Here is a 216,165-nt window from a genome sequence, read left to right on the forward strand (position 1 = left end):
CATGCGGTGGTTGGTCGCGCCGCCCATCCGAGTCGCGTATTTCTCGAGCATGCGCAGCCCGGGCAGCGTCTTGCGCGTATCGAGCAGAGTCGCGCCGGTGCCGGCGATGGCATCGACATAGCTTCGCGTCAGCGTGGCGATTCCCGACAGATGCTGCACCGTGTTCAGCGCCGAGCGCTCGGCCGTGAGCAGCGCGCGGGCACGACCGCGCAGCCGCAGCAGATCCGCCCCCGCCGCGACGCGCGCGCCATCCTCGACCAGTCGCTCGATCGCGACGTCGGGATCGAGCGCGCGGAAAAAGGCCTCGGCGATCGGCAGGCCGGCGACGGTGATCGCCTCGCGGCTGTCCATCACGCCTTCGAAGATCGCATCGGCCGGGATCACGGCATGCGAAGTGATGTCGCCGCCCGCGCCCAGATCCTCGGCCAGCGTCGCCGCCACGAAGCCGTCGAGATCGAATCGGTCGAGCACGAATTCGCCCTTAGCTTCGCAGTTTTCGCGCGAATCCTGAAACAAAGTTGCGTCGGCAGCGGCCTGCGGGTCGGTCATCGCTCTGCCATGGCATATCGCGCGCGTGTAGGACAGCGGCGCCTCAAGCGGCCGGCGCGAAGCGTTCGACCGCGCCGCGGACCCGGGCGAGCGCAGGCCCTTCGAGCACCGTTTCGGCCTGCGCCAGCAGCAGCCGCGCTTCGCAGCGGAGCTGATCGACACGTGCCGCCGACGGCCCGCCGGCGGCCACCGCTTCGAGCGCGTCGACGAAACTGACCGCCGCCAGCGGATTGGCGGCAGCAGAAGCCCTCACTTCGCCAAAGGCGCGACGGAGGAAATGATCGAAATCGTCGACGAGCGCATGGACTCCGCGCGTGCCATAGCGATTGCCGTCGGCATCCGTGCCGAGATCGCGCCGCGCCAGCTGTGCCGTCACTGCCGAGAGCCAGTGCAGGCAGGTGATCGCCGTGAACGGATCGTTGATTCCCGGCGACAGCGCACGCAGCGCGATCTCCACCAGCTCGTCGATCGAGAATTCGATGTCCTGGCTTGAGGTGCGGCTCTCACCCAGCGCGAAGGCGCGGCGCAGCTGCTGCTCGACGCCCTCGCCTATCGTGCCGTCGACGTGAAGCAGGGGCATTTCGGAATGGATGAAATCGCCCGAACGCACCGCCAGCCGGACCTGCACGCCCTGCCGCTCGCACACGTCGCCGAGCGTTTCGAAATCAATGATCTCGATATAGCCGGCGCGACCGGCGCGGATCGGCGCTCCCCGTGCGCCATAAGGCTCGATCAGCGGAGTACCGCGATCGGGATCGGGATAGCGCGCCTCGATGTCGTGCAGCGCGCGGCGACCGATGCTGGCGACCACGCGATTGATCCGGATGCTGTCGGGCACGTGATGGAGGAAATAGACGAGCACCGCGACCGACAGCAATGTCAGGAGAAATGCCGTCACCAGCGACAGTTCGGGCACGAAGCCGCCGACGCTGCGCATGCCGAACCGCCCCGCCTCGTCCGGCTGGTGCACCGTTCGCAGGACGAGCAGGCAATAGACGAAGGTCGCGATGAAGACGCCGAGCGAGAGCTGGTTGCCGCGATCGGTCATGAAATTGGTGAGCAGCCGCGGACCATAGTTGCCCGAGGCATAGACCACCGCCGCGATGGTGATCGCGAACACCGTGCCCGCGACCGAGATCATCGATCCGGCGATGGTCGAGAGCAGCGCCCGCGCGCCGTCCGGCGTCGAATCGTGCAGCCAGCTGACCCCCTCCGCCCAGCCGTTGTTCAACTGCCGATCCACCGCATAGGTGGCGAAGGACAGCAGAATGGCGGCGAGCGTGAGAACGGTCGGAAGGAACCAATAGCTGGCGTTGAGGCGCAGTGCGATTTGGCGGAGCCAGGCTTTCATGCTGCTGGAACGTGGCGGAGGCGAAACGGTTGCCCGGCACGCGGGAACCATCGCAGCGCCGGGACCATTGGCCCGGCATGCAAATCGTCCCGGCAAAGCTGCGCGATCCGATTCGACTGGGGCTGCAAAGCGCGATCGGGGGCATCGCCGCCTATCTGATCTGCCGATGGGTGGGGCTGAACCAGGCGAGCTGGAGCTGGGGCGTGATCTCGGCGCTGTTCGTGGCGCACCAGAATCTCGACGCGACCGCAGTGGCCGCAGCCGGCCGGATCGGCGCGGCGCTGCTCGGCACCGTGGTGGGGCTGGCGACGGTGCTGGCGTTCGGCGGCGAGGATCTGACGCTGCTGCGCCTCGCGGTTGCGGCGATCCTGCTGAACGGCATAGCCACCGCGCTGCCCAATTTCCGCTTCGGCGTGGTGGCGGCGGTGATCATCGCGCTCGAACCCGATCCCGAAATATTGGGCGGGGCGATCGATCGCGCGGCGGCGATCCTGATCGGATCGGTGACCGGGGCCGCCGGCGCCTTTCTGGTGTGGCCGGAAAGCGCGGCGAAGCGCGCCATGCGCCCGATCCGCGCCGCGATCGGCGAGTGCCGGAACCTGCTGACCGCCGAAGTCGAAGTGCTGACCGGCGACGGCGAGCGGGAACTCGATCCGATCCATCGCCGCTTCCTCGACAACATCCGCACCGCGCGCGAGCTGACCGACGGGATGCGCCTGCACCGCACCGCCGAGAACATGCCGGTCGAAGCGCTCGTCCCCGCCGTGCTTCAGCTGTGGCACACGCTGATCATCCTCGACCGGCTGCGCGAGCGGCAAGGCGATCCGCTGGGCACCGATGCGCCGCTGAAGGATGCGATCGGGGAGGTTCGCGAGAAAGTGTGCGCCTTTCTGGAGCCGCCCGACAGCGGCGAGGCGACGGCCCATGCGGACCCGGCACGCGCGGCGATCGATCGCGCGATCGACGCGACGCAGGCGCGGCGCGACGACGAGGACGCCCGGGCGTTCACCTTCGCTTTGCGCGAACTCGATTCGGACCTGGAGAAGCTGGAGGAACTGTTCCGCAAGCGCGCCAGCACCGCATGAGCGCCGGCGCCGCGACCGGGCTCAGTCGCCGGTGACGGGAACCGGCCCCAAGTCGCCCATACCGACGGTGCCGCTCGCCATCGCGAGCATGCGGTCGAGGCTGGTCTGCGCCTTGAGCCGCAGATCCTCCGCGATTTCGATCCGCGGCTCGAGGTCGCGCAGCGCGACGTAGAGCTTCTCCATCGTGTTGAGCGCCATATAGGGGCAGATATTGCAGTTGCAGTTGCCGTCGGCACCCGGCGCGCCGATGAAGGTCTTTTCCGGCACCGCCTTTTCCATCTGGTGGATGATGTGCGGCTCGGTGGCGACGATCAGCGTGTCGCCGGGAAAGCTCTGCGCGAAATTGAGGATTCCGCTGGTCGAGCCGACATAATCGGCGTGGTCGAGCACGTGCGGCGGGCATTCGGGATGCGCCGCGACCGGCGCGTCGGGATGCTGCGCCTTGAGCTTGAGCAGCTCGGTTTCGCTGAACGCCTCGTGGACGATGCACACGCCCGGCCAGAGCAGCATGTCGCGCCCGGTCTTGCGCCTGAGATAGCCGCCGAGATGCTTGTCGGGGCCGAAGATGATCTTCTGGCTCTCCGGAATCTGGCTGAGGATCTTTTCGGCCGAGGAGCTGGTGACGATGATGTCGCTGAGCGCTTTCACTTCGACCGAGCAGTTGATGTAGGTGAGCGCGATGTGATCGGAATGCTGCGCGCGGAAGGCGGCGAACTGATCGGGCGGGCAGCTGTCTTCGAGGCTGCAGCCGGCATCCATGTCGGGCAGGACGACGATCTTCTGCGGGCTGAGCACCTTGGCCGTTTCGGCCATGAAGCGCACGCCGCAAAACGCGATCACATCGGCGTCGGTCTCCGCCGCCTTGCGGCTGAGATCGAGGCTGTCGCCCACGAAATCGGCGATGTCCTGAAGCTCGGGCTTCTGGTAATAATGCGCGAGGATGACGGCGTTGCGCTCCTTGCGCAGCCGATCGATCTCGGCGCGCAGGTCCAGCCCCGCCAGCGTACCGCCAATGCCCTCGCGTGCGTCCATTTCCATTCCCTTGATTGCCCACCGCACATGGCGTGCGGCGCGCGGCGGATCAAGGCATGAGCGGAAGCGGCGGGAATTCGAACGGCGGCAAGGCGGCGCCCGGCTGGCCCGCCGTGACCAAGCCGTGCAGCCAGAGTGCGGCGCCGCTCGCGACGATCAGCCCGATCAGCGCGCGCACGGCCAGGATCGTGCCGATCCCCCACCACCAGGCGGGATGGACCCGGCCGCTGCGCCGCCAGTCCGCCACCACGCCCGCCAGCGGAAAGAGCAGCACGAGGACGAATTCGAGGATGCCGGCATGGGGGACCAGCAGCGCCAGCGGAAGCAAGCGCCCCAGCCCCGGCCCCACGAGCATCGCCATGCCGCAGAAATGCAGCCTCTTGTGCCAGGCGCTGTGCCGCCGCAGCACGATAGCGGCAGTCGACAGCGCGGCGAAAGTATAGACAGTGAGCGGCGCCATCACGAGGAAATAGGCGGGGCGATAGACCGGCGCCGCGCGACCGAGCCGCACCGCCTCGACCGCGACGATCGTGCCGACCACCACCATCGCCACCATCCAGCCGGCGGCAATCCAGCCGAGCCGCCGGTGCCAGGCGATCGACCCCGAAGTGGCGAGCATCGTCTGAGTCACATAGAGCACGACCCAGCCGAAGAAGACGACGCCATGCGCATGCACGATCGCGGGCGCCGAGAAGCTCGACCGGCCGAAGGCGAGATGCAGCGAGAAGCCCGCGACGAGCACGAAGGCCATCGCAAAGGCGCCGAACAGGAAGAAGCGATTATCGTCCGCAGCGAGCGGACCCCGACCAACAACCGTAGCCATCGATGCAGACCCCCTGCAGAGGTGCGCATCCTACACGATGTGAAGATATCCGGAAAGCGATTCGATCATTGCCCCTGCGCCGACTGGCGGTTCGCCAGCACGTCGCGGATCGAGGGGGAGACGTCCCATTGCTCGCGATCGCCGCTGCGCTCGTCGGGGAAATAGACTTCGACATTCGCTTCGACGCCAACCGCGCGCAGCGGCATCGCGAAGCTGCGCTCGACCGCCCGGCGCGTCGCGTCGCGGGCGAGCCGCATCGGCGTTTCCTCGCGCGCCTGGCGGACGAGCTCGCGCTGCGCCGCCTGGCGGTTGGCCTCGTCGAGCTTGTCCTCGGCGTCGGTCAGCCGCATCAGGATGCCGCCCTCGTCATATTCGCGGATCGCGTCGAGATCGACGTCGGGGCCGACCACTTCGATCGGTGGCAGGGTGATGCGCAGCGTGTTGCTTTCGGCATTCCACTGGACATCGTCCTGATCGAGCCTGGCGAGATCGACTTCGTAGCGGACCATGCCGGGCATGATGAGCGTCTTGCGCGCAGTGAGCCCCAGCCGGCTCTGGCGCGAGGTGACCACCGCGACGTAGCGCGCGGCGAAGGTGGAGAGCCGGTTCTGCTCGCGCAGCCCCTGAAGACTGGCGGCGGCGACCGTCACCGGATCGGGATCGAGCTTCTGCTCGACATAGTCGCGGCCGAACCACAGCAGCAGCCCACTGACGACGGCGAGCGCCAGCAACACCCCCAGGAACGTCGAGCATCCACGCCTCATGCCGCCATCCTCCAGCTTTCTCCGTCGCGGGCGACCAGTCCGCGGCCGTTGAGATCGATAAGATGCGCAAGCACCGATCGTTCCGCCGCGCCGATCAATCGCGGATCGAGCCCGACATACATGCGCTGGACCAGCGCGGGGACGTCGCGGCCCTCCTCGCGCAGCAGGCGGAGGATCTGGCCCTCGCGCTGCTTGCGATGGCCGATCAGGCCGCGCACGAAGCGGCGCGGATTGCGCACTTCGGGACCGTGGGCGGGATAATAGACCTGGTCGTCGCGCTCCAGCAGCCGCTCCAGGCTGGCGAGATAGGCAGTCATGTCGCCGTCGGGCGGGGCCACCACCGTGGTCGACCAGCCCATCACATGATCGCCGGTGAAGAGCACGCCGCGCTCGTCGAGCGCGAAACACAGATGGTTCGAGGTGTGGCCGGGGGTGGCGATCGCCGTGAGCGCCCACCCCTCGCCGGCGACCTGCTCGCCATCGGCCAGCACGCGATCGGGCGCATAGGCGGCGTCGAACGAAGCATCGGCGCGCGGGCCGAGATCGGCGACCGCGAGCGGCGCGCAGCCGATCACCGGCGCGCCGGTCGCCGCCTTCAGCGCGGCGGCGGCGGGGCTGTGGTCGCGATGGGTGTGGGTGCACAGGATGGCGCGAACCGGCCGATCGGCGATCGCCGCCAGCAGCGCGGCGACATGCTCGGGCTCGTCGGGGCCGGGATCGATCACCGCAAGATCGCGGGTGCCGACCAGAAAGCTCTGCGTTCCGGTGTAGGTATAGGGCGACGGGTTCGGCGCCAGCACGCGCGCGACCATCGGCTCGACCTGCTCCGCCACGCCGGGTGAGGCTTGCGTCATGGCCCGGAGATGGCGGTTTCGCGCCCGCTAGACAAGGGCATGCGCCGGCCGCGAACACGATCGGGGCCGGCCGCCCGAAGGAAAGCGACCGGCCCCGGAGGGTGTCTCGCGCTCAAGGGGCAGAGCGGGAGAACCCCCTCCCCCTCTCAATCGTCGCTGCGCGACTCGGCTTCGATCTCGGCGATCGCGGCGTCGAGATCGGCGAGTGCCTCGGCCCGCTGCTCGGCGGTGAGTTCGGGATCGCTGGCGACCCGGGTGCGGGCATGGGCCACCGCGCGGCGGGCATGGGCAAGCGCCTCGACCTTCGCACGGGCGGCATCGGCCTCGGCGCGCGCCGCCATCACCTGGATGCGATCGGTGCAGATGCGGATCACCTGGCGGTCGCCTTCGGTGCTGTGGGTGACGATTTCGTCGCGCTCACCGCCCGAGGTGCCGCAGTTCAGTTCGCGGACATCGGGAATGCTGCGGCGGATCGCCTCGGCATCAACCATCGCTTCGCCGGTCTGGATCGTGCGGATGCGATAGACGCTCGCGCCTTCCATATCGGGCGCTTCGGGAGCCTCCGGCGCCTCGGGAGCCTCCGGCGGCTCGGGCAGGTCGCCATGCGGCAGCGCGGGAGGCGCAGGCGGCGCGGGCGGCACATCCTGGAGCGCGGCGAGATCGACGCCGATCGTGCGGCCGACCTTGTCGCGGATCGTCTCGGCGGCCTGGGTGCCCGAGGCGGTGAGGCCAAGCGCGGCGAGCGCCAGGGCCAGCCCGCCCGCGCTTCCGGCGGCGAGACGCGTGGGGGATGTCTTGTTGGTCTTCGAAAGCATGCGGAGCCTCCCTTTGAGTTCGTTTATCGTGTGCAAGTGACATGCCGCCGAGACCGCGCCCCCATGCGCGGACTTGACGATCGCACGGCCATAGGCATGGCGCAGTGCCTGGGCGCGGCCGGAGAGCACGAGTGCGTCGCAGGCCATTTCCTGATCGGCGCGGAAGGCGCGGAACGCGCGCCAGGCGACCGGATTGAACCAGTGGAGCGCGAGGATCACGAGCGCGACCCAATTGGCGATCAGATCGCCGCGGACGTGATGGCCAAGCTCGTGGGCCAGCGCGAGATCCTGCTCGAGATCGTCGTAGCGCTCGGAAAAGTCGCGCGGAAAGGCGACATATTTGTGGAAGATGCCGAAGGCGAGCGGGCCATGGGCGGCGTCGGTCTCGATCACACGGACGCGCCCCCCGGCGACGGTGCGGTCGATCCGCGCGCGCGCCAGCAGCCGGCTGCAGAACAGGCTGTGCGCGACGAGATGATAGAGCAGGAACCCGGCGGCGCCGACCGCCCAGGCGCCGCCGAGCAGCGCGAGCCAGTCGATCGCAGGCGCTTCCGCGGCTGCCCCGGTGCCGGCCGACAGCGGCTCGAGCACATAGACGGTGACGATGTCGCCCGCCGCGGCGACGGGCACCGCCGCCTGCTCGCGCCAGCTCTCCGGCAGCGGCGGCAGGACCATGCGCGCCGCCGGAAGCAGCCACAGCGCATAGGCCATGCCCGCCCCGAAGGCGCGGCGCACGGGCGCACGGATCGCGAGCACCAGCAGCATCAGCAGCGTGGTGGCGAACAGCGTTTCGACGGCCCAGGCAATCATTGCTTGAGATCCTTCAGCAGCGCTTCGATTTCCGAAATGTCCTGATCGGTGAGCGCGTCGCGCTCGGCGAGATGCGCGACCAGCGGCGTCAGCCTGCCGCCGAACAGCCGGTCCATCAGCCGGCGCGATTCGCCGGCGACATAATCGCCGCGCTGCACGAGCGGCCGGTAAAGATAGCGGCGGCCCTCCTCCTCATGCGCGATGATGTTCTTGGCCAGCAGCCGCCCCAGCAGCGTCTTGACGGTGTTGGCGCTCCAATCGCGTTCGGGCGCCACGCGCTCGGCGACTTCCTGTGCGGAGAGCGGCGAACGCTCCCACAGCACTTCCATCACGGCGTGTTCGGCATCGCTGATTCGTTCGGTCATGCGTCCGTCCCTCTTTCGACTACATCTGTAATCCATGTTTACGCATGTAGTCAATGGGGCTGAACGCGGGCTGAACGACTCGCAGGCGCAACGACGCGGCAGCGGCGAGCGTGGCGGCGCCGCAACTGTCGGAAAGGTTTACAGCAGAACGCGCAGCGGCGGGCGCGTTAACCATCGCATCGGCGGATTTCCGTGCGCGCCGCGAATTGGCACGCAGGCTGCATCGGTTGGAATACCCGAGCGTTTCAACGCTTCAGCAGGGCGGGTCGACCAGCTTTTACCGGTCTCGCGTCGACCCGCCCGCCCCCGGGTTTCCCGGCCACAGACGGATCGCGCGGCAGCGTCGCTCAGGAAGGGGCGACGCCCTTTTCGGTCATCAGATCGGCCAGTTCGCCCGATTCGTACATCTCCATCATGATGTCCGATCCGCCGACGAATTCGCCCTTCACATAGAGCTGCGGGATGGTTGGCCAGTCCGAAAAGGTCTTGATGCCCTGACGGATGCCCTGATCCTGCAGCACATCGACGCTTTCGAAGGAAACGCCGAGATGATTGAGGATCGCGATCGCGCGGCTGGAAAAGCCGCACTGGGGAAAGAGCGGGCTGCCCTTCATGAACAGCAGGACGTCGTTCGAATCGACGAGTCCCTGGATCCGCTGCTGCACGTCGTCGGTCATGGCTTTACTCCTGTACGGGCGCCTGCGTGGTGAGCTGAAGCGCATGCAGTTCGCCGCCCATCCGGTCGCCGAGCGCCGAATAGACGGCGCGCTGCTGCGCCACGCGCGACATTCCGCGGAACCGCTCGCTCACCACGCGCGCTGCATAATGATCGCCGTCACCGGCAAGATCGGTGATCTCGACCTGGGCGTCGGGAAACGCCTCCCGGATCAGCGCCTCGATCTGGTCGGCCGGCATCGGCATCGGATTACTTCGCTTCCATCAGCTGGCGGCGCGCCTCGACGAGCTGCTCGTCGACGGCCTTGCGCACCGTCGCCTCGTCGATGTCGACACCGGCGGCAGTGAGATCGCCCACCAGCTTGCGGATCACGTCCTCGTCGCCGATTTCCTCGAAATCGGCCTGGACGACCGCCTTGGCATAGGCATCGGTCTCTTCGGGCGTGAGCCCCATCTTGGAGGCGGCCCACTGGCCGAGCAGCCGGTTGCGCCGCGCGATCACGCGGAACGCCATTTCCTCATCGCGTGCGTACTTTGCCTCGAACGCCTTTTCGCGATCGTCGAAACTGGTCATGCGCAATCCCTGCCCCGTGTGAAACCAATCCAAGCGAGATAGGAGGGCGCGGAAGCGAAGGCAACGGGGCACACGGGGCATGGGGGTGACCCATAACGGCAGCCTATCCGCTAGCGCCTCAATAGCGGACGTTCGGTCGCAGAGCGTCGAGCCCTAGGAGCGGACCTCAGTAGGCACCCAGTCCTCGGGAAGCCGGTTCCAAGGCTGGTCCGTGAAGCGCGCCGCCATTTCCTCCTTGATGCGTCGTTCCCGCCAAATTGGGCCCCCAACATGCCATTCGGCTTCTTCGGCGCCGAAGTCGGCGGTCAGCCGTGCCGGAATGTGTTCGCCGGCATCCCATACAGCCATCAACTCCATGCTCTGTATCGCTGAGTCTTCCACTCGGGTGTCGTAGGCCACCCGGTCTCCCACCCAAACGGTCACAGTAAGTGTGCCGACCGGCCACTGAACCGAGGGGCGCGGTGCAACAAGTTCTTCCACAACGGGAAATCCGCCGAGCTTCTTCCATCGACCCGTTCGCAAAGCCCTGGTGATCGAAGGATAAGCTACGCTAATCACACTCATGATTTTGGCAGCTAACACATCGCTGGGCGCTGACGGTTCTAGATCGCGCCGCCGAAAAAAACCGACCATCTTCTCCGGCGTGATCTGCCCGTAGTAAGTCCATCCAGCCTCACCAGTGACTGCGTAAAGCGTCCCGGCGGTCATATCGGCGCGAGCTGTCGGCTTGGCTTCAAACATGTCGGGATGGTGATCGGGGAAGCGGGTTCGGTCAACGTCTGCAACCGCCTCACTATACGTGAAAGCTACCCGTCCGCTTTCCACCAACCTCGGACGTTCTGCCCTTAGTGCCGAAAGCGGCCGTTCATGCGTTCACGACCTAATCCGCCACCCGCACCACCAGCTTGCCGATCGCCTTGCGCGCGGCCATTTTCGCAATGGCATCGCCGCCGTCGGCGAAGGCGAACACCTCGGTCACCTTCGGCGCGATCCGGCCTTCGCTCCAGAGCCGGAACAGCCGCTCGACATGGTCCTGGTTCGCCTTCGGATCGCGCGCGGCGAAGGCGCCCCAGAACACGCCGCACACGTCGCAGCTCTTGAGCAGCGTGAGGTTGAGCGGCAGCTTGGGAATGCCGGCGGGGAAGCCGACGACCAGATAGCGGCCCTCCCAGGCGATCGAGCGCAGCGCGGGCTCGGCATAGTCGCCGCCCACCGGATCGTAGATCACATGCGCGCCTTCGGGACCGACGGCATCCTTGAACTGACCGGCGAGCGCCTTCGACTGATCCTTGTCGAACGGCGCGCGCGGATAGACGAGCGTGGCATCGGCGCCGGCATCGCGCGCGGCGGCGGCCTTTTCCTCGGACGAGACGGCGGCGACGACTCGTGCGCCGAACGCCTTGCCGAGCTCGACCGCGGCGAGGCCCACGCCGCCCGCCGCGCCCAAAACGAGCAGCGTCTGCCCCTCGACCAGCTTTCCGCGATCGAGCAGCGCGTGGATGGTGGTGGCATAGGTGAGGAGCAGCGCGGCCCCTTCCTCGAAGCTGCGGTTCTCCGGCAGGCGGTAGAGCCGATCGGCCGGGACGACGACCTTTTCCGCTAGGCCGCCGTGGCCGGTGGTGGCGATCACGCGATCGCCGACCGCCCAGCCCGAAACCCCCTCGCCCACCGCCGCGACCGTGCCGGAGATTTCGCTGCCCGGCGCGAAGGGGCGCTGCGGCCGGAACTGATATTTATCCTCGATGATGAGGACGTCGGGATAGTTGATCGAACAGGCTTTGACGGCGACCAGAACCTCGCCCTTGCCCGGTGCGGGGTCGGGGAGCTCTTCGAGCGTCAGAGTTTCAGGTCCGCCCGGGGCTTTCGAGAGAAGTGCTTTCATGGCCAGTCTCCACCGCGATCCAGGGCCGCTGCGTGGCGACCCGGGTTTCGAAATTCGAAATCGCGGTATCCTTTGCCAGTGTGAGACCGATCTCGTCCAGCCCCTCCATCAGACAGTGGCGACGAAAGGGATCGAGTTCGAAGTCGAACCGGTCCTGAAACGGCGTGGTGACCGTCCTCGTCTCGAGATCGATCGCGATCGGATGCTCGCGCGCGACCGCGACCAACCGATCGACCGCCTGCTGCGGCAGTTCGACCGTGAGGATGCCGTTCTTGAACGCGTTACCCGAGAAGATGTCGGAAAAGCTGGGCGCGATCACGGCGCGGACGCCGAATTCGGCCAGCGCCCAGGCGGCATGCTCGCGGCTCGAACCGCAGCCGAAATTTTCCCCGGCGATCAGGATCGGCGCGCCGGAATAGCGCGGATCATCGAAGACGTTATCCGGATCGGCACGCACCGCTTCGAACACGCCACGGCCAAGGCCGGTGCGGCGGGTGGTCTTCAGCCAATGGGCCGGAATGATGAGATCGGTGTCGACATTCTCCGCACCCCAGGGATAGGCGCGGCCCTCCACCGTGCGGATCGGCGCGTTCGGCATACCCCGATCAGCGCGCCGTGACGGAGCGGTCCGCCGCGTCCGCGCCATCGGCAGGCGCATCGCCATAGAGTGCGGCGCCGTCCACCTGCCGCGCAGTGGCGGCATAGGCAGCGGCGATGCCGCTGACGATCGTTCCCGCAACCAAAATCATCAATGCGCGCTTCATGATCACTCCCCCGAACCGGATCGCTGCGCCACGAGATCACGAACATCCGCCAGACGGCCGGTGACGGCAGCGGCAGCGGCCATCGCCGGAGACAGCAGGTGAGTCCTCGCCCCAGGACCTTGCCGTCCTACGAAATTCCGGTTCGAAGTTGAAGCGCAACGTGCGCCCGGGGGCACTTTGTCCGGGTTCATGGCGAGACACATCGAACAGCCCGGCTCGCGCCACTCGAACCCCGCCTCGACGAAGATGCGATCGATCCCCTCCGCCTCGGCCTGGCGCTTGACCAGCCCCGAACCGGGCACGACCAGCGCCTGGCGCACGCCGTCCGCCACGCGGCGGCCGCGCAGCACGTCGGCGGCGGCGCGCAGATCCTCGATCCGGCTGTTGGTGCACGATCCGATGAAGATGTGGCTGACCGGAATGTCCTGCATCGCCGTGCCGGGTGCGAGACCCATATAGGCAAGCGACTTGCGCGCGGCCTCGCGCCGGGCGGGATCGTCGAAACCTTCGGGATCGGGGACATGGCCGGTGACCGGCACGACGTCCTCCGGGCTGGTGCCCCAGGTGAGCGAGGGCGCGATGTCGCCCGCATCGATGCGGACGCTGCGATCATAGGCTGCGCCGGGATCGCTGGGCAGCGTGCGCCAATAGGCGAGCGCGCGCTCCCATGCCTCCCCCGTCGGCGCCATCGGGCGGCCCTTCAGATAGGCGTAGGTCGTCTCGTCGGGCGCGATCAGCCCGGCGCGCGCGCCGCCCTCGATCGACATGTTGGCAATGGTGAGACGCCCCTCGACCGACATCGCCCGGATCGTGTCGCCGGTATATTCGATGACATGGCCGGTCCCTCCCGCCGCGCCGATCCGGCCGATCACCGCCAGGATCACGTCCTTGGGGGCGACGCCGAAGCCGAGCGCGCCTTCGATGCGCACTTCCATCGTCTTCGACTGTTTGAGCAGCAGCGTCTGCGTCGCCAGCACATGCTCGACTTCGCTGGTGCCGATACCGAAGGCGAGCGCACCGAGTGCGCCGTGCGCGGCGGTGTGGCTGTCGCCGCACACCAGCGTGGTGCCGGGCAGCGTGAACCCCTGTTCGGGGCCGACGACATGGACGATCCCCTGCGCGGCGGCGAGCGCGTCGATATAGTCGATGCCGAAATCGGCGGTGTTGCGCCGCAGCGCCGCGAGCTGCTCGGCGCTGGCGGGATCGGCGATCGGCAGCGGCGTGCCGTCCGCCGCGACGCGCGCCGTGGTCGGCAGATTGTGATCGGGAACGGCGAGCGTGAGATCGGGGCGGCGGACGCGGCGGCCGGCGGCGCGCAACGCCTCGAACGCCTGCGGGCTCGTCACTTCATGGACGAGATGCCGGTCGATGTAGATCAGGCAGGTGCCGTCGTCGCGGCGATCGACGACGTGATCGGCCCAAATCTTCTCGTAAAGAGTGCGGGGTGCGCTTGCCATGACGCTGCGGCTTTAACCGAATCGTGCGCGCCCGCAAGCGCTGCGGCAACAAGCTTGCCCAATCCGCGGCGTGGCCGCGGCCGGACCACGACCGAAGGGAGCGGCCTCCCCTCGACCAGCAGCGTCGCGTTCACGGACTCCTCAGGCGGCGGCAAGCGCCTCGTACCGCGCCGTGGTCTTCGCCGCGACTTCGTCGGCAGTCACGCCGGGCGCGAGCTCGATCAGGCGGAACGGACTGTCGTGATCGGGGCGCTGGAACACCGCGAGATCGGTGACGATCATGTCGACCACATTCTTGCCCGTGAGCGGCAGCGTGCATTCGGGGATGAACTTGGGGCTGCCGTCCTTGGCGGTGTGCTCCATCACCACGATGATCTTCTTCACGCCAGCCACCAGGTCCATGGCGCCGCCCATGCCCTTGATCATCTTGCCGGGAATCATCCAGTTGGCGATGTCGCCGCCCGCGCTGACTTCCATCGCGCCAAGCACGGTGAGGTCGATATGGCCGCCGCGGATCATCGCGAAGCTCTGGTCCGATCCGAAATAGACCGACTGGGGCAGCTCGCTGATCGTCTGCTTGCCGGCGTTGATGAGATCGGGATCGACCTGATCCTCATAGGGGAACGGCCCGATGCCGAGCATGCCGTTTTCCGACTGGAGCGTCACTTCGACACCGTCGGGAATGTGATTCGCCACCAGCGTCGGGATGCCGATGCCGAGGTTCACATAGAAGCCGTCGCGCAGTTCCTTCGCCGCGCGGGCGGCCATTTCGTCACGAGTCCAGGGCATAGCTCACTCCTCGGCCGGATCGGCCCATTGCAGGTTCGGCGGGAATATCTCTTCATAGCCTCCCGTCACGCCCGCGCCGTAGACGGGATTGGGCAAGAGGAACCAGCCGGTTCCCCACATCGGCGCGATCATCGTCTGCGCAGCGAGATTGCGCCGGATGCGCGGCGGCGCATCGCCGCTGTTGAACAGATCGCTGAAATCGCCGAGCTGATCGCCGACCATCGCGACGACGCAATAGCGCTCGGCGATGGCCCAGCGCCGCGCGTCCTTTGCGCTGCCGCCGGGCGCGTCTCCCTTAAGCCACAGCGTGTCGCCATGCACCGCCTCGCCCAGCCCGGCAGCCCGCAGCGCGGCGGCCGTGCCCTCGGCATTGGCCGATGCGCGATTGCTGTTGAAGATCACCGCAACCTCGCGGCGCCGCATCGCCTCGATCGTCTCGACGGCGCCCGGCACCGCCTCGACCTGGCCGGCGCCGGTCGCTTCCCAGCGGCTCCAGCGATCGGGATCGAACCCGGTGCCCCGGCGCGCGTCATCGGCCTCGTAGCCCGTGTTCAGCAGCACGGTTTCATCGACGTCGAACACCACCGCGAGCGGCTTGCCGGCGCATGGAACGAAGGTCATCCGCTCGAGCGTCGCATCGGAGGCGAGCACCACGCTGGCGACATCCTGCCCGGCCAGACGGTCGAGCACCCGATCGTCCACATAACGCCACAGCGCCTGATAGGTCTGGATGCTGATCGCCGCGGCCTCGGCCGAGCCGTAGAGGAACTGCATTCCGCCCGGCACCGCCACCTCGGCCGGGCGTGCGGCAGCGGGTGCCGTAGCAGCGCGCGGAACCGCGCCGTCGGGCGGCGGAAGCTGCCCGGCCCCAATGATCCGAACGACCTGCCCGTCCTCGGTGCGAAACTCGCGCCCGACGAGATCCTCGGCACGGACAGCGGAGCCGGGCTGCGCCGTGGGTTCCGCGCGTCGCGGCGCATCCTGGCCCTCGGAGAACTGGTTGCGCAACACCGTGGCGCCCGCCAGCACGGGCAGCGCGGCCGCCACGCAGCCCGACAGCACCGGCGCCCCGATCAACAGCAATCCGAAGCGCCAGACGCGCATCGCGGTCACGCCGCCTCGCGTTCCCGGACGGTGCGGAACTCGATCTTCTTGTCGTAGGGCGCGCCGACGATCATCCGCTTCACATAGATGCCGGGCAGATGGATGCAGTCGGGATCGAGGCTGCCCACCGGCACGACTTCCTCCACTTCGGCGACGCAGATATTCGCCGCGGTCGCCATCGGCTGATTGAAGTTGCGCGCGGTCTTGCGGAAGACGAGATTGCCCGCCTCATCGGCCTTCCAGCCCTTGATGATCGACAGATCGGCGCGGATGCCGCGCTCGAGAATATACTCCTCAGGTCCATTCGGGCCGTCGAAGACCTTCACTTCCTTGCCCTCGGCCACTTTCGTGCCGACGCCGGTCTTGGTGTAGAAGCCGGGAATGCCCGCGCCGCCCGCGCGGCATCGCTCGGCGAGCGTGCCCTGGGGGCAGAATTCGACTTCGAGCTCGCCGGAGAGATACTGGCGCTCGAACTCCTTGTTCTCGCCGACGTAGGAGGAAATCATCTTCTTGACCTGGCGGCTGCGCAGCAGCTTGCCGAGGCCTTCATTGTCGATGCCCGCATTGTTGCTGGCGATCGTGAGATCCTTCACGCCCGCGGCCTGGATCGCATCGATCAGCCGCTCGGGGATGCCGCACAGGCCGAACCCGCCGGCGCAGAGCGCCATGCCGTCGAACAACAGTCCTTCAAGCGCGGCTTCGGCGTTCGGATAGAGCTTCTTCATGGCGCGAGTCTCTCCTTTGCCGCGGGCGATAAGCGCCGCGACACGTGCCGGTCAAGCGAAGGTGAACCGGCTTTCAGGTTTTGCACGATTGTTGCGCTGTGGCACAAGAGTCACACACCGCATTGTAATCGAACTGCCATATTGCACCTGCGAAACGGCGGACTATCTGAGCACTCGGATGGCCATCCGAAGCTAAGAACAAAACTCCACAGATAGGACAACGAATGCGAATTCTCGCAACGACGGCGCTCGCCCTGGTGGCGGCGACCGCAACCCCCGCTCTTGCCCAGGACGCGAGCTTCACCGGTCCGCGCGCCGAGATCGTCGCCGGCTGGGACCACGCAGGCGCCGAAGACGAAGGCCAGTCGGGCTTCGTCTATGGCGGCGCGCTGGGCTATGACCACCAGATCGGCCAGGCAGTGATCGGCGCCGAGACCGAGATCACCGGCGCGACCACCGAGGAACTGGGCGTGAGCGCGGGCCGCGATATCTTCGTCGGCGGCCGTATCGGCTTCGTCGTGGGCGGCGCCAACCTGGTCTATGGCAAGGCCGGCCTGACCAACGCGCGCGTCGAAGCCGACGGCCTGGGCGGCATCACCAGCGACGGCTATCGCCTTGGCGTCGGCGTCGAGCGCAGCTTCGGCAACTTCTTCGGCAAGGTCGAGTATCGCTACTCGCGCTACGAAGAGCTCGAGCTGAACCGCGACCAGGTGGTCGCCGGAGTCGGCTTCCGCTTCTGATCCGAAGCGAGCGACGAACAGGGGCCGCGCGGCACGGGCTGCGCGGCCCCTTTTTTTGCTCAGTCGCGGGGACCGTCGCCCAGCATCAGGCTCCGCTGCGGCACCGCGCCGCCATAGCTCTGCTCGGAAATCCGCGCGCCGGCCGCGCGCAGCGCCGCGCGACGATCGGCCGAGCGCACGCCGAAGATCGCCTGCTCGAACTTCATGCTGGCCGCGAACGCGGGCACCGCGCCGACGCGCGCGATCCAGCCGGCGGTACGCGGCCAGCACTCGGCGTCGATCGCATAGCCGACGAGCGCGGCATTCCTGAAGAAGCAGGCATAGGCGATGTCGGCGGTGCAGACATGGTCGAACAGGAACCCCTCGGCCGGGGCGCGCGCCTCGATCCAGTCCAGCGCCTCGGGCAGATCCCGTTCGATGGTCCGCGCGATCAGCGCCTCGTCGGGTTCGCGCTTCCAGACGGAAGGCACGACCGTGCGCTGGTAGAACAGCCGCCAGATGAGGAGATCGCCCAACCGACTGTCGGCGAACTCCTCCATCCAGCGTGCCCTCGCCCGATCCGCCGCGCCCTTGGGCATCAGCGGCGGATCGGGCCATCGCTCGTCGATATATTCGGCGATCACGGTCGAGTCGTTGAGCACCAGATCGCCGTCGATCAGCACCGGAATCCGCCGCAGCGGGCTTACCGCGGTGAAGGCGTCGGTGCCGTAGAAAGGCACGATCGGGTCGATCTCGACCTCGACGCCCTTGTGATCGAGCGCGACCAAAACCTTGCGGGCATAGGGCGAGACGTGATTGCCGATGATCAACATGCCCATGGGGGTTACGCCCGCGGCTTCGCTCGGTCTAGAGATGCGGCATGACCGCGAAACGAACCGGGGGCAGGATCCTCGTCGACAATCTGGTCGCGCAGGGCTGCGACCGCATCTTCCACGTACCCGGCGAGAGCTTCCTCGCAGTGCTCGACGCGCTGCACGATACGCCCGAGGTGGATCTCGTCACCTGTCGGCAGGAAGGCGGCGCGGCGTTCATGGCATGTGCCGACGGCACGATGACGCGGCAGCCGGGCGTATGCTTCGTGACGCGCGGGCCGGGCGCGACCAATGCGAGCATCGGCGTGCACGTCGCGACGCAGGATTCGATCCCGATGCTGCTCTTCGTCGGCGACGTCGATCGCGGCATGCGCGACCGCGAGGGCTTCCAGGAAGTCGATCTGGTCGCGATGTTCACGCCGCTCGCCAAGCTGGCGCTGCGCATCGACGACGCCGCACGTATCCCCGAATATGTCGCGCGCGCCTGGAACACGGCGGTGAGCGGGCGCCCGGGCCCGGTGGTGATCGCGCTGCCCGAAGACATGCTCTGCGACGTAGTGGAGGCAGTGGACCGCCCCAAGATCGAGCCGGTGCAGCAGCATGTGCTGCGCGAGGACGTGATCGAACCGCTCGAGGAGCTGATCGCCGGTGCCGCCGCCCCCATCGCCATCGTCGGCGGCGCGGGCTGGAACTGGCTGGCGGGGAAATATTTCGGCGACTGGGCGGCGGACCGGGGCATTCCCGTCGCCAGCGCGTTCCGGCGACAGGATGCGATCGACAATGACTCGCCGGTCTGGGCGGGCAATCTGGGCTATGGGCCCAATCCGAAGCTGGTCGACCGGATCAGGCGCGCGGATCTGCTGATCGTCGTCGGCGCCCGGCTCGGCGAAGCGACGACCGACGGCTATACGCTGATCACTCCGGACCACCCCGGGCAGCACCTGTTTCACGTCCACCCGGATCCGACCGAGCTCAACCGCGTCTATCGCGTCGAGGAATATTCGGCGGTCTGCGCGACGCCCTATCAGTTCTGCAAGGATCTGAACTGGTATGGCCCCATCCCCGAGACGCCGCGCCCGGAGGGAGCGGAAGCGCATGCGGAGTGGCTGGAATGGTCCACCCCGCAGCCGCGCGAGGGCGTGACGCTCGATCTCGGCCTATGCGTTCTGGCGATGCGCGAGCGCATTCCCGAAGCGATCATCTGCAACGGCGCGGGCAATTTCTCGGGCTGGTGGCACCGCTACTGGCGCTATGGCGGGCAGCCCTCGCAGCTCGCGCCCACCGCGGGCGCGATGGGCTATGGCGTGCCTGCAGCGGTTGCGGCGGCGCTGCGCCGGCACGATCGGCCGGTGGTGGCGGTCGCCGGCGACGGCGACTTTCTGATGAACGGACAGGAGCTGGCGACGGCGGTGCAGCACGGCGCCGACATGCTGGTGATCGTCGTCGACAATGGCGCCTATGGCACGATCCGCATGCACCAGGAGCGCGAATATCCGACGCGGCTGAGCGGGACGACGCTGCGCAATCCCGACTTCGCGGCGCTGGGCCGCGCCTATGGCGGCTGGGCGGCGACGGTGGAGCGGACCGAGGAATTCGGGCCGGCGCTTGACGAGGCGCTGGCTAGAAAAGGCGTGCGGCTGCTCCACCTCAAGACCGAAGTCGAGGCGATCACGCCGGCGACGACGATCTCCGCAATCCGCAGCCGCGGCTGAGCGCGCGCCCCGCGCTCCCGGAGCAAGTGGCTTGGACGCGCAAAGGGCCGCCCGCGCACTGCGCGAGCGGCCCCTTCGGCTGTGCCAGACAGCGACTTAGATGTCGTCGCCGAGCGCGCCTTTCACTTCGCCGCTGGCCTGCTGGCCCTTGCCCTTCATCTCCTGCGCCGCGCCTTCCTGGCGCGTTTCCGGGTTGTTGCTTTCCTGCTTCAGCTTGCCGGCTGCCTCGTTGGCATTGCCCTTGATCTTGTCGCCGAGTTCACCCATCAAATCATACTCCTGACTGCGGTCCGGCGCGGTGCGCCCGTTTTGATACCGTACGCAAAACCAACGGTTGCGAGCCGTTCGGAGTTCCGCGATGCCCGATCGGATTGCCGAACATTATGAACGGCACGCCCAACGTTTCGATCGGGCACGCCGACGCGCCTTTCCGGAACGAGAATGGCTCGACCGGTTCCTGCTGCCGCTGCCGCGCCACGCCCATGTCCTCGATCTGGGCTGTGGTGCGGGCGAGCCGGTCGCCCGCTATATGATCGATGCCGGGCACCAGCTGACCGGGGTGGACGTATCGGAGCGGATGATCGCGCTCGCGCGCACGCGCTTCCCGCGCCACCGCTGGCTGCGAACCGACATGCGCGCGGCGACGATGGACCGCGGATTCGACGGGGTGCTCGCGTGGGACAGCCTCTTTCACCTGCCGCCGAACGACCAGGCGGCGATGATCACGCGGATCGCAGGCTGGCTCGAGCCGGGCGGCGTATTCCTGTTCAATTCGGGGCCGGCGCGCAGCGAGTGCATCGGCAGCCAGTTCGGCGACGCGCTGTATCACGCGAGCCTCGCGCCAGAGGAGTATCGCGCGCTGTTCGATGAGACCGGGCTGCTGGAAATCGCCTATGCGCCCGAGGACGAGGCGAGCGGCGGGCGCAGCGTCTGGCTGACCCGCAAGGAGCGCTAGATCAGCCCCGAAAGCGGGCTCGACGGATCGGCATAGCGCCGCTTGCCCATCCGGCCGGCGCGATAGGCGAGCCGACCGCTCTCCACCGCAAGCTTCATCGCGCGTGCCATCGCCACCGGATCCTTCGCCTCGGCGATCGCGGTGTTCATCAGCACGCCGTCGCAGCCAAGCTCCATCGCCACCGCCGCGTCGCTCGCGGTGCCGACGCCGGCATCGACGAGCACCGGCACCTTCGCACCCTCGACGATCAGCCGGATCGTCACGCGATTCTGGATGCCCAGCCCCGATCCGATCGGCGCGCCGAGCGGCATGATCGCCACCGCGCCAGCCTCTTCGAGCTGCTTGGCGGCAATCGGATCGTCGACGCAATAGACCATCGGCTTGAACCCTTCGGCCACCAAAGTCTCGGTCGCCTTCAGCGTCTCGCGCATGTCGGGATAGAGCGTGCGCGCCTCGCCCAACACTTCGAGCTTCACCAGATCCCAGCCGCCCGCCTCACGCGCGAGGCGCAGCGTGCGCACCGCTTCGTCGGCAGTGAAGCAGCCGGCGGTGTTGGGAAGATAGGTGACCTTTTTCGGGTCGATATAGTCGGTGAGCATCGGCGCCTTGGGATCGCTGACGTTCACGCGACGGACGGCGACAGTGACGATTTCCGCGCCCGACGCCGCGAGCGCGGCGGCGTTCTGCTCGAAATCCTTGTACTTGCCGGTACCGATGATGAGCCGCGACCGGAAGGTCTTGCCGGCGACCATCCAGCTGTCGTCGTCCACCGGCCGGGCATGATCGCCGCCGCCGACGAAATGGACGATCTCGAGCTCGTCGCCGTCCTCGACTCGAACCTCGTGCAGCGTCGAACGCGGGACGACCTCGAGGTTGCGCTCGACCGCCACCTTCTCGGGCACCAGCCCCAGCTCGCGCGCGAGATCGGCGATCGTCATGCCCGCGGGGACGCGGCGATGCTCGCCGTTGACGTTGATGGTGACGGTGCCGTCCTTGTGCACGCTGTTCTTCTCCGTTCGTCCCGAGCGAAGCCGAGGGACGCGCCGCAAGTGAAACGTGTCTCGACTTCGCTCGACACGAACGGGTAGGAAACCCTTGCCCGCGATATAGGCCTGGCACGCCGCCCCGCAACCGAGAGCTCCGATGCCCGCGACCGTCTATGTCCTGAACGGCCCCAACCTCAACCTGCTCGGCCTGCGCGAGCCCGACATCTATGGCAGCGACACACTCGACGACATCGCCGGCATGCTCGAGGATCGTGCGCGCGACCTCGAGCTGGACATCGAAATGCGCCAGTCGAACCACGAGGGGCATCTGATCGACTGGATGCACGAAGCGCAGGCCCAGGATGCCAAGGCAGTGCTGCTCAACGCGGGCGCCTTCACCCACACGTCGGTCGCGCTGCACGATGCGATCCGATCGATCCGAACTCCGGTGATCGAAGTCCATCTTTCCAATCCCTTGGCGCGCGAAACCTTCCGCCACGAGAGCTTCGTCGGTCGTGCCGCGCGCGGAACCATCGCCGGGTTCGGCGCCTTATCCTATCTGCTGGCGCTTGAAGCCGCGGCGCGCTTCTGACAACAGGCGCGCTTTCGCGAAACTGAGAAGGGTCGCATGACCAAAGAACATGATCACGGCGGAATGCGCGTCGATATCGAGCTCGTTCGCCAGCTTGCCGCAGTCCTTGACGAAACGCAGCTCACCGAAGTCGAAGTGGAGGACGGCGAGCGCCGCGTGCGCGTCGCGCGCACCGTGACGGCCGCGCCCGCGATGCACTATGCGCCGCCCGCCCCGGCTCCCGCTGCGGCACCGGCGGCCGCGCCGGCCCCGGTCGAAACGGGATCGCCCGCGCCTGCGAGCCACGCCAACGCCGTGAAGTCGCCGATGGTGGGCACCGTGTATCTGGCCGCCGAACCGGGCGCCAAGCCGTTCGTCAGCGCGGGCCAGAAGGTGAATGCCGGCGACACGCTGCTGATCGTCGAAGCGATGAAGGTGATGAACCCGATCGTCGCCCCCTCCTCGGGAACGGTGAGCGCGGTGCTGGTCGAGAACGGCCAGCCGGTCGAGTTCGACCAGCCGCTCGTCGTCGTCGAGTAAGGCGATGCCGCAGATCAAGAAGCTGCTGATCGCCAATCGCGGCGAGATCGCGCTGCGCATCCACCGCGCCTGCCACGAAATGGGCATCAAGACAGTGGCGGTACACTCGACCGCCGACGCCGACGCGATGCACGTGCGGCTGGCCGACGAAGCGATCTGCATCGGCCCGCCGCCCGCCGGCGAAAGCTATCTCAACATCGCCAACATCATCTCGGCGGCGGAGATCAGCGGCGCCGACGCGATCCACCCGGGCTATGGCTTCCTTTCCGAAAATGCGCGCTTCGCCGAGATCGTCGAGGCGCACGGGCTGCTGTTCGTCGGCCCCAAGCCCGAGCATATCCGGACGATGGGCGACAAGATCGAGGCGAAGCGCACCGCGGGCGCGCTGGGCCTGCCGCTCGTCCCCGGCTCGGACGGTCCGATCAGCGACCTGGCGGAAGCCAAGGAGATCGCGAACCGCGCCGGCTATCCCGTCATCATCAAGGCGGCGTCGGGCGGCGGCGGACGCGGCATGAAGGTCTGCACGTCCGAGGACCAGCTCGAAACGCTGATGCAGCAGGCGGGCAGCGAGGCGAAGGCGGCGTTCGGCGACGCCACCGTCTACCTGGAAAAGTACCTCGGCAATCCGCGCCACATCGAGTTTCAGGTGTTCGGCGACGGCAACGGCAACGCGATCCATCTGGGCGAGCGCGACTGCTCGCTCCAGCGCCGCCACCAGAAAGTGCTCGAGGAAGCCCCCTCGCCCGTCATCAGCGCCGAGGAGCGCAGCCGGATGGGCGGCGTGGTCGCCAAGGCGATGGCCGACATGGGCTATCGCGGCGCGGGCACGATCGAGTTTCTGTGGGAAGCGGGCGAATTCTATTTCATCGAGATGAACACCCGCCTTCAGGTGGAGCATCCGGTGACCGAGATGATCACCGGGCTCGACCTGGTGCGCGAGCAGATCCGGGTCGCCGAAGGCGAGCCGCTGTCGGTGCGGCAGGACGAGATCGAATTCCGCGGCCATGCGATCGAATGCCGGATCAACGCCGAGGATCCGCGCAACTTCACGCCCTCGCCGGGCAAGATCACGCACTTTCATGCGCCCGGCGGGATGCACGTCCGCGTCGATAGCGGCATCTATTCGGGTTACAAGATCCCGCCCTATTACGACAGCATGATCGCCAAGCTGATCGTCTATGGCCGCACGCGCGAAGGCTGCCTGATGCGGCTGCGGCGCGCGCTGGAGGAATTCGTGGTGGAGGGGGTCAAGACGACCATTCCGCTCCACCAGGCGTTGCTCGACGATCCCGAATTCCAGTCGGGCGACTATACGATCAAGTGGCTGGAGGAGTGGCTCGCGCGCGATTCCGGCTGAACGGAAGATGGAGCGGCAACACGCATGTTCATCGGCCATTACGCTCCTGCGCTGATCGCCGCAACTCTCCCGCGCGCGCCGCGGCTCGGAACGCTGTTCGTGGCGGCCCAGCTCGTCGATATCGGCTTCTTCGCGCTGGTGCTCGCAGACGTCGAGCATCTGCGCGTGGAGCCGGGCATCACGGCGATGAACCCGCTCGACCTTTATCACATGCCCTGGACGCACAGCCTGATCGGCACGCTCGCCTGGGCGGCGGGGTTCGCGCTGATCGTGGGCCGAGTCGCGCGCGACAGGGCGGCAGGACTGATCGCGGGCGCGGTCGTGCTGTCGCACTGGCTGCTCGACCTGCTGGTCCATGCCCCCGATCTGACACTCTGGGGCGCACCGCCGCGACTGGGGCTGGGTCTCTGGAATCATCCGGCCATCGCCATCCCGCTCGAACTTGGGCTGACGCTGGGCGCGCTGCTCTGGTACGCGCACCGGACGGCAGCGCTCTCGCTTGGCGGCAAGCGGCTGCTGGTGGCGCTGGCCGCAGTACTGCTGGCCGTTCAGTTGCTCAACTGGTTCGGACCACCGCCTGCCGAAGTGGCCGTGGCGCTGCCGCTGACGGCGCTTGCGGCCTATCTGCTGTTCGCGGCGCTCGCCTGGGGCGTCGCCCGTAACCGGACGAGGAAGCCATGAAAGCAACCATCTATCACAATCCCCGTTGCTCCAAGTCGCGCGAGGCACTGGCGATCCTGAACGGCACGCCGGGCATCGAAGTGGATGTGGTCGAATATCTCAAGACCCCGCCGAGCACGGAGAAGCTGGCGAAGCTCTATGCGCGCGCCGGGCTGTCGCCCGCAGAGGGACTGCGCAAGGCCGAGGACGGCGCCAGGCCGCTCAAGGGCGCCGAGGATGCGGCGATTCTCGACGCGATGGCGGCGAATCCGATCCTGATCGAGCGCCCGCTGGTCGAAACCGAGAAAGGCGTGCGGCTGGGTCGGCCGCCGGAGCGCATCCGCGAGATTCTGTGACGCTTCCCGCGACGGCGCTTCATTCCATCGCGTGGGTGACGTCCTGCTGAAGCCCGTAGAAATCGCAGCCTGCACATTGCGTGGGAGCTTTCCCCGCGCCGTCTGGTTTCACATGCGTTACGTGCGCCGCGGGTCGGCACACCCTAGCCAAGCGGGGGAAGGATGCGTCAAAACCAAGCCGTGAACGATTCGCCTGACCAGATGCTCGAGCTCGGCCGCAACTGCTGGCGGATGAGCACCGCCACGAAGGCGACGGTGATCGTCGATGCGGACAATTATTTCCGCGCGGCGCGATCGGCGATGCTGCAGGCCAAGCGCCAGATCCTGCTGATCGGCTGGGATTTCGATGCGCGCATCCCGCTTACCCACGATCCCGACGACCATCCCGAAGCGCCGGCCAAGGTCGGCGAATTCCTGTCGTGGCTGGTGCAGCAGAAGCCCGAGCTCGACATCTTCATCCTGCGCTGGGACGTGGGCGCGCTGGGCATGTTCGTGCACGGGCGGACGTTGGCGCGGCTGTTCCGCTGGACCGTCGACCGCAAGATCCATCCCAAGCTCGACCATTTTCATCCCCCCGGCGGATCGCATCACCAGAAGATCGTGGTGGTCGACGATTGCCTCGCCTTCTGCGGCGGGATCGACATGACGCGCGACCGCTGGGACACGCGCGGGCATCGCGACGACGAGCCCGAGCGCGTACGCCCGAACGGCACGCCGCACGGGCCGTGGCACGACGCGACCACGGCGCTGCAGGGGCCGGTGGCGCGCGATCTGGGGCATTTGTGCCGCGAGCGGTGGCGCCATGCCGGGGGCAAGCCGATCGCGGCGCCCGAGCCGGCGGAGGAATGCTGGCCCGAAGGCCTCGAGGTCGGCTTCACCGACGCGACGGTGGCGATTTCGCGCACCCATCCGACGATGACCGGCGAAGAGCCGGTGCGCGAGATCGAGCAGCTCTACCTCGATCTGATCGCCCGGGCGAAGAAATGGATCTATGCCGAGAGCCAGTATTTCGCCTCGCGGAAGATCGCCGAGACGATCGTGCGGCGGCTGCAGGAGCCCGACGGGCCCGAGATCGTGGTGCTCAATCCGGTGAGCGCGGCCGGCTGGCTCGAGCCGATCGCGATGGACACGGCGCGCGCCCGGCTGATCGAAACGATCCGCCGCTGCGATACGCACGGCCGCTTCCGCCTCTATCATCCGTACACCGCCGGCGGGCAGCCGATCTATGTCCACGCCAAGGTGACGGTGATCGACGATTGCGTGCTGCGCGTGGGATCATCGAACTTCAACAATCGCTCGATGCGGCTCGACACCGAATGCGACGTGACGATCGACGCGGGACTGCCCGGCAATGCGGACGAAGAGGCGACGATCGCCGGCATCCGCAACGGCCTTTTGGGCGAGCATCTCGACGTGTCGCCGGACCTGATCGCCGAGCGGCTCGAGGAAACCGGTTCGCTGATCGCGACGATCGAATCGCTGCGCGACACGCGCGACAAGACGCTGCGACTGTACGAGACGCCCGACCTGAACGGAGTCGAGGAATGGCTCGCCGACAACGAGATCCTCGATCCCGAAGGGCCCGAAGAGGAATTCGAGCCGCTGTGCAATCGCGGGCTGCTGCGTCGGCTCGATCCCGCGCGCGACGCGGTTTCCTCACGCCCGCCCTGGCAGATCGTGGCAGGCGCGACCGCGCTGGGAGCCGCCGTCGCCGCGGGCGCCTGGACGCTGGCGCGGCGACGCTGAAGCCGCGCGCGACGCGGCAGTCCTCTAGCCTCCCGCCCCCGCCCCGGCTAAAGCGCGCGGCATGACCGAGATCACGCCCGAAACCGTCGCCGAACACGGCCTATCACCCGAGGAATATGCGCGCGTGCTCGCCGCCATGGGGCGCGAGCCGAACCTGACCGAACTCGGCATCTTCTCGGTCATGTGGTCCGAGCATTGCTCGTACAAGTCGAGCCGCATCCATTTGAAGAAGCTGCCGACCGAGGGGCCGCAGGTGATCTGCGGGCCGGGCGAGAATGCGGGCGTGGTCGACATCGGCGACGGCCAGGCGGCGATCTTCAAGATGGAGAGCCACAACCACCCGAGCTACATCGAGCCCTATCAGGGCGCGGCGACCGGCGTGGGCGGCATCCTGCGCGACGTGTTCACCATGGGCGCGCGGCCGATCGCCAACCTCAATGCGCTGCGCTTCGGCCGACCCGACCATCCCAAGATGCGGCACCTGATCTCGGGCGTGGTCCACGGCATCGGCGGCTATGGCAATTGCGTCGGCGTGCCGACCGTGGGCGGCGAAGTGAATTTCCACCCGGCCTATGACGGCAACATCCTGGTCAACGCGATGACCGTAGGCATCGCCGACACCGACAAGATCTTCTATTCGGCCGCCTCGGGCGTGGGCAATCCGATCGTCTATGTGGGCTCCAAGACCGGGCGCGACGGCATTCATGGCGCGACCATGGCCTCGGCCGATTTCGGCGAGGACAGCGAGGAGAAGCGCCCCACGGTGCAGGTCGGCGATCCGTTCACCGAGAAGCTGCTGATCGAGGCGTGCCTCGAGCTGATGGCGTCCGACGCGATCGTCGCGATCCAGGATATGGGCGCGGCGGGCCTCACTTCCTCCTCGGTCGAGATGGCGTCGAAGGGCGGCGTCGGCATCGAGCTGATCATGGACGACGTGCCCCAGCGCGAAGAAGGCATGACGCCCTATGAGATGATGCTCAGCGAATCGCAGGAGCGGATGCTGATGGTGCTCAAGCCGGGCCGCGAGGCCGAGGCCGAGGCGATCTTCCGCAAATGGGAACTCGACTTCGCGGTGATCGGCCGCGTCACCGACACCGGCCGCATGATCCTGAAGTGGAAGGGCGATACCGTCGCCGACATTCCGCTCGCGCCGCTGGCGGACGAAGCGCCGCTCTATGACCGGTCGCACAGCGTACCCGCCTCGCCTGCGCCGCTCGGCGACGTGCCGGAGAGCCAAGATATCGCCGCCGATCTGGTGAAGCTGATGGGATCGCCCGATCTCGCCAGCCGGCGCTGGATCTGGGAGCAGTACGACCATATGGTCGGCGCGGACACCGTGCAGCGCCCCGGCGGCGATGCGGCGGTCGTGCGCGTCCACGGCACCGAAAAGGCGCTGGCGATGACGACCGACTGCACACCGCGCTATTGCTACGCCGATCCGGTGGAGGGCGGCCGCCAGGCCATCGCCGAGGCGTGGCGAAACCTTTCGGCCGTGGGCGCGACTCCGCTCGCCGTCACCAACTGCCTCAACTTCGCGAACCCGCAGCGGCCCGAGATCATGGGCCAGTTCGTCGGCTGCCTCGAAGGAATGGGCGACGCCTGCCGCGCGCTCGATTTCCCGATCGTGAGCGGCAATGTGAGCCTCTACAACGAATCCAAGGCGACCGGCGGCGGATCGGCGATCCTGCCCACCCCCGCGATCGGCGCGATCGGCCTGCTCAAGGACTGGCGCAAGAGCTGCACGATCGGCTTCAAGGGCACCGGCGACGCGATCGTCGTGATCGGCGACCGGATGGGCCATCTGGGGCAGTCGCTGTGGCTGCGCGAGATCCACGGCCGCGAGGAAGGGCCGCCGCCGCCGGTCGATCTGGCCGCCGAGCGGCGCGCGGGCGATTTCGTGCGGCTGGCGATCACCAACGGCTGGCTGAGCGCGGTTCATGACGTGTCCGACGGCGGGCTGGCCGTCGCAGTGGCGGAAATGGCGCTCGCGTCCGGGATCGGCGCGCTCGTCAACGAGCCGCAGCCGTTCGGCATCGCCGGCAGCTTCTTCGGCGAGGACCAGGGCGTCTATGTCGCCACCGTCGACGATTCGGCCTGCGCCGAGCTGATGGCGGCGGCGGAGAAGGCCGATGTGGTCGTCGACCTGCTGGGCCGCACGATCCGCGACCGGCTGGTGTTCGAGCTGGAGGAAGGCGACTGGGTGGTGCCGCTCGAAACGCTCCGTACTGCGCACGAGGGCTTTTTCCCCAAGCTGATGCAAGGCGAAATCGTCAGCTGAGCGTGGCGCGGCCGGCGCTTGCCGGACTTGAACCCGGCGCCCGACCGGTTATGCCGGTGGCCCCAGTCAGCAGACCGAGGCGATCGCGATCATGACGGCAGCTCCTTCCGGCACCCCGCTTGCACAGAAGCTGGGGATCGTGCGCGGCATGCGCGTGTGGTTCCACGACATGCCCGCCGACATCCGCGCCGCACTGGAACCCGACGCGATCGGCGCCGAGGAACAGGCGGCTGCTTCGGATGGGCTGCAATGCGCCGTCCTGTTCGTCACCGAGCGCGCGCGGCTCGAGCGGCAGCTGAAGGCGGTCGCCCCGCTTCTCCAGTCGAAGGGTTTCGTCTGGGCGGCCTGGCCGCGCGCAGCGGGCGCCGAACTCGACGAAGATGCCGTGCGCGACGTCGCGCGACCGCTGGGCCTGACCGAGACGCAGTCCTGCACGATCAACGGTGACTGGAACGCGCTGAAATTCGTGCTGCAGCGGGCACTCGGCTGATCGACGTCATCGCTCGGCGCCGCAGGATCGTTTAGGAAGCCGCCAATGCAGGAACATGAGATGCTTCCCTGGCAGCACGCGCCCGAGCGGAGCGACGCCGACCGCGCAAGCCATGCACAGGCATTCTACGAAATGATGCGCACGCGGCGCAGCTGCCGCGCCTTCAGCAAGCGGCCGGTGCCCCGCGACGTGATCGAAGTCGCGATCCGCACGGCGGGAACCGCGCCCAGCGGCGCCAACCATCAGCCCTGGCACTTCGCCGCGATCTCGTGCCCGGAAACCAAGGCGACGATCCGAGTCGCGGCCGAGGAGGAAGAGCGCCAATTCTATTCGGGGCGCGCAGGCAATCATTGGCTGCAGGCGCTGCGACCGCTCGGCACCGATGCGCAGAAACCGTATCTGGAGGACGCGCCCTGGCTGATCGTGGCGTTCGCGCAGCGCCGCGGCGGCCCCGTGCCGGGTGACGACCTGCAGAATTACTACGTCATGGAAAGCGTCGGCATCGCCTGCGGGCTGCTGCTCGCGACGTTGCACCAGGCGGGGCTGGCGACGCTGACGCACACGCCCAATCCGATGCGCTTTCTCAATCGTGTGTGCGCCCGCCCGGACCAGGAGAAGCCCGTGATGATCATCGTCGCCGGCCATGCCGCGGCCGATGCCACAGTGCCCGCCCATGCCCTGCGCAAGAAGCCGCTCGAGCAGATCACCAGCTGGATCTGAACGCACTGGCCATTCCGCTTTCCCTGGTGTAGCAGTAATGCAACACAGGGGGATCTACATCATGGCAACCACCGCGCCGCCGCTGCGCCGCATCCAGTCGCTCGACGTGGTTCGCGGCGTCGCCGTGATGGGCATTCTGACGATGAACATCGTCGCCTTCTCGATGCCGATGGCAGCCTATATGAACCCCGCCGCTTTCGGGGGAACGACCGGTGCGGACCTGTGGGCCTATCTGATCAATTTCGTCCTCTTCGACGGAAAGATGCGGGGGCTTTTCTCCTTCCTGTTCGGCGCATCGACTCTGCTGGTGATCGAGCGCGCGACGGCGCGCGAGGTGAACCCGGCCCGCGTGCATTATTCGCGCATGTTCTGGCTGCTGCTGTTCGGGCTGGCGCACCTGTACCTGCTCTGGTGGGGCGACATCCTGGCGCTCTACGCGCTGGTCGGGCTGCTGCTCTGGTTCTTCCGCAAGCTGCGGGTGAGCCGGCTGATCATCGTCGGCGTGCTGCTGCTGCTGGTGCAATGCCTGATCGTCGCCCTGATCCCGCTTTCGGTCCAGGGATATAAATCCGGCGCGTTCACCGGAGGCGACATGGCGGCCGCCGCCGAGGGCCTCCGGGCATTGCGCGAAGGGTTCGGCGTCCCCCCCGCCGACGCTATCAACGAACAACTCGCGCTCTATCGCGGCAGCTATGGTGCGATCCTCGCGAACCGATTCGAACTCTTCGCGCTCGGCCCGATCAACGCGCTGTTCGTGATGGGCGCGGAGACGCTGGCCTATATGCTGTTCGGCATGGCGGCATTCAAAACCGGCATGCTTTCGGGGGCCTGGGCCCGCTCGAGCTATTGGAAATGGGTGGCGATCGGCTTCGGCATCGGTATTCCCGCCTATGCCATGCTCGGCTGGTACATGGTCGATCAGGATTTCAGCATGTTCTCGGTCACGGTCGCCGTGATGGCGCTTCCGACGCTGTTCCGGCCGGTCATGATCCTGGGCTGGGCGGCGCTGATCATCCTGCTGATGCGCGACGGCTGGCTGACGCAGCGGATCGCCGCCGCCGGCCGGATGGCATTCACCAACTATCTGATGACCACGATCCTCTGCACCACCTTCTTCTACGGCTATGGCCTGGGCTGGTTCGGCTATCTCTCGCGCGCCGAGATCTACGTCGTCGTCGCGGTCGTCTGGCTGCTGATGCTGCTGTGGTCGAAGCCGTGGCTCGAGCGGTTTCGCTATGGCCCCTTCGAATGGCTGTGGCGCTCGCTGTCGCGCGCGCGGCTCCAGCCGCTCCGCGGAAGCGCGCTCCGCCACGATCCGGCCGCCGGACGCGTTGCGAGCGCGACGCAATAGACGTTGCGAATCACTCTCATTAGCCCTACAAAGGCGAAAGAGAGTGTGAGGGTGCAATGGTCGTCTGCGTTTGCAATGCAATACGGGAAAATGACGTGCGCGAGGCTGCGCGCAGCGGCGCGACCAGCGCCTGCCAGGCCTATCGTGCGCTCGGCCGCCAGGCCAAGTGCGGCCAGTGCGTCCCGTTCGCGCGCGAGATCATCGCCTCGGAACGTGCTGCTGCGTAGCGTTCGCAGCAGCGAAAAACGGCGGATTTCCTAGGTTTTCACCCTGTCCATCTGCGCTCGAAGCGCGTAGAGTCCCGTCCGTGTTTCGCATTGGACAAGGGACCGGACGATGAAGGGTGACGCGAAGGTCATCGACTATCTGAACGAGGCGCTCAAGAACGAGCTGACCGCGATCAACCAATATTGGCTGCATTATCGGCTGCTCGACAATTGGGGCGTGCGGCGGCTGGCCGAGCTCGAGCGCCACGAATCGATCGACGAGATGAAGCACGCCGACAAGCTGGCGGAGCGCATCCTGTTCCTCGACGGGCTACCCAATTTCCAGCTGCTCGGCCGGCTGCGCATCGGCGAAAATGTCGAGGAGGTCCTCAAGGCCGATCTGGCGCTGGAGATGGAAGCGCTGCCGCTTCTGAAGGACGCGATCGAGCATTGCGAGCAGGTGCGCGACTATGTGAGCCGCGAGCTGTTCGTCGAAATCCTCGAAAGCGAGGAAGAGCATGTCGATACGCTCGAACGGCAGTTCGACATGATCGAGCGCATGGGCCTGCAGAATTATATCCAGCTCAACAGCAAGGCCGAGGGCGACGACGACTGAGAGCGGCGCCGCGCCCCTTCCCGCCCGGCGGCGGCTTCAGCAGCCGCCGGTGACTGTCGGACGCCGCCCGAATGCAGCGCGGCGCTCCACCAGCGGAGTTGCTTCCCGCTCCAGAAGCGCAAGCGTGGCTTCGAACAACGGGCGCAGCCGGACGACATGTTCCAGCGCGTCGCTCGGCGTCTCATGCCGTTCGACGCAGGTGCGCGCGGTGACCTCGATTTCCTCGGCAAGATCCGCCAGCGGCTCGGCGCCGAACTGATAGGCTTCGCCCTTCAGCGTGTGCGCGGGAATCACCATTGCCGTCGCGCTTTGCGCGCGCATCGCCTCTTCGATCTGCGTAACCGACCTGATGCCGTCCTCACGAAAATAGCCGAGGATCCGCACGAAATTGGCTCCCAGTTCCGCCCGCGCCTGCGAAAAGGAGTCCCAGTTCACCAGCGATCCCTGATCCGGCGTGACGGCCATGAGTACAGCTCCGCATCTCTTTCGGTCGGTCAGCAATAGTCGGGGCCGGTAAACGGATGGTTGCTTCAGGCGCCGCGCTCGACGCGAAACCTGCCGGCTTCGGCCGTCTCGAGACGTGCGCCCGCCGCGCGTGCCACGCGCTCCAGCTCGGCGGCGGCGGCGGGATCGTCGGCCAGAACCTCGATCGGTCCGCCGCCGCGCTCGCGCAGTGCCTTGGCCAAACGGATCGCCGGCCAGGGGCAGCGCATGCCGCGCGCGTCGACCAGCGTCATTCGCGATCGCGGTCGAACGGGTTCTTCGGCGCGCGCAGCGTCAGCCGGACCGGCACCGCGCCGAAATCGAATTCGCGGCGCAGGCCGTTCACCAGATAGCGGCGATAGCTTTCGGGCAGCAGATCGACGCGCGTGCCGAACAGCACGAAGCTGGGCGGCCGCGTCTTCACCTGAGTGACATAGCGCGGTTTGATCCGCTTGCCGCCCGGCGCGGGAGGCGGATTGGCTTCGAGCGCGCGTTCGAACCAGCGGTTGAGCGCGCCGGTCGATACGCGGCGGCTCCACGCCTCGCGCGTTTCGAACGCCACCTTCATCAGCGTGTCGAGGCCCTTGCCGTTATAGGCCGAGACAGTGAGCAGCGGCACGCCGCGGGCCTGCGCCAGCCCCTCCTCGAGCGCTGCCTTGATGCCGTTGAACAGCCGGCTCTGGTCCTGCGCGACGTCCCATTTGTTGATCGCGAGGATCAGCGCGCGTCCTTCCTGGAGCACATTGTCGGCGATCTTCAGATCCTGCACTTCGAGGCCCTTGGTCGCATCGAGCAGCAGCACCACCACTTCGGCGAAATCGATCGCGCGCAGCGCATCGGCGACCGAGAGCTTCTCCAGCTTGTCCTGCACCCGAGCGCGCTTGCGCATCCCGGCGGTGTCGATCAGCCGGACGCGGCGCGGTTCGCCCTCCGGATCGGGCCACAGCCAGTCGATCGCGATCGAATCGCGCGTGATCCCCGCCTCGGGCCCGGTGATCAGCCGATCCTGCCCCAGCAGCTTGTTGATGAGCGTGGACTTGCCCGCGTTCGGCCGGCCGACGATTGCCAGCTTGAGCGGGGCATCGGGAGCGTCGGGATCCTCCTCGGCCTCGCCTTCGGGCTTTTCCACAAAGGGCAGGAGCGCCTCGAACAGATCGACGACGCCTTCGCCATGTTCCGCAGAGAACAGGATCGGATCGCCGAACCCCAGCGCCATCGCCTCGATCGCCCCGGCTTCGCCGGCACGCCCTTCGGCCTTGTTGGCGACGAGAACGACCGGAGTATCGGCGCTGCGCAGCCAGCGGGCGATCTCCTCGTCGAGCGGCGTCAGGCCGGCGCGGGCATCGACCAGGAACAGCGCGACATCGGCCTCGCGCACCGCGGCCTCGGTCTGCGCGCGCATCCGGCCCGGCAGGCTGACGGGGTCCTCATCCTCATAGCCGGCAGTGTCGATGACGCGGAATTCGAGGCCGAGCAGATGCGCATCGCCTTCGCGCCGGTCGCGCGTGACGCCCGGGCGGTCGTCGACCAGCGCGAGCCGTTTGCCGACCAGCCGGTTGAATAACGTCGACTTGCCGACATTGGGTCGGCCGATGATTGCTACGGTGGGTTGGGGCACTTGATCTCTTCCGATGCGATCCCGCGCCCCGCCGCCTCCTTCTCCCGATCGGAGAAGAGGCTCAGCGATACGCGAGGAGCCGGCCGTTGTCGGCGAGCACGTACAGCATGTTGTTGGCGACGACCGGCGGAAGCGTGAACTCCTGATCGGTTTCGATGGTGGACTGGATGCTGCCGTCGGCAGGCGAGACCGAGACGATCTGGCCGAGCGTGTTGACCAGCACCAGTCGACCGCCGGCGAGGACCGGACCGGTCCAGTTCACCGCACCCTTGGCGTCGTCCTCGTCGCGCCAGCGGCGCAGCTGCTCGATCCAGCGAATCCGGCCGCTGCCGCGCGAGATCGCGACAAGCCGCGCATCGTCGGTGACGACGAAGATCCACTCCCCCACGACCCACGGGGTCGAGATGCCGGCGACATTCTGTTCCCACAGGCGACGGCCGCTGCCGATCTCGATCGCGACCATGCGGCCGCCCTGACCAACCGCATAGACGCGGCCCTGATCGATCACCGGCTCGGCGTCGATATCCGAAAGCGACGAGACCGACGTGGAAATGCTCGTCCGCGAGAGGGTGTCGTTCCACAGCGACAGGCCATTTTCGTAACGATAGGCGTTGAGCTCGCCCGACGAGAAGCCGGCGATCACCGTGCCCTGCGCCGCGGCGGGCGCAGCCGAGCCGAAGACGCCTTGCGATTCGATGCTGGCCGTTTCGGTCCACACCACTTCGCCGGTCTGCTGGTTGAGCGCGAAGAGCTGATTGTCCTGCGAGACGACATAGACGTTGCCGTTCGCCACGGTCGGCGCGCCGCGCAGCGGGCCGCCGGGTCGGACGCGCCAGACGAGATTGCCCGTCGCCGCATCGAGCGCGACCACGTCGCCAAGGCCGTTGGTGGCATAGACGCGCCCCGATTCGACGCTGGCGCCGCCGCCGAAGCGGGCACGGCGATTGGCTTCGCCCTCGGCGGTCTGCGTGGTCCAGAGCGATGCACCCGTGTCTGCCGCGAAGGCATGGACCTGCCCTTCGACACCGACGGCGAACAGCCGGTTTTCGGCCACTACCGGCGCGGCAGCGAGCCGTGCGCGCGTCGATCCACCCGGGATGCGGGCTTCCCAAGCGCGCGAGAGATTCTGTCCGAGCGCAAGATGCCCCATCGATTTCGAGGCATTGCCGCCCGGCTGGCTCCAGCCGCTGTTCGCGACCGCCGCCGGCAGCAGCACATCGACATTCGCGAGCGTCGGATCTGCCGTGACGTCATTTTCAGCGACCAGAATCGGAACCCGCTGGCCGACGATCGGCGTGTTGCGATCGCCACCCTTGAAGATGCCGCACCCGCCAAGCGCGCCCAGCGCGGCAATGGCGAGAGTCACGCGCGCGAGCTGTTTCATTGGTTGCTGGCTTCCTCGGTCTGTTCGTTCGTTGCTTCGCTCGATTCGGTGCTCTCGCCGTCGAGCGTCTCGCTGGTATCCACGCCGAGCACCCCGGCGATTTGCACGGCGCGCTGGCGGACACTGCTCGGCACCGATTCGGTGCGCGCGATCTGGCCATAGAGCTCGCCAGCCTCCTGGCGCTTGCCCTGCTTCAGATAGGCGGCGGCGACCATTTCGCCGGCAGTGCCGAAGAAGGGGCTGTCCGGATTGGCGAGCGGCCCCAGCCGCTCGATCACCGCAGCCGGCTCCATCTGCTCATATTCGGCGAGCGTCTGGCGCACGAGCGCCAGATTGCGAAACGGTTCGGGCAGCGATTCGTCGTTCGCGATCGCGCCGAACGTGGCGGCGGCTTCGGCCAGATTGTCGTTGGCGAGCGCGATATTGGCCTCGGAGAAGCGCGACATCGCGGCATAGCCGGCGCGATCGCTCTCGCTCAGCTCGATAAAGACCGCCTGCGCGCTGTCGACCTTGTCCTCGGCAAGGTCGTGCAGCGCAGTGTCGAACCGTTCGCCCTGCAGCTCGGCGGAGCGGGTGTCGCGATGGCTCAGATAGAGCCACAGCGCGAGGCCGAGCAGCACCACTACGACGCCGGCTACGAGCCAGCGGCCCCAGCGCCGCCAGAATCGCATCAGCTGGTCGCGCCGGTACTCCTCGTCGACTTCACGAAGGAAGGCCTGATTTTCCGGGGGTGGCGTCGCCAAGAACTACTCCATCGGTCAGTCGCGGCCGCGGACCTTAGCGGTGCCGCGGCGCATGCGAAAGCCGCTCCCTAACCGCTCAGTCGCGCGGCGCATAGACTTGTTCCGCGCCCGGAAAGGACCGTGCGCGAACGTCGGCGGCATAGGTGGCGACCGCGGCGGAAATGCGGCCGGCCATGTCGTCGAATTTCTTCACGAATCGCGGCGTCCGCTCGAACAGGCCGAGCATGTCCTCGGTGACGAGAACCTGGCCGTCGCATTCGGCCGAGGCGCCGATGCCGATCACCGGGCAGCCGACTTCGCCGGTGATGGTGCGCGCCAGCGGCTCCACGACACCCTCCACCACCACCGCAAAGGCGCCGGCCTGATCCACCGCACGGGCATCGGAGATGATCTTGTCGTGCTCGGCATTGCTGCGCCCGCGCGCGCCATAGCCGCCGAGCGCGTTCACTGCCTGCGGCGTCAGGCCGACATGACCCATCACCGGAATGCCGCGCGCCGAAAGGAAGGCGATCGTCTCGGCCATTGCCTCGCCGCCTTCCAGCTTCACGCCGGCGGCTCCGGTTTCCGCCATGACGCGCGAGGCCGAGCGGAATGCCGCCTCCGGGCTCTCCTCATAGCTGCCGAACGGCATGTCGACGATCACCACCGAATGGTAGCTGCCGCGCACCACCGCTGCGCCATGCGCACACATCATGTCGAGCGTGACCGGCAGCGTCGACGGGAGGCCGTAGATCACCTGCCCCAGGCTGTCGCCGACGAGCAGCAGGTCGCAGTGCGGGTCGAGCAGCTGCGCCATGCGCGTGGTGTAGGCCGTCAGCATGACGATCGGCTCGCCGCCCTTGCGCTTCTGAATGGCGGGCACGGTAAGCCGCTTCATCGGCGCAGGCGTGGGATTGGCGCGGCTGGTGGCAGTGTCGAGCGTGTAGGTGGACATGCCGGGTGCATAGCGCCGCCCGCACAGCCCCGCCAGCAAACTCCAGCGCCGTGTACGCCACGTTTGACTCGATGTTATATTTCTTTTACATCGTGCCGAATACACTTTGCATGGAGGCAGGAATGGCGTTCAGGGAGAAGGTGCTGTGGGTTTCGGCCGCGGCGCTGCTGCTGGTGTGGGGCAGCTATTTCGGCGATCTGATCGCCGGGCTGCTCGCGCGGCGTATCGATGCCGAGGCGAGCTTCGGCGGATTCATCCGCTCGGTCGTGCTGGTGGTGGTGATCCATGTCGTCGCGAGCATCGTGCTGGCGATCGCCAGCCCCAGGGAGGCGAATGCGGCGCCCGACGCGCGCGAGCGCGAGATCAACCTGAGCGCCTATCGCCCCGCCTATCTGGTGGTGGCGATGCTCATCACGCTGGCGATGCTGGCAACGCCGGTGCTGGTGCACGCAGCCCCGGCGATCCTGGAAGGCGCCGAGCCAGGGATGATCGTGGCAGTCGTGATCGGCAATTCGATGCTGCTGGCGCTCGTCGCGGGGAACTGGTCCACGCGGCCTGGCAGATCGCTCGCTATCGCCGGGAGAGCTGAGGTGGACCGCACGGCAGACCTGCCCTTTCGCGAGAAGGAAGCCTGGATCACCCTCGCCGCGATGGCGACCGCTTACGGCGGCTATTTCTGGATGGTCCACACGGCGGCCCCGGGCACCGAAGACTCGCTGCGCTTCGTACTGTGGTTCGCGATCGCCACCGTAGCGCGTGTCGCGATCCAGTTCGGCGGTCGCTGGGTCGCCGCGACCGCAACCCCCCTCGATGCGCGCGCACCCGCCGACGAGCGCGACCGGCGCATCGCGCAGCGCGGAATGGCGGCAGCCTATGGCACGCTGCTCGTCGCGATGATCCTGGTGGCGGTCGTGATGCCGCTCAGCGGATCGGCCGGCTGGGAAGTCGCCAACGCCGCTCTGTTCGGGATCGTCCTCGCCGAAACGGTGAGCTGCGCCGTCGTCATCGCCGGATATCGGGGCGCATGGAATGGCTAAGGTTCCGATCTCGAACGACATCCGGACCTTGCGCTTTCTCTCCGGCGAAATGACCCAGGCGGAGCTCGGCGAGAAGATCGGGATGACGCGCCAGACGGTCGCCGCGATCGAGGCCGGCAAATATTCGCCGAGCCTGGAAGCGGCATTCCGCATCGCCCAGGTGTTCGGCAAGCCGCTCGAGGAAGTGTTTCGCTGGGAGGAATGAGCCGCGGCTCCGGCCGCGCTCAGCCCCTCTCCTTTCCGTAGAGATTCATCGCGATCGAGATGCGATCGCCGCTGCCGCTGTGCGGACGCACGCCATGACGCAGCCACGCGGGGAAGAGGACGAGATCGCCCGGCTGGGTGCGCAGCCGCCGCTCGACCGGCTGCGGCTTGCCGTCCAGCCCGACCATGCGGAAGCCGGGAAAGGTCATGAACGGCACCGGAAAGCGCGGATCCTCGAAATAGAGTTCGCCGCCCACATCCTCGCCCGGCGCTCCCCCGGTCGCGACATAATAGACCGCGGCCCACAGCACGCCCGGATGCGCATGGCTCATGTTGACGGCACCGGCGGGCGAGACATTCGCCCACATCCGCACCGACCAGTCGATGCTGTCAGCATCGCGCTGATCGAAATGGGAGAGCCGCTTCGCCGTGCGGATCGCCATTTCCGCGAGCTTCGTCGCGGCGGGGCCGCCCCAATCGAGCATGTCGGTGTTCGAATGCCAGCCGCCCACGTTCGAACGGTTCAGCCCGTCCGCATCCTGCGCCCGGCGCTGCCGGATCACCGCCTCGAGCGCTTCGGTGAGCGCCTCGGAGCCCGCGAGCCTGCCATGCAGAACAGGCGTTTCGAACAGGCCGATCTGCTCCGCGCGGACGCGGATCGAATCGAAACCGGGATTGGAGGCGTCGGTCATGCGCGCGCGGTTACGCGGCTGAAGTCAGCAAATCCAGCCATGCCTGCGCGCATAATCGGCGAACCAGATCTCGCCCCCCGCAACCGCGATCAGCAGGAGCGGGACCAGCAGAGTCGACCAGCCGAACTGGGGCACCACCGGCGTACCCAGAAGCAGATAGGCCGACTGAACGAGCAGAAAGGCGAGCGAGGCGAGAAACAACAGTCGCGCAAGCGCCGAACGCGTCATGAGCGCGATTCCGCCGAGCAGCGCGCTGCCCGCGGTGCAGGCATAGACGATACCGAACCACGTCGGCAGCGCATCGGAAAACGGATCGGCGGGCGCGGGAAACAGGATCGCGCCATAGGCGGCGTACAGCAGGAAGGCGAACACGCCCAGCAGCCCCCACAATGTCGCTGCCAACCCCGTCAGCCAAAACCAGCGCGGCGGGCGCTGCCGGATATATGCTGCCATGCGTTTCTCCCCCGGTGGATCCTCGGCTAGCCGGAGGATTCCTAACCTATTTAGGACGAATCAGCCATGGCGTGGGGGTTTGGCGCGAATCAGCGCAACGCCGCTGCGTACCGGTCCGCCGCGAAGCCGACCAGCAACCCCCCCGGATACTCCACCACCGGCCGCTTCACCATCGACGGCTGCGCCAGCATCAGCGCCATTGCCTTGTCCGAGTCGAGGTCTTGCTTCTCCGCGTCCGACAGTTTCCGGAAGGTCGTGCCCGAACGGTTGAGGAGCGCTTCCCAGCCGACCGCCTCGACCCAATGCGCGAGCCGAGCCGGATCGAGCCCCTGCGTCTTGAAGTCGTGGAAGTCATGGGCGACGCCGTTCGCATCGAGCCACGCCCGTGCCTTCTTCACCGTGTCGCAGTTGCGGATGCCGTAGAGCGTCGTCGTCATACCGTGCCGCTCAGCGGAAGACGCAGCTTGTGCCCGCCCAGAGGTCGGTGATCTTGCCATCGGGTTCGGGCGAGGTCAGCAGACCCGACATCGCGCCGGCAGTGAACTCGTGCCCGAGCGTGCTTTCCTCGACCATCTCGACCGCATAGGCGTTCTCGAGCTGTGCGCGAGTCGAGCCCAGGCCGATGCCGCTGGTGGTGGTGATGCTGCCCTGCTGGACGCCATCGAGGCTCCAGCCGACGAAATTGCCGTCCATGATGTTGAAGGTGAGCCCGCCTTCGAACTCGACCATCGTCATCGGCCCCGCGCCGCATTCGGCCATCTCGGCTTCGCCCTCGGGCGCGCCGAGCGCCGCACGTGCCGCATCGACCGCTTCGTCGCGCGGACGGCCGAAAGTGATCTGGCGCGCCGAGCCGCTGTTCACGTCGATCAGCGAAATGCCGTCGGGAGCGATGTTCAGCGCCGGCGGCTGGCGCCGGTCGACCATCGTCAGATTGCTGGAAGCCGCCGTTGGCTCGGCCACGGTCGCGCCGCCGTTGCTATCGACCGTGGTCTCGACGGTGTCGGACCCACCTTCCTGACAGCCGCCGGCCAGAACCGCGACTGCGAACGCCACCAACAACTTTCCACGCAGCATCGTCTACCCCCCCTCGTCGTGCCCTCTACGCCCTTCAGCCGCGCCTTGCGGCGCCGAGTGAACCGGGCGGACTCCCCCGGATGCCCGCTGACTCCGTCCGCGGCGCCTTGCGGCGCCGAGTGAACCGGGCGGACATCCCCCGGATGCCCGCTAATTCCGTCCGCGGCGCCTTGCGGCGCCGAGTGAACCGGGCGGACATCCCCCGGATGCCCGCTAATTCCGGTTCACTCCCACTCGATCGTGCCGGGTGGCTTTGAGGTATAGTCATATACCACGCGATTGACGCCGCGAACCTCGTTCACGATGCGCGTTGCCACCCGCGACAGGAAATCGCCCGGGAACGGGAACACCGCCGCCGTCATGCCGTCGGTCGACGTCACTGCGCGCAGCGCCAGCACAGAATCATAGGTCCGCCCGTCGCCCATCACGCCGACGGTGCGAACCGGCAGCAGCACCGCGAACGCCTGCCAGATCGCGTCGTAGAGCCCGGCGTTGCGGATCTCCTCGAGATAGATGGCGTCGGCCTTGCGCAGAATGTCGCAGCGTTCCTTGGTGACTTCGCCGGGAATGCGGATCGCCAGGCCCGGGCCGGGGAACGGATGCCGCCCGACGAATGCCTCGGGCAGTCCGAGCTCGCGACCGAGGACGCGCACTTCGTCCTTGAACAGCTCGCGCAGCGGCTCGACGAGCTTCATGTTCATCCGCTCGGGCAGGCCGCCCACATTGTGATGGCTCTTGATCGTCACCGACGGCCCGCCGGTGAACGAGACGCTTTCGATCACGTCGGGATAGAGCGTCCCCTGCGCCAGGAACTCGGCGCCGCCGATCTTGCGCGCTTCCTCCTCGAACACGTCGATGAAGGTCTTGCCGATGAACTTGCGCTTGGCTTCGGGATCGGTGACTCCCGCCAGGCCGTTCAGGAACAGCGTCTCGGCGTTCACATGGACGAGCGGAATGTTGTAGGCGCCCTTGAACAGGCTCACCACCTGCTCGGCCTCGCCCGCGCGCATCAGCCCGTGATCGACGAACACGCAGGTCAGCTGGTCGCCGATCGCCTCGTGAATCAGCACCGCGGCCACCGCGCTGTCGACTCCGCCCGAAAGGCCGCAGATCACCTTGCCATCACCGACCTGCTCGCGGATCTCGGCGATCTTGGCGTCGCGGAACTCGGCCATGGTCCACTCGCCGCCGAGCCCGCAGACGTGGCGCACGAAATTGGCGAGCAGCTTGGCGCCGTCGGGGGTGTGCACCACCTCCATATGGAACTGAGTCGCGTAGTAGCGGCGGGCATCGTCGGCCACGACGGCGAAGGGCGAGCCGGGGCTGGTGGCGACCGGGCGGAAGCCGGGCGCAAGCTCGGTCACCTTGTCGCCATGGCTCATCCAGACCTGATGGCTCTCGCCTTCCTGCCAGACGCCGTCGAAGAGCACGCAACTGTCCTGAATCTCGATGAAGGCGAGCCCGAATTCGCCCGAATCGCCCAGCTGCACCTCGCCGCCCAGCTGCTGCATCAGCACCTGCTGGCCGTAGCAGATGCCGAGGATCGGCACGCCGGAATCGAAGATCGCCTGCGGCACGCGCGGGCTTTCGGTATCGAGCACCGAAGCCGGGCTGCCCGAGAGTATCACGCCTTGCGGCTGCATCCGCCGGAACGCGTCTTCGGCCGCCGTGAACGGCGCGATTTCGCTATAGACCCCCGCCTCGCGGACCCGCCGCGCGATGAGCTGAGTCACCTGGCTGCCGAAGTCGATGATCAGGACGGATTCGGAATGCTGCGTCATCGCTGCGCAGATAGCAGATGAAGGCGCGGGGGGAAGAGCCGACGCGCTACCTTTAGGGGCCGCAGGTCCAGAAGCCTTCCCAGCTGCGCTCCGCCCCGTCGCCGCGCTGGGCGAGCAGCGTGGCGCCGTGGAGCGAGCCTTCGTGGCCGGTGCTGATCTCGCTGTCACGGGTGATGGTGACGGTGAGACCGCGGCCCGAATAGCGGCCGCCGCGCGTGAGATAGCCGAATCCGCCGTCCTCGGCGCCGATGAGCCGCTGCGGCGTATCCCCCAGCCGGACCACCGCCTGCGGCCGCTCTGCGACGCCGACCGTGCCCTTGCCGAGCAGCACCGGCGTTCCGCCGCGTTCCGGCGCGAAGCTGCAGGCGAGTTCGCCCTCGAGATCGGCGCCGTCCTCCGGCGCGAGCGGCGCGAGCACCAGCGGCGAACCGTCGCCTCCCTGTGTGGCACTGCCGGTGCCGACCGGCGCCTCTGCGGGCTCCATCTCGTCCGCGGGCAGCGGCACCGGCTGGTCGACCAGCACAGTCTCGTTCATCGTCGCGACTGCCGTGTCATCGACGGCGACGGTATTTTCTTCGGAACAGCCGGCCAGCGCCAGCAGGAGGGCGGCGGCGGCGCATGCGGGAAGATGCAGATTCATGCGCCGCCAAACGGACGGAAACGGCTCGCGTTCCGCCGGGTCACTCGACTGGCGTCACTTCCAGGCCGGTCCAGCGCGCCGCGAAGGCCCAAAGGTCCGCCGCCTCCTCGATGATCTTGTCGGTCGGCTTGCCCGAGCCATGGCCGGCACGCGTCTCGATGCGCACCAGATGCGGCTTGGGGCCAATGTCGGCCGACTGGATCATCGCAGTGTATTTGAACGTGTGCCCGGGCACGACGCGGTCGTCGGTGTCGGCGGTCGTCGCCAGGATCGCGGGATAGTCCACACCGCTGCGCACATTATGGTAGGGCGAGTAGGCATAGAGGACGCGGAAATCCTCCTCCTTCGACGGATAGCCATAATCGTCGACCCAATAGCGGCCGGCGGTCCAGCGATCGAAGCGCAGCATGTCCATCACGCCCACCGCCGGCAGCGCCGCGGCGAACAGATCGGGACGCTGGTTCACCACTGCGCCCACCAGCAGCCCGCCGTTCGACCCGCCCTGGATCGCCAGCTGGTCCTGCCCCGTAATGCCTTCGCGGATCAGATATTCGCCCGCGGCGATGAAATCATCGAAGACGTTCTGCTTGTTGTGGAGCCGCCCGGCGTCGTGCCACTCCTTGCCATATTCGCCGCCGCCGCGGATGTTGGCGACCGCGAGCACCCCGCCCTGCTCGAGCCACGCGACGCGCGAGGAGGAAAAGGCCGGCAGCACCGAGCTGTTGAACCCGCCATAGGCATAGAGCAGAGTCGGCGCGGGGCCGGTCACATCGGCGCGGCGCACGACGAACATCGGCACGCGGGTGCCGTCCTTCGACTGATAGAAACGCTGCTCGACCGCATAGTTCTGCGGATCGAAATCGACCTGCGGGCGCGCCCATTCGCTCGTTTCGCCGGTCGCGACGTCATAGCGGAAGATGGTGGTGGGATAGTTGAAGCTGGTGAAGGCGAAGAAGGTCTCGCTGTCCTCCTGCTCGCCGCCGAAGCCGCTCGCAGTGCCGATGCCCGGCAGCGTCACCGTGCCGTCGGGGGTGCCGTCCAGATTGTAACGGCGCACCTCGGTCTTGGCGTCGACCAGATACGACAGGATCAGCTTGCCGCCGACCATCGATGCTCCCGACAGCACGGCATCCTGCTGCGGCACGATCTCACGCGCCGTCTCCGGCCCCGCACTGGGATCGGAAACGTCGATCGCGACGATCCGCTGGCGCGGCGCATCCTTGTCGGTGGCGAAATAGAAGGTCGAACCGATATTGCCGATCACGCCCCACTCATTCTCCAGTTCGGGAATGATGGTGCGCGGCGTCCAACTCGGGTCGGTCAGATCGACCAGCGTCACCGCATAGACATTGTCGGTGCCTTCGCTGGTGGTGATGACCAGCCAGCGGCCATCGTCGGTCACGCCCGAATAATGGCTGCGCTTGGGATGGTCGGGCGTGGCATAGACCAGCCGGTCCTCGGACTGGTCCGTACCCAGCCGGTGGAAATAGACGCGGTGGTTCTCGGTGAGCGCCTGATACTGCTCGCCCTCGGGCGGCTCGGGGTAGCGCGCGTAGAAGAAGCCCGAGCCATCCTTCGCCCAGTCGCCGCCCACGGTGTATTTCGCCCAGCGCACCTCGTCGGGCAGCACCTGCCCGGTGGCGACGTCGAGCACCTTGACGATGCGCCAGTCGGTCCCGCCGTCCTGGATCGAATACATCAGCTTGGTGCCGTCCTCCGACGGCGACCATTCGGCGAGCGCGGTCGCGCCGTCGTCGGACCAGCTGTTGGGATCGAGCAGCACGCGGCCCTCGCCGTTCAATTCGTCGCGCACCCACAGCACCGCCTGGTTCTGCAGGCCGGTGTTGTGGCTGTAGAAATAGCGGCCGCCGCGTTCGGTCGGCAGGCCGAAGCGTTCATAGTCGAACAGCGTGCGCAGCCGGTCCTGGAAGATGTCGCGGCCCGGCAAAGTTGCCAGATAGGCGTCGGTCACCCGGTTCTGCGCGGCGACCCAATCGGCCACTTCCCGCTCGCTGCGCACATCGCCTTCGAGCCAGCGATAGGGATCGGCGACCTGCACTCCGAACTGCTCCTCCACAACGTCGACACGGCGGGTTTCGGGATAGGCATTCGGAAAGGTCATGACGGTGGGCGTCTCCGGGTCGGTCTGTGCCGCAGCGGGCGCGGCGGCGAGAAGGGCAATTGCGAGAAGCGGCAAACGGCGCATGCGTGGCTCCGGAAAAAGGGTTGGCGGCACCCTATCAGCCGCCGCGGCGGAGGCAACGGCCGTGCGCCGCGACGCGGCATGCGGCACCCGCCACGCGCTGCCGAAGGATCGAGCCGGCTGCTCCGAAAACGAAAAAGGGCGGCCCTGCCGGACCGCCCCTTTCGTCATTCGACTCGCGAACCGATCAGGCCGCTTCGTCGAAATCCTCGTCGCTCATCACCGGGCCCGAATCCTGGCCCTTGGCGTCGACGTCGCGATCGACGAACTCGATGATCGCCATCGGTGACGCGTCCGATGCGCGGGGGCCGATCTTGATGATGCGCGTGTAGCCACCGTTGCGATCGGCATAGCGCGCGGCCAGCACGTCGAACAGCTTCACCAGCTGTGCGTCGTCGAGCAGGCGGGCGTGGGCGAGACGGCGGTTCGAAAGGCCGCCCTTCTTCGCCAGCGTCACCAGCTTCTCGACATAGGGGCGAAGCTCCTTCGCCTTGGCGACGGTGGTGGTGATCTGCTCGTGCTTGATGAGCGCGGCCGACATGTTGCGGAACAGTGCCTGGCGATGGGCCGAAGTACGCTGCAGCTTACGGCCGCCAACCTTGTGACGCATGGGTATTTCCTTTCCGTTCGTCAGGGGGCCGTCTTACGGAACCCCAAGCCAGGTGGGACGGTGGCCACCGAAAATCCGTCCTCCCGGCGAGCCGCCGGGATCCATCCATGGGACGCTGCGGAGAAAGAGGCGTGCGGCGCCCCTCTCTCCGCCGCGCTTCAGCCCATGATTTCCTGCTCGAGCTTCTTGGCCATCTCTTCGATGTTCTCAGGCGGCCAGCCCGGGATTTCCATGCCGAGGCGCAGACCCATGCTCGACAGCACTTCCTTGATCTCGTTCAAGGACTTGCGACCGAAGTTCGGCGTGCGCAGCATCTCGGCCTCGGTCTTCTGAACCAGATCGCCGATATAGATGATGTTGTCGTTCTTCAGGCAGTTGGCCGAACGCACCGAAAGCTCGAGCTCATCGACCTTCTTGAGCAGATAGCGATTGATCTGCGCGGTATCGCCCGCCGCACCTTCCGGAGCCGCAGCGGCCATGCCGGCGGTGGCCGGAGCCGCCGCACGGGTCATCGCCGAATCGTCGAAGTGGACGAACAGCGCCAGCTGGTCCTGCAGAATGCGCGCGGCATAGGCCACTGCATCCTCGGGCGTCACCGTGCCGTCGGTCTCCACCGTCAGCGTGAGCTTGTCATAGTCGAGCTCCTGCCCGACGCGGGTGTTCTCGACCTTGTACGACACCTGGCGCACCGGCGAGTAGAGCGCATCGACCGGAATCAGCCCGATCGGCGCATCGGCCGGACGATTGGCCGCGGCGGGCACATAGCCCTTACCGGTGTCGGCGGTCAGCTCCATGTTGAGCGTCGCGCCATCGTCGAGATGGCACAGCACCAGCTCGGGGTTCATCACCTGGATGTCGCCCGAAACCGCGATGTCGCCGGCCTTCACTTCGGCAGGGCCCGTGGCGGAAAGCTGGAGCCGCTTGGGGCCCTCGCCTTCCATCTTGAGCGCGATCTGCTTCACGTTGAGCACGATGTCGGTCACGTCCTCGCGAACGCCCGCGAGCGACGAGAATTCGTGCAGCACATTCTCGATCTTGATCGAGGTCACGGCGGCGCCCTGCAGGCTCGACAGCAGCACGCGGCGCAGCGCGTTACCCAGCGTCAGGCCGAATCCGCGCTCGAGCGGCTCGGCAACGAAGGTCGACTTGCGCTTGGGATCGCCACCGGGCTTCTTTTCGAGGCCGTTGGGCTTCTTGAGTTCCTGCCAGTTCTTTGCGTTGACAGTCACGGGCTTCCCTCATGTTGGGCAGGATGGGGGCTAATCCTGCCGAATAGCCGCCCCGGCCGGGACTCGCATGCGAGCCCAAGCGCCGGGGCAGGACGAAAAATCAGACGCGGCGGCGCTTGGACGGACGAACGCCGTTGTGCGGGATCGGAGTCACGTCGCGGATCGACGTGATCTGGAAGCCCACCGCCTGGAGCGCGCGAAGCGCCGACTCGCGGCCCGACCCCGGGCCCTTCACCTCGACCTCGAGCGTGCGCACGCCATGCTCGGCGGCCTTGCGGCCCGCATCCTCGGCGGCGACCTGCGCGGCATAGGGCGTCGACTTGCGCGAGCCCTTGAAGCCCATCATGCCGGCCGAAGACCAGCTGATCGCATTGCCCTGCGCATCGGTGATGGTGATCATGGTGTTGTTGAAGCTGGCGTTCACGTGAGCGACGCCTGCAGTGATGTTCTTGCGTTCGCGCCGACGGAGGCGCTGCGGTGCTTGTGCCATGGACTATATCCTGACCTGAAATCCTGAACCGGGAGGCGGCACCGCATGCGGGCCACCTCCGGCGGAGAAGTAAGCGGCGCTTACTTCTTCTTGCCGGCGATCGGCTTGGCCTTACCCTTGCGGGTGCGCGCATTGGTATGCGTGCGCTGACCGCGGACGGGAAGGCCCTTGCGATGACGCAGCCCGCGATAGCAGGCCAGATCCATGAGCCGCTTAATGTTCATCGCGGTCTCGCGGCGCAGGTCGCCCTCGACGGTGTAGTTCGCGTCGATCGTCTCGCGGATCTGCAGCACTTCCTGATCGGTCAGGTCCTGCACACGCCGCTCGGGCGCGATCTTCAGCTGCTCAGTGATCTCCTTGGCCTTGGTCTCGCCGATGCCGTGGATATATTGGAGCGCGATCACCACGCGCTTGTTGGTCGGGATGTTAACACCCGCAATACGTGCCATGAGCTTCTATTCTCCCAGCTCCACGGGACGCCGCATGGCAGCCTGCGTCCCATCTCGTCGCGTTAAACCGAAACGCGCACGACCGGCGAGCGCGAACGGGCGCCGCCGGAAGTACCGGTGCTTCGGAAGGGGTCTCAGTTAGGGGGCGGCGCGCGGGCTGTCAAGCGATGCAGGGCGTGTCAAGACGCTTTTCTACTCCGCCGCTTCCGCCGCGCGCTCGGCAGTGGCGGCGAGGTTCGCGAAGGCGCTCGCCAGCACGCCGTCGACCGGGGTCGCGAAAGCGGCGATTCCCTGCGGAACGAAGCCGCCGACGACGTAAGTGGCGGTCAGCACGGTGGTTTGTCCGTCCGGCTCCAATGTGAAGGTCAGTGCCGCCGAAACGCCCGCTCCCTGGAGCGGCCCTAGCCCGCCAGACAGGCGCAGCGCGCCGCCGGGCAGATACTGGACGACGCGCATATGCTCCACGCCGCCGCCGGCCCAGCGCTCGCACCAGCAGCCACCCGGCGCGAGCGCCAGCGACAGATTGGCGGCATCGCCCGAATAGGTGTGCGCGCCCTGCCACCAGAGCGCAGGCTGGATCAGCGTGTTCCAGACGGCTTCCGGAGGGGCGGCGACCGCGATCCGATGGCGCGAGACAAAGCCGGTATCGGTCACTTCGACCACCTCCGCGGCCGCGGGCGCGGCAGCAGTCAGCAGTGCCAGCGGCAACAGGATGCGAATCGGCATGGCGTCTCTCCCCTTCGGGAGGATCCTATCCGATGTAGCCCGCCGGAGCACGCCCGACCGGTCGTTCCGTGCGCCGGAGGCCGCGCACCGCACCCGCGAGTCCGCGCAGTTCCGAGAGATAGTGCAGCGTGCCGGAGAGATAGGCGTCGAACTCGACATCGCCGACATGGCGCCCATCGAGCAGGCGCCGGAGCGCATAGGCGTCCGCGTCCGGGGCGTTCAGCCCCTCGGTCACGAGCGTAGCCGATCGCACGCCCTTCGCGGCGAGGATCGCCGCCGCATCGGGGTGCCAGGTGCCGCTCGGGTAGCAGAAATGCTCGAGGATGGGCCCGTCGAGCATGGCTTCGAGGCTGGCGCGGTTCGCGTCGATCTCTTCACCGAGCCGGCCGATCTGGCTCGTCACATTGATGTGGCGATGGGTGTGCAGCTGAATGTCGAGCCCGCGGCGCTGGGCGTCTGCCAGTTCGTCGGGCCGCATCAGATGGAACTGGCACGTCTCGAGCCAGGCTTCGTCGAGGCCGAGGGTGGCCCCGAGCGCCCGCAACGCAGCGAGACGCTGCTCCTCGGGCAAGCCTTCGATCCGGGCGATCTCCTGCGCGCAGTCCGTCGGCGGTCGCCCCGCCGCGGCGAGCATCCACGCGACCGCGACGTTCACCACCGGCAAGTCGCGTTCGGAGTACCAGGTGGTCGAATAGAGCGTCGCCGGAACTTCGTGGCGCTCGAGGATCGGCAGCATGTGCGAATGAGTCGAAGCCCAACCATCGTCGATCGTCACCACCGTCGCCCGGGGCGGCAAATCACCTTTCGCGAGCCGCCGCACGGCCTCGCCGAGCCCCAGCAGCGGCACGCCCGCACGCCGCAGCCGCGCCATCCGCGCGTCGAACTGCTCGGGCGTGATGAAGAGGCATTCGCCGAACGGTTCTCCCGGAAGTACCCAAAGTCCGTGGTAGCAGAGGATCCGCAGATGCCGCCGGCTCGCCCGCCGTGCGAGGGCCGCCAGGCCGCTGGCCGCAGCAAGCGAAAGGATCGCTCGTTTCGGTGACACCCGCGCGTCTCCTCCTTCACCGGCGCAGCGCCGGCGGGCGCGACTGTCGCACCGAAGGCTTAAGTCCTGGTTATCCGGCTTTCAGGCGCCGTAGCGGGCGATCAGCCGCTTGCGCGACCAGATGAAGGCATAGTCGGTGGGCAGATAGCTGCCGTCGCGATAGCGCTCGCGCCGAGTCGCGGAGGTGCGCGTGGCATTGGCGATCGCATCGGCATCGCTGCCCACGCGGATGCGCAATGCGCCCTGCCCCGCCTGGAGATCCTGGGTGAAGCTGATCCGGGGGGTGATCTCGAGCACGGCGGGATCGTAGAACCAGGCGCTTCCGAACGCGCCGCGCACCTGCGGCAGCGCCGGCAGGGCGAGCGCGGCGAGCCGCAGCGCCTCCGCCCAGCCCGGTGCGTTCCAATAGGCGCGCGCGACCGGATCGTGCGTATGGCCCTCGAGGAAGCGATCGCGTCCGCCACATTCGAGGAAGACATAGGCGATCGCGCGCGGCCCCGCCTTGAGGGTCGTGCGCGCCGACAGGCCCGAGCGCGGCCACCACATTTGCGCGAAGGCCGGGATCATCACGAGGCGCGTGAGCCAGAGGTCCTTGAGGAAGGTGTCGCTCTCCAGCGCCGCGAACTCCGGCTCGGAGTCGATCGAATCGAGGATGCGGTGGAACTGGTCGACGTAATGCAGCGCGAATTCGTCGGGCAGGCCGGTCGCCGCGAACGCCGCGTCGAAGCGCGCCATGTGCCGCAGCATCAGCGCGCAGACCCACGCAGCGCGCACCTGTGTCGGGAGCATTGCGACCTGCGCGGCCGCCTTGGCCGGAACCTGGTTGTAGCGGTGAACCGGCGCGGCCGGGTGCGCTGCCTCGAACCGGTCGAAGGCGGCATCGGTCGCATGGTCCGAAAGCTGCGGGAAGCGCGCGGCGAGCCGCTGCTCCACTTCGGCGCGGTGCGGCTCGAGCGGCTCGCGCCCGCGCCATTTGGGGAACAGCGCTTCGGCCGGTGCCGGGGTATCCGCGATGATCCTGTCGATCCGCATACGGGCGCTATAGCCCGCGATGCACTAGAATCCGGTTAACTGCCCGAATCGAGGATCGCGTCGATCGCGGCGCCGACAGCGTCGATATCGGCCATGCCATCGACTCGGCGCACCAGGCCCTTTTCCTCGTAGAAGGGAAGGATCGGCGCGGTCTTGGCGCGATATTCGGCCATGCGCGTCCGCACCGTTTCGGCATTGTCGTCGGGTCGCCGCTTGAACTCGGTCGATCCGCAGACGTCGCAGACGCCTTCCACCTTCGGCTGCTTGTAGCGATCGTGATAGCCCGCGCCGCAGCGGGCGCAGGTGAAGCGCCCGGTCACGCGGTCGACCAGCGCCTCCTCGTCGACCACCAGCTCGATCACATAGTCGAGCTGGCGATCGCGCTCGGCGAGGAGGCCGTCGAGCGCCTGTGCCTGCGCAGCGGTGCGCGGATAGCCGTCGAAGATCGCGCCCGATTCGGTGTCGGGCATGTCGAGCCGCTCGCCGATGATCCCGCTGACGATTTCGTCGGAGACGAGCTCGCCCGCGTCCATCACTGCCTTGGCCCGCATCCCGATCGGGGTGCCCAGCTTCACCGCGGCGCGCAACATGTCGCCCGTCGAAAGCTGGACCATCCCCCGCTCGGCCTCGAGCCGGCTCGCCTGCGTGCCCTTGCCCGCGCCCGGCGGCCCCAAGAGAATGATGTTCATCTGGGCTCCTCCCCTTTTCCGCTCCGCGTTTAGCGGACGCGGCCGCCCTTCAGCTTCGCCTTCTTGATCAGGTCGCCATATTGATGGGCAAGCAAGTGGCTCTGGATCTGGGTCACGGTATCCATCGTCACGTTGACGACGATCAGCAGGCTGGTGCCGCCGAGAATGAACGGAATGCCCAGTTCGGCGATCAGATATTCCGGCAGCAGACAGATCAGCGTCAGATAGGCCGCACCGACCACGGTGATGCGCGTCAGCACATAGTCGAAATATTTCTCGGTGTTCTTGCCCGGGCGGATGCCGGGAATGAACCCGCCGTGCCGCTTCAGATTGTCGGCAGTCTCCTCAGGATTGAAGACGACCGCCGTGTAGAAGAAGGCGAAGAAGATGATGCCCGCGCCATAGAGCGCCATGTACACCGGGCTGCCGTGCTGCAGATACTGATTGAGCGTGAGCAGCGTCTCGCCCCACCAGCCCGATTCGGTACCCGGCTGACCTGCGAACTGCGTGATCGTGAGCGGCAGCAGCAGCAGCGACGAGGCGAAGATCGGCGGGATGACGCCGGCGGTGTTGAGCTTGAGCGGCAGATGGCTGCGCTCGGCCTGCACGCCACGCGCCGTCTGCCGCTTGGGATACTGGATCAGGATGCGGCGCTGCGCACGCTCCATGAAGCAGATGAAGAGCACCAGGCCCGCCACCGCGACGATGATCAGCGCGATCGTGATCGGATCGATCGATCCCGTGCGGCCGCTCTCGAACAGCTGGAACAGCGTCTGCGGCATATTGGCGACGATGCCGGCCATGATGATCAGCGAAATGCCGTTGCCGATGCCGCGGCTGGTGATCTGTTCACCCAGCCACATCAGGAACATGGTGCCGCCGACCAGCGAGATGACGGCCGCGACCCGGAACAGCATGCCCGGCTCGATCACGGCCTGCGCGCCCTGTGCGGCGCCGAGCGCCTCGAGCCCGGTGGCGATCACATAGCCCTGCACCGCGGTGAGCGCGACCGTGCCGTAGCGGGTATATTGGTTCAGCCGCTTGCGCCCGCTCTCGCCTTCCTTCTTGATCGCGGCGAGCGTGGGGCTGAGCGAGCTCGCCAGCTGCACGACGATCGACGCAGTGATGTAGGGCATGACGCCCAGCGCGACGATCGACATGCGCTCGAGCGCGCCGCCCGAGAAATTGTTGAAGAAATCGAGGACCCCGCCCTGCGTCTGATCGGCGAGCAGGCCGAGCGCGGTCGGATCGATGCCCGGCAGCGGCACATAGCTGAGCAGGCGGAAGATGATCAGCGCGCCGAGCGTGAACCACAGGCGCTTCTTGAGTTCGGTGGCCTTGCTGAACTTCGCGAGGTTCAGGCTCATCGCCATTTGATCGGCTGCGGATGCCATGTCTTGGATTCGTCCCGGAATTCAGGGGAGGCTGCGCCCCCCGACGTCAGGCCCATATAGGCGGTTGCGCGGGGATGTCTAAGGGGGCGGTTCGAAACCGGTTCCCTTACCTGCCGGGAGCCGAACCTCTCAAAGCCCCGTCCTGCCGCAAACCGCGATTCGGCGGCTGCACCCCCCGATAGGAAACGGGGGCGAACGGCTCGTCCCGTCCGCCCCCATCGGCTTCAGCTGCGTGCCGCCTTCTTGGCGGCGAGCGTCTTGCCCTTCTTGGCCGCCGCCTTTTCGGAAGCGGGCACGATTTCCGGGATCTCGATCGAGCCACCGGCCTTTTCGACTGCTTCGCGCGCGCCCTTCGACGCGCCGGCGACGACGAAGCTCAGCTTCGCGGTCAGCTCGCCCTTGCCGAGCAGGCGAACGCCGTCCTTGCCGCCGCGCGCCAGGCCGGCCGCCTGCAGCGCCGCGTGATCGATCGTCGCCTTGGCGTCGAGCTTGCCCGCGTCGATCACTTTCTGGATCGCGCCGACGTTCACTTCGGCATAGTCCTTGCCGAACGGATTGTTGAAGCCGCGCTTCGGCAGGCGCATGTGGAGCGGCATCTGGCCGCCCTCGAATCCGTTGATCGAAACGCCCGAGCGCGCCTTCGCACCCTTCTGGCCGCGCCCGGCGGTCTTGCCCAGGCCCGAGCCGATGCCGCGGCCGACGCGGACGCGCTCCTTGCGGGCGCCCTGATTGTCACGGAGATCGTTGAGTTTCATGTCGTGCACTCGCTTTCGCTATGTTCGCGCTGAAAATGAGGAAGGGGGCGATTAGCCCCCTGCCCCGCGTTTGTCGATGGCGACGAAGGCTTCAGCCTTCGACCGACACCATATGCTGCACCTTGCGGATCATGCCGCGCACCTCGGGGGTGTCGTCGAGTTCGACCGTGCGATGCATCTTGTTGAGGCCAAGGCCGATCAGCGTCGCGCGCTGATCCTTGGTGCGGCGGATCGGCGATCCGGTCTGGGTGATCTTCAGCTTCGCCATCCCGGCTTACTCCGTCACTGCCGCGGCATCCGCCTCGGCAGTCTGCGATCCGCCACGGCCGAGCAGGTCGGCGATCTTCTTGCCGCGACGCTGCGCCACCGACTTCGGCGACGTCTGCTCGCCCAGCGCCTCGAAGGTCGCACGGATCATGTTGTAGGGGTTCGACGTGCCGATCGACTTGGTCACCACGTCGGCGACGCCCAGGCTCTCGAACACGGCGCGCATCGGACCGCCGGCGATGATGCCGGTACCGGCAGGCGCCGAGCGGAGATAGACCTTGCCCGCGCCGAAATGGCCACGGCCGTCATGATGCAGCGTCCGGCCCTCGCGCAGCGGCACGCGGACCATCTTCTTCTTCGCCGCGGCAGTCGCCTTCGAAATCGCCTCCGGCACCTCGCGCGCCTTGCCATGGCCGAAGCCGACACGGCCCTTGCCGTCGCCCACGACGACCAGCGCCGCGAAGCCGAAGCGCTTGCCGCCCTTCACCGTCTTCGAGACGCGGTTGATGTGAACCAGCTTCTCGATCAGCTCCTCGCCGCCGTCGTCCGGACCGCCGCGGCGATCGTCGCGACGCCCACGGCCACCGTCACGGCCGCCGCGGCCACCGCCGCGATCATTGCCGCCGCGCCCGCGTCCGCGTCCGCCACGACCCTGCTGCTCCTGCGGCTGGCCGGCGCCCTGCGCCTCGACGTTCTGGTTGTTCTCGTCGGCCATCTTAGAACTCCAATCCGCTCTCACGCGCGGCATCCGCCAGCGCCTTCACGCGACCGTGATAGAGGAAGCCGCCGCGGTCGAAGACGACCTGCGTCACGCCGGCGGCCTTGGCGGCTTCCGCCACCCGCTTGCCCACTTCCTTGGCCGCATCGATGTTCGCGCCGGTCTTGCCGCGCACGTCCTTGTCCAGCGTGGACGCGGCCGCGACGGTCTTGCCCTCGGCGTCGTCGATCACCTGGGCATAGATATGCTTGCCCGAGCGATGGATCGACAGCCGCGGACGGCCGCCGCTGCGTGCACGCAGCGCCGTGCGATTGCGCCGACGGCGCTTCTCGAAGAGCGACATTCCCTTGGTGCTGATCACTTCTTCTTCCCTTCCTTCCGGAAGATATACTCGCCGGCGTATTTGATGCCCTTGCCCTTGTACGGCTCGGGCTTGCGCCAGCGGCGGACCTCGGCGGCAAACTGGCCCACGGCCTGCTTGTCGATGCCGCTGATCTCCACCGTCGTCTGGTCGGGCGTCTTCACTTCGATCCCGGCCGGCACGTCCATGTCGACGTCATGGCTGAAACCGAGCTGCAGCTTCAGCTTCTTGCCCTGAGCGTTCGCACGATAGCCGACGCCGCTGATCTCGAGGCGCTTCGAAAAGCCCTCGGTCACGCCGGTAACGAGGTTCTGCAGCAGCGTGCGCTGCATGCCCCAGAACGAACGCGCGCGCTTGGTGTCGTTGACCGGCTTCAGCGCGATGCCACCGTCGGTGAGCTCGTAGCTCACCAGCGGATCCTTCGGCATGGTGAGAGTGCCCTTGGGCCCCTTCACCGAAATCTCGGCACCGTCGACACTGGCGGTCACGCCTGCCGGAATCGCGACCGGCTTCTTGCCCGTGCGGCTCATCAGAAGACCTCCGCGAGAACTTCGCCGCCCACATTCTGTTCGCGCGCTTCGGCGTCGGACAGAACGCCCTTGGGCGTCGAAACGATGGTGATGCCAAGGCCATTGCGCACCTTCGGAAGCTCCTGCGAGCCCGAATAGACGCGGCGGCCGGGCTTCGAGACGCGCGCGACGTGCTTGATCGCCGGCTGGCCCTCGAAATACTTCAGCTCGATGCGGATGCCCGCCGCGGGGCCCATCTGCTCTTCGCTGTAGCCACGGATATAGCCTTCGCGCTGAAGCACATCGAGAACCCGCGCACGGAGCTTCGACGCCGGCGTGAGGACACTGTCCTTGCGCGCGCGCTGGCCGTTGCGGATGCGGGTGAGCATGTCACCCAGGGGATCGGTCACTGCCATGATCTGTTCCTTACCAGCTCGACTTGGTCACACCGGGGATCAGGCCCTTGTTGGCCAGATCGCGCAGCATGACGCGGGCGAGACGGAACTTGCGGTAATAGCCGCGCGGACGGCCGGTCAGCTCGCAGCGGTTGCGCACGCGGGTCGGATTCGCGTTGCGGGGAATCTCCGCCATCTTGAGGCGCGCGATCAAACGCTCGGTCTCGTCGAGCGACTCGTCGTTCGCGATCGCCTTCAGCTTCGCGTACTTGGGCGCATACTGCTTCACCAGCTTCTTGCGCTTTTCGTTCTTATTGATCGAACTCAGTTTCGCCATGACTTAAGTTCTTCCTTCCTTACGCTGCCTGCTTCGCTTCACCGTCCGCATCCTGCGGGAACGGGAAGCCGAAGAGACGCAGGAGCTCGCGAGCCTCTTCGTCGGTCTTCGCGGTGGTGGTGACGATCACGTCCATGCCGCGCACCTTGTCGATGCGGTCATAGTTGATCTCGGGAAACACGATCTGTTCCTTGATGCCGCAGGCATAGTTGCCACGGCCGTCAAAGGACTTCGGGTTCAGCCCGCGAAAGTCGCGGACGCGCGGAAGCGCGATCGTGACGAAACGGTCCAGGAACTCGTACATCCGCTCGCGGCGCAGAGTCACCTTGCAGCCGATCGGCATGCCTTCGCGCAGCTTGAACTGGGCGATCGACTTCTTCGCGCGCGTGACGACCGGCTTCTGACCGGCAATCAGCTCCATCTCGGCCGCAGCGGCCTCGACCTTCTTCTTGTCCTGCGTCGCTTCGCCCACGCCCATGTTGAGCGTGATCTTCTGGATCCGCGGAACTTCCATCACATTCTTGTAGCCGAACTTCTCCGTCATCGCCTTGGCGACGGTTTCGTCGTACAGCTTCTTCATGCGCGGCGTGTAGTTGTCAGCCATTGATGACCTCCCCGGTCTTGACGGCGACGCGAACCTTCTTGCCGTCGCGCTCCTCGAAGCGCACGCGCGTCGGCTTGCCGTCGGCGGTCACATGCGCAACCTTCGAAACGTGGAGCGGCGCTTCCGAACGCTCGAGCCCGCCCTGCGGATTCGCCTGGCTCGGCTTGCGGTGGCGAACGGCGATGTTCACGCCCTCGACCACGACCTTGCCGTCCTTCGGCATCGCCTTCACGACGTCGCCGGTGCGGCCCTTGTCCTTTCCGCTCAGGACGATCACGCGGTCGCCCTTCTTGATCTTCGCAGCAGCCATCACAGCACCTCCGGTGCGAGCGAGATGATCTTCATGAAGCCCTTCGAGCGCAGCTCGCGGACGACCGGGCCGAAGATACGAGTGCCGATCGGCTCCTCGTTCTTGTTGACCAGCACCGCGGCGTTGCCGTCGAAGCGGATCACCGAACCGTCGTTGCGGCGGATGTCCTTGGCGGTGCGCACGATCACCGCGCGGTGAACGTCGCCCTTCTTCACGCGGCCGCGCGGGGCGGCTTCCTTGACGCTGACGACGATCACATCGCCCACGCCGGCCGTGCGGCGCTTCGAGCCGCCCAGCACCTTGATGCACTGCACGCGCTTCGCGCCGCTGTTGTCCGCGACGTCGAGATTCGACTGCATCTGGATCATCGATCCGGTTCCTTCTCAATTGGCCTGCCGGGAAAGCCCGGTGGTTCCGCTAAAATGCTCCTGCCGCCCGCTTGTGGTGAGGAGAGGCTGCGCTTGTCGCAGCCTCGTCTCGAACCACCGCCCTGCGATACGCCGCTTCGCCAAGCTCAGCGGCACCTCAGGACGAACGGGCAGCAGCGAAACTCTCGTTACGCCGCCGCTTCCGCCGCGACCTGCTCGGGGGTCGCATGGGTGTTCACCCGCGCGATCACCTTCCAGGTCTTCAGCTTGGAGATCGGCGCGGTCTCTTCGATCCGCACGGTCTCGCCGGCCTTGTACTCATTGCCCTCATCATGGGCGTGATACTTCTTCGAACGGCGGATGATCTTGCCGTAGAGCGGGTGCTTCACCTTGCGCTCCACCAGCACCACCACCGTCTTATCGGCCTTGTCGGACACGATCTGCCCGGTCAGCACGCGCTTCGGCATGATGTTTCCTTACTTCCCGGCAGAACGAGCACGCTCGTTCTGCAGCGTCTTGATGCGGGCGATGTCCCGGCGGACTTCCTTCACGCGGCTCGACTTCTCGAGCTGCTGCGTGGCGGCCTGAAACCGCAGGTTGAACGCCTCGCGCTTCAGATTGCCGAGCTGCTCGGTAAGCTGGTCGTCGGACTTGGTCCGCAGGTCTGCTACGTTGCTCATCTCGTTCAGCCCTCCAGGTGCGACGTGTCGCCGAGGCGCGCCACGACCTTGGTCTTGATCGGCAGCTTCATCGCCGCACGCTCGAATGCTTCCGCCGCGAGCGGGCCGGGAACGCCGTCCAGCTCGAACAGGATACGGCCGGGCTTCACGCGCGCCGCCCAGAACTCGGGCGAACCCTTGCCCGAGCCCATGCGGACTTCGGCAGGCTTGCTCGACACCGGAACGTCCGGGAAGATGCGGATCCACAAACGCCCCTGGCGCTTGATGTGGCGCGTGATCGCGCGGCGAGCCGCCTCGATCTGGCGCGCGGTGATCCGCTCCGGCTCCATCGCCTTCAAGCCATAGGCGCCGAAATTCAGCGTGGTGCCGCCCTTGGCATCGCCATGGATGCGACCCTTGAACGCCTTGCGGAACTTGGTGCGCTTCGGTTGCAGCATTGTTCTAGTTCCTCAAATCTCAGCGCGCCGGGCGCACACCGGAGGTCTGTGCCTCCAGCGTCAGCCGGTCCGTCGCCATCGGATCATGGCCCAGGATCTCGCCCTTGAAGATCCAGACCTTCACGCCGCACACGCCATAAGCGGTGTGGGCCTCGGCCTCGGCATAGTCGACGTTCGCGCGCAGCGTGTGCAGCGGAACACGGCCCTCGCGATACCATTCGGTGCGCGCGATCTCCGCGCCGCCCAGACGGCCGCCGCAGGTGATCCGGATGCCCTCGGCACCCAGACGCAGCGCCGACTGCACCGCGCGCTTCATCGCGCGACGGAAGGCGATACGGCGCTCCAGCTGGTCCGCGACGCCCTGCGCGACGAGCTTGGCGTCGACTTCGGGCTTGCGGATCTCGACGATGTTGAGGCTCACGTCCGAGCTCGTCATCGACGCCAGCTTCTTGCGGAGCTTCTCGATGTCCGCGCCCTTCTTGCCGATGATCACACCGGGACGGGCGGCATAGACGGAGATGCGGCACAGCTTGGCCGGACGCTCGATCACCACCTTCGAGATCGCGGCCTGGGGCAGCGTCTCGACGATGTACTTGCGGATCTTGAGATCCTCCAGCAGCAGCCGGCCATAGTCATGGCCTTCCGCGAACCAGCGGCTGTCCCAGGTCCGGTTGATCTGCAGCCGCAGACCGATGGGGTTGCTCTTCTGACCCATCTTACGCCTCTTCTTCCTGTTCGCGCACCACGATCCGGAGCCGGCTGAACGGCTTCAGGATGCGCGTCGACTTGCCGCGGCCACGGGTGTGGAACCGCTTCATGGTGATCGACTTGCCGACCGACGCCTCGGCGACGACGAGCGCGTCGACATCGAGGTTGTGGTTGTTCTCGGCGTTCGCGATCGCGCTCGCCAGAACCTTGCGGGCGTCGACCGCCATCGCCTTCTTCGAGAAGGCGAGGATGTTCAGCGCCTCGTCGGCCTTCTTGCCGCGGATCAGGCCCGCGACGAGGTTCAGCTTCTGCGCCGACCCGCGAATCTGCGTGCCGACCGCCAGCGCCTCATTGTCCGCCACGCGGCGGGGAGCTGCCTGCTTGCTCATCAGCGCTTGCCCTTCTTGTCCGCGGCATGGCCGGGGAAGAAGCGCGTCGGCGCGAATTCACCCAGCTTCATGCCGACCATGTCCTCATTGACCGACACCGGCACGAACTTGCGGCCGTTGTAGACGTTGAACGTCAGGCCGACGAACTGCGGCAGGATCGTCGAGCGGCGCGACCAGGTCTTGATCGGCGCGGCGCGGCCACCGGCCTCCTGCGCGGCTTCCGCCTTGTTGAGCAGGTGCAGGTCGACGAAGGGACCCTTCCAAACCGAACGAGCCATTACTTCTTCCTCGCGTGACGCGACCGGATGATCATCTTGTCGGTCGACTTGTTCTTGCGGGTGCGCGCACCCTTGGTCGGCTTGCCCCACGGAGTGACCGGATGACGGCCGCCCGAGGTCCGGCCCTCACCACCGCCGTGCGGGTGGTCAACCGGGTTCTTGGCGACGCCGCGGGTCAGCGGGCGCTTGCCCAGCCAGCGGTTACGGCCGGCCTTGCCGAGGTTCTGGTTCTGGTTGTCGGGGTTCGACACCGCGCCCACCGTCGCCATGCAATTGGCGTGGATATAGCGCTGCTCGCCCGAGTTCAGACGGACGATCACCATGCCGCGGTCACGGCCGACGACCTGCACATAGGTGCCCGCCGAGCGCGCGATCTGGCCGCCCTTGCCCGGCTTCATCTCCACATTGTGGACGATGGTGCCCACCGGCATCGAGCCCAGCTCCATGGCGTTGCCCGGCTTCACGTCGGTCTTCTTGTCGGCAACCACCTTGTCGCCCACGCCCAGGCGCTGCGGCGCAAGGATATAGGCATAGTCGGCCTCGGCCTCGGTGCCGTAGTTGACCAGCGCGATGAAGGCGGTGCGGTTGGGATCATATTCGATCCGCTCGACCGTTCCTTCGACGCCCCACTTGCGGCGCTTGAAGTCGATGATGCGATAGCGCTGCTTGTGACCGCCCGCGATGCCGCGCGACGTGACATGACCCTTGTTGTTGCGGCCGCCCGTCTTGCGCTTGCCTTCGGTCAGCGCCTTCACCGGACCGCCCTTGTGCAGACCCGAACGGTCCACCAGGATCAGTCCGCGACGCGCCGGCGATGTCGGATTGTAATTCTTGAGTGCCATTACGCCTTCACCCCCTGGGTGACGTCGATCATGTCACCCTCGGCGAGGGTCACGATCGCCTTCTTCATGTCCGACCGGCTGTAGGGCTTGCCCTTCCAGCGCTTGGTCTTGCCCTTCTGAACGATCGTGTTCACGCCCTTCACCTTGACGTCGAACAGCGCCTCGACCGCAGCCTTGATCTCCGGCTTGGTCGCGTCGTTCGCAACCTTGAAGACCACTGCGTTCGCCTCGGAGACGAGCGTCGCCTTCTCGGTGATGTGCGGCGCGACGATCACGTCGTAATGACGCGTGTCGATCGCTGCCTTGTCCTTCTTAGCCATTGAAGCGCGCCTCCAGCTTCTCGACCGCCGCCTTGGTGAGCACCAGCGTGTCGTGCTTCAGAATGTCGTAGACGTTCGCGCCGATCGCCGGCAGCACGTCGACGTGCGGCAGATTGCGGGCGGCGAGCGCGAAATTCGTCTCGACCGCGTCGCCGTCGATGATCAGCGTCGACTTGCCCACGCCCAGCTTCTCGAACTGGCCCTTGAGCGCCTTGGTCTTCGCATCGCCATCGAGCGTATCGAGCACGATCAGCGAACCGCCCTTGGCGTGGCTCGACAGCGCCATCTTCAGGCCCAGCGCGCGAACCTTCTTGTTCAGCGAAGGATTGAAGTCGCGCAGCCGGGCGCCGTGCGCCTTACCACCACCGATGAAAATCGGAGCGCGGCGATCGCCGTGACGCGCCGTACCGCCGCCCTTCTGGCGACCGAACTTCTTGCCGGTGCGGGCAACGTCCGAGCGCTCGCGCGTCGGGCGCGCGGTGCCCCGGCGCTTCTCGAGCTGCCAGGTGACGACGCGATGCAGGATGTCGGCGCGCGGCTCGACGGCGAAGATCGCGTCGTTGAGCTCGATGTCGCCGCCAGCCTTGGCGTCGAGGGTCTGAACCTTGACCTTCACTTAGCCCTCCTGGCCTTCGGTCGCTTCCGGCGCAGCCGCTTCCTCAGCGGGCGTATCGGCGGGAGCATCGTTGTTGTTGTTCGCGGACTTGATCGAGGCCGGGAACGGCGCGTCGGCGTGGCGCGGCACCTTCACCGCATCCTTGACGACCAGCCAGCTGCCCTTGTGACCGGGCACCGAGCCCTTCACGAAGATCAGGCCACGCTCGACGTCGGTCGAGACGATCTCGAGGTTCTGCTGCGTGCGGTTACGGTCGCCCATATGGCCGGCCATCTTCTTGTTCTTGAAGACCTTGCCGGGATCCTGGCGCTGACCGGTCGAACCGTGCGAACGGTGCGAGATCGACACACCGTGCGTGGCGCGCAGACCGCCGAAGCCCCAACGCTTCATGGCACCGGCGAAGCCCTTGCCCTGGGTGCGGCCGGAAACGTCGACCATCTGGCCGGTGACGAAATGGTCGGCGGCGATTTCCGCGCCCACTTCGATCAGGCCATCTTCCTCGACGCGGAATTCGCAGAGCATCGCCTTCGGCTCGACCTCGGCCTTGCCGAAGTGGCCGCGCTGCGGCTTGGCGACATTCTTGGCCTTCGCGCTGCCCGCACCGATCTGAACGGCAACATAGCCGTCGCGATCGGCGGTGCGCTGCGCGACCACCTGGACGCTCTCCATCGCCAGAACGGTCACCGGCACGTGCCGGCCGTCGTCCTGGAACAGGCGCGTCATGCCCAACTTCTTCGCGATCACGCCAGTGCGCATGATCCATCACTCCTCAATACAGAGGCCCCCGCCGGACGATTCCGTCGGGGGCATGCTCAGCCCAAAAACTAAATGCGGGCCCCGTCCGGGCTGCGGCTTTCCGGCGGACCGGAAATGACGGGGAACGCGGTCCCGGGACAGGCCCGGCGGTATTCCATGTCTCGATGAGGTTGCCCTCACGGTTCACCCCTCAGGGGAGCCTTGCTTCCTTGCTTCGGGCATCGCCCAGTGGAGGAAGCCGAATCTCGTTTAGCTCGAGAAGAGCGGCGCCTTTACGCGAGCTTGATCTCGACGTCAACGCCAGCGGCCAGGTCGAGCTTCATCAGCGCGTCCACCGTCTGCGGAGTCGGCTGCACGATGTCGAGCATGCGCTTGTAGGTGCGAACCTCGAACTGCTCGCGCGACTTCTTGTCGATGTGCGGACCGCGGTTCACGGTGAACTTCTCGATGCGCGTCGGCAGGGGAATGGGACCGCGAATGAGCGCGCCGGTGCGGCGGGCCGTGTCGGCGATGTCGCCGGTGGCCTGATCGAGCACGCGGTGATCGAACGCCTTCAGGCGAATACGGATATTCTGCGTTTCCATGTCCCTACCAATGCGAAAGAGCGGGGCGACTTCCCCTGCTGCGCCGATCCCGGCGTAGCGGGCGTGTCACCTCTTGCTGTTCAAAACGTCAAACGGAAGCGGGGCCTCTACAGGGCGAAGCGATTCGGATCAAGGGGCGCGCGAGGATTTTCGCTTCCCCATCGTCGGCCCGGACCTGATCCGGGCCAGGGCTGCGTTCACCCTATCGAAGACGCGCGACAACTAGAGAAAGAAGAAGCCCAGCCCCGGGTCAAGCCCGGGGCGACGGAACTGGAGGGAAGGCGACGGGTCTCCACGTCGGCCCGGACCTGATCCGGGCCCAGGCTCACCTCCACTAGACCAGATCATCGAACAAATCCCGCCACTCCGGATTGGCCTTCTCGATCAGCGCGAACTTCCACTCGCGCAGCCAGCGCTTCAGCCGCTTCTCGTGCGCGATGCAGGCGGTGATGTCCTCGCCATATTCGGCCCACACCAGCCGAACCAGCCCACGCTCCCGACAATGATCGGAGCCGCTACCGGATCGATGCTGACCGATGCGCACGGCAAGATCCGCAGTCACGCCGACATACATGCTCCCGCGATAGCGGTTGGCCATGATGTAAACCCACCCGCCCTGCGGTGCGCGCGCCATGCATCGAGGAAAGAAGAAGCCCCGGCCCCGGGTCAAGCCCGGGGCGAAGGAATTCGAGGCGATCGAAGCTCTCCACTACGTCGGCCCGGGCTCGACCAGGGCCAGGGCTGCCCTGCCTTCTCCGTTCAGCAGTGCGCGATAGCACTCCAGCGGGGACGGACACTAGAGACTCGCCACAGGAACGGGAGTGCCCTCTCGGCCGCCTCTGGAACTTTTGGGGAGCACGGATGCGATACTGCTAGCCGCAACAAAAAAACCCGGCCTCCCTTTCGGGAAGCCGGGCTCTTGTCTCTCAGCCCTCGCGGGCGTCGATTACTTGTCGATGCCGCTCACGACGCCGGCGCCGACGGTGCGGCCGCCTTCGCGGATCGTGAAGCGCTGGCCGACGTCCATGGCGATCGGCGCGATGAGCTTGACGCCCAGCGCGACGTTGTCGCCCGGCATGACCATCTCGGTGCCCTCGGGCAGCTCGACGGTGCCGGTCACGTCGGTCGTGCGGAAGTAGAACTGCGGACGGTAGTTCGCGAAGAACGGCGTGTGACGGCCGCCCTCGTCCTTCGACAGGACGTACACTTCCGACTTGAACTCGGTGTGCGGCGTGATCGAACCCGGCTTGGCCAGAACCTGACCGCGCTCGACGTCTTCACGGCCAACGCCGCGGAGCAGCGCACCGATGTTGTCGCCGGCCTGGCCCTGATCGAGCAGCTTGCGGAACATCTCGACGCCCGTGACGGTCGTCTTGCGGGTGTCGTTGATGCCGACGATCTCGACTTCCTCGCCAACCTTGACGATGCCGGTTTCGACGCGGCCGGTGACCACCGTACCGCGACCCGAGATCGAGAACACGTCTTCGATCGGCATCATGAACGGCTTGTCGAGCGGACGCTCGGGCTCGGGGATGTACGAGTCGACCTGGTTCATCAGCTCGAGAACGGCGTTGTGGCCGATCTCGCGGTTGCTGTCCTCGAGGACGGCAAGCGCCGAACCCTTGACGATCGGAATGTCGTCGCCCGGGAATTCGTACGAGCTCAGCAGCTCGCGGACTTCCAGTTCGACCAGCTCGAGCAGTTCCTCGTCGTCGACCATGTCGACCTTGTTGAGGAACACGACCATCGCCGGCACACCGACCTGACGGGCGAGCAGGATGTGCTCGCGGGTCTGCGGCATCGGGCCGTCGGCGGCCGAAACCACCAGGATCGCGCCGTCCATCTGCGCCGCGCCGGTGATCATGTTCTTCACATAGTCGGCGTGGCCGGGGCAGTCGACGTGCGCATAGTGGCGGTTGGCGGTCTCATACTCGACGTGCGCGGTCGAGATGGTGATGCCGCGCTCGCGCTCCTCGGGCGCCTTGTCGATGTTCGCGAAGTCGACGGCGGTACCGCCACCGGCTTCCGCCAGAACCTTCGTGATCGCGGCCGTCAGCGACGTCTTGCCGTGGTCGACGTGGCCGATCGTGCCGATGTTGAGGTGCGGTTTGTTCCGCTCGAACTTTGCCTTCGCCATAGTTTCCTACCTTCTGATCAAATCCGTGGCGAATCGCGGGCGCCGCGGGAAGCGTCGCCCTTAGCGATCCGTTTCGCGTTACGCCAGCTTCGCCTTCACTTCGTCGGCCACATTCTGCGGCACTTCGTCATAGTGCGAGAACTGCATGCTGTACTGGGCACGTCCCTGCGTGAACGAGCGAAGCTGGTTCACATATCCGAACATGTTGGCCAGCGGGACCATCGCCTCGACCACCTGTGCGTTGCCGCGGCTGTCGGTGCCCTGAATCTGGCCGCGACGGCTGTTCATGTCGCCGATCACGTCGCCCAGATAATCCTCGGGCGTCACGACCTCGACCTTCATGATCGGCTCGAGCAGCTTGATGCCCGACTTCTGCGCCGCTTCGCGCATCGCGCCGCGGGCACAGATTTCGAACGCCAGCGCCGACGAGTCGACGTCGTGGTACGCACCGTCGGTGAGGTGCACCTCGAAGTCGATGATCGGGAAGCCGATCAGCTGACCCGTCTCGGCGGTCTCGCGGAAGCCCTTTTCCACCGACGGGATATATTCGCGCGGGATGTTGCCGCCCTTGATCTCGTCGAAGAACTGGAAGCCCGAACCGCGCTCGCCGGGAACGACAGTGACCTTCACGCGGCCGAACTGGCCCGAACCGCCCGACTGCTTCTTGTGGGTATAGTCGATGTCGACCTTCTTCGCGAGATATTCGCGATAGGCGACCTGCGGCGCCCCGACGTTCGCCTCGACCTTGAACTCGCGCTTCATGCGATCGACGAGAATGTCGAGGTGAAGCTCGCCCATGCCCTTGATGATCGTCTGGCCCGATTCATGGTCGGTCGACACTCGGAACGAAGGATCCTCAGCGGCCAGGCGGTTGAGCGCGATGCCCATCTTTTCCTGGTCGGCCTTGGTCTTCGGCTCCACCGACAGCTCGATCACGGGCTCGGGGAATTCCATCCGCTCGAGGATGATCGGCTTGTTCGCGTCGCACAGCGTGTCGCCGGTCGTCGTTTCCTTCAGACCCGCAATGGCGACGATGTCACCGGCATAGGCCTCGTCGATGTCCTCACGCGAGTTGGCGTGCATGAGGAGCATGCGGCCGATCTTTTCCTTCTTGTCCTTCACCGAGTTCAGGTACGAGCCCTTGGTGAGCTTGCCCGAATAGATACGGGTGAAGGTCAGCGTGCCGACGAACGGATCGTTCATGATCTTGAACGCGAGCGCCGAGAAGGGCGCGTCGTCGGACGACGGACGGGTGTCCTCCTCGTCGCTGTCCGGCTTCACGCCCTTGATGGCGGGAACGTCGAGCGGGCTCGGCAGATAATCGACCACTGCGTCGAGCAGCGGCTGAACGCCCTTGTTCTTGAACGCCGAACCGCACAGCACCGGCACGAAGCTCTGGTTCAGCGTGCCCTTGCGGATCAGCTTCTTCAGCGTCTCGGCGTCCGGCTCATTGCCTTCCAGATAAGCTTCCATCGCCGCATCGTCCTGCTCGACGGCGAGCTCGATCAGATCCTGGCGATATTTGGCGGCCTTGTCGGCGAGGTCCTCGGGGATGTCGACATATTTGAACTCGGCGCCCAGGCCGTCGTTCTCCCAGACGATCCCGCGCTCGTGCACCAGATCGACGAGGCCGATCAGACCGCCCTCGATCCCGATCGGGATGTACAGAACGGCAGGCTTCGCCCCCAGACGATCGATGATCGACTGGACGCAATATTCGAAGTTGGCGCCGGTGCGGTCGAGCTTGTTGATGAAGCACATCCGCGGAACCTTGTACTTGTCCGCCTGGCGCCACACCGTCTCGGACTGCGGCTCAACGCCGGCCACGCCGTCGAAGCACGCGACCGCGCCGTCGAGCACGCGCAGCGAACGCTCGACTTCGATCGTGAAGTCGACGTGCCCGGGCGTGTCGATGATGTTGATCCGGTGGTCTTTCCAGAAACACGTCGTCGCGGCCGACGTGATCGTGATGCCGCGCTCCTGCTCCTGCTCCATCCAGTCCATCGTCGCGGTGCCTTCGTGCACTTCGCCGATCTTGTAGGACTTGCCGGTGTAATAGAGGATGCGCTCGGTCGTCGTCGTCTTGCCGGCATCGATGTGCGCCATGATGCCGATGTTACGATACGTGTTGAGCGGATCTTTGCGGGCCATTGTTCAACTCCAGCGCGGGGTCTCGCGGTTCAATTCTTCAAGGGTATCCAACCACCCCAGCCCGTGCGGGCTGAGCTTGTCGAAGCCCTGCTCTTCCTTCTTCGGCTCGAAGAAGTGCAGCCCTTCGACAAGCTCAGGGCGAACGGTGACGGGTGGAGGCGCCGGGGCGCCGCCACCCATATAGTGTTTCCCGTTACCAGCGGTAGTGGCTGAACGCGCGGTTCGCTTCGGCCATGCGATGCGTGTCCTCACGCTTCTTCACGGCGTTGCCGCGGTTGTTCGCCGCATCCATCAGCTCGCCCGAAAGGCGCGCCGACATGGTGTTCTCGCTGCGGTTGCGCGCGGCGGTGATCAGCCAGCGGATCGCCAGCGCCTGCGCACGCTCGGGACGCACCTCGACCGGCACCTGATATGTCGCACCGCCGACGCGGCGGCTGCGGACCTCGATGCCCGGCTTGATGTTGGTCAGCGCTTCGTGGAAGACGCCGATCGGGTCCTTCTTGGCGCGCGCTTCGATCGTGTCGAGCGCGGAATAGACGATACCCTCGGCGACGGCCTTCTTGCCGTCCAGCATCACGCTGTTCATGAACTTCGAGAGCACGATATCCCCGAACTTGGGATCGGGCAGGATTTCCCGCTTTTCGGGACGACGACGACGAGACATTCGAGAACCTTTCTCTTCACTTCAGCCGTGATGGCCGGACACGCCGGCCGGCTTACTTCGGACGCTTGGCGCCGTACTTCGAGCGGGACTGCTTGCGATCCTTGACACCCTGGGTGTCGAGCACGCCGCGCAGCACGTGGTAGCGCACACCGGGAAGGTCGCGCACACGGCCGCCGCGGATCAGCACCACCGAGTGCTCCTGAAGGTTGTGACCTTCGCCCGGGATGTAGCTGATGACTTCGCGCTGGTTGGTCAGGCGAACCTTGGCCACCTTGCGAAGCGCCGAGTTCGGCTTCTTCGGAGTCGTCGTATAGACACGGGTGCAGACACCGCGCTTCTGCGGGTTCTGCTCCATCGCAGGGACCTTGCTCTTGGCCTTCTGCGGGTCGCGGCCCTTGCGGACCAACTGGTTAATCGTCGGCATGAAGCCCTTCACCTTTCGACGGTTACTTTGCTGGAGCCCTGTCACAGAGAATACGAAAAGACCCCGGCGGCCTGACCGACCCCCTGGGCCTAGCGTCTCCAACAACGTTCAGCTCTAATCGACCCGAGCAAACAAAAACGGCCGGAGAACCGGCGCGCGCCCTGCTCGGGACGGGCGGCCTATAGCTGGGGTCCCGCACCCGGTCAATGGGCGCGGAAAGACTGTGGCAACAAGTTGGCGGCTACAGGCTTCGGCATGTCGCCGCAACGCTCCTCGACCGTCACGATCCGCCTCGGCCCCTCCGGTAGCCGACCCCTATGGCCGGTTCGCCCGTTCGCCGGCACGCGCGCGAAGCCGGTGCTCGTCGCGGCCGGCGCCCTGGCGGTTTCCATGGCGCTCGCGATGATGGGTCCGGCAGCGCCCGGCCCTGCCGCGCTGGCGCTCCACCTTGGCGGTGCCCCGGCACTCGGCCTAATCCTCACGGCCGGCCTCGGAGTTTTCGCATGGCATCTCGCGCGACTGAGCGCGACGCGACCCGCAGGCGGTCCGGCGGCGGCGGTGCTGCCCGCGCTGCTCCCCGCGCTCTGCCTGCCCCAGCCGGGGATCGGCCCGCTGCTGCTCGCCGCCGCGCTCGCGCTGGCGGCGAATCGACGCGATCGGGCCCAGCAGGTCGTCGCGCTTCTGGTGCAGTGTGCCGCATGGGCGGCAGTGGCAGGCGCCGCGGGCCTTCCGCCCGCTAATGGTTTCGCAACCGTAACGGTGCTTATAGGAGCCGGGCTCGCGCTGCACCTCGGAACCGCTCGCGTCGCGAACGACAATCCCTCTCTGGAACGACGGGGAGCCAATTCGTGGCTGATCGCAGACCGCGCCTGTGGTAAAGCCTGGCCTGACTCGAACCCGGGGAAGTGGGGAGTAACCTAATGTTCAACAACAGCAATCGTGGCAGGGACAATAGCCCCACGGTGCCACCCGCGCCGCCGATGCCCTCTGCCAGCAAGAGCGGGCGCGGCATGTTTTCGGTGCTTGGGCCCGATGTGGTGGTGACCGGCAACGTCACCGCCACGAACGATCTGCACATCGATGGCCGAGTCGAGGGCGACGTCAATTGCGGCAGCCTGGCGCAAGGCTCCGAAAGCCAGATCTTCGGCAGTGTGGTCGCGGAAAGCGCGCGGCTCGCCGGATCGATCGAAGGCGCGGTGCGCGTCAAGCAGCTCACGGTCGAGCGCTCGGCCAAGATCACGGGTGATGTCGAATATGAGAACATCACCATCGAGAACGGCGGCCATATCGACGGCCGCCTGAAGCACATGAGTTCGGTCGACACCTCGCCGCGCGAGCGCCCGCGCGCCGTCGAGAGCGGAAGCTCGTCCTTCGTCTCGAACGACGAAGCGGCCTGAGCGCCACCAGCGGCTGAAAACGGAACGAGGGGCGCCCCCGGGAGAGCGCCCCTCGCCCGCGTTTCAGCGGGGGGGCGAATCGCCCGCTCACATATCGCGGATCATGTTCAGATGCCCCTCGACCACCGGCGCGGTGTTCGAGGCGAAGGTCCGGAGCGCCGGGACGTCGCCCCCGTCCGCATAGGAACGCAGCATCGACAGCGCCTGTTCGTGCGCCGCCACCTGCTGGCTCTCATAGGCGCTGTCGAATTCGCTCCCGGTCGCCGAACGCAGCGCCTCCAGGTTCGCCTGCTGCTCGGCGGTCATCTGCGGTTCGCCAACGGTCATACCGGCCTCGCTCGCCGCCTGCATCAGATTGTTGGTCGACGCCCTATGGTCCTCCACCATTTTCGCGCCGAAGTCGCGCAGCGGCTGGGAAGTCGCCTTTTCCTGCGCGAGCTGCCCCGCCGCGATCTCATAGGCATCGCTCGCGCTGATATTGGTGATGAACTGATCCGCATTCATTGCCGCGGCGTCGCCCATCATCGCGCCGTCGTCCATCATCGCGCCGTCGTTGGCGACTCCCATGTCCGTGACGGCAAGATTTTCGGTCGTGGTCGTGGTTTCGGGTTCGCCGCAGGCAGCCAGGGCCAGGGCGGGAAGCGAAACCGCGAACATAAGGGTCTGACTTTTCATTGCTATTCTCTCCTCGAAGCTGCGCGCACAACGCGCTGCGACGCACCTCGTTCCAGCCGGCAAATACCCAGGAGAGCCGTCCCCGCGGCGGGGCCGGATGTTGCATGGAGAGGAACGGCCAGCCCCCCGCAGACGCGCGGATCGAAGCGAGCCGCAGCACCTGAGCCGCCGTTCTCCCGCCCGCCGAAACGCTGTGCGACACGCGCGGCCGGCGAAGATGGTACCGCTCAGATGTGAAGCACGCGCCCATAGGCGGCCAGCACGCTTTCGTGCATCGCCTCGCTGATCGTCGGATGCGGGAAAACAGTTTCGATCAGCTCGGCCTCGGTCAGTTCACCCGTCTTGCCGATCGTATATCCCTGGATCATCTCGGTCACTTCGGCGCCGATCATGTGCGCACCCAGCAACTCGCCGGTCTTCGCGTCGAACACCGTCTTCACAAAGCCTTCGGCTTCCCCCAGCGCGATGGCCTTGCCGTTGCCGATGAACGGGAAATTGCCCACCTTCACATCATACCCCGCTTCGCGCGCCTTCGACTCGGTCAAGCCCACGCTGGCGATCTGCGGATGACAATAGGTGCAGGCGGGAATGTTCCGCGGGTCCATCGCGTGCGGCCGCTTGCCGGCGATCGCCTCGGCAGCGATCACGCCTTCGTGGCTGGCCTTGTGCGCCAGCCACGGCGGCGCAGTGATGTCACCGATCGCCCAGATCCCGTCCACATTGGTGCGGCAGGCGCCATCGGTCTTCAGGAAGCCCCGCTCGTCCATAGCCACGCCCAGCTCCTTCAGCCCGATGTCGGCGGTGTTGGGAACGATGCCGATCGCCACGATCACATGGCTGTATTCGGTGGTGGCGGACTTGCCGTCCTTGGCCTTGATCGTCGCCGTCACGCCCTTGTCGCCGACCTCGAGCTTCTCGAGCGCGGCACCGGTATGGATCGTCATCCCCTGCTTCTTGAGCGCCTTCTCGAGATGCGCGGAAATATCCTTGTCCTCGACCGGCACGATGCGGTCGAGCATTTCCACGACCGTGACGTCCGCACCCATATCGTTGTAGAAGCTGGCGAATTCGATTCCGATCGCGCCCGATCCGATGACGAGCAGCTTGGACGGCATCTCCGCGGGAGTCATCGCGTGGCGATAGGTCCATACCCGTTTGCCGTCGGCGGGTGCGAAGGGCAGGTCGCGCGCGCGCGCGCCGGTTGCGACGATGATGTTCCTGGCGGTCAGCTCTGTCGTCTTGCCGCCCTCGCCGGTGACGGTCAGCTTGCCCTTACCCATCAGCCTGCCGGTGCCCATGTGCACCGCGATCTTGTTCTTCTTCATCAGCCCGGTGACGCCCTTGTTGAGCTGGGAAGCGACTCCGCGCGAGCGCTTCACCACTGCGTCCAGATCGGCGCTGATCTTCTCGGCGGCCAAGCCATACTCCTTGGCGTGCTGCATGAAATGAAAGATCTCTGCGGAACGCAGCAGCGCCTTGGTGGGGATGCAGCCCCAGTTGAGGCAGATCCCGCCCAGCAGCTCACGCTCGACGATCGCGGTCTTGAGGCCGAGCTGCGACGCGCGGATCGCGGCGACATAGCCGCCGGGGCCTGAGCCGAGGACGATGAGATCGTAGGATTCCGCCACGTGTCTGCCTTTCCAACCGGGGAGGGTTCGCAGCTCCAATCGGCAGCGACACCGCTCAGGTCAAGGCCGGACGAGGTGGTCGGGAGGAGCGGCCGCTCTTCGCGCGCGACCGCCCCTCCGGCCGACTACTTGCCGACCCGCAGGCGATAGGCGCCGGTCGCGCCTTCCTCGAACGACGTCGAGCGGACGATATAGTCGCCCGAAGTTTCGGGCGTGAAGATCAACAGCGAATTGAGCTCGCCGCCGCTGTCGTCGTCGCTCGCCAGCGGCTCGCCGCTGCGGCGGTCCGCCGGGAAGACCTGCACCATCGTGTCGTAATTGTCGGCGGTGAGGTGGATCCACACCGTCTCGCCGGCCGCGAGCGACACGAGATAATCGTCGAAATAACCTTGCTCCGCAGGATCGTTCGCGGTGAGCGCCCCGGTGTAGATCTGCCAGGTCATCGTCTCGCTGCCGATCGGCTGCGTCACCGGCGCCGGAAGCGGTGCCAGCGTCGCCACAGTGGCAGTGTATCCGCCGCGACCTTCGGCATCGAAGCTGGTCGCGCGCAGGGTATAGGTGCCGCTTTCCTCAGGAACGAAGGTGAGCGCGGAATTCAGCGATCCGCCGGCGTCGTCATTCTCCGCGACGGGATCCGCGTCGGTAGTGCGGTAGAGCTTCAGCAGCGTATCGAAGTCCTCGGCATCGAGCGACAGGCGGTAGCGCTGGCCCGCTTCGAGCGTGACGGCATGATCGTCGTAGCGCCGGCCGTCGCTGTCGGTCGCGTCCTCGTCTGCCAAGGCTCCTTCGACGGTCCAGGGCGTGCCCTGCGTCTGCGCCTGTGCGGGCACTGTGGCGAACAGTATCGCCGCCGACAGAGCGGACGCACCGAGTACGATCTTGAAGCGCATGTTACCCCTTCCCTTTGCCATGCACGGCGAATCCTGCCGCTCGTGATGGCTTAGCGCGAGGGCGCGCGACTCGCCAGCTAAGCGTCTCCGCCAGTGTCGCGAAGCAGACGCGGCCGGCGATCCTCGCCGATCGCCACGAAGGTGAAGCGCGCCTGAGTGACGCGCTCCATCGCCTCGCCATGACGATCGCGGCGCCACGCCTCGACGTCGATCTTCATCGACGTGCGGCCCTGCTCGGCGAGAACGGCGAAGACCGAGACTTCGTCGCCGACGATCACCGGGCGGAGGAACTGCATCGCATCGAGCGCAATGGTGACGGCGCGGCCCTGCGAGTGACGCGACGCGACCAGCCCTGCCGCCATGTCCATCTGGCTCATCAGCCAGCCGCCGAAGATGTCGCCATAGGGGTTGGCGTCGGAAGGCATGGCGACGACACGAATGGTAGGCGCGCTTTCCGGCGGGCGATCAGCCATGCGGTTCGCGGTCCTGCAGCCAGGCGCGGCGGATCGGCCCGACGCCCATCGCCACGACCGCAGCCATCGCCGCCCCGGTCACGAGCCAGATGTCCTGGCGCGCCGGCGGGTAGGACCATGCCGAGAGCGTAGCGATCAGCGTCGCCGCAAGAAGACCCACAACGATATGCAGCATTTCGATCAGCGTACGTGCGGGCATCTCAGGCGATCATTCCGATCGGCGCCTCGACCAGCTCCTTGAAGACCTTCATCAGCTCGGCGCCATCGGCGCCGTCGATCGCCCGATGGTCGAAGCTTCCGGTGGCGGACATCACCGTGGCGATCGAAAGCGCGTCATCGATCACGAACGGCCGCTTTTCGCCTCCCCCGACTGCCAGGATCATCCCCTGCGGCGGATTGATGACCGCGTCGAACTGCTTGATGCCGTACATGCCCATGTTCGACAGGCTGGCGGTCCCGCCCTGATACTCCTGCGGCTGAAGCTTGTTCTCCTTCGCCCGGCCCGCGAGCTCCTTCATCTCGCCCGAAATCGCCGAAACGCTCTTGTTCGCAGCGTCGCGGATGATCGGCGTGATGAGACCCGAGGGCGTCGACACCGCCACCGAAACGTCGGCGCGCGTGTACTTAACCAGCGTGTCGCCGGCGAAAGTGACGTTGCACTTCGGCGTCTGGACCAAGGCGACGCCCAGCGCCTTGATGAGCAGATCGTTGACCGACAGCTTGATCCCGCGCGGCTCCAGCGCGGCGTTGAGTTCGGCGCGCAGCTTCAGAAGCGCGTCGAGCCGCACGTCGACGGTGAGATAGATATGCGGGATCGTCTGTTTCGCCTCGGTAAGCCGACGCGCGATCGTCTTTCGGATGTTGGAGAGCTTTTCCGTCTCGTGGGGAATCGACTCGTCGTACCAGACGGCGGCGGGCGCCTTGCTGGCTGCGGGCGCGGGCGCCTCGGCAGCAGGCGATTGTGCTGCGCGTTCGGGCTCGGCCTTCGTGGCAACGGCGCCGGGCTTCGCATCCTCGACATCCGCCTTGACGATCCGGCCGTTCGGGCCAGTGCCCGCGACGGCCGAAAGCTCGATGCCCTTCTCCGCCGCGATCCGCCGCGCCAGCGGGCTGGCCTTCACGCGACTCGAGTCGCCCGATCCGTTCGCGCCGACAGGCGCTGGTGCGGGTGCGGGTGCGGGTGCGGCTTCTGTGGGCGCGGGAGCCGGAGCAGGCGCCGCCTTCGAGGCGGGCGCCTCCACCTCATCGGCGCTTTCGCCTTCCTCGGCGAGCAGCGCGATCACTGTGCCGACCTTCACATTGTCTGTGCCCTCGGCAACGAGAATCTTCGCGATCGTTCCCTCGTCGACCGCCTCGAACTCCATCGTCGCCTTGTCGGTCTCGATCTCGGCCATCAGGTCGCCGGAGCCGACGGTGTCGCCTTCCTTCACCAGCCAGCGGGCGAGCGTGCCTTCCTCCATGGTGGGCGACAGTGCGGGCATCTTGATTTCGATCGGCATGAATGGCCCCATTCAGGTCCTAGGGAGGGTGTTTCTCTCTCGCCGTCGCCCAAGCCCCGGTCAAGACCAAGGGTCAGGATCGGCGCGCCCGGACTTGCACGCCGGACCGTCGCGCGGCACCAACGCAGCGGAAGGAAAACCAGCCATGCGCACCTATCTGGTGGTGATCGACGACAGCCCTGAATCCGAGCTGGCGCTGCGGTTCGCGGCGCGGCGCGCCGTGAAGACCGGCGGCGGCGTGGACATTCTGGCGCTGATCCCGAAGCCCGAATTCGTGCAGTGGAGCGGCGTGATGGCGACGATCGAGGAAGAAGCGCGCCAGCGGGCGGAGGCGCTCGTCGGCGCCGCGGCGGGAACGCTGTTTGCCGAATCGGGCCTGAAGCCCGCGATCACGGTGCGACAGGGCGACGGCCCGCGGATCGTGCGCGAGATGCTGGCAGCCAATCCCGATATCGCAGCACTGGTGCTGGGTGCCGCCGCGAGCGGCGCGCCCGGACCGCTGGTGACGCATTTCGCAGGCGTGGATGCGGGCGCGCTCAAGGTGCCGGTGATGATCATCCCCGGCTCGCTCGACAGCGATGCGATCGACCGGCTGAGCTGATCGGCGGCCGGCGCCGGTGCGCTTCAGCGGTAGCGCCGCACCCGCTTGCCGCCGCTGCGCACCACCGGCCGCGGACTGATCGCGCGCGTCGTGACTGTTTCCTCGACGATCTCTTCGGTCACGGTCCGCGTCGTCACGGCACCGCCCGACTGCACCACGACCGTCGTCACCGTCGGCACCACATAGAGGTAGCCGCCAGCATAGCCGCCGCACACGCTGGCGCAGCCTGGCGCCGCGACCGGTGGAGCGCCACAGCAGTGCGCCGCCGGCGGCGCAGGCACTGCCGGCGGCGCATACCCTCCCCCCGGGTATCCGTGCCCGGCCGACTCGGCCGAATAATAATGATCGTTCGGGTCGACTGCCGGAATCCCGCCGTCGTATCCCGGCGCCGGGTAGCTCGCGCCGACGCTCGCATGCGAATAGCTCTCGGAGTGGGAATAGGCGCCCGCGCCACCATCCCAGTCGATGCCGAACACCCAGTCCGCCACCCTGCCGCGATCGTCCACCAGCACCGCGTCGTTGTAATAGCGAACCCAGAAATAGCCGTAGGGCGGCGCGGCCAGCCCCCAGTTCAGATAATCGGGGACGCGGAAATCGGGATTTGCCCAATAGTCGGGCAACATCCAGCCCTGCGATGGCCGGCGATAGGCCTGCCAGCCGCCCGGCGCATGCGCGCCGGCATACCAGCGCCCGTCGACATGGCCGCCCCAGCGTTCGGGATCGTGCCGCATGTGCGGCGCCTCGGTCTGCGGCGGCAGCATCACCCAGCGTCCGTCCTGCCAGACGCGCTGTGCCTCGGCGGGCTGGACGAAACCGAAGCTCACCGCCGCTGCCGCTGCCATCAAGAGGGACTGCTTCACTCGAACACTCCTGGTCGTACGCCCCCGCCCCACCTCTTAATCAACAGGTAGCAAATGCGATCCGCCGCGGCCACGGAGGATGCCCTGCCGCCTGTCTCAATGCGGGTCAGCCGAGGCGCGGCGCCAGGATCGCCATCAGCGCCTCGCAGCCGGCGGCGTCGCCTGCATCGAACCGATCGGGGATCGGACTGTCCAGATCGAGGACGCCCAGCAGCGTGCCCTGATGCACGATCGGCACCACCAGTTCGGATCGGCTGTCGGCGTCGCAGGCGATGTGGCCGGGAAAGGCATGCACGTCGGCGACGATCTGAGTAGCCTCGGTCGCTGCCGCGGTGCCGCACACGCCCTTGCCGAACGGAATGCGGATGCAGGCCGCCTTGCCCTGAAACGGCCCCAGCACCAGCTCGCCCTTCACGGCGCGGTAGAAGCCGGCCCAGTTGAGATCGGGCAGGAACTGCCACAGCAGCGCGGCGGCGTTCGCCATGTTGGCGATGCCGTCGGGCTCGTCAGCGGTGAGCGCGTCAAGCGCGGCGGAAAGCTCGCGGTACAGCGCGGTCTTGTCGGAAGTGGCGATGTCGAATGCGTACATAGCGCGCGCTGTATCGGAAACGCTCCCCCGGTGCGAGAGCCCAAGCCAGTGGTTCTTCGCGTCTAATCAATGCGCACCTTGCCGCGTCCGGCCTTCACCGAGCTGCGCGCCTTCTTGGCGTCCACCCGCTTCGCCTTGGCCGTCCGGCTCGGCTTGGTCTTCACGCGCCTCGCCTGGCGTTCGTGCGCCTTGTCGACCAATTCGCCCAGCCGCTCGCGCGCGTCCTGGCGGTTCGCCTCCTGCGTGCGGAAGCGCCGCGCGGTGATCACCAGCTCGCCGGACGCGTTCATTCGTGATCCGGCAAGCTCCTTCAGCTTCTGATAGGCGTAGGGAGCGAGCCCGAGGCGAAAGACGTCGACGCGCAGCTGCACCGCCGTGGCAACCTTGTTTACGTTCTGCCCGCCCGGGCCGGAGGCGGCGAGGAACTTCTCCTCGACGATCGCGGCTTCGGGAATCTCAGCCACGACCGAAGCCGATGTTGTGGAATCGCACCGGCAGCGGTGCCTCTGCGCTCACTTCCGCCTTTCCCGGGCGCGGCATCGTCAATCCCGCCGCGTGGAGCATCACCGCCGGTCCGCCGCCGCCATAGACGGGGTCGCCGACGATCGGCATGCCGAGCCCTTCCGCCGCGTGCACGCGCAGCTGATGCGTCCGGCCGGTCTCGGGATAGAAGGCGACCAGCGTTCGGGCGCCCTTGCGCTCGAGCACTTTCCAGCGCGTCAGCGCCGGCTTTCCGTTGGCGGCGCCCGTCATCCGCCAGCCTTCCTCGGCGCTGGAGATCTTGACCAGCGGCAGGTCGATCGCGCCGCTGTCGTCCTTCGGATTTCCCTCCAGCACGGCGATATAGCGTTTGGTCACGGCCCCTGCCTCGAACGCCTGGCCGAAGCGCTTGTGCGCCTTCGGATTGCGCGCGAGCAGCAGGCAGCCGCTGGTGTCGCGATCGAGACGATGCACCGGCAGCGGCCGCCGCTGAAATCCGAACCGCAGCTCGTCGAGCAGGTCCTCGACGCTGCGGCTGCCGTCGCGCGGGCGATCGACGGGAAGCCCGTTGGGCTTGTCGATCACCAGTGCTTCGCCATCAATGAAGAGAACCGTATCCTTGAGCATCGCCCGCCCCTAGCACCGCGCGCGGGCCAGCGGGAGGGCACGCGCTTCGTCGCCGGAACCTGTCGCGGGGTGCCCATGCGGCACCCCGGCGACCGGCGCGGCTCAGCCGAACAGCTTCGCTGCCGTTTCCGCGACTCGTTTGCCCTGATAGCGCGCGCCCGCCAGCTCGACCTCGCTCGGCATGCGACTGCCGTCGGCATCGGCGATGGTCGAGGCGCCATAGGGTGTGCCGCCCTTCACTTCCTCCACGCCGTTCAGCCCGGCGAAGCCATAATCGAAGCCCGAGACGAGCAGGCCGTGGTGGAGCAGGTTGGTGAGGATCGAGAACAGCGTCGTCTCCTGACCGCCGTGCTGGCTTGCGGTGGAGGTGAACGCAGCGCCCACCTTGCCGATCAGCGCGCCCTTGGCCCAGAGTGGCCCGGTCTGATCCCAGAATGCCGCCATCTGGCTGCTGATCCGGCCGAAGCGCGTGCCCGTACCGACCACGATCGCATCATAGTCGGCGAGCGCCGAGACATCCTCGATCACCGGATGGGGACTGTCGGTCTTGAAGCCGGCGGCCTTCACGACTTCGGGGGGCGCCGTTTCGGGGACGCGGCGGATGTCGACTTCGGCGCCGCCCGCACGCGCGCCTTCGGCGATCGCCTCGGCCATCTTCTCGATGTGCCCGTAGGAAGAATAATAAAGGACGAGAACCTTGGCCATGCGTGATCTCCTTGGCTGATGGGTGAAACGATGGGCGGGCGCCGCCGCGGGGAGGAGTCGCAGCCGGCACCCGCCGCGCCTCCCGCCCGGGGGGAAACGGCGGGAGGCGATCCGAAGAACGCTATTCGGCGTCGACCAGCACGATCTCCGCGTCATCGAGCGCAGTGATCGAAACGGTCTGGCCGCCGTCGAGTGCCACGCCGTCGCGCGCTTCGACGCGCACCCCGTTGACTTCGATCACGCCGATCGCCGGCACCAGATAGGCGTGACGGCCTGCGCCGACGCCATGTTCTACGCGCTCGCCCGCTTTCAGCGTCGCGGCGAGCACGCGCGCATCGGCGCGGATCGGCAGCGCCTCGGCGTCCTCGGCGAAGCCCGACGCCAGCGTCACCAGACGACCCGAGCGCTCGCCCTTGGGAAAGGGTCGCGCACCCCAGCTGGGATTGCCGCCGCTCGCACGCGGCTCGATCCAGATCTGAAAGATCCGCGTCGCTTCGGGCTCGAGATTATATTCGGCGTGGCGCACGCCCGATCCGGCGCTCATCACCTGAACGTCGCCCGCCTGAGTGCGCCCGGTGTTTCCCATCGAATCCTGATGGGTGATCGCGCCCTGACGGACATAGGTGACGATTTCCATGTCGCGATGGGGATGCGGTGGAAAGCCGCTGTTCGGTGCGATCTCGTCGTCATTCCACACGCGGATCGCGCCCCATCCCATCCGGCGCGGGTCGTGATAGCCGGCGAAGGAAAAATGGTGGCGCGCATTCAGCCAACCGTGGTCGGCATGGCCGAGGCTTTCGAAGGGGCGTCTGTCGATCATGGTCGATCTCCGTTCCAGAGTAGCCCCGAGGTAGGCGCGGCCCCGCCCGTTCGAAATGGAAACGAAGGAAACGAATTGTTTCGCCACGCGGCGCGAGCTATTCTCCGGCAAACTCCGGAGCGACCATGCGCCTACCCGATTTCGAAGCCTGGGCGATTTTCGCCGCTGTCGTCGAACAGCGCTCGTTCAGCGGCGCCGCGACGGAACTTGGCGTCTCCAAGGCGACCGTATCGAAAGCCGTCAGCCGGCTCGAGAGCCGGCTCGGAACCAGCCTGTTCCATCGCACGTCGCGCAAGCTGACGCTCACCGAAAGCGGCAAGACGCTTGCCGAGCGGGCGCAACGCATCGTCGCGGAGGGGATCGGGGCCGAGGAAGCGGCGCGTGACGCCGCGGAGGCGCCAGTGGGTCGTGTCCGAGTCGCCGCGCCGCTCACGTTCGGCATCCACCACGTCGCTCCCGCGATCGCCGAATTCCTCCTCCAGCATCCCGGCATCGAGATCGACCTGCGTCTCTCCGACGCGCGAATCGATATCGTCGCGGAGGGAATCGACATCGCGCTGCGCATCGCCGACCTGCCGGACAGTTCGCTGCGGGCACGGCGGCTGAGTGCAGTTCCCGGACACCTTGTGGCGGCGCCGTCCTATTTCGCGCGCGCAGGCACGCCGCGGCACCCGAGCGAACTCGCGGAACACGCCTGCCTGATCTACACGAACGTCACGAACCCCGACCTTTGGCGCTTTCGCCGGCCGGGAGGCGAGGAAGCCGTCGTGCGCGTGTCCGGCCCGCTGGCCGCGGACAATGGCGATGCGTTGCTGCCCTCCCTGCGTGCGGGCCTTGGCATCGCGTTTCTGCCCGACTTCATCGTCGGCGGTGACCTGGAGGCGGAAACGCTGGTGGCGGTGCTCGACGAATGGGCCTTCTCTCCGGTCGCGCTACACTTGCTGACTCCCCCCGGAACACTGCGTCCCGCGCGGGTCGAGGCGTTGATCGAATTCCTCTCGAGTCGGTTCCGCGCGCTCTGCCCGCCTAGGTAGATTCCCCACGACTCGCGGAGTCAGGCCGGTTAGGAAGAAATTAACCTTTTGCCTTCAGAGGTGCTTAGGTTAATGAATCACTCAGGATGCGTTGGTCACAAGGGGCTGGCGCCAACACGGGCACAGGGATTCTCAACGATGCGCGTATTGCTGATCGAAGACGAGCCCACCACGGCCAAGGCCATCGAGCTGATGCTTTCGACCGAAGGGTTCAACGTCTACACGACGGACCTGGGCGAGGAGGGCTTGGACCTCGGCAAGCTCTATGACTACGATATCATCCTGCTCGATCTGAACCTGCCGGACATGCACGGCTATGACGTGCTCAAGAAGCTGCGCGTCGCGCGGGTGCAGACGCCGGTGCTGATCCTGTCGGGCATTTCCGAGATGGATTCGAAGGTGCGCTCGTTCGGCTTCGGTGCCGACGACTATGTCACCAAACCCTTCCATCGCGACGAGCTGGTGGCGCGCATTCACGCCGTCGTCCGTCGCTCGAAGGGTCACAGCCAGTCGGTGATCCGCACGGGCAAGCTCGCCGTGAACCTCGACGCGAAGACCGTCGAGGTCGACGGCGCGCGCGTGCACCTGACCGGCAAGGAATATGCGATGCTGGAGCTGCTCTCGCTCCGCAAGGGCACCACGCTCACCAAGGAGATGTTTCTCAACCATCTCTACGGAGGGATGGACGAGCCCGAACTCAAGATCATCGACGTGTTCATCTGCAAGCTGCGCAAGAAGCTCAGCATGGCGACCGACGGCGAGAACTATATCGAGACCGTCTGGGGCCGCGGCTATGTGTTGCGCGAGCCGGAAGAAGAACAGGCGGCCGAAACCAAGGTCGCGTAACCGGATACAGCCGGGGGCTACAGGGGCCGCCGTTCCGAAAGGAGCGGCGGCCCTCTGCGTTTGGCTATTCGGCGGCGTCGCGCTGATAGACTCGCTCGCCCGCGATCCAGGTCTCGAGCACCTCCGTCCCGCGCAACTGCGTCGGCGAGGCCAGCAGCGGATCGCGATCGACGATGATGAAATCCGCCCACAGGCCGGGGGCGAGCCGACCGAACCTGTCCTCCGCATAGCCCGCATAGGCGGCACCCGTGGTGAAACCGGCCCAGGCCTGCTCGCGCGTCACCGCCTCTTCCGGACGCCAGCCGCCGAATGGCTGCAGGTCGGCGTCCTGCCGCGTGAAGCCGACCGCCCAGCCCGCGAACGGATCCGGGCTCTCGACCGGATAGTCGGAGCCGAAGGCCAGCACTGCACCAGCTTCCAGCATCGACCGCCAGGCATAGGCGCCGACGAGACGCGCTTCGCCCAGCCGAGCTTCGGCCATGTGCATGTCGCTGGTCTGGTGGACCGGCTGCATCGACGCGATGATGCCGTGGCGGCCGAACTTCGCGAAGTCGGCCGGATCGACGATCTGCGCATGTTCGATCCGCCAGCGCCGATCGTCGCCGAACGTGTCCGACAGCTCCTCGACGGCGTCCACCGCCTGCTGATTGGCGGCATCGCCGATCGCATGCACGGCGATCTGAAACCGGTCCATCGCGCCGCGAGTCATCAGGTTCAGCAACTGATCGTCGGAGAGAAAGCGCAGACCACGCTCGCCCGGCGCGTCGGCATAGTCGGCCTTCAGCCACGCCCCGCGCGAACCGAGCGCACCATCGGCATAGAGCTTGACGCCGCCCATCCTGAGCCGATCGCGATACAGCCATTCGGTCGGCCCCTGGCCCGCCACGCGGAGTGCCGTGTCGATGCCCGCGGCATAGCTCATGATGCGCATCCGCAGCAGGCCGACATCACCCATCCGGCGATAGAGCAGCCAATCGTCGACGCTGGTGCCCATGTCGGCAGTCGCAGTGATTCCATCGGCGATCAGCGCATCCTGGGCGGCGAGGAAGGCGGCGTTGCGCTCGCGCGGCGTGGGCTGGGGAAGCGCATCGTCGAACAGCGCCTGTGCGGCATCGACGAAAATGCCGCTCGGCGTTCCGTCGTCGTTCGTCTCGATCCGCCCGCCAGCGGGAGCTTCGGTTTCGGCAGTGATCCCCGCCAGCTCCATTGCCTTGCTGTTCGCCCAGGCAGCATGGCCATCGACGCGCTCGAGATAGATCGCCTTGCCCGGAAACGCGGCGTCGAGATCGGCGGCAGTGGGAAACCGGCCGAGGCCCCAGCGCTCCTGATTCCAGCCGCGGCCGACGATCCAGGTCGCGGTGTTCTCATCGGTCCCCTGGCGGATCAGCGCGATCGCTTCCTCCAGGGAGTCGGTTTCGGAGAGATCGAGCGTGCGCAGCTGAAAGCCGAGGCCCATGACATGGCCATGTCCGTCCACCATCCCGGGCAGCAGCGTGCGCCCCTCCATATCCGCACGCCAACGCAGTTCGCGCGGAGGCCGCTCGCCGCGCCGGAGCAATGCGACCACGCGCCCGTCGTCGCCGACGACCATGGCGCCGAACCGGACCACCCGGCCGTCCTCGTCCAGCGTCATGCCGTTGACGTTGTCCACCAGGCCCTGCGCGGCCGCATGCGGTGCTGTCACAGCCGTCAGAGCCAGCGCGAGCGCACCAACCAACCTACCGATCCCGTTGCGCACGCCTATTCTCCCTGGGCTGTCGCTCATCGCGGTGGGGCATAGGATAGGCAATGATACGGCGCCACAGCCTTGTTCCCCCGCCGCGCCAGATCGGCTAGGCGCAAACGATGGCTACCCATCCTGCTTCGGCGCCCGCGGCCCTTCCGGTTTCCCTCGACGACGTGCTGGCAGCGCGCGAGCGCATCGCGGAATCGATCGTCCATACGCCGACGCTGCTCAGCCGCACGCTTTCCGAGCTTACTGGCGCGACGGTCTATCTGAAGTTCGAGAACCTCCAGTTCACGGCCGCCTACAAGGAGCGCGGCGCGCTCAACACGCTGCTGCAGCTCGACGACGAAGCGCGGGCGAAGGGCGTGATCGCGGCATCGGCCGGAAACCATGCGCAGGGGCTTGCCTATCACGCGCACCGCCTCGGCATCCCGGCGACGATTGTGATGCCGAAGAACACGCCGATCGTGAAGGTCACGCAGACCGAGGGACATGGCGCGAACGTGATCCTCGAAGGCGAGACATTCGATGCGGCGCATGCGCATGCGCGCACGCTGGAGGCGGAAGAGGGCTATACGTTCGTCCATCCCTTCGACGATGCGCGGATCATCGCGGGCCAGGGGACGGTCGCGCTCGAGATGCTCGAACAGGTGCCGGAAATCGAGATGCTGGTGGTGCCGCTTGGGGGCGGCGGCCTCGTCTCCGGCATGGCGACCGTGGCCAAGGCACAGGATCGTCCCCTCGAAGTGATCGGCGTCGAAGCCGAGCTCTACCCTTCGATGTACAATCGCCTGCATCATACCGACATGCCGTGCGCGGGCGATACGCTGGCCGAAGGAATCGCGGTCAAGGAGCCGGGCAAGCTCACCGGGAAGATCGTCGAAGCACTGGTCGACGACATTCTGCTGGTCGGCGAACGGAAGCTGGAAGAGGCGGTGAGCCTGTTGCTCCAGATCGAAAAGACGGTTGTCGAGGGGGCGGGTGCCGCCGGGTTGGCGGCGCTGCTGAGCGAACCCGAACGCTTCCGGGGCAAGGTGGTCGGAACCGTGCTGTGCGGAGGCAACATCGATACGCGGCTGCTCGCCAACGTGCTGCTGCGCGACCTTGCCCGTTCCGGCCGGCTCGCGCGCCTGCGCATCCGGCTGCAGGACCGCCCGGGCGCACTCTATCACGTCGCGCGCATCTTCCACGAGCAGGGCGTGAACATCATCGAAGTGTATCACCAGCGCGTGTTCACCTCGCTGCCGGCCAAGGGCCTGATCACCGACATCGAATGCGAGACGCGCGATCGCAATCACCTCGACCGGCTGATCACGGCGCTCCGGCGCGGCCAGTATGAAGTGAGCCTGGTCGAACTCGCCTGACGGCCCAGCGCTTATCCACAGCAATTGGACGAAGCGAATCGCACGCGCGATGAACCGAGTCGGCGAGCCGTTCCCCCGATTCACCCGGCGTGCGATAGTCTGTAGCAGGACGTCCGCTGGCGTGCGGAAGGCTTAACGCATCACCCGTGCGTGCTGGACCGGAACGATCGATGTCCGGCAGCCGAGCGCGAGTCGCTCAAAATTCCGTCCTTCGCCGCGCGTTAACTTTCTTTCATGGTAAAGCGCCTTTTCATCATCATTTTCGCGCTTCATAGTCTCTTCAACACGCTCCTTTCCGAGGCCGAGACCAAGAGGCGCAACCGGTGACCGCACTTTCCCGCTTCCCGCGATTCTTCGTAACGAGCCCCTCCCCGTGCCCGTATCTGCCGGGCAAACAGGAGCGGAAGATCTTCACCGAACTGAGCGGGCCGCATGCGTCGGAGCTGAACGACGCGCTCGGCCGGATCGGGTTTCGGCGCAGCCAGTCGGTCGCCTACCGGCCAAGCTGTGCCGGCTGCACCGCATGCGTCTCGGTTCGCGTGGTCGCGGACGAGTTCCGTCCCAACGCCACTCAGCGCAAGCTGCTGCGCCGCCATTCCGACCTCGAAGTCACGGCGTGCAAGCCCTGGGCAACCGAAGAGCAGTTCGCGCTGCTGCATCGCTATCTCTCCTCTCGCCACCCCGGCGGCGGAATGGCGAGCATGGACGAGAACGATTATGCCGACATGGTCGAACAGACGCCGGTCGGATCCCATGTGATCGAGTATCGCGAGCCCGGCGAGGACGGCCGCCGCGGACGGCTGGTGGGCGCCTGCATCACCGACCAGCAGGCAGACGGGCTCTCGATGATCTACAGCTTCTTCCTGGCGGAAGATGCGGATCGGCCGGGCCTGGGCAATTTCATCATCATGGATCACATCCTGCGCGCCCGCGCTGCGCGGCTTCCCTATGTCTATCTCGGCTATTGGGTGAAGGGCTCTGACCGGATGGCGTACAAGACCCGCTATCGCCCGATCGAGATGCTCGGCCCGAACGGCTGGTCGCGCTATTCGGAAGCGGAAGCTATGACACCGGCAATGGCACGGGCGCGCGAACTGGCCTGACGATCGGCGACCCAGGCGCCGCACCCCGGCCCGCCAAGTCGCCTCGTCATCACGCCTCGCGGTCCCGGCACGGTCTCGCCGAGCACTCCTGCCGTCCGCCTCTCTAAGCCGATCAGTCGGGCCCCGCGCTCACGCGTCGCCGCCCAGCCGCTCGACCTGGACGTCGACGTCAAGTCTCTCCTCGCCCGCGCCAACGCGATGGCCGGCGATGGGAGCAGCCTGGCTGGCATCGAGCGCGACTGCGGCGCGGACGTAGCGCTCATCCGCGCACGCGCCCGCCGAGGGATCGAAGGCGATCCAGCCCTCACCCTCGACATGGGCTTCGGCCCAGGCGTGCGGTGCCGTCGCCGACCCTTCAGCATGGCGATATCCCGACACATACCGCGCCGGTATCTCGAGCACGCGCGCCGCGGCAGTGAACATCTGCGCCACGTCTCGCGCACTGACCTGTTTCGATTCAAAGGCTTCGGCGACAGTGACGCCCTGGTCGCGCAGCGGCTGAACCGCGCGGAAGCGCTTGTGCAAAACCGAGTTCAGCCGATTCAGCCGCTCCAGCGGCGCGCCGGTATCGCCCGCCGCGTCGCGGGCGAACGCCTTCAGCGGCGCGCTCGGCAGCGTGCGTTGCGTGGTGCGCAGAAAGAACATCGGAGGCAGCGGCTCGGCCGCTTCGCGCACGCGGCCGTCCGAAGCGAGCGTCAGCACCTCTCCGGTGACGGAGACTTCCAGCTCCTCAAGCGGCCCTTCGGCGTACAGCATGGTCGTTTCATTGCCATAGCCGTCCTCCGACTTGCGCAGCCGAGCGTCGCGGTCGACGTCGATGCGCCAGGCGACGACGGTCTGGTCCAGCGTGTCGCATGGCGTCAGTCGCAGCAGCTGGACGATCCGCGCCTGCGGCTCGGTGAAGCGGTAGCGCGTGCGATGTTCGATTGCGATCCGCATCAGATGAAGCGGAACTGCCGCGCAATGGCGCTGTCGAGCATTGCATTCTCCCGGATGAAGGCCTCCAGATATTCGTGGAGGCCGCTCACGATCACGTCGGACGATGCGGTCTTCTGGATGCGTGCCATGCGCGCGCGCGCCATCCGGTCCGCTTCTCCCTGAAGCCCGGTCCGTTTGGCGAGATTGGAAAGCAGCGTCACGGTTTCATCGACGCATGCGGCGAGCGATCGCGGCAATTCGAACCGGCTGATGAGCAAGTCGATGACGTTTCCGGAGGTCAGTCCCTCGCTGTAGATCCAGCGATAGGCAGTGACCGCCGACACTGTCTGCAGAATGGTCGTCCACTGATCCCGGTCGACCGCTCCGCCCAGCCGCTCGCCTTCGGGCAGCAAGATGTGGTACTTCACGTCGAGCAGCCGAGCCGTATTGTCCGCCCGCTCGATCGCAGCACCGAGTTGGATCAGCCACGTCGCCTCGTTGCGCATCATCCGCTGCACGGCGCCTTCGAAGCCCCGCGTCTCCGCCTTGACCGCTTCGACCAGCTGGAGCGCGGCCGTCGCGTCGCTCGGCATCGCACGATTCTGAAAAAGCCACCAAGCCCGGTTGATCGCCGTCCAGGCCTCCCGTGTAAGCGCAGTGCGCACCGCGCGCGCATTGTTGCGCGCCGCATCGAGCGAGCGGATGATCGAGCCGGGATGGTCGGTCTCGAGCGTGAGAAAGCGGACGACGTTCGCCTGGGTGGGCTCCTGCCCCGTCTCCTCGAACGCATCGTCGGTGTAGCTGACGGTGAGCGCGCTTCGCCACGCGGCTTCGCCGGCCGGCTGCGCCGACAAGGCATCGAGCCGCACCGTCGCCTCGACCAGCCGGGCGGTGAAATCCGCCCGCTCGACATAGCGGCCGAGCCAGTAGAGCGCGGCCGCGGTGCGCGAAAGCATCAGCATGGCGCGTCGGTCGTCATGCGTGATTTCCCTGGCTCTGCCGCATGCCCGCCTCAGACTGAGACTGAGACTGAGACTGAGACTGAGACTGGGTCGGGCCATCGTTCATCAGGACGAAGCTGTCCTTCGTCCCGCCGCCCTGGCTGGAATTCACCACCAGCGATCCTTCGCGCAGCGCCACTCGCGTCAACCCGCCCGGAACGACCTGCACCCCCGAGCTGCCGGTGAGCACGAACGGCCGGAAATCGACGTGCCGCGGCGCCACGCCGGCCTCGGTGACGGTGGGAACGGTAGAGAGCGCCAACGTCGGCTGGGCGATGTAGCGGTGCGGCTCGGCGATCAGGGCTGCGCGAAACTCCTCGATCTGCTGCTTCGTCGAGCTGGGACCGACGAGCATGCCGTAGCCACCCGAACCATCCACCAGCTTCACCACCAGCTCGGGCAGGTGATCGAGGACATATTTCAGCGCCTCCGGCTCGCGGCAGCGCCAGGTGTCGACATTCGGCAGCTTCGCCTCGCCGCCCGAATAGAAGCGCACGATCTCCGGCATGTAGCTGTAGATCGCCTTGTCGTCGGCGATGCCGTTGCCGGGCGCATTGATCAGCGCGACGTTGCCGGCGCGATAGGCGGAGATCAGCCCGGGCACGCCCAGCAGCGAATCGGGCTTGAACGCCAGCGGATCGAGGAAATCATCGTCGATGCGGCGGTAGATCACGTCGACCTGCACCCGGCCCGCGATCGTCTGCATCCAGACCACATCGTCGTCGACCACCAGATCGGCAGGCTCGACGAGCTCGATGCCCATCGAATCCGCAAGGAAGCTGTGTTCGTAATAGGCCGAGTTGAAGTGCCCCGGCGTCAGCACGACGCAGACCGGCGTCGATCGCCCCGAACCGGGAGCCACCGACCGCATCGTCTCGAGCAGCATGTCAGGGTAGCTGTCGACCGCCGCGACCCGAAACGCGCGGAACAGCTCGGGACACAGCCGGATCATCGCTTCGCGATTCTCAAGCATGTAGGAGACGCCCGACGGCGTCCGGGCATTGTCCTCGAGCACGTAGAATTCGTCGGGCCCGACCCGCACCAGATCGATGCCGCAGATGTGGGCCCAGATGCCGTGCGGCGGACGGATGCCGTTCACTTCGGGGCGGAACTGATCGTTGAGGTAGATCAGCTCGGGCGGGATGATCCCTTCCTTCAGGATGCGACGCTCGCCGTAGATGTCCTCGAGGAACGCGTTGATTGCCTCGACTCGCTGAACCAGCCCGGCGCTCAGCCGGTCCCATTCGCTCGCGAGAAACACGCGCGGCACGACATCGAAGGGAATGATCCGCTCCGCCGCCTCGCTGTCGCCATAGACCGCAAAGGTTATGCCGAGCTGGCGGAAGGTCGCTTCTGCCGATTGCTGGCGGCGCTGAAGCTCGGAGGCGGAGGTGTCGGCGATCCATTGCGACAGCGCGGCAAACTCGCCCCGCGGTGCCTCCGGCCCGCCGTGCCCCCAGATCTCGTCGAACGTTCCGCCTGCTGCCATCCAAGCTCCCAAGCGCCGGAGTTGCTCGCAGGTTCCATGCTACGCGCTTTGCTGCGCTGCACAAGGGGCGAAGACACATGCATGTCTCCCGCCCCTCGTGCGGCGGCTTGCCGGATCAGGAAGCGTATTTCACCGAGCAGCCATAGGGGCGCGTCTCGGCAATGGAGACCGGACGGCCATCCCGCATCTCCGACAGCGCCTCGACCACATGGTTCCGCGCACCTTCGATGTCAGCGACGTTGCTGGTCGGCTTGTCGTCGATCGCGCCGTTGTAGCGCACGCGCCCCTCGCCATCGATGATCACCATCTGCGGAGTCGTGCGCGCGTCATAGCCGCGGCCGATCACTCCGTTCGGATCGAGCAGATAGTGCGTCGGCGCCGCGTTCGCGCCTTCGACGAACGCCTGCGCCTGTTCGCCGTTCATATGGCCTTGAAGCCCCGGCGCGCCGGAGTTGATCGTCAGCCATACGGCGCCCTGCTGCGTCGCAGCACGTTGCGTGCGCTGCATGTTGCCGCTGTTATAGTGTTTCTGCACGAAGGGGCAGCCCGGGTTGTTCCATTCGAGCACAACCGTCTTGCCGCGAAAGTCGCGCAGCTCCACCACCTCGCCGTTCATGTCATAGGCGCGGAAGTTCGTGGCGGCGGCGCCGATCTCCGGCTCGGCGGCAGGCGCGGCGACAGTCGCGCCCGCAACGGCAACGGCGGCGGCGGCCGCCCAACTCCACTTGGTCATACGCTCTCTCCCAGGCTCAAGATGCCGCATCGCGGGCGGCGAGATCGCGCAGCATCGCCTGCGTGAGCAGCTGCGGCAGCACATGCGCCTCGTCCGCACCGGGAGCATACCACAGATAGAGCGGGACGCCTGCCCGATTGTGCCGTTCGATGAACCGGCCGAGCACAGGATCGCCGTCGGTCCAGTCGCCGACCAGCACCGCGACGTCCGCAGCGGCAAGCGCGTCGCGCACTCCCTGCGTTTCGATCACCGTCTTCTCGTTCACCTTGCAGGTGAGGCACCAGTCGGCAGTGAAATAAGCGAAGACTGGTCTGCCCTCACGTTGCAGCTCCTCCAGCCGCTCCTCGCTGAACGGCTCGGCCCCGGAGGCAAGAGCTTGCTCGGCTTCGACAGGCGCGGGACGCACCACGGCGACTGCTGCGAGCGAGAGCAGCAGCAGAGGCAACGCCGGCGCCCATTGCCGCCGTGCCCCGCGTTGCTGGCGACGCCCGACCCACCAGAGCGCCAGCGCCGCGAGCAGCGCCGCCGAAAGCCCCAGCGTCATTCCATCGACTCCCGCCTGCCGGCCCAGCACCCAGGCGAGCGCGAGTGCGGTGAGGAACATCGGAATCGAGAGGATGCGGCGCAGCGTCCCCATCCAGGGCCCAGGCTTCGGCAGCCTCCGCCGCAGCGCCGGAACGAAGCCCAGGAGCAGGAACGGCAGCGCAATGCCCAGCCCCAGCCCGCCGAACACCGCCAGCGCCGCCGCCCAGGGCAACACCAGCGCCGCTCCCAGCGCCGCACCCATGAACGGGCCGGTGCACGGCGTCGCGACGAACGCCGCCAGCGCGCCGGTGGCGAACGAACTGCCGGTGCCGTGCGTCGCCGCGCGATTGACGAAGCCGGGTGCCGCCACTTCGAACAGCCCCGCGAGGTTGAGCGCGATCGCCACCACCAGCAGCAGCAGCAACAGGATGACGCGCGGATCCATCAGCTGGAATCCCCAGCCCGCGCTGGCGCCCGCCGCTCGCAGGCCGAGCAGCACACCGCCCAGTACGAGGCAGACCAGAATGACGCCCGCGGCATAGGCCAGCGCCTCGCGGCGCGGATTGCCCTCGCCTGCGTTCGCCTTGGCGAGGCTCAGCGCCTTGAGGCTGAGGATCGGGAAGACACAGGGCATGATGTTGAGGATCAGCCCGCCGAGCACCGCGCCCAGAAAGGCAAGCAGCGCCGTCTGCCACGCAAATGGCCGCTCGCCCCCCGCCGCCGCACCGGCCGGCGCCGGCGCGACGTTGCCAGGCCCCGCGGTCAGCACGAACCCGCGATGCTCGTCGATCGCCAGCACGCCTTCGATTGCGCCGGGAGCACCGCGCGCGCCGGTTTCGATCACCAGCCGGTCGCCGTCGCGTGCCACCATCTGCGGAGCGGAATAGTCGATCGCGCCATCGGTGATCGGGAAGAAATAGGGATCCTCGGCTTCGGCATCGGCCGGATACGGGATTTCGAGCCGGAAGGCGTCGCCGTTCACCTGATAGCTGCCCTGCGCGCCCAGCGGCCGCGGCAGCGCCGCCCGCCATTCGTCGAAGCGCGCGCGCCGATCGCCGGGCACGGCCCCGTCGCCCACGGTCAGCTCGGTCGCGAGCTCGGCGCTTTCGGGCACGCAAAACTCGAGTGTGCAGACCAGATAGTCGAGCTTCACTGCCACCGGCAGTCGCATGCCTGGCGCAGCGTTCTCGGGCACGCGCAGCGTCGCGAGCAACGCATAGGGCCCTTCATAGACATAGTTCATGATGCCCGCGATCATCAGTCGCTCGGGCACGGGGAAGCGCAGATCGCCCGCGGTGACGCCGTCGGGCAAGGTCCAGCTGGCCGCGGTGGGGATGCCGGCGTCACCCGGATTCTGCCAATAGCCGTGCCAGCCCTCTTCGGGCACGGACGCAAAGGCGAGCGTCACTTCCTGCCCCGGCGCGGGTCGCGACGTCTCCGGGATCAGCTCCATGCGGATGTGCGGCCCCGCACCCGGCGTCTGGGCGGCGACAGGCAGCCCAGTCAGCGCCAGCACCGCGAGGAGCAGCGTCATCAATCCGAAACGCAACCCGATCATCACGCGTCCTTGCCGTGGGAGTGCCGATGAACCATTAGCAGCGGCGCCCGCAAATGACAGGCCAGAGGCAATTTCCATGAACCCCCTTCGCATCCTCGCCGCCGCGTCCGCGCTGCTCGTCGCCGGTCCGATCGCCGCTCAGGAGGCGCCTTCGGGTCCGCCGAACCTGATCGTCGCGATCTCGGTCGATCAGCTTTCCGCCGACCTGTTCGCCGAATATCGCGAGCAGTTCGAAGGCGGTTTCGCTCGGCTGTCGGACGGCGTCGTCTTCCCCTCCGGCTATCAGAGCCATTCGGCTACCGAGACCTGCCCCGGCCATTCGACGATCCTCACCGGATCGCGTCCGGCGCGCACCGGCATTATCGCAAACGACTGGATCGATCTGGAAACCCCGCGCGAGGACAAGACCGTCTATTGCGCCGAGGACGAGAGCGTGCCGGGCAGCACCTCGTCGCGCTACACTGTGTCGCCGGTACATCTGCGCGTGCCGACGCTGGGCGCATGGATGAAGGCGGCCAACCCGCAATCGCGGGTCGTCGTTGTCGGCGGCAAGGATCGTGCGGTGGCGATGCTGGGCGGCGACGCCACCGATCAGGCGTGGTGGTGGAACGGCTCGGAGTTCGTGACCTATGCCGGCCGCACAGCTCCCGAGACGGTGACGCGGCTGAACACCTCGGTCGCCGCACGGCTGGCGGAGGCGCAGCCGGCGCTGCCGCTGCCCGACTATTGCCGCCGCTACGACCGCGCCGTGCCGATCGGCAACGACCGCACCGTCGGAACCGGCCGCTTCGCCCGCGCAGCCGGTGACGCCCGCGCCTTTCGCGCCTCGCCCGAATTCGACGAAGCCGTGCTGGCGCTCGCCGCCGGGCTGACCGCCGAACGCGCGTTGGGCAAGGGCGAGGCGCCCGACCTTCTCGCGATCGGGGCTTCGGCGACGGATTATGTCGGCCACAGCTATGGCACGCACGGCACCGAGATGTGCCTCCAGCTGCTGGCGCTCGACCAGACGCTGGAAAAGCTCTTCACGGTCCTCGACGCGCAGAACATCGACTATGCCGTCGTGCTGACCGCCGATCACGGCGGCCACGATCTGCCCGAGCGCAATACGAGTCACGCCATGCCGATGGCCGAGCGGGTCCGCGGCCTTTCGGTACCAACGATCGGAAGCGCGATCGCGGGCGAGCTGGGGCTTTCGGGCCAGCTGCTGTGGGGCGGCGCCGGCGACGTCTGGATCGACCCTGCCCTGAGCGAGAGCGACCGCATCCGGGTGCGCGACGCCGCAGTTGCGCGGATCGCCGCGCATCCGCAGGTCGAGGCGGTGCTGACTCGCGAGCAGCTGCTAGCCAGCCCGGCTCCCGACGGGCCGCCCGAGACCTGGAGTCTGGTCGAGCGAGCGCGCGCCTCCTACGATCCAGAGCGTTCGGGCGACCTGATCGTCGCGCTGAAGCCGCGCGTCACGCCGATCCCGAACCCTGGCCCCGGCTATGTCGCCACCCACGGCAGCTTCTGGGACTATGACCGCCGCGTGCCGATCCTGTTCTGGCGGCGCGGCATGACGGGCTTCGAACAGCCGCTTTCGGTCGAGACGGTCGACATCGCGCCGACGCTCGCCGCGCTGCTGGGGATCGACGTGCCGGTAGAGATCGACGGCCGCTGCCTTGATCTCGACGCCAGCGACGCAAGCAGCTGCCGCTAGCTCAGCGCCGTTCGAACTGGCGGATGCCGGGGCCGAGCTGGTTCCCGGCGATCCGCACCGCATCGGGGCTGGAGCTCGCGACGAACGCCGGACCGTTGCGCACGCCCGGCGCCAGCGTGGCGACATTGTCGACCACCGCCAGTCCCTGCGAGCCATAGGTCCGCGCTTCGGCCGCGACCATGATGAGCGCCGACCAGTTTTCCTTGTTCGGCCCCTGGACGAAGGTGTTGCGGGCGATCTCGCCTGTGCCGCCTTCGGAAAGGTCGATCATATAGTTGGTGTCGCGCCCCTCGCTGTCGTCGAAGCTCGAATCGGTGATCTGGACCTGCGGCGCGCGCAGCTTGACGTAGTGGCCGCCGGTGCCGCGCTCGAACCGCGAGCGGGTGATGGTGATGCGGCCATCCATGCCCAGATAGACCGAATGGCTGCAATCGACCGTCTCGTGGCACTGGCCGAGCCCGGCGAAGGTCGAGCGATCGATGGTGATGTTCCGCACCGTATCGTGGTGCCCGCCCAAAATGCCCTGCTGGCTGTCGAGGAACATCGAATTGCTGACCGTCAGGTCGCCCATTTCGATGCGGATGCCAGCGCCGTTGCCGTCGGGCACGCGGATGTTTCGAAAGACGAGCCCGTCGACCACCGAGCCGCGGCCGCGCAGCACCAGCGTCGCCTTGCCTTCGCAGGCGCCGCCGTCGAAGATCGCCGTGCCCGGCTCGACAGCGCGAAAGACGATCCGGCCCGCGCCCTGAACGGTGCAGTCGCGATAGGTGCCGGGCGCGACGAGGATCGTCGCCTGCCGGTCGCCGACCGCCGCCACCGCGTCGTCGAGCCTGCCGAACCCCTGCCCCGTCTCCTCGATCACGAACGGCGCCGGGCCGCTGTGCTGGGCGACGGCGGGGGCGGTAAGCGCGATGGCGACGAACGGCAGGATGCGGCGCATGAGGGCTCCTTCGGGAAGCCTGTTGCGCCCTTCAGCATCGGCTGAAAAGGCAAATAGAGGGTTAACCCCGCCGCCCGGTATCTCGGCCGCCCCTATTTCGCGCCGAGCGCCTTGATGATCCCGGAAAAGTCGAGTCCGCCGCTGCCTGCGTCCGAAAAGCGCTGGTAGAGCTCGGCCGCGCGCGCGCCCATCGGGGTCTGCGCATCGACGCTCGACGCGGCTTCCATCGCCAGCCGCAGGTCCTTCAGCATCAGCGCCGCCGCAAAGCCGCCCGCATAGTCGCGATCGGCGGGGCTTTCGGGCCCGACGCCGGGGACGGGGCAATAGCTGGTCATCGACCAGCTCTGCCCCGAGGAGACGCTGGCGATGTCGTAGAAGGTCTGCGGATCGAGCCCGAGCTTCTCGGCCAGCACGAACGCCTCGCAGGTGGCGATCATCGTCGCACCGAGCAGCATGTTGTTGCAGATCTTGGCCGCCTGGCCCGCGCCGTTGCCGCCGGCGTGGATCACCGTCTTGCCCATGTCCTCGAGAAAGCCCTGCGCCCGCTCGAACCCGCTGCGGCTGCCGCCGACCATGAAGGTGAGCGTCCCCGCCGCCGCCGCGGCGATCCCGCCCGAAACCGGCGCGTCGACCGCGGTCAGCCCCTTCGCCGATGCGGCGTCGGCGACGCGCCGCGCGGTTTCGACGTCGATCGTCGAGCAATCGATCAGAACCGCGGTGCGCTCGGCATTGCCGAATACGCTGTCGGCATAGACCTGTTCGACGTGCCGGCCCGCGGGCAGCATGGTGACGACCGCCTCGGCGCCCTTCACTGCGTCGGCGGCGCTGTCGCAGACGAGGCAGCCGGCCTTCTTCGCCTTCGCCAGCGCCTCTTCGGACAGATCGAAGGCATGGACGTCATGCCCCGCCTTGGCGAGGTTCGCGGCCATCCCGCCGCCCATATTGCCCAGTCCGATAAATGCTACGCGTGCCATATCGCTTCAATCCCAATCCGTTCGTGTCGAGCGCAGTCGAGACACCGTGCGCCCTACCGTGCCGCACGTCCCTCGACCTCGCTCGGGACGAACGGAGTCGCGAGGGCATGGCGCGTCCGGCCACACTCCGACGCGACCGTCATCATCTGCCCGTCCACTTGCCTTCGCGCTTCTCGACGAACGCGCTCATCCCCTCGCTCTGGTCCGCCGTGCCGAACAGCGCGTGGAACAGGCGGCGTTCGAATGCGACGCCCTGCGCCAGCGTCGTCTCATACGCCGCGTTGACCATTTCCTTGTTCGCCTTGACCGCGAGCGGCGCCATGCCCGCGATCAGCTCGGCGGTCTTGAGCGCATCGTCGAGCAGCTCGTCGGCGGGCAGGATACGGCTGACGAGCCCAGCGCGCTCGGCCTCGTGCGCATCCATCATCCGGCCGGTGAGGCACATTTCCATCGCCTTGGCCTTCCCGACCGCGCGCGTGAGCCGCTGCGACCCGCCCATGCCCGGCGAGACCGCGAGCTTGATCTCGGGCTGACCGAACTTGGCCGTTTCGGCCGCGAGGATGAAGTCGCACATCATCGCCAGCTCGCACCCGCCGCCCAGCGCATAGCCGGCGACCGCGGCGATGATCGGCTTGCGCGTGCGCGTGAACGCATCCCAGCCCGCGAAGAAATCATGGCCGTACATGTCGGCGAAGCCCTGCGCCTGCATCTCCTTGATGTCGGCGCCGGCGGCGAATGCCTTTTCGCTGCCGGTGAGGACGGCGCAGCCCTGCGAGTCATCGGCATCGAAGGCGCGCATCGCCGCGAGCAGCTCGTCGAGCACCTGGCTGTTGAGCGCGTTGAGCGCCTTGGGGCGATTGAGCGTGACCAGCGTGACGGCGCCGCGCTGCTCCACGGTGATCGTTTCAGTGTCGGCCATCGAAAAAAGCCCCTCCATCCGTCAGTTACAGGTTCCACGCACGGTTGCCGTGCTGCGGAGAGTCACACTAAGGTCGCACCTCCGCGCGCGTGCGCCCGCGCTCATGTGCGCGCACGCCTGCGCGCGTGAAGGCGATTCTATGCCGTCGCTTGGCATAGTTCGGCCGTGTAGGACAGCGGGCATCAGCCCGGCGTCCACGCCTCGCCATCGGGCAGCGGCGCGAAGATCGTGTCGATGCGGTGCGCAGTGACGCCTTCGGGAGTGTCGGGATTCCACCGGGGGGCATTGTCCTTGTCGACGATCACCGCACGCACGCCTTCGAGGAAATCGTGGCGCTGGACCACGCGGCTGGCGACGGCGAACTCCTGACGCATCTCGTCCTCGAAGGTGGGCATGGTGCTGCCATCGAGCAGCAGCTTCAGGCTGACCTTCATCGCCTGTGGCGATTTGGTGCGCAGCGTTTCGAGCTGCTGGCGCACCCATTCGTCGCCCTCGGCTTCGGTCTCGAGCGCGGCGAACACCTCCTCAAGCCGGTCGGACGCGAACAGCCGGTCGATCGCATTGCCATGCGCGACGATGCGGGCATCGGGCGCGGGGCTGGCGCAATCGTCGAGAATCGCCTCGATATCGCCGGGCGATTCGGCGATGCGCGCCTTGGCTTCCTCGAGCCGATCGGCGTGGAGATAGTGAGTCGCCAGCCCGAGCGCGAGACATTCGGCGCCGTCGAGCCGATGGCCGGTGAGCGCGATATACTGACCCATGCGGCCCGGCAGCCGCGAGAGATACCAGCCGCCGCCCACGTCCGGGAACAGGCCGATACCGGTTTCGGGCATCGCGAACTTCGTATTCTCGGTCGCGACACGATATCTCGCGGGCAGCGAAATGCCGACGCCGCCGCCCATGGTGATCCCGTCCATGAAGCTGACCACCGGCTTGGCATAGGTGAACAGCCGGTGGTTCATCCGATATTCCTCGCGGAAGAATTCCCGCGCCTCGGCGCCGTCGCTCGCGCCGGATTCGGCGAGCATGCGAATGTCGCCGCCTGCACAGAAACCGCGGCCCTCGGCATGATCGATCAGCACCGCCTCGATCGCGGTATCGCCGCGCCATTCGTCGAGCGCGGCCGAAATCGCGCGGCACATGCCGGTGTTCAGCGCGTGGATCGCCTTGGGGCGATCGAGGCGGATGCGGCCCGCGCGGCCAGTGGTCTGGATAAGAATGTCTTCGGTCAAATCCTGCTCCCCGCCGTTCGTGTCGAGCAAAGTCGGGACACCGCGCGCTGCGCTCGCTGCACGTCCCTCGACTGTGCTGGGGACGAACGGCTCGTGTGTGGCCACGCGCTCACTGCCGCGTCAGTTCGCGGCCGATGATCAGGCGCATCACCTGATTGGTGCCTTCGAGGATCGAATGCACGCGCAAGTCGCGCCAGAAGCGTTCGATCGGGTAATCCATCAGATAGCCGTAGCCGCCGTGGAGCTGGAGCGCGCGATCGACCACCGACGAACCCGTGTCGGTGGCGAATCGCTTCGCCATCGCCGCGAATCGAGTCTTGTCGGGCGCGTTGGCCGTCACCTTTGCGGCAGCGAGATAGAGCAGCGCGCGCGCCGCCTGAAGCTCGGTATCCATGTCGGCCAGCGTAAACTGGGTATTCTGGAAATCTGCGATCGGGCGGCCGAACTGCTGACGGTCGCGGGTATAGGCGATCGCCTCGTCGAGACAGCGCTGCGCGCCGCCCAGCGAGCAGGCACCGATGTTGAGCCGGCCGCCGTCGAGCCCCATCATCGCGATGCGGAAGCCCTCGCCCTCGGCGCCGACGAGATTCTCCACCGGCACGCGGACTTCATCGAGGATCACTTGGGCGGTGGGCTGCGAATGCCAGCCGAGCTTGCGCTCCTGCGCGCCGAAGCTGACGCCCGGCATGTCCTTTTCGATCACCAGGCAGCTGATGCTGCCCGAGCCGGTATCGCCGGTGCGCACCATGGTCACATAGATTTCGTTCTCGCCGCCGCCCGAAATGAACTGCTTGGTGCCGGTGACGACATAATGGTCGCCATCGCGCACCGCCTGGGTCTTTAGCGCCGCCGCATCCGATCCCGACGAGGGTTCGGTGAGGCAATAGCTCGCCAACCGGTCCATGGTGACGAGGCTCGGCAGGTACTTCGCTTTCACCGCGTCCGAGCCGAACCGGTCGATCATCCAGCTCGCCATGTTGTGGATCGAGATGAAGGCGCTGGTGGAGGGGCAGCCATAGGCCATCGCCTCCATGATCAACGCCGCCTCGAGCCGGCCAAGGCCGATGCCGCCCGATTCCTCGGAGACATAGATGGCGGCGAAGCCCAGCTCGGCCGCCGACCTGATCGTGTCGCGCGGGAAGATGTGCTTCTCGTCCCATTCGCCGGCGTGCGGCGTGATGTTGTCGGCGGTGAAGCGCTGCGCCATTTCCTGAATCGCGCGCTGATCGTCGGTAAGCTCGAACTGGTCGGTCATCATTCCTCGCAACGGGTATAGGTGACGGGCGGCATCTCCGCCTGCTCGCGGCGCAGGCGCCGTCCGTCGTCCAGCAGGGTGAGCGTGTTGGTCTGCGTCCAGGTTTCGCCTTCGCCGGTGAAGGCCAGATCGAGGAGGATGCTGGAATCGGAGAGCTGCTCGACTCGCCCCGGGGTGGCGGCCGATTCGTAGAAGACGAGCGTGTCCGGCTCGATCCGGAGCCGCTGCTCGGCGCCGCGCGCACAGCCCCCCTCGCCCGCCGACCAGACGCCGCGATACCCCATCGGGATCGGGCCGTGGCGGGTATCGGTGGCGGCGGCGACCGAAGGAGTGGGCTCGGGCGTGGGAGGCCCGGCGGGCGCGGAAGCCGGCTCTTCGGCCGCCCCGCCGCTGGGCATCGGCTCAGGCTGCGACGGCGATTGCGCCTCGCAGCCGGCGAGCAATGCCGCAGCCGTGGCGAGCGCGACGATACGCATCATGGACGGGTCTCCTCATGCAGAACGCGCGCGGCGAACAGCGGGGCGGCGATCGCAGTGTCGTTTCGCTCGTACCAGCGCGGCGGCGGCAGATCCTGTTCCCAAGCCAGCATCTCCGTCAAGGTGCCGTTGGCGAAGGGCACGTCGGGCAGCGCGCGGTAGATCGGATCGGCGAACGCCGCGTCGGCAGTGACGATCGTCCAGCCGGCCTCGCGCAGCGCGGCGACGAGATCTTCGACGAACAGCGCGGCGAGATCGGTCTCGTGAAGCAGCAGCATGTGCGCGGGCGAGCGGCCGATCGCGCGCTGCGCGAGCCGATCGGCGAACTCGGCGGATTCGAGATGAGTCTCGACATAGAGGTCACGCAGCGCGTCGAGGTCGATGTCCTTGCCCGCGCGCCGCGCATCGACCGCGAGCTGCTCCATATGCCAGTCCGATCCGTCGACGGTGACATAGCCGTTGGACAACCCGCGCTCGGCAAGCCCGGCGCGGACCGCATCGCGCTTCGCCTTGTCGCGCCCGCCTTCGTCGAGAAACGGATAGCGGAACCAGGGACGATAGCCAGGGCGGCCGCGCAGCCACGCCTCGGCGCGGTCGATATCGGCGAGATAGTCAGCAGCGGACATCGCCGAGAGGTGCGGATGGCTATTCGTGTGGTTGGCGATCACATGGCCGGCCGCGACATAGGCATCGATCGTCCGCGCGTCGCCGTCGGCAGGTGCGATCCGGGCGGGATTGACGAAGAAGGCGGCTTGCTCGACTCCGGCCGTGCGCAACGAAGCGATGAGCATCGCCGGGCGCTCGGCGGGAGCGACGAACGCGCCGGGGCCGCGCGGAACATCGTCGAAACTGAGGGCGATGCGCTTGCCGGGCGTTTCTTCGGCATTCGCCAGCGGCAGCAGCTGATGCACGGTCAGTTCGCGCGGCAACAGCATAGTCACCAGCGCGACGAGGAGGAGAAGGGCGCGGACCGTCACGACGCCGGCGCCTCGCCCGACGAAATGACCGGGCCGGATGTCAGCCGCTGCATTCGCTCTCCCCTCCGACGATCGCATCCGCCTCGATCTCGACCTTCCACTCCGGGCGGAGCAGCGCCGAGACGACGACCATCGTAGCCGCGGGACGCGCAATCGCCAGCCACCGCCCATGCGCGGCGCCGACCGCCTCGGCATCGGCGGGGTCGGTGATGAACATGCGCGTGCGCACGATATCGGCGCCGCGGCCGCCGAGATCCTCGATCGCCTTGAAGATCAGCGCAAAGCAGCGATCGGCCTGCGCGTCGGCATCTCCCGGAGTCGAGCTGCCGTCGGCTTCGATCGGGGCGGTGCCGGCGACGGTGATCGTGTCGCCGGTGCGCACCGCACGGCAATAGGCGAAGGGCCGTTCATAGGGCGAGCCGGAAAACACCTGCCGGCGAGTCACTGCATCAGCCATTCGAGCGCTTCCTCCTTGTCGACGAACACGCGCAGATTCGGCGCCTGCAACGCGCGTTCCGCCTGTTTCTTGTTCAAGATGCTGCCGACGACGATCGCCACGCGTCCACTATTTACCTGCGCCCCGGCAAGCATGAGTTCGCCGAGCCGGTCGGCTACCTCGACCGACTGCACCGCGAACGCGATCGAATCGCTGAGCACCGGAAAGCTGGGCCGCTGCTCGCGAACGCGCGCCGCGACCTCGACGAGCTCGGTACGGAATGCGTCAAGTGTCTCGAGCGACCAGAAGCCGCGCAGCGTGAGGTTCAGGAGACCGCGCTGCTCGTCGAACCGAATGTCGTAGCTCGCGGTCTCCATCGCGCTGCTCCTTACCCCATCGTCGGGATGACGAAGGCGTCCTGGATGCGCGCCGCGGCGCCATCCTCGCTGCCGCGCGGGAGATCGCCTGCACCGTCGGGCCAGCGTTGAGTGATCGTCTTGACCTTGGTCCAGAAGCGGACGCCCTCGGGGCCATGCTGGTTGACGTCGCCGAAAGCCGAGCGCTTCCACCCACCGAAGCTGTGATAGGCGACGGGCACCGGGATCGGCACGTTGATGCCGACCATGCCGACATTCACTCGGTGCGCGAATTCGCGCGCGGCATGGCCGTTGCGCGTGAAGATCGCGACGCCGTTGCCATATTGGTGCTCGCTCGGCAGCCGCAGCGCGGACTCGAAATCGGGCGCGCGAACGATCTGCAGCACCGGGCCGAAGATTTCCTCCCGATAGCTTTCCATATCGGTCGTCACGCGGTCGAACAGCGACGGGCCGATGAAGAAGCCTTCTTCATGCCCCTGCAGCTGAAAGCCGCGGCCATCGACCACCAGCTCGGCGCCTTCGTCGACGCCCTTCTGGATCCAGTTCTCGACACGCTCCTTGTGCGCGGCGTTCACCACCGGACCGTAATGCGCCTCGGCGTCGGTCGAGACGCCGACACGCAGGCTCTCGATCGCGGGGATCAGCTTCTCGCGCAGGCGATCGGCGGTTTCCTCGCCGACCGGCACCACGACGGGAAGCGCCATGCAGCGCTCGCCCGCCGAGCCAAAGGCGGCGCCGGACAGATCCTGCACCACCTGATCGAGATCGGCGTCGGGCATGACGATGCCGTGGTTCTTCGCCCCGCCCATCGCCTGGACGCGCTTTCCGGCAGCGACTCCGCGCCGATAGACATAATGCGCAATGTCCGACGAGCCGACGAAGCTGACCGCGCCGATCGCCGGATGATCGAGAATCGCATCGACCATCTCCTTGTCGCCCTGCACCACCTGCAGGATACCCTCGGGCGCGCCGGCTTCGAGGAACAGTTCGGCGAGGCGGACGGGAACGCTCGGATCGCGCTCCGACGGCTTGAGGATGAAGGCGTTGCCCACCGCGATCGCGACGCCGAACATCCACATCGGGATCATCGCGGGGAAGTTGAACGGCGTGATCCCGGCGCCGATGCCGATCGGCTGGCGCATCGAATAGACGTCGATGCCCGGGCCCGCGCCCTGGGTATATTCGCCCTTCAGCGCGTGCGGGATGCCGCAGGCGAATTCGATCACGTCGAGCCCGCGCTGCACGTCGCCGCGGGCATCGGCGATCACCTTGCCATGTTCGGAGCTGAGCAGATGCGCCAGCTCCTCCATGTTCGCCTCGACCAGCTCCTTGAACTTGAACATCACGCGCGCGCGGCGCTGGGGATTGGTCGCGGCCCAGCCGGGCTGCGCGGCCTGAGCGGCGGCAACCGCCTTGTCGAGTTCGGCCTGGGTGCCGAGCTGGACCTTCGCCTGAACCTTGCCGGTGTTCGGATCGAAAACGTCGTTCTGGCGCGCGGCACCGCCACCCGAGTGGCCGGCGATGAGATGATCGATGGTACGCATGGCGCTCTCCTAAGGCTGGCGCTGCTCTCTCGCGGGATACAACCCGCGGGCGCCGAGTCGAGTGCCGTGTAATAAAATTGCGCAGCCTGGGGCAAGAGGCCTCAGGATTTCACCCGCCCGATCGGCACCGGAATCGCGAAACCCAGCTCGTCCGAAATCACCATCACCTCGACGCCGAACGCCTCGCGCAGCGGCTGATGCGACAGCACCTCACGCGCCGGGCCGAAGGCGATCACTCGCCCGTCCTTGAGCAACAGCACATCGTCCGCCGCGCGCGCCGCCTGGACGAGGTCGTGGAGCACCAGCACCACTCCCAGCCCGGATCCGGCGAGCCCACGCAGCTGTTCGAGCAGATCGAGCTGATGCCGGGGATCGAGGCTGGCGAGCGGCTCGTCCGCGAGCAGCCATTCGGGCGTGCCGGCGAGCACGCGCGCGAGCAGCACCCGCGCCCGCTCACCGCCCGAAAGCGCATCGGCCCGCCGCTTCGCGAAGCGAGTCGTGCCGGTCGCCTCCAGCGCCGCCGCCACCGCCGCCTCGTCCGCGGGCGACGGTCCGGCGAAGGGCGCGCGATGCGGCAGGCGGCCGAGCGCCACCAGATCGCGCACCGTGACGTTCCAGTGCACCCGCGCATCCTGCGGCAGATAGCCGATCCGCCGTGCCCGCTCGCGCGGATCGAGCCGACGCACGACGCTCTTCCCCAGCCGGACCTCGCCCGCGTCGGGATCGAGCAGCGCGGCCATCGTGCGGACCAGCGTGGTCTTCCCCGATCCGTTGGCGCCGAGAATCGCCGTGACGCGGCCCGCGCGAAAGCGGGCCGTGACATCCTCCAGGACGCGCCGCTCGCCAAGGCTGACGGCAAGGCGGTCGACGCTCAGATCCATGCCGACCGCCGCATGCGCAGAAGCAGCCAGAAGAAGAAGGGCGTTCCGATCAGCGCCATCGCCACTGCCAGCCGAATCTCCCCTGCACCCGGCGCCAGCCGCACGAGGCTGTCGGCCAGGAGCACCAGCACCGCGCCGCCCAGCGCGCTCGGCACCAGCAGCGCCGAGGGGCGCGCACCGGCGAGCGGGCGCAGCAGATGCGGAACGATCAGCCCGACGAAGCCGACCACGCCCGTCACCGCGACGCTGGCACCCACCGCCAGCCCGGAGCCGAGCACGATCAGCAGCTGCGTCCGATCGAGCCGTTCGCCCATCGAGCGGGCCGCGTCCTCGCCCAGCGTCAGCGCGTCGAGCGCACGGCCGGTGAGCAGCAGCAGACCGCAACCGACGAGGATGAACGGCAGCGCCAGCACCACTTCGGCGAAGCTGCGATCGGTGAGCGCGCCCATGATCCAGTCGATGATCTCGGCGGTCGCCCAAGGGTTGGGCGCGATCGAAATGAGAAAGGCGGTGAGCGCGCCGCCCAGGCTCGCGAGCACGGTGCCCGCCAGGATGAAGGCGACCGCGCTCTGCGCGCGCCAGGCGAGCCCCGCCAGCAACAGCATCGACCCACAGGCGGCGAGCATCGCGCAGCCGAAGATGACGAGCGGCGCATCGGCGGCGAACAGCACGATCGCGGCGACCGCGCCCAGCGCGGCACTCGACGAGATGCCGACCACCGCCGGATCGGCGAGCGGATTGCGCAGATAGCCTTGCAGGACCGCACCGGTAAGTCCCAGCGCAGCGCCGATGGCAGTCGCGAGGATCGCGCGCGGGAGGCGCAGCTCGGTGACGATCAGGAAGCGCGGATCGTCGTGCAGCCACCAGGCGCCGAGCGGCACCCATACCTTCCCCGCCGCCAGCGAGCCGACGAACAGCAGCACGACCAGCGCCGCCAGCCCGCCGATCAGCCCGGCGCGGCTCATCGAATCTCGCGCCGGATCGCGGCAAGGCGCGTCATCGCCTCCACGATCACGGGGCCGCCGCAGTTCACGAGGTGCCGAGGAAAATGCGCCTGTTCCACGCGCGCGCCCATATGCGAGAGCACCCGCCCCCGCAATTGCACCGCACGCGCGCTGGCCGAACGGCCGGGCGCGTCGGGCACCAGCATCACGCGCGGCGGATCGGCGACGACATGCTCGGCGGGAAGATAGCCGGTGAAGCGAAGGCCATAATCGGCGGCCGCATCGCGGAAGCCGGCGCGATCGAGCATCTCGCTAAGCAATGTCCCGCTTCCCGACACCAGATTGCCGCCGATCCAGACGAGCGCGGCTACCGGCGGCTCGGCGGGCGGCCGGGCGGCGGCGACCGCGGCATCGATTCGGGCGATGAGTGCGTCTCCCGCAGCCGGGGCACCCACCGCCTCCGCCAGCTCGGCCACCTGCGCCTTGCTGCCGGCGATCGTCGTCGGCGAATCGAGGTAGAGCACGTCGAGCCCCGCGCGGCGATAGGCCTCGCGAGTCGAGGCCTGGGTGAAGCTGCTCGCCACCACTAGGTCGGGATCGAGCGCGATCACTTCCTCGGCGGTGCCGGCGGTGGTTCGGAAGCGGCGCGCCGTCTCGATCGGGATCGAGGTCGCCATCGGATCGGCGGAATAATGGCTGATCGCCGCGATCCGGTCATCCGGCACCAGCTCGACCAGCATCGCATCGGCGCAGGGATTGGTCGAGACGATGCCGCCGGTCGACTGCGGGGCCTGCCCGCAGCCGCCCAGAAGCAGAATCAGCGCCGCGACGCCCCCCGGCACTCGTGTCGGCAGGCGTCCGACACGATCGTGAGCCGAAGGGGCGCCGCCGGCCGCCATCAATCGAGCCGCAACCGGACACCGGCATAGGCGGCGCGCCCGTAGGTGCCGTAGCCCGCGACCGTCTCATACTGCTCGTCGAACAGATTCTCGACGCGGCCGTACACTGCGATCCGCTCGGTCACCGGCATCTCGGCCCGCACGCTCACCAGTTCATACCCGTCGAGCCGCGTGTAATTGCCCTGATCGTTGAAGCTGTCGCCGACGATGGTGAAGGTCGCTCCCAGAGCCAAACCGAACGGCGCGCGCCAATCGACCAGCACGCTCGCCGCATCGTCCGGCCGCCGCGCCAGATCGTTGCCGACGAAGCCCTCCGACCGGTTCTCTGTATCGGTGTACGTATAGTTCGCGGTCAGCCGAAGCGCCTCGACCGGCCGCACCGACAGCTCGAACTCGACTCCCTCGGCCCGCGTGCGCGCCAGATTGGCATAGGTGTAAGTCGCCGGGTCGAAATCGATCTGGTTCCGCGTGTCGCGATGGAAATAGGTGGCGCCGATGCGAATGCGCTCGTCGAGCAACGACTGCTCGACGCCGGCTTCCCAGCTCTCCGCCGTCTCCGGCTCGAGCGTGGCCGTGCCGTAGAAGGGTGCGAAGAGCTGATAGAGGGTCGGCGCCTTGAACCCCTCGCCATAGCTTGCGCGCACCAGCGTGCCGGTGGCGAGCTGCAGCGCCGCATTGGCGCCGAAGCTGGTGTGATCGCCGAAGTCGCTGTGCGAATCGTTGCGCACGCCGGCGGTCAGCGTGAGCGGCTCGATCGGCGTGACGATCGCCTGGCCATAGAGGCTGGTGAGATCAGCGCGAAAGGTGTCCGAGCCGTCGTAGAAACGCAGGTTTTCGTGCTCGGCGCCGAACACGAAGCGCAGCACACCGTCGGTGAGCCGTGCATCGCCCTGATATTCGTACCGCTCGGTGCGCCCGCGATAGAGGTAGATCGGATCGGTGCCGACCGCAGGATCATAGCTGTCGCGATTGATGTCGGCGAGCGAGAAGCCGAGCCGGTTCGTGACCGGACCGAGCTCGGCGAAGATGCCGGCGTAGCCGAAGATCTGCTGTGCCTCGGCATATTCGGCGGTATCGACGAAGCCGTAGGGCGGCGCTGACTCAAAGCCATCGAGATCGAAGCGGCTGTCGGCATAATAGCCGCGCAGCTCGGCGCCGAGTCCCGGCGCGACCTCGGCGCGGAGGCGTCCGGTGGCGCGATATTGGCGATAGCCGTCGGGCTCGGTGCCGCTCGCCGCATTGGAGATGCCGTCGGTTTCGAACCAGCCGCCGCCGATCGCGCCCTGGATCCGATCGTTGCCGGCGGCGATGCTGGCATTGGCGGCGATCTGATCGGCAGCGCCATATTCGGCATCGGCCCGCGCCGCGAGCCCGTCGACCGGCGCCGTGGTCGCGATATTGACGACGCCGCCGATCGCCTGGCTGCCCCAGACCACCGAATTGGGCCCGCGCAGCACCTCGACTCGCTCGATCGAGCCGGTCAGCAGATTGCCGAAATCGAAGCTGCCGCCCGGCGAAGAGGGATCGTTCACGCGGACGCCGTCGATCAGCACCAGCGTCTGCTCGGCCTCGGCGCCGCGGATGCGAACGCCGGTGAAGCCGCCGATCGCGCCGTTGCGGCTCGTCGCCACGCCCGGCGTGGTGGACAGGAGATCGGAGAGCACGACCGACTGGCGCCGTTCGATCTCCTTGCGCTCGAGGACCGTGATCGAACGTCCGGTCTCGTCGGCCGACTGGGCGACGCCAGAGGCAGTGACGACGATCGCTTCGTCCTCGGAGGCAACCTGCGCCGCAGCAGGCGCGGCCGGAAGCAGCGCCGCGGAGGCGCACAGGAGAATACGGTAGTTCAACATTCGCAAAGCACCCTTGTCGGCAGGGTCTTCGCGCTGCGACCGACCCCGCGTGTGGTGTCGCTCGCTCGAGGATTTCGCCCTCGTCCGCCCGGTGCACCCCGCCCGCGCGATGGAATCGACGGCGACGGGCAGGTCTCCTGGCTTCCGGGTCGCCGCCGGATACGCCGCCTTCCCAGGGCGAGCCCCAGTGGCATGTGGCGTACCGGCTCTCCGGTTACAGTTGCGGGGGCAGCCGCGGCATTGCGGAGTTGCCTCCACGCACCGCATTCCCTCTTGATCCCACCTCGGCGGGAACCCGTCACGGGCCGTCCACTAGCTCCTGCTCCACGTGCTAGCAAGAGCGGCGGCGGAGCACAGAAAAACGCCGTTTGTCGCCGAACTGTCACCAACGGCTAATCGCCTCTTTACCAAGCCGCCCCTAATCCTGCCGGCGATGCTTCATACCGCTCTTGCCCCGGAACCCGCCGAATCGCGTCGCCCCCTTCCCGGGAGCTGGCTGACCGACGCCGAACGCGATCCGCCGTCGCTGTCGCTGGACGGCACGTTGTTCGACGCTGTCGACGTGTTTCATCGTGATACCGATCTGCGGCTGGTGCCGGTGCTCGACAGCGAACGGCGCCCGGTCGGGGCGGTGTTCGAAAAGGACGTGCGGCGGCTGCTGCTCAATCCCTTCGGTCATGCGCTGCTGCGCAACCCTGCCTATGGGCGCGGCATCGCCCGCCACGTCCGCCCCTGCCCCACCGCCGAAGTGACGCAGGATGTCGGCGCGCTCATCGACGCCTATCGGGAGTCGAGCGGGGCGGAGGGCATGATCCTGACGCACGGAGGCCGGCTGTTCGGCGTGATCACCAATCGCCGCCTCGTCCATATTGCCGCCGAGCGCGAACTTCGCTCGGCGCGGACCCGCATCGCCCGAGCGCAGCGGATCGAGCGCGCGAGCGAGCGTTTCGAAGGCCAGGTCCAGTCGGTCGGCGAGGCGATGACCCGACTCGCCGAACTCGTCCAGCGCAACGCCGGAGCCACTGCCGAGCGCGCGCAGATGGCGGGCGATCATGCGACCGCCGTGGCCTCCGCCGCATCGCAAACCAGCCAGAACATGGGCGAGATCGCCGAACGGGGGCGCGAGCTCGCCGTATCGCTGGGGCGGATCGGCCGCAGCACGCGCGAGACGGAGACGGCGGCGGCGGACGCACTGGCACTGGTGAGCACCGGAAGCGCGCGCGCGCGCGAGTTGCTGGACTCCGCCCAGTCGATCGATTCGGTGATCGCCCTCATCAGCGAGATCGCGCGCCAGGTGAATCTGCTCGCGCTCAACGCCACGATCGAAGCGGCCCGCGCGGGCGAGGCCGGCCGCGGATTCACGGTCGTCGCCAACGAAGTGAAACAGCTTTCGACGCAGACCGGCAATGCCGCCGAGCGGATCACCGCCCATGTCCGCGAAATCCGCCACGGGATCGACGAAGTCGCCGCTGGCCAGGAGAGCGTCGAACGAGCGATCGCCACCATGGCGGCACTCGCCGGCGACGTGCAGGGTGCCGTCGGAGTGCAGGAAAACGCCACGCGGACAATCGCGCTCAACGTCGATGAAGTGGTCGAGGCGACCAACGCGATCCACCGCGACGTCGAGGCGATCGGCGGCACTTCCCGCGCCGCTTCCGACAGCGCGCACGAGATGCAGGAGCTCGCCGATCGGCTGCTGGTGGACGCCAGTCAGCTGTCACATCAGGTAGCGGCGTTTCTCGACGAAATCCGCGAGGCGTGAACCAGGCCTCCAGGCGGGCATCGCGGTGTGCGATAGTATCGCCGCGCGGCGTGAACTACGCCTCCGGGCGAGTCCAGATCCAGCTGCCGCCCAGAATCGCCGCCCCGACCGGGACGAGCGACCAGGGTAGCGGTACCAGCAGCAGTCCGAGGGCGATGCTGAAACCGAACGCCAGCAGCGCGGCGTGCTTCCCCCGCCGGCTGATGGCTCCCTTTTCCCGCCAGATAACGATGTGCGGACCGATTCGAGGATGGTCGAGCAGTCGCCGTTCGAGCGCGGGACTGCTTCGCGCGAAGCAGAAGGCGGCGAGAATCAGGAAGGGCACGGTCGGCAGAAGCGGCAGCACCGCGCCGACCAGGCCCAGCCCGAGCGCGACGAACCCGGAAATCAGATAGGCGATCCTGCGCATCCTTGCCCGGCTAGCGCAGCTTGCGCCGCGCGTCCCGCCAAATCACCGGCGCCCGAACGCAGAATCGAAAAAGCCCGCCAGGCGAAGCTGACGGGCTTTTCGAAAAATGGTGGGCGCGGCAAGGATTGAACTTGCGACCCCTGCGATGTCAACACAGTGCTCTACCACTGAGCTACGCGCCCCCGGGGAGCCGCGCGCTTTACCGAGAGTCGTTCCCCCTTGCAAGCGCCTCGACACTTCCCGTTTCAGTTTCGGCTCGGAACGCTCTCCGCTTCGAACAACCGATCGACTTCCAGCACCAGATCGCGGAGGTGAAACGGCTTGGAAAGCACCCGCGCCTGCGGCACCTGCTTGCCTGCCTTCAACGTCACCGCGGCAAATCCGGTGATGAACATGACGCGCATATCGGGCGCAATTTCGCTCGCGCGCTGCGCCAGTTCGATCCCGTCCATCTCCGGCATCACGATATCGGTGAGCAGCAGATCGAATCGCTCGTTCTCGAGCAGCGGCAGCGCCGCCGTCCCCCGATCGACCGCGCTCACTGCATAGCCCGACCGCTCAAGCGCACGCGCAAGATACTCGCGCATGACGCGATCGTCTTCGGCCAGCAAGATCCTGATCATCACCACCCCACGAGTTCGGCCGCAGACTATGCGGGAAGGCCTTAAGATTTTCCAGCTTCGTCGCAGACTTGTTGCCCCGGCGGCGATCGCTCGGCTAGGCAGGAGGCAGTGACGGATACGTCCTCCTTCGTCCGCCACGGACCCGCGGAGCCGCTAAGCCCCGTCGTACTTTCCGTCCCGCATGCCGGGCGCGAGTATCCGTTGCCGCTGCGCACTGCGCTGCGCGTTCCGCTCGACCATCTGAAATCGCTGGAGGACCGCCACATCGACGCAGTGGCGCTGGCGGCGCACGGCGGCGAGACCCTGTTCGTGGCACGGCTCGCCCGCGCCTGGATCGATCTCAACCGCAGCGAAGCCGAGCGCGACCCGCGAGTGGAGGAAGGCGTAACCGGCGGCCAACCGCAATCGGCGAAACTGCGCAGCGGCCTGGGGCTCGTTCCGAGGCGGGCGGGCAACAGCGCCGACATCTGGCGACGGCGCTGGTCCAGCGACGAAGTGACGGCACGCATCCGCAGCGACCATCGCCCCTATCACGCCGCGGTGGAAGCGGCGCTGAAGGCGACGCGCGACCGCTTCGGAGTCGCCGTGCTGCTCGACATCCATTCGATGCCGTCGCTCACCCCGGCCGGGAAGGCGCCGCGAATCGTTTTCGGCGACCGGTTCGGCCGCAGCGCCTCCAGCCGCTTCCTGAGCCGTCTGGAAGGAGTCGCGCGCGCCTCGGGAGTGCTCGCCGCCGCCAACGCACCCTATTCGGGCGGGCATGTGATCGAGCGGCACGCCGCGCCCGCCGAAGCCATTCACGCGATCCAGATCGAGTTCGATCGGGCGCTCTACCTCGATCCCGCGCTCGACTCGCCCGGTCGCGGGATGGACTTCACGAGCGGACTGCTGCGGGCGATGATCGACGCGATTGCCGACGAAGCCGCGCCCGGCGCGCAAGCGGCCGAATAGCCATAAAAAAACCACCACGTGCACGAAGCACGTGGTGGCCAAGGTTCAGGGAGGAGACACGCCCGAAGGCGTGTCGCACGGCCCCGCGAAAGGGGGGACACGAGACCGTACGAACCTCAATATAGAGGGCGGATCACTTGGCTTCAAGGGGGCCAACACTCGGAAATACTGTAATCTTTTTGCAACCGCCCCGTTCAGGGCAGCATCCGTGCCAAGGTGCGGTCGCGCAACACGAAATGGTGCCGCAGCGCCGCGGCGACATGCAGGACGACCAGCCCCGCCATCGCAAAGCCCATCAGGTCGTGGCCGCCATGCGCAGCGCCCGCGAGCGCCTCGCCGACCGGCAGGACCGGAAGCTCGAACAGGCCGAACCAGTCGATCGGCCGCGGCCGCGCCGGATTGGACGAAAAGATCCAGCCGCTGAGCGGCAACAGGATCAACAGCGTATAGAAGAGCCAGTGCACGCTGCGGGCGAGCGCGCGTTCCCAGCGCGGACTGCCGGCGGGCAACGACGGCGGCCGATGGCCCAGCCGCCAGCCGAGCCTGGCGATGCTCAAGCCCAGGATCAGGATGCCGTTCGATTTGTGGAACGGCATGAGGCTCATGCCGTCGAACAGCGATTCGTGGAACAGGCCGATCGCGAGATTGACCAGCACCAGCGCGGCGATCACCCAGTGAAAGGTGATCGCCACTCGGTCGTAGCGGCCCCGGAACGCGACCGCCACTTTTGCCTCAGTTCACCGGCGGCATCTGCGGCTGCGGCACCTTGCCCAGGCGCATCTGACGGCCGAAGATGTCGCGCATCAGCGACAGCGAAAAGAGGTGCGCATAGATCAGCGGCAACATGCCGTTCTGCACGATCTTGCGCAGCTGATCGCCGCGCAGGTCGTTGAGCTTCTTTTCGTCGACCATCAGGAAGCCGCGATAGATGAACGGCTGCTCGGCGCCCTCCGGCTGGATCGAGACTTCGCCGTCGATCAGCAGGCCGAGCTCCTTGAGCTCCTTCATGAACTGGCCGGTGTTGTGACCGGCGCGCTCGAACTCCTCGTTGAACTTGAGGATGCCCTTGGTCATCTCGGTCGGCTGGCCGTCCTCGAACAGCTTCTCGCCCTCGTCGAACGCGCCGACCGAGTCCGAAGTCGGGTCGAAGCACAGCGACAGCTCGTCGCTTTCGGGGCGAAGCCGTGCGAGGAGATAGGGATAGCGGCGGATATAGGCCGGGATGTAGAAATCATCCTCGGTGAGCTTGCCTTCGTCGTCGAAGAAGACGTTGACCCCTTCGTTGAGGCCCATCAGCCCCAGCGGAACCGGCTCGTCGCCCACCGAGAAGACGATCGGCATGCGGCGCTGCACCAGCGGGAATTCCTCGACCGTCACCGGGATGGCATGCTGCTTTGCCACAAAGGGTGCCTTGTCGGCGCGACGGATACGATAGTCGCCGTGCGTCTGAGTCGAAAGCGGCTCGAGCTTGTTGTAGAACAGGGGAAGCGACTGCTGCGTCGGCGCGGTGGCCATGAAACTCTCCTGAGATCGATCGTCGCGCCGCTCTATGAAGAAGGGGCTTCGTGTGCAAGCGCCACCAGCTTGCCCGGATTGCAAATCCCCTTCGGATCGAGCGCCGCCTTGATCGCGCGCAGCGCCGCCAGCCGCGCAGGCGGCCCCAGCCGCTCGAGCTCGGCGCGCTTCATCTGGCCGATGCCATGTTCGGCGGAGATCGAGCCGCCGGCGGCGACCACCTGATCGTGGACGAAGCGCGTGATCTCGGGCGCGGCCTCGGCATACCAGCGATCGCGCTCCACGCCCGCGGGCGCCCGGATATGGAAGTGAACATTGCCGTCGCCGAGATGGCCGAAGGCAGTCGCGTGCGTGCCCGGAAAGCGCGCCTCGGCCGCGGCAGCCGCCTCGACCATGAAGCGCGGCATGCCGGAGACGGGAACCGAGATGTCGTGCTGCACCGCGGGTCCGCTCGCCCGTTCCGCTTCCGAAAGCGAATCGCGCAGCCGCCAGAACCCCTCGGCCTGTGCTTCGCTGGCGGCGATCACGACATCCTCCACCGCACCCCGCTCCAGCGCCTCGGCAAGCAGCCGCTCGAGCAGCGCGGCGGGCGGCTCCGCGTCGGCGTCGCTCGCCACGGCTTCGATCAGCACGTGCCAGCGATGCGCGCCCGAAAGCGGCGCCCGCGTGTCGGGAATATGCCGCAGCACGAGCTCGAGCGAATCGCCGGGAATAATCTCGAAACTCTCGACCGAATCAGTGCGCGCCTCGATCGCCCGGAGCAATTCGAGCGCCATCTGCGGGCTCGGCAGGCCGGCCCAGGCGACGGCGCGCTGCTTCACCTCGGGCACGAGCCGGAGCACCGCGGCAGTGATCACGCCCAGCGTTCCTTCCGCCCCGATCAGCAGCTGATCGAGGTCATAGCCGCGATTGTCCTTCTTGAGCGCCGCCAGCCCATCGTGCACCGATCCGTCGGGCAGCACTGCCTCCACGCCCGCGACCAGGCTGCGCATCGTGCCGAACCGCAGGACCTGGGTTCCCCCCGCGTTGGTTGAGACCAGTCCGCCGATCGTCGCGCTGCCGCGCGCGCCCAGGGTCAGCGGAAAGCGCCGCCCGGCGCCGTTCGCCGCGGCATGAAGATCGGCGAGGATCACACCGGCCTCGGCGACCGCAAGATTTTCGTCGGGCGACAGGCTGCGGATGCGATTCATCCGGCGCAGCGACAGGATCAGCGCCGATCCATCAGCCGGAGGAGTCGCCCCACCGACCATCGACGTATTGCCGCCCTGCGGCACCAGCGGCACGCCCGCCGCCGCGGCGAGGCCGACGATCGCCGCCGTCTCGGCCGTGGAGGCAGGCGCCAGCAGCGCGGGAGAGGCGCCGTGATAGCGGTTGCGCCAGTCAGTGAGCCAGGGCGCGATCGCCTCGGCATCGGTTACGACAGCCTTGGGTCCGAATCGATCGCGGACGCTCTCTACTAGCTGGGACTGTGCGGGAGTCATCGCGGCGGGAGTATCATGCGCATTCGGCTCGGCCAATTCATCCGATGTTCAAACCCGCGCGCTACGAGCCGGACGCAATGTTCAATCCGCTTCCCGCGGCCGCGATGCTGATTCTGCTCGCCGCGCCCAGCTCGGCGCCCGCGCCGCCCATGCAGGATGCGTCGCATCTGCGCTCGCGCGAGCAGGCGACGGTGCGCGTGCCCAGCGTGACTCTGACGGTGCGGATGCGGCACAGCCAATGGCGCGAGCGCCCGGCCGAACGCTGCGTACCGATGGCGCGGATCATGTCCGCGGGCGTGAGCGGCGGCGATGCCGTCGATTTCGTGCTCGACGACGGCAGCAGGGTGCGGGCGCGCCTCGAATCGCGGTGCCCGGCGCTCGGATATTATTCGAGCCTCTATATTCGGCGCAGCCGCGACGGGATGCTCTGTGCAGGGCGCGAATCGCTACGCTCGCGCTCGGGCGGCTCGTGCCAGATCCGCGACTTCCACCAGCTGGTGCCGGTACGATAAACCGCGTCGCGGCTTGACATTTCGCGGCAAATCCGCAAGCGCGGGCACCGCTTGACCGGCGCGAAACGCGCCTGATTTCCGGACAACCGCATGAATTTTGCCGATCTCGGCCTGTCTGACGAACTGCTGCGCGCCGTGGGAGAGGCCGGCTACTCCGAGCCCACTCCCATCCAGGCGAACGCCATTCCCAGCGTGCTGATGATGCGCGACCTGATCGGCATTGCGCAGACGGGGACCGGCAAGACCGCCAGCTTCGTGCTGCCGATGATCGACATTCTGGCGCAGGGCCGCAGCCGCGCCCGCATGCCGCGCAGCCTGATCCTCGAGCCGACCCGCGAGCTCGCCGCGCAGGTTGCCGAGAATTTCGAGGCCTATGGCAAATATCACAAGCTTTCGATGGCGCTGCTGATCGGCGGCGTATCGATGGGCGACCAGATCAAGGCGCTGGAAAAGGGCGTCGACGTGCTGATCGCCACTCCGGGCCGGCTGATGGACCTGTTCGGCCGCGGCAACATCCTGCTCACCGGCTGTTCGCTGCTCGTGATCGACGAGGCCGACCGGATGCTCGACATGGGGTTCATCCCCGACATCGAGGAAATCTGCACCAAGCTCCCCAAGCAGCGGCAGACGCTGCTGTTTTCGGCGACGATGCCGCCGCCGATCAAGAAGCTGGCCGACAAGTTCCTCGACAATCCCAAGACGATCGAAGTGGCGCGGCCGGCGACGACCAACACCAACATCACCCAGTGGGTGGTGCCGGTCGCATCCGCCGACAAGCGCAAGGTGCTGCGCCGCCTGCTCGGCGAAGAGGACGTGCGCACTGCGATCATCTTCTGCAACCGCAAGACGACGGTGCGCGAACTCAACAAGAGCCTGAAGCGCTCGGGCTTCAGCTCGGGCGAGATTCACGGAGATATGGACCAGTCGGCCCGGATCGCCGAGCTGGACCGATTCAAGTCGGGCGAAGTCAACATCCTGGTCGCATCCGACGTGGCGGCCCGCGGCCTGGACGTGAAAGGCGTGAGCCACGTCTTCAACTTCGATGCGCCGTGGCATCCGGACGATTATGTCCACCGCATCGGCCGCACGGGCCGCGCCGGGGCATCCGGGGTCGCCTATACCTTCGTCACCGCGGAAGATGCGGAGAACATCGCCAATATCGAGAAGCTGACCGGACAGAAGATCCAGCGGCTGAGCAGCGGCGAAACGCCTGCGGCATCGTCTGGCGACGAAGCCGAGAAAGCCCGACCGGCACGCGCGCCGCGCAGCCGTAAGGCGGCCGAGCCAAAGGCAAAGGCCAAGGAAACGTCGGGCGACAGCGCGCCGGCCGCTCCCCGGTCGAGCAAGGCCGCCGAGCACAGAGCCGAGCGTGAGGACGACCGCGAACGGCGGCCTAGCCGAGCCGCCGCGCCGCGCCGTGAGCGAGGCGAGCGCAAGGCGCCGGAACCGCAGCGGACGGCAGTGGACGATTCTGCGCCCGATTCAGCCGATGAAGGCTGGAACGGCCCGGTGCCCAATTTCCTGAACTTCGGCTTCGGAAGCTGACGCCCGCCGGATGATCGAGAGCGTCCCGGTCCAGAAGATTGAATCGCCCTGCGTGCTGGTGTGCACGCTCGATGTCGACACCGGCTGGTGCCTGGGCTGCGGCCGCACGCGCGACGAGATCGCGCAATGGACTCGGCTCGACGATGCCGGCCGCAGCGCAGTGATGGCCGAACTGCCCGCGCGCATGGCCCGGCTGGACGGCTGAGCGAAGCGCACTCCCAAGGTCAGACGACAATTCTCGCGTGAGCGGTACGCTCGGCACCGCGAGTTCCGCGGCTCCCGGCGCTCCGCCCGATCAGGCAGGCGCCTGCTCGGGCATCGCCGCATCGTCGAGTTCGGTCGCGCGGCGATAGGCGTCCCGATCGGTCACGCGGGCGACATAGGCGGCAAACGCATCGCGCCCGGGCAGCGTGCCGAACTGCGTTCCCCAGGCAACCGAGGAACCGACATAGACGTCGGCGGCAGTAAAACGCTCACCCGCGATGTAGGGATTTCGCGACACGGCATATTCGAGCACGTCGACCGCCCGGTCGTAGCTGCCATAGCCGAACATCATCGCCTGGTCGTCGCCGGGAACGAACTTCGCCCAGTTGTTCGTGACGGCCTGCTCGAGCGGCCCCGCGGCGAAGAACAGCCAGCGATAATAGTCGGCCCGCTCCTCCGCCCGGGGCGCGAGCCCCGCATCGGGAAAGCTTTCGGCCAAATAGGCACAGATCGCCGCGCACTCGGTGACGACCCTGCCGTTGTGAACGATTGCGGGCACCTTCCCCATCGGATTCACCGAAAGATAGGCTTCCGCCTTCATCGTCGAACCATAGTCGAGAAGCTCGGTGCGGTAATCGGCGCCCGTCTCCTCGAGCATCCAGCGGGCAATCCGCCCGCGCGACATCGGATTGGTGTAGAAAACCAACTCGTCCGTCATCTCATCCTCCGTTCCGCGACTCATCCGAGCCGCGGAACAGAGGGTGAACGCAAACCCTGGCTCACGCAAGGGGTTCGTCGGCGCCGCCCGGCGCGGACGGCGATCACGCACTTGCGCCCGGACGACGGACGCTGCCGTTCAGCGCTTGAAGGGATCCTCGAACGTGGGGTTCGGTGCGGCGCCCTCTCCGGCCGCGGCTGCCTCGGCGTCGCGCGCCGCCTGCTCGCGCTCGGCACGGAGCTGCTCGATCAGCGCCTCGCGGTCGCCCTCGAGCCGGTTGTCGACCGGGGCTTCAATGCCCGCCTGCTTGGCGGCGCGTGCCACGATCGCGTCGAGCTCACGCTGCGAGCACAGGCCGAGCGTGACCGGATCCTTGGGAACAATATTGGAGATGTTCCAATGGCTGCGGTCGCGGATCGCCGCGATCGTCGTACGCGTCGTACCGATCAGCTTGCCGATCGCACCGTCGGAGATTTCCGGGTGATGGCGCAGAATCCAGGCGATGCCGTCCGGCTTGTCCTGACGCTTCGAAACGGGCGTATAGCGCGGGCCTTTGGTCCGGCGGACCTGCTCGGGGCCCTTCTGCATCTTGAGGCGATACTCGGGGTCCTGCTGCCCCTTCTCGATCTCCTCCATCGTCAGCTCGTGGGCGCGGACCGGATCGCGGCCGGTGAGCTTCGCCGCCGCGGTGTCGTCGGCGATCGCCTGCACCTCGAGAATGTGCAGGCCGCAGAAGTCGGCGATCTGTTCGAACGAGAGCGCAGTATTATCGACCAGCCAGGAAGCGGTCGCGTGCGGCATCAGCGGCTGGGCCACGGTGCAATTCTCCAGAAACAATAAGGGCCACCCCTTGCGGGGTGGCCGTGTCATGACGCGGACTTAATGCGGACGGCCGCGCGAGGCAAGGTTTGGCTGCATCGACATGCGTTCACGCTGCGATCGCCACCTCGTCGATATGCACGAGCGCGTGAAGGAATTGCTGCGCACTCGCTTCCCAGGTGAAGGTGCGCCCATAGGCGGCGCACGTCTCGCTATCCTTGGTCAGCGCTTGCGCGATGGCGGTGGTCAGATCATCGGCCATCGCGCCGACTTCAGGCGTGAGCACGTCGATCGGCCCGGTAACCGGATAGGCGGCGACCGGAACGCCGCAGGCCATCGCCTCGATCATCACCAGGCCGAACGTGTCGGTCCTGCTCGGAAAGACGAAGACATCGGCCGCGGCATAGGCGCTGGCCAGCTCGGAGCCGAAGAGCGCTCCCAGGAACTTCACGTCGGGATACCGCGATTCGAGATGCGCGCGCGCCGGGCCATCGCCGACCACAACCTTGGTGCCCGGATGGCTCGTCTTCAGGAACGCCTCGAGATTCTTTTCGACCGCCACCCGCCCGACATAGAGCTGCACCGGGCCCGGCAGCTCCGCCATCGCCGGATGCGGATCGAGCCCGGGCCGAAAGTTGGACAGATCGACCCCCCGCCCCCAGTGGCGGACCTGGCCCAGGCCATGATCGACCAGCGACTCGCGGATCGACGGAGTCGACGCAAGGATCGCCGAACTCGGGCCGTGGAACCAGCGGATATAGCGCCAGATCCAGGCCGCCGGCACGCCCGAACGCGCAGAGACATAATCGGGAAACTGCGTGTGATAGGCAGTGGTGAAGGGAACGCCGCGGCGCAGACACCAGCGCCGCGCGGCCACGCACACGGGCCCCTCGGTCGCGAGGTGGATCGCGTCGGGCCGGAATTCCTGGAGCAGCTTGCCGACATAGGCCACTCGCGCCAGCGCCAGCCGGATTTCAGGATAGGTGGGGCACGGCACCGAATAGAAACGGTCTGGCGAGATCACCAGCACCGAATGCCCGCGCGATTCGAGCAACGAGCGGACCGATTGCAGCGTGCGGACGACTCCATTGACCTGCGGTTCCCAGGCGTCGGTGACGATCGCGATGCGCACGGCCGCCTCCTCGCTCACGCAGCCGCCAGCGCCGCCACCCCTGATGCCTCGGGCGCATCGCGCGCCGCCATTTCATCGGCCCAGTGCAGGATCTCCATCCGCCCGTCGTAATGCTCCACGAGCGCAGTGCAACCCTCCACCCAATCGCCGTCGTTATAGTATTCGATGCCCTCGATCGTGCGCATCTCGGCGGTGTGGATATGCCCGGCGATCACACCGTCGACTCCGCGCGTGCCGGCCTCGTGCGCGACGATCTCCTCGAACTGCGAAATGAACTCGACGGCGTTCTTCACCTTCTGCTTGGCGTATTTGCTGAGCGACCAGTACGGCAGCTTGGCCCAGCGGCGATAGGCGTTCACCCAGCGATTGAGCGCCATGGTGAAATGATAGGCCGCGTCGCCCAGATGCGCGAGCCACTTGTGGCTCAGCGTGATCGCGTCGAATTCGTCGCCGTGCAGAACGAGCAGGCGGCGGCCGTCGGCGGTTTCGTGCACCGCCTGGCGCCGGATTTCCACGCCGCCGAAGTTCAGCCCGGTGAACTGGCGAAACACCTCGTCATGATTGCCGGGGATATACACGATCCGGGTTCCGCGCTTGGCGCGCTTCAGGATGCGCCAGACGATGTCGTTGTGCGCGGCCGGCCAGTAGAATTTCTTCCGCAGCTGCCACCCGTCGATCATGTCGCCGACCAGATACATGGTCTCGCTGTCGACATGATCGAGAAAGTCGATCAGCATCGCCGCGTTGCAGCCGCGCGTGCCGAGATGCACGTCGGAAATCCAGATCGTCCGATACTGGCGGCGCTCGGTAACCGCCTTCTCGGGGATCGAGGGATTAGCCTCGGCGAATTCGGCGAGATCTGCGATGTGAGCGATCGGGAGCTTGGTTACTGCGGCCATTGCTTCGGGTTCCCTCGCGGTGACCTTCGTTGCCGCCGCGCTATGCCGGGGAATTGTTACAGTTGGAATCGTACCCGCTTTGCCGCCGCGTCACAATGCACGGGATCGTCACATCGTCAGCACGATCTTGCCCATATGGTCGCCCGCCTCCATTCGCCGGTGCGCCTCGGCGGCTTCGGCAAGCGGATAGCTGCGGTCGAGCAGCGGTTTCAACCGGCCCTGCTCGGCATGCGGCCAGACGGTAGTGGCGAGTTCGTCCGCCACCATCGACTTGAACTGCACGTCGCGGCCGCGAAGCGTCGATCCGGTGAGCGTCAGCCGGCGGCGCATGATCTCGAAGATCGGCACGGTCGCGGTCGCGCCGCCCTGGACTGCGATCGAGACGTGGCGGCCATCGTCGCACAGGCACGCGAGGTTGCGCGGCACATAGTCTCCGCCCACCATGTCGAGCACCGCGGCGACGCCCTTGCCCCCAGTGATTTCGCGCACCCGCTCAACGAAATCTTCGCTGGTGTAGTTGATCGCATGATCAGCGCCATGCGCGCGGGCGGCGGCGACCTTCGCGTCCGAGCCGGCGGTCACGATGATCGTGACGCCGAACAGATTGCACAGCGTGATCGCCATGGTGCCGATGCCGCTGGTGCCGCCGTGCACGAGCACTGTGTCGCCCTCGCTGGCGAAGGCGCGCTCGAACAAATTGGTCCACACGGTGAAGAGCGTTTCGGGCAGCCCTGCCGCCTCGACCATCGACAGCGCCTCGGGGACCGGCAGGCACTGGCCGATCGGCGCTAGCGCATATTCGGCATAGCCGCCGCCCGCCAGCAAGGCGCAGACCGGCTGACCGAGATATTCGCGCTCGACCTCGGCGCCCAGCGCCACCACCTCGCCGGCGACTTCCAGGCCCAGGATCGAGGACGCGCCCGGCGGCGGCGGATACATGCCCTTGCGCTGGAGCACGTCGGGGCGGTTCACGCCGGCCGCCGCCACGCGGATCAGCACCTCGCCCACGGCCGGCCGCGGCACCGGCCGTGCGACCGGCACGAGCACCTCCGGTCCGCCGGGCTGTGCCGGGTCGATCACCTGCATCGTTTCCGGAATATTCATTCGCCTCGCGACCCCCTGATGTCGTTTCGCGCCCGTGCTCCGGGAAATTGCGGGCGTTATTGACATCGCCGGGCCCAGGGTCAACGCTAGCGGGCATGGACGCCGACGAGAATCTTCCGCGTCGTCATGACGATCCGGCCGCGCAGCTCGCGCGGCAGGACCTCGATCCGTTTTCGGTCGAGGAACTCGAAGCGCGTATCGCGGCACTGGAGGCCGAAATCAGCCGCTGCCGCGAAAAAATAAAACGCGCCGTTAACCATCGCGCAAGCGCGGACGCTCTATTTAAACGATGAGCGTAACGGCACCGGAGCGGGGCGATACGCCAAACATCTCCGGTGCGGAGCCGATGCGCTTGATGCGAGGGCTCACCCTCCCGACATTGGGAGCACGGGCCAGCGTGTCGCTGCTGGCTCGACTGGAGTAATACGATGCCTTCTTTCGCTTCCGCCCTCGAATCCACGCTGCACAAGGCCCTTGAAGCGGCCTCGGCGCGGCGCCACGAATATGCAACGCTCGAGCATCTCCTGCTCGCGCTCGTCGACGACGAGCACGCATCGAAGGTGATGAGCGCATGCGGAGTGGATCTGGGCGAGCTCAAGACCACCGTCGCGCATTATCTCGACACTGAACTCGAGGCGCTGAAGGTGGATCAGGTGACCGATCCCTCGCCTACCAGCGGGTTTCAGCGCGTTGTCCAGCGCGCGATCCTGCACGTCCAGTCGTCCGGCCGCGACGAAGTGACCGGCGGCAACGTGCTGGTCGCGCTGTTCAGCGAGCGCGAGAGCTATGCCGTCTATTTCCTGCAGCAGCAGGACATGAGCCGCCTCGATGCCGTCAGCTACATCAGCCATGGCGTCGGCAAGGGCGGTCAGGCGGCCGAGGCGGCGACTCCCAAGGGCGCCGATGAAGCCAAGACCGAAAAGCAGGAAAAGGGCGGCAAGGGCGAAAGCGCGCTCAAGCAGTTCACGGTCGACCTCAACGAGAAGGCGAAGGCCGGCAAGGTCGATCCGCTGATCGGCCGCGGCCCGGAGGTGGACCGCACCGTCCAGATCCTGTGCCGCCGCAGCAAGAACAACCCGCTCTATGTGGGAGATCCCGGCGTCGGCAAGACCGCCATCGCCGAGGGGCTCGCGCGCAAGATCGTCGAAGGCGACGTGCCCGACGTGCTCAAGGAAGCGGTGATCTATTCGCTCGACATGGGAGCGCTGCTCGCCGGCACCCGCTATCGCGGCGACTTCGAGGAGCGGCTGAAGCAGGTCGTCAACGAGCTCGAGAAGCTGCCGCACGCGGTGCTGTTCATCGACGAGATCCACACCGTCATCGGCGCCGGCGCCACCTCGGGCGGCGCGATGGACGCATCGAACCTGCTCAAGCCGGCGCTGTCAGGCGGCACGATCCGCTGCATCGGATCGACGACGTACAAGGAATTCCGCAATCATTTCGAGAAGGACCGGGCGCTCCTGCGTCGGTTCCAGAAGATCGACGTCAACGAGCCGTCGGTCGAGGACACGATCAAGATCCTCTCGGGCCTGCGTTCGGCGTTCGAGGGACATCATGACGTGAAATACACCCCCGACGCGATCAAGTCGGCGGTGGAGCTGTCGGCGCGCTACATCAACGACCGCAAGCTGCCCGACAAGGCGATCGACGTGATCGACGAGGTGGGCGCAATGCAGATGCTCGTTCCGCCCAGCCGCCGCCGCAAGACGATCACGCCGAAGGAAATCGAGGCAGTGATCGCGACGATGGCGCGCATCCCGCCGAAGAGCGTTTCGAGCGACGACACAAAGGTGCTCGCGAACCTCGAAACCGATCTGAAGCGCGTGGTGTTCGGCCAGGATCAGGCGATCGACGTGCTGAGCTCGGCGATCAAGCTCAGCCGTGCTGGCCTGCGCGATCCCGACAAGCCGATCGGCAACTATCTGTTCAGCGGCCCCACCGGCGTCGGCAAGACCGAGGTAGCACGCCAGTTGGCGACGATCCTGGGCATCCCGCTCCAGCGGTTCGACATGTCCGAATATATGGAGCGCCACAGCGTCTCGCGGCTGATCGGCGCGCCTCCGGGCTATGTCGGCTATGATCAGGGGGGTCTGCTCACCGACGCTGTCGACCAGCAGCCGCACAGCGTGCTGCTGCTCGACGAGATCGAGAAGGCGCATCCGGATCTGTTCAACATCCTGCTGCAGGTGATGGACAACGGGAAGCTCACCGATCACCACGGCAAGACGGTCGATTTCCGCAACACCATCCTCATCATGACCACCAATGCCGGTGCGTCGGACATGGCCAAGGAAAGCGTGGGCTTCGGCAACATCAGCCGCGAGGACGTGCAGGAAGAAGCCGTGAAGAATCTCTTCACCCCCGAATTCCGCAACCGCCTCGATGCGATCGTGCCGTTCGGATACCTGCCGCCCGAAGTGGTCGAGCGCGTGGTCGAGAAGTTCATCCTGCAGCTCGAGCTTCAGCTCGCCGATCGCGGGGTGCACATCCAGCTCGACGACGAGTCGAAGGCGTGGCTCACCGAGCGCGGCTACGACAAGCTGTATGGCGCGCGCCCGATGGGTCGCCTGATCCAGGAGAAGATCAAGCAGCCGCTGGCCGAGGAACTGCTGTTCGGTAAGCTGCTCCACGGCGGCGAAGTGAACGTCCATATGAAGGACGGCGCGCTCGCCTTCGAGATCGTCCCCGCGCCACCCAAGAAGCCGCGCAAGAAGGGCGGCAGCAAGGCGGCCAAAGCCGAAGCCAAATAAAGGCAACCGGGCCGGTTCCTCCCACGGAGTCGGCCCGGAACCGCGACGCGCGGTGCAGCAGCGCCCGCCCGCTAAAATCTTGTCGGATCGCCCTCCGCTGGAGCGATCTTAATCACTCCTTCGCCATCGAGCGCCTATAATTCCGGTATGGGATCGGGGCGGGGACTGTTACTTTGGGCGCTGGGGCTGCTGTGCCTTTCAGCCGCGCTGCTGGCGCCTGCGCCATCGCGCGCGGCAGGCGGCGTGGTCGGCACGCCGCTGCGGGTCTGCATTCTTCCCGCCGAGCCGGGCATGGACCCGGCAACGCTTCTCCGCCAGCCGGAACGCTTCGACTGCGCCACGCCGCAGGCCGAGTTCGGGTCCGGTGACTATTGGGTTCTCTCCTCCGACATCGGCGAACGCTCGCGCGCCCGGCGGCCGCTGACGGTCCGCATCGCCAGCGTATGGCAACGCGGCCTCGATGTTCACGTCCTCTATGCCGACGGCGAAGTGGCGACAGAAACGGCCGATGCCTCGGGCATCTCGCGCCACATCGAACTCGGCGCGATCGTCGAGCACGAGCTGCCGCTCCGCAAGGCGGAGGTCGTCCGCGTCCTGTGGCATGTGAAGGATGCGGCCAATCTGCGCGGCATTCTGATCGGTCCGCGCCTGGCAACGCGCGACCAGTCGACTCAGTCCAATCTCGTGATGGGCGCCGTCTATGCCGCCTTCGGGGGCCTGTGCATCGCGTTGGTCGTGTACAATCTCGCCCTGTGGGGAGCACTGCGCCACAGGTTTCAGCTGGCCTATTGCGCGATGGTCGGCGGACTTCTGATCTATGCCGTCTCCTCGTCGGGCGCTCTGGCCTGGCTATGGCCGGAGATCGCGAACACTACGCGGCTGCGAGTCAACCATCTGATGCTCGCACTCTCGGGCGCCGCGGCGCTCGTCTTTGCGCGCACCTTCTTCGAGGCACGCGTGTTCGAAGGATGGATGGGACGGCTCACCACCGCGATGGTCGTCGCGCTGGTGACCGCCGGGTTCGGCTTCTTCCTGTTCGCGCCCTATGCGATTCACCTGGCCGACCGGCTCTATGCCCTCATCTTCCTGGCCGTGCCGGCGGTGCTGGCGCCGATGCTGTGGCGGGCGTGGCGACAGCGAAGCAACTATCTCTGGCTGTTCGCAGTCGCCTGGGCGCTGCCGATCAGCACCGCGGTGGCTCGCGCGCTGCACAATCTGGGGCTGATCCCCTGGAACTTCTGGCTCGACAATTCGACGATCCTGTCGATGGCGGCCGAGGCGCTGATCTCGAGTCTCGCGATCGCCTATCGCATCCGCATCCTCAGCCGCGAGCGCGACGAGGCGATCACCGCGGAGACGATGGCGCGACGGCTGGCGGAAACCGATCCGCTGACCGGGCTGCTCAACCGCCGCGCCTTTCTGGAGCATTCGATCGGCCGCACCGGTCGTCAGACGCTGCTGATCGCCGACATCGACCATTTCAAGCGAGTGAACGACACGCTGGGCCACGACGGCGGCGACGAAGTGCTGCGCGTGTTCGCCCGCGTGCTGCGCGCCAGCGTTCCGGCGAGTGCGCTCGTCGCGCGGCTGGGCGGCGAGGAATTCGCGATCATCACCCACAGCGACGAGCCGGTGCCCGCCGAGGCGCTGCTCGCGCGGCTGCGCGCCGCACGCATGCCGTTCGATCTGTCAGTAACCGCCAGCGTCGGCGTGTGCAGCGGCCCGCTCGCGACGGAAATCGAGTGGAAGACGCTGTATCGCGGCGCCGACGCCGCGCTTTTCGATGCCAAGGCTGCCGGCCGCGACCGCGCCCGCGCCGCACGCCCAGAAACGCCCGCCGCGGCGGCGTGATCGGTTGCGCCGGCACCGAAGCGTCAGTAGAGATGGCGCAGCGAAACGAGGTGTAGCATGCGTAGCCGACGTAGGATCGTCCTTGCCGTCATGGGGCTCCTGCTGGTCGCCGGTCTCGCGATGAAGCCGCCGAGCGCAGATATTCGCATACTGGCCCATTCGGCGGACGACAGCGCACCCAGCCGGATGCAGGCGGGTGTGAACATCGGCCTCCTCGCCGTCTCGCTGCTGGTGACCTGGAGCAGCAAGCGGCTGCGCGACTAGCGCTAGCGCTGCTTGCCTGAGCGGAGCGAGCCGCTTACACCTGTGTCAATGAATACTCCCGAGCAGGCGTGGCGCGCGGCATATCGGCATCCCGGTCCCTGGGACGCCGAATTCCCTCCCCTTTCGATGGTCGATCTTTTCGAAGAAAGCGCGCAACGCTGCGGCCCTCGCCCACTGATCGATTTCATGGGGCGCAAGTTCAGCTATGCCGAGACGCTCGACGGCGCGAATCGCGTCGCCTGCGGGCTGAAGGCACTGGGCTACGGACGCGGCGACCGGATCGGGCTCTTCCTGCCCAATGTGCCGCATTATGCCGCCGCCTATTACGGCATCCTCAAGCTGGGTGCAGTGGCGGTCAATTTCTCGCCGCTCTACACGGTCGACGAACTCTCCGAACAGGTCGCCGATTCGGGTACCCGGCTGCTGTTCACCATCTCCGCCTCCGCGCTGCTGCCGACTGCGCTCGAGGTGCTCGACAAGAGCGGCCTCGAACGGCTGGTGGTGGGATCGGTGGCGGGCGCCCTGCCGCCCGCAAAGTCGCTGTTCTACCGGCTGCTCCGCGGCAGCGAGGTTGCCAAGCGGCCCGACGATCCGCGCGTTTCCGCCTTTTCGGCGCTGATCGACAATGACGGCGGCTGCGAACGCCCCGAGCTCGATCCCGAGCAGGACGTCGCGCTGATCCAATATACCGGCGGCACCACCGGCACGCCCAAGGGCGCGATGCTCACGCACCAGAATCTGTCGGCCAACGCCCGCCAGGTCGCCCGACTCGATCCCGAGCTGGGGCAGAGCACCGACCGCATCCTCGGCGTGCTGCCGCTGTTCCACGTCTTCGCCAACACCTGTGTGCTCAACCGCACGGTGGCCACCGGCGGCGAGATCGTGATGCTGCCGCGCTTCAACGCCGAACAGGCGCTGACCGCGATCGACCGGACGAAGCCGACGGCGCTCCCCGGCGTGCCGACCATGTATCAGGCGCTGCTCGATCATCCCAAGATCGCGCGCACCGATTTTTCGGCACTGCGCTATTGCGTCTCCGGCGGCGCGCCATTGCCCCAGGAACTGAAGCAGCGCTGGGAAGCGGCGACGGGATCGACGCTGATCGAAGGCTATGGTCTGTCGGAAAGCTCGGGCGTGGTCTCGAGCAATCCCTATGCCGGTCACAACAAACCCGGCACGATCGGCCAGCCGATCCAGGCGACCAGCGTGGCACTGGTCGACAAGGGCGATCCGCACAAGCCGGCGCCGGACGGCGAACCGGGCGAGATCGTGATCCACGGGCCGCAGATCATGAAAGGCTATTGGAATCGGCCCGAAGCCGACGCCGGGGTGTTCGTCGACACTCCGGACGGGCGGCGCTGGCTGCGCACCGGCGACGTCGGCGCCATCGACGAAGACGGTTTCATCCGCGTGGTCGACCGGCTGAAGGACATGATCGCCGTCGGCGGCTTCAAGGTCTTCCCGAGCCAGATCGAACACATCCTCTACGGCCACCCCGCCGTGAAGGAAGCGCTCGTGATCGGACTGCCCGACACGTATCTGGGCGAGCACCCCCGCGCCTATGTGACGATGATCGAAGGGGCATCCGCGACCGATACCGAGCTGACGGAATGGCTCAACGCCAAGGTGGGCAAGCACGAGCGAGTCGATCGGGTGGTGATCCGCCAGGAGCTGCCAAAGACGATGATCGGCAAATTGAGCCGCAAGGATCTCATCGCCGAAGTGATGGCCGAGGCGGACGGCACGGGGCGCTGAGCTTGCAGCGCTGTATTGCGTGTGTAATACAGTGGGCATGCGAAGACTGCTCCTCCTGTCGGCGGCGCTGGCGCTCGCCGCCCCTGCCCTGCCTGCCACGGCGCAGACCGCCCCGAGCAACATCAGCTATGTGGAGGCCGAGCTCCTCCCGGACGGCGAGATCGTCACGCGCACGAACGCGAGCGGCCGCGCCGATGCACGCTACGAAGCGGGTTCGATTTCCAAATTTGCCTGCACGCTCGCGGCGCTCGATCTTCAGCGCGCGGGCAGGCTGCGCCTTACCGACACCCTGGCGACGCTGCTTCCCGACTATCGCGGTGCGCACGCCGATCGGATCACACTGGAGCAACTGCTGCAGAACCGCAGCGGCATCGCCGACGGGCTGATGGCGGCCGTGCGCGCCGATCCGGCAGCAACGCTCGCGCTCGACCTCACGCCGATGGAGGCGGTCAATCGCTTCGGCACCCGCTACACCGAAGACGCGCCGGGCACCGCCTTCGACTATGCCATCCTCAACTGGACATTCGTCCAGGCGATCCTCGAGCGCGCGAGCGGACAGTCGATCCACGACGTGCTGCGAGAGCGGGTGTACGAGCCCGCCGGCATGGCGAGCAGCACCAGTTTCACCGGCACGCTTCCGGGCCCCGATCCGGTGCGCCCGCTGGGACAGACGCTGCCGATCCCGCCCTATCTCGTCTGCGCGGGCGGCACCGCCGCGACTCCCGCCGACCTCATCCGGCTGCTGCGCCATCCCTATACGCCCGGCTATCCCGAAGCGGACCGCCGCGCGCTGGAGACGGTGGCCAGCCCGGAAAGCCACTATGGCCTCGGCGGCCGCACGCGCAGCGTCACCGTGGATGGCGTGATGCACCAGCTCAGCTGGAAGAGCGGTAGCAACGGCGCGTTCAAGTCGCGGGCGGTCTATGATCCGGTCACCGACACCGGCTATGCGATCATGACCAACGAGGATGCGGTCGATCTGGTCGAGCAGCGCCAGTCCGACTGGGTGCGCGAGCGGCTGGGAGTGACGCTCGACTGAGCCAGCGCGGCTCAGTCGCCGCCCGCCTGTCCGCCGCCGTACATCACGCTCTTCAGGTTCATGAACTCGTGCAGCCCCCAGGGCCCCAGCTCGCGGCCGTGGCCAGAGCGCTTCACACCGCCGAACGGTGCTTCGGGCGTCGAGGCGAGCATCGTGTTCACTGCCGTCATTCCCGCTTCGATGTCGCGCACGAAACGCTCGATTTCGGCCTCGTCCTGCGTGAACACGCTCGATCCCAAGCCATAGGGAACGTCATTGGCGATAGCGATCGCCTCGTCGATGTCGCCTGCCTTGAAGACCATCGCGACCGGGCCGAACACTTCCTCCTGCGCCGTCTCGCTGTCGCGCGGTACGTCGGTCAGCACGCCGGGTGTCATCCATGCTCCCTCGCGGTCGATCTTCTCCGCGCCGAACAGCAATGTCGCGCCGGCTTCCTTCGCGCGGGCGACCTGCTCCAGCACGGCGTCGCGCTGCCCGATGCTGGAGAGCGGCCCCAACTCGGTATTCTCGTCCATCGGATCGCCGATCCTCACTGCCTTCATTCCCTCCGCGAACCGATCGAGGAATTCGTCATAGACGTCGCTGTGCACGATCATCCGCTTGGCGCAGATGCACGACTGGCCCGCGTTCTGGACGCGCGCCTTCACTGCGTTCTTCACCGCGGCATCCATGTCGGCCGAGGGCATCACGATCAGCGGATCCGACCCGCCGAGTTCGAGCACCACCTTCTTGAGCGCGCGGCCCGCCGCCTCGGCTACCTTCGCGCCTGCGCCCTCGCTGCCCGTCAGCGTGGCCGCCACCACCCGATCGTCAGCGATGATATCGGACACCTTGTCGGACTTGATGGGCAGGTTCTGGAACACGCCGTCGGGCGCGCCCGCGGTACTCACCATCTGCTGGATCAGCGCTGCGCATCCCTGCGTGATCGAGGCGTGTTTCAGCAGCCCGACATTGCCCGCCAGGATCGTGGGCGCCAGGAAGCGCACCACCTGCCAATAGGGGAAGTTCCACGGCATGATGGCGAGCACCGGCCCCTGCGGCAGCCACCGCGCCACCGCCTTGCCGCTCGCCGTGTCGATCGTCACCGGCTCCAGATGCGCGGGGCCCTGCTCGGCATAATAGCGAAAGCCGGCGACGCATTTCTCGACCTCGGCGATCGCCTGCGCGATCGGCTTGCCCATTTCGGCAGTGCAGGTTTCGGCGAGGTGGCGCTTGTTCGCCTCGAACCGGTCGGCGATTGCGATCAGCAGTTCGGTGCGCCGCGCGATGTCGCTGTCGCGCCACGAGCGGAATGCGGTCTGCGCCCGCTCCAAGGCGAAGTTGACGCCCCCGTCGTCGATTTCGGGTATCGCCTCGCGCTGCTCGCCGGTGGCGGGATTGATGCTGGTGAACATGGCCGCTCCTTTTGCTCGCTCCCACAACCCGCCGGTCCATCGGGAGTTGCAATCGCGCCATCGCCTGCCGCATAGCGCGGCCATGGCAGAGGATACGGATATCGCCGAGCTTTCGTTCGAAGCGGCGTTGAAAGAGCTGGAGCGGATCGTCGCGCGGCTCGAAAGCGGCGAGGCGCAGCTTCAGGAAGCGATCGACCTCTATGAGCGCGGCGACCGGCTGCGCCGCCAGTGCGCCGCGCGGCTCGACGCGGCGCAGGCGCGGATCGAAGCCATTCGCGTCGATGCCGAAGGGCGGCCGACCGGCGCCGCTCCGTTCGACGCCGGCTGATCCGCCCGTGACGCACGCCTCGCTCGCGCTGTCCGCGGCGCTTCGCGAAGTCTCGGCGGAGATCGATCGGCGGTTCGATCTTCTCCTGCCGGTCCCCTCCGATCCGCGCGAGGATCTGTATCGGGCGATGCGCCACGCCGCGATCGGCGGCGGCAAGCGACTGCGGCCGCTGCTCGTGTTCGCCACCGCCCGGCTCTTCGGTGTCGATCACGATCCGATGGGCCGCGTCGCGACGGCGATCGAATGTATCCACGTCTATTCGCTGGTGCACGATGATCTGCCGGCGATGGACGACGACGATCTGCGGCGGGGCAAGCCGACCGTTCACAAGGCCTATGGCGAAGCGGCTGCGATCCTGGCGGGCGACTGCCTCCACGCGCTCGCCTTCGAAATCCTTGCCCATGAGGCGACTCATCCCGATCCCTTCGTCCGTGCCGAGCTGATCGGCGAACTCGCGCGCGCATCCGGCGCGGGGGGCATGGCAGGCGGGCAGATGATGGACCTGGTGGCGGAGCACAAGAGCTTCGATCTGCCGACGGTCACACGGCTCCAGGCGATGAAGACCGGCGCGCTGATCGCTTGCGCGGTCGAGGCGGGCGCGATCCTGGGCCGGCTGGCGCCGGAGGGCCGCACCGGCCTGCGCGGCTATGCGCACGACCTGGGCCTCGCCTTTCAGATCGCCGACGACATTCTCGACGCGACCGGCGATGAGCAAAAGGCGGGCAAGCGGCTGCGCAAGGACGGGGCAGCGGGCAAGGAGACGTTCCTCACGCTGCTCGGGCTCGATCGGGCGCGCGAACAGGCACGGATGCTGGTCGACCAGGCAGTCGAGCATCTGCGCAGCTATGGCGCAGAGGCCGACCTTCTGCGCGATATCGCCCGTTTCGTGCTCGAGCGGGACCGGTGATCGCGACCGGTCGCTACGGCAGCCGGAATGCGCACGACTTGTTTTTCGCGTTGAACCGCTGAAGGGTGTCGCGCGCAGGCGACAACAGAGGGTCCGCGAAGATCATGACCACCCGCACCGGTGTCTATCCCGGCACCTTCGATCCGATCACGCTCGGCCACATGGACATCATCCGGCGCGGCGCGAAGCTGGTCGACCGGCTGGTGATCGGCGTGACCACCAATCCTTCGAAGAATCCGATGTTCGCGGTCGAGGAACGGATGGCGATGGTGAAGCGGGAGGTTTCGTCGCTGGAAGGCGAGATCCACGTCGTCAGCTTCGATTCGCTGCTGATGGACTTCGCCGAGCGCGAGGGCGCGAGCGTGATCGTGCGCGGCCTGCGCGCCGTCGCCGATTTCGAATATGAGTATCAGATGGCCGGCATGAATCAGCAGATCAATCCGCGCATCGAGACGGTCTTCCTGATGGCGGACGTGTCGCTCCAGCCGATCGCCAGCCGGTTGGTGAAGGAGATCGCCCTGTTCGGCGGAGCGATTCACAAGTTCGTGACACCGGCGGTCGAAGCGGAAGTGGTGGCGCGGGTCGAGAAGATCGGCCGCAAGGGCTCCGGCTGAGGCACACGTTCGGAAGGGCTTTGCCTGGCGCGCCGAATTGCCTAAACCGCAGACGATCCCTGTCTTCGATCGGAACTGACTTCATGCGTTTCGTTGCCGCGCTCTTCGCCTTCCTTGGCCTGTTCTCCGTCGCGCCCGCCGCGGCCCAGGTGATCCCAACCAACCACCCGACGCCGCCCGCCACAACCGATCTCGAGAATCTCTGGCTGCTCGATCTTTCGAGCGGTGGACGCGTGACTATCTGGCTGCGCCCGGACGTCGCGCCCAAGATGGTAGAGCGCGTGAAGACGCTGACGCGCGACGGCTTCTACGACGGCCTCACCTTCCACCGCGTGATCGAAGGCTTCATGGCACAGAGCGGCGATCCGCTGGGCACCGGAGCGGGCGAATCGGAGCTCCCGGACGTCGAGGCGGAGTTCAACTATCTTCCGCATGTGCGCGGCGCCGTATCCGCAGCGCGCGAAAGCGCACCGCCGGACGCAGACGAGGCAACCGAAACCGCGGCGAACAACAGCGCCAACAGCCAGTTCTTCATCACCTTCGTGCCGCGCCTGTCGCTCGACCAGAAATACACGGTGTTCGGCCGCGTCATCGACGGCATGGAGCATGTCGACGCGATCACGCGCGGCGAGCCGCCGGCGAACCCCACGCGCATCCTCCACGCCTATATCGCCGCCGACAATCCCCCGCCGTATCAGGCGCCGGCGCGCGTGCTTTCCGAAGGCGAGGAAGAGATCACGCTGCCGCCGAGCTGAGGAAGCGACGGGCGATCTCCGCCCGCGCCGGAACCGACCCCATTCCCCGGCCGGACGAGAATTGTGAACGTCGACCTTTTCGATTTCGAACTCCCGCCCGAGCGGATCGCGCTGCGTCCCGCCAGCCCGCGTGATCACGCGCGCATGCTGGTGCTCGACGGGGACGCCACGCGCGACCTGCACGTCCATGACCTGCCGAGTCAGCTGCGCCCCGGCGACCTGCTCGTCTTCAATGACACGCGCGTCCTCCCCGCACAGCTCGAAGGCAGGCGCGGCGAGGCGAAGATCGGCGCGACACTGCACAAGCGCGAGGGGCCGCGACGCTGGCGTGCGTTCATCCGCAACGCCAAGCGGCTGCGTGAAGGCGACGCCATCGACTTCGGCCACGGCGTGGTTGCCGTTGCCGGCGCGCGCGGCCACGACGGCAGCTTCGCGCTCGATTTCGCCAGCGACGAGCCCGTCGAGCTGCTGCTCGAGCGCGCCGGCACCATGCCGCTGCCGCCGTACATCGCCAGCAAGCGCGGCACCGATGCACGCGACGCCGAAGACTATCAGACGATGTTCGCGCGGGAGGCTGGCGCCGTGGCCGCTCCCACCGCCGCACTGCATTTCACGCCCGGGCTGATGACGGCGCTGGGGCAGGCGGGGATCGGCCATGCCACGCTGACGCTTCACGTGGGTGCGGGCACTTTCCTGCCGGTCAAGGCCGAGGACACCGACCAACATCGCATGCATGCCGAATGGGGCCGCATCGACCGGGCCACGGCCGATCGGCTGAACGCCGTACGCGCGAGCGGCGGACGCGTGATCGCGGTCGGAACGACCAGCCTGCGGCTGATCGAAAGCGCCGCCGACGAAGGCGGCACGATCCACCCTTTCGAAGGCGACACCGCGATTTTCATCACCCCGGGCTACCGGTTTCGCGGCATCGACGGGCTGATGACCAACTTCCACCTGCCGCGCTCGACGCTGTTCATGCTGGTATCGGCGCTGATGGGGCTGGAGCGGATGCAGGCGGCCTATGCCCACGCCGTTGCGGCCGACTATCGCTTCTATTCCTACGGCGACGCGAGCCTGTTGCTGCCGGAGCGCTAGTATCACCCGCCCGCTCACCGCTATGAAACGGCCAATGGGCGCGAATCACGACCACCATCATCACGCCCCTCCGCGCGACTTCGGCCGCGCCTTCGCGATCGGCACGGTGCTCAACCTGGCATTCGTCGGCGTCGAGGGAGCGGCAGGGATCGTCACCGGCTCGATGGCCCTGCTGGCCGATGCGGGCCATAACCTGTCCGACGTGCTGGGGCTGCTGATCGCCTGGGGCGGTGCCGAGCTCGCGAAGCGACCGCCGTCGAAGCGGTTCACCTATGGGCTGCGCAGTTCCTCGATCCTCGCCGCGCTCGCGAACGCCATCCTGCTGCTGGTCGCGGTCGGCGCCATTGCGCTGGAGGCGAGCCAGCGCTTCGCCGATCCGCCGCCGGTGCCCGGAGCGACCGTGATGCTCGTCGCCGGCATCGGGATTCTCGTGAACACCGCCACCGCGCTGCTCTTCGTCAGCGGGCGCAAGGGCGATGTGAACGTACGGGGCGCCTTTCTCCACATGGCGGCGGACGCCGCCGTGTCGGCGGGCGTCGTGATCGGCGGGGCACTGATCCTCTTCACCGGGGCGCGGTGGATCGATCCGCTCGCGAGCCTGCTCATCGTCGCGGTGATCCTCTGGAGCACCTGGGGACTTCTCAAGGAATCGCTCACGATGGCGCTGCAGGCCGTGCCGAGGAACATCGATGCCGATGCCGTCGCGGATGCGCTGCTCGCGCTGCCGGGAGTGGCGCGGCTCCACGATCTTCACATCTGGCCGATGAGCACCACCGAAGCCGCATTGACCGCACATCTCGTCATGCCCGAAGGGCATCCGGGCGACGCATTCCTCACCGACCTCCAGCACCGGCTGGCGCATGACTTCGGGATCGACCATACCACGGTGCAGATAGAATTGGGCAATGGAGCGGAGTGCAGGATGCATGGAAGAGGGTGCGGCGATGCCTAGCGCCGCAATGCCGAAGCCAGCCCCGGAACTAGCGCCGCCCGCGTCTGAGACGGCGGAACAGTCCCCGATCAGGCTCGTCATCTTCGATTTCGACGGCACCCTGTCCGACAGCGGCGAGTGGTTTCTCTCGGTCGTCGATCAGCTCGCCGCGCGGTTCCGCTTTCGCACTGTCGTCGACGGTGAAGTCGAGATGCTGCGGCACAAGAGCACGCGCGAAGTGATCCAGTATCTCGGCATTCCCAACTGGAAGCTGCCGTTCATCGCGCGCTACATCCGCAAGCTCGTCTATCGCCGCCACGGAGAGATCCACTTGTTTCCGGGCGTCGGCGACTTGCTCGACCGGCTAGCGGCGACCGGCGTGCAGCTCGCGCTGGTCACGTCCAACTCCGAAGCGAACGCTCGCGCGATCCTGGGACCGGAGAATGCCGCAAAGTTCGACATCTGGGCATGTGGTTCGTCGCTGTACGGCAAGGCGCCCAAGTTTCGGCGCGTGCTGAAACGGGCGCGCGTGAGCCCTGCCGAGGCGCTGGCGATCGGCGACGAGACGCGCGACGTGGATGCCGCGCGCGAAGTCGGGATGCGCGCGGGATCGGTGCTTTGGGGCTATGCGAGCGAAGAGGCGCTGGCCGGTGCCGCGCCGAATGCGCTGTTCCGGCAGATCGACGAGATCGCAGAGTTCGTGGCGCGTCACCAGTAAGCGGCGCGGCGGCCGGGATTCAGCCGCCGCCGATCCCTTCGATCACCTTGCCGCTGCCGTCGCACTGCGGGCAGGTGCCGCCGTCGATCATGCCTGATCCGCCACAGCGGGGGCAGATATTCTCGCCGGTACCCGGGGTGCCGGCCGCCGCCTCGTCGCCGGGACTGGTTTCGGATGTCATCGCCCTTCTCCTTTCAAATAAGGAACGAGCGGCCTCCGGGGGAGGTCCGTAGGGCCGGGCGCTTCAGGACATGAGCGCGTTCCGGCGCTCGTCCACGATCGCACGCGCGGCCTCTTCGGGAATGCCGATCCCGCTCAACAGATCGAGCGAGAGGCGCAGGCTGGCCTCGGTGGTCTCCGGGACCGCGCCGGTCGCGCCGCATGCGATCAGCCGGCGGGCATGTTCGGCGTCGCGCGCGCGCGCGAAGACCGGCACCGCGGGCCAGGCGCGGTGGACGGCACGCACCACATGCTCGGACGCGCCGTGCTGACCCATGGTGGTGGCAAAGGCCAGCGCACTGTGGATGCCGAGGCGATCGAGCACATCGGGCCGGCTCGCATCCCCGAAATACAGCGGAACGCCGCGCCTTCGATGCTCCGCGACCAGCTCGGGATCGAGATCGAGCGCAACATAGGGAATCCGGCTTTCCTCAAGCGTTCGGGCGAGCATCTGGCCGACTCGACCAAAGCCGCCGATCACCACGCGTTCCTGAGCGTCCTCCGCGGCGAGCGGCGCGTCGGCGCCCTTCGCCCTCCTGGCCAGCGCCGCGCCCGTCCAGCGTGCCAGCGCCGCAAGGCCGGGCGTGAGAAACATGGTGACGACCACGACGAGGAGCATGAGCTGGCCAAGCTCGCGCTCCATCACGCCCACCGCCAACGCCGCAGTGATCGCGACGGCCGCAAATTCGCCGCCTTCGCCCAGCAGGATCGCGGCTTCGGCGGCGACCGGCGTGGAAAGCCCGAAGGCTCGACCGAGCGGATAAAGGACCAGCGCCTTTAGCACGATCAGCCCGAGCGCAGAGACCAGCACCAGCCCCAGCTGGGACCAGACTGCGAGCGGATCGAGGCTCATGCCGACCGAGACGAAGAACAGCGCGAGCAGCAGGCCCTTGAACGGCTCGATATCGCTGTTGATCTGGTGGCGATATTCGGTCCCGGAAAAGATCAGCCCAGCAAGAAAGGCGCCGAGCGCCATCGAAAGGCCCGCGCCAGCCGTGAGCATCGCCGTACCGAGAATGAGGAGCAGTACCGCCGCCATGAACTGTTCACGGCTTTTCGAGGCGCTCGCGATACGCAGCAGCGGCCGGACCACCAGCCTTCCAATGACGAGAATGGCCGCGATGATCAGAATGGCGCTGCCGATCGCCTGCAGGCCGGACAGGAGCACGGGGCCTGCGCTCCCAGCTCCCAGGATGCCGACGAGGAACAGGATCGGCACAATGGCGAGGTCCTGGAACAGCAACACACCGAATGCAGCGCGACCGGCGGCCGTCGACAGGCGGAGCTGCTGCGAGAGAAGCTGAACGACGATCGCAGTCGAAGACAGCGCGAGGCACAGGCCAAGCACCACGGAAGCCCTCGGCGCATTGCCAAAGGCATAGGCGATCAGGCCGATCGCTACCGCGCTGATCCCGACTTGCGCAGCGCCGAGCCCGAACACGAGGCGGCGCATCGCCCAGAGCTGGGCCACCGAAAGCTCGAGGCCGATCATAAACAGCAGAAAGACGACGCCGAGCTCGCCGACCGTGGCGACACCGGCCGGGTCGTTGATCACGAGCAGCTCGAGCGCCGGCCAGCTGTCCGTCAGCCGTCCGAGCCCGTACGGACCGATCAGCAGGCCGACGCACAGAAAACCCAGCACCGGGCTGATCCTGGCGCGCTGCGTGAGCGGCATTACCAGCCCCGCTGCCACGAGAAAGAGAATGATCTCCTTCAGAAGCGGGAAATCAGCGTGCATGACCTGTCGGAGCGCTGCCGCCTCGCAACGGAGTCCGCCCCGTCACTTGCTGCCGCGTACCATGAGCACGTCGCACGCGGCGGCGTTCAGCATCTCGCTGGCGCGGCTGCCGATCGTCGCATGCGCGAAACCGCTGCGGCCATGCGTTCCGAGCACGAGCAGGTCGAATCGGCCCTCCTTCAGCATGCTGCCAAGTCGGCCCTGGAGATCGCCGAGATCGACGATGTGCGACACCCGTTCCCTGGCGCCATCGGACAGATGCGCCGATTCGAGGAACCGTTTCATGTCGCGATCCGCCTGCTGCTGAATCTCAGCCTGCGTCGAATCCTTGTCTAGAAAGGCTTCATAGGCGGAGTGGCAGTTGTGCCAGACGGTGATCGCCGCATCCGGGAACAGGCCGGCCGCCGTCTCGAGGGCATGTCCCGCACATTCCGAGAAGTCGGTGGCGACCAGAAGCTTTCGATACGGCACCTGCGCCCTCTGTTTCACGACCAGCACGGGGACCGGCGAGTGACGGACGAGATGGTCCACCGCGGTGCCGAGTACATAATCGAGGATGCTGTTGAAGCGCGCCGCGCCGGTGACGATCAGTATCGACTCGCGCGCTGCCGCGACCTCCAGGATCTCGTGCTGGACCCGTCCACGGCGGATCTGGATCTCGACCCTTCCGGCCACCTGACCGATCACCGATTCGAGCGCCTCGCGGGCATGCTCCTCGATCTTCGCATCGCCGCCCTCGCCCTCGACGACGTGCACGAGCAGGACCGAGGCCGACAGCTGCTCGGCAGCCAGGAACGCCCGATCGGTCGGGCGATCCGAACGTGCGGTGAGGTCGGAAGCCAGCAGGATCGTGTTGGAGTGAGTCATCGGATTCGCTCTCCTTTGCGTTCAGTGCGACAGCAGGACCGGCAGCGTGGGCGCCGCGATCAGGCTGCGGGTGGCGCCGCCGAGAATGAACTCGCGCATCCGCGAGTGGCCGAAGGCACCGGCAACCAGCAGGTCGGCGCCGACCTGAGCGGCATGGTCCAACAGCGCCGCGCCGGCATTCTTGCCGTCCGCCGCGATCTCCACGCACTCGGCCGCGATCTCGTGGCGCGCGAGATGTTCGCGGACCGAATCGAGCCCCGGACCGTGTCCGAGCGGCTTTTCGCCTCCGACCGCCACGATCCGGACCTCGCGCGCCGCGCGGCACAGCGGGATCGCGTCGGCGAGCGCGCGCGCCGCCGCCCGTCCGCCGTCCCAACCGAGGATCACTCGGTCCCAGGGCTGCGCACGGGCGCTCTCGGGAAGGAGGAGCACCGGCCGGCCGGATCCGAACACCAGCCCCTCCGCAAGCGATTCCTGTTCCGGATCGCCGTGCACCGGCAGCACCAGCAGATCGAACAGCCGGCCGCGTGCGGCGACCTGCGCCGCGGCGGCGCGGGAAATGCAGTCGACCAGCATCTGTTCGCCCCGGACCGTCTCGGGCACCTGCGCGACAAACGCCTCGGCGAGCCGCAGCGCATGTTCGCGGCTCAAGTCATTCTCGCGCGCGATCACCTCGTTGGCGCCGACCAGCCGATCGGCGAGGAAGTTGGACACGCGCGGAATGTGCACCTGACACAGCGCTACCGAGATGCGCGCATCGAAGCGTTCGGCAAGGCGAACCACGGGATCGAACACCCAGTCAGGGGTCGGCGATGGATAGCTTGCAAGCTGCAGAAGAATATCGCGAATCACGGTCGGTCTCCTCAAGGACAGCTTCGCCGTCCTGCCGCGCGCTTCCGATCCGCAATGTCCCTTACGCGAGTGGCAGGCTTGCCTCGGCCTCCAACCCACCCCCAGCGCTGCCGGCAGGCTTGCCTCGCCGGCCCCGCCCAGTAAGGACTGCCGAGTGACCCATCCCCGTTTCGAGTTCACCATCCGCGCCACCGACGGCAAGGCGCGGCTCGGCACCATCGCGATGCGCCGCGGCGAAATCCGCACGCCCGCCTTCATGCCCGTCGGTACCGCGGCGACCGTGAAGGCGATGAAGCCGCAGGACGTGCGCGCATCCGGCGCCGACATCCTGCTTGGCAACACCTATCACCTGATGCTCCGCCCCGGCGCCGAGCGCGTCGACCGGCTCGGCGGGCTGCACGGCTTCATGGGCTGGGATCGGCCGATCCTCACCGACAGCGGCGGCTATCAGGTGATGAGCCTCGCCGATCTCACCAAGCGCAGCGAAGACGGCATCGTCTTCAAGTCGCACCTCGACGGCTCGAAGCATCTGCTCAGTCCCGAGCGGTCGATGGAGATTCAGCGACTGCTTGGTTCCGACATCGTAATGGCCTTCGACGAGCTGGTCCCGACCACCGCGACGCGCGAGGTGCAGGCGGCCGCAATGGAGCGTTCGATGCGCTGGGCGAAGCGTTCGCGTGCGGGTTTCGATTCGGGCGGCGCCCATGCCGCACGCGCCGCGCTGTTCGGCATTCAGCAAGGCGCTCTCGACGAAGGACTGCGCAAGGCAAGCGCCGAAGCGCTGAAAGACGTCGGCTTCGACGGCTATGCCGTGGGCGGGCTCGCAGTGGGCGAAGGCCAGGAGGCGATGTTCGGCGTGCTCGATTATGCGCCAGGGCAGCTCGACGCCGAAAAGCCCCGCTACTTGATGGGCGTGGGCAAGCCCGACGACATCGTCGGTGCTGTCGAGCGCGGCATCGACATGTTCGACTGTGTGCTTCCCACGCGCTCGGGCCGCACCGGCCAGGCATTCACCCGCACCGGCCCGATCAACATCCGCAACGCGCGCTTCGCGGAGGATCAGGGGCCGCTCGACCCCGCCTGCGCCTGTCCGGTGTGCGGCACGTGGAGCCGCGCCTATCTCCACCACCTCGTCCGGGCGGGCGAGATCCTCGGCGCGATGCTGATGACCGAACACAATCTCTATTTCTATCAGCAGCTCATGGCGGACCTTCGCGCGGCGATCGGCGAAGCCCGGCTGAGCGCCTTCGCGCGGGACTTCCGCACGCGCTATTCCGGCGAATGACGCGCCAAAAATTACCTTAACCATCAAGCGTTTCGGCGCGGGACACGCCGAAATCGGCAGGCGCGGCGCGGCGCGTGTTGCGTTATTCTGGCGCCATGGCGAGTGGAACCCAGGCACGGCCGTTTTGGCGGCGGTTCACGCGGATGCAGGCGCGCGGCGTCGGCGCGGCCGTTCTCGTGTCGCTCGTCGGGGCAGGGTTTTCGGCGCAGGCGCTCGGCCCCGCCGAACCGATCCGCGCCGAAGGACCGCCCGCGCCAGCCGGCTATGAAGCCGACGATCATTTCCCCGGTGCCGCCTACTTCTTCGTCGTGGACGATGAAACGGCCTCGGCGGGCACGACGGGCACTGCGCCGCTGCCCGACCTGCCTGTGCCTGCGGACGCAGTGATCGACGCCTCGATTCATCCGGCGGCGCCCTTTGCCTCCCGCGGGAGCGGGACGGACAAGGCACGCGCGTTCCAATGCCTCACCACCGCCATTTACTATGAAGCGGCCAACGAGCCGGACGCCGGGCAGCGCGCGGTCGCGCAGGTGGTGCTCAATCGCGTGCGCCATCCCGCCTTCCCCGCCACGGTGTGCGGAGTCGTGTTCCAGGGTTCCGATCGGCCGGTCTGTCAGTTCAGCTTCGCCTGCGATGGATCGATGACGCGCCGCCCGTCATCGACCGCATGGCAGCGGGCCGAGCGCGTGGCGAAGGCAGCACTTTCGGGCAGCGTCTTCGCGCCCGTCGGCCTGGCGACGCATTACCACACCCATGCAGTGACGCCTTCGTGGAACCGCAGCCTGGTGATGACCGGCGTGTTCGGAGCGCATTTCTTCCATCGCTGGAAAGGCTATTGGGGCACTCCCGCAGCGTTCCGCGACCGGTACCGCGGCGGTGAGCCTGCGCCGGGCCCGTCGCGATCTGCCGCGCAGGTTCAGGCGTCGCCGGCCGCCGCACCGGAAGCGGCCGTGCCTGCGGTCCGCCCGTCCCCGCCGTCGGACACTGCAATCCAGCCGCGCCATCGACAGACCAGTACGCTGCTTGCCGAGACGGACGTGCCCGAACTCCCGCAATCGACCATCCTGCCGAAATGGGAAGGCACCGGACAGCCGCTCCGCTAGCCCTGCCGCGAGAGAAGGGGCCCCGCCGCTTCCCGGCGAGACCCCATCTCCTGCTTGCCGACCCGATCAGCGGCGGCCGCCGCGATGCTCATAGCTGCGGTAGTCGTTCGCCCCGCGATTCTGGCCGCGCACCTGGCGGTCGTTCCGTTCGATGCGGATCTGGCGCGACAGGGCATCGAAACGACGGTCAAGATCGCGGCGCTCGGCCATGGTCAGCCCGGGGCGGCTGCGACGATATTGCGCCTCGATCCGTTCGAGCGCTCGGAACTGCTGGCGAAGGCGCACCGCCTCCTGCCGAGTCACCGATCCGTTGCGGACGCCCAGATCGATCCGGCGATCGAGATTTGCCTGGCGCTGGTTGATGTTCTGCCACTGCTGTGGCGCGGGCGCAGCGATGGCGGCTGCGGGAATCGCGGTGGCGGCCATGCCGATGCCAGCCAGAACGAATGCGATCTTCTTCATGAGTGACTCCTCTACGCTACGGGACCGCCTCGGCGGCCTGGGCTTCTTTTCGAGGATGCTTGTCGCGCGGGTGTGGCGCCAGCGCCGCTGATGTGTCGCAAGCTGTCGCGCCGCGGTTCGCGCGGTTCAGCTTCGCGGCTGAAGAAGCCCACGGAGAACATGTTTGCGTTGCAAACCGGCTCGTCTATGGTGCCGACATGGCACGCTTCGATATCGACGATCTGGACGAGGTCATTCACGGCCGTCTGCGGCTCGGCATCATGGCTTATCTGATCGACGCCGAGGCCGCCGACTTCACCGAGTTGAAGACGCTGTTGAACGCCACCCAGGGCAATCTCTCGATCCATCTGCGCAAGCTGGAGGACGCCGGCTATATCGCGATCGAGAAGCGCATCATCGATCGCAAGTCGCTGACTCGCGCCCGTCTGACGGACGCCGGGCGCCAGGCATTTGCCGTCTATCTTCAGGCGCTCGGCAAGCTGCTCGCGCCCGGGGGCTAGGCTGCTTCCAGCAGCCGTTCGGCCTGGGCGCGCGCTTCGTCCGTGATTTCGGCGCCCGAGAGCATACGAGCGATCTCCTCGCGGCGCTCCGCCTCGTCGAGCGGCGTGACGTCGGTGCGCGTGACGATGCCGTCATGGCTCTTGGCGATCAGCAGGTGGCGGCGTCCGCGCGCGGCGACCTGCGGGCTATGGGTCACGACCAGCAGCTGCGTGCGCGCCGCCAACCGCGCCAGCCGCTCGCCGATCGCGCTCGCGACGGCGCCGCCGACACCGCGATCGATCTCGTCGAAGATCATCGTGCCCGCCGCGCCTTCTTCCGCCAGCGCGACCTTGAGCGCGAGGATGAAGCGCGAAAGCTCGCCTCCGCTCGCGATCTTGATCAGCGGCGCGAAGGGAGCACCGGGATTGGTGGAAATCTCGAACTCGACTCGGTCGCTGCCCGCCGGACCCCATTGCGCCTCGGGAAGCGGCTCGACCGTCGTGCGGAATCGCGCGGCGTCGAGCTTGAGCGGCGCCAGCTCCGACGCCACCGCGGCATCGAGCCGCGCCGCCGCCTCGACACGCGCGCCGGACAATGACTCGGCCGCTTCGACATAGGCGCGGTGCGCCGCCGCCATTGCGCGCTCGAGCGTCGCGATGCCTTCTCCGCCGCTCTCGACTCGCGCCAGGCGGGCCGCAAGTTCGCCGGCCAAAGCGGCGAGCTCGTCGGGCTGGACTCGATGCTTGCGCGCGAGGCCGCGTAGTTCGAACAGCCGCGCCTCGTCGGCTTCGAGCGCTGCGGGATCGAACGCCAATGCTTCGGCGGCCAGATCAACCTGTTCCTGCGCCGCCGCCGCCTCGATGATCGCGCGATCGACCGCGCCGAGTGCTTCGGCGAGCGCCTCGTGATCCTCGGCGACGCGTTCGAGAACGCGCGCCGCCTGCCGCAACCGACTGAGGCCGCCCTCCGAACCTTCTAGCAGGTCGGCGACCCCCTGGAGATCGCCGGCGATCTTTTCGCCGCGCTGCATCGCCGCGCGCCGCTCGGCGAGAATGGCCTCCTCCCCCTCCTCCGGCGCGAGCGCGTTCAGCTCGGCGACGGCATGTTCCAGCCATTCGCGATCGCGCTCGGCGAGTTCCTGTTCCTCGCGTGCAGCGGCAAGGGCATTCTCCGCCTCGCGCCAACGACGATGCGCCACCGCCACCGCGCCGGCATCGAGCCGCCCGAACGCATCGAGCAGCGCGCGGTGCCCGCGCGCGTTGAGCAGCCCCCGATCGTCGTGCTGGCCATGGATTTCGACGAGGTGCTGCCCCAGCTCACGCAGCAGCCCGGCCGAGGCGGGCTGATCGTTGATGAAGGCGCGGCTGCCGCCGTCCGCCTTTACCACGCGGCGCACGAGCAGCGGCTCGCCCGGCTCCATGTCGAGTCCGTTCTGCGCGAGCAGTTCGGCGACCGGGCCGCGTTCCGGCGGCGCTTCAAAACTGGCACTGACAACCGCCTGCGCCGCACCCTGCCGAACCAGTCCGCTGTCGCCGCGCGCACCCAGCGCCAGCCCTAGCGCGTCGAGCAGGATCGACTTTCCCGCGCCCGTCTCACCGGTGAGCACGCCCAGCCCCTCGCCGAACTCGAGGTCCAGAGCCTCGATCAGCACAACGTCACGGATGGAAAGCGCCGTCAGCATGCCTGGCCGACCTTACGCGTTCGGCGTCTCCGGGAAAGCAGGAAACGACGGCTCAGTTAGGTGCCGCGCCGGCCTGCGCCGCGAGCTGGGGCGCATGCTCCTGCATCAGCGCATAGGCCCGCTCATACCATTGGCTGCCCGGATAGTTGGTCCCCAGCACCGCGGCCGATTTCAGCGCCTCCTGCGGGATGCCGAGCGCCAGATAGCTCTCGGTGAGCCGCATCAGCGCCTCAGGAGCATGAGTCGTCGTCTGATACTGGTCCACGACCGAGCGAAAGCGCAGCGTCGCCGCCAGCCACTGGCCGCGATCCTGATAATAGCGGCCGATCTCCATTTCCTTGCCGGCGAGATGGTCGCGCAGCAGATCCATCTTCAGCCGCGCATCGGCAGCGTAGCGCGTCTGCGGATAGCGCCGCGAAAGCTCGCCCAGCGCGTCGAGCGCCTGCTGCGTGATCTTCTGATCGCGCTTAACGTCGCTGATCTGCTCGTAATAGCTCAGGCCGATCAGATAATAGGCATAGGGCGCGTCGCGGTTGCCCGGGTGCACCGCCAGGAAGCGCTGCGCCGACTGGATCGCCTCGGCATAATCCTGATTCATGTAATAGCTGAAGGCACTCATCAGCTGCGCCCGGCGCGCCCAGATCGAATAGGGATGCTGGCGCTCGACTTCGTCGAACAGCTGTGCGGCCTGCTGGTAGCGGCCACGGTCGAGCCGGTCCTTCGCCGCCGTGTAGAGCGTTCCCACGTCGCGCGCGACATAGGGAGTATCGGCACGGCCGCCGGAGCTGGCGCAACCGGCGACGAGGATGGCGAGCGTCGCGACAAGAGCCGGAGCGAACGTGCGGAACTGAGGACTACGCATATGCGCCGTCTTAGCCGAGCCGCGCGGTCGCGAACAACATCTTTCGCGCGGTGCGAATTCCGCGACAGGCAATGCGCGGACGGCTATATCGCTCCGCACCTGCTTCGGAGACGACCTATGACCGCCACTCTCCTCGCCACCCATCGAGTCGAGAAGCCCTGGGGCAGGCATAGCCTGTGGCCCGGTTTCGCCGACCCTGGCGCGGACGGAGCCCCGGTGGGCGAAATATGGTTCCAGACGCCGGGCGACTCCGCCCCTGACCTGCTCATCAAATATCTGTTCACCAGCGAGAAGCTGTCGGTGCAGGTGCATCCGAACGATGCGCAGGCACAGGCGCGCGGCCTGCCCCGCGGCAAGGACGAATGCTGGGTGATTCTCGATGCCGAACCCGATTCGACGATCGCACTCGGCACCAGAGAGCCTGTCGATCGCGAGACGCTGCGTCGCGCCGCGCAGGATGGATCGATCGAGCAGCTGCTCGACTGGAAGCCGGTGAAGGCGGGCGACTTTTTTTATTCGGCCTCGGGCACGATCCATGCGATCGGCGAGGGCATCACGCTGATCGAAGTGCAGCAGAATTCCGAAACCACCTACCGCCTCTACGACTATGGCCGCCCGCGCGAGCTGCACCTCGACGAAGGGCTCGCCGTCGCCGATCCGCGACCTTTCGTTCCCCACCCGATCCCCGGCAAGGTCGCCGACGATCGAACGATTCTGGTGGAAGGGCCGAAATTCGTGCTCGAGCGCTGGCCCGGCGGGCACCGCATGGTGCGGCTGGCGGAGGGGCAGACCGGCTGGCTGGTGCCCGTCACCGGCGGAGGGGTGGTCGATGGCGTGCCCTTCCGGGCGGGCGAATGCCTTACGCTGAGCGGCACCGCCGAGATCGAAGCCGAAGTGGGCAGTGACCTGTTGTTCGCCTATCCCGGCGAGCGGCGGATCTAGGCACGAGCGACCTTGATCGCCGCCGGGCGCCACATCCCCGTATACTGCATCGTGCTGACCCGTATGCGATCAGAGAATGCCCCAGGTCAGCAGCAGCCGGCCGCCGCTGACGATCGCAACGAGCAGATTCAGGTTCCGCCCCTCATTACGGTCGGACAACACGCCGAGCGCAAGCCCCACCAGCGCTATCGGAAATACGAGCCAGTTGAGCAGCGAAACGATCGGCAGCAAGGCCGGGATCGCGAGCAGCAGCGCTATCGCGCCGACTATCAGGGAAAGAATGTTCAGCATGACCCTAAGATGGGCGTTTCGGGGTGTATTGGCAAGATAAAACGCTCAGCTCGCCAGCGGAATGAGCACTTCGTTGCGCCGCAGCGGCCCCGGCAGAAAGGGTGAGGTGTAATATGCATGCTCGACCGGACCCGCGGCGCCATAGCCGCGCGCTTCGATCCACCGACGCAGCTCGGCCTCACGCAGCGCCAGCACCGCCTCGTCGGTGTCGCCTGAAAAGCGCAGCGCCGCTACGCGACGCGCCGGCAGCGACCGTATCCGCACCTCGTTCCCCGCCGCGGGCAGAGTCTCCACCGCGCGATCGAAGGGCAAGACGAAGCGCGTGCGCCATCCCCGCCCGTCGCTATCGCCATCCACCAGCACCGGCGCCATCACCGGAATCCGGCTGCCGCTCCGCTCCTTGCCGAGAACATAGTCCGCCAATGTCATGAAGCCGCGCGAAAGCGCAGTATCGCGCAGACCCTCCGAAACGGTTTCCGCCACCACCAGGCCAGGATAGGCGCGCACGGTGATCGCCCCCTCGCGATCTTCGGTTTCGAATGGAACTTCGTCATCGCCGCCGGCAAGCAGCACATAGCCGAGCCCAGCGGCGATCGCCACGGCGACGCCGGCGCCGACGATCCTGGTATTCACTTGCATCAAGCCCTTCCTCGCTGGACGTCCAAACGCCGTCCTCCGCGATCGGTTCCCCGCGGGCGGCTCACCCGAGGCGCGCAGGCCGTCCCACGATTCCTTAACCTTCCGGCGCCATCGTCGGCTGCAAACAGGAGCGATACGAATGATCCGCCGACCGCATCTCCTGCTCGCAGCGCTGCTGCCGCTGGCACTCGCCGCCTGCAGTGGCGGAAGCGAGCAGACGAATGCCGACACGATGGATGGTGAGAATGTCACCGATCCTGCGCTGGCAAGCGCGCTGCAGGACCAGATCATGGTCGACCCCGGCCTGTCGCAGCAGGCAAACGGCGATTCGGTGCGTCCCCCCGGCCAGCCCTATTCGGGCACCGTCCCTCCGGAGGGAGTCGCCGCCAACGGCAGCACCATCGACGGCGAGCTGATGCGCGCGCCGGCTCCGGTGCAGGCCGGGAGCGACTGCGAACAGTGCCAGAACGCCCGCGAATCGGTGACGCTGGGCGGCCTCGCGGCACGCCAGCAAAACCGCGAGCTGGGCGGGTGCGCGGCGGACCTCCAATATTCGGCTTCATGGGCAGAGCGGCTGCCGCGCGACATTCCGCTTTATCCGCACGCGCGAGTCGTCGAAGCCGCAGGCGCCGACGGTGCGGCATGCCAGCTGCGTGTCGTCACTTTCTCCTCGCCGGCGCCGATGCAGACGATGCTCGACTGGTATTACACCAAGGCGGTCCGCGCGGGCTTCACCGCCGAGCACCAGGTCGACGGGGCGGAACATATCCTCGGCGGCACCCGCGAGCGCGACGACGGCGCCTATGTGCTCTTCATGACGCCGCGCCCGGATGGCGGCACCGACATCGATCTGGTGGCGAACAACGGGGTATAGTGGCCGGCGCGCGTAAGGCGCGTCCTTTCCCTGCGCGCGATTCCGCGCTAACCGGCGGATCATGCCCCATCTTCTTCTCGTCATGCTGGGCGGTGCGATCGGCGCCGGCGCACGGCACCTCGTCGGGCGCGCCACGCTCGCCTGGTTCGGCCCCGGCTATCCGGTCGGCACGCTCGCCGTGAACGTGCTCGGCGGGTTCGCCATGGGGCTGCTCGCCGGCAGCCTGGCGCGTGCGGGCGGCAGCGAGCAGCTGAGGCTGCTGGTCGGCGTCGGAATCCTGGGCGGCTTCACGACCTTCTCCGCCTTCTCGCTCGACGTGATGATGATGCTCGAGCGCGGCGACTGGACCGCCGCCGGTTTCTACGCGCTCGTCTCGGTCACCGGCGCCGTTGCAGCGCTCGCGGCGGGGCTCGGCCTAGTACGGGCGCTGGCATGACCGCGGCCGGAGATGTTCGCCAGTTCACCGTCGGCATCGACGACGACGGCATCCGCCTGGATCGCTGGTTCAAGCGGCACATGGCGGACGTGAGCTTCAACACCGTCTCCCGCTGGGCGCGGACCGGCCAAATCCGAGTCGATGGCGCGCGGGCTACTCCGGGCGACCGGATCGCCGCGGGGCAAGTGATCCGCGTCCCCCCCGCCGAAGCGCCAAAGCCCGCGCGCGCGCGCCCGCAACGGCCGCAACTCAGCGACGAACAGATTGATTTCGCGCGCGCGATGGTGATCCATCAGGACGGCTCGGCCATTGTGCTCAACAAGCCGCCGGGTCTCGCAACCCAGGGCGGTACCAAGACGATCGAGCACGTCGATGCCCTGCTCGATGCGCTGCAGTTCGAAGCGGAAGGCCGTCCGAAGCTGGTCCACCGGCTCGACAAGGATACCTCGGGAGCGCTGCTGCTCGCCCGCTCGGCGCGCGCCGCGGCCTTTTTCGCCAAGCATTTTTCGGGCCGCACCGCCCGCAAGCGCTATTGGGCGCTGGTCGTCGGCATTCCCGAGATCGAGGACGGCTTCATCGATCTGCCGATCGGCAAGCAGCCGGGTACCGGCGGCGAGAAGATGCACGTCGACGAGACCGAGGGGCAACCCGCGCGGACCCGCTATCGCGTGATCGAGCGCGCGGGCAATCGCGCCGCCTGGGTCGAGCTCCAGCCGCTCACCGGCCGAACCCACCAGCTCCGCGTCCATATGGCGGCGATCGGCCATCCGATCGTGGGAGACGGCAAATACGGCGGCCAGGAGGCGTTCCTCACCGGCGGGGTCAGCCGCAAAATGCATCTCCATGCGCGCCGCATCCGCATCGACCATCCGGACGGCGACCGGCTCGACGTGACGGCGCCGCTGCCGACGCATTTCGCCGAGACGCTGAGCACGTTGGGATTCGACGAAGCGGTCGGCGACGCGATGCCGTTCGACGACGGTCCGCCGCCCCCGACCCGCGAGCAGCAGAAGGCGCGCGCGCGCGCGCATGCCAAGACGGTCCGCAAGGAGCGCCGGGGCGAACGGCGCTCCCGCGGTACGAAGCGGTGAACCGCCTCGCCATCTTCGATTGCGACGGCACGCTGGTGGACAGCCAGGCGAACATCTGTCGCGCGATGGAGACGTGCTTCGCCAACGCACGGCTCGACCCGCCAGAGCGGGCCGCGATCCGCCGCATCGTGGGACTGAGCCTGGTGCCTGCGATCGCGATGCTTCTCCCCGAGGGCGATGCCGCGCTCCACGAGACGATGGCGGAGGATTACAAGCGCGCCTTCTTCACCCTGCGCTCCACCGGCGCTCTCGAACAGGAACCGCTGTTCGACGGGATCGCCGAGTCGATCGAGGCGCTCGAATCGGCGGGCTGGCTACTCGGTGTGGCGACCGGAAAGTCGGATCGCGGGCTTCACCACGTCCTCGATCAGCACGGCATCCGACACCGCTTCATCACGCTGCAGACTGCCGACCGGCACCCGTCCAAACCGCATCCGGCAATGCTACAAGCGGCGATCGCCGAAGCCGGCGCCGCTCCCGAAACCACTGCGATGATCGGCGACACGAGCTTCGACATGGCGATGGCGCGCGCGGGCGGCGCACATGCGATCGGCGTCGCCTGGGGCTATCATGATGCGGAAGAGCTCGCCGCGGCGGGCGCGCATGTAGTGCTCGACCGCGCACATATGCTGCCCGCGCACCTCGAAGCGCTGCTGGAGACGCTATGATCGACCCGGAGGTTCAGGCTCGCAACCGCTATTTCATGATGGTGGGCGTGCAGATGCTGGCGACTGCGGGCGCAGTGTTCGGCCTCGTTCTCGCGGGACGCTCGACGCAGTGGGAGACCACCGTGCTGGGCGGCGCGATCGTGCTGATGGGGCTCTATGTGATCGCAGTGGTACCGCGCGCGATGGCCCGCCGGTGGCGGACGCCGGACGACCGGTGAAGCGTTTCTGGGAAGAAGTTACGCTCGCCCCCGGGTCGAGCGGCCATGGGCTGCGACTCGACGGGCGGGCGGTGAACACGCCCGGACGTACGCCGCTGCTGCTGCCCAGCGCCGCACTCGCCGAAGCCGTAGCACAGGAGTGGCGCGACGTCGGCGAGATGATCGATCCGCGCGCGATGCCGCTCACCGGGCTCGCGAATGCCGCGATAGACCGGGTCGCGCTAGATCCCGCCGGGTTCGCGGGGGGACTCGCCGCCTATGGCGAGAGCGACCTGCTCTGTTATCGCGCCGACACGCCCTCCGAACTCATAGCGCGCCAGACCGCCCTGTGGGATCCGCTGCTCGATTGGGCGCGCGCGCGCTACGATGTGCACTTCGAGCAGGTGGCCGGCGTGATGCATCGCGCGCAGCCGGAAGCGACCATCGCTCGGCTTGGCGATGCGGTGGCGGCCCGCACGGCGTTCGAGCTGGCCGGGCTGTCGCCTTTGGTGACGATAGGCGGATCGCTGGTCGGCGCATTGGCGCTGCTGGAGGGCGGCGTCGATCGCGAAACGCTGTGGCGAGCAGTGCAGCTCGACGAGGACTGGCAGGCGGAAAAATGGGGCGACGACGAACTCGCGACTGCCGCACGCGAATCGCGCAGGGCGGAATTCGATGCCGCGGCGCGGTTTCTCGCCCTGCTGTGACGCGAGGCGACGGTCCGGTCCCGCCGACAGCCGCTCAGGCGGGAAAGAGTAACGGTCAATTTCGTTCGCAACTTCCCACGGATGCTGTAGCCATGCGCTTCCACCGGGCCACGAAGCGAGTTCTTCTGTGACGAACCGCAATGAAGAAGGGCGCGATCTTGCCTTCGCTTGTGCCTGCGGGGCGGTATCCGGGAAGCTCGTCACGCCCGGGCCGGGTGTGGGCGATCATGTCGTGTGCCACTGTACCGACTGTCAGGCGTTCGCAACGCGCCTGGGCGCCGCAGAGCGCATCCTCGATCGCCACGCCGGGACCGCGCTCTATCAGGGGCGGTGCGCCACGATCCGAGTCGATACCGGCCGCGAGCAGCTGCGCTGCATGCACCTGACCCGGAAGCCGACGCTGCGCTGGTATGCGGCGTGTTGCGACACCCCGATGTTCAACACCTACAAGAACGGCCGCATCCCCTACATCACCGTCCTCGTCGCCAACTGCGACCCGGATCGCCGCGATCCGCTCCTGGGGCCGCCGATCGGCCATTTGTTCACCGATGAAGCGGCGGGCGACGTCAGCTGCCTCAAGCGTATGCCGATGCGCACGCTGATGTGGCGCTTTTCAAGGCGGATGATCGCCGACATGGTCGCCGGCGACCGGAGGCGCAGTCCGCTGTTCGAACCGGCGACGCTCGATCCGATCGCGCGGCCGCAGCCGGCGCGGCCGCGCGAAGGCGCCTGAGCGCAGCGCCCTGCCTATTCCCCGCCGCTCTGGGCTTCGGAACGCGGATGCGGCAGGAACCAGGCGATCACCGCCCCGGCCGCTGCCCAGGAAAGCAGGTCGCTCACCCACAGATAGGTGAAATAGCCCCACGGCATGTGGTTGAAGACCGGTTGGCCGAGATCGGTGTAGAGCGTGATCGCAGCGGCGAAGAGCAGCACCAGCTTGAACCGGTCGGCGAAGCTGGCGCGGGCGGCGCAGCTGCGCAGTGCGATCCCGGCCACCAGAACGCAGAGGATCGCGAGGATGAGGCCGCCGATCAACGCGCCGGTGTCGGGCAATGCGATGCCGCTGTTCACGAACTGCACCAGCGCATTCGGCCCGCGGCCGACCAGCTCGGTGCCCGCGGCGCTGCCCGGCGACGGAATCCAATAGGCGCCGGTGCCCGTCGGCCCCAGATGCTGGGCGAGCGCCGCCTGCAGCGCGGCCGAATCACCGGCCCCGGCCTGCTTGTAGGCGAGCAGGCTGAGCGGAGTACCCCAGAAAACGAAGCCGACGAGCCACATCGCCAGCCCACCCAACACGCTTCCGATCAACAACCGCGGCATCGCAGCGCCTCCCCTTTTTGTGCGTGCTACTTCATCAACCCACGGATGAATCCGATCAACCCCGTCTGGCGCGATCGCTTGAGCCGCTCGGCGGCGAGGATCGTCCGAACCGATTCGTAGCATTTCTCGACATCGTCGTTGACGAGAACATAGTCATAGCCGTCCCAATGGGCCACCTCGCCCGCGGCGCGCGCCATGCGGCGCTCGATCACTTCGCGCGCGTCGGTCGCGCGGGTTTCGAGCCGCCGGCGAAGCTCCTCCATCGACGGCGGCAGGACGAACAGGCGGACGACGTCGCCGCCCGCGAGCTGATAGAGCTGCTGCGCGCCCTGCCAGTCGATATCGAACAGCACGTCGTTGCCGCTGGCCAGCATCGAGAAGACGCTCTGCTTGGGCGTGCCATAGCGATGATCGAACACATGCGCCCATTCGAGGAATTCGTTCGCCGCGACCATTTCCTTGAACGTTTCGGTATCGACGAAATGATAGTCGACGCCGTCCACTTCGCCGGGGCGCATCGGCCGAGTCGTGTACGAAACCGACATGGTCAAATACGGATCGTTGGCCAGCAGTTTGCGCGCGATCGTCGACTTGCCGGCGCCCGACGGCGAGGAAAGAACGAAGAGCACGCCGCGCCGTTTGAAGCCGTGCGGATCCTGTTCGAAGCTATGAGGCATGGCCGCTAGTGGCGCGGCCCCGGCACCCACGTCAAGCGCCAGGGCCACCGAATCGGGCCTAGGGAGCCGAGGCGTTGGTATCGGGCCCGCGCGCCCGCGCCGCCTCGACCGGGGGCGGCGGCTCCTGACGGCGCCGCTTGCGCTTATCGTAGAGATATTTGCCCGCGAAAAGGCCGCCGCCGAGCGCCCAGCCCCAGGGACCGATGCGCGGCAGGACGCGGGTGGCGGCCGCGCCCAGCAGCGCGCCTTTCGCCCCGCTGCCCGCGCGGCGGCCGAGCGCACCGCCGACCACGCCTCCCAATACTCGCCGAATCATGCAGCTTCTCCTTCTCGACACTTCGCCAGTAGAGCGCCGCAAGCGAGGCAGAGTTCCGCGCGGGGCGCCCGCTCAGCGCCCGACCATCGTTTCCGGCTTCACCACCCGATCGAAGGTCGCTTCGTCGACCAGCCCGAGCGCCAGCCCGCTTTCCTTCAGCGTCAGCCCCTTTTCGTGCGCGTTCTTGGCGATCTTGGCGGCATTGTCGTAGCCGATCTCGGGCGCCAGCGCGGTCACCAGCATCAGCGAGCGGCCGACCAGATCGGCGATCTGCTTCTCGTTCGCCTCGATCCCGTCGACGCAGCGTTCGGCGAAGCTGGTCATGCCGACCCCCATCAGCTGGACCGAGCGCAGTACGTTCGCGCCGATCAGCGGCATGAACACGTTGAGTTCGAAATGGCCCTGCATGCCACCGACGGTGACTGCCTGGTGATTGCCGATCACCTGCGCCGCGACCATCGTCAGCGACTCGCACTGGGTGGGGTTCACCTTGCCCGGCATGATCGAGCTGCCCGGTTCGTTGGCGGGCAGCGAGAGTTCGCCAAGGCCCGAGCGCGGGCCGGAACCCAGGAAACGGATGTCGTTGGCGATCTTGTTCAATGCGACCGCCAGCGTGTTGAGCCCGCCCGAGAAGAAGACCAGCCCGTCCTTGGCCGCCAGCTGCTCGAACTTGTTGGGTGCCGGTTCGAACTGCGTCCCGGCGATGTCGGAGATCGCCTTGGCCATGTCCTCCGCCCAGCCCGCCGGCGCGTTGAGCCCGGTGCCGACCGCGGTGCCGCCGATCGCCAGCTTGCGCAGATTGCCGTTCAGTGCGCCTTCGAGCCGCGCCTTGCAGCTGATCAGCTGCGCGGCATAGCCGGAGAATTCCTGGCCGAGCGTCAGCGGCGTCGCATCCTGCGTATGGGTGCGGCCGATCTTGACGATGTGATCCCACGCCTTCGCCTTGGCGCTGAGCGCCCCTTCCAGCCGGTCGAGCGCGGGGGCGAGCACGTCCTGCGCCGCCAGCACCGCCGCGACGTGGAGCGCGGTGGGGAAGCTGTCGTTCGACGACTGACTCATGTTGACGTGATCATTGGGGTGCACCGGCGACTTGCCGCCGCGGGTGCCCGACAGCATTTCGTTCGCGCGGCCGGCGATCACTTCGTTGACGTTCATGTTGGTCTGGGTGCCGCTGCCAGTCTGCCAGATCACCAGCGGGAACTGATCGTCGAGCTTACCCGCGATCACTTCCTGCGCCGCCGCCTCGATCGCGTCGGCGATCCTGCCGTCGAGCCCGTGCTTGCGGTTCACTCGCGCCGCCGCCTGCTTCACGATCGCCTGGGCATGGACGATGCCGAGCGGCATCCGCTCCATCGATCCGAACGGGAAATTCTCGATCGAACGCTGGGTTTGCGCGCCCCAATAGGCGTCGGCGGGAACTTCGATGGCGCCGATCGAATCGGTTTCGGTACGGGTGGTCACGAGTGCGTCATCCTCTTTGCCAGTCGCTGCGATGGAGTCGCGGGCGCTCTAGCGGGTGCGAGGCGGCGCTGCCAAGCGGTAGCGGGATACCCGAACGCAGCGAATGCAACGCTACGTCCCCCCTCGGTCCCGCCGGGCCGCCGAGCCGCCGAGCCGCTTCGGCACGGCGGGCGGAGCGAATCGGAAGCGCCGGATAGGGCATGGGTGCGAGCGTAGCGCGGCGCGGGGGGTGTAGGACAGCGGGAATGTCGGAGGGCGGGCCGGGAGCTGCGCGGCGACCCGGGCGGGCGCGGCCGGCGTTCGCGGCGTGCCGGCGCAAGCTGTCGCGATGATCCTTCGCGCGACCACCGAAGTGCACGGCACCGCTCTCGTCTAAGTATTTTCCACCGAGCGTCGGTTTAGGGGAGATTTAACCGAACCGGCTATGCATCGCTCAGGATGGGAGCGCGATGAAACTCAGGCCGATCAAGTGGTTCATGGAGGTCGGGCAGGATCCGATCCTGGCGCAGGCGCAGGCGGTGCAGATGCGGCGGCAGGTGCCGCTGCTCTATGGGCTGCTGCTGATCAATTCCACTGCGCTGGCATGGTCCCACGCGGACAACGCCCCGATACTGCTGACGGTAGCCGTGCCCGCCTTTCTGCTTGGCGTTACTGCCGTCCGCCTGATCCACTGGGTCCGCATCCGAAACGATCCGACACCGGAGCCTCAAGAGGCGCGCAGGCAGCTTCGCGTCATCTCCCTCGCTGCGGCAGGCTTCGGCGTCGGGTATCTCGCCTGGTCGCTGTCGCTGGCGCAATATGGCGGCCCCTTCGAACAGGCGCACACCGCGCTGTACGTCTCGACGACGGTGATCGGGTGCATCTTCTGCCTCATCCACGTTCCCCAAGCGGCGATCCTGGGGGCGGCCGGCGTTCTGCCCGCCTATTTTCTGGCGCTGCTCGGACAGGACCAACATGCGGTGTTCGCGCCGATCGCATTGAACGTTCTGCTGGTGGTGCTCGTCCTGCTGCGCGTGCTTTGCAACACCTTCGAGAATTTCAGCACCGAAGTCGCGGCGCGCGAGAAGCTTGCCGAGCAGCATGAGGAAATGGTCCGGCTGAACGCCGAGAATCATGCGCTGGCACATACCGACAGCCTGACCCAGCTCGGCAACCGGCGCCGTTTCCTCGCCGACATCACCGCAGTGACCGGGGATCCGGCGAACGTCGGCGTCACGACGATCGGCGTGATCGATCTCGACCGGTTCAAGCCGGTCAACGATACGTTCGGCCATTCGATCGGCGACGAGCTGCTGAACCGGATCGCCGAGCGGCTGCGCCAGGTCGCCGGTCCCTCCGCGACTCTGTATCGGCTGGGCGGCGACGAATTCGGCGTGATCCTGCATGCATCGCCCGAGGAAGCGGCCGAGATCGCCGAGCGGCTCTGCCAGGCGGTGGCAATGCCGATCTTCGTCGGCAACCGCGAGCTTTCGGTAGGGGCCTCGCCGGGTCTGGCGCATTTCATGGACGAAGGCACCGCATGTCGCGCGCTTTGGGAGCATGCCGACCACGCGCTCTATCACGCGAAACGGCACCGGCGCGGCACTGCGGTCACCTTCACCGACGATCTGGAAGACGTGGTGCGCGGCGAGCAGCTGCTCGAAGTCGAGCTGAAGGCGATCGACGTCGACAAGGATCTTCAGGTGCATGTGCAGCCGATCGTCGACTACGCGAGCGGCGGGATCGTCGGCGGTGAAGTGCTCGTCCGCTGGACGAGCCCGCAACTGGGAAGCGTGTCGCCAGAGCGTTTCATCGCGATCGCCGAGCGCAGCACCATCATCCACCGCATCACGCTTTCGGTGGTCGAACGCGCGCTGCAGCTGCTGGCGCAGCTTCCCGAGCATTATTCGCTGTCGGTGAACGTCTCCGCATGCGACCTGAACGCCCCGGAGACGATCAGTGCGATCCTGAGCGCCGTTCGCCGCAGCCGCTCGGACCCCGGCCGATTGTGGATCGAAGTGACCGAAACCGCAGTGATGCGGGATCTGGACGCGGCGATCGAGGCGCTCAACATGCTGCGCGGCGCCGGGCTCAAGATCGCGCTCGACGATTTCGGAACGGGATATTCGAGCCTGAGCAACCTTCACCGGCTGCCGCTCGACCGAGTGAAGATCGACCGCAGCTTCGCCAACGACCTCGGCAACAGCTACAGCAGCTCGATCTCCCGCGCAGTGATCGGCCTATGCGAGACGCTGGAGCTTTCCTGCGTGGCGGAGGGCGTGGAGACGGCGGAACAGGCGGCCCTGCTCCGCGAGATGGGCTGTACGCTGCTGCAAGGCTATTTCATCGCGAAGCCACTGCCGATCGCGCAGTTTCTCGCCCTCGACGCGGCGGCCGAACACACGGCCGAATACAAGGCGGCCTGAGCTCCCGCCGGAAGGTCCATGGCAGCGCGCCGGACCTCCGGCGCCGATCCGCCCCTATTTCTTCCGCTTGAAATCCACCGACACGACGTTCGAACCATCGTCGGCCGGCTTTGCGACGGGGCCGTCGTTTTCGGCCTCGTCGTGCGGTTCGGGGCCGTCGGGGCCTTCGGCGGCCTGGAAGCGCAGTTCGAAGTTCACGGCGGGATCGTGGAAGCCGGTGATCGCCGAGAAGGGGATCGTGAGGATCGCGGGAATTTGATTGAAGCTCAGCCCGACCGAGAAATATTCGGGCGCGACCTTCAGATCCCAATATTTGTGCTGGAGCACGATCGTCATCTCGTCCGGAAACCGGTCGATCAGCCGCTGGGGGATATCGACTCCCGCCGCCTGGGTCTTGAAGGTGATGTAGAAATGATGGGTGCCCGGCAGGCCCCCACGCTCGGCCACCGATCCGAGGACGCGGCCGACGACGGCGCGCAGCGCCTCCTGCACGATCTCGTCATAGGGAATCAGGCTGTCGGGAATACCACCGTTCATCGGGCAACTGCTAACGGCTGTTGCCACGCGGTCAAGATTGCATGGGGCCCCGCGCACGCTATGTGAAGCGCCATGCGCACCGCCACCATCAGCCGCAAGACCAGCGAGACCTCGGTCGATGTGACCGTGAACCTCGACGGGACCGGCGACTATACGATCTCCACCGGGATCGGCTTTTTCGATCACATGCTCGAGCAGCTCTCGCGCCATTCGCTGATCGATCTCGACGTGAAGACGGTGGGCGACCTGCACATCGACCAGCATCATACCGTCGAGGACACGGGGCTGGCGATCGGCGAGGCAGTGGCCAAGGCGCTGGGCGACAAGAAGGGCATCCGCCGCTACGCCGACGCGCTCTCGCCGATGGACGAGACGCTGACGCGCGTTGCGATCGACATTTCCGGCCGGCCCTTTCTCGTGTGGAAGACGCAGTTCAGCCAGAAGCGGCTGGGCGAAATGGACACCGAGATGTTCGAACACTGGTTCCACAGCTTCGCACAGACGGCGGGCGTGACGCTGCACGTCGAGACGCTGTACGGATCGAACAATCATCACATCGCCGAAGCCGCATTCAAGGGGCTGGCCCGCGCGCTGCGCCAGGCGGTCGAGATCGATCCGCGCAAGGCCGACGCGATCCCGAGCACCAAGGGCGTGCTGTGATCGTCGTCGAGCTGAGCTACACCGTCGACCGCGAGCGGATCGACGCGCTGCGCCCCGCGCACCTCGCCTGGCTGCAGCAGGGGCTCGACGACGGGCGGCTGCTGCTTTCGGGGCGCAAGGTGCCGGTGACGGGCGGAATGCTGCTGGTGCGCGGCACGCTCGACGACGTGCGCGACTGGTGCGCGAGCGATCCCTTCGCAGTCGACGGCGTGGCCGAGTACCGCTTTTTCGAGTTCGAGCCGAGCAAGGCGGCGGCGGGGCTCGAGGCGCTGCTGGCATGAGCGTCGCGCTGATCGATTATGGCGCGGGCAATCTCCACTCGGTCCATAACGCACTGAAGGCCGCCGGCGGGCGCGACATCGCCGTGACCGACGATCCCGATCGGGTGCTGCGCGCCGAGCGGGTGGTGCTGCCCGGCGTCGGCGCGTTCGGCGCCTGCGCCGCGGGGCTGCGCGCGCTGCCCGGCATGGTCGAGGCGATGGAGGCACGGGTGCTGCGCGGCGGCGCACCGTTCCTCGGCGTGTGCGTCGGCATGCAGCTGCTCGCCGAGCGCGGCGACGAGCTGGGCAGCCACGCCGGGCTCGGCTGGGTACCGGGCGTGGTCCGCGCGCTTCCGCCGGGCGAGACGGTGCGCGTGCCGCACATGGGCTGGAACGACGTCGTCCCCTGTGCCGAGCATCCGCTGATCGAGGCGGGCGAAGCCTATTTCCTGCACAGCTTCGCATTCGAGGGCGCGCATGTGCTCGCCGTCACCGATCATGGCGGCCCCGTGATCGCCGCGATCGGCCGCGACAATATCGCGGGCGTCCAGTTCCACCCCGAAAAGAGCCAGCGCTACGGCATCGCGCTGATCGAAAGGTTCCTCGCATGGCGGCCGTGACCGCATGACTCTCACTGTCTTTCCCGCGATCGACCTCAAGGCCGGCAAGGTCGTGCGGCTGGCCGAAGGCGACATGGACCGCGCCACCATCTATGGCGAGGACCCGGCCGCGCAGGCGGAAGCGTTCGCCGCGGCGGGCGCCGATCACCTGCACGTCGTCGATCTGGACGGCGCCTTCGCCGGCAAGGCGGTGAACGGCGCGGCGGTGGCGGCGGTGGTGCGGGCGTTCCCCGGCCGGGTGCAGGTGGGCGGCGGCATCCGCACGCGCGAGGCGATCGACCGATGGCTCGAACTCGGCGTCGCCCGCGTGGTGATCGGCACGGCGGCGCTCGAGCGGCCAGCGCTGGTCCGCGAGGCGGCGAAGGTCCATCCCGGCCGGATCGTGGTGGCGGTCGATGCACGCGACGGGCTGGTGGCGACGCGCGGCTGGGCCGATGTATCGAGCGTGCGGGTCGAGGAGCTCGCTGCCCGGTTCCGCGACGCGGGCGTGGCCGCGCTGCTCTTCACCGACGTCGGCCGCGACGGGCTGCTCAAGGGCTGCAATGTCGCAGCGACCGTGGCGCTGGCGCGCTCGTCCGATATTCCGGTGATCGCCAGCGGCGGCGTGGCCGACATCGCCGACATCCGCACGCTGGCCGAGCATGCCGATGAAGGGATCGACGGCGTGATCACCGGCCGTGCGCTCTACGACGGGCGGCTCGATCTGGCCGAAGCGCTGCGGGTGGCGCGCGGATGAGCGTTCGCGCACGCGTCATCCCCTGTCTCGACGTCGCGAACGGCCGCGTCGTCAAGGGCGTGAACTTCGTCGATCTGAAGGACGCGGGCGATCCGGTCGAACAGGCACGCGCCTATGACGCGGCGGGCGCCGACGAGCTGTGCTTCCTCGACATCACCGCCAGCCACGAGGCGCGCGGCACGATGATCGACGTGGTGTGCCGCACCGCCGAAGTCTGCTTCATGCCGCTCACCGTGGGCGGGGGCGTGCGCGGCGTGGAGGACGCGCGCGCGCTGCTGCTCGCCGGGGCCGACAAGGTGGCAGTGAATTCCGCCGCAGTGGCGCGGCCCGAGCTGGTATCCGAGATCGCCGAGCGGATGGGAAGCCAGTGCGTCGTCGCCTCGGTCGATGCGCGGCGGGTGGACGACGGGCGCTGGGAAGTCTTCACCCATGGCGGCCGCAAGCCGACCGGGATCGACGCGGTCGCGCATGCGCTGCGGCTGGCCGAGCTGGGCGCGGGCGAGCTGCTCGTCACGTCGATGGATCGCGACGGCACGCGCGACGGCTATGACCTCGCGCTGATCCGCACGATCGCCGATCAGGTGTCGGTGCCGGTGGTCGCATCGGGCGGCGTCGGCACGCTCGACCATCTGGTTCAGGGGATCCGCGACGGCCATGCCTCGGCGGTGCTCGCGGCCTCGATCTTCCATTTCGGCGAGGCCAGCCTCGGCGAAGCGCATGCCGCGCTCGCCGCGGCGGGTATCCCGGTGCGCGCTTAACGCTTTGGAATGGGCGGACGCGCTAGGGCGGGCAGCATGATCGTCGCGCTGCTCCTCCTGCTGCTTCCCGCGCCCGCGCTGGCGGTGGCGCCCCATTCGGGCGAGATCGCCACCCGCTCGATGCCCGAGCTCTCGGATCTCGTATTGTTCGTGCTGGCGGCGTTCGGCGTCTTCCTCGCGCGGCGTGCGCTGCGCCGCCGCTTCCGGGCGAAAGCGCAGCGGCGGGATTGACAGTCGCGCCCGGCGCGCGCGAGGCGTGGGGCATGACCGAAACCGATCCGATCGCCGAACTCGAAGCCACCATCCGCGAACGCCGCACCGGCGACCCCGACAGCTCCTATGTCGCGCGGATCACATCGCGCGGCCGCGCCAAGCTCGCGCAGAAGGTCGGCGAGGAAGCCGTCGAGACCGCGATCGCGGCGATGCAGGACGATGCCCAGGCGCTGACCGGCGAAGCGGCCGACCTCGTCTTCCACCTGCTGATCCTGCTCGCCGACGCGGGCCTGTCGCTCGACGACGTCCGCGCCGAGCTCGCCCGCCGCCGCGGCCGCTCGGGCCTCGACGAAAAAGCGGCGCGCTATCTGTGATCGGTGAACACAAGCAGGCTGTGGCCGCTTGCGTTCGGTTCGACCGCCTCTACCAATAGCTGCTTCGCGCTGCCGACGAGCTGGAGACGAGCCATGAAGCTGCACCTCATCGCGATCCTCGTTGCGCTGGCGACGGGCAGCATGCCCGCACGAGTGCAAGCGCAGATGACGCCCGAGGCGGCGGCGGCTCTGCAGCGAGCGGTTACGATCGAGCGGGAAGAGGACGTCACGACCGCGGCCCTGATCCCGCACATGGGGAAGTTCGCAATCGATGCCAGTGTCGACGGCATCGAGCGCCGCTTCATCTTCGACACCGGCTCCCCTACGATGATCTCGCGCAAGCTGGCCGAAGAGATCGGCCTCGAAGTGATCGGTTCGAACACCGGGCGTGATGCCAATGGCCGGAAGTCACGACCGGGATTGCGGTGGTCGATCGGCTGACGATCGGCGAGGTGTCGTTCCGCAACGTGCCGGTCCTGATAGCCGATTTCGGCATCGCCGATCCTGGCGGGTGTTTCTTCGAAGGAGGCGTGATCGGATCGGAGATCTTTCCCGGCAGCGTGTGGCATATCGACGGGGAACGACAGACACTGCAAATCGCCGCAAGTCCCGAATATCTGTCGGGCGGTGATAGGACCGAGGAGACGATCGTCGCGACCCTGCACGATTTGGGCTACCCGCATGCGCCGGTGTTCGATTACGCTATCGGCGGCCTTTCGGACCGGGACTGTTCGACACCGGCAATTCCGATACGATCACGTTGTTCGATCGCGTTACCCGCGACCGACGCGTGAGAGGCGCGATGATCGCCGGCACGGTTCGTCAGGGCCGGGGCTCGCATGGCGTCTCCGCAGCTGGGCTGGGAGCCGAGACCGATCTGCTGCGGTTCGAGATCGAAGGCTTCCGCCTGGGCGAGAGCGCGCTTCGTCGCCATGACGGAACCACGCGCAGCGCTCCCCCATCGCTGATCGGGCTCGGCATTCTTGCCAGCCACGACGTCACGCTCGACTATCCGGGGGGGCGCATCCTTCTGCACCCGCGCAGCCGGCCTCACCCGTTGCAGCACATCCCGGCTATGCGCTGATGGCCTCCGGAACCGAGGTCATAGTCGTTCAACTCTTCGACGATTCCGCGGCGGAGCGGGCTGGCCTGGAACTCGGCGACCAGGTACTGGCCATCGACGACCGGGAGCTCTCCGCCGGAGGCACCGCCTGTGAAACGATGCGCTGGCTGATCGAATCGCGGCCTGAACGATCGGCGGGCGAACTGACGGTGCTCCGCCAGGGCCAGCGCGTCACGATCGATGTGACCGGCCGATAGGGTGCGGAATCGTTCGGCCCGCGGTGCGGGCGAGCCGGTGCAGAGAAGGTTCTGCCGGCCCCGCAATGCCGTTACTTGAATCGCACGCGGGCGCGCAGGCGGGAGCGGTGTTCAAGCCGTCGGCAAATCGCGCTAGGCCGAGCGCGAACCAAGGGAGGATCCGATGCCGATCGACGCCACCAAGCCCTATGACGAGAGCAACATCTTCGCGAAGATCCTGCGCGAGGAGATCCCGTGCAAGAAGGGTGTATGAGGACGAATTCGCCCTCGCCTTTCACGACATCAATCCGCAGGCGCCGCACCATGTGCTGGTGATCCCCAAGGGGCGCTATGTCTCGTGGGACGATTTTTCCGCCAGCGCGCCGGATGCCGAGATCGCCGGCTTCGTCCGCGCCGTGGGCCATGTCGCGCGCGAGGCGGGGCTGGTAGGCGCGGGATACCGGCTGCTCGCCAACATCGGCATGAAACGCGCACCAGGAAGTGCCGCATCTTCACGTCCACATCTTCGCCGGACGGCAGCTCGGGCCTATGCTCGCCCCGCGCTAGGCGTTAGGCTCGGCCCCAACGACAACAGCGAACAGGGGCGGAAATGGCAGTGGCAGGCGGCAGCACGGTATCGGACCAGACGGAAGCGGCACAGCCGCACTGGTCGTCGCGCTTCGCTTTCGTCATGGCCGCCATCGGATCGGCCGTCGGCCTCGGCAACCTCTGGCGCTTCCCCGCAGAGGCCGGCGCCAACGGCGGCGGCGCCTTCGTCGTCTTCTACATCTTCTGCGTCGTGCTGATCGGACTGGCCGCTGCTGCTCTCCGAAACGCTGATCGGGCGCCACGGCGGCAGCTCGGCGGTCGAGAGCGCCAAGACGGTGGCGCGCGATTCGGGCGTGTCGACCGGCTGGTCGGCGCTCGCGGGTGTCGGCGTGCTCGGCGCGTTCTTCATTCTCAGCTTCTACAGCGTCGTCGCCGGCTGGGTGCTCTATTACGTCGGCGTGTTCGCGGGTGACCTGGTCGGAGCGCTGGGCGGCAATCTCGCCGGCGGCGCCTTCGCCGGGCAGGATCAGGCGGCGATCGAGGCGCTGCTGCCCGCGCTGTTCGCCGACCCGGTGATGCTCGTCTCGCTCCACGCGCTGTTCATGGCAGTGACTCTGTTCTTCGTCGCGCGCGGCGTTTCGAGCGGCATCGAAGTGGTGGCGGTATGGCTGATGCCGACCTTCTTCGCGCTGTTCCTCGGCATCACCGTCTATGGCGCGTTCACCGGCGCGTTCGCGGAGGCCGTGGACTTCCTCTTCGCCTTCAATCCCGAGCGGCTGCTGCACCCCGACGTGATGCTCTCGGCGCTGGGGCAGGCCTTCTTCTCGCTGTCGCTCGGATCGGCGCTGATGATCACCTATGGCGCCTATGCCGGGCGCGACACCAACCTCGCGCAATCCTCGCTGATCATCGGCGGCGCCGACACTGCGGTGGCGATCCTGGCGGGGCTCTGCATCTTTCCGATCGTGTTCGCCGCCGGGCTCGACGCGGCGGCGGGGCCGGCGCTGATGTTCGTCTCGCTGCCGGTCGCGTTCCAGGCGATGCCGTTCGGATCGCTGATCGGCCTGCTGTTCTTCCTGATGGTCGGCTTCGCTGCGCTCACTTCGTCGGTGGCGCTGCTCGAGGCGCCGTCGTCGTGGCTGATGCACCGCTTCCGGGTCTCGCGCGCGCGTGCGGCGATCCTCGTCGCCGGGGCGGCGTTCGTCGCCGGAATTTTCTCGGCGCTGGGCTATAACCTCCTTGCCGATGTGCGCCCGCTCGCCTGGTGGCCGAGCTTCGCCCAGCTCGACATCCTCGATTCGATCGACACGGTGACCGGCAAGATCCTGCTGCCGCTTTCCGGCCTGCTGACCGCGATCTTCATCGGCTGGATCGCCGACCGGCGGCTGATCGACGCCGAAAACGGACTTTCGGGCGGCACGCAGCTGCTGTGGCGCTTTCTGGTGGCATGGCTGTGCCCGATCGTTCTCACGGCAATTCTGGTGCTCGGAATCTTCCCGGGACTGATCGGCTGAACCGTCTCGAAATTGTCACTTGCGGCGGCGTTTTTCGTCGCTAGGCTCCGCGCGTTCTCAGCCTGGCGCCGTGGGTCCTCCACGGCCAGAGTGGAAAGTGATCCTGCATGATCTTCGGGCGCATCAAGCCTCTCGACGCGATCCTTGCGACCGCGGAGAAAAAATCCCTCCATCGTTCGCTCGGCGCGGTTCAGCTGATGCTGTTCGGCGTCGGCTGCATCATCGGCACGGGCATCTTCGTGCTCACCGCCGCGGGCGCGCAAAAGGCCGGGCCCGGCCTGATGCTCGCCTTCGCCATCGCCGGGGCGATCTGCATCGTCGCGGCGCTCTGCTATGCCGAGATCGCGGCGATGATCCCGGTGGCCGGTTCGGCCTATACCTACACCTATTCGGTGATGGGCGAGTTCCTCGCCTGGTCGGTCGGCTGGGCGCTGGTGCTCGAATATGCGGTCGCGGCAAGCGCGGTTTCGGTCGGCTGGTCAGGCTATTTCACCGGGACGATCCTCAACGAATTCATGGGGGTTGAGCTACCAAGCTACCTCGCCGGCGCGCCGCTGGCGCTGGGCGGAATCCCCGGCGGCTTCGTGAACCTGCCCGCGATCGTGATCGCGCTGCTCGTCACCTGGCTGCTGATGATCGGCACGAACGAAAGCGCCCGAGTGAACGCGGTGCTGGTGGCGATCAAGGTCACCGCGCTCACTGCCTTCATCATCCTGACGCTGCCGGCCGAGGAATTCTCGACCGGCCAGTTCAATCCCTTCCTGCCCGCCGGCCTGTTCGGCGGCTTCGGATCAGGTGTCGGCGCGGTCGGCGCGGCGGCGACGATCTTCTTCGCCTATGTCGGTTTCGACGCTGTCTCGACCGCCGCGGAAGAGACGCGCAATCCGCAGAAGAACGTGCCGATCGGACTGATCGGATCGCTGCTGATCTGCACGATCTTCTACATCCTCGTCGCCGCGGGCGCGATCGGCACGATCGGCGGCCAGCCGATCCTGGGCCCGAACGGCATTCCCTTCCCCGCCGGTTCCGAAGAGCTCGCCCGCCAGTGCGCGCTGCCGCAATATGCCGGCTGGCTGGTCTGTTCGGACGAGGCGCTGGCGCATGTGCTGCGTCAGATCGGCTATTCGACGATCGGCAACTTCCTGGGCATCGCCGCCTTCGTCGCGCTGCCGTCGGTGATCCTGGTGCTGCTGTTCGCGCAGACGCGCATCTTCTTCGTCATGTCGCGCGACGGGCTGCTGCCCGAGGGGCTGTCGAAGATCCATCCGAAGTGGAAGACGCCCTATGTCGTCACTGCGATCACCGGCATGGTGGTGGCGTTCGCCGCCGCCTTCCTGCCGGTGGGCAAGCTGGCCGACATCGCCAATGCGGGCACGCTCTATGCCTTCATGATGGTGGCGATCGCAGTGATGTTGCTGCGCCGGAAGGAACCGACCCGGCATCGCCCGTTCCGCACGCCGTTCCTGATGCTGATCGGCCCGGCCACGGTGTTCGGATGCCTGTTCCTGTTCTTCAACCTGCCGATCGAAGCGATGCTGGTGCTGCCGATCTGGGGCGTGATCGGCTTCGTGATCTACTTCGCCTATGGCTATCGGAAGAGCCATCTCGGCCAGGGCATCGTCGAAGTGCATGAATCCGAGATCCAGGACATCGATCCCGCGATTCCCGGCGTGGACGATGCCGATCGCATCTGACGCGGCCGAACCATGGTGACCAAATGAGAAGGGCCGGCAGCGATGCCGGCCCTTTTTCGTGCGCTCAGGCGTGACCGATCCAGCCGCGCCAGGTGAAGGCCGCGTAGAAAAGCTCGGCGTCGATAAAGCCGCCTTCGCGCAGGGCCGCCAGATCGGCTTCGGGTTCAAGCATATTGCCGCTCGCCAGCACCGCGTCGCGCGCGGTGCGCGCCTGTTCGGGATCGGCGCCCGAGGCGACTGCATAGTGCATGTACCGGTCGACCCAGCGCTCCGCCGCGCCATCGGCGCGCGGGAAGCTGCCGTGCGCGGCGACGAACGGCGCACCGGGCCGCAGCCGGGCGTGGATCGCGCGCACAGTCTCGACCCGTGCCTGAAACGGCAGAAAGTGCAGCGTCAGCAGGCAGGTCGCCGCATCGAACGGCCCCGGCGGCGCCGCGTCGATCAGTCCTTCGATCAACTCGACCCGGTCGATCGCGGCGCCGACGGTCCGCATCGCGAGCCGCAGCATCGCTCCCGCCGGGTCAACGCCGACGAAGCGCCACCCGGGATGCGCGTCGGCCAGCGCCTTCAGCTCCAGCCCGCCCCCGGCGCCAAGCACCAGCACCCGCGCGTCGGCGGGCGCCCGCTCCGCCAAAAGGATGCTCGTCATCCGATGCAGCGCGTCGAGCCCCGGCGTGAAGCGACGCGGGCCATCGGCATAGTTTGCGATCGCCGCATCATCCTCGAAATTGCGCAGGAAGATGCGCTGGCTGTCCTCGTTGGCGGCATCGGTCATTCGGCTTCTCCTGGAGAGGCGCCGCCGGAAACGCGCTCCATCCGGCGGTGGAAGTCAGCGCTGAGCGCAGCGAGAGTCACGCGCTCGAACGAAGCGAGCAGCAGCGCCTGCGCATCTTCCAGCGCGGTATCGAGCGCCGCATTGACTGCCCGTTCAACCAGGCAATCGGGGGAGTCGCTGCGGTTGCCGAGCGCGAACAGGGCGGGACGGCCAAGCGCTTCATAGATGTCGCGCAGCGTGACCGCTTCCAGATCGCAGGCGATCGTCCAGCCGCCGCCATGCCCCTTTTCCGAGCGGACATAGCCCTGCTCGCGCAGCCCCGCGAGCACCCGGCGGATCACCACGGGATTGGTCTGCATCGCCCGGGCGAGCACCTCGGAGGGAACCGGGCCGTCATGCTCGGCCATGTGCAGCAGCACGTGGAGCACGCCCGAAAGGCGACTGTCGCGTTTCATGCAACTTCTATTGTTACGATTCGCGCCCGCAGTCAAGCGCAAGCCCTCCACCCGGAGTGGCCGCAGCGGCTTCCCCCGCCCCGCCCCTTCGGCTAGCGTGCCGCTTTGCGCGACGGCCAAAGGGGGGAACAGCGTGGCAGCAGCACAAGCCGATCAGAATGCGACGGTCGGACTGATCGATCACGTCACCAACGTGTCCGACTTCATCTGGGGCGGCACGTGGAACGGCGCCGAGGTGCTGCCGATCCCGCCGATGGTCGTGATCCTGTTCGGCATCGGCATGTACATCATGATCGGGCTGCGCTTCTATCCGATCACGCATCTCGGCACGGCGTTCGCCGGGCTGTTCCGCAAATCCGGCGAGCGCGGCGCGGGCGAGATTTCGCCGTTCGCTGCGCTTTCCACCGCGCTCTCCGGCCAGGTCGGCACCGGCAATCTCGCCGGCGTCGCGACCGCGATCACGCTGGGCGGTCCGGGCGCGATCTTCTGGATGTGGATCACGGCGTTGATCGGCATGGCGCTCGCCTTTGCCGAAGGCGCGCTGGCGATCCGCTTCCGCGAAGTCACGCCCGAGGGCACCTATCGCGGCGGGCCGATGAGCTACATCACCTTCGGCCTGGGCCCGAAGTGGAAGTGGCTGGCGATCCTCTTCTGCATCGGCACGCTCGCCTCGGCACTGGTGACCGGCAACGGCATTCAGGCGAACAGCTTCGCCGATTCGGTGAACGAACTGACCGGCCTGCCCGAATGGATCGGCGGGCTGATCGCCGCGGTCGCGGTGTTCGTCGTCATCATCGGCGGCATCAAGTCGATCGGCGCGGTGGCCGAGAAGGTCGTGCCGGTGATGGCGGTGGCCTATATCATCATGGCGATCGTCGCCCTGATCCTGAACTTCGGATCGCTGCCCGAGACGTTCGGCCGCATCTTCTATGGCGCATTCAATGCACAGGCGGCGAGCGGCGGCTTCCTGGGCGCGGCGGTGATCCTCGCGATCCGCGCCGGCGTGGCGCGCGGCCTCTTCTCGAACGAGGCGGGCCAGGGCTCGACTCCGGTCGCGCACGCGGTGGCGCAGACGACCGATCCGGCGATGCAGGGCCGGTTCGCGATGATGGGCACGTTCATCGACACGATCATCATCTGCACCATGACCGCGCTGGTGCTGCTGACGGTGGAGGGCAGCTTCGTCCACACCGACGCAGTGACCGGAGCGACGACCACGGTGCTCCACGCCTGGCAGTCGGATCTCAACGGATTTGCGATGACCTCGGGTGCGTTCGCGGCGGCTTTCCCCTTCGCGATCGCCGGCATTCCGATCGGCACGCTGATCGCTTCGGTGGCGCTGATCCTGTTCGTGTTCACCACCTTGCTCACCTGGAGCTATTATGGCGAGCGGGCGATCACTTTCCTCTACGACCTGCTTCCGGGCGCGACGCCGCGCGGCGAGCGTGTGCTGCACCTCGTGTGGCGCGTGCTGTGGTGCGTGATGATCTTCATCGGGGCGACGATCCCGCTCGAACTGATCTGGCGGATGGGCGACATCTCGAATGCGGCAATGGCGCTGCCGAACCTTGTCGCGCTGGCGGCGCTTTCGGGCGTGGTGTTCGCGCTGGCACGCGGAGTGCGGAACGCCGGGCGCGATCACGGCCGCGAAACGCCGGCCGAGCTGCTCGACGAGGCGCCCGCCCCCCGCGACTGATCGCCGCGCCCATCCAGCAAAGAAGGGCGGTCAACAAGAAAGGGCCGGGGATCGCTCCCCGGCCCTTTTCCTTTCCCGTCACCCTTGCGGAGGCAGGGGCCTGTCTTTGGTGCCGCAGAGGGTAGCGCTCGTGGAGAGAGCCATGGGTCCCTGCCTGCGCAGGGACGACGGAACTCAGAGCTTCGGCGCAGCCAGCGCCGGCCGGTTTCCTTTCCCGTCGCCCCTGCGGAGGCAAGGGCCTGTCTCTGCTACCGCACAGGGTAGCGCTCGTGGAGAGAGCCATGGGTCCCTGCCTGCGCAGGGACGACGGAACTCAGAGCTTCGGCGCGGCGAGCGGCGGCCGGTTTCCTTTCCCCTCGCCCCTGCGGAGGCAGGGGCCTATCGCTGGCACCGCAGAGGGTAGCGCTCGTGGAGAGAGCCATGGGTCCCTGCCTGCGCAGGGACGACGGAACTCAGAGCTTCGACGCGGCGAGCGCCGGGCCGTTTCCTTTCCCGTCGCCCCTGCGGAGGCAGGGGCCTATCGCTGGCGCCGCAGAGGGTAGCGCGCGTGGAGAGAGCCATGGGTCCCTGCCTGCGCAGGGACGACGGAACTCAGAGCTTCGACGCGGCGAGCGCCTTGAGATCGGCTTCGGGGCGCGCGCCATAATGGCTGATGACTTCGCCCGCGCAGATCGCGCCGAGCCGGAGACACTCCTCCAGCCCCTCGCCCTTCGCATGGCCATGGAGGAAGCCGGCGGCGAACAGGTCGCCTGCGCCGGTCGTGTCCTTGACCTGATCGACCGGCTCGGCCGCGACGCTCGCGCGCTCGTCACCGCGCACCGCGACGGCACCCTTCGGTCCGCGGGTCATCACCACCAGCGGAACGTCCTTCGCCAGCGTCTCGAGCGCCGCATCGGCGTCCGACTGTTCGAGGATGCCCGCCTCTTCCTCGTTGACGAAGAGGATGTCGATCAGCTTCTCGTCGATCAGCGCGCGGAAATCGCCGCGATGCATGTGGACGCAGAAATCGGCGCAGGTCGCCAACGCGACCTTCACCCCTGCTTCGCGCGCCACCGCAATCGCCCGGCGCATCGCCGCGCGCGGCTCGGGCGGATCCCACATATAGCCTTCGAGGAAGAGCACGCCCGCGCTGCGGATCAGATCCTCGTCGATCGCATCCGCGGGCAGATAGTGCGAGGCCCCGAGGAAGGTGTTCATCGTGCGCTCGCCATCGGGCGCGACGAGGATGAGGCAGCGGCCCGTCGGCGGCTCGCCTTCGCGCGCGGGCACGTCGAACTTCACGCCGAGCGACGTGAGATCGTGGCGATAGATCGCACCGAGCTGATCGTCGGCGACCTGGCCGACAAACGCGGTGCGCGAGCCGAGCATGGTCATTCCGGCCAGCGTGTTCGCCGCCGCACCGCCCGAAACCTCCTGCCCCGGACCCATCTTGCCATAAAGCTCGACTGCGCGATCGGCGTCGATCAGCCGCATCGAGCCCGACGGCAGCCCTTCGGCCTCGAGGAATTCGTCGCTCACTCGGGCAATCACGTCGACGATGGCATTGCCGATCGCCACCACGTCATAGGCAGGGCTGGTCACACGGGTCTCCTTGGCGGTTTGCGGCTCCCTAGGGGCGCGCAATCGGGAGTGCAACCAAGCCGCCCTTGCGCTATTTCGACCCGAGCATGTTCCGGAGCTTCTATCTTTCGCTGCGCCAGCTCGACGACGGCCCGGTGGTGCGTGTGTTCCTGAAATCGCTGGCGGTGACGGTGATCGTGCTGATCGCCGCGGGCACCGGGCTCTATTTCGGCATGCACGAAGGGCTGCCCGCATTCGGCCGCTGGCTGCGCGGGCTGGGCGGCGAGGCGGCGGACGCAGGCGCACTCGAAGCCGCGCTCGCCTGGATCGGCCGGCTGCTCCAGGCGACCGGCGAGGACAGCGCGGTCGCCAATGCGCTCACGCTGATCCTGTTCCTGCTCGCTTTCTGGCTGTTGTGGCGCGCGATCGCGATCGCCGTGGTCGGCATCTTCGCCGACGAAGTGGTCCAGGCGGTCGAGGCACGCCACTATCCCGACCAGCTGCGCACCGCCCGCGACATGGGGCTGTGGCGCTCGATCGCGATGGGGCTCGGATCGGCGGGCCGGGCGATCCTGGTGAACATCCTGTTCTCGCCGGTCTATGTGCTGTTCAGCCCCGGCGCGCCGTTCGTCTTCTTCGGGATCAATGCCTGGCTGCTCGGCCGCGATCTGGGCGACATGGTCGCGGCGCGCCATGTGCCGCGCAAGGGCCTGCCGGACTGGCGGGCGCGCACGCGCGTCACCCGGTTCGTACTGGGCGGCCTCGGCACCGGACTGCTGCTGGTGCCGATCCTCAATCTCGCGGCGCCCATCCTCGGCGCCGCCATGGCCACCCATTTGTTTCATCGAGGGAGACGCGCGTGAACAAGGCAATCGCAGCGGCGGCACTGGGGCTCGCACTCACCGGCTGCGCCGCATCCGGCGGCGGCAGCGGCCCGGCGCCGCGCGTGCCGCTGCCTGCACCGGGCACTACGGGCGGAGCCGCCGCGCCGATGATGGGCGCCGACGCCGCGACGCTGCTGCGCCGCTTCGGCGAGCCGCTGATGGACGTTCAGGAAGGAACCGCGCGCAAGCTCCAGTTCGGCAATGCCTCGTGCGTGCTCGACGCCTATCTCTATCAGCGCGGCGGATCGCAGCTGGTGACTCACGTCGAGGCGCGCGATCGCGCCGGGGCGCCGGTCAACGCCGCAAGCTGCGCGGCGACGCTGCGCTAGCGAGCCGCAAGCCACTCGGCGCGCACCGCCGGGTCGTCCTCACCCGCGAGCCGCGCCGCCCGCTCCGCCTGCCAGCGCTGCGGATCGAGCTGGCCCAACGCCCAGACCGCCGTTCCGCGCACCTGCGGCGCCGGATCGTCGAGCAGGTCCATCACCGGCGGCACCAGCGCCGGCGAATCGCTGTTGCCCGCCGCGATCAGGCAGTTGCGCACCATTCGGTCGCGCCCGATCCGCTTGATCGGCGAACCGGAGAAAACCTGGCGGAACTCGGCATCGTCGAGTGCCAGCAGATCGGCGAGCGGCGGCGCCGCCAGCTCCGCGCGCGGCGCGAAGGCGCGATTCGCGGCAGCGGCTTGCGCGAACTTGTTCCACGGGCAGACCGCGAGACAATCGTCGCATCCGTAGATGCGATTGCCGATCGCCTGCCGGAATTCGCCGGGGATCGGCCCGTCATGCTCGATCGTCAGATAGGAGATGCAGCGCCGGGCATCGAGCCGATAGGGCGCGGGAAAGGCATCGGTGGGACACGCCCGCTGGCAGGCGTCGCAGCTGCCGCAGCGGTCGCGGCCGCCCGTATCCGGCACCAGATCGAGCGTCGTGTAGATCGCGCCGAGGAACAGCCAGTTGCCGTGCGACCGGCTGACGAGATTCGTGTGCTTGCCCTGCCAGCCGAGCCCGGCCGCTTCGGCGAGCGGCTTTTCCATCACCGGCGCGGTATCGACGAACACCTTGACGTCGGCATCGGGCGCCTCCGCCACGATCCAGCGTGCAAGATGCTTCAGCGCCTTCTTCACCGTGTCGTGATAGTCGCCACCCTGGGCATAGACCGAGATGCGCCCGGTCTCCCCCGCCTCCGCCAGCGCCAGCGGATCGGCGGCGGGCGCATAGCTCATGCCGAGCGCGATCACCGAGCGCACCTCGGGCCACAGCCCGGCCGGGCTCTCGCGATGGTGCGCGCGGCTTTCCATCCAGAGCATCGTGCCGTGCATGCCTTCGCTCAGCCACTGGCGCAGCCGCACGCCCGCGGCCGGCGCCGCGTCGGCGCGCGCGATCCCGGCGGCGGCAAACCCCAGCTCGGCCGCTTTCTCCCGGATCGCCGATTCGAATGGCTTGTCTTGTCGCACGCGCCCCCGCTACCACGGATGGAGGCAAGGGAGGATGGGTTCTTGAGTACCGAACCGGCCGTGAGCGCCACTGGCCTCGTCAAGCGCTTCGGCGGCCGCACGGTGGTCGACGGAATCGACGTCTTCGTTCCCAAGGGACTGATCTACGGCTTTCTCGGCCCGAACGGGGCGGGCAAGACGACGACGCTGCGCATGCTGCTCGGCATCATCGAGCCCGACGAGGGCGAGCGCATGTTGCTCGGACGCGATCGGCCGCGCGAGGCGAGCGACGAGGTCGGCTATCTGCCCGAGGAACGCGGGCTCTATCCCAGCATGCGCGCCAAGGATGCGATCGCGTTCATGGGCGCGCTGCGCGGGCTGAAATGGTCGACCGGGCGGCGGCGCGCCGAGGAGCTGATGGAACAGGCCGGGCTGGGCCACGCCGCGGACGAGAAGATCCGCAAGCTCTCCAAGGGCATGGCGCAGCTCGTTCAGCTGCTCGGATCGGTGGTGCATCACCCGCCGCTGCTCGTGCTCGACGAGCCGTTTTCGGGGCTCGACCCGGTCAATCAGGAGCGGCTCGAGAAGCTGATCCTCGCCGAGCGCGACCGCGGGGCGACGATCCTGTTCTCGACGCACGTCATGGCGCATGCCGAGCGATTGTGCGACCGGCTGGCGATCATCGCGGGCGGCAAGGTCCGCTTCGAAGGCACGGTGGACGACGCGCGCGCCCAACTGCCGATGCGGGCGCATTATACGCCGCACCGCGAGGACACCGAGATTCGCGCGCTGCTGCCGGCCGATGCCGAGCACAGCGCGGGAAGCTGGCACTTCACCCTGCCCGCGGAAGGCATCGAGCCGCTGCTCGTGAAGCTGATCGATCGCGGCTACGGCATTTCCGGCCTGTCGATCGAACGCCCCGGGCTGCACGACGCCTTCGTCCGCATCGTCGGCGAAAAGGCGCTGGAGGACATGGCATGAACCTCACCCGCCACCTGCGCCAGACGCTGACGGTCGCGCGCCGCGACTTCGTGGCGACGGTGTTCACGCCCACCTTCCTCATCTTCCTGTTCGCGCCGCTCATCATGGCGAGCTTCGGGGCGATCGGCGGCCTGGGCGCGGCGACCATGGCCGATCGCGGCGGCGACAGCGCACGCATCGTCATCATCGCCGATGCCGGCCAGGCACCGGCAATCGCGGCCGCCGACCGGCAGCTGCGCGCGCTCTTCTCGCCGACCGACGAGGACCGGCCGCCACGGCTGCGGATCGACTCGCCTGAGGCCGATCCGGCGCGCCAAGCCCGGCAACTGTTCGAATCGAGCACCGTCGACATCGACGCGGTGCTCTATGGTTCGCTCGAGGCGCCCGAGATCCTCTACGGCCCGCGCGCGAAGCGCACCGCCGAATATCTCGAGCAGCTCGCCGAGCTGACGCTGCGGGCACAGCGAATCGGATCGGCCGACCCGCTGAGCGCCGCCACCAAGACGCCGGTCGAACGCCAGCAAACCTCGATCGCCGGGCAGAGCCAGGTCGCGTTCCTGAGCGTGCTCGCGCTGTTCTTCGTCACGCTCATGCTCTCGGGCCAGGCGGTCGGCACGATGGCCGAGGAGCGATCGAACAAAGTGATCGAAGTGCTCGCCGCCGCGGTGCCGCTGGAAAGCGTGTTCCTCGGCAAGCTGATCGGGATGTTCGGCGTGGCGCTGCTGTTCCTCGCCTTCTGGGGAACGCTGCTGGCGAACCTCACCGCCTTCATCCCGCCCGATTTCGAGCGTGCGCTTTCCGACGTGGGACCGGCGGTGGGCTTTCCGGCCTTTCCGTTGCTCTTCATGGTCTATTTCGCGCTCGCCTACATGCTGCTCGGCGCGGTGTTCCTCAGCATCGGCGCGCAGGCATCGACGCAGCGCGAGCTCCAGATGATGTCGCTGCCGATCACCATCGTTCAGATGGCGATGTTCGGCCTCGCCGCCGCGGGTGCCGCCGCGCCCGACAGCGTGGTCGCGACGATCGCCGAGGTGTTTCCATTCAGTTCGCCCTTCGCGATGATCGGGCGCGCAGCGAATTCACCCGAGCTCTGGCGGCACTGGCTGGCGATCGCCTGGCAGCTGCTGTGGGTGACGCTATGCGTCTCGATCGGCGCCCGCTGGTTCCGGCGCGGCGTGCTGAAATCGGGTCCGGGCAGGCGGCGCAAGCGGCGCAGACGCGAGAGCGCTGTTGACATTAGTGTTAGTTAGCGTTCTCCTGTCGAAAAGACAGGAGAGCGATGATGGCCACGCTTGCGACCGACACCAATGCCACGCCCGGGACCGATCCGCTCGACGTCTCGCGCGGCGAACTCTACCGCGACGACACCTGGCACGAGCCGTTTCGCCGGCTGCGTGAAGAGGCGCCGGTCTATTACTGCAAGGACAGCCTGTTCGGCCCCTATTGGTCGGTGTCGACCTACAAGCCGCTGATGGAAGTCGAATCGCTGCCCGACGTCTATTCGTCCGAACGCGGCGGCATGACGATCGCCGACTGGCAGGAAGGCGATGTGCGGATGCCGATGTTCATCGCGATGGACCGGCCCAAGCACACCGCCCAGCGGCGGACGATCGCACCGGCCTTCACGCCGAGCGAGATGGTGCGGATGACCGAGAACATCCGGACGCGGACGAGCGAGATCCTCGATTCGCTCCCCACCGGCGAGACGTTCGACTGGGTCGATACCGTCTCGATCGAGCTGACGACGCAGATGCTGGCGATCCTGTTTGATTTTCCCTGGGAGGACCGGCGCAAGCTGACCTTCTGGTCCGACTGGGCGGGCGACATCGAGATCGCGACCAATCCCGAGAAGAAGCAGGAACGGCTGATGCACCTCTATGAGTGCGCCGCCTATTTCCGGAACCTCTGGGATTCGAAGATCGACAAGGAGCCCACGCCCGACCTCATCTCGATGATGATCCACTCCGACGCGATGAAGGAGATGGACGACATGGAGTTCCTGGGAAACCTCATCCTGCTGATCGTCGGCGGCAACGACACGACCCGCAACTCGATGACCGCCTATGCCTATGGTCTCGATCAGTTCCCCGAGGAGCGGGCGAAGCTGGAGGCCGATCCCGGCCTGATCCAGAACGCGACGCAGGAACTGATCCGCTGGCAGACGCCGCTGTCGCACATGCGCCGCACGGCGACGCAGGACACCGAGCTGGCCGGCCAGCAGATCCGCGAGGGCGACAAGGTGGTGATGTGGTACGTCTCGGCGAACCGCGACGAGAGCGTCTTCCCCAACGCCGACCGGATCATCGTCGATCGTGAGAATGCACGGCGGCACCTGGCGTTCGGCCACGGCATCCATCGCTGCGTCGGCGCGCGGCTGGCGGAGCTTCAGATCAGCGTGCTGCTCGAGGAAATGGCGAAGCGGCGGCTGCGAGTGAATGTGCAGGGCGAGCCGGTGCGTACGATGGGATGCTTCGTGCGCGGCTATCGCAAGCTTCCGGTCGAGCTCAGCCGCTACTGAGCCGGCGTGCTGCGGCGGGCGGATCGACCGCTCGCCGCCGTACGCTTCACATCGGCGGGGCGCGACCCCACATCGGCTATATGACTGATACTCGAAGGACTTTTCTTGCCATGGCAGGTCTGGGCGGCGTCGCCGCCTGGCTCGGCTGGCCGCGCGACGACGCGCAGGCGCAGAGCCATCGTTTCGACGTGAACCTCAGCGAAGCCGAATGGCGCCGCCGGCTCACGCCGCAGGAATTCCGCATCCTGCGCCAGGGCGGCACCGAGCGCGCCTTCACCAGCCCGCTCAACAACGAGAAGCGCGCCGGCACCTTCCTGTGTGCGGGCTGCGACCTGCCGCTATTCTCCTCCCAGACCAAGTTCGAGAGCGGCACCGGATGGCCGAGCTTCTATCGGCCGCTCGACAATGCCGTCGTCACCGAGCGCGACCGCAGCCTTGGCATGGTGCGGACCGAAGTGCTGTGCCGCCGCTGCGGCGGACATCTGGGGCATGTGTTTGACGACGGACCGCCGCCGACCGGCAAGCGCTATTGCATGAACGGCGCGGCGCTCGACTTCCGCCCGCGCGGCTGAGGTCAGTCCACCAGCGTGCGATCGACCAGCGGCGAGACGCTCGCCATGCGCCGCGAGAGATCGTCGTACCACGGCGCGGGCATCGCCGGCTCGGCCGCGCTTTCCGGATAGATGAAGCCGTTGATCGGGTAGGACGATCCGCCGAGATCGCCGATCGGAGCATACCAGACCCGCACGCGGCTCCAGTCGCCGGCATCCGAGACGTCCACTGCGCGCACGTCGCGCTCGACGCCGCCGCGGCGCGACCAGTTGGCATGGGTCAGCAGCACTTCGCGATCGCTGACGACGGCCGAGACCATGGCGACATGGCCGAGCCGCATCCGCGACGTCGGCGCGAACGACATTACCGCGCCGACCGTGGGCTCGCTGCCGCGCTCGTACCGCCCGGCGGCCTGGTCCCACCAGGTGAGTGCATTGCCATAGATCGCGACGCCGGAGATTTCGCGGGCGAAAGGCGCGCACTGCCAGAAGCGGGCATGGGCCGGCGCCACCGTCATCAGGCTGCATGCGGCCACCAGCGCGAAACGCGCTGCGAATGCACGGATGTTCATCGGATTTTCCCGCCCCTCGAACTTCGTTAAAGCTTGCTAAGCCCAGCATAGAAGCCCGGTACAGAGGGCGGTCCCGGCTTTCCGACGAAGCGTTGCGACGAGGCGACGGGCGGCGGATCCGGCCCGGAATGGCTCGCCAAATCGAGCCGGAACGCTACAGTGCCGGCATGCGACCCACAATTCCTGCACTCGCCCTGCCCCTGCTCCTCGTTCCCGCCGCCTGCGACATCGATCAGATCCAGCCCGGTGACGCCAATGCGATCGTGGCCAACACGTCCGAGCCGCTGCGCCCGGGAACCCAGCCGGTGCGGATCGGCGAGAGCGGGCCGCAGTTTCAGGCATGCGCGACCCGCGGCACGGTGCTCGATCTTGGCGGGGAGACGACGCTGCCGGTGCGCGCCGCTCCGTTCAGCGAGGCCGAAGCAGTGGGCGAAGTCACGCCGGGCACGCAGCTCTTCGTCTGCACGCGTTCGATCGATCAGCGCTGGCTGGGCGTGGTGGTGCCGCCGCCGGGCGAGGACGCGATCGACTGCGGCGTCTCGGCGCCGGTCGAGCGGCCGCAGAGCTATGCGGGGCCCTGCCTTTCCGGCTGGGTGACCAACGGCTTCGTCCGCCTGCGCGCCGGCTGAGGCGCGCATTCGGCCAGCCCGCAGCTTATCCACGACTTTTTCCTTCTCCGGGACTCGGTTCGTCGCAGCATTGTTGCAATGCAGCACCCAATTTCGTTCTATACTGAATGGGGCACGACAGAGGATTAAGCGCTGCGTTAACCAAAACGGCGCATGATCCGACCGAAGGGGTGAGAGAGCGGGTGGAGTAGAAGACGATGGGCGCGAGAATGAAACCGGCCGAAGGTGCGATGACACTGGCCGAGATGAAGGAGTTTGCGGGTTTCAGTGCGGGGACGCAGCGCTATGTGCGGCGTTCGCTCGACATCGGCCTCGAGCGCGAGGACGCCATGGCGCGCTGGTCGCGCGATGTTGTGGAAGCCGCCAGCATCCGCGCACAGGCGCGCATCTACGAGCGGCTGCACGAAGTCCGTGCGCTCGTTCCAGACGACAGCGGGCTCGATCAGGTCGAGCCGTTCATGGCGCCGCTGGTGACGATTTCCGCATTCGATCTGGGCCAGGGACGGCTCACCAGCTTCTCGGCATATCGCTTCCTCTATGAGCGGCTGATCGGCGCGGAAGTGCGGCCGTGGCTGCCAGCGGCATTCTGTTCGGCGGCGGCGCTGCCGCATCTGCATCCCGAGCTGCGCCGCAAGCTGCTCCAGTCGATCAGCGAAGCCGCGGCGACTGCCGCCGGCTGGTCGAACCGGCAGCCGGCCTTCTATCCGCAGTGGGTGGAGAAGATCGAAGCGCGGGCGATGCCGAACTGACCGGACCGGGGCCCGCCGCCAAGCAGCAAGGGGCGGGCCTTGCTCTCCTCGCCGCGGTGCGCCGCGCACGCGTCACCTGCACGCGCGCCAGCCCATGGCGCCGCGCTCCGCCTGATCGAGATGCAGGTGATCGCGGTGCGCCGCGTTATAGTCGGGCGACAGCACCGTAGCGAACAGGTCGCACGCGCCGTCGCGCACTTCGCGCAGGAACGCCGCCTCCGGCCCCTCTCCTTCCCAGTCGCGCAGCACCGAGATGCGCGTGCCGTCCTCCAGCCGGAAACCCGCCACGTCGAGCGCATCGGCGGTGGCATGCTCGCTCCAGTCGCCGGTGCTGCGCCCGTAGAGGCGGCGGCAGCTATAGCTGCCCAGATGCTCGATCGCTTCGACAGGTTCGCCGAAGTGCCGCCGTGCGGCGGGCTGCAACACGTTCCACTCCCACATCGCCAGCGCCGCGGCGACGGGGCAGGAAACGCCTGGCCGGTCGGGAGCGAAGCCGATCGTGCGCGCGCCGCCCGTTCCAAGCCGCACCGCATCCTCATATCGGCACTGGTCCGATCCCGCGGGTTCGAGCGGGACATATTCGACTCCCGCCGCGTCCAGCAGCTGGCGGCAGCGGGCGAAATCGTCGGTAAGCCCGGCGAGCTTGCGCCCGGTGAAGGCGCCTACCGGCTGCCCGAGGTCGAGCTTGGTCCAGGGCAGATCCTGCGGCCGCTTTCGGACGACGGCATAGAGCGCCAGCCCCAGCGCCAGCAGCACGGCAAAGGCGATCGCCGCGCCGAGAAAGCGGCGGAGCGCGCTCACCCGCGTGTCGCTCGATCGATCGCTTCCGAAGTCACCGGATAGCCGCAGTCGTTCGGGATGCAGAGATGGTCGGCATCGTCGCGGCGCTCCACCCAGGGTGTGATCGTGCGGACGGGATGGGCGCGCGCATTGGCCGCAGCCTCGTCGAACGAACCGAACGTCGCCAGCCGCTCGAGGTTGCGCCGAGTGGGAAAGATGATCCGGGCGCGCCCCGCGTCGGCTTCCGCGAGAACCTGCCGCGCGGTCGCCCAGAACACGCGCACCGATTCGGTCGCGTCGGGCGTTGGCTCCGGCCCCTCCGCAGGCGCGCGCGCGAGATAGAAATACGTGTCGAACACCCGCCGGTCGTGATCGGGGCACCAGCGTGCGAACGGCACCAGCGCATGCGGATCGAGCGTCGCGGCGTGATCGCGCAGCAGCTCGCCAAACGTCGCTCCCGCCGCCAGCTCGGCGCGCATGGCCGCGATCCGTTCGGCGGCAACGGACAGGCCAGGCGCAAGCCCGGTCTCCTCGAGCGATTCACGCACTGCGGCGATCCGCGCGGCGAGATCGTCGGCATCGCCGTCCCACTGCGTCGCCAGAACGCGATCGGCGGGATCGACCCGGCCGCCCGGAAAAACCAATGCGCCGCCGGCGAACGACATGGCACGGGCGCGCTCGACCATCAGCAGCTCGGGCGCCGCGCCGCCCGGCGTCTCGCGGATCACCACGACGGTCGCGGCTGGAACGATTTCACTCGGAGAGCCCATGACCGACCTCTAGAGGACACCCGCGGGCGTGCAACATGCATCCCAACGCGCCGACACCCGTTGGGATGCCATGGCCCCGCTCCCCGAAATCGCCGATGTCGGCACGGTTGAAATCGCCCTGCGGCTGGGTTCCGCGACCGGACTCGGCGTGCTGCTGGGGCTCGACCGCGAAGTGACGGGCCACTCGGCGGGGATTCGCACCCATGGAATCGTCGCGCTCAGCTCGGCGACGATCATGCTGACGGCGCTGCTGTTGTTCGCCGAGCTGCGCACGACCGACGCCCAGCCCGATCCGCTGCGCGCGATCCAGGGGCTCGCCCAGGCGATCGGCTTCATCGCGGCGGGGCTGATCTTCGTGCGCGCCGGCGACGTGCGAAACCTGACGACCGCTGCCAACATCTGGCTCTCGGCGGCGGTCGGGATCGCGTGCGGGGCGGGTCAGTGGCAGGTGGTGACAATCGCCGCGGTGCTGGGGCTGACCCTGCTGGTCGCGCTGCGCATCGCCAAGCGCCATATTTCGTGGATCGAAGCCGACGACGAGTGAGCGGCGCCCGGCGGGCGGGAAATGATGGCGGGCGCAAACCGGTCCGTGAGGAACTGGTGGAGCCGAGGGGAGTCGAACCCCTGACCTCTGCAGTGCGATTGCAGCGCTCTGCCAACTGAGCTACGGCCCCGCCATCAACCCCGGCCGTGCCGGGGTCGCTCCCCTTAGCGACAGCTTGGCGCCGTTGCAACTGGTGCCGATCACGCTTTTCATCGCGGCCGAAACGAAGCTGCGCCGAAACGCCGCATCCGCGCGCCAAGCCCATGGAACGATTGGGCTTCCCATCCTTTGATTCAGTGTACGGCAGCGCGGGAATTCGCCCGCAGCGCCAGTAACTTAAAGAACAAAGGAGGATATTATGGACGACCGCTATTATCGCAACAGTCCCCAATCTGATTATTACGGCCGCAGAGACCCGCAAGACTATACCCGCGACTATGGATCGGGCCGAGACTATACCTACAGTAGCGCGCGCGACTATGCCGCGGCCGATCGTGGCCGGGGCGCGGAGCGCGGACGCGAACGCTATGGCGCCGACTACGGCGACGGCGATTATTATGGCGGCCGCGAGCCCTGGACGCACGGACGTGGCGACCGCTTCCGCGGCACGATGAACAATGGCTACCGCGACGAGGATTTCGACCGCGGCTATGGCTCCGATCGCGACACGCGCGGCTATGGCTCGAATCGCGACCGCATGTATGGCGAGGACCGCCGCGGCGACTGGGGACGCGACCGCAGCTATCGCACGCAGAACCGCTACGACGACCGCGATCGCGGTTTCTTCGATCGTGCGGGCGACGAAGTGCGCTCCTGGTTCGGAGACGACGATGCCGAGCGGCGCCGTGAAATGGATCAGCGCTACGACGAGCGGCACAGCCGCCGCGACCGCTGGGACAACCCCTATGGCCGCGAGGACGGGCATTATCATCAATGGCGCCGCCAGCGCATCGCCGAGCTCGACCGCGACTATGACGAATATCGGCGCGAGAACGCCGAACGGTTCCACAACGAGTTCGCCAGCTTCCGCTCCGAACGGCAGACCCAGCGCGATTCGCTGAGTCGGGTGAAGGAGCATATGGAAGTGCTCGGTTCCGACGGACAGCATGTCGGTACCGTCGACAAGGTCCGTGGCGACCGCATCCTGCTGACGAAGAACGACAAGGACGCGGGCGGCCATCATCATTCAATCCCCTCGCGCTGGATTGAATCGGTCGACAAGGACAAGGTGAAGATCCGCAAGACCGCCGACGAGGCGCAGTCGAAGTGGCGCGACGAGGAACGCAACATGGCGTTCTTCCGCGACGACGAAAACGACATGAGCGGCGACCGCAACCTCAACCGGGCCTTTTCGGGCACCTACTGAGGCAACAGGATCGCGCACCCGCGGGTGCGAAGCGAGGGCCCGGGAGCGATCCCGGGCCCTTCTTCGTTCCGGCGTCCACGCTACCGGGCCAGAAACTCCTCCAGCTCGGCCGCGAATGCCTCCGGCTGGTCGAGCATGATGAAATGATAGCTGTCGGGCACCGCCACCATCCGCGCACCCGACCCGGCATATTGCGGCTCCCAGATCGCACGCGCCTGCGCTTCGCCCATCCCGGCGGCGTAGAGCACGGTGAACGGCCGTGCGGTGATCGCCTCGAGTTCGGGCCGCATGTCGGTCACCATATCCTCGTACATCGCCTGCGCGACGACGCGCTGATCGGCCGCGCTCGACCAGTTCGCCACCTGAATCCGCCCCTCGGATGTGATCGACCAGATGCCGCCCGGATCGCTGGTGACCGGTCCGGCAGTCGCCTCGCCCGTCTCCGCCTGCGCCAGCAGCATCGCCCGCATCTGTTCGGCGCGGGGTCGGATCGCATCGACCGATTCGGCTCCCATGACGGTACCGAAGAAGGGGAACGCATCGACCACCATCAGCCGCCCCACGGCATCGGGATGTCGCGCGGCGAGCATCAGCCCGACGAGTCCGCCCATCGAATGGCCCACGACGGCCGGCGATTCGATCCCGCGCTCGGCGATGAAGCCGCGGAGTTCGGCGACGATGCCGTCGAGCACGCCCGGCTCCAGATTGGCGCGCGGATCGCCGCCGCCGAAGCCGTTCACCTGAACCAGATGCACGGTGTGGTTCGCGGCAAGGCCCGGCGCGACGCCGTCCCACACCGCGCGTGGGCTGGACAGACCGGGGATCAGGAACACCGCGGGCCCGGAGCCGATGGTCCGGATCGAGATATGTTCGCCCTGCATCATCGCCTCCTGCGCCGAAGCGGCAGAGTGCGCGGGGATGATGCGTGCCGCGCTTTCGGCGCGATCGGCGGCGGCGCCGGCGATCAGCACGGCGGCGGCTGCGAAGGACGCGACGATCGCGTTGCGGTTTGGGGCGCGGTTGCAGCTGCAGAACATCATTCGGCTTCCTCCCTGGATGGGTTGGTGAAAATCGCTTCGATCGGCATTTCGAAGACGTCGGAAATCTTGAAGGCGAGCGGCAGCGAGGGATCGTAGCGCCCGGTCTCGATCGCGTTCACGCTCTGGCGTGAGACTTCGAGCAGGTCGGCCAGATGCTGCTGGCTCCACTGGCGCTCGGCGCGCAGCACGCGCAGGCGGTTCTTCATTCCCCCGCCCCCGCCGCCTTGTCGCGCAGACCGACCGCGCACTGCGCCAGCCCCCAGGAAATGCACCAGATCGGAAAGGCCCAGAACACGTCCACCTGCCCGATCACCTCGGCATATTGCATGAAGCCGAGCACGGTGGAGATCGACAGCACGACACCGATCCCGAACAGCATCGCCGAAACGATCTGGCGGCGCAGGAACTCGTCGGTCTCCTCGACCAGGTAGATGCCGATCACCACGAGCGCGGCGATCACCGGCAGCGCGGGCAGGACAGAGAGCAGGATTCGCGCCGCGCCCGAAGGATCATAGTTGTTGAGCGCCCAGCTGCTCGAGCTGAGCACCACCACATAGGCGGCCATCGTGGTGAAGAACCGCTTGGTGTAGCGCTTGGCAGCGGCAGTACGCATTGGAAAGCTCCCTTGTTCAAATGACAAGGTAGCTTTACGCCGAGTCGCCCCGGAGTGTCAAGCTGGCTTTCCTATTTGGCGTGTCAGCTTGTCAAATCGCCAAGCATCCTTTGCGCCAGCAGGCTCAGCGTGTCGTCGCGCGCACCCATCAGGACGATCCGGTCGCCCGGGCGCGCCTGCGCCACAAGATGGTCGGCGGCCGCATCGCGATCGGGGATATGGCGGGCGTTGCGGCCGGCGACGCCCACATCGGCGACGATGTCCGCGCTCGTGACTTCGCGGGCGACCGTTCCGCCGAGATACACCGGGTCGGGCAGCACCAGCAGGTCGTCCAGCGCGAGCTTCGCGGCGAACATCGCAACGAGCTCGCGCCGCATCACCTTCAGCGGACCATAGCCGTGCGGCTGGAACAGCAGCAGGAGCCGGCCGGGAAAGGCATGGAGCGTGTCGAGCGTCGCGGCGATCTTGTCGGGATTGTGCCCGAAATCGTCGATCACTGCGACGCCGTTCGATTCGCCCACCAGATCGAACCGGCGGCGCAGGCCGGTGAAGCCCTCGATCGCTGCCGCCGCCGCATCGAGCGGCACGCCGGTCGCGACCACCGCCGCGATCGCAGCCAGCGCGTTCGATACATTATGCCGCCCCGGCACGTTCAACCGCACGTGACGCCGTGCATTGACCGTGACGAGATCGAACGAGATCGCGAACGGCGCCTCGGCGAGATTTTCCGCCGAGTAATCGGCCTGCCCTTCGACTGCGAAGGTGGCGCGCTGGCTGGGCGCCAGCTCCATCGCGAGCGCCGCCGCCTCGGCATCGCCGACATTGACGATCGCGGTTCCCGCGCGCGCGAGGAACCCGCCGAACAGCGCGCGTAGCTGCTCCATCGACATGTGATCGAGGCTGACGTTGTTGAGCACTGCGATCGAAGGCACATAGAGCGCGATCGATCCGTCGCTCTCGTCGACTTCGCTCACGAAAATCTCGCTCTCGCCGACCAGCGCGCTGGCGAAGGGCGCGTCGGGCGACGCGAAATTCTTCATCACCGCGCCGTTCATCACCGTCGGCGCCTTGCCCAGCGCGTGCAGCATCCAGCCGATCATGCCGGTGACGGTCGATTTACCGCTCGTTCCGGCCACGCCGATCGAGCGTGGTGCGGCGTTGAAAAGCTGCGCGAGCAGTTCGGGCCGGCGCAGCTGCTGTGTGCCCACGCGCTCGGCCGCCACCATGTCGGGCACGCTCGCCTCGACCGCGGCGGAGGCCACGACGATCTGATCGGGCGAGACGATCCCGCTGCCGTCCTGACGGTGCAGCGTGATGCCCCGATCGCGCAGATAGTCGAATTTCGCAGGCAGCCGGTCCTGATCGAGCGATCGGTCCGATCCCGCGACGGTCGCGCCCTGTCCGGCAAGGATCATTGCCAGCGGCATCATCCCCGATCCGCCGATGCCCACGAAGAAGTAGGGTTTGCTGTGCTGCATGGCCCTGCGCTATCCGGCGCAGCGACGGGGAGCAAGCTTCGGCATTGCCACCTCCGTTTGCCCTCGGGGAACCGCAGAGCCTGTCGATGCGGCGACACGGGGGTCATTGGCGACGCAGTGCTTCGATACGGGCCCTCGACTTCGCTCGGCCCCTGCTCAGCACGAATGGATCAAGGAACCAGAAGGGTCATGCGCATCGCAGTCGTCGCACCGGGCCGGCCGATCAGCAAGGCCAATGCCGCGCGCGTTTCCGCCTTCATGGCGCTCACCTATCCCGCGCACGACATCGTCTTTCACCCGCAATGCTTCCTCAGCCACGGCCATTTCGCCGGAACCGACGATCAGCGCGCCGCCGCCTTCCTCGAAATGGCCAACGATTCCGCCTTCGACGCGGTGTGGTTCGCGCGCGGCGGCTATGGCTCGAACCGGATCCTCAGCCGGGTGATGCCCGAGCTCGGCCCGGCCGCACGGAACAAGGCGTATCTCGGCTTTTCGGACATGGGGTTTCTGCTCGGCGCGCTCTATGCCGCCGGGATCGGCCGCCCGATCCATGCCGCGATGCCGATCAACCTTGGCAGCGACGATGCCGGCGAATCGATCGGCTGGGCGCTCGCCTGGCTGATCGACCGCGACCGCCGCGCGCTCGAGCCGCACCTCGACGGCCGCCCGGCCGCCGCATTCAACCTGGCGATCCTCAATGCGATGATCGGCACGCAATATATGCCCGACCTGACCGATCATGTGCTGATGATCGAAGAAGTCTCGGAGCCGCTCTACCGGTTCGACCGGATGTTCTTCACCGTCGCGCACGCGACTCAGTTGAAGGGCATCGCCGGCATCCGGCTGGGTGCGGTCACCGACGTTCAGGAAAACAACCCGCCCTTTGCCGAAACGCCCGAACAGATCGCGCAGCGCTGGTGCGCCGAAATGGACGTGCCCTATCTGGGCCGCGCGGAGATCGGGCACATCGCGCTCAACCGGGTCGTGCCGTTCGGAGTGGTCTGACGGTGGCCGGCGGCTCGTTTCGCTGAAGGACGACGGGCGCCGCTCGCCCGCCCGACGAGCGGCGCGCCGCCTCAGCCCTGCGGCAGCGGACCGTTCGCCACCGGCTTGCCGAAATCGGGCGTGCCGTCGGCGCGATAGTGGATCGGCTGCACCCGGGCGTGGCGATTTGGATCGAACAGCGGGTTGCCGTCGATCTCGCGATAGTCGCGCGCGTGATACACCAGCAGGTCGCGTCCCGCTTCATCGACCACGAAGCTGTTGTGGCCCGGGCCGTAGATCGAGTGCTCGGGCGCCGACTCGAACACCGGCACGGGCGACTTCGCCCAGGCGGCGGGGTCCATGATGTCGGCCTCCGCATCGGCGGTGAGCATGCCCATGCAATAGCGATCGTCGGTCGCGCTGCCCGAATAGGTAAGGAACAGCTTGCCGTTGCGCGCGAGCAGCGCGGCCCCTTCGGCGACCTTGTAGCCCTGGATTTCCCACGGCAGCGTCGGCACGGTGAGCCGCGCGGGCGCGGCCGCGAGCGTCGTCGGCGTCGCCATCGGCGCGAGATAGAGATTGCTGTTGGTATCGATGCCCGGCTCGCGCTGCGCCCAGCAGAGATAGCGCTGCCCCTTGTGCTCAAAGCTGGTGCAGTCGAGCGTGAAGCTGTCCCACGGCGTTTCGAGCTGGCCGATCACCGACCAGTCGGCCGCGAGCGGGTTCGCGCCCTCGGCCTGAAGCACATAGGTGCGGATATGGAACGGATCGTCCTCGTTGCCGGCGGCGAAGTAGATGTGCCAGCGGCCGTCGAAATAATGGATTTCCGGCGCCCAGATATAGCCGCCCATTCGCCCGCTTTCCGGCCGGCGCCACAGCACCACTTCCTCGGCGTCGCGCAGATCGGCGACGCTGCGCGCGCGGCGGAGCACGACCCGGTCATATTCCGGAACCGAAGCGGTGAAGTAGAACCAGTCGTCGTGGCGCAGGATGTGCGGGTCCGCGCGCTGCAGCACCAATGGGTTCACGATCCGCTCCTCCTCGCTCGATGCCCATGCCGGGAGCGCCGCCGCCACCGGGAGTGCCGCCGCCGCCGTCAGCAGCGCGCGGCGATCGATGTTGATTCCGTTCGTCATGCGCTTCCTTCACCCGATGGCGTCCGCGAGTGCAAGGATAAACTCAGACAAATAGAGGTGCGTGTGGCGCGAACGGCGGCAAGCCGGACATCGCTTGCCTATATTGCACCGGCGCAGGCATAAGCCGCGCTTCCGAAACTCCTGATTGGAAGGCCCTCCCCGTGTCCGAGATGTTCCGCATTACGCTGCCCGACGGTTCCGTCCGCGAGGTAGCCCCGGGGACTACCCCGGCGGACATCGCCGCGGCGATCGGTCCGGGGCTGGCCAAGGCGGCGATCGCAGCCAAGGTCGACGGCGAGCTGCGCGACATCATGCGCCCGCTGGAGGGCGACGCGCAGCTGGCGCTCGTCACGTCGCGTGACGAGGCGGAGGCGCTCGAGCTCGCCCGTCACGATTATGCGCATGTGCTGGCGGAAGCGGTGCAGGCGCTCTGGCCGGGCACGCAGATCACCTTCGGACCGGCGACCGACGACGGCTTCTACTATGACGTGAAGGCGCCCGCGAGCCGCGATCCCTTCTCGATGGACGACCTGCCGGCAATCGAGGAAAAGATGCGCGAGATCATTCGCGCCGACAAGCCGCTGCGCCGCGAGGTCTGGAGCCGCGAAGATCTGATCGTCAAATGGGAGAAGGAAGGCGAGGTCTTCAAGGCCGAGTGGGCGAAGGAGCTGCCCGAAGGCGAGGAACTGACCGTCTATTGGTCGGGCGGGGACTGGCTCGACATGTGCCGCGGCCCGCATCTGGCGAGCACGGGCAAGCTCGACCCCCAGGCGTTCAAGCTGATGCGTGTGGCCGGCGCCTATTGGCGCGGCGACCAGAAGAATGCCCAGCTCACGCGCATCTATGGCACCGGCTGGCTCAACAAGAAGCAGCTCGATGCGCATCTGCACAAGCTGGAGGAGGCCGCCAAGCGTGACCACCGCAAGCTGGGACAGGAAATGGACCTGTTTCACTTGCAGTCCGAAGCGCATGGCAGCGTCTTCTGGCATCCGCACGGCTTCGTCATCTGGCGCGCGCTGGAGGCCTATATGCGCCGCGCGATCGACGCCGCGGGCTATGCCGAGGTCAAGACGCCGCAGGTGATGGACGCGCGCCAGTGGGAGCAATCGGGCCACTGGGGTAAATATCGCGAGAACATGTTCGTCATTCCCGACGAAGTGCCCAATGTCGAGGACGAGGGGCCGCTCGTCTCCGAAGCCGCCGACTGGATGGCGCTCAAGCCGATGAACTGCCCCGCGCACGTCCTGATCTTCCGCCAGGGGATCAAGTCGTACCGCGACCTGCCGCTGCGCCTTTACGAAAACGGCTGCTGCCACCGCAACGAGCCGCACGGCGCGCTGCACGGGCTGATGCGCGTCCGCCAGTTCACTCAGGATGATGCGCACATCTTCTGCCGACAGGACCAGATCGTCGACGAGGTCCGGGCCTTTTGCGCGCTCGCCGACCGGATCTACAAGGATTTCGGCTTCACCTACGCGATCAAGCTCGCGCTGCGCCCCGAGAAGCGGTTCGGCACCGAGGAAATGTGGGATCTGGCCGAGGCCGAGCTGCGCGACGCCGTGGAAAAGGCCGGTCTCGCCACGGCCGAATATGGATGGGAGGAGCTGCCCGGCGAAGGCGCCTTCTATGCGCCGAAGCTCGAATGGCATCTCACCGACGCGATCGGCCGCACATGGCAGGTCGGCACGATCCAGTCGGACCGCGTGCTGCCCGAGCGGCTCGACGCCAGCTACATCGGCGAGGATGGCGAGCGCCACCGCCCGATCATGCTCCACCGCGCGATCTTCGGCAGCTACGAGCGCTTCATCGGCATCCTGATCGAGCATTTCGCCGGGCGTCTGCCGGTGTGGCTAGCGCCGGTGCAGGCGGTGGTCGCGACGATCGTGTCGGATGCGGACGGCTATGCGCAGGAAGTGGCGGCGAAGCTGCGCACGGCGGGCATCCGCGTCGAAACCGACCTGCGCAACGAGAAGATCAACTACAAGGTGCGCGAGCATAGCCTGGCCAAGGTCCCGCAGCTGCTGGTGGTCGGCAAGCGCGAGGCGGAGGAAGGCACCGTCGCGATCCGCACGCTGGGCGTACAGGGGCAAAAGATGCTGAGCGTCGACGAAGCCGTTGCCGCGCTGGTCGCCGAGGCCACGCCGCCCGATCTTCGCAGCTGAGCGCCGTCCTGCTATGATCGGTGCATGACGCTGTTCCAGAACGTCCGAAAGGGGCTGCTCCCCGCCCGGCTGACCGCGGACGAGGTCTATGACCTCACCGCTGCGGGCGTTTTGGCCGAAGGCGAGAAGTTCGAGCTGATCGACGGGGAAATCGTGCCGATGGCGGCGGCGAAGGCGAACTGGCACGAGCAGATGAAGCGCAAGCTGGTTGAGGCGCTGATCATGACCCGGCCGCGCAGCGCGGGCGTCTATGTCGAGAGTTCGCTCACGCTCGATGGGCGAACGTTGGTCGAGCCGGACATAGCGGTCTGGTCGGCCGGGGGCGACAGTCGCGAGGTGCGTGGTCCCGATCTGCTGCTCGTGATCGAAGTCGCCGACATTTCGATCGCCTACGACCTGCGCGTGAAGGCACCGCTCTATGCGCGGTTCGGAATTCGCGATTACTGGGTGGTCGATGCGGTGCGCAGGACAATCCGCGTTCACCGCGCTCCGCGGGACGAGGTCTACGCCGACGTCGAGGAATATGAGGCGCACGACAGCGTCGCCGCGCTGCTGCTCGAAGGCGTGGAAATCCGGCTCGACACGCTGGACTGACCCGCTCCCGCGCCCTGCGCACGAATGGCCGCTTTCAAACGGCCGCGCGAATCACTACATTTGCCTTTCAGGCAATCATAAGGAGAAGCCCTATACGTCCCCCGATGCGGCGCCCGATGGCGCCCCCGCCGATGAACGGCCCCCGCTATAACGAATTCATCCAGTCGCCCAAGGTGCGCGTGATCGACCATGAGGGCGAGAACCTCGGCGTCATGTACACGCGCGAGGCGATGGAGCAGGCCGCCGAGCACGGGCTTGACCTCGTGGAAGTGTCGCCCAACGCCGACCCGCCGGTCGCCAAGTTCCTCGATGTGGGCAAGTACAAGTACGAAGCCCAGAAAAAGGCCAATCAGGCACGCAAGACCCAGAAGACGCAGGAGATCAAGGAGATCAAGATGCGTCCGAACATCGATGACCATGACTATGAGACGAAGATGAAGAACGTCCGCAAGTTCATCGGTGAAGGCGACAAGGTGAAGCTCACCCTGCGGTTCCGCGGCCGCGAGCTCAGCCACGGCCAGCTCGGCATGCAGCTCCTCCAGCGCGTTGCCGAGGATGTGCAGGAAGAGGCCAAGGTGGAAAGCTATCCGCGCATGGAAGGCCGCCAGATGCTGATGGTGCTCGCGCCGAAGTAATCCGCCGCGCAGCGCTGAATCCAGGAAGCCCCTGCGGGAAACCGCGGGGGTTTTTTGTGCCGCGTCGCCTTGTTTGGCGGACCGCGGAGCCTGCCGCGAATTGGCGCTTGCGCCATGCCGCGGCGGAGACTAGATAATGAACCATATGGTTCAGTATTCATCCCCTCGCCTCGACCTCTCCTTTGCGGCGCTCGCCGATGCGACTCGCCGCGGGATCATCGAACGGCTCGGCCACGGTGAGGCATCGATCACGGCGCTGGCGAACATGTTTCAGATGACGCTCACCGGCATGAAGAAGCATGTCCAGATCCTCGAGCGCGCGGAGCTGGTCGTCACTCGGAAGGTCGGCCGCGTACGAACCTGCGCGCTCGGAACACGGGGTCTCGAGGCCGAGGCGGCATGGATCGAGGCGCACCGCAAGCTCTTCGAGGAACGCTTCGATGCGCTGGACGGCATCATCAGCGAATTGCAACAGGAGGAAGGCGATGGATCAGCAGGGTAGCAACGCACATGCCGTGCGCAACCGCACGTCGATCGAGCGGAGAGGAGATCGCGAACTCGTCGTGAAGCGGACGTTCGATGCGCCGCCGCACATCGTCTATACCGCGTGGAGCCGGGCCGACCTGTTCCAGCGCTGGTGGATGCCGCGATCGGCGACGGGCATTTCGCTCGTCGCGTGCGAGATGGACGTGCGGACTGGCGGCACATATCGACTGGAATTCAGCACCGGCGGCTCCGAAACCGTCGCCTTCTTCGGCAAATATCTCGACGTGGTACCCAACGAGCGCATCGTCTGGACCAATGACGAGGGCGAGCAGGGCGCAGTCACCACCGTCACCTTCGAGGAGCGAAATGGAAAGACCCTGCTGACCTTCCACGAAGCCTATCCCTCGAGCGATGCACTGGAGGAGGCGCTGCAAGGCTCGGCGACCGCACTGCCCGAGCAGCTCGACCAGCTCGACGACGTGCTCGCTACTCTCGGCGGATAGCGCACCAACAGCCGCCACGGCGCACCTGCCCGTCAGCAGAACCGCCTCCGGCGTGGGCGGGACGCGGAGGCAGGTGTCGCCAGGCTGCCCCACGCGAACAGCCCGCCTGCGCTTCCGCGCCGAGCCGCGGCCTCCGGTGACCGTCCGGGACGCTTTGCGGTCAGCGCTCCGCCGGCGGCTCCCACAATTCGATCGGATTGCCCTCGGGGTCGTGGATCCGCGCGAACCGGCCGGTTTCCGGCGTATCCCATTCGTCACGCGTCTCGATCGCGATGCCCGTGGCGTTCAGCTGCTCGAGCAAACCGTCGAGATCGCTCACGCGGAAATTCAGCATATAGGCCTTGTCCGCCGCGAAATAGCTCGAGTCCGCCCGGAACGGCTCGAACACCACCGGCCCCGCCTGGATATTCCAGAACCACTCGCTCGTTGCACCTTCTCCCTCGGCGCTGCATCCGCCGCCGACGTTCAGATGTTCCCGATACCAGGTCTTCAATCCTTCCGGATCGCGTGCCCGGAAGAAGAAACCGCCGAAGCCAAGGACACCCATGCCGACTCTCCCCCTGCGTTGCCGAGCGAATTCTAGCGTGGATCGCAATTCGCGCCCAACGGTTTCGCTTGCGGGGTACATGCAGGCATGATCGATTCGCTTCTCGTCAAAATCGCGCTGATCGGCGTGATCGGCATCGCCGCCCAGTGGGTCGCGTGGCGCACCGGGCGCCCGGCGATCGCGCTGATGCTGCTGGCGGGCGTGCTCGCCGGTCCGGTGCTCGGCATCATCGTCCCCGACCGCGATCTCGGGCCGCTGCAGGAGCCGATCATCAAGCTCGCGGTGGCGGTGATCCTGTTCGAGGGCGGCCTCAGCCTGAATTTCCGTGACCTGCGCCACGCCGGCCAGCCGGTGCTGCGGCTCGTCATCATCGGGGTTCCGCTCGGCTGGCTGCTCGGGACGCTCGCAGCGCATTATGGCGCCGGGCTCAGCTGGGGCGTGGCCTCGCTGTTCGGCGGCATTCTGGTGGTCACCGGCCCGACGGTGATCGGGCCGATGCTGCGCACCTTGCGTGTGCCGCCGCGGGTCGCCGACACGCTCAAATGGGAAGGCATCGTCAACGATCCGATCGGCGCGCTGCTGGCGGTCGCCATCTATGCCTACATCACCTTCGACGGGCCGAACGCGAGCGTCAGCGGCGTGATCGGCGACGTCGCGGTGGCCACGCTGCTCGCGGCGCTGCTCGGCGTCGCGCTGGGCTTCGCGATCACCTGGCTGTTCCCGCGCGGCTATGTGCCCGAATATCTCAAGGCTTCGGTGCTGCTGGCGACGGTGATCGGCGGCTTCGTGCTCGCCGATCTGGTGAAGCACGAAACCGGCTTGGTCACGGTGACGGTGATGGGGCTCGTCATGGCCAATCGCCCGGTGCATTCGAGCCGCGCGCTCCGCCGATTCAAGGAAGATCTGACGGTCATGCTGATCTCCGGCGTGTTCGTCATCCTGTCCGCCACGCTCGACTGGGAGACGCTGCAGGATTTCCAGCTGCGGTTCACGGCGTTCCTCGTGCTGCTTCTCTTCCTCGTACGGCCGCTCACCGTGCTGATCAGCCTCGCCTTCTCGTCGATGCCCTGGCGCGAGCGGCTGTTCATCGCGTGGATCGCCCCGCGCGGCATCGTCGCCGTCGCGATCACCGGGCTCTTCGCGCTGCGCCTGGTGGATTACGGCGTGCCCGATGCCGAGGCGCTGGTGCCGCTCAGCTTCGCGGTAGTGGTCGTCACGATCCTCGCGCACGGCTTCTCCGCGCCCTGGGTGGCGCAGCGGCTCGGGATCGACCGCGGCAAGGGGGAGAGCGTGCTGATCGTCGGCGCGAACGACTGGACCACTGCGTTCGGCGCCTATCTGAAGCAGCTCGGCTATCGCGTGACGGTCGCCGACAGCTCGACCTTCGCGCTGCGCTCGGCACGGCGGAAGGAACTCGACGTGTGGCGCGGCGACATCCTCGAGGAAGTCCACGAGGACCGGCTCGACCTGTCCGAATATCAGCAGCTGCTCGCCGCGACGGACAATGACGCGTACAATGCGCTGGTCTGCTCCGATCTCGGCCCGGAGATGGGGTTCGAGAAGCTCACCCAGACCGCGCCGCAGGACAAGCAGGGCGCCGTCCAGCCGCGCACGCATGTCCTGCTGGAAAGCAAGCGCAGCGTCGAGGAACTGCAGCGGCTGATCGCCGAGGGCTGGCAGTTCGGCCGGACTCGCATCACCGAGAAATTCAGCTTCGGCGATTACCGCCAGCGGCTGGCGCGCGGCGGCGAGCCGGTCGCGATCAAGCGCGAGGGCGGGCATCTCGAATTCTTCTCGGCGACGGCGAAGCCCTATGTCGACGAAGGCGACGAAGTGATCAGCTTCATCCCGCCCGAGCAGCAGGCGGCGCAGCAGGCGGTTCGCGCCTCGCGGAAGGCAGAGGAAGCCGCCGCCAAGGAAGGAAGGGCCGAGGAGGCAGCCGGCCGCGCCGGACGTGCCGAGCGTACCGAGCGTGCCGAGCGAACCAACGAAGCCGAGACCAAGCGCGACGAATAGCGCTCAGGCAGCCTGCGAGAGCTCGCCGTCGCCCGCGGCCGCCTCGAGCAGTCGGCGCTCGACAGCCTTCAGCCGCGGCCCGGCGACGATCTTGTCGCCGATCAGGTCGGTCACATAGAAAGTGTCGACCGCGCGTTCGCCATAGGTGGCGACATGCGCCGAACGGATCGTCACTTTCGACTGAAACAGGGCACGCGCGAGGTGATAGAGCAGCGCCGGCCGGTCGCGCGCATTCACTTCGATCACCGTGAACCGGTTCGATGCCTTGTTGTCGATCAGCACGTTCGGCTCGATCGTGAACGTATGCTGGCGCGGGTGCGGCAGCGGCTTGGTCATCAGCCGCTCGCTCAGCCGCGCACGATTGGCGAGCGCGTCGGCGATCCCGGCCTTCAGCCGCGCGAGCTGCGTCTCGTCGCCGAACGGTCTGCCGAAGGGGTCCTGCACCAGCAGATTGTCGAGCGCGAGCCCGTCGCGCGTCGTGTGGATGCGCGCATCGATGATGTTTCCGCCGGCGGCATGGATCGCCCCGGCGATGCGATAGAAGATGCCCGGATGGTCGGCGGCATAGACCGTCACCAGCGTCGCGCCGCGATCGGGATAGACCTGTGCCTCGACGGTCAGCTGCGCGACGCCGGCGCCGTCGATCAGCCGCGCATTGCGCTCCAGAACATCCTCGGGCTCGGCGATCCAATAGGGCTCGGGCAGCCGCTCGACGATCCGCTCGATCCGCGGCGCTTCCCAGTTCAGCCGCTCCGCCAGCGCCCGCTGCTTCGCCGCGATCCGCTCGCTGCGTCCCTTCTGTGCATGGCCCAGCCGCAGCACCTCCTCCGCCGCCTCGAACAAATTGGTGAGCAGCTGGCGCTTCCAGCTGTTCCACACCCCGGGGCCCACCGCGCGGATGTCCACCACCGTCAGCACCAGCAGCATGCTGAGCCGCTGCGGCGACTGGACCGCCGAGGCGAAGTCGAGGATCGTCTTGAAGTCGGCAAGATCGCGCTTGAAGGCAGTCGCCGACATCAGCAGATGATAGCGCACCAGCCACGCGACCGTTTCGGTCTCCGCCTTGGTCAGTCCCAGCCGCGGGCACAGCCGCTGGGCCACTTCGGCACCGAGGACCGAATGGTCGCCGCCGCGGCCCTTGGCGATGTCGTGCAGCAGCACCGCGACGTAGAGCGCGCGCCGCGAGACGATCTGGCCGAAGATCTCGGTTGCGACCGGATGGTCCTCCTTCAGCTCGCCGCGCTCGATCCTGCTGAGCAGCCCCACTGCGCGGATCGTATGCTCGTCCACCGTGAAATGATGGTACATGTCGAACTGCATCTGCGCGACGACACGGCCGAAATCGGGAACGAAGCGGCCGAACACGCCTGCTTCGTTCATCCAGCGCAGCACCGTCTCCGGATCGCGCGGGCTCGTCAGCACGTCGAGGAACAGCGCATTGGCGCGCGGATCGTCGCGCGTGTCGTCGACCAACTTGGCGTCACGATTGGCGGCCCGCATCGCGAGCGGATGAATTTCCAGCCCGTGCAGGTCCGCAAGCTGGAAGATCTCGATCAGCCGCACCGGATCGGCTTGGAAGAACAAGTCGTCCGGCAGCGCCAGCCGGCCGCGATCGAGCACGAAGCCCTTCAGCTTGGCTGGGGCGCGCTTCAGTCGCGGCAGTCCGAAACGGCGGCCGCGCGCCGCATATTTCTCGTCGAGATGCGCGAGGAACAGGCCGGTGAGGTCGCCCACCTTCTTCGCCTGCAGGAAATAGAAGTGCATGAACCGCTCGACCTTCGATTTCCCCGGGCGGTCCGCATAGTTCATCCGCTCGGCGATCTCGCGCTGCAGGTCGAAGGTCAGCCGGTCCTCGGCGCGGCCGGTGATCAGGTGGAGATGGCAACGCACCGCCCACAGGAAATTCTCGGCGCGCCGGAACTGGCGGTATTCCAGCTTGCTCAGAAGCCCCGCTTCGACGAGCTCGGCAGGCTCGCGCACGCCATTGGCATATTTGCCGATCCAGAAGAGCGTGTGCAGGTCGCGCAACCCGCCCTTGCCTTCCTTCACATTGGGCTCGACGACATAACGACTGTCGCCCATCCGCTTGTGCCGCTGGTCGCGCTCGGCGAGCTTCTGCGCGATGAAATCGCGGGCGCTGTCGGCCTGCACCTCGGCCTTGAAGCGCCGCGCGGCCTCGTCATAGAGCTCGGTATCGCCCCAGACGTAGCGCGCCTCGAGCAGCGCCGTGCGCACCGTCACGTCGCTCTTCGCCTGCCGCACCATCTCGTCGAGCGATCGAGTCGAATGGCCCAGCTTCAGCTGCATGTCCCACAGCGAATAGAGGATCGATTCGATCACCTGCTCGGACCAGCCGGTGACTTTCCACGGCGTCAGAAAGCCGATGTCGACGTCCGAATGCGGCGCCATCTCGCCGCGGCCATAGCCGCCGACCGCGATCAGCGTCATCCGCTCGGCGGCGGTCGGGTTGCTGTTGGGATAGAGCCGCTCGACCGTGAAGTCCCACAGCAGCCGCAGGATCTGGTCGGTCAGGAAGGCGCCCGCCGCCGCCGCGCGATGCCCCCGCGTGGGATGCTCCGCCAGCCGCCGCGCGATCTCGGCGCGGCCTGCATCCAGCGCCGTGCGCAGCCGTGCCGTCGCGGCCTGGCGCAGCGCCGCGGTGTCGCCCGCCTCCAGCGAAGCCAGCGACTCGCGCACGGCGCGCCGATCGATGATGGCGCGGCGGTTTGGCAGCGAATCAAAGCGTCCGGACATGTCCGGGACATAGGGGCGGTGGCGGCGCGGTGCCAGCCGCCCCCGGATGGCGGACCTCAGTCGGGCTTCTTCGCGACGCCCACCAGCGCCGGGCGCAGCAGCCGGTCGCGGATCATGTATCCGGACTGGATTTCCTGCACCACCGTCCCCGGCTCGGCCTCGTCGCTCGGCACTTCGAGCATCGCCTGGTGCCGGTTCGGATCGAGCGGCTCGCCCATCGCGGCGACTCGCGAGATGCCGTGGCGCCCGAACACCGCGTCGATCTCGCGGCCTGTGGCTTCCAGGCCCGAGACCAGTCCCTTCATCTTGTCGTTCTCGCGAAGGTCGGCCGGAATCGCCGAAAGCGCGCGGCTCAGATTGTCGGCGACCGAGAGGATGTCGCGCGCGAACTGAGTCACGGCATAGGCGCGCGCGTCCTCGGCTTCCTTCTCGGCGCGGCGGCGGACGTTCTGAGTCTCGGCGCGCGCATAGAGCACTGCCGAGCGCGCTTCGGCCAGCTCGGCCTCCAGCGCGCCGATCCGGTCGTGCTCGGCAACTTCGGGAGCCGCTTCGGCGGTCTCGTCGCGCAGCGTTTCGCTGTCGTTTACGTCGGTCGTGTCCGACTTTTCCTGATCGATCATGTGTTCCTGTTTTTCTGCGTCAGGCCAGCAATCTGGCCAGCGTTGATGCCGTGAAATCCACCATGGGGACGACACGGGCATAGTTCAACCGAGTAGGCCCGATGACACCCACCACGCCCACGACGCGCCCGTCGAGCGCGCGCACGGGCTTGGCGATCACCGACGAACCGGACAACGCGAAGAGCTTGTTTTCCGATCCGATGAAGATGCGCGTCGCGTCGCCTTCGCGGGCGCTGTCGAGCAGCCGGGCGATCTCCTGCTTGCCTTCCAGCTCGTCGAGCAGCTGGCGGACGCGCTCGAGATCCTCGGCGGCGCCTTCGTCGAGCAGCCGGGCCTGGCCGCGCACGATCAGCACCGGGCGGCTGTCGCCGTCCTCGCTCCAGATCGCCAGTCCGCGCTCGACCAGCGTCCGCGCCGCGCTGTCCAGCGCCGCCCGCTCGTCGCGAATCTGGCGCTCGATCCGCGCGCGCGCCTGGCTGAGCGTCAGCCCGCCCAGCGTCGCCGAAAGATAATTGGCGGCTTCGTTCAACGCGTCGGGGCGCATCCCCGGCGGCAGATCGACGACCCGGTTCTCGACCGAGCCGTCGTCGCCCACCAGCACCGCGAGCGCGCGATCCTCGCTCAGCGGCACGAAGCCGAACTGGCGCAGGATCGGCTCCTTCTTCGGCACCATGACGAGCCCCGCGCAGGCCGAGAGGCCCGACAGCGCGGCGGTCGTGTTCGCCAGCGCCTCTTCGATCGGCCCCGCCTCGCCCGCGCGCGACTCGATCGCCGCGCGTTCGTCGGCGGTCGGCTCGCTCGCCTGCATCATCCCGTCGACGAACAGCCGCAGCCCGCTTTCGGTGGGAAGCCGCCCCGCGCTGGTATGCGGCGCGGCGAGCAGTCCCAGCTCCTCGAGGTCCTGCATCACGTTGCGGATCGAGGCCGGCGACAGGTTGAGCCCGGAGATCTTCGAGATCGTGCGCGACCCCACCGGCGCGCCGCTGTCGAGATAGGATTCGACCACGATGCGAAAGACGTCGCGGGCACGGTCGGTCATCTCGTGGATCGGAGGCGTACTCATGGCCATGATGTAGGCGCGGCGAGCGGCGTCCGCCAAGGGCTGCCGCGCGCCGCGCCGGAGTGTTGCGCGCTGCGGAGGTCAGGGCTGCTCGCCGATGAACCTCTCGATCGGCAGCAGCTCGGGCGCCTGACCCAGCGCATCGGCGATGGCGCTGTTCTGCTCCGCGGTGCACCCGAAGTAGAAATACAGGTTCTGACTGTCGCCGATCGGGCGGGTCCAGGTCACTTCGGCGCTCGGCATGTCGGTCGCCACCTGCTCGCAATTCGGCTCGCCATGGGCGTAGCGGACCGTGCCGGTCTCCGGGCGATAGGGCGCCAGCTTCGCCTTGAACGCGGCATATTGATCCGCGGTCAGCGTGAAATCGCGCTCGCCGGTCACTGCGGTGTTGCGGATGCCGTTGAAGGTGCCGGTCCCGTCGGGGCGTACCGTCACCGAATAGACGGGGCAGAGGCCGAAGCAGGGGCCGGTCTCGTAGGTGATCGATTCGCTCTCCACCGGGATCGGCGCGCCCACGGGTGCCTCGGGGGCGCGGCTCGTGGTGCAGCCCGCCAGTGCGAGCGCGGTCAAACCCACTGCAATCAAACGCATCATCATTCCTCCCTTTTCGCAGGATCGCCCGGCCGCACTGGCGCGTTCGCCCCATCGCCGCTAGGTCCCGCACCAAACCTTACAGGAGACTGAAACATGCGCCCATCCGGCCGCGCCCCCGACGAGATGCGGGCGATCACGATCGAGCCTCATTTCACGCGCCACGCCGAGGGCTCGGTCCTGATCGGCTTCGGCGATACCCGCGTGCTGGTGACCGCCTCGGTAGAGGAGCGGCTGCCGCCCTGGCTGCGCGGCAAGGGCGAAGGCTGGGTCACCGCCGAATATGGCATGCTCCCGCGCGCGACTCACACGCGCGGCAATCGCGAGGCGGCAAAGGGCAAGCAATCGGGCCGCACTCAGGAAATCCAGCGTCTGATCGGCCGCTCGCTCCGCGCGGTCACCGATCTCAAGCTGCTCGGCGAGCGCCAGATCACGCTCGACTGCGACGTGATCCAGGCCGATGGCGGCACGCGCACCGCGGCGATTTCGGGCGCCTGGGTGGCGCTGCGGATCGCAGTCGACAAGTTGCTGGCGCAAGGCGCGCTGGCCGAGAACCCGATCCGCGACCAGGTCGCGGCGGTGAGCTGCGGCATCTATCAGGGCACGCCGGTGCTCGACCTCGATTACGATGAGGATTCGAACGCCGACGCCGACGCCAATTTCGTGCTGCTGGGCGACGGTCGCATCGCCGAAGCGCAGGCGACCGCCGAAGGCGCCTGCTACGACGAAGAAGGGCTGCTGCGCCTGCTCCGCCTCGCGCGCATCGGCTGCAACGACATCTTCGCCGCGCAGAAGAAGGCGGTCGGCGGATGACCGGTCCGAATGAAGGCATCGGCGGCGATGCGCCGCAGGCGATCCGCAAGCTCCAGCCCGGCAGGCTCGTCATCGCCAGCCACAATCCCGGCAAGGTGCGCGAGATCGCCGAGCTGCTTGGCCCGTATGGCATCGCGCCGGTGTCGGCGGCCGAACTCGACCTGCCCGAGCCGGAAGAGACCGGCACCAGCTTCGTCGCCAATGCCGAGCTGAAGGCGCTCCAGGCCGCCGACCTCTCGGGCCTTCCCGCACTGGCCGACGACAGCGGCCTGTGCGTCGAGGCGCTGGGCAACGAGCCCGGCATCTTCTCGGCGCGCTGGGCGGGTCCGGCACGCGACTTCAACGTCGCGATGAGCCGAGTCGAGCGTCGGCTCGAACAGCTCGGGCCGGAAACGCCGCGCGATGCGCACTTCATCTGCGCGCTCGCGCTCGCCTGGCCCGACGGCCATGTCGAATGGTTCGAGGGCCGCGTCGATGGCACGCTCGTCTGGCCGCCGCGCGGGACGCGGGGTTTCGGCTATGATCCGGTGTTCCTGCCGAACGGCGAGGAACGGACCTTCGGCGAAATGGACCCGGCGAAGAAGCACGGCATGAGCCACCGCGCCGATGCCTTCCGCCAGCTCGTGGCGGCAGTTCTCGACTGACCAGGCGCGTTATCCCCGGATTTCCGTGCGTTAACCCTCTTCGCTCGGGAACCTCGCACCCGCAGCTTCGCTGGCGCTTCAGCTATCCGGGCGAGGGAGAGGTTCATGGGATCGATGCGACGCTTCGCGACACTGCTGGAGCATCTGGCGGAGGATGAGCGCGCGGCGGTGCCGGTCGCGCCGTGCGACTGCGATACCGGGAATGCCAAGGCCGAACCCGCCCCCGCTCCGGTGGCCCGCTCCGGCAGGAAGCCGCGCGGCGGCCCCATGAGCGGCGCTGGAGGAGCCTGACCGCGGCTGCGGAAAATGGTGGACAGGGCTGGATTCGAACCAGCGTACGGGAAACCCGGGCAGATTTACAGTCTGCTGCCTTTAACCACTCGGCCACCTGTCCATGGGAGCCGCTTGTCGAGCGAGCGGCGTCCAATGCCGATGCGCGCGCCGCCTGTCAACGCCGCAGCGCGCACTTGCGCCGCCATCGGCTCGCGAATAGCGTCCGCGCCGATCGAACGCTTCACCTTCAAGGAGTTCCATGCGCGCTCTCGCACTCGTCCTCGCGGCCGCCGCCCTGGTCGCCCCGCTTTCCGCCACGGCCCAGCAGGTCGACCGCAGCCAGACTGCACGCATCCTCGCCGAAGGCACCAGCCAGTCCGAAGTGATGCGGATCGCGCAATATCTCACCGATGTGATCGGGCCGCGGCTCACCAACTCGCCCGGCATGCGCACGGCTGAGGACTGGACCGCCGCCAAGTTCCGCGAATGGGGGCTGTCGAACGTCCACAAGGAAGGATTCGAGTTCGGCCGCGGATGGTGGGCGGAGCGCTACAACGGCCGCATGATCACGCCGCGGATCGACGAGCTCTCGGTCGTTCCGGTCACCTGGACGCCGGGCACCGGCACGCCCGTCACCGGCGAGGCGGTCTATGCTCCGATCGACAGCGCCGGCGATTTCGACGCCTGGCGCGGCAAGCTGGCGGGCAAGATCGTGCTCCTCAGCGAGCCCGAGGAGCGCCCCGATCCGACCGAACCCGCCTTCCGCCGCTGGACCGACGAGCAGCTCGCCGAGTTCAACAGCTACGCAATCCCGAACTACAGCCCGAACCGTGGTTCGGCGCGGGTCGGCGCGAGGAGCTTCGCTGCGCAGCGCGACGCGTTCCTGAAGGAAGAGGGTGCGCTCGCGGTCGTCACCATGTCCTATCGCGACGGCAATCTCCTCCACGGCAGCGGCTACACCTTCGGCACGGGCGAAACCCCGTCGATGCCGACCTTCGAAATGGGCGCGGAGGACTATCGCCGCACTGTCCGGCTGATCCGGATGGGCGCCGCGCCGCAGCTCGAGCTCAACAGCGTCGTCCATTTCGACGACAGCGACACCCAGGCGTACAATGTCATCGCCGACATCCCCGGCACCGACCGGAACGCCGGCTATGTCATGGCGGGCGCGCATCTCGACAGCTGGGCCGCGGGCGACGGCGCGGCGGACAATGCGGCCGGTTCGGCGATGGTGATGGAGGCCGCGCGGATCATCCGTTCGCTCGGCATCCGCCCGAAGCGCACGATCCGCTTCGCGCTGTGGAACGGCGAGGAGCAGGGCCTGCTCGGGTCGATGGATTATGTCGAGCGCCACATCGCCTCGCGCCCTGTGGACCCGAGCCTCACCGGCATCGCGCGCTACATGGGCTGGCGCAACGCCTGGCCGCTCGCCAAGCAGGCCGACTACGACCGGCTCGTCGCCTATTTCAATCTCGACAACGGCTCGGGCCGGATTCGCGGCATCAACGCCCAGGGCAATCCCGCCGTGGTGCCGATCTTCGAGGAATGGCTCCGCCCGTTCGAATCGCTGGGCGCCACGCAGGTGGCGATGCGCAGCGTCGGCGGCACCGATCACGTCTTCTTCGACGCGGTGGGCATCCCCGCCTTCCAGTTCATCCAGGATCCGCTCGATTACGGCAGCCGGCTGCACCACACCAACGTCGACACCTTCGATCATCTGAAGGCCGACGACCTGCGGCAGGGTGCGGTCATCCTCGCTGCCTTCCTGATCCAGGCCGCCAATGCCGATGCGCCGCTGCCGCGCGTCCCCTTCCCGCGCGAGCCGAATGCCTCCGACGGCTTCTATCCCTTCCCCGCGGCGGACGCGGGCCACTGATGGCGCGGCGCGGCCACCGTCCCTCGCAGGCGCCTGCCTCGCGCCCGCGCTTCTACGGGCGCCACGCCGTGCTCGCGGCGCTGGCGAACCCGGAGCGGCGCGTGCGCAAGATCTGGGGCACGCGCGAGGCGCTGGGCGCGCTCGATCTCCCGCCGGTGATCCCGATCACCTATGCCGATGCGGCCGATCTCGGCCGGCTGGTGCCCGGCGATGCGCCGCATCAGGGGCTGGTCGCCGAGGTCGATCCGCTCGAGGACATCTGGCTCGGTGATCTGCTCGAACAGGGCGCGCGCGATCGCCGCCCGCTCGTCGTGCTCGACCAGGTCACCGATCCGCACAATGTCGGCGCGGTGCTGCGCTCGGCGGCGGCGTTCGACGCGCTGGGCATCGTCACGCAGGATCGGCACGCGCCGCCCGAATCGGGGGCGCTTGCACGTTCGGCCTCGGGTGCGCTCGAAATCGTCCCCTGGGTGCGGGTGGTGAACCTGTCCCGCGCGCTCGGCGAGATCGCCGATGCGGGGTTCTGGCGCGTCGGCCTGACGGGGCATGTCGAAGCGACGCTCGCCGAGGCGATCGGCCGCGAAGGACGCATCTGCCTGGTCCTGGGCGCCGAAGGCGAAGGCATGCGCCAGAACACCGAGGCGCATTGCGACCTGCTGGCGAAGCTCCCGATCTCGCCCCGAGTCGAAAGCCTCAACGTCTCGAACGCCGCGGCGATCGCGCTCTATGCCGTGGCGACTCGGCCCACGGTGCCGCAATGAACCGGCCGGACTGAAGCGCCTCAATCCTCTTCGGCGATCGTCACTTTCAACCCGTCCAGCTCGTCGGTGAACGGGATCTGGCACGACAGGCGCGAGCGTTCGTCGCGGTCGGCCGAGCTGTCGAGCAGATCATTCTCGTCGTCGCTCATCGGCGGCAGTTTGGCCGCAAATTCCGGGTCGACATGGACGTGGCAGGTGGCGCACGAGCAGCAGCCGCCACACAGCGCGAGCAACTCGTCGAAGCCGTTGTCGCGGATCACTTCCATCACCGAAAGGCCCACGTCGCCCGTGACTTCGCGTTCTTCCCCATCCCGTGTCACGACGATAAGCTTCGGCATGCCAGTCTCCTTTGTCGTCGGCTCCCATGCCGCCGATCCCCTTGCATTTCAAGGATGGCGCCGATGGGCCTAACTGCCGAACAGCTGCGCGCATCGCTCGATTCGCTGGGCGGGATCGAGCCGGGTTTCGCCGCCGCGCTCGCCGCCGCGGGCTATCCCGAGCCGCGCATCCGCGAACCCGGCTATGCCACGCTGCTGCGCACGATCGTCGGCCAGCAGGTGAGTGTGGCCGCCGCCCAGTCGATCTGGGGCAAGGTGGAAGCCGCGGTGGGCGATGCCGAGGATCCGGCTGCGATCCTCGCGACTTCGGAAGAGGCATTGCGTGCCGCCGGTCTCAGTCGCCAGAAGATCGCCTATGCCCGCAGCCTCGCCGAGGAAGTGGCGAGCGGCCGGCTCGATTTCGCCGCGCTGCCGCGGGACGACGAGGAAGCGATCGCCGCGCTCACTCGGGTGAAGGGCATCGGCCGCTGGTCGGCGGAAATCTACCTGCTGTTCGCCGAGGGGCGGGGCGACATCTGGCCTGCCGGCGATCTCGCGGTGCAGATCGCGGTCGGCCGGATCCTCGGCCATGACGCGCGCCCCACCGAACGGCAGGTTCGCGCGCTGGCCGAACCGTGGCGGCCGCATCGCGGCGCGGCGGCGATCTTCGCCTGGCACCATTATGGCTTCGAAAAGACGCGGGCGAAGGACGGACCCGAGCTCAGCCCGCTGTAAGGCCGTCGAGCCCCACGGCCACTGCCCCCAGCGGCCCTGCCATGCCTCCCAGACCCGGCGGCCCCAGCCGCGAATCGAGCTCGGCCGCATAGGCCGCAAGCGAGCCATAGCCGCCGATGCTTTCGGCCAGCCGCCGCCGCAGCGGCCCGAACAGATGCGGCCGCGCATCGAGCACACCGCCGCCGATCGCGATCCGCTGTGGCGCGAAGGTGACGACCAGATTGTGCACCAGCCCAGCGAGATCGTGGACGAACACGTCCCAGTGCGGCCCCGCTGCGGGCAGTTCCTCGCCCGCGCATCCAAACCGCTCGGCCAGCGCCGGGCCCGAGATCAGCCCCTCGACGCAGTCGCCGTGGAAGCGGCACCAGCCGGGAAAGGAGTCACCGGGCGCACGGGGCACGCGCATGTGGCCCGCCTCGGCATGGGCAACGCCTTGGACCGGCGCACCGCCGGTGACGATGCCGACGCCCACGCCGGTGCCGATGGTGATGTAGAGGTGGCTCGTCATCCCCCGCGCCGCGCCCCAGCGCCCCTCGGCCAGCGCGGCGCCGTTGACGTCGGTCTGGATCGCGACCGGCTTGCCGTACCGCCGCTCCAGCCGCCGCACGAGATCGGTGCCGGTCCAGCCCGGCTTGGTGGTCGCCGTCACCGATCCGAAATCGGGCCGGGCGGGATCGAGTTCGATCGGCCCGAAGGCGGCGACGCCGATCGCATCGAACTGCCAGCCGTCGAGCAGCGCCTCGATCGCGCCGAGCGTCGCCTCCGGGTCGCGAGTCGCGATCCGCTGCTGCGCACGCACATCCTCCGGCCCGCGCGCGAGCAGCGCGACGCATTTTGTCCCGCCCAGTTCGAGCCCGGCGATCAGCGGCGCGGCGCATTCCATCGCAACGAGCTACCCCGAGTCGCGCACACGACAAAGTGTGCCGCGGCGAAAACTTCGCCGCGGCACACTCAGGGCGGAACCCGGGGGTCAGGCGTCGCCGTGCGGCCTGGGATCGCGATCGGTGATGCTGACCAGCGCCAGAACGGCCATGAAGGCGAGCATCGCCCCGGCCACGAGATAGAGGAAGTTGCTTCCGATCAGATCGAGCATCGCTTGGCTCCTGCTGTGTTGCAGTAGAAGTGCGACCGGCCGGCCGGCGGTTCGTTGATCGCGATCAAAGCCGCGCCGGGCCCGAAGGGCCATGCGCGTGGCCATGCATCGATATTTGCCCGATCTCGCCGCGCAGAGCGTCCCGCGCTATACCAGCTATCCCATCGCCGTCGCCTTCGCGCCCGGCATCGGCGCTGCCGAGCAAGTGGCGGCGCAACAGGCGATCGCCCCCGGAACGCCGGTCTCGCTCTATCTGCACATCCCCTATTGTCACGAGATCTGCTGGTATTGCGGGTGCAACACCGGCGCGACCGGTCGGCCGGACCGGGTCTCGGCCTATCGCGACGCGCTGCTGCGCGAGATTGAAACGGTGGGCGCGCGCGTGCGCGGCACCGCCGTCAGCGTTCACTTCGGCGGCGGCAGCCCCAATGCGCTGGCCCCGGCCGACTGGGCGGAGATCGCCGCGGGGCTGCGCAGCGCCTTTGACATCGCGCCGCACGCCGACTGGGCTGCCGAGCTCGATCCGCGCACGCTTTCCGCCGCCGACGCCCAGGCGATCGCCGCCGCCGGCATCGGCCGCGCGAGCCTGGGCGCGCAGACCTTCGCGCCGCACATCCAGCACCGGATCAACCGTATCCAGCCGTTCCGCACCGTTGCCCAGGCCGCCGCCGATCTGCGTGCCGCCGGAGTGGCGCGGATCAACCTCGACCTGATGTACGGACTGCCCGACCAGCGGCTCGACGCCATCGCGGCCACCGTGGCTCAGGCGCTCACGCTGCGGCCGGATCGAGTCGCGATGTTCGGCTATGCGCATATGCCGCGCATGCTCCCGCGCCAGCGGATGATCGATTCGGCCCGCCTGCCCGATGCCGAGGCGCGCTTCTGGCAAAGCGCGCTGGCGCACGACCTGATGCTCGAGGCCGGCTATCGCGCGATCGGCTTCGATCACTTCGCGCTGCCCGGCGACAGCATCGCCCAGGCCGCGCGCGAAGGCCGGCTGCGGCGCAACTTCCAGGGGTTCACCGACGATCCGGCGACGACGGTGATCGGCCTCGGCGCCTCGGCGATCAGCCAGTTCGACACGCTGTTCGTGCAGAACGAGAAGCACTCCGGCCGTTATCGCATGCTCGCCGGCAATGGCGCACCCGCCGGCGTGCGCGGCGCCGCGCGCACTGCCGGCGATCGCCTGCGCGGTGCCGTGATCGAACGGCTGCTGTGCGACGGCACCGTCGATGTCGCCGCCGTCGCCGCCGCGCATCGCCAGCCGGTCGAGGCGCTGGCCGAGTCGCTTCCCGCGCTCGCACCGCTGGTCGATGCCGGAATGGTCGCGGTCGCCGAGTGGCGCGTCACCGTGCTGCCCGCCGGCCGCCCCTATGCCCGGCTCGCCGCCGCCGCGTTCGACGCCTATCGCGCGCCGGCTGCCGATCGGTTCAGCCGCGCGGTCTGAGCGATCCGTACACTTCCCGATATTCGGCTCGGCACGCGCGTCCTACCCCTCTCCTGAACCCAAGGAGGCGGACATGAAGAATGTGTTGCTGCTGATTCACGATGATCGCGGACAGGAGGCCCGGCTACAGGCGGCGCTCGATCTCACGCGTGCGCTGGGCGGCCATCTCAAGTGCCTCGACGTGTCGATCCTGCCGGTGATGATCGAGGACTATGTGCCGACCGGCGGCGCGGCGATGATCGTGGAGTCCGAGCGCGAGCGCGAAAGCGAGAATCGCATCCGCACCGAGGCACGGCTCGCCAAGGAGGACGTGCCCTATGACTGGACCGACGTGACCGGCGACCCGGCCTTCGCGCTGCGCCAGGCGGGTGCGCTCGCCGATGTCATCGTCGTCAACCGCCATCTCGCCGGACTGCATTTCCCCGACATGCGCGAAATCGCGGGCGAATTGCTCGTCACCGCCGACACGCCGGTCCTCGCCGTGCCCGAGGAGGCGCGCGGGTTCGACGCCTGCGGCCATGCGCTGGTCGCCTGGGACGGATCGAAAGAGGCGGAGGAGGCGCTGCAGGCGGCGGTGCCGCTGCTCGCCCTCGCCGAGAACGTCACGCTCGTCGAAGTCGACGATGGCTCGGTGCGCGTGCCCGCCGCCGAGGCGGCGCGCTACCTGGCGCGGCACGGAATCGAGCCGGTGGTTCGCCGGGTCGAAGCCGGCGGTCGCCGTGCCGGCGACGTGCTGCTTGGCGAAGTGGTCAATCAGCGCGCCGCCTATCTGGTGATGGGCGGCTATGGCCACAGCCGGATGGTCGAGGCGGTGTTCGGCGGCGTCACGCGCAAGATGCTGACCGAAAGCCCCGTGCCGCTGCTACTGGCGCACTGACCGGTCGGAACGCGCGGTGACGCCCCCTGCAGCCTCGTCCGAGCCGATCCGGCATCTGGTGATCCTGGGCCATCCTTCGGAATCCAGCTTCAACCGTGCCGTCGCGGAAACCTATTGCGCGGCGGTACGCGAGGCGGGGCAGACGGCAACTCTGCGCGACCTGTATGCGCTGGGCTTCGATCCGCTGCTGAAGGCGTGGGAGAACCCCGGCGCGCCCGGAGTCGAATATGCGCCCGACGTTGCCACGGAAGTCGCGCTGCTGCGGGCGAGCGACGCCGTGGTCCTCGTCTATCCGATCTGGTTCGGCATGCCGCCCGCCATCGTCAAAGGCTATGTCGATCGCGTGTTCGGCGCCGGCTTCAGCGCAAAGGAAATCAAGAAGGGAGTCGCCAGCCCGCTGCTCGGCGGAAAGCGGCTGCTCAGCTTGTCCACCTCGGCGGCCACGCTGCCGTGGCTCGATGCGCGCGGCCAATGGCAGGCGCTGCGCCAGGCGTTCGACAGCTATCTGGTCGAGGCGTTCGGGATGCGCTCGGGCGAGCATGTGCATTTCGATGCGATCGTCGAGAATCTGCAGGAGCGCTACGTGTACGAGAACCTCGAGCGCGTGCGTGGCGCCGCGCAGACGCTGTGCGCCACATTGCTCGACGACCGGCATCGCGCCACCGCGGCTGCGGCGCTGGCGCGAAGCGGCTCGCCCGGAGACGAGGGCGGCGACGCGTGATAGGCAGCGACGCATGATTCGCAGCCAGACATCGCAGCAGTGAACGACGCCGCCAGGCAACGCGCCGAGACGCTCGCCCGCTTCATCGAAGGCGCGACCGATCGGGCGCTGTTCCTGCTCGATCCGGACGGGACGATCGCCACCTGGAATCGCGGTGCCGAGCAGCTGACCGGCTGGACCGCGGAGGAAATCGGCGGCCAGCCGATCGCGCGGCTCTATCCCGATCCGGACCATGGCGGGGGCACGGCGGCGGAGGATCTGGCGGCGGCCGCGCGCGAGCGGCATACCCGCACCGAAGCGTGGCGGGTGCGCAAGGACGGCTCGGAATTTCTCGCCGATGTCTCGCTCACCGCGCTGTACGACGCCGATGGCGCGCTGCTCGGCTTCGGCCAGGTGCTGTACGACATCACCGACCGCAAGGCGGCCGAGCGTGCGCTGGAGCGCAATGCGCTGCACCTGCGCTCGATTCTCGCGACCGTTCCCGATGCGATGATCGTGATCGACGAACGCGGGATCATCCTGTCGTTCAGCGCCGCGGCCGAGCGGCTGTTCGGCTATGGCGAGGCCGACGTGATCGGGCAGAATGTCGCGATGCTGATGCCCTCGCCCGATCGCGAGCGGCACGATAATTACATCGCCCGCTATCTCGCGACCGGCGAGCGCCGGATCATCGGGATCGGGCGGATCGTCGTCGGCCAGCGCCGCGACGGCACCGATTTTCCGATGGAGCTGGCGGTCGGCGAGGCGAACACCGACGGACACCGCATCTTCACCGGCTTCATCCGCGACCTCACCGAGCAGCAGCGCGCCGAGCTGCGCCTCAAGGAGCTTCAGTCGGAGCTGATCCATGTCTCGCGCCTCTCGGCGATGGGCACCATGGCCTCCACGCTCGCGCACGAGCTCAATCAGCCGTTGACCGCCATCGCCAACTATCTCGAGGCGGGGCGCGACCTGCTCGGCGAACTCGCCGCCGAGGGCGAGACCGCGGCGATGCTGCGCGAGGCGATGGACGAATCCGCGCATGAGGCGCTGCGCGCCGGCAACATCGTCCGCCGCCTGCGCGACTTCGTCTCGCGCGGCGACGTCGAGAAGCGGGTCGAGGATCTGTCGCACCTGATCGACGAGGCCGGCCGCCTTGCGCTGATCGGCGCGAAGGAGCGCGGCGTGCGCGCCTTCTACGATCTCGATCCGGCGGCGGAGGCGGTGCTGGTCGACCGCGTGCAGATCCAGCAGGTGCTGGTCAATCTGATCCGCAACGCGGTCGAGGCGCTTGCGGAATCGGAAACTCGCGACATCACCATCGCGACGGCTCCCGACGCGCGGGGCATGGTTCGCGTCTCGGTCGCCGATACCGGTCCAGGCCTCGCTCCCGGCATCGCGGCGACGCTGTTCCAGGCCTTCAACAGCACGAAGGATCGTGGCATGGGATTGGGCCTGTCGATCTGCCGAACGATCGTCGAGGCGCATGGGGGACGCATCTGGGCCGAAGCACGCCCCGGCGGCGGGACGATCTTTCACTTCACCGTCATGGGAGCGGAGACCGATTAGCCGATGAGCGAAAAGCGAGTGATCCACCTCGTCGATGACGAGGACGCCATCCGGCGCTCGGCCGGCTTCATGCTGCGCACGTCGGGCTTCGAGGTGAAGACCTATCCGAGCGGAGTCGAGTTCCTCAAGGAGGCGAAGGCCGCCGATCCCGGCTGCATCCTGCTCGACGTGCGCATGCCCGAAATGGACGGGCTGGAGGTTCAGGCCGAGCTCAACGCGCGTGGCGTCGCGATGCCGGTGATCGTCCTCACCGGCCATGGCGACATCACCACCGCGGTGCAGGCGATGAAGGCCGGCGCAGTCGATTTCATCGAGAAGCCGTTCGAAAAGGCGACGCTGCTCGCCGCGATCGACATGGCGTTCCAGCGGCTCGAGCAGCGGCATGAGGCGTCGGCGTCCGAGCAGGAGGCGCAGGTGCGGATCGCCGGGCTCACCAACCGCGAGCAGGATGTGCTGCGCGGGCTGGTCCGCGGCCATCCCAACAAGACGATCGCCTATGATCTGGGCATCAGCCCCCGCACGGTCGAAGTGCATCGCGCCAATGTGATGAGCAAGCTCGGCGTCCGCAGCCTCTCCGAAGCGCTGCGCATCGCCTTCGCGGCAGGTCTTCAGGGCGAACCCGAGGAATAGCGCTCCCGCCGCGGCACCTTGGGAAGAACACGTAGCGACGCGCCGCCGCGCCGGGGGCAAGGTCGGCGCCTTCGGTACATGACAGGTCGCCATGCTTGCTCCCCAAACTGCCCGAACGCCGCACAGCGACGCGGAGCGCTGCCGCGTCCTGCTGGTCGAGGACGATGCGGGCGTCCGCCGCTCGATGCATCTGATGCTGCACGGCAGCGGCTATGAGGTGCGCTCCTATTCCGCCGCCGGGCCGCTGCTTTCCGATCCGGACATCCATGCCGCGCGCTGCCTGATCGCCGACTATCGCCTGCCGGACGGCGACGGGCTGGGCATCCGGCGCGCGCTGGCGCGGCTCGGCTGGCAGGGGCGCTCGATCCTCATCACGGCCTTTCCCTCGCTTACGCTGCGCCAGGCGGCACATGCCTGCGGCTATGACGTAGTGCTCGAAAAGCCGGTGCGGCAGCACGAGCTGATCGCGGCGATGCAGGGCGCCGCGCCCGCGCCCGGCAACGCGGCCTGACGCCGGTGTATCTCCACACCGGCGACGCGGCGATCGCACCTCCCGCGGCTCCCTGTGCCGCTTGCCCGTCGCGCCACCGCTCGATCTGCGCCGACCTCGACGCGCCGGTGCTGGGCGCGCTGTACCGCCTCGGCCGGACCGAAACGCTCCGCGCCGGCGAGACGCTGGTGTGGGAAAGCGACGAGACGCTCGTCGTCGGCAATCTGCGCGAAGGGCTCATCAAGCTCACTGCCTCGCTCGGCGATGGCCGCGAGCAGATTCTCGGCCTCGCCTTTCCCGGCGATTTCGTCGGCCGCCCGTTCGGCGACCGCGCCGGCCATTGCGTGACGGCGCTCACCGACGCGAAGCTCTGCGTCTTTCGCCGGACCGCGTTCGACGCCTTCGCGCGCGAGCATCCGCAGGTCGGGCACGCGCTCCTGGTCCGTACGCTCGACGAGCTCGACCGGGCGCGCCGCTGGATGCTGCTGCTCGGCCGCAAGAGCGCCGAGGAGCGAGTGGCCAGCCTCTTGCTCGAACTGGCGGAACGCAGCGGCACGTGCGACGGCGCGCGCGTCGCGCTGGAGATCACCCGCCAGCAGATGGCCGACCTGCTCGGCCTCACCATTGAGACTGTCAGCCGCAAGATCACGCGCCTCAAGTCCGACGGCGCGATCCGCCTGCACGGTCCGCGCGCCTTCGCGGTCGTCGATACCGATGCGCTGGCCGCCCGCACCGGCGGCTGATTGGGCGCCGCCCGCACCGGCGGCTGAGCCCGCGCGCGCCTAGAGCGTCTTGCGCAGCTTCAGAAAGAGCCACGGATCCCAGCGAGTCGCCCGCTCCTCGACGAACAGGATCGGCGTGGTATCGCGTCGGCCGGCGTGCACTTCGCGGATGTTGCGCGTCAGCACGTCGTTGACGTTGCCCGCCTCCAGCCGGACGGTCAGCGTGCGCGACGGCTTCCACTGGACATACACCTCCAGCATCGGCTGCTGGATGTAGCGGCGCAGCTCGCGCACACGATAGTTGCGCGTCCGCGCCACGTCGCAGCCATGCTCGACGCCCCAGGCCCAGCGGCCGTCGTCGATATCATGGTCGAAGCTGATCGAGCAGGCGAAGCCCAGCTGGCCCGAGATCCGCCGCTCCTCGCCGGTCAGCGGGTCGGTCGCGCGCGACCATTGCCAGCTCGTGCGTGCCTGCAGCAGCGCATTGTCGAGCCCCAGCCGGTCGAACGGCAGCGCAAGCGTGAGCTGAACGATCTCGCCGGTGCCCGATCCGATGTTCCCCACCGCGTCGAACCCGTCGACCAGCGGGATATAATCGATGATGTCCTCATAGATCAGCCGCTGCGCCAGCAGCGAGACCACGCCCTTCTGCCAGAAACGATATTCGTAGGCGGCATCGAACACCGTCGTTTGCTGCGGCACCAGATCGGCGTTGCCGCCCGCCACGGTACCCAGATCGACATCGTTCGACGCGACAAAATCGTCGAAATCAAGCTGACTCACCACACGCTCGGCGCGCAGCCGCAGCTGGTGGCCGTCGCCGATCGCCCAGGTCGCCTGCACGCGCGGCTTCAGATAGAAGAAGGTTTCGGCGCTGTCGGTATCGCCGGTCTGCGCGATGCGCGACAGCTCGGCGCGCGTCCCCGCCTCCAGCGTCAGCCGCTCGGTGATGCGCCACGTCGCCTGCGCGAACCCTTCGCCGCGAAGCTCGCTCACGCGTACCGCGGCATTGGGCAGGTCCACCGCGATCGCGGCGCGGCGATAGCTCGTCACGCTGTCGAGGAAATTATAGGCGATCTCGCCTCCGCCCTCGAGCGCCCAGTCCTCCTCTGGCCGATAGCGCACGATTGCCCGGCCCGCGCTCTCCCCCGAATCCGATTCGAGCGCGAAATACGCGGCGCTGCCCGAGCTCAGCAGCGTATAGTCATAGGTGTAGCGGCCCAGCCGCTGGAGCGCCGTCAGCTCGATCTCGGCCTCGGTGCCGATCGGCTGTTCCCAGCGCGCGCCCAGCTCGCCGGTCCAGTCGCGCCCGAGTGAATCGGTGAATTCGTCGCTGCCTGCTCCGGCGAGCACGGTCACTGTCTGGCGGTTCTCCAGCGTGTTGAAATCGAAGAGCCCATTGATGCGCAGCTTGCCGCGCCCCACCGGGCGCTGGATCGATCCGCGCAGATTGATGTCGCGATAGCGATCCCACAGGTCGAGATCGGCCAGCTGGATCAGCCCCCCCGCCCCGTCGGTGCGCGTGCGCGTGCCGAAGCCGGTGCCGCCGGTGCGGTCGGTGGTGGCATAGAGCGCGAATTCGGTCTGGCGGTCGCCTTGCCGCCGCGAATAGGAAAGCCGCGCCTGCGGCCCGAATTCGGCACCGGGGTAGAGATAGCTGTTGAGTTCGATCGCCACTTCGCGCGTGACGGTCTGGCGCACCACCACATTCACCAGCACCGACTTGCCCTGCATGTCGATGCCCGGCGCGCCGCCGCGGATCAGCTCGATCCGCTCGACGCTCGCCGCCGGAATCCGGCTGAGCACTTCGTCGAGCCGGTCGCTCTTCGATGCCGGACGCGCGCCGTCGATCAGCACGTTGCCCGCGGCTCCCGCCAGTCCGCGCGTCGCCGTGTTGCCGAGGTCGAGCCCGAATCCGGGGACGCGGTTGACCATGTCGAGCGCCGTGTCGGGGCCCGAACTCGCGAAGAAATCGGGCTGATAGACGATCACGCCCTGGCGCTGCGGCGGCGACCCCTGCGCCGCTGCGCGCGCGGCTTCGCCCGGCGGAATGTCGGCATCCACAGGCACGCTGGGCGCATCCTGCGCGAACGCGGCGGACGGCGCCGCGATCAGCGCGGCCACCGCTGCCAAGGCGATACGCATCGACTCTGGTCTCCCCCTTGAAGACACCGCTTGGCACTTGGTGCACGCCTGCCGCCCCGAGCGCAGGCGCCGTGCGGCTCTGTCGGCCACGGCGTCTCCGGCGACGCTAGCCGATCGCGCGCTGCTTCGCCAGCATGGCGTGCGCCCGCGCCACCGCAAAAATCGCTGTCCTACATATAACCAGATGGGTTATCGTGAGTCGCTTTGCAGCATCAGGAGCGCAGCCATGACGATCGACCAGATCATCGACGATGTGATCGCCCGCGAAGGCGGCTATGTGAACCATCCCGCCGATCGCGGCGGCCCCACCTGCTGGGGGATTACCGAGGCGGTGGCGCGGCAGCACGGCTATGCCGGGCCGATGCGGAGCTTTCCGCGCGCCGAAGCCGCTGTCATCTACCGCCGGCTCTACTGGCTCCGCCCGGGGTTCGATCGCGTCGCCGAACGCGCGCCGCGTCTTGCCGCCGAGCTGTTCGACACCGGCGTCAACATGGGGCCTGCCGTCGCCGCGGGCTTTCTCCAGCGCGCGCTCAACGCGCTCAATCGCGGCGCTTCCGACTATTCCGACGTCGCGCTCGACGGCGTCGTCGGTCCCGCGACGCTCGCGGCGCTCGACGGCTATTTGCGCACGCGCGGCCGCAGCGGCGAGACGGTGCTGCTCAAGGCGGTCGAGGCGCTGCAGGGCGAACGCTACCTCCACCTCGCCGAGCGCCGCCCCGCCAACGAGGCCTTTCTCTACGGCTGGCTCGCCA

250 protein-coding genes, 3 tRNA genes, 2 pseudogenes and 1 riboswitch (2 of these 256 running past the window's edge) are annotated in these 216,165 nt (G+C 67.3%); of the genes and pseudogenes, 103 read left to right on the top strand and 152 right to left on the bottom strand.

The genetic code is table 11. The features are described 5' to 3' along the window. Both nadC and H7V21_RS05120 read right to left on the bottom strand, forming a co-directional pair. A protein-coding gene (gene nadC / locus H7V21_RS05115) for a carboxylating nicotinate-nucleotide diphosphorylase (protein ID WP_188055782.1) crosses the window boundary here: on the bottom strand, nucleotides 1-549 show its 5' portion. It extends 366 nt beyond the left edge of the window; only the first 549 of its 915 coding nucleotides appear in the window; the start codon lies at nucleotides 547-549; its stop codon lies beyond the left edge, outside the window. Between the two features lie 43 nt (nucleotides 550-592). Continuing rightward, nucleotides 593-1,900 (bottom strand): DUF2254 domain-containing protein, encoded by a 1,308-nt coding sequence (locus H7V21_RS05120; protein ID WP_188055783.1) that lies wholly within the window; start codon nucleotides 1,898-1,900, stop codon nucleotides 593-595. A 77-nt stretch (nucleotides 1,901-1,977) separates the two neighbouring features. Between H7V21_RS05120 and H7V21_RS05125 the strand changes: the two genes are divergently transcribed. Next, the gene (locus H7V21_RS05125) at nucleotides 1,978-2,985 is read left to right on the top strand and encodes an FUSC family protein (protein ID WP_188055784.1); all 1,008 of its coding nucleotides are present in this window, start codon (nucleotides 1,978-1,980) and stop codon (nucleotides 2,983-2,985) included. Nucleotides 2,986-3,006: 21 nt separating this feature from the next. Here H7V21_RS05125 and nadA read toward each other — a convergent pair whose 3' ends face one another. The 17 genes from nadA to H7V21_RS05210 form a co-directional block, all read right to left on the bottom strand. Further along, complete coding sequence (nadA, locus tag H7V21_RS05130; protein ID WP_188055785.1) at nucleotides 3,007-4,017, bottom strand: quinolinate synthase NadA; 1,011 nt, start codon at nucleotides 4,015-4,017, stop codon at nucleotides 3,007-3,009. 49 nt (nucleotides 4,018-4,066) lie between these two features. Further along, nucleotides 4,067-4,840 carry a hypothetical protein gene (locus H7V21_RS05135; RefSeq protein WP_262504016.1) on the bottom strand — a complete coding sequence of 258 codons (774 nt, stop codon included), beginning with the start codon at nucleotides 4,838-4,840 and terminating at the stop codon, nucleotides 4,067-4,069. A gap of 65 nt (nucleotides 4,841-4,905) precedes the next feature. Beyond that, nucleotides 4,906-5,604 carry a DUF4230 domain-containing protein gene (locus H7V21_RS05140; RefSeq protein ID WP_188055786.1) on the bottom strand — a complete coding sequence of 233 codons (699 nt, stop codon included), beginning with the start codon at nucleotides 5,602-5,604 and terminating at the stop codon, nucleotides 4,906-4,908. Further along, nucleotides 5,601-6,458 carry an MBL fold metallo-hydrolase gene (locus H7V21_RS05145; RefSeq protein WP_188055787.1) on the bottom strand — a complete coding sequence of 286 codons (858 nt, stop codon included), beginning with the start codon at nucleotides 6,456-6,458 and terminating at the stop codon, nucleotides 5,601-5,603. The genes H7V21_RS05140 and H7V21_RS05145 overlap by 4 nt, the downstream gene beginning before the upstream one ends. Nucleotides 6,459-6,604: 146 nt before the next feature. After that, nucleotides 6,605-8,083, bottom strand: a complete 1,479-nt coding sequence (locus H7V21_RS05150) for a M56 family metallopeptidase (RefSeq protein WP_188055788.1) — start codon at nucleotides 8,081-8,083, stop codon at nucleotides 6,605-6,607. Continuing rightward, nucleotides 8,080-8,448 (bottom strand): BlaI/MecI/CopY family transcriptional regulator, encoded by a 369-nt coding sequence (locus H7V21_RS05155; RefSeq protein ID WP_188055789.1) that lies wholly within the window; start codon nucleotides 8,446-8,448, stop codon nucleotides 8,080-8,082. Before H7V21_RS05155 ends, H7V21_RS05150 begins: the two co-directional genes overlap by 4 nt. 347 nt (nucleotides 8,449-8,795) lie before the next feature. Next, complete coding sequence (gene grxD / locus H7V21_RS05160) at nucleotides 8,796-9,125, bottom strand: Grx4 family monothiol glutaredoxin (protein WP_188055790.1); 330 nt, start codon at nucleotides 9,123-9,125, stop codon at nucleotides 8,796-8,798. Between the two features lie 4 nt (nucleotides 9,126-9,129). Beyond that, entirely contained in the window at nucleotides 9,130-9,369 is a 240-nt protein-coding gene (locus tag H7V21_RS05165; protein ID WP_188055791.1) for a BolA family protein, read from the bottom strand. 4 nt (nucleotides 9,370-9,373) lie between these two features. Continuing rightward, nucleotides 9,374-9,697, bottom strand: coding sequence for a DUF1476 domain-containing protein (locus tag H7V21_RS05170; protein WP_188055792.1), 324 nt, complete (start codon nucleotides 9,695-9,697; stop codon nucleotides 9,374-9,376). 153 nt (nucleotides 9,698-9,850) lie between these two features. After that, nucleotides 9,851-10,438, bottom strand: coding sequence for a hypothetical protein (locus H7V21_RS05175; RefSeq protein WP_188055793.1), 588 nt, complete (start codon nucleotides 10,436-10,438; stop codon nucleotides 9,851-9,853). Nucleotides 10,439-10,577: 139 nt separating this feature from the next. Continuing rightward, nucleotides 10,578-11,579, bottom strand: coding sequence for an NADPH:quinone oxidoreductase family protein (locus H7V21_RS05180; RefSeq protein WP_188055794.1), 1,002 nt, complete (start codon nucleotides 11,577-11,579; stop codon nucleotides 10,578-10,580). Further along, nucleotides 11,542-12,177 carry a 3-isopropylmalate dehydratase small subunit gene (leuD, locus tag H7V21_RS05185; protein WP_188055795.1) on the bottom strand — a complete coding sequence of 212 codons (636 nt, stop codon included), beginning with the start codon at nucleotides 12,175-12,177 and terminating at the stop codon, nucleotides 11,542-11,544. The genes H7V21_RS05180 and leuD overlap by 38 nt, the downstream gene beginning before the upstream one ends. A 7-nt stretch (nucleotides 12,178-12,184) precedes the next feature. Then, nucleotides 12,185-12,343 (bottom strand): hypothetical protein, encoded by a 159-nt coding sequence (locus tag H7V21_RS05190; RefSeq protein ID WP_188055796.1) that lies wholly within the window; start codon nucleotides 12,341-12,343, stop codon nucleotides 12,185-12,187. A 2-nt stretch (nucleotides 12,344-12,345) separates the two neighbouring features. Beyond that, nucleotides 12,346-13,800 (bottom strand): 3-isopropylmalate dehydratase large subunit, encoded by a 1,455-nt coding sequence (gene leuC / locus H7V21_RS05195; RefSeq protein WP_188055797.1) that lies wholly within the window; start codon nucleotides 13,798-13,800, stop codon nucleotides 12,346-12,348. A 141-nt stretch (nucleotides 13,801-13,941) separates the two neighbouring features. Then, nucleotides 13,942-14,589, bottom strand: a complete 648-nt coding sequence (locus H7V21_RS05200; RefSeq protein ID WP_188055798.1) for a CoA transferase subunit B — start codon at nucleotides 14,587-14,589, stop codon at nucleotides 13,942-13,944. 3 nt (nucleotides 14,590-14,592) lie between these two features. Then, a complete protein-coding gene (locus H7V21_RS05205; RefSeq protein ID WP_262504066.1) occupies nucleotides 14,593-15,693 on the bottom strand; it encodes an HAD family acid phosphatase in 1,101 nt (366 codons plus the stop codon). A 5-nt stretch (nucleotides 15,694-15,698) separates the two neighbouring features. Continuing rightward, nucleotides 15,699-16,418, bottom strand: a complete 720-nt coding sequence (locus H7V21_RS05210; protein WP_188055799.1) for a CoA transferase subunit A — start codon at nucleotides 16,416-16,418, stop codon at nucleotides 15,699-15,701. 224 nt (nucleotides 16,419-16,642) lie between these two features. Between H7V21_RS05210 and H7V21_RS05215 the strand changes: the two genes are divergently transcribed. Further along, entirely contained in the window at nucleotides 16,643-17,158 is a 516-nt protein-coding gene (locus H7V21_RS05215) for an outer membrane protein (protein ID WP_188055800.1), read from the top strand. Between the two features lie 59 nt (nucleotides 17,159-17,217). Here H7V21_RS05215 and H7V21_RS05220 read toward each other — a convergent pair whose 3' ends face one another. Continuing rightward, nucleotides 17,218-17,976 (bottom strand): glutathione S-transferase family protein, encoded by a 759-nt coding sequence (locus tag H7V21_RS05220; RefSeq protein ID WP_223177049.1) that lies wholly within the window; start codon nucleotides 17,974-17,976, stop codon nucleotides 17,218-17,220. Between the two features lie 41 nt (nucleotides 17,977-18,017). Here H7V21_RS05220 and H7V21_RS05225 point away from each other — a divergent pair, with 41 nt between their 5' ends. Next, on the top strand, nucleotides 18,018-19,682 hold the full coding sequence (locus H7V21_RS05225) for a thiamine pyrophosphate-binding protein (RefSeq protein ID WP_188055801.1): 1,665 nt from the start codon (nucleotides 18,018-18,020) through the stop codon (nucleotides 19,680-19,682). 96 nt (nucleotides 19,683-19,778) lie between these two features. On the opposite strand, the gene H7V21_RS05230 is transcribed toward H7V21_RS05225, so the two are convergent. Continuing rightward, entirely contained in the window at nucleotides 19,779-19,949 is a 171-nt protein-coding gene (locus H7V21_RS05230; protein WP_188055802.1) for a CsbD family protein, read from the bottom strand. A gap of 91 nt (nucleotides 19,950-20,040) precedes the next feature. On the opposite strand from H7V21_RS05230, the gene H7V21_RS05235 reads away from it, so the two are divergent. After that, entirely contained in the window at nucleotides 20,041-20,637 is a 597-nt protein-coding gene (locus tag H7V21_RS05235) for a class I SAM-dependent methyltransferase (protein ID WP_188055803.1), read from the top strand. Here H7V21_RS05235 and thiS read toward each other — a convergent pair. Then, nucleotides 20,634-21,638 carry a sulfur carrier protein ThiS gene (gene thiS, locus H7V21_RS05240; RefSeq protein WP_188055804.1) on the bottom strand — a complete coding sequence of 335 codons (1,005 nt, stop codon included), beginning with the start codon at nucleotides 21,636-21,638 and terminating at the stop codon, nucleotides 20,634-20,636. The genes H7V21_RS05235 and thiS overlap by 4 nt on opposite strands. A gap of 142 nt (nucleotides 21,639-21,780) precedes the next feature. On the opposite strand from thiS, the gene aroQ reads away from it, so the two are divergent. The 12 genes from aroQ to bfr all read left to right on the top strand — a co-directional run bounded on the left by aroQ (nucleotide 21,781) and on the right by bfr (nucleotide 32,514). Next, entirely contained in the window at nucleotides 21,781-22,215 is a 435-nt protein-coding gene (gene aroQ, locus H7V21_RS05245; protein ID WP_188055805.1) for a type II 3-dehydroquinate dehydratase, read from the top strand. A gap of 36 nt (nucleotides 22,216-22,251) precedes the next feature. Further along, a complete protein-coding gene (accB, locus tag H7V21_RS05250) occupies nucleotides 22,252-22,734 on the top strand; it encodes an acetyl-CoA carboxylase biotin carboxyl carrier protein (RefSeq protein WP_188055806.1) in 483 nt (160 codons plus the stop codon). Between the two features lie 4 nt (nucleotides 22,735-22,738). Continuing rightward, complete coding sequence (gene accC / locus H7V21_RS05255) at nucleotides 22,739-24,091, top strand: acetyl-CoA carboxylase biotin carboxylase subunit (RefSeq protein ID WP_188055807.1); 1,353 nt, start codon at nucleotides 22,739-22,741, stop codon at nucleotides 24,089-24,091. Nucleotides 24,092-24,115: 24 nt separating this feature from the next. Next, complete coding sequence (locus H7V21_RS05260; protein WP_188055808.1) at nucleotides 24,116-24,772, top strand: hypothetical protein; 657 nt, start codon at nucleotides 24,116-24,118, stop codon at nucleotides 24,770-24,772. Further along, on the top strand, nucleotides 24,769-25,107 hold the full coding sequence (locus H7V21_RS05265; protein WP_188055809.1) for an arsenate reductase family protein: 339 nt from the start codon (nucleotides 24,769-24,771) through the stop codon (nucleotides 25,105-25,107). The genes H7V21_RS05260 and H7V21_RS05265 overlap by 4 nt, the downstream gene beginning before the upstream one ends. Nucleotides 25,108-25,308: 201 nt before the next feature. Then, nucleotides 25,309-26,853 (top strand): phospholipase D-like domain-containing protein, encoded by a 1,545-nt coding sequence (locus H7V21_RS05270; protein ID WP_188056375.1) that lies wholly within the window; start codon nucleotides 25,309-25,311, stop codon nucleotides 26,851-26,853. A gap of 61 nt (nucleotides 26,854-26,914) precedes the next feature. Beyond that, a complete protein-coding gene (purL, locus tag H7V21_RS05275; RefSeq protein ID WP_188055810.1) occupies nucleotides 26,915-29,131 on the top strand; it encodes a phosphoribosylformylglycinamidine synthase subunit PurL in 2,217 nt (738 codons plus the stop codon). Between the two features lie 91 nt (nucleotides 29,132-29,222). After that, the gene (locus H7V21_RS05280) at nucleotides 29,223-29,621 is read left to right on the top strand and encodes a DUF3052 family protein (protein WP_188055811.1); all 399 of its coding nucleotides are present in this window, start codon (nucleotides 29,223-29,225) and stop codon (nucleotides 29,619-29,621) included. A gap of 45 nt (nucleotides 29,622-29,666) precedes the next feature. Beyond that, nucleotides 29,667-30,341 carry a nitroreductase family protein gene (locus H7V21_RS05285; protein WP_188055812.1) on the top strand — a complete coding sequence of 225 codons (675 nt, stop codon included), beginning with the start codon at nucleotides 29,667-29,669 and terminating at the stop codon, nucleotides 30,339-30,341. Nucleotides 30,342-30,402: 61 nt separating this feature from the next. Continuing rightward, nucleotides 30,403-31,692 (top strand): DUF418 domain-containing protein, encoded by a 1,290-nt coding sequence (locus H7V21_RS05290; protein ID WP_188055813.1) that lies wholly within the window; start codon nucleotides 30,403-30,405, stop codon nucleotides 31,690-31,692. A gap of 56 nt (nucleotides 31,693-31,748) precedes the next feature. Beyond that, nucleotides 31,749-31,919 carry a bacterioferritin-associated ferredoxin gene (locus H7V21_RS05295; RefSeq protein ID WP_188055814.1) on the top strand — a complete coding sequence of 57 codons (171 nt, stop codon included), beginning with the start codon at nucleotides 31,749-31,751 and terminating at the stop codon, nucleotides 31,917-31,919. Nucleotides 31,920-32,028: 109 nt separating this feature from the next. Further along, nucleotides 32,029-32,514, top strand: coding sequence for a bacterioferritin (gene bfr, locus H7V21_RS05300; protein ID WP_188055815.1), 486 nt, complete (start codon nucleotides 32,029-32,031; stop codon nucleotides 32,512-32,514). A gap of 36 nt (nucleotides 32,515-32,550) precedes the next feature. On the opposite strand, the gene H7V21_RS05305 is transcribed toward bfr, so the two are convergent. From H7V21_RS05305 to panB, 6 genes are all read right to left on the bottom strand, one after another. Next, entirely contained in the window at nucleotides 32,551-32,979 is a 429-nt protein-coding gene (locus H7V21_RS05305) for an Hpt domain-containing protein (RefSeq protein WP_188055816.1), read from the bottom strand. A 65-nt stretch (nucleotides 32,980-33,044) separates the two neighbouring features. Then, entirely contained in the window at nucleotides 33,045-33,251 is a 207-nt protein-coding gene (locus H7V21_RS05310) for a sulfurtransferase TusA family protein (RefSeq protein ID WP_188055817.1), read from the bottom strand. Further along, entirely contained in the window at nucleotides 33,248-34,615 is a 1,368-nt protein-coding gene (gene der / locus H7V21_RS05315; RefSeq protein WP_188055818.1) for a ribosome biogenesis GTPase Der, read from the bottom strand. The genes H7V21_RS05310 and der overlap by 4 nt, the downstream gene beginning before the upstream one ends. A gap of 61 nt (nucleotides 34,616-34,676) precedes the next feature. Beyond that, nucleotides 34,677-35,999 (bottom strand): PQQ-binding-like beta-propeller repeat protein, encoded by a 1,323-nt coding sequence (locus H7V21_RS05320; protein ID WP_188055819.1) that lies wholly within the window; start codon nucleotides 35,997-35,999, stop codon nucleotides 34,677-34,679. Continuing rightward, nucleotides 35,996-36,742: a tetratricopeptide repeat protein gene (locus H7V21_RS05325; protein ID WP_262504017.1), complete on the bottom strand. Its 747-nt coding sequence runs from the start codon at nucleotides 36,740-36,742 to the stop codon at nucleotides 35,996-35,998. Before H7V21_RS05325 ends, H7V21_RS05320 begins: the two co-directional genes overlap by 4 nt. 76 nt (nucleotides 36,743-36,818) lie before the next feature. Next, nucleotides 36,819-37,676 (bottom strand): 3-methyl-2-oxobutanoate hydroxymethyltransferase, encoded by an 858-nt coding sequence (gene panB, locus H7V21_RS05330; RefSeq protein ID WP_188055820.1) that lies wholly within the window; start codon nucleotides 37,674-37,676, stop codon nucleotides 36,819-36,821. Nucleotides 37,677-37,798: 122 nt separating this feature from the next. On the opposite strand from panB, the gene H7V21_RS05335 reads away from it, so the two are divergent. Together H7V21_RS05335 and H7V21_RS05340 are read left to right on the top strand one after the other, a co-directional pair. Next, complete coding sequence (locus H7V21_RS05335) at nucleotides 37,799-38,713, top strand: hypothetical protein (RefSeq protein WP_188055821.1); 915 nt, start codon at nucleotides 37,799-37,801, stop codon at nucleotides 38,711-38,713. After that, nucleotides 38,706-38,918, top strand: a complete 213-nt coding sequence (locus H7V21_RS05340) for a helix-turn-helix transcriptional regulator (protein ID WP_188055822.1) — start codon at nucleotides 38,706-38,708, stop codon at nucleotides 38,916-38,918. The genes H7V21_RS05335 and H7V21_RS05340 overlap by 8 nt, the downstream gene beginning before the upstream one ends. Before the next feature lie 19 nt (nucleotides 38,919-38,937). Here the strand turns inward: H7V21_RS05340 and H7V21_RS05345 are convergent, their stop codons facing one another. From H7V21_RS05345 to rpsL, 43 genes are all read right to left on the bottom strand, one after another. After that, entirely contained in the window at nucleotides 38,938-39,609 is a 672-nt protein-coding gene (locus H7V21_RS05345; RefSeq protein ID WP_188055823.1) for a TIGR02466 family protein, read from the bottom strand. 24 nt (nucleotides 39,610-39,633) lie between these two features. Next, a complete protein-coding gene (locus H7V21_RS05350) occupies nucleotides 39,634-40,062 on the bottom strand; it encodes a hypothetical protein (protein WP_188055824.1) in 429 nt (142 codons plus the stop codon). 89 nt (nucleotides 40,063-40,151) lie between these two features. Beyond that, nucleotides 40,152-40,499 carry an ArsC family reductase gene (locus H7V21_RS05355; RefSeq protein ID WP_188055825.1) on the bottom strand — a complete coding sequence of 116 codons (348 nt, stop codon included), beginning with the start codon at nucleotides 40,497-40,499 and terminating at the stop codon, nucleotides 40,152-40,154. A gap of 10 nt (nucleotides 40,500-40,509) precedes the next feature. Then, a complete protein-coding gene (locus H7V21_RS05360; RefSeq protein ID WP_188055826.1) occupies nucleotides 40,510-41,136 on the bottom strand; it encodes a hypothetical protein in 627 nt (208 codons plus the stop codon). A 224-nt stretch (nucleotides 41,137-41,360) separates the two neighbouring features. Further along, nucleotides 41,361-42,917, bottom strand: coding sequence for a glutamine-hydrolyzing GMP synthase (gene guaA / locus H7V21_RS05365; protein WP_188055827.1), 1,557 nt, complete (start codon nucleotides 42,915-42,917; stop codon nucleotides 41,361-41,363). 52 nt (nucleotides 42,918-42,969) lie between these two features. Further along, nucleotides 42,970-43,557, bottom strand: a complete 588-nt coding sequence (locus H7V21_RS05370) for a hypothetical protein (protein ID WP_188055828.1) — start codon at nucleotides 43,555-43,557, stop codon at nucleotides 42,970-42,972. Nucleotides 43,558-43,597: 40 nt separating this feature from the next. Next, nucleotides 43,598-45,763, bottom strand: a complete 2,166-nt coding sequence (locus tag H7V21_RS05375) for a prolyl oligopeptidase family serine peptidase (RefSeq protein WP_188055829.1) — start codon at nucleotides 45,761-45,763, stop codon at nucleotides 43,598-43,600. A gap of 184 nt (nucleotides 45,764-45,947) precedes the next feature. Continuing rightward, nucleotides 45,948-46,370: a 50S ribosomal protein L17 gene (gene rplQ / locus H7V21_RS05380; RefSeq protein WP_188055830.1), complete on the bottom strand. Its 423-nt coding sequence runs from the start codon at nucleotides 46,368-46,370 to the stop codon at nucleotides 45,948-45,950. Nucleotides 46,371-46,528: 158 nt separating this feature from the next. After that, a complete protein-coding gene (locus H7V21_RS05385) occupies nucleotides 46,529-47,599 on the bottom strand; it encodes a DNA-directed RNA polymerase subunit alpha (RefSeq protein WP_188055831.1) in 1,071 nt (356 codons plus the stop codon). 100 nt (nucleotides 47,600-47,699) lie between these two features. After that, the gene (gene rpsK, locus H7V21_RS05390) at nucleotides 47,700-48,089 is read right to left on the bottom strand and encodes a 30S ribosomal protein S11 (RefSeq protein WP_066476841.1); all 390 of its coding nucleotides are present in this window, start codon (nucleotides 48,087-48,089) and stop codon (nucleotides 47,700-47,702) included. A gap of 80 nt (nucleotides 48,090-48,169) precedes the next feature. Continuing rightward, nucleotides 48,170-48,538 carry a 30S ribosomal protein S13 gene (gene rpsM / locus H7V21_RS05395; protein WP_188055832.1) on the bottom strand — a complete coding sequence of 123 codons (369 nt, stop codon included), beginning with the start codon at nucleotides 48,536-48,538 and terminating at the stop codon, nucleotides 48,170-48,172. Nucleotides 48,539-48,730: 192 nt separating this feature from the next. Beyond that, the gene (locus H7V21_RS05400) at nucleotides 48,731-49,264 is read right to left on the bottom strand and encodes an SRPBCC family protein (RefSeq protein ID WP_188055833.1); all 534 of its coding nucleotides are present in this window, start codon (nucleotides 49,262-49,264) and stop codon (nucleotides 48,731-48,733) included. A gap of 25 nt (nucleotides 49,265-49,289) precedes the next feature. Then, nucleotides 49,290-50,309 carry a polysaccharide deacetylase family protein gene (locus H7V21_RS05405; protein WP_188055834.1) on the bottom strand — a complete coding sequence of 340 codons (1,020 nt, stop codon included), beginning with the start codon at nucleotides 50,307-50,309 and terminating at the stop codon, nucleotides 49,290-49,292. 81 nt (nucleotides 50,310-50,390) lie between these two features. Next, entirely contained in the window at nucleotides 50,391-51,341 is a 951-nt protein-coding gene (locus tag H7V21_RS05410; protein WP_188055835.1) for a hypothetical protein, read from the bottom strand. Between the two features lie 35 nt (nucleotides 51,342-51,376). Continuing rightward, nucleotides 51,377-52,030: an adenylate kinase gene (locus H7V21_RS05415; RefSeq protein ID WP_188055836.1), complete on the bottom strand. Its 654-nt coding sequence runs from the start codon at nucleotides 52,028-52,030 to the stop codon at nucleotides 51,377-51,379. Between the two features lie 29 nt (nucleotides 52,031-52,059). Further along, nucleotides 52,060-53,424 carry a preprotein translocase subunit SecY gene (secY, locus tag H7V21_RS05420; RefSeq protein WP_188055837.1) on the bottom strand — a complete coding sequence of 455 codons (1,365 nt, stop codon included), beginning with the start codon at nucleotides 53,422-53,424 and terminating at the stop codon, nucleotides 52,060-52,062. Nucleotides 53,425-53,648: 224 nt separating this feature from the next. Then, nucleotides 53,649-54,179 (bottom strand): 50S ribosomal protein L15, encoded by a 531-nt coding sequence (rplO, locus tag H7V21_RS05425; protein WP_188055838.1) that lies wholly within the window; start codon nucleotides 54,177-54,179, stop codon nucleotides 53,649-53,651. A gap of 91 nt (nucleotides 54,180-54,270) precedes the next feature. Beyond that, nucleotides 54,271-54,447: a 50S ribosomal protein L30 gene (gene rpmD / locus H7V21_RS05430; protein WP_188055839.1), complete on the bottom strand. Its 177-nt coding sequence runs from the start codon at nucleotides 54,445-54,447 to the stop codon at nucleotides 54,271-54,273. A 6-nt stretch (nucleotides 54,448-54,453) separates the two neighbouring features. Continuing rightward, nucleotides 54,454-55,161, bottom strand: a complete 708-nt coding sequence (gene rpsE / locus H7V21_RS05435) for a 30S ribosomal protein S5 (protein WP_262504018.1) — start codon at nucleotides 55,159-55,161, stop codon at nucleotides 54,454-54,456. 1 nt (nucleotide 55,162) lies between these two features. Further along, nucleotides 55,163-55,507, bottom strand: coding sequence for a 50S ribosomal protein L18 (gene rplR / locus H7V21_RS05440; RefSeq protein WP_188056378.1), 345 nt, complete (start codon nucleotides 55,505-55,507; stop codon nucleotides 55,163-55,165). 14 nt (nucleotides 55,508-55,521) lie between these two features. Continuing rightward, nucleotides 55,522-56,055: a 50S ribosomal protein L6 gene (rplF, locus tag H7V21_RS05445; protein WP_188055840.1), complete on the bottom strand. Its 534-nt coding sequence runs from the start codon at nucleotides 56,053-56,055 to the stop codon at nucleotides 55,522-55,524. Next, nucleotides 56,055-56,450: a 30S ribosomal protein S8 gene (rpsH, locus tag H7V21_RS05450; protein ID WP_188055841.1), complete on the bottom strand. Its 396-nt coding sequence runs from the start codon at nucleotides 56,448-56,450 to the stop codon at nucleotides 56,055-56,057. The genes rplF and rpsH overlap by 1 nt, the downstream gene beginning before the upstream one ends. A 10-nt stretch (nucleotides 56,451-56,460) precedes the next feature. Beyond that, nucleotides 56,461-56,766 (bottom strand): 30S ribosomal protein S14, encoded by a 306-nt coding sequence (rpsN, locus tag H7V21_RS05455; RefSeq protein WP_188055842.1) that lies wholly within the window; start codon nucleotides 56,764-56,766, stop codon nucleotides 56,461-56,463. Nucleotides 56,767-56,785: 19 nt separating this feature from the next. Then, entirely contained in the window at nucleotides 56,786-57,370 is a 585-nt protein-coding gene (gene rplE, locus H7V21_RS05460) for a 50S ribosomal protein L5 (RefSeq protein WP_188055843.1), read from the bottom strand. Continuing rightward, on the bottom strand, nucleotides 57,363-57,680 hold the full coding sequence (rplX, locus tag H7V21_RS05465) for a 50S ribosomal protein L24 (RefSeq protein ID WP_188055844.1): 318 nt from the start codon (nucleotides 57,678-57,680) through the stop codon (nucleotides 57,363-57,365). The genes rplE and rplX overlap by 8 nt, the downstream gene beginning before the upstream one ends. Beyond that, the gene (gene rplN / locus H7V21_RS05470) at nucleotides 57,680-58,048 is read right to left on the bottom strand and encodes a 50S ribosomal protein L14 (RefSeq protein WP_188055845.1); all 369 of its coding nucleotides are present in this window, start codon (nucleotides 58,046-58,048) and stop codon (nucleotides 57,680-57,682) included. Before rplN ends, rplX begins: the two co-directional genes overlap by 1 nt. Before the next feature lie 188 nt (nucleotides 58,049-58,236). Continuing rightward, complete coding sequence (rpsQ, locus tag H7V21_RS05475; protein ID WP_188055846.1) at nucleotides 58,237-58,515, bottom strand: 30S ribosomal protein S17; 279 nt, start codon at nucleotides 58,513-58,515, stop codon at nucleotides 58,237-58,239. 9 nt (nucleotides 58,516-58,524) lie between these two features. Then, nucleotides 58,525-58,728, bottom strand: coding sequence for a 50S ribosomal protein L29 (rpmC, locus tag H7V21_RS05480; RefSeq protein WP_188055847.1), 204 nt, complete (start codon nucleotides 58,726-58,728; stop codon nucleotides 58,525-58,527). Between the two features lie 5 nt (nucleotides 58,729-58,733). Beyond that, complete coding sequence (rplP, locus tag H7V21_RS05485) at nucleotides 58,734-59,165, bottom strand: 50S ribosomal protein L16 (RefSeq protein ID WP_188055848.1); 432 nt, start codon at nucleotides 59,163-59,165, stop codon at nucleotides 58,734-58,736. Nucleotides 59,166-59,184: 19 nt separating this feature from the next. After that, the gene (gene rpsC / locus H7V21_RS05490) at nucleotides 59,185-59,880 is read right to left on the bottom strand and encodes a 30S ribosomal protein S3 (protein WP_188055849.1); all 696 of its coding nucleotides are present in this window, start codon (nucleotides 59,878-59,880) and stop codon (nucleotides 59,185-59,187) included. A 1-nt stretch (nucleotide 59,881) separates the two neighbouring features. After that, entirely contained in the window at nucleotides 59,882-60,262 is a 381-nt protein-coding gene (rplV, locus tag H7V21_RS05495; RefSeq protein WP_188055850.1) for a 50S ribosomal protein L22, read from the bottom strand. Next, nucleotides 60,262-60,540 (bottom strand): 30S ribosomal protein S19, encoded by a 279-nt coding sequence (rpsS, locus tag H7V21_RS05500; RefSeq protein WP_188055851.1) that lies wholly within the window; start codon nucleotides 60,538-60,540, stop codon nucleotides 60,262-60,264. Before rpsS ends, rplV begins: the two co-directional genes overlap by 1 nt. Next, nucleotides 60,540-61,382 (bottom strand): 50S ribosomal protein L2, encoded by an 843-nt coding sequence (gene rplB / locus H7V21_RS05505; protein WP_188055852.1) that lies wholly within the window; start codon nucleotides 61,380-61,382, stop codon nucleotides 60,540-60,542. The genes rpsS and rplB overlap by 1 nt, the downstream gene beginning before the upstream one ends. Further along, nucleotides 61,382-61,702, bottom strand: coding sequence for a 50S ribosomal protein L23 (locus tag H7V21_RS05510; protein WP_188055853.1), 321 nt, complete (start codon nucleotides 61,700-61,702; stop codon nucleotides 61,382-61,384). The genes rplB and H7V21_RS05510 overlap by 1 nt, the downstream gene beginning before the upstream one ends. Continuing rightward, nucleotides 61,695-62,318: a 50S ribosomal protein L4 gene (gene rplD, locus H7V21_RS05515; protein ID WP_188055854.1), complete on the bottom strand. Its 624-nt coding sequence runs from the start codon at nucleotides 62,316-62,318 to the stop codon at nucleotides 61,695-61,697. Before rplD ends, H7V21_RS05510 begins: the two co-directional genes overlap by 8 nt. Continuing rightward, a complete protein-coding gene (gene rplC, locus H7V21_RS05520) occupies nucleotides 62,319-63,074 on the bottom strand; it encodes a 50S ribosomal protein L3 (protein ID WP_188055855.1) in 756 nt (251 codons plus the stop codon). A gap of 272 nt (nucleotides 63,075-63,346) precedes the next feature. Further along, nucleotides 63,347-63,658, bottom strand: a complete 312-nt coding sequence (gene rpsJ / locus H7V21_RS05525) for a 30S ribosomal protein S10 (RefSeq protein ID WP_034161642.1) — start codon at nucleotides 63,656-63,658, stop codon at nucleotides 63,347-63,349. Nucleotides 63,659-63,992: 334 nt separating this feature from the next. Further along, nucleotides 63,993-64,292 carry a GIY-YIG nuclease family protein gene (locus tag H7V21_RS05530; RefSeq protein ID WP_188055856.1) on the bottom strand — a complete coding sequence of 100 codons (300 nt, stop codon included), beginning with the start codon at nucleotides 64,290-64,292 and terminating at the stop codon, nucleotides 63,993-63,995. A 312-nt stretch (nucleotides 64,293-64,604) separates the two neighbouring features. Next, on the bottom strand, nucleotides 64,605-65,795 hold the full coding sequence (tuf, locus tag H7V21_RS05535; RefSeq protein WP_188055857.1) for an elongation factor Tu: 1,191 nt from the start codon (nucleotides 65,793-65,795) through the stop codon (nucleotides 64,605-64,607). Between the two features lie 78 nt (nucleotides 65,796-65,873). Next, entirely contained in the window at nucleotides 65,874-67,946 is a 2,073-nt protein-coding gene (gene fusA, locus H7V21_RS05540) for an elongation factor G (protein WP_188055858.1), read from the bottom strand. Between the two features lie 3 nt (nucleotides 67,947-67,949). Next, entirely contained in the window at nucleotides 67,950-68,126 is a 177-nt protein-coding gene (locus H7V21_RS05545) for a hypothetical protein (protein ID WP_188055859.1), read from the bottom strand. 13 nt (nucleotides 68,127-68,139) lie between these two features. Next, entirely contained in the window at nucleotides 68,140-68,610 is a 471-nt protein-coding gene (gene rpsG, locus H7V21_RS05550; RefSeq protein WP_188055860.1) for a 30S ribosomal protein S7, read from the bottom strand. 52 nt (nucleotides 68,611-68,662) lie between these two features. Beyond that, the gene (rpsL, locus tag H7V21_RS05555; RefSeq protein ID WP_022691828.1) at nucleotides 68,663-69,034 is read right to left on the bottom strand and encodes a 30S ribosomal protein S12; all 372 of its coding nucleotides are present in this window, start codon (nucleotides 69,032-69,034) and stop codon (nucleotides 68,663-68,665) included. A gap of 255 nt (nucleotides 69,035-69,289) precedes the next feature. Between rpsL and H7V21_RS05560 the strand changes: the two genes are divergently transcribed. Both H7V21_RS05560 and H7V21_RS05565 read left to right on the top strand, forming a co-directional pair. Beyond that, nucleotides 69,290-69,955 carry a hypothetical protein gene (locus H7V21_RS05560; protein WP_188055861.1) on the top strand — a complete coding sequence of 222 codons (666 nt, stop codon included), beginning with the start codon at nucleotides 69,290-69,292 and terminating at the stop codon, nucleotides 69,953-69,955. Nucleotides 69,956-70,044: 89 nt separating this feature from the next. Continuing rightward, on the top strand, nucleotides 70,045-70,431 hold the full coding sequence (locus H7V21_RS05565; protein WP_262504019.1) for a polymer-forming cytoskeletal protein: 387 nt from the start codon (nucleotides 70,045-70,047) through the stop codon (nucleotides 70,429-70,431). Between the two features lie 87 nt (nucleotides 70,432-70,518). On the opposite strand, the gene H7V21_RS05570 is transcribed toward H7V21_RS05565, so the two are convergent. The 6 genes from H7V21_RS05570 to H7V21_RS05595 all read right to left on the bottom strand — a co-directional run bounded on the left by H7V21_RS05570 (nucleotide 70,519) and on the right by H7V21_RS05595 (nucleotide 75,596). Further along, complete coding sequence (locus H7V21_RS05570) at nucleotides 70,519-71,106, bottom strand: DUF4142 domain-containing protein (protein WP_188055863.1); 588 nt, start codon at nucleotides 71,104-71,106, stop codon at nucleotides 70,519-70,521. Nucleotides 71,107-71,333: 227 nt separating this feature from the next. Further along, the gene (lpdA, locus tag H7V21_RS05575; protein ID WP_188055864.1) at nucleotides 71,334-72,734 is read right to left on the bottom strand and encodes a dihydrolipoyl dehydrogenase; all 1,401 of its coding nucleotides are present in this window, start codon (nucleotides 72,732-72,734) and stop codon (nucleotides 71,334-71,336) included. A 125-nt stretch (nucleotides 72,735-72,859) separates the two neighbouring features. Then, nucleotides 72,860-73,624 (bottom strand): PPC domain-containing protein, encoded by a 765-nt coding sequence (locus H7V21_RS05580; RefSeq protein ID WP_188055865.1) that lies wholly within the window; start codon nucleotides 73,622-73,624, stop codon nucleotides 72,860-72,862. Between the two features lie 77 nt (nucleotides 73,625-73,701). Next, the gene (locus H7V21_RS05585; protein ID WP_188055866.1) at nucleotides 73,702-74,097 is read right to left on the bottom strand and encodes an acyl-CoA thioesterase; all 396 of its coding nucleotides are present in this window, start codon (nucleotides 74,095-74,097) and stop codon (nucleotides 73,702-73,704) included. After that, complete coding sequence (locus tag H7V21_RS05590) at nucleotides 74,090-74,296, bottom strand: hypothetical protein (protein WP_188055867.1); 207 nt, start codon at nucleotides 74,294-74,296, stop codon at nucleotides 74,090-74,092. Before H7V21_RS05590 ends, H7V21_RS05585 begins: the two co-directional genes overlap by 8 nt. Before the next feature lies 1 nt (nucleotide 74,297). After that, nucleotides 74,298-75,596: a pyruvate dehydrogenase complex dihydrolipoamide acetyltransferase gene (locus tag H7V21_RS05595; protein ID WP_188055868.1), complete on the bottom strand. Its 1,299-nt coding sequence runs from the start codon at nucleotides 75,594-75,596 to the stop codon at nucleotides 74,298-74,300. A gap of 145 nt (nucleotides 75,597-75,741) precedes the next feature. On the opposite strand from H7V21_RS05595, the gene H7V21_RS05600 reads away from it, so the two are divergent. Next, nucleotides 75,742-76,197, top strand: coding sequence for a universal stress protein (locus H7V21_RS05600; protein ID WP_188055869.1), 456 nt, complete (start codon nucleotides 75,742-75,744; stop codon nucleotides 76,195-76,197). Between the two features lie 23 nt (nucleotides 76,198-76,220). Here H7V21_RS05600 and H7V21_RS05605 read toward each other — a convergent pair whose 3' ends face one another. The 6 genes from H7V21_RS05605 to H7V21_RS05630 form a co-directional block, all read right to left on the bottom strand. Next, a complete protein-coding gene (locus tag H7V21_RS05605; RefSeq protein WP_188055870.1) occupies nucleotides 76,221-77,057 on the bottom strand; it encodes an RcnB family protein in 837 nt (278 codons plus the stop codon). 106 nt (nucleotides 77,058-77,163) lie between these two features. Beyond that, a complete protein-coding gene (locus tag H7V21_RS05610) occupies nucleotides 77,164-77,646 on the bottom strand; it encodes a GAF domain-containing protein (RefSeq protein WP_188055871.1) in 483 nt (160 codons plus the stop codon). A 62-nt stretch (nucleotides 77,647-77,708) separates the two neighbouring features. Beyond that, a complete protein-coding gene (gene arfB, locus H7V21_RS05615) occupies nucleotides 77,709-78,110 on the bottom strand; it encodes an alternative ribosome rescue aminoacyl-tRNA hydrolase ArfB (protein WP_188055872.1) in 402 nt (133 codons plus the stop codon). After that, nucleotides 78,103-78,753 carry an RluA family pseudouridine synthase gene (locus tag H7V21_RS05620; protein WP_188055873.1) on the bottom strand — a complete coding sequence of 217 codons (651 nt, stop codon included), beginning with the start codon at nucleotides 78,751-78,753 and terminating at the stop codon, nucleotides 78,103-78,105. The genes arfB and H7V21_RS05620 overlap by 8 nt, the downstream gene beginning before the upstream one ends. A gap of 102 nt (nucleotides 78,754-78,855) precedes the next feature. Beyond that, complete coding sequence (gene wrbA, locus H7V21_RS05625) at nucleotides 78,856-79,458, bottom strand: NAD(P)H:quinone oxidoreductase (protein WP_188055874.1); 603 nt, start codon at nucleotides 79,456-79,458, stop codon at nucleotides 78,856-78,858. 121 nt (nucleotides 79,459-79,579) lie between these two features. Then, nucleotides 79,580-80,278, bottom strand: coding sequence for a pirin family protein (locus tag H7V21_RS05630; RefSeq protein WP_188055875.1), 699 nt, complete (start codon nucleotides 80,276-80,278; stop codon nucleotides 79,580-79,582). A 125-nt stretch (nucleotides 80,279-80,403) separates the two neighbouring features. Here H7V21_RS05630 and H7V21_RS05635 point away from each other — a divergent pair, with 125 nt between their 5' ends. Both H7V21_RS05635 and ctrA read left to right on the top strand, forming a co-directional pair. After that, on the top strand, nucleotides 80,404-81,312 hold the full coding sequence (locus tag H7V21_RS05635; RefSeq protein WP_188055876.1) for a LysR family transcriptional regulator: 909 nt from the start codon (nucleotides 80,404-80,406) through the stop codon (nucleotides 81,310-81,312). 138 nt (nucleotides 81,313-81,450) lie between these two features. Continuing rightward, the gene (ctrA, locus tag H7V21_RS05640) at nucleotides 81,451-82,158 is read left to right on the top strand and encodes a response regulator transcription factor CtrA (RefSeq protein WP_188055877.1); all 708 of its coding nucleotides are present in this window, start codon (nucleotides 81,451-81,453) and stop codon (nucleotides 82,156-82,158) included. A gap of 64 nt (nucleotides 82,159-82,222) precedes the next feature. Here the strand turns inward: ctrA and H7V21_RS05645 are convergent, their stop codons facing one another. Continuing rightward, nucleotides 82,223-83,923: an amidohydrolase gene (locus H7V21_RS05645; RefSeq protein WP_188055878.1), complete on the bottom strand. Its 1,701-nt coding sequence runs from the start codon at nucleotides 83,921-83,923 to the stop codon at nucleotides 82,223-82,225. Between the two features lie 80 nt (nucleotides 83,924-84,003). Here H7V21_RS05645 and H7V21_RS05650 point away from each other — a divergent pair, with 80 nt between their 5' ends. Both H7V21_RS05650 and H7V21_RS05655 read left to right on the top strand, forming a co-directional pair. Continuing rightward, nucleotides 84,004-85,248 (top strand): threonine ammonia-lyase, encoded by a 1,245-nt coding sequence (locus H7V21_RS05650; protein WP_188055879.1) that lies wholly within the window; start codon nucleotides 84,004-84,006, stop codon nucleotides 85,246-85,248. Between the two features lie 323 nt (nucleotides 85,249-85,571). Further along, entirely contained in the window at nucleotides 85,572-86,351 is a 780-nt protein-coding gene (locus tag H7V21_RS05655; protein ID WP_188055880.1) for an arginyltransferase, read from the top strand. A gap of 129 nt (nucleotides 86,352-86,480) precedes the next feature. On the opposite strand, the gene H7V21_RS05660 is transcribed toward H7V21_RS05655, so the two are convergent. From H7V21_RS05660 to H7V21_RS05680, 5 genes are all read right to left on the bottom strand, one after another. Continuing rightward, nucleotides 86,481-87,290: a transglutaminase domain-containing protein gene (locus H7V21_RS05660; RefSeq protein ID WP_188055881.1), complete on the bottom strand. Its 810-nt coding sequence runs from the start codon at nucleotides 87,288-87,290 to the stop codon at nucleotides 86,481-86,483. Continuing rightward, nucleotides 87,290-88,225, bottom strand: a complete 936-nt coding sequence (locus H7V21_RS05665) for an alpha-E domain-containing protein (protein ID WP_188056379.1) — start codon at nucleotides 88,223-88,225, stop codon at nucleotides 87,290-87,292. Before H7V21_RS05665 ends, H7V21_RS05660 begins: the two co-directional genes overlap by 1 nt. A 19-nt stretch (nucleotides 88,226-88,244) precedes the next feature. Next, nucleotides 88,245-89,759 (bottom strand): circularly permuted type 2 ATP-grasp protein, encoded by a 1,515-nt coding sequence (locus H7V21_RS05670; RefSeq protein ID WP_188055882.1) that lies wholly within the window; start codon nucleotides 89,757-89,759, stop codon nucleotides 88,245-88,247. Between the two features lie 115 nt (nucleotides 89,760-89,874). Next, nucleotides 89,875-90,492 carry a redoxin domain-containing protein gene (locus H7V21_RS05675; protein WP_188055883.1) on the bottom strand — a complete coding sequence of 206 codons (618 nt, stop codon included), beginning with the start codon at nucleotides 90,490-90,492 and terminating at the stop codon, nucleotides 89,875-89,877. A 16-nt stretch (nucleotides 90,493-90,508) separates the two neighbouring features. Next, nucleotides 90,509-92,575: a protein-disulfide reductase DsbD family protein gene (locus tag H7V21_RS05680; protein ID WP_188055884.1), complete on the bottom strand. Its 2,067-nt coding sequence runs from the start codon at nucleotides 92,573-92,575 to the stop codon at nucleotides 90,509-90,511. A gap of 76 nt (nucleotides 92,576-92,651) precedes the next feature. Between H7V21_RS05680 and H7V21_RS05685 the strand changes: the two genes are divergently transcribed. Further along, on the top strand, nucleotides 92,652-94,271 hold the full coding sequence (locus H7V21_RS05685) for an alkaline phosphatase family protein (RefSeq protein WP_188055885.1): 1,620 nt from the start codon (nucleotides 92,652-92,654) through the stop codon (nucleotides 94,269-94,271). 1 nt (nucleotide 94,272) lies between these two features. Here H7V21_RS05685 and H7V21_RS05690 read toward each other — a convergent pair whose 3' ends face one another. From H7V21_RS05690 to H7V21_RS05755, 14 genes are all read right to left on the bottom strand, one after another. Then, nucleotides 94,273-95,211: a right-handed parallel beta-helix repeat-containing protein gene (locus H7V21_RS05690; protein ID WP_188055886.1), complete on the bottom strand. Its 939-nt coding sequence runs from the start codon at nucleotides 95,209-95,211 to the stop codon at nucleotides 94,273-94,275. Nucleotides 95,212-95,303: 92 nt separating this feature from the next. Next, complete coding sequence (gene mmsB, locus H7V21_RS05695; protein WP_188055887.1) at nucleotides 95,304-96,185, bottom strand: 3-hydroxyisobutyrate dehydrogenase; 882 nt, start codon at nucleotides 96,183-96,185, stop codon at nucleotides 95,304-95,306. 142 nt (nucleotides 96,186-96,327) lie between these two features. Continuing rightward, nucleotides 96,328-97,104, bottom strand: a complete 777-nt coding sequence (locus tag H7V21_RS05700) for an enoyl-CoA hydratase (protein WP_188055888.1) — start codon at nucleotides 97,102-97,104, stop codon at nucleotides 96,328-96,330. Nucleotides 97,105-97,286: 182 nt separating this feature from the next. Continuing rightward, complete coding sequence (locus H7V21_RS05705) at nucleotides 97,287-98,336, bottom strand: enoyl-CoA hydratase/isomerase family protein (protein ID WP_188055889.1); 1,050 nt, start codon at nucleotides 98,334-98,336, stop codon at nucleotides 97,287-97,289. Between the two features lie 109 nt (nucleotides 98,337-98,445). Beyond that, the gene (locus tag H7V21_RS05710) at nucleotides 98,446-99,591 is read right to left on the bottom strand and encodes an acyl-CoA dehydrogenase family protein (protein WP_188056380.1); all 1,146 of its coding nucleotides are present in this window, start codon (nucleotides 99,589-99,591) and stop codon (nucleotides 98,446-98,448) included. Further along, the gene (locus H7V21_RS05715) at nucleotides 99,591-100,070 is read right to left on the bottom strand and encodes a hypothetical protein (RefSeq protein ID WP_188055890.1); all 480 of its coding nucleotides are present in this window, start codon (nucleotides 100,068-100,070) and stop codon (nucleotides 99,591-99,593) included. The genes H7V21_RS05710 and H7V21_RS05715 overlap by 1 nt, the downstream gene beginning before the upstream one ends. After that, nucleotides 100,067-101,044, bottom strand: a complete 978-nt coding sequence (locus H7V21_RS05720; protein WP_262504020.1) for a polysaccharide deacetylase family protein — start codon at nucleotides 101,042-101,044, stop codon at nucleotides 100,067-100,069. Before H7V21_RS05720 ends, H7V21_RS05715 begins: the two co-directional genes overlap by 4 nt. 40 nt (nucleotides 101,045-101,084) lie before the next feature. Next, nucleotides 101,085-101,501: a RidA family protein gene (locus H7V21_RS05725; protein ID WP_188055891.1), complete on the bottom strand. Its 417-nt coding sequence runs from the start codon at nucleotides 101,499-101,501 to the stop codon at nucleotides 101,085-101,087. Further along, the gene (locus H7V21_RS05730; RefSeq protein ID WP_188055892.1) at nucleotides 101,486-101,857 is read right to left on the bottom strand and encodes a hypothetical protein; all 372 of its coding nucleotides are present in this window, start codon (nucleotides 101,855-101,857) and stop codon (nucleotides 101,486-101,488) included. Before H7V21_RS05730 ends, H7V21_RS05725 begins: the two co-directional genes overlap by 16 nt. Before the next feature lie 11 nt (nucleotides 101,858-101,868). Further along, nucleotides 101,869-103,401, bottom strand: a complete 1,533-nt coding sequence (locus tag H7V21_RS05735) for a CoA-acylating methylmalonate-semialdehyde dehydrogenase (protein ID WP_188055893.1) — start codon at nucleotides 103,399-103,401, stop codon at nucleotides 101,869-101,871. A 101-nt stretch (nucleotides 103,402-103,502) separates the two neighbouring features. Then, on the bottom strand, nucleotides 103,503-104,282 hold the full coding sequence (locus H7V21_RS05740) for an ABC transporter ATP-binding protein (RefSeq protein WP_188055894.1): 780 nt from the start codon (nucleotides 104,280-104,282) through the stop codon (nucleotides 103,503-103,505). After that, on the bottom strand, nucleotides 104,273-105,247 hold the full coding sequence (locus H7V21_RS05745) for a FecCD family ABC transporter permease (RefSeq protein ID WP_188055895.1): 975 nt from the start codon (nucleotides 105,245-105,247) through the stop codon (nucleotides 104,273-104,275). The genes H7V21_RS05740 and H7V21_RS05745 overlap by 10 nt, the downstream gene beginning before the upstream one ends. After that, a complete protein-coding gene (locus tag H7V21_RS05750) occupies nucleotides 105,244-106,068 on the bottom strand; it encodes an ABC transporter substrate-binding protein (RefSeq protein WP_262504021.1) in 825 nt (274 codons plus the stop codon). The genes H7V21_RS05745 and H7V21_RS05750 overlap by 4 nt, the downstream gene beginning before the upstream one ends. Nucleotides 106,069-106,124: 56 nt before the next feature. After that, entirely contained in the window at nucleotides 106,125-107,978 is a 1,854-nt protein-coding gene (locus H7V21_RS05755; protein ID WP_188055897.1) for a TonB-dependent receptor plug domain-containing protein, read from the bottom strand. A 109-nt stretch (nucleotides 107,979-108,087) separates the two neighbouring features. Next, nucleotides 108,088-108,292, bottom strand: a riboswitch (cobalamin riboswitch). A 119-nt stretch (nucleotides 108,293-108,411) separates the two neighbouring features. On the opposite strand from H7V21_RS05755, the gene H7V21_RS05760 reads away from it, so the two are divergent. Beyond that, complete coding sequence (locus tag H7V21_RS05760; protein WP_188055898.1) at nucleotides 108,412-109,740, top strand: methyl-accepting chemotaxis protein; 1,329 nt, start codon at nucleotides 108,412-108,414, stop codon at nucleotides 109,738-109,740. Between the two features lie 55 nt (nucleotides 109,741-109,795). Here H7V21_RS05760 and H7V21_RS05765 read toward each other — a convergent pair whose 3' ends face one another. From H7V21_RS05765 to cpdR, 3 genes are all read right to left on the bottom strand, one after another. Next, nucleotides 109,796-110,149 carry a YbaN family protein gene (locus H7V21_RS05765; protein WP_188055899.1) on the bottom strand — a complete coding sequence of 118 codons (354 nt, stop codon included), beginning with the start codon at nucleotides 110,147-110,149 and terminating at the stop codon, nucleotides 109,796-109,798. A 107-nt stretch (nucleotides 110,150-110,256) separates the two neighbouring features. Beyond that, nucleotides 110,257-110,331: transfer RNA gene (locus H7V21_RS05770), tRNA-Val, on the bottom strand. Between the two features lie 63 nt (nucleotides 110,332-110,394). Beyond that, on the bottom strand, nucleotides 110,395-110,772 hold the full coding sequence (gene cpdR, locus H7V21_RS05775) for a cell cycle two-component system response regulator CpdR (RefSeq protein WP_188055900.1): 378 nt from the start codon (nucleotides 110,770-110,772) through the stop codon (nucleotides 110,395-110,397). A gap of 108 nt (nucleotides 110,773-110,880) precedes the next feature. On the opposite strand from cpdR, the gene H7V21_RS05780 reads away from it, so the two are divergent. After that, nucleotides 110,881-111,723 carry an N-formylglutamate amidohydrolase gene (locus H7V21_RS05780; protein WP_188055901.1) on the top strand — a complete coding sequence of 281 codons (843 nt, stop codon included), beginning with the start codon at nucleotides 110,881-110,883 and terminating at the stop codon, nucleotides 111,721-111,723. Nucleotides 111,724-111,917: 194 nt separating this feature from the next. Here the strand turns inward: H7V21_RS05780 and H7V21_RS05785 are convergent, their stop codons facing one another. From H7V21_RS05785 to H7V21_RS05795, 3 genes are read right to left on the bottom strand one after another with little or no spacing between them, the layout of a single operon-like run. Continuing rightward, on the bottom strand, nucleotides 111,918-112,448 hold the full coding sequence (locus H7V21_RS05785; protein ID WP_188055902.1) for a cytochrome b: 531 nt from the start codon (nucleotides 112,446-112,448) through the stop codon (nucleotides 111,918-111,920). Nucleotides 112,449-112,455: 7 nt separating this feature from the next. Further along, nucleotides 112,456-113,238 carry a SapC family protein gene (locus H7V21_RS05790; protein WP_188055903.1) on the bottom strand — a complete coding sequence of 261 codons (783 nt, stop codon included), beginning with the start codon at nucleotides 113,236-113,238 and terminating at the stop codon, nucleotides 112,456-112,458. 32 nt (nucleotides 113,239-113,270) lie between these two features. After that, on the bottom strand, nucleotides 113,271-114,719 hold the full coding sequence (locus tag H7V21_RS05795) for an FAD-binding oxidoreductase (RefSeq protein WP_188055904.1): 1,449 nt from the start codon (nucleotides 114,717-114,719) through the stop codon (nucleotides 113,271-113,273). Between the two features lie 44 nt (nucleotides 114,720-114,763). Here H7V21_RS05795 and H7V21_RS05800 point away from each other — a divergent pair, with 44 nt between their 5' ends. The 3 genes from H7V21_RS05800 to H7V21_RS05810 all read left to right on the top strand — a co-directional run bounded on the left by H7V21_RS05800 (nucleotide 114,764) and on the right by H7V21_RS05810 (nucleotide 116,981). Further along, the gene (locus tag H7V21_RS05800; protein WP_188055905.1) at nucleotides 114,764-115,231 is read left to right on the top strand and encodes a hypothetical protein; all 468 of its coding nucleotides are present in this window, start codon (nucleotides 114,764-114,766) and stop codon (nucleotides 115,229-115,231) included. 90 nt (nucleotides 115,232-115,321) lie between these two features. After that, the gene (locus H7V21_RS05805; protein WP_188055906.1) at nucleotides 115,322-116,776 is read left to right on the top strand and encodes a DEAD/DEAH box helicase; all 1,455 of its coding nucleotides are present in this window, start codon (nucleotides 115,322-115,324) and stop codon (nucleotides 116,774-116,776) included. Between the two features lie 10 nt (nucleotides 116,777-116,786). After that, nucleotides 116,787-116,981: a DUF1289 domain-containing protein gene (locus H7V21_RS05810; protein WP_188055907.1), complete on the top strand. Its 195-nt coding sequence runs from the start codon at nucleotides 116,787-116,789 to the stop codon at nucleotides 116,979-116,981. Nucleotides 116,982-117,071: 90 nt separating this feature from the next. Here the strand turns inward: H7V21_RS05810 and H7V21_RS05815 are convergent, their stop codons facing one another. The 5 genes from H7V21_RS05815 to H7V21_RS05835 all read right to left on the bottom strand — a co-directional run bounded on the left by H7V21_RS05815 (nucleotide 117,072) and on the right by H7V21_RS05835 (nucleotide 121,652). Then, complete coding sequence (locus H7V21_RS05815) at nucleotides 117,072-117,698, bottom strand: glutathione S-transferase family protein (RefSeq protein ID WP_188055908.1); 627 nt, start codon at nucleotides 117,696-117,698, stop codon at nucleotides 117,072-117,074. Between the two features lie 138 nt (nucleotides 117,699-117,836). Then, the gene (locus tag H7V21_RS05820; RefSeq protein ID WP_188056382.1) at nucleotides 117,837-118,514 is read right to left on the bottom strand and encodes a DUF1013 domain-containing protein; all 678 of its coding nucleotides are present in this window, start codon (nucleotides 118,512-118,514) and stop codon (nucleotides 117,837-117,839) included. 112 nt (nucleotides 118,515-118,626) lie between these two features. Next, entirely contained in the window at nucleotides 118,627-119,649 is a 1,023-nt protein-coding gene (locus H7V21_RS05825) for a glycosyltransferase family 4 protein (protein WP_188055909.1), read from the bottom strand. Nucleotides 119,650-119,663: 14 nt separating this feature from the next. Then, nucleotides 119,664-120,548, bottom strand: coding sequence for a UDP-2,3-diacylglucosamine diphosphatase (locus H7V21_RS05830; RefSeq protein ID WP_188055910.1), 885 nt, complete (start codon nucleotides 120,546-120,548; stop codon nucleotides 119,664-119,666). Nucleotides 120,549-120,656: 108 nt separating this feature from the next. Further along, on the bottom strand, nucleotides 120,657-121,652 hold the full coding sequence (locus H7V21_RS05835; protein ID WP_262504022.1) for an NAD(P)H-quinone oxidoreductase: 996 nt from the start codon (nucleotides 121,650-121,652) through the stop codon (nucleotides 120,657-120,659). Nucleotides 121,653-121,747: 95 nt separating this feature from the next. Here H7V21_RS05835 and H7V21_RS05840 point away from each other — a divergent pair, with 95 nt between their 5' ends. The 6 genes from H7V21_RS05840 to H7V21_RS05865 all read left to right on the top strand — a co-directional run bounded on the left by H7V21_RS05840 (nucleotide 121,748) and on the right by H7V21_RS05865 (nucleotide 129,311). Then, nucleotides 121,748-121,945: a DUF1192 domain-containing protein gene (locus H7V21_RS05840; RefSeq protein WP_188055911.1), complete on the top strand. Its 198-nt coding sequence runs from the start codon at nucleotides 121,748-121,750 to the stop codon at nucleotides 121,943-121,945. Between the two features lie 135 nt (nucleotides 121,946-122,080). After that, nucleotides 122,081-124,402 carry an ATP-dependent Clp protease ATP-binding subunit ClpA gene (gene clpA / locus H7V21_RS05845; RefSeq protein ID WP_188055912.1) on the top strand — a complete coding sequence of 774 codons (2,322 nt, stop codon included), beginning with the start codon at nucleotides 122,081-122,083 and terminating at the stop codon, nucleotides 124,400-124,402. A 147-nt stretch (nucleotides 124,403-124,549) separates the two neighbouring features. Beyond that, a complete protein-coding gene (locus H7V21_RS05850) occupies nucleotides 124,550-126,253 on the top strand; it encodes a diguanylate cyclase (RefSeq protein WP_188055913.1) in 1,704 nt (567 codons plus the stop codon). A gap of 57 nt (nucleotides 126,254-126,310) precedes the next feature. Continuing rightward, nucleotides 126,311-126,517 carry a hypothetical protein gene (locus tag H7V21_RS05855; protein ID WP_188055914.1) on the top strand — a complete coding sequence of 69 codons (207 nt, stop codon included), beginning with the start codon at nucleotides 126,311-126,313 and terminating at the stop codon, nucleotides 126,515-126,517. Between the two features lie 48 nt (nucleotides 126,518-126,565). After that, nucleotides 126,566-128,272: a long-chain-fatty-acid--CoA ligase gene (locus H7V21_RS05860; RefSeq protein ID WP_188055915.1), complete on the top strand. Its 1,707-nt coding sequence runs from the start codon at nucleotides 126,566-126,568 to the stop codon at nucleotides 128,270-128,272. A 37-nt stretch (nucleotides 128,273-128,309) separates the two neighbouring features. Continuing rightward, nucleotides 128,310-129,311 carry a serine hydrolase domain-containing protein gene (locus H7V21_RS05865; protein WP_188055916.1) on the top strand — a complete coding sequence of 334 codons (1,002 nt, stop codon included), beginning with the start codon at nucleotides 128,310-128,312 and terminating at the stop codon, nucleotides 129,309-129,311. A gap of 11 nt (nucleotides 129,312-129,322) precedes the next feature. Here H7V21_RS05865 and H7V21_RS05870 read toward each other — a convergent pair whose 3' ends face one another. Further along, nucleotides 129,323-130,705 carry an NAD-dependent succinate-semialdehyde dehydrogenase gene (locus H7V21_RS05870; protein ID WP_262504023.1) on the bottom strand — a complete coding sequence of 461 codons (1,383 nt, stop codon included), beginning with the start codon at nucleotides 130,703-130,705 and terminating at the stop codon, nucleotides 129,323-129,325. A gap of 82 nt (nucleotides 130,706-130,787) precedes the next feature. Between H7V21_RS05870 and H7V21_RS05875 the strand changes: the two genes are divergently transcribed. From H7V21_RS05875 to H7V21_RS05905, 7 genes are all read left to right on the top strand, one after another. Then, nucleotides 130,788-131,033, top strand: coding sequence for an exodeoxyribonuclease VII small subunit (locus H7V21_RS05875; RefSeq protein ID WP_188055918.1), 246 nt, complete (start codon nucleotides 130,788-130,790; stop codon nucleotides 131,031-131,033). After that, complete coding sequence (locus tag H7V21_RS05880) at nucleotides 130,987-131,940, top strand: polyprenyl synthetase family protein (protein WP_188055919.1); 954 nt, start codon at nucleotides 130,987-130,989, stop codon at nucleotides 131,938-131,940. Before H7V21_RS05875 ends, H7V21_RS05880 begins: the two co-directional genes overlap by 47 nt. Before the next feature lie 104 nt (nucleotides 131,941-132,044). After that, nucleotides 132,045-132,554 carry a pantetheine-phosphate adenylyltransferase gene (gene coaD / locus H7V21_RS05885; protein ID WP_188055920.1) on the top strand — a complete coding sequence of 170 codons (510 nt, stop codon included), beginning with the start codon at nucleotides 132,045-132,047 and terminating at the stop codon, nucleotides 132,552-132,554. 83 nt (nucleotides 132,555-132,637) lie between these two features. Beyond that, the gene (locus H7V21_RS05890) at nucleotides 132,638-133,309 is read left to right on the top strand and encodes a peptidylprolyl isomerase (protein WP_188055921.1); all 672 of its coding nucleotides are present in this window, start codon (nucleotides 132,638-132,640) and stop codon (nucleotides 133,307-133,309) included. A gap of 63 nt (nucleotides 133,310-133,372) precedes the next feature. Continuing rightward, nucleotides 133,373-134,404 carry a tRNA preQ1(34) S-adenosylmethionine ribosyltransferase-isomerase QueA gene (gene queA, locus H7V21_RS05895; protein WP_188055922.1) on the top strand — a complete coding sequence of 344 codons (1,032 nt, stop codon included), beginning with the start codon at nucleotides 133,373-133,375 and terminating at the stop codon, nucleotides 134,402-134,404. A 34-nt stretch (nucleotides 134,405-134,438) separates the two neighbouring features. Continuing rightward, a complete protein-coding gene (locus H7V21_RS05900) occupies nucleotides 134,439-135,356 on the top strand; it encodes a cation diffusion facilitator family transporter (RefSeq protein ID WP_188055923.1) in 918 nt (305 codons plus the stop codon). A gap of 7 nt (nucleotides 135,357-135,363) precedes the next feature. Next, a complete protein-coding gene (locus tag H7V21_RS05905; protein ID WP_188055924.1) occupies nucleotides 135,364-136,053 on the top strand; it encodes an HAD-IA family hydrolase in 690 nt (229 codons plus the stop codon). Nucleotides 136,054-136,072: 19 nt separating this feature from the next. Here H7V21_RS05905 and H7V21_RS05910 read toward each other — a convergent pair whose 3' ends face one another. The 4 genes from H7V21_RS05910 to H7V21_RS05925 all read right to left on the bottom strand — a co-directional run bounded on the left by H7V21_RS05910 (nucleotide 136,073) and on the right by H7V21_RS05925 (nucleotide 139,729). Continuing rightward, a complete protein-coding gene (locus H7V21_RS05910; RefSeq protein ID WP_188055925.1) occupies nucleotides 136,073-136,234 on the bottom strand; it encodes a hypothetical protein in 162 nt (53 codons plus the stop codon). A 63-nt stretch (nucleotides 136,235-136,297) separates the two neighbouring features. Continuing rightward, entirely contained in the window at nucleotides 136,298-138,010 is a 1,713-nt protein-coding gene (locus tag H7V21_RS05915) for a cation:proton antiporter (protein ID WP_188055926.1), read from the bottom strand. Nucleotides 138,011-138,052: 42 nt separating this feature from the next. Then, entirely contained in the window at nucleotides 138,053-138,877 is an 825-nt protein-coding gene (locus tag H7V21_RS05920; RefSeq protein ID WP_188055927.1) for a universal stress protein, read from the bottom strand. A gap of 21 nt (nucleotides 138,878-138,898) precedes the next feature. After that, nucleotides 138,899-139,729: a universal stress protein gene (locus tag H7V21_RS05925; RefSeq protein WP_188055928.1), complete on the bottom strand. Its 831-nt coding sequence runs from the start codon at nucleotides 139,727-139,729 to the stop codon at nucleotides 138,899-138,901. A gap of 154 nt (nucleotides 139,730-139,883) precedes the next feature. Here H7V21_RS05925 and tgt point away from each other — a divergent pair, with 154 nt between their 5' ends. Further along, entirely contained in the window at nucleotides 139,884-141,014 is a 1,131-nt protein-coding gene (gene tgt, locus H7V21_RS05930) for a tRNA guanosine(34) transglycosylase Tgt (RefSeq protein ID WP_188055929.1), read from the top strand. 95 nt (nucleotides 141,015-141,109) lie between these two features. Next, complete coding sequence (locus H7V21_RS05935) at nucleotides 141,110-142,117, top strand: cell wall hydrolase (protein WP_262504025.1); 1,008 nt, start codon at nucleotides 141,110-141,112, stop codon at nucleotides 142,115-142,117. A 66-nt stretch (nucleotides 142,118-142,183) separates the two neighbouring features. On the opposite strand, the gene H7V21_RS05940 is transcribed toward H7V21_RS05935, so the two are convergent. Beyond that, complete coding sequence (locus tag H7V21_RS05940; RefSeq protein ID WP_223177051.1) at nucleotides 142,184-142,579, bottom strand: hypothetical protein; 396 nt, start codon at nucleotides 142,577-142,579, stop codon at nucleotides 142,184-142,186. A gap of 197 nt (nucleotides 142,580-142,776) precedes the next feature. Between H7V21_RS05940 and H7V21_RS05945 the strand changes: the two genes are divergently transcribed. Further along, a complete protein-coding gene (locus tag H7V21_RS05945) occupies nucleotides 142,777-143,079 on the top strand; it encodes a winged helix-turn-helix domain-containing protein (RefSeq protein WP_188055930.1) in 303 nt (100 codons plus the stop codon). Here the strand turns inward: H7V21_RS05945 and recN are convergent. Beyond that, nucleotides 143,076-144,740 (bottom strand): DNA repair protein RecN, encoded by a 1,665-nt coding sequence (recN, locus tag H7V21_RS05950; RefSeq protein ID WP_188055931.1) that lies wholly within the window; start codon nucleotides 144,738-144,740, stop codon nucleotides 143,076-143,078. The genes H7V21_RS05945 and recN overlap by 4 nt on opposite strands. 52 nt (nucleotides 144,741-144,792) lie before the next feature. Then, nucleotides 144,793-145,602, bottom strand: coding sequence for an outer membrane protein assembly factor BamD (locus H7V21_RS05955; protein WP_188055932.1), 810 nt, complete (start codon nucleotides 145,600-145,602; stop codon nucleotides 144,793-144,795). 117 nt (nucleotides 145,603-145,719) lie between these two features. Between H7V21_RS05955 and H7V21_RS05960 the strand changes: the two genes are divergently transcribed. After that, nucleotides 145,720-146,544, top strand: a complete 825-nt coding sequence (locus H7V21_RS05960; RefSeq protein WP_188055933.1) for a class I mannose-6-phosphate isomerase — start codon at nucleotides 145,720-145,722, stop codon at nucleotides 146,542-146,544. Between the two features lie 69 nt (nucleotides 146,545-146,613). On the opposite strand, the gene H7V21_RS05965 is transcribed toward H7V21_RS05960, so the two are convergent. Then, nucleotides 146,614-146,835, bottom strand: a complete 222-nt coding sequence (locus H7V21_RS05965) for a hypothetical protein (RefSeq protein WP_188055934.1) — start codon at nucleotides 146,833-146,835, stop codon at nucleotides 146,614-146,616. 45 nt (nucleotides 146,836-146,880) lie between these two features. After that, complete coding sequence (locus tag H7V21_RS05970) at nucleotides 146,881-147,474, bottom strand: SOUL family heme-binding protein (RefSeq protein ID WP_188055935.1); 594 nt, start codon at nucleotides 147,472-147,474, stop codon at nucleotides 146,881-146,883. Between the two features lie 139 nt (nucleotides 147,475-147,613). Here H7V21_RS05970 and H7V21_RS05975 point away from each other — a divergent pair, with 139 nt between their 5' ends. From H7V21_RS05975 to H7V21_RS06005, 7 genes are all read left to right on the top strand, one after another. Continuing rightward, nucleotides 147,614-148,348 carry a hypothetical protein gene (locus H7V21_RS05975; RefSeq protein ID WP_188055936.1) on the top strand — a complete coding sequence of 245 codons (735 nt, stop codon included), beginning with the start codon at nucleotides 147,614-147,616 and terminating at the stop codon, nucleotides 148,346-148,348. 61 nt (nucleotides 148,349-148,409) lie between these two features. Beyond that, the gene (gene crcB / locus H7V21_RS05980) at nucleotides 148,410-148,784 is read left to right on the top strand and encodes a fluoride efflux transporter CrcB (RefSeq protein WP_188055937.1); all 375 of its coding nucleotides are present in this window, start codon (nucleotides 148,410-148,412) and stop codon (nucleotides 148,782-148,784) included. Then, complete coding sequence (locus H7V21_RS05985) at nucleotides 148,781-149,875, top strand: RluA family pseudouridine synthase (RefSeq protein WP_188055938.1); 1,095 nt, start codon at nucleotides 148,781-148,783, stop codon at nucleotides 149,873-149,875. Before crcB ends, H7V21_RS05985 begins: the two co-directional genes overlap by 4 nt. Continuing rightward, nucleotides 149,872-150,543: an HAD-IA family hydrolase gene (locus tag H7V21_RS05990; protein WP_188055939.1), complete on the top strand. Its 672-nt coding sequence runs from the start codon at nucleotides 149,872-149,874 to the stop codon at nucleotides 150,541-150,543. The genes H7V21_RS05985 and H7V21_RS05990 overlap by 4 nt, the downstream gene beginning before the upstream one ends. After that, nucleotides 150,540-150,761, top strand: a complete 222-nt coding sequence (locus tag H7V21_RS05995) for a hypothetical protein (RefSeq protein WP_262504026.1) — start codon at nucleotides 150,540-150,542, stop codon at nucleotides 150,759-150,761. Before H7V21_RS05990 ends, H7V21_RS05995 begins: the two co-directional genes overlap by 4 nt. After that, nucleotides 150,758-151,447 carry an ATP12 family chaperone protein gene (locus H7V21_RS06000; protein WP_188056385.1) on the top strand — a complete coding sequence of 230 codons (690 nt, stop codon included), beginning with the start codon at nucleotides 150,758-150,760 and terminating at the stop codon, nucleotides 151,445-151,447. The genes H7V21_RS05995 and H7V21_RS06000 overlap by 4 nt, the downstream gene beginning before the upstream one ends. A 127-nt stretch (nucleotides 151,448-151,574) precedes the next feature. Next, a complete protein-coding gene (locus H7V21_RS06005) occupies nucleotides 151,575-152,180 on the top strand; it encodes a DUF6151 family protein (protein WP_223177052.1) in 606 nt (201 codons plus the stop codon). Nucleotides 152,181-152,194: 14 nt separating this feature from the next. Here H7V21_RS06005 and H7V21_RS06010 read toward each other — a convergent pair whose 3' ends face one another. From H7V21_RS06010 to fumC, 4 genes are all read right to left on the bottom strand, one after another. After that, nucleotides 152,195-152,767 carry a hypothetical protein gene (locus tag H7V21_RS06010; protein ID WP_188055940.1) on the bottom strand — a complete coding sequence of 191 codons (573 nt, stop codon included), beginning with the start codon at nucleotides 152,765-152,767 and terminating at the stop codon, nucleotides 152,195-152,197. A gap of 26 nt (nucleotides 152,768-152,793) precedes the next feature. Then, the gene (gmk, locus tag H7V21_RS06015; protein WP_188055941.1) at nucleotides 152,794-153,444 is read right to left on the bottom strand and encodes a guanylate kinase; all 651 of its coding nucleotides are present in this window, start codon (nucleotides 153,442-153,444) and stop codon (nucleotides 152,794-152,796) included. A gap of 58 nt (nucleotides 153,445-153,502) precedes the next feature. Continuing rightward, nucleotides 153,503-153,760, bottom strand: coding sequence for a hypothetical protein (locus H7V21_RS06020; RefSeq protein WP_188055942.1), 258 nt, complete (start codon nucleotides 153,758-153,760; stop codon nucleotides 153,503-153,505). A gap of 72 nt (nucleotides 153,761-153,832) precedes the next feature. Beyond that, nucleotides 153,833-155,221: a class II fumarate hydratase gene (gene fumC, locus H7V21_RS06025; RefSeq protein ID WP_262504027.1), complete on the bottom strand. Its 1,389-nt coding sequence runs from the start codon at nucleotides 155,219-155,221 to the stop codon at nucleotides 153,833-153,835. A 449-nt stretch (nucleotides 155,222-155,670) separates the two neighbouring features. Here fumC and H7V21_RS06030 point away from each other — a divergent pair, with 449 nt between their 5' ends. Beyond that, on the top strand, nucleotides 155,671-157,626 hold the full coding sequence (locus H7V21_RS06030) for a putative bifunctional diguanylate cyclase/phosphodiesterase (RefSeq protein WP_188055943.1): 1,956 nt from the start codon (nucleotides 155,671-155,673) through the stop codon (nucleotides 157,624-157,626). Between the two features lie 54 nt (nucleotides 157,627-157,680). On the opposite strand, the gene H7V21_RS06035 is transcribed toward H7V21_RS06030, so the two are convergent. Then, nucleotides 157,681-158,163, bottom strand: coding sequence for an SspB family protein (locus tag H7V21_RS06035; protein WP_188055944.1), 483 nt, complete (start codon nucleotides 158,161-158,163; stop codon nucleotides 157,681-157,683). 72 nt (nucleotides 158,164-158,235) lie between these two features. Between H7V21_RS06035 and hisB the strand changes: the two genes are divergently transcribed. From hisB to H7V21_RS06105, 15 genes and pseudogenes are all read left to right on the top strand, one after another. Further along, nucleotides 158,236-158,823, top strand: coding sequence for an imidazoleglycerol-phosphate dehydratase HisB (gene hisB, locus H7V21_RS06040; RefSeq protein WP_188055945.1), 588 nt, complete (start codon nucleotides 158,236-158,238; stop codon nucleotides 158,821-158,823). Then, nucleotides 158,820-159,104, top strand: coding sequence for a YciI family protein (locus H7V21_RS06045; RefSeq protein WP_188055946.1), 285 nt, complete (start codon nucleotides 158,820-158,822; stop codon nucleotides 159,102-159,104). Before hisB ends, H7V21_RS06045 begins: the two co-directional genes overlap by 4 nt. Continuing rightward, a complete protein-coding gene (gene hisH, locus H7V21_RS06050) occupies nucleotides 159,101-159,703 on the top strand; it encodes an imidazole glycerol phosphate synthase subunit HisH (protein ID WP_188055947.1) in 603 nt (200 codons plus the stop codon). The genes H7V21_RS06045 and hisH overlap by 4 nt, the downstream gene beginning before the upstream one ends. Before the next feature lie 4 nt (nucleotides 159,704-159,707). Next, on the top strand, nucleotides 159,708-160,439 hold the full coding sequence (gene hisA, locus H7V21_RS06055) for a 1-(5-phosphoribosyl)-5-[(5-phosphoribosylamino)methylideneamino]imidazole-4-carboxamide isomerase (protein ID WP_188055948.1): 732 nt from the start codon (nucleotides 159,708-159,710) through the stop codon (nucleotides 160,437-160,439). Continuing rightward, nucleotides 160,436-161,197, top strand: a complete 762-nt coding sequence (gene hisF / locus H7V21_RS06060) for an imidazole glycerol phosphate synthase subunit HisF (protein ID WP_188055949.1) — start codon at nucleotides 160,436-160,438, stop codon at nucleotides 161,195-161,197. The genes hisA and hisF overlap by 4 nt, the downstream gene beginning before the upstream one ends. Nucleotides 161,198-161,206: 9 nt before the next feature. After that, nucleotides 161,207-161,428 (top strand): hypothetical protein, encoded by a 222-nt coding sequence (locus tag H7V21_RS06065; protein ID WP_262504028.1) that lies wholly within the window; start codon nucleotides 161,207-161,209, stop codon nucleotides 161,426-161,428. 32 nt (nucleotides 161,429-161,460) lie between these two features. Beyond that, nucleotides 161,461-161,784, top strand: a complete 324-nt coding sequence (locus tag H7V21_RS06070) for a phosphoribosyl-ATP diphosphatase (protein ID WP_188055950.1) — start codon at nucleotides 161,461-161,463, stop codon at nucleotides 161,782-161,784. A 93-nt stretch (nucleotides 161,785-161,877) separates the two neighbouring features. Then, nucleotides 161,878-162,225: an aspartyl protease family protein gene (locus tag H7V21_RS06075; protein ID WP_188055951.1), complete on the top strand. Its 348-nt coding sequence runs from the start codon at nucleotides 161,878-161,880 to the stop codon at nucleotides 162,223-162,225. Further along, complete coding sequence (locus H7V21_RS06080) at nucleotides 162,210-162,578, top strand: hypothetical protein (RefSeq protein ID WP_188055952.1); 369 nt, start codon at nucleotides 162,210-162,212, stop codon at nucleotides 162,576-162,578. Before H7V21_RS06075 ends, H7V21_RS06080 begins: the two co-directional genes overlap by 16 nt. 8 nt (nucleotides 162,579-162,586) lie before the next feature. After that, on the top strand, nucleotides 162,587-162,868 hold the full coding sequence (locus H7V21_RS06085; RefSeq protein ID WP_188055953.1) for a hypothetical protein: 282 nt from the start codon (nucleotides 162,587-162,589) through the stop codon (nucleotides 162,866-162,868). Then, nucleotides 162,868-163,104, top strand: coding sequence for a PDZ domain-containing protein (locus H7V21_RS06090; protein WP_188055954.1), 237 nt, complete (start codon nucleotides 162,868-162,870; stop codon nucleotides 163,102-163,104). The genes H7V21_RS06085 and H7V21_RS06090 overlap by 1 nt, the downstream gene beginning before the upstream one ends. Nucleotides 163,105-163,267: 163 nt before the next feature. Continuing rightward, nucleotides 163,268-163,650: pseudogene (locus H7V21_RS06095) on the top strand (histidine triad nucleotide-binding protein). A gap of 124 nt (nucleotides 163,651-163,774) precedes the next feature. Then, nucleotides 163,775-163,837, top strand: a pseudogene (locus H7V21_RS15830) (hypothetical protein); the annotation flags it as partial. Nucleotides 163,838-163,967: 130 nt separating this feature from the next. Next, entirely contained in the window at nucleotides 163,968-165,146 is a 1,179-nt protein-coding gene (locus tag H7V21_RS06100) for a sodium-dependent transporter (RefSeq protein ID WP_262504029.1), read from the top strand. Between the two features lie 107 nt (nucleotides 165,147-165,253). Then, the gene (locus tag H7V21_RS06105) at nucleotides 165,254-166,840 is read left to right on the top strand and encodes an amino acid permease (RefSeq protein WP_188055955.1); all 1,587 of its coding nucleotides are present in this window, start codon (nucleotides 165,254-165,256) and stop codon (nucleotides 166,838-166,840) included. 64 nt (nucleotides 166,841-166,904) lie between these two features. Here H7V21_RS06105 and H7V21_RS06110 read toward each other — a convergent pair whose 3' ends face one another. Continuing rightward, the gene (locus H7V21_RS06110) at nucleotides 166,905-167,615 is read right to left on the bottom strand and encodes a class I SAM-dependent methyltransferase (protein ID WP_188055956.1); all 711 of its coding nucleotides are present in this window, start codon (nucleotides 167,613-167,615) and stop codon (nucleotides 166,905-166,907) included. Next, complete coding sequence (locus tag H7V21_RS06115) at nucleotides 167,612-168,070, bottom strand: Rrf2 family transcriptional regulator (RefSeq protein WP_188055957.1); 459 nt, start codon at nucleotides 168,068-168,070, stop codon at nucleotides 167,612-167,614. The genes H7V21_RS06110 and H7V21_RS06115 overlap by 4 nt, the downstream gene beginning before the upstream one ends. A 133-nt stretch (nucleotides 168,071-168,203) precedes the next feature. Here H7V21_RS06115 and H7V21_RS06120 point away from each other — a divergent pair, with 133 nt between their 5' ends. Continuing rightward, nucleotides 168,204-169,766: an alanine/glycine:cation symporter family protein gene (locus H7V21_RS06120; protein ID WP_262504030.1), complete on the top strand. Its 1,563-nt coding sequence runs from the start codon at nucleotides 168,204-168,206 to the stop codon at nucleotides 169,764-169,766. Nucleotides 169,767-170,357: 591 nt separating this feature from the next. Here the strand turns inward: H7V21_RS06120 and H7V21_RS06125 are convergent. Continuing rightward, the gene (locus H7V21_RS06125; protein WP_188055959.1) at nucleotides 170,358-171,347 is read right to left on the bottom strand and encodes an adenosine kinase; all 990 of its coding nucleotides are present in this window, start codon (nucleotides 171,345-171,347) and stop codon (nucleotides 170,358-170,360) included. 86 nt (nucleotides 171,348-171,433) lie between these two features. On the opposite strand from H7V21_RS06125, the gene H7V21_RS06130 reads away from it, so the two are divergent. Next, nucleotides 171,434-172,189, top strand: a complete 756-nt coding sequence (locus H7V21_RS06130) for an EI24 domain-containing protein (RefSeq protein ID WP_188055960.1) — start codon at nucleotides 171,434-171,436, stop codon at nucleotides 172,187-172,189. Beyond that, nucleotides 172,186-172,539 carry a hypothetical protein gene (locus tag H7V21_RS06135; RefSeq protein ID WP_188055961.1) on the top strand — a complete coding sequence of 118 codons (354 nt, stop codon included), beginning with the start codon at nucleotides 172,186-172,188 and terminating at the stop codon, nucleotides 172,537-172,539. The genes H7V21_RS06130 and H7V21_RS06135 overlap by 4 nt, the downstream gene beginning before the upstream one ends. On the opposite strand, the gene queG is transcribed toward H7V21_RS06135, so the two are convergent. Then, nucleotides 172,536-173,663, bottom strand: coding sequence for a tRNA epoxyqueuosine(34) reductase QueG (gene queG, locus H7V21_RS06140; protein ID WP_188055962.1), 1,128 nt, complete (start codon nucleotides 173,661-173,663; stop codon nucleotides 172,536-172,538). The two genes, H7V21_RS06135 and queG, sit on opposite strands and share 4 nt — an antisense overlap. Nucleotides 173,664-173,681: 18 nt before the next feature. Between queG and H7V21_RS06145 the strand changes: the two genes are divergently transcribed. The 4 genes from H7V21_RS06145 (at nucleotide 173,682) to msrB (ending at nucleotide 177,713) form a co-directional block, all read left to right on the top strand. Next, nucleotides 173,682-174,623 (top strand): ABC transporter ATP-binding protein, encoded by a 942-nt coding sequence (locus H7V21_RS06145; RefSeq protein WP_188055963.1) that lies wholly within the window; start codon nucleotides 173,682-173,684, stop codon nucleotides 174,621-174,623. Further along, on the top strand, nucleotides 174,620-175,873 hold the full coding sequence (locus H7V21_RS06150; RefSeq protein WP_188055964.1) for an ABC transporter permease: 1,254 nt from the start codon (nucleotides 174,620-174,622) through the stop codon (nucleotides 175,871-175,873). The genes H7V21_RS06145 and H7V21_RS06150 overlap by 4 nt, the downstream gene beginning before the upstream one ends. A 32-nt stretch (nucleotides 175,874-175,905) precedes the next feature. Beyond that, entirely contained in the window at nucleotides 175,906-177,141 is a 1,236-nt protein-coding gene (locus H7V21_RS06155) for a cytochrome P450 (RefSeq protein ID WP_188056390.1), read from the top strand. Between the two features lie 110 nt (nucleotides 177,142-177,251). After that, a complete protein-coding gene (gene msrB / locus H7V21_RS06160) occupies nucleotides 177,252-177,713 on the top strand; it encodes a peptide-methionine (R)-S-oxide reductase MsrB (protein WP_316715502.1) in 462 nt (153 codons plus the stop codon). A 2-nt stretch (nucleotides 177,714-177,715) separates the two neighbouring features. On the opposite strand, the gene H7V21_RS06165 is transcribed toward msrB, so the two are convergent. After that, complete coding sequence (locus H7V21_RS06165) at nucleotides 177,716-178,264, bottom strand: CHAP domain-containing protein (protein ID WP_188055966.1); 549 nt, start codon at nucleotides 178,262-178,264, stop codon at nucleotides 177,716-177,718. Nucleotides 178,265-178,431: 167 nt separating this feature from the next. On the opposite strand from H7V21_RS06165, the gene H7V21_RS06170 reads away from it, so the two are divergent. Beyond that, nucleotides 178,432-178,893, top strand: coding sequence for a hypothetical protein (locus tag H7V21_RS06170; RefSeq protein WP_188055967.1), 462 nt, complete (start codon nucleotides 178,432-178,434; stop codon nucleotides 178,891-178,893). 197 nt (nucleotides 178,894-179,090) lie between these two features. Continuing rightward, nucleotides 179,091-179,642 carry a hypothetical protein gene (locus H7V21_RS06175; RefSeq protein ID WP_188055968.1) on the top strand — a complete coding sequence of 184 codons (552 nt, stop codon included), beginning with the start codon at nucleotides 179,091-179,093 and terminating at the stop codon, nucleotides 179,640-179,642. Between the two features lie 72 nt (nucleotides 179,643-179,714). Here H7V21_RS06175 and H7V21_RS06180 read toward each other — a convergent pair whose 3' ends face one another. Both H7V21_RS06180 and H7V21_RS06185 read right to left on the bottom strand, forming a co-directional pair. Then, a complete protein-coding gene (locus H7V21_RS06180; protein ID WP_188055969.1) occupies nucleotides 179,715-180,443 on the bottom strand; it encodes an extensin family protein in 729 nt (242 codons plus the stop codon). Further along, entirely contained in the window at nucleotides 180,440-181,192 is a 753-nt protein-coding gene (locus H7V21_RS06185) for an NUDIX hydrolase (protein WP_188055970.1), read from the bottom strand. Before H7V21_RS06185 ends, H7V21_RS06180 begins: the two co-directional genes overlap by 4 nt. 70 nt (nucleotides 181,193-181,262) lie before the next feature. On the opposite strand from H7V21_RS06185, the gene H7V21_RS06190 reads away from it, so the two are divergent. Beyond that, nucleotides 181,263-181,736: an MgtC/SapB family protein gene (locus H7V21_RS06190; protein ID WP_188055971.1), complete on the top strand. Its 474-nt coding sequence runs from the start codon at nucleotides 181,263-181,265 to the stop codon at nucleotides 181,734-181,736. A 54-nt stretch (nucleotides 181,737-181,790) separates the two neighbouring features. Here the strand turns inward: H7V21_RS06190 and H7V21_RS06195 are convergent. Continuing rightward, nucleotides 181,791-181,866, bottom strand: a tRNA-Ala gene (locus tag H7V21_RS06195). Nucleotides 181,867-182,094: 228 nt separating this feature from the next. On the opposite strand from H7V21_RS06195, the gene H7V21_RS06200 reads away from it, so the two are divergent. Then, a complete protein-coding gene (locus tag H7V21_RS06200) occupies nucleotides 182,095-183,102 on the top strand; it encodes a DUF2171 domain-containing protein (protein WP_223177053.1) in 1,008 nt (335 codons plus the stop codon). Between the two features lie 80 nt (nucleotides 183,103-183,182). On the opposite strand, the gene H7V21_RS06205 is transcribed toward H7V21_RS06200, so the two are convergent. From H7V21_RS06205 to H7V21_RS06220, 4 genes are all read right to left on the bottom strand, one after another. Continuing rightward, entirely contained in the window at nucleotides 183,183-184,142 is a 960-nt protein-coding gene (locus H7V21_RS06205) for an alpha/beta fold hydrolase (RefSeq protein ID WP_262504031.1), read from the bottom strand. Beyond that, a complete protein-coding gene (locus tag H7V21_RS06210) occupies nucleotides 184,139-184,348 on the bottom strand; it encodes a helix-turn-helix transcriptional regulator (RefSeq protein WP_188055972.1) in 210 nt (69 codons plus the stop codon). Before H7V21_RS06210 ends, H7V21_RS06205 begins: the two co-directional genes overlap by 4 nt. Further along, nucleotides 184,345-184,755 (bottom strand): hypothetical protein, encoded by a 411-nt coding sequence (locus tag H7V21_RS06215; protein ID WP_188055973.1) that lies wholly within the window; start codon nucleotides 184,753-184,755, stop codon nucleotides 184,345-184,347. The genes H7V21_RS06210 and H7V21_RS06215 overlap by 4 nt, the downstream gene beginning before the upstream one ends. Before the next feature lie 83 nt (nucleotides 184,756-184,838). Further along, entirely contained in the window at nucleotides 184,839-186,233 is a 1,395-nt protein-coding gene (locus H7V21_RS06220; RefSeq protein ID WP_188055974.1) for a UDP-N-acetylmuramate--L-alanine ligase, read from the bottom strand. 189 nt (nucleotides 186,234-186,422) lie between these two features. Between H7V21_RS06220 and H7V21_RS06225 the strand changes: the two genes are divergently transcribed. Then, a complete protein-coding gene (locus H7V21_RS06225; protein WP_188055975.1) occupies nucleotides 186,423-187,238 on the top strand; it encodes an LD-carboxypeptidase in 816 nt (271 codons plus the stop codon). Nucleotides 187,239-187,309: 71 nt separating this feature from the next. Here H7V21_RS06225 and H7V21_RS06230 read toward each other — a convergent pair whose 3' ends face one another. Next, complete coding sequence (locus tag H7V21_RS06230; RefSeq protein ID WP_188055976.1) at nucleotides 187,310-188,353, bottom strand: family 43 glycosylhydrolase; 1,044 nt, start codon at nucleotides 188,351-188,353, stop codon at nucleotides 187,310-187,312. A 161-nt stretch (nucleotides 188,354-188,514) separates the two neighbouring features. Here H7V21_RS06230 and thrS point away from each other — a divergent pair, with 161 nt between their 5' ends. The 5 genes from thrS to H7V21_RS06255 all read left to right on the top strand — a co-directional run bounded on the left by thrS (nucleotide 188,515) and on the right by H7V21_RS06255 (nucleotide 192,733). Continuing rightward, nucleotides 188,515-190,515, top strand: a complete 2,001-nt coding sequence (gene thrS / locus H7V21_RS06235; RefSeq protein WP_188055977.1) for a threonine--tRNA ligase — start codon at nucleotides 188,515-188,517, stop codon at nucleotides 190,513-190,515. A 24-nt stretch (nucleotides 190,516-190,539) separates the two neighbouring features. Beyond that, nucleotides 190,540-191,109, top strand: a complete 570-nt coding sequence (locus H7V21_RS06240) for a Uma2 family endonuclease (protein WP_188055978.1) — start codon at nucleotides 190,540-190,542, stop codon at nucleotides 191,107-191,109. Between the two features lie 104 nt (nucleotides 191,110-191,213). Beyond that, nucleotides 191,214-191,744 (top strand): translation initiation factor IF-3, encoded by a 531-nt coding sequence (gene infC, locus H7V21_RS06245; RefSeq protein ID WP_262504032.1) that lies wholly within the window; start codon nucleotides 191,214-191,216, stop codon nucleotides 191,742-191,744. 145 nt (nucleotides 191,745-191,889) lie between these two features. After that, nucleotides 191,890-192,246 carry an ArsR/SmtB family transcription factor gene (locus tag H7V21_RS06250; RefSeq protein WP_188055979.1) on the top strand — a complete coding sequence of 119 codons (357 nt, stop codon included), beginning with the start codon at nucleotides 191,890-191,892 and terminating at the stop codon, nucleotides 192,244-192,246. After that, nucleotides 192,230-192,733, top strand: coding sequence for an SRPBCC domain-containing protein (locus H7V21_RS06255; protein WP_188055980.1), 504 nt, complete (start codon nucleotides 192,230-192,232; stop codon nucleotides 192,731-192,733). Before H7V21_RS06250 ends, H7V21_RS06255 begins: the two co-directional genes overlap by 17 nt. Before the next feature lie 160 nt (nucleotides 192,734-192,893). On the opposite strand, the gene H7V21_RS06260 is transcribed toward H7V21_RS06255, so the two are convergent. After that, a complete protein-coding gene (locus tag H7V21_RS06260; RefSeq protein ID WP_188055981.1) occupies nucleotides 192,894-193,280 on the bottom strand; it encodes a VOC family protein in 387 nt (128 codons plus the stop codon). A gap of 87 nt (nucleotides 193,281-193,367) precedes the next feature. On the opposite strand from H7V21_RS06260, the gene H7V21_RS06265 reads away from it, so the two are divergent. Next, entirely contained in the window at nucleotides 193,368-195,296 is a 1,929-nt protein-coding gene (locus H7V21_RS06265; protein WP_188055982.1) for a cation:proton antiporter, read from the top strand. Between the two features lie 3 nt (nucleotides 195,297-195,299). Here H7V21_RS06265 and H7V21_RS06270 read toward each other — a convergent pair whose 3' ends face one another. From H7V21_RS06270 to H7V21_RS06285, 4 genes are all read right to left on the bottom strand, one after another. After that, on the bottom strand, nucleotides 195,300-198,050 hold the full coding sequence (locus tag H7V21_RS06270) for a [protein-PII] uridylyltransferase (protein ID WP_188055983.1): 2,751 nt from the start codon (nucleotides 198,048-198,050) through the stop codon (nucleotides 195,300-195,302). Nucleotides 198,051-198,106: 56 nt separating this feature from the next. Next, nucleotides 198,107-198,670, bottom strand: a complete 564-nt coding sequence (grpE, locus tag H7V21_RS06275; protein ID WP_188055984.1) for a nucleotide exchange factor GrpE — start codon at nucleotides 198,668-198,670, stop codon at nucleotides 198,107-198,109. A gap of 19 nt (nucleotides 198,671-198,689) precedes the next feature. Continuing rightward, a complete protein-coding gene (gene hrcA, locus H7V21_RS06280; RefSeq protein ID WP_188055985.1) occupies nucleotides 198,690-199,733 on the bottom strand; it encodes a heat-inducible transcriptional repressor HrcA in 1,044 nt (347 codons plus the stop codon). A gap of 78 nt (nucleotides 199,734-199,811) precedes the next feature. Beyond that, nucleotides 199,812-200,327, bottom strand: a complete 516-nt coding sequence (locus tag H7V21_RS06285; protein WP_262504033.1) for a DUF6438 domain-containing protein — start codon at nucleotides 200,325-200,327, stop codon at nucleotides 199,812-199,814. 90 nt (nucleotides 200,328-200,417) lie between these two features. Between H7V21_RS06285 and rph the strand changes: the two genes are divergently transcribed. From rph to H7V21_RS06300, 3 genes are all read left to right on the top strand, one after another. After that, nucleotides 200,418-201,134 (top strand): ribonuclease PH, encoded by a 717-nt coding sequence (rph, locus tag H7V21_RS06290; protein ID WP_188055986.1) that lies wholly within the window; start codon nucleotides 200,418-200,420, stop codon nucleotides 201,132-201,134. Next, nucleotides 201,131-201,778, top strand: coding sequence for an RdgB/HAM1 family non-canonical purine NTP pyrophosphatase (rdgB, locus tag H7V21_RS06295; RefSeq protein ID WP_188055987.1), 648 nt, complete (start codon nucleotides 201,131-201,133; stop codon nucleotides 201,776-201,778). The genes rph and rdgB overlap by 4 nt, the downstream gene beginning before the upstream one ends. 105 nt (nucleotides 201,779-201,883) lie before the next feature. After that, nucleotides 201,884-202,069, top strand: coding sequence for a hypothetical protein (locus tag H7V21_RS06300; protein ID WP_188055988.1), 186 nt, complete (start codon nucleotides 201,884-201,886; stop codon nucleotides 202,067-202,069). Nucleotides 202,070-202,085: 16 nt separating this feature from the next. Here the strand turns inward: H7V21_RS06300 and H7V21_RS06305 are convergent. Next, nucleotides 202,086-202,172: transfer RNA gene (locus tag H7V21_RS06305), tRNA-Tyr, on the bottom strand. 138 nt (nucleotides 202,173-202,310) lie between these two features. Here H7V21_RS06305 and H7V21_RS06310 point away from each other — a divergent pair. Together H7V21_RS06310 and rlmB are read left to right on the top strand one after the other, a co-directional pair. Beyond that, a complete protein-coding gene (locus tag H7V21_RS06310; protein ID WP_188055989.1) occupies nucleotides 202,311-203,927 on the top strand; it encodes a M20/M25/M40 family metallo-hydrolase in 1,617 nt (538 codons plus the stop codon). Further along, on the top strand, nucleotides 203,927-204,688 hold the full coding sequence (gene rlmB / locus H7V21_RS06315) for a 23S rRNA (guanosine(2251)-2'-O)-methyltransferase RlmB (protein ID WP_188055990.1): 762 nt from the start codon (nucleotides 203,927-203,929) through the stop codon (nucleotides 204,686-204,688). The genes H7V21_RS06310 and rlmB overlap by 1 nt, the downstream gene beginning before the upstream one ends. A 20-nt stretch (nucleotides 204,689-204,708) precedes the next feature. Here the strand turns inward: rlmB and H7V21_RS06320 are convergent, their stop codons facing one another. After that, the gene (locus tag H7V21_RS06320; protein WP_188055991.1) at nucleotides 204,709-205,026 is read right to left on the bottom strand and encodes a 2Fe-2S iron-sulfur cluster-binding protein; all 318 of its coding nucleotides are present in this window, start codon (nucleotides 205,024-205,026) and stop codon (nucleotides 204,709-204,711) included. A 63-nt stretch (nucleotides 205,027-205,089) separates the two neighbouring features. Between H7V21_RS06320 and H7V21_RS06325 the strand changes: the two genes are divergently transcribed. Continuing rightward, complete coding sequence (locus tag H7V21_RS06325; protein WP_188055992.1) at nucleotides 205,090-205,740, top strand: DNA-3-methyladenine glycosylase family protein; 651 nt, start codon at nucleotides 205,090-205,092, stop codon at nucleotides 205,738-205,740. Here the strand turns inward: H7V21_RS06325 and H7V21_RS06330 are convergent. Together H7V21_RS06330 and H7V21_RS15835 are read right to left on the bottom strand one after the other, a co-directional pair. Then, nucleotides 205,727-206,623 (bottom strand): ROK family protein, encoded by an 897-nt coding sequence (locus tag H7V21_RS06330; protein ID WP_188055993.1) that lies wholly within the window; start codon nucleotides 206,621-206,623, stop codon nucleotides 205,727-205,729. The two genes, H7V21_RS06325 and H7V21_RS06330, sit on opposite strands and share 14 nt — an antisense overlap. 87 nt (nucleotides 206,624-206,710) lie before the next feature. Beyond that, on the bottom strand, nucleotides 206,711-206,833 hold the full coding sequence (locus tag H7V21_RS15835; protein WP_262504034.1) for a hypothetical protein: 123 nt from the start codon (nucleotides 206,831-206,833) through the stop codon (nucleotides 206,711-206,713). A gap of 103 nt (nucleotides 206,834-206,936) precedes the next feature. Between H7V21_RS15835 and hemN the strand changes: the two genes are divergently transcribed. The 7 genes from hemN to H7V21_RS06365 all read left to right on the top strand — a co-directional run bounded on the left by hemN (nucleotide 206,937) and on the right by H7V21_RS06365 (nucleotide 213,289). Continuing rightward, nucleotides 206,937-208,280 carry an oxygen-independent coproporphyrinogen III oxidase gene (hemN, locus tag H7V21_RS06335; protein ID WP_188055994.1) on the top strand — a complete coding sequence of 448 codons (1,344 nt, stop codon included), beginning with the start codon at nucleotides 206,937-206,939 and terminating at the stop codon, nucleotides 208,278-208,280. Nucleotides 208,281-208,353: 73 nt separating this feature from the next. Further along, the gene (locus H7V21_RS06340) at nucleotides 208,354-209,157 is read left to right on the top strand and encodes a universal stress protein (protein ID WP_188055995.1); all 804 of its coding nucleotides are present in this window, start codon (nucleotides 208,354-208,356) and stop codon (nucleotides 209,155-209,157) included. A 16-nt stretch (nucleotides 209,158-209,173) separates the two neighbouring features. Next, nucleotides 209,174-209,878 carry an NAD(P)H-dependent oxidoreductase gene (locus H7V21_RS06345; protein WP_188055996.1) on the top strand — a complete coding sequence of 235 codons (705 nt, stop codon included), beginning with the start codon at nucleotides 209,174-209,176 and terminating at the stop codon, nucleotides 209,876-209,878. Between the two features lie 39 nt (nucleotides 209,879-209,917). Beyond that, nucleotides 209,918-211,426, top strand: a complete 1,509-nt coding sequence (locus H7V21_RS06350; RefSeq protein WP_188055997.1) for a PAS domain-containing sensor histidine kinase — start codon at nucleotides 209,918-209,920, stop codon at nucleotides 211,424-211,426. A 3-nt stretch (nucleotides 211,427-211,429) separates the two neighbouring features. Continuing rightward, nucleotides 211,430-212,056 (top strand): response regulator FixJ, encoded by a 627-nt coding sequence (fixJ, locus tag H7V21_RS06355; protein ID WP_188055998.1) that lies wholly within the window; start codon nucleotides 211,430-211,432, stop codon nucleotides 212,054-212,056. Nucleotides 212,057-212,147: 91 nt separating this feature from the next. Beyond that, nucleotides 212,148-212,567, top strand: a complete 420-nt coding sequence (locus H7V21_RS06360; protein ID WP_188055999.1) for a response regulator — start codon at nucleotides 212,148-212,150, stop codon at nucleotides 212,565-212,567. Between the two features lie 5 nt (nucleotides 212,568-212,572). After that, nucleotides 212,573-213,289: a Crp/Fnr family transcriptional regulator gene (locus H7V21_RS06365; RefSeq protein ID WP_188056000.1), complete on the top strand. Its 717-nt coding sequence runs from the start codon at nucleotides 212,573-212,575 to the stop codon at nucleotides 213,287-213,289. Between the two features lie 39 nt (nucleotides 213,290-213,328). On the opposite strand, the gene H7V21_RS06370 is transcribed toward H7V21_RS06365, so the two are convergent. After that, nucleotides 213,329-215,413, bottom strand: a complete 2,085-nt coding sequence (locus H7V21_RS06370; RefSeq protein WP_188056001.1) for a TonB-dependent receptor plug domain-containing protein — start codon at nucleotides 215,411-215,413, stop codon at nucleotides 213,329-213,331. A gap of 226 nt (nucleotides 215,414-215,639) precedes the next feature. On the opposite strand from H7V21_RS06370, the gene H7V21_RS06375 reads away from it, so the two are divergent. Beyond that, nucleotides 215,640-216,165: the 5' portion of a glycoside hydrolase family 108 protein gene (locus H7V21_RS06375; RefSeq protein ID WP_188056002.1), read on the top strand. It continues 26 nt past the right edge of the window; 526 of the gene's 552 nt are visible here — the first part of the coding sequence; the start codon lies at nucleotides 215,640-215,642; its stop codon lies off the right edge, out of view.

Source organism: Sphingosinithalassobacter sp. CS137 (genome assembly GCF_014334115.1).
Taxonomy (GTDB): Bacteria; Pseudomonadota; Alphaproteobacteria; order Sphingomonadales; family Sphingomonadaceae; genus Sphingomonas.

Bases quoted from the DNA above. Each gene is read 5' to 3' on its own strand.
- H7V21_RS05120 (WP_188055783.1), bottom strand. From the start codon at position 1,900: ATGAAAGCCTGGCTCCGCCAAATCGCACTGCGCCTCAACGCCAGCTAT.
- H7V21_RS05125 (WP_188055784.1), top strand. From the start codon at position 1,978: ATGCAAATCGTCCCGGCAAAGCTGCGCGATCCGATTCGACTGGGGCTG.
- nadA (WP_188055785.1), bottom strand. From the start codon at position 4,017: ATGGACGCACGCGAGGGCATTGGCGGTACGCTGGCGGGGCTGGACCTG.
- H7V21_RS05135 (WP_262504016.1), bottom strand. From the start codon at position 4,840: ATGGCTACGGTTGTTGGTCGGGGTCCGCTCGCTGCGGACGATAATCGC.
- H7V21_RS05140 (WP_188055786.1), bottom strand. From the start codon at position 5,604: ATGAGGCGTGGATGCTCGACGTTCCTGGGGGTGTTGCTGGCGCTCGCC.
- H7V21_RS05145 (WP_188055787.1), bottom strand. From the start codon at position 6,458: ATGACGCAAGCCTCACCCGGCGTGGCGGAGCAGGTCGAGCCGATGGTC.
- H7V21_RS05150 (WP_188055788.1), bottom strand. From the start codon at position 8,083: ATGATTGCCTGGGCCGTCGAAACGCTGTTCGCCACCACGCTGCTGATG.
- H7V21_RS05155 (WP_188055789.1), bottom strand. From the start codon at position 8,448: ATGACCGAACGAATCAGCGATGCCGAACACGCCGTGATGGAAGTGCTG.
- grxD (WP_188055790.1), bottom strand. From the start codon at position 9,125: ATGACCGACGACGTGCAGCAGCGGATCCAGGGACTCGTCGATTCGAAC.
- H7V21_RS05165 (WP_188055791.1), bottom strand. From the start codon at position 9,369: ATGCCGATGCCGGCCGACCAGATCGAGGCGCTGATCCGGGAGGCGTTT.
- H7V21_RS05170 (WP_188055792.1), bottom strand. From the start codon at position 9,697: ATGACCAGTTTCGACGATCGCGAAAAGGCGTTCGAGGCAAAGTACGCA.
- H7V21_RS05175 (WP_188055793.1), bottom strand. From the start codon at position 10,438: ATGTTTGAAGCCAAGCCGACAGCTCGCGCCGATATGACCGCCGGGACG.
- H7V21_RS05180 (WP_188055794.1), bottom strand. From the start codon at position 11,579: ATGAAAGCACTTCTCTCGAAAGCCCCGGGCGGACCTGAAACTCTGACG.
- leuD (WP_188055795.1), bottom strand. From the start codon at position 12,177: ATGCCGAACGCGCCGATCCGCACGGTGGAGGGCCGCGCCTATCCCTGG.
- H7V21_RS05190 (WP_188055796.1), bottom strand. From the start codon at position 12,343: ATGAAGCGCGCATTGATGATTTTGGTTGCGGGAACGATCGTCAGCGGC.
- leuC (WP_188055797.1), bottom strand. From the start codon at position 13,800: ATGGCAAGCGCACCCCGCACTCTTTACGAGAAGATTTGGGCCGATCAC.
- H7V21_RS05200 (WP_188055798.1), bottom strand. From the start codon at position 14,589: ATGCCCTGGACTCGTGACGAAATGGCCGCCCGCGCGGCGAAGGAACTG.
- H7V21_RS05205 (WP_262504066.1), bottom strand. From the start codon at position 15,693: ATGCGCGTCTGGCGCTTCGGATTGCTGTTGATCGGGGCGCCGGTGCTG.
- H7V21_RS05210 (WP_188055799.1), bottom strand. From the start codon at position 16,418: ATGAAGAAGCTCTATCCGAACGCCGAAGCCGCGCTTGAAGGACTGTTG.
- H7V21_RS05215 (WP_188055800.1), top strand. From the start codon at position 16,643: ATGCGAATTCTCGCAACGACGGCGCTCGCCCTGGTGGCGGCGACCGCA.
- H7V21_RS05220 (WP_223177049.1), bottom strand. From the start codon at position 17,976: ATGGGCATGTTGATCATCGGCAATCACGTCTCGCCCTATGCCCGCAAG.
- H7V21_RS05225 (WP_188055801.1), top strand. From the start codon at position 18,018: ATGACCGCGAAACGAACCGGGGGCAGGATCCTCGTCGACAATCTGGTC.
- H7V21_RS05230 (WP_188055802.1), bottom strand. From the start codon at position 19,949: ATGGGTGAACTCGGCGACAAGATCAAGGGCAATGCCAACGAGGCAGCC.
- H7V21_RS05235 (WP_188055803.1), top strand. From the start codon at position 20,041: ATGCCCGATCGGATTGCCGAACATTATGAACGGCACGCCCAACGTTTC.
- aroQ (WP_188055805.1), top strand. From the start codon at position 21,781: ATGCCCGCGACCGTCTATGTCCTGAACGGCCCCAACCTCAACCTGCTC.
- accB (WP_188055806.1), top strand. From the start codon at position 22,252: ATGACCAAAGAACATGATCACGGCGGAATGCGCGTCGATATCGAGCTC.
- accC (WP_188055807.1), top strand. From the start codon at position 22,739: ATGCCGCAGATCAAGAAGCTGCTGATCGCCAATCGCGGCGAGATCGCG.
- H7V21_RS05260 (WP_188055808.1), top strand. From the start codon at position 24,116: ATGTTCATCGGCCATTACGCTCCTGCGCTGATCGCCGCAACTCTCCCG.
- H7V21_RS05265 (WP_188055809.1), top strand. From the start codon at position 24,769: ATGAAAGCAACCATCTATCACAATCCCCGTTGCTCCAAGTCGCGCGAG.
- H7V21_RS05270 (WP_188056375.1), top strand. From the start codon at position 25,309: ATGCTCGAGCTCGGCCGCAACTGCTGGCGGATGAGCACCGCCACGAAG.
- purL (WP_188055810.1), top strand. From the start codon at position 26,915: ATGACCGAGATCACGCCCGAAACCGTCGCCGAACACGGCCTATCACCC.
- H7V21_RS05280 (WP_188055811.1), top strand. From the start codon at position 29,223: ATGACGGCAGCTCCTTCCGGCACCCCGCTTGCACAGAAGCTGGGGATC.
- H7V21_RS05285 (WP_188055812.1), top strand. From the start codon at position 29,667: ATGCAGGAACATGAGATGCTTCCCTGGCAGCACGCGCCCGAGCGGAGC.
- H7V21_RS05290 (WP_188055813.1), top strand. From the start codon at position 30,403: ATGGCAACCACCGCGCCGCCGCTGCGCCGCATCCAGTCGCTCGACGTG.
- H7V21_RS05295 (WP_188055814.1), top strand. From the start codon at position 31,749: ATGGTCGTCTGCGTTTGCAATGCAATACGGGAAAATGACGTGCGCGAG.
- bfr (WP_188055815.1), top strand. From the start codon at position 32,029: ATGAAGGGTGACGCGAAGGTCATCGACTATCTGAACGAGGCGCTCAAG.
- H7V21_RS05305 (WP_188055816.1), bottom strand. From the start codon at position 32,979: ATGGCCGTCACGCCGGATCAGGGATCGCTGGTGAACTGGGACTCCTTT.
- H7V21_RS05310 (WP_188055817.1), bottom strand. From the start codon at position 33,251: ATGACGCTGGTCGACGCGCGCGGCATGCGCTGCCCCTGGCCGGCGATC.
- H7V21_RS05320 (WP_188055819.1), bottom strand. From the start codon at position 35,999: ATGAAACAGCTCGCGCGCGTGACTCTCGCCATTGCCGCGCTGGGCGCG.
- panB (WP_188055820.1), bottom strand. From the start codon at position 37,676: ATGTCCACCTACACGCTCGACACTGCCACCAGCCGCGCCAATCCCACG.
- H7V21_RS05335 (WP_188055821.1), top strand. From the start codon at position 37,799: ATGGCGTTCAGGGAGAAGGTGCTGTGGGTTTCGGCCGCGGCGCTGCTG.
- H7V21_RS05340 (WP_188055822.1), top strand. From the start codon at position 38,706: ATGGCTAAGGTTCCGATCTCGAACGACATCCGGACCTTGCGCTTTCTC.
- H7V21_RS05345 (WP_188055823.1), bottom strand. From the start codon at position 39,609: ATGACCGACGCCTCCAATCCCGGTTTCGATTCGATCCGCGTCCGCGCG.
- H7V21_RS05350 (WP_188055824.1), bottom strand. From the start codon at position 40,062: ATGGCAGCATATATCCGGCAGCGCCCGCCGCGCTGGTTTTGGCTGACG.
- H7V21_RS05355 (WP_188055825.1), bottom strand. From the start codon at position 40,499: ATGACGACGACGCTCTACGGCATCCGCAACTGCGACACGGTGAAGAAG.
- H7V21_RS05360 (WP_188055826.1), bottom strand. From the start codon at position 41,136: ATGCTGCGTGGAAAGTTGTTGGTGGCGTTCGCAGTCGCGGTTCTGGCC.
- guaA (WP_188055827.1), bottom strand. From the start codon at position 42,917: ATGACGCAGCATTCCGAATCCGTCCTGATCATCGACTTCGGCAGCCAG.
- H7V21_RS05370 (WP_188055828.1), bottom strand. From the start codon at position 43,557: ATGAATCTGCATCTTCCCGCATGCGCCGCCGCCGCCCTCCTGCTGGCG.
- H7V21_RS05375 (WP_188055829.1), bottom strand. From the start codon at position 45,763: ATGCGCCGTTTGCCGCTTCTCGCAATTGCCCTTCTCGCCGCCGCGCCC.
- rplQ (WP_188055830.1), bottom strand. From the start codon at position 46,370: ATGCGTCACAAGGTTGGCGGCCGTAAGCTGCAGCGTACTTCGGCCCAT.
- rpsK (WP_066476841.1), bottom strand. From the start codon at position 48,089: ATGGCACAAGCACCGCAGCGCCTCCGTCGGCGCGAACGCAAGAACATC.
- rpsM (WP_188055832.1), bottom strand. From the start codon at position 48,538: ATGGCACGTATTGCGGGTGTTAACATCCCGACCAACAAGCGCGTGGTG.
- H7V21_RS05400 (WP_188055833.1), bottom strand. From the start codon at position 49,264: ATGCCGATTCGCATCCTGTTGCCGCTGGCACTGCTGACTGCTGCCGCG.
- H7V21_RS05410 (WP_188055835.1), bottom strand. From the start codon at position 51,341: ATGCGGATCGACAGGATCATCGCGGATACCCCGGCACCGGCCGAAGCG.
- H7V21_RS05415 (WP_188055836.1), bottom strand. From the start codon at position 52,030: ATGAACATCATTCTCTTGGGGCCGCCGGGCGCGGGCAAGGGCACGCAG.
- secY (WP_188055837.1), bottom strand. From the start codon at position 53,424: ATGGCATCCGCAGCCGATCAAATGGCGATGAGCCTGAACCTCGCGAAG.
- rplO (WP_188055838.1), bottom strand. From the start codon at position 54,179: ATGAAACTCAACGATCTCCGTGACAATCAGGGCGCCCGCAAGGAGCGC.
- rpmD (WP_188055839.1), bottom strand. From the start codon at position 54,447: ATGGCGAAGCTGAAGATCACCCAGACCGGATCGCCGATCCGCCGCACC.
- rpsE (WP_262504018.1), bottom strand. From the start codon at position 55,161: ATGGCCGACGAGAACAACCAGAACGTCGAGGCGCAGGGCGCCGGCCAG.
- rplR (WP_188056378.1), bottom strand. From the start codon at position 55,507: ATGTCGCTCTTCGAGAAGCGCCGTCGGCGCAATCGCACGGCGCTGCGT.
- rplF (WP_188055840.1), bottom strand. From the start codon at position 56,055: ATGAGCCGCACGGGCAAGAAGCCGGTCGCGATTCCGGCAGGCGTGACC.
- rpsH (WP_188055841.1), bottom strand. From the start codon at position 56,450: ATGGCAGTGACCGATCCCCTGGGTGACATGCTCACCCGCATCCGCAAC.
- rpsN (WP_188055842.1), bottom strand. From the start codon at position 56,766: ATGGCGAAACTGAGTTCGATCAATAAGAACGAAAAGCGCAAGAAGCTG.
- rplE (WP_188055843.1), bottom strand. From the start codon at position 57,370: ATGGCTGACAACTACACGCCGCGCATGAAGAAGCTGTACGACGAAACC.
- rplX (WP_188055844.1), bottom strand. From the start codon at position 57,680: ATGGCTGCTGCGAAGATCAAGAAGGGCGACCGCGTGATCGTCCTGAGC.
- rplN (WP_188055845.1), bottom strand. From the start codon at position 58,048: ATGATCCAGATGCAGTCGAATCTCGACGTCGCGGACAACAGCGGCGCG.
- rpsQ (WP_188055846.1), bottom strand. From the start codon at position 58,515: ATGCCGAAGCGCGTGCTGACCGGGCAGATCGTGTCCGACAAGGCCGAT.
- rpmC (WP_188055847.1), bottom strand. From the start codon at position 58,728: ATGAGCAACGTAGCAGACCTGCGGACCAAGTCCGACGACCAGCTTACC.
- rplP (WP_188055848.1), bottom strand. From the start codon at position 59,165: ATGCTGCAACCGAAGCGCACCAAGTTCCGCAAGGCGTTCAAGGGTCGC.
- rpsC (WP_188055849.1), bottom strand. From the start codon at position 59,880: ATGGGTCAGAAGAGCAACCCCATCGGTCTGCGGCTGCAGATCAACCGG.
- rplV (WP_188055850.1), bottom strand. From the start codon at position 60,262: ATGAGCAAGCAGGCAGCTCCCCGCCGCGTGGCGGACAATGAGGCGCTG.
- rpsS (WP_188055851.1), bottom strand. From the start codon at position 60,540: ATGGCTCGTTCGGTTTGGAAGGGTCCCTTCGTCGACCTGCACCTGCTC.
- rplB (WP_188055852.1), bottom strand. From the start codon at position 61,382: ATGGCACTCAAGAATTACAATCCGACATCGCCGGCGCGTCGCGGACTG.
- H7V21_RS05510 (WP_188055853.1), bottom strand. From the start codon at position 61,702: ATGGCTAAGAAGGACAAGGCAGCGATCGACACGCGTCATTACGACGTG.
- rplC (WP_188055855.1), bottom strand. From the start codon at position 63,074: ATGCGCACTGGCGTGATCGCGAAGAAGTTGGGCATGACGCGCCTGTTC.
- rpsJ (WP_034161642.1), bottom strand. From the start codon at position 63,658: ATGGAAACGCAGAATATCCGTATTCGCCTGAAGGCGTTCGATCACCGC.
- H7V21_RS05530 (WP_188055856.1), bottom strand. From the start codon at position 64,292: ATGGCGCGCGCACCGCAGGGCGGGTGGGTTTACATCATGGCCAACCGC.
- tuf (WP_188055857.1), bottom strand. From the start codon at position 65,795: ATGGCGAAGGCAAAGTTCGAGCGGAACAAACCGCACCTCAACATCGGC.
- fusA (WP_188055858.1), bottom strand. From the start codon at position 67,946: ATGGCCCGCAAAGATCCGCTCAACACGTATCGTAACATCGGCATCATG.
- H7V21_RS05545 (WP_188055859.1), bottom strand. From the start codon at position 68,126: ATGGGTGGCGGCGCCCCGGCGCCTCCACCCGTCACCGTTCGCCCTGAG.
- rpsG (WP_188055860.1), bottom strand. From the start codon at position 68,610: ATGTCTCGTCGTCGTCGTCCCGAAAAGCGGGAAATCCTGCCCGATCCC.
- rpsL (WP_022691828.1), bottom strand. From the start codon at position 69,034: ATGCCGACGATTAACCAGTTGGTCCGCAAGGGCCGCGACCCGCAGAAG.
- H7V21_RS05560 (WP_188055861.1), top strand. From the start codon at position 69,290: ATGTCGCCGCAACGCTCCTCGACCGTCACGATCCGCCTCGGCCCCTCC.
- H7V21_RS05565 (WP_262504019.1), top strand. From the start codon at position 70,045: ATGTTTTCGGTGCTTGGGCCCGATGTGGTGGTGACCGGCAACGTCACC.
- H7V21_RS05570 (WP_188055863.1), bottom strand. From the start codon at position 71,106: ATGAAAAGTCAGACCCTTATGTTCGCGGTTTCGCTTCCCGCCCTGGCC.
- H7V21_RS05580 (WP_188055865.1), bottom strand. From the start codon at position 73,624: ATGCGCTTCAAGATCGTACTCGGTGCGTCCGCTCTGTCGGCGGCGATA.
- H7V21_RS05585 (WP_188055866.1), bottom strand. From the start codon at position 74,097: ATGGCTGATCGCCCGCCGGAAAGCGCGCCTACCATTCGTGTCGTCGCC.
- H7V21_RS05590 (WP_188055867.1), bottom strand. From the start codon at position 74,296: ATGCCCGCACGTACGCTGATCGAAATGCTGCATATCGTTGTGGGTCTT.
- H7V21_RS05595 (WP_188055868.1), bottom strand. From the start codon at position 75,596: ATGCCGATCGAAATCAAGATGCCCGCACTGTCGCCCACCATGGAGGAA.
- H7V21_RS05600 (WP_188055869.1), top strand. From the start codon at position 75,742: ATGCGCACCTATCTGGTGGTGATCGACGACAGCCCTGAATCCGAGCTG.
- H7V21_RS05610 (WP_188055871.1), bottom strand. From the start codon at position 77,646: ATGTACGCATTCGACATCGCCACTTCCGACAAGACCGCGCTGTACCGC.
- H7V21_RS05620 (WP_188055873.1), bottom strand. From the start codon at position 78,753: ATGCTCAAGGATACGGTTCTCTTCATTGATGGCGAAGCACTGGTGATC.
- wrbA (WP_188055874.1), bottom strand. From the start codon at position 79,458: ATGGCCAAGGTTCTCGTCCTTTATTATTCTTCCTACGGGCACATCGAG.
- H7V21_RS05630 (WP_188055875.1), bottom strand. From the start codon at position 80,278: ATGATCGACAGACGCCCCTTCGAAAGCCTCGGCCATGCCGACCACGGT.
- H7V21_RS05635 (WP_188055876.1), top strand. From the start codon at position 80,404: ATGCGCCTACCCGATTTCGAAGCCTGGGCGATTTTCGCCGCTGTCGTC.
- ctrA (WP_188055877.1), top strand. From the start codon at position 81,451: ATGCGCGTATTGCTGATCGAAGACGAGCCCACCACGGCCAAGGCCATC.
- H7V21_RS05645 (WP_188055878.1), bottom strand. From the start codon at position 83,923: ATGAGCGACAGCCCAGGGAGAATAGGCGTGCGCAACGGGATCGGTAGG.
- H7V21_RS05650 (WP_188055879.1), top strand. From the start codon at position 84,004: ATGGCTACCCATCCTGCTTCGGCGCCCGCGGCCCTTCCGGTTTCCCTC.
- H7V21_RS05660 (WP_188055881.1), bottom strand. From the start codon at position 87,290: ATGCGGATCGCAATCGAACATCGCACGCGCTACCGCTTCACCGAGCCG.
- H7V21_RS05665 (WP_188056379.1), bottom strand. From the start codon at position 88,225: ATGCTTTCGCGCACCGCGGCCGCGCTCTACTGGCTCGGCCGCTATGTC.
- H7V21_RS05670 (WP_188055882.1), bottom strand. From the start codon at position 89,759: ATGGCAGCAGGCGGAACGTTCGACGAGATCTGGGGGCACGGCGGGCCG.
- H7V21_RS05675 (WP_188055883.1), bottom strand. From the start codon at position 90,492: ATGACCAAGTGGAGTTGGGCGGCCGCCGCCGCCGTTGCCGTTGCGGGC.
- H7V21_RS05680 (WP_188055884.1), bottom strand. From the start codon at position 92,575: ATGATCGGGTTGCGTTTCGGATTGATGACGCTGCTCCTCGCGGTGCTG.
- H7V21_RS05685 (WP_188055885.1), top strand. From the start codon at position 92,652: ATGAACCCCCTTCGCATCCTCGCCGCCGCGTCCGCGCTGCTCGTCGCC.
- H7V21_RS05690 (WP_188055886.1), bottom strand. From the start codon at position 95,211: ATGCGCCGCATCCTGCCGTTCGTCGCCATCGCGCTTACCGCCCCCGCC.
- mmsB (WP_188055887.1), bottom strand. From the start codon at position 96,185: ATGGCACGCGTAGCATTTATCGGACTGGGCAATATGGGCGGCGGGATG.
- H7V21_RS05700 (WP_188055888.1), bottom strand. From the start codon at position 97,104: ATGGCCGACACTGAAACGATCACCGTGGAGCAGCGCGGCGCCGTCACG.
- H7V21_RS05710 (WP_188056380.1), bottom strand. From the start codon at position 99,591: ATGACCGACCAGTTCGAGCTTACCGACGATCAGCGCGCGATTCAGGAA.
- H7V21_RS05715 (WP_188055890.1), bottom strand. From the start codon at position 100,070: ATGATGCGTATCGTCGCGCTCGCCACGGCTGCGGCATTGCTCGCCGGC.
- H7V21_RS05725 (WP_188055891.1), bottom strand. From the start codon at position 101,501: ATGGCTGATGCAGTGACTCGCCGGCAGGTGTTTTCCGGCTCGCCCTAT.
- H7V21_RS05730 (WP_188055892.1), bottom strand. From the start codon at position 101,857: ATGGAGACCGCGAGCTACGACATTCGGTTCGACGAGCAGCGCGGTCTC.
- H7V21_RS05735 (WP_188055893.1), bottom strand. From the start codon at position 103,401: ATGCGTACCATCGATCATCTCATCGCCGGCCACTCGGGTGGCGGTGCC.
- H7V21_RS05740 (WP_188055894.1), bottom strand. From the start codon at position 104,282: ATGGATCTGAGCGTCGACCGCCTTGCCGTCAGCCTTGGCGAGCGGCGC.
- H7V21_RS05745 (WP_188055895.1), bottom strand. From the start codon at position 105,247: ATGAGCCGCGCCGGGCTGATCGGCGGGCTGGCGGCGCTGGTCGTGCTG.
- H7V21_RS05755 (WP_188055897.1), bottom strand. From the start codon at position 107,978: ATGTTGAACTACCGTATTCTCCTGTGCGCCTCCGCGGCGCTGCTTCCG.
- H7V21_RS05760 (WP_188055898.1), top strand. From the start codon at position 108,412: ATGCTTCATACCGCTCTTGCCCCGGAACCCGCCGAATCGCGTCGCCCC.
- H7V21_RS05765 (WP_188055899.1), bottom strand. From the start codon at position 110,149: ATGCGCAGGATCGCCTATCTGATTTCCGGGTTCGTCGCGCTCGGGCTG.
- cpdR (WP_188055900.1), bottom strand. From the start codon at position 110,772: ATGATCAGGATCTTGCTGGCCGAAGACGATCGCGTCATGCGCGAGTAT.
- H7V21_RS05790 (WP_188055903.1), bottom strand. From the start codon at position 113,238: ATGGCCACCGCGCCGACGCAGCAGTCGCTTCCCCTGTTCTACAACAAG.
- H7V21_RS05795 (WP_188055904.1), bottom strand. From the start codon at position 114,719: ATGACTCCCGCACAGTCCCAGCTAGTAGAGAGCGTCCGCGATCGATTC.
- H7V21_RS05800 (WP_188055905.1), top strand. From the start codon at position 114,764: ATGTTCAAACCCGCGCGCTACGAGCCGGACGCAATGTTCAATCCGCTT.
- H7V21_RS05805 (WP_188055906.1), top strand. From the start codon at position 115,322: ATGAATTTTGCCGATCTCGGCCTGTCTGACGAACTGCTGCGCGCCGTG.
- H7V21_RS05810 (WP_188055907.1), top strand. From the start codon at position 116,787: ATGATCGAGAGCGTCCCGGTCCAGAAGATTGAATCGCCCTGCGTGCTG.
- H7V21_RS05815 (WP_188055908.1), bottom strand. From the start codon at position 117,698: ATGACGGACGAGTTGGTTTTCTACACCAATCCGATGTCGCGCGGGCGG.
- H7V21_RS05830 (WP_188055910.1), bottom strand. From the start codon at position 120,548: ATGGCCGCAGTAACCAAGCTCCCGATCGCTCACATCGCAGATCTCGCC.
- H7V21_RS05835 (WP_262504022.1), bottom strand. From the start codon at position 121,652: ATGAATATTCCGGAAACGATGCAGGTGATCGACCCGGCACAGCCCGGC.
- H7V21_RS05840 (WP_188055911.1), top strand. From the start codon at position 121,748: ATGGACGCCGACGAGAATCTTCCGCGTCGTCATGACGATCCGGCCGCG.
- clpA (WP_188055912.1), top strand. From the start codon at position 122,081: ATGCCTTCTTTCGCTTCCGCCCTCGAATCCACGCTGCACAAGGCCCTT.
- H7V21_RS05850 (WP_188055913.1), top strand. From the start codon at position 124,550: ATGGGATCGGGGCGGGGACTGTTACTTTGGGCGCTGGGGCTGCTGTGC.
- H7V21_RS05855 (WP_188055914.1), top strand. From the start codon at position 126,311: ATGCGTAGCCGACGTAGGATCGTCCTTGCCGTCATGGGGCTCCTGCTG.
- H7V21_RS05860 (WP_188055915.1), top strand. From the start codon at position 126,566: ATGAATACTCCCGAGCAGGCGTGGCGCGCGGCATATCGGCATCCCGGT.
- H7V21_RS05865 (WP_188055916.1), top strand. From the start codon at position 128,310: ATGCGAAGACTGCTCCTCCTGTCGGCGGCGCTGGCGCTCGCCGCCCCT.
- H7V21_RS05870 (WP_262504023.1), bottom strand. From the start codon at position 130,705: ATGTTCACCAGCATCAATCCCGCCACCGGCGAGCAGCGCGAGGCGATA.
- H7V21_RS05875 (WP_188055918.1), top strand. From the start codon at position 130,788: ATGGCAGAGGATACGGATATCGCCGAGCTTTCGTTCGAAGCGGCGTTG.
- H7V21_RS05880 (WP_188055919.1), top strand. From the start codon at position 130,987: ATGCCGAAGGGCGGCCGACCGGCGCCGCTCCGTTCGACGCCGGCTGAT.
- coaD (WP_188055920.1), top strand. From the start codon at position 132,045: ATGACCACCCGCACCGGTGTCTATCCCGGCACCTTCGATCCGATCACG.
- H7V21_RS05890 (WP_188055921.1), top strand. From the start codon at position 132,638: ATGCGTTTCGTTGCCGCGCTCTTCGCCTTCCTTGGCCTGTTCTCCGTC.
- H7V21_RS05900 (WP_188055923.1), top strand. From the start codon at position 134,439: ATGGGCGCGAATCACGACCACCATCATCACGCCCCTCCGCGCGACTTC.
- H7V21_RS05905 (WP_188055924.1), top strand. From the start codon at position 135,364: ATGCCGAAGCCAGCCCCGGAACTAGCGCCGCCCGCGTCTGAGACGGCG.
- H7V21_RS05910 (WP_188055925.1), bottom strand. From the start codon at position 136,234: ATGACATCCGAAACCAGTCCCGGCGACGAGGCGGCGGCCGGCACCCCG.
- H7V21_RS05915 (WP_188055926.1), bottom strand. From the start codon at position 138,010: ATGCACGCTGATTTCCCGCTTCTGAAGGAGATCATTCTCTTTCTCGTG.
- H7V21_RS05920 (WP_188055927.1), bottom strand. From the start codon at position 138,877: ATGACTCACTCCAACACGATCCTGCTGGCTTCCGACCTCACCGCACGT.
- H7V21_RS05935 (WP_262504025.1), top strand. From the start codon at position 141,110: ATGGCGAGTGGAACCCAGGCACGGCCGTTTTGGCGGCGGTTCACGCGG.
- H7V21_RS05940 (WP_223177051.1), bottom strand. From the start codon at position 142,579: ATGAAGAAGATCGCATTCGTTCTGGCTGGCATCGGCATGGCCGCCACC.
- H7V21_RS05945 (WP_188055930.1), top strand. From the start codon at position 142,777: ATGGCACGCTTCGATATCGACGATCTGGACGAGGTCATTCACGGCCGT.
- recN (WP_188055931.1), bottom strand. From the start codon at position 144,740: ATGCTGACGGCGCTTTCCATCCGTGACGTTGTGCTGATCGAGGCTCTG.
- H7V21_RS05955 (WP_188055932.1), bottom strand. From the start codon at position 145,602: ATGCGTAGTCCTCAGTTCCGCACGTTCGCTCCGGCTCTTGTCGCGACG.
- H7V21_RS05960 (WP_188055933.1), top strand. From the start codon at position 145,720: ATGACCGCCACTCTCCTCGCCACCCATCGAGTCGAGAAGCCCTGGGGC.
- H7V21_RS05965 (WP_188055934.1), bottom strand. From the start codon at position 146,835: ATGCTGAACATTCTTTCCCTGATAGTCGGCGCGATAGCGCTGCTGCTC.
- H7V21_RS05970 (WP_188055935.1), bottom strand. From the start codon at position 147,474: ATGCAAGTGAATACCAGGATCGTCGGCGCCGGCGTCGCCGTGGCGATC.
- H7V21_RS05975 (WP_188055936.1), top strand. From the start codon at position 147,614: ATGATCCGCCGACCGCATCTCCTGCTCGCAGCGCTGCTGCCGCTGGCA.
- crcB (WP_188055937.1), top strand. From the start codon at position 148,410: ATGCCCCATCTTCTTCTCGTCATGCTGGGCGGTGCGATCGGCGCCGGC.
- H7V21_RS05985 (WP_188055938.1), top strand. From the start codon at position 148,781: ATGACCGCGGCCGGAGATGTTCGCCAGTTCACCGTCGGCATCGACGAC.
- H7V21_RS05995 (WP_262504026.1), top strand. From the start codon at position 150,540: ATGATCGACCCGGAGGTTCAGGCTCGCAACCGCTATTTCATGATGGTG.
- H7V21_RS06010 (WP_188055940.1), bottom strand. From the start codon at position 152,767: ATGCCGCGGTTGTTGATCGGAAGCGTGTTGGGTGGGCTGGCGATGTGG.
- gmk (WP_188055941.1), bottom strand. From the start codon at position 153,444: ATGCCTCATAGCTTCGAACAGGATCCGCACGGCTTCAAACGGCGCGGC.
- H7V21_RS06020 (WP_188055942.1), bottom strand. From the start codon at position 153,760: ATGATTCGGCGAGTATTGGGAGGCGTGGTCGGCGGTGCGCTCGGCCGC.
- H7V21_RS06030 (WP_188055943.1), top strand. From the start codon at position 155,671: ATGAAACTCAGGCCGATCAAGTGGTTCATGGAGGTCGGGCAGGATCCG.
- H7V21_RS06035 (WP_188055944.1), bottom strand. From the start codon at position 158,163: ATGAACGGTGGTATTCCCGACAGCCTGATTCCCTATGACGAGATCGTG.
- hisB (WP_188055945.1), top strand. From the start codon at position 158,236: ATGCGCACCGCCACCATCAGCCGCAAGACCAGCGAGACCTCGGTCGAT.
- hisH (WP_188055947.1), top strand. From the start codon at position 159,101: ATGAGCGTCGCGCTGATCGATTATGGCGCGGGCAATCTCCACTCGGTC.
- hisA (WP_188055948.1), top strand. From the start codon at position 159,708: ATGACTCTCACTGTCTTTCCCGCGATCGACCTCAAGGCCGGCAAGGTC.
- hisF (WP_188055949.1), top strand. From the start codon at position 160,436: ATGAGCGTTCGCGCACGCGTCATCCCCTGTCTCGACGTCGCGAACGGC.
- H7V21_RS06065 (WP_262504028.1), top strand. From the start codon at position 161,207: ATGGGCGGACGCGCTAGGGCGGGCAGCATGATCGTCGCGCTGCTCCTC.
- H7V21_RS06070 (WP_188055950.1), top strand. From the start codon at position 161,461: ATGACCGAAACCGATCCGATCGCCGAACTCGAAGCCACCATCCGCGAA.
- H7V21_RS06075 (WP_188055951.1), top strand. From the start codon at position 161,878: ATGAAGCTGCACCTCATCGCGATCCTCGTTGCGCTGGCGACGGGCAGC.
- H7V21_RS06085 (WP_188055953.1), top strand. From the start codon at position 162,587: ATGATCGCCGGCACGGTTCGTCAGGGCCGGGGCTCGCATGGCGTCTCC.
- H7V21_RS06090 (WP_188055954.1), top strand. From the start codon at position 162,868: ATGGCCTCCGGAACCGAGGTCATAGTCGTTCAACTCTTCGACGATTCC.
- H7V21_RS06105 (WP_188055955.1), top strand. From the start codon at position 165,254: ATGATCTTCGGGCGCATCAAGCCTCTCGACGCGATCCTTGCGACCGCG.
- H7V21_RS06110 (WP_188055956.1), bottom strand. From the start codon at position 167,615: ATGACCGATGCCGCCAACGAGGACAGCCAGCGCATCTTCCTGCGCAAT.
- H7V21_RS06115 (WP_188055957.1), bottom strand. From the start codon at position 168,070: ATGAAACGCGACAGTCGCCTTTCGGGCGTGCTCCACGTGCTGCTGCAC.
- H7V21_RS06130 (WP_188055960.1), top strand. From the start codon at position 171,434: ATGTTCCGGAGCTTCTATCTTTCGCTGCGCCAGCTCGACGACGGCCCG.
- H7V21_RS06145 (WP_188055963.1), top strand. From the start codon at position 173,682: ATGGAGGCAAGGGAGGATGGGTTCTTGAGTACCGAACCGGCCGTGAGC.
- H7V21_RS06150 (WP_188055964.1), top strand. From the start codon at position 174,620: ATGAACCTCACCCGCCACCTGCGCCAGACGCTGACGGTCGCGCGCCGC.
- H7V21_RS06155 (WP_188056390.1), top strand. From the start codon at position 175,906: ATGGCCACGCTTGCGACCGACACCAATGCCACGCCCGGGACCGATCCG.
- msrB (WP_316715502.1), top strand. From the start codon at position 177,252: ATGGCAGGTCTGGGCGGCGTCGCCGCCTGGCTCGGCTGGCCGCGCGAC.
- H7V21_RS06165 (WP_188055966.1), bottom strand. From the start codon at position 178,264: ATGAACATCCGTGCATTCGCAGCGCGTTTCGCGCTGGTGGCCGCATGC.
- H7V21_RS06170 (WP_188055967.1), top strand. From the start codon at position 178,432: ATGCGACCCACAATTCCTGCACTCGCCCTGCCCCTGCTCCTCGTTCCC.
- H7V21_RS06175 (WP_188055968.1), top strand. From the start codon at position 179,091: ATGGGCGCGAGAATGAAACCGGCCGAAGGTGCGATGACACTGGCCGAG.
- H7V21_RS06185 (WP_188055970.1), bottom strand. From the start codon at position 181,192: ATGGGCTCTCCGAGTGAAATCGTTCCAGCCGCGACCGTCGTGGTGATC.
- H7V21_RS06190 (WP_188055971.1), top strand. From the start codon at position 181,263: ATGGCCCCGCTCCCCGAAATCGCCGATGTCGGCACGGTTGAAATCGCC.
- H7V21_RS06200 (WP_223177053.1), top strand. From the start codon at position 182,095: ATGGACGACCGCTATTATCGCAACAGTCCCCAATCTGATTATTACGGC.
- H7V21_RS06205 (WP_262504031.1), bottom strand. From the start codon at position 184,142: ATGATGTTCTGCAGCTGCAACCGCGCCCCAAACCGCAACGCGATCGTC.
- H7V21_RS06210 (WP_188055972.1), bottom strand. From the start codon at position 184,348: ATGAAGAACCGCCTGCGCGTGCTGCGCGCCGAGCGCCAGTGGAGCCAG.
- H7V21_RS06215 (WP_188055973.1), bottom strand. From the start codon at position 184,755: ATGCGTACTGCCGCTGCCAAGCGCTACACCAAGCGGTTCTTCACCACG.
- H7V21_RS06220 (WP_188055974.1), bottom strand. From the start codon at position 186,233: ATGCAGCACAGCAAACCCTACTTCTTCGTGGGCATCGGCGGATCGGGG.
- H7V21_RS06225 (WP_188055975.1), top strand. From the start codon at position 186,423: ATGCGCATCGCAGTCGTCGCACCGGGCCGGCCGATCAGCAAGGCCAAT.
- H7V21_RS06230 (WP_188055976.1), bottom strand. From the start codon at position 188,353: ATGACGAACGGAATCAACATCGATCGCCGCGCGCTGCTGACGGCGGCG.
- H7V21_RS06240 (WP_188055978.1), top strand. From the start codon at position 190,540: ATGACGCTGTTCCAGAACGTCCGAAAGGGGCTGCTCCCCGCCCGGCTG.
- infC (WP_262504032.1), top strand. From the start codon at position 191,214: ATGCGGCGCCCGATGGCGCCCCCGCCGATGAACGGCCCCCGCTATAAC.
- H7V21_RS06250 (WP_188055979.1), top strand. From the start codon at position 191,890: ATGGTTCAGTATTCATCCCCTCGCCTCGACCTCTCCTTTGCGGCGCTC.
- H7V21_RS06255 (WP_188055980.1), top strand. From the start codon at position 192,230: ATGGATCAGCAGGGTAGCAACGCACATGCCGTGCGCAACCGCACGTCG.
- H7V21_RS06260 (WP_188055981.1), bottom strand. From the start codon at position 193,280: ATGGGTGTCCTTGGCTTCGGCGGTTTCTTCTTCCGGGCACGCGATCCG.
- H7V21_RS06265 (WP_188055982.1), top strand. From the start codon at position 193,368: ATGATCGATTCGCTTCTCGTCAAAATCGCGCTGATCGGCGTGATCGGC.
- H7V21_RS06270 (WP_188055983.1), bottom strand. From the start codon at position 198,050: ATGTCCGGACGCTTTGATTCGCTGCCAAACCGCCGCGCCATCATCGAT.
- grpE (WP_188055984.1), bottom strand. From the start codon at position 198,670: ATGATCGATCAGGAAAAGTCGGACACGACCGACGTAAACGACAGCGAA.
- hrcA (WP_188055985.1), bottom strand. From the start codon at position 199,733: ATGAGTACGCCTCCGATCCACGAGATGACCGACCGTGCCCGCGACGTC.
- H7V21_RS06285 (WP_262504033.1), bottom strand. From the start codon at position 200,327: ATGATGATGCGTTTGATTGCAGTGGGTTTGACCGCGCTCGCACTGGCG.
- rph (WP_188055986.1), top strand. From the start codon at position 200,418: ATGCGCCCATCCGGCCGCGCCCCCGACGAGATGCGGGCGATCACGATC.
- rdgB (WP_188055987.1), top strand. From the start codon at position 201,131: ATGACCGGTCCGAATGAAGGCATCGGCGGCGATGCGCCGCAGGCGATC.
- H7V21_RS06300 (WP_188055988.1), top strand. From the start codon at position 201,884: ATGGGATCGATGCGACGCTTCGCGACACTGCTGGAGCATCTGGCGGAG.
- H7V21_RS06310 (WP_188055989.1), top strand. From the start codon at position 202,311: ATGCGCGCTCTCGCACTCGTCCTCGCGGCCGCCGCCCTGGTCGCCCCG.
- rlmB (WP_188055990.1), top strand. From the start codon at position 203,927: ATGGCGCGGCGCGGCCACCGTCCCTCGCAGGCGCCTGCCTCGCGCCCG.
- H7V21_RS06320 (WP_188055991.1), bottom strand. From the start codon at position 205,026: ATGCCGAAGCTTATCGTCGTGACACGGGATGGGGAAGAACGCGAAGTC.
- H7V21_RS06325 (WP_188055992.1), top strand. From the start codon at position 205,090: ATGGGCCTAACTGCCGAACAGCTGCGCGCATCGCTCGATTCGCTGGGC.
- H7V21_RS06330 (WP_188055993.1), bottom strand. From the start codon at position 206,623: ATGGAATGCGCCGCGCCGCTGATCGCCGGGCTCGAACTGGGCGGGACA.
- H7V21_RS15835 (WP_262504034.1), bottom strand. From the start codon at position 206,833: ATGCTCGATCTGATCGGAAGCAACTTCCTCTATCTCGTGGCCGGGGCG.
- hemN (WP_188055994.1), top strand. From the start codon at position 206,937: ATGCATCGATATTTGCCCGATCTCGCCGCGCAGAGCGTCCCGCGCTAT.
- H7V21_RS06340 (WP_188055995.1), top strand. From the start codon at position 208,354: ATGAAGAATGTGTTGCTGCTGATTCACGATGATCGCGGACAGGAGGCC.
- fixJ (WP_188055998.1), top strand. From the start codon at position 211,430: ATGAGCGAAAAGCGAGTGATCCACCTCGTCGATGACGAGGACGCCATC.
- H7V21_RS06360 (WP_188055999.1), top strand. From the start codon at position 212,148: ATGCTTGCTCCCCAAACTGCCCGAACGCCGCACAGCGACGCGGAGCGC.
- H7V21_RS06370 (WP_188056001.1), bottom strand. From the start codon at position 215,413: ATGCGTATCGCCTTGGCAGCGGTGGCCGCGCTGATCGCGGCGCCGTCC.